222 protein-coding genes, 4 tRNA genes and 1 riboswitch are annotated in these 220,619 nt (G+C 48.3%); of the genes, 100 read left to right on the top strand and 126 right to left on the bottom strand.

The features are described from left to right. The 3 genes from K3G39_RS10390 to pnuC form a co-directional block, all read right to left on the bottom strand. A partial coding sequence (locus tag K3G39_RS10390) for a SprB repeat-containing protein (protein ID WP_220626098.1) occupies nt 1-1,159 on the bottom strand: 1,159 nt, incomplete at its 3' end. A 711-nt stretch (nt 1,160-1,870) separates the two neighbouring features. Beyond that, a complete protein-coding gene (locus tag K3G39_RS10385) occupies nt 1,871-2,047 on the bottom strand; it encodes a hypothetical protein (protein WP_220626097.1) in 177 nt (58 codons plus the stop codon). Nucleotides 2,048-2,194: 147 nt separating this feature from the next. Further along, on the bottom strand, nt 2,195-2,818 hold the full coding sequence (gene pnuC, locus K3G39_RS10380) for a nicotinamide riboside transporter PnuC (protein WP_220626096.1): 624 nt from the start codon (nt 2,816-2,818) through the stop codon (nt 2,195-2,197). Nucleotides 2,819-2,924: 106 nt separating this feature from the next. Here pnuC and K3G39_RS10375 point away from each other — a divergent pair, with 106 nt between their 5' ends. From K3G39_RS10375 to K3G39_RS10335, 9 genes are all read left to right on the top strand, one after another. After that, nucleotides 2,925-3,242, top strand: coding sequence for a rhodanese-like domain-containing protein (locus K3G39_RS10375; RefSeq protein WP_220626095.1), 318 nt, complete (start codon nt 2,925-2,927; stop codon nt 3,240-3,242). Nucleotides 3,243-3,446: 204 nt separating this feature from the next. After that, nucleotides 3,447-4,916, top strand: coding sequence for an IMP dehydrogenase (guaB, locus tag K3G39_RS10370; protein ID WP_220626094.1), 1,470 nt, complete (start codon nt 3,447-3,449; stop codon nt 4,914-4,916). A gap of 202 nt (nt 4,917-5,118) precedes the next feature. After that, nucleotides 5,119-7,194, top strand: a complete 2,076-nt coding sequence (locus tag K3G39_RS10365) for a GAF domain-containing SpoIIE family protein phosphatase (RefSeq protein ID WP_255594229.1) — start codon at nt 5,119-5,121, stop codon at nt 7,192-7,194. A 19-nt stretch (nt 7,195-7,213) separates the two neighbouring features. Then, nucleotides 7,214-7,552, top strand: coding sequence for an STAS domain-containing protein (locus K3G39_RS10360; protein WP_220626093.1), 339 nt, complete (start codon nt 7,214-7,216; stop codon nt 7,550-7,552). Continuing rightward, nucleotides 7,545-7,955, top strand: coding sequence for an ATP-binding protein (locus K3G39_RS10355; protein ID WP_220626092.1), 411 nt, complete (start codon nt 7,545-7,547; stop codon nt 7,953-7,955). The genes K3G39_RS10360 and K3G39_RS10355 overlap by 8 nt, the downstream gene beginning before the upstream one ends. Before the next feature lie 164 nt (nt 7,956-8,119). Continuing rightward, entirely contained in the window at nt 8,120-10,429 is a 2,310-nt protein-coding gene (locus tag K3G39_RS10350; RefSeq protein WP_255594228.1) for a peptidylprolyl isomerase, read from the top strand. Between the two features lie 36 nt (nt 10,430-10,465). Beyond that, nucleotides 10,466-11,839 carry a peptidylprolyl isomerase gene (locus K3G39_RS10345; protein WP_220626091.1) on the top strand — a complete coding sequence of 458 codons (1,374 nt, stop codon included), beginning with the start codon at nt 10,466-10,468 and terminating at the stop codon, nt 11,837-11,839. 8 nt (nt 11,840-11,847) lie between these two features. Then, complete coding sequence (locus tag K3G39_RS10340; RefSeq protein ID WP_220626090.1) at nt 11,848-12,813, top strand: MoxR family ATPase; 966 nt, start codon at nt 11,848-11,850, stop codon at nt 12,811-12,813. 257 nt (nt 12,814-13,070) lie between these two features. Next, complete coding sequence (locus K3G39_RS10335; RefSeq protein WP_220626089.1) at nt 13,071-13,502, top strand: hypothetical protein; 432 nt, start codon at nt 13,071-13,073, stop codon at nt 13,500-13,502. 80 nt (nt 13,503-13,582) lie between these two features. On the opposite strand, the gene K3G39_RS10330 is transcribed toward K3G39_RS10335, so the two are convergent. After that, nucleotides 13,583-14,449 (bottom strand): SDR family NAD(P)-dependent oxidoreductase, encoded by an 867-nt coding sequence (locus K3G39_RS10330; protein WP_220626088.1) that lies wholly within the window; start codon nt 14,447-14,449, stop codon nt 13,583-13,585. A gap of 182 nt (nt 14,450-14,631) precedes the next feature. On the opposite strand from K3G39_RS10330, the gene K3G39_RS10325 reads away from it, so the two are divergent. Next, the gene (locus K3G39_RS10325) at nt 14,632-15,261 is read left to right on the top strand and encodes a GNAT family N-acetyltransferase (RefSeq protein ID WP_220626087.1); all 630 of its coding nucleotides are present in this window, start codon (nt 14,632-14,634) and stop codon (nt 15,259-15,261) included. A 6-nt stretch (nt 15,262-15,267) separates the two neighbouring features. Here the strand turns inward: K3G39_RS10325 and K3G39_RS10320 are convergent, their stop codons facing one another. Next, a complete protein-coding gene (locus K3G39_RS10320) occupies nt 15,268-16,416 on the bottom strand; it encodes a hypothetical protein (protein WP_255594227.1) in 1,149 nt (382 codons plus the stop codon). 160 nt (nt 16,417-16,576) lie between these two features. Between K3G39_RS10320 and recA the strand changes: the two genes are divergently transcribed. The 5 genes from recA (at nt 16,577) to K3G39_RS10295 (ending at nt 21,499) form a co-directional block, all read left to right on the top strand. Next, nucleotides 16,577-17,620: a recombinase RecA gene (gene recA, locus K3G39_RS10315; protein WP_220626086.1), complete on the top strand. Its 1,044-nt coding sequence runs from the start codon at nt 16,577-16,579 to the stop codon at nt 17,618-17,620. A gap of 171 nt (nt 17,621-17,791) precedes the next feature. Beyond that, nucleotides 17,792-18,604: a DUF3108 domain-containing protein gene (locus tag K3G39_RS10310; protein WP_220626085.1), complete on the top strand. Its 813-nt coding sequence runs from the start codon at nt 17,792-17,794 to the stop codon at nt 18,602-18,604. A 196-nt stretch (nt 18,605-18,800) separates the two neighbouring features. Beyond that, on the top strand, nt 18,801-19,496 hold the full coding sequence (locus K3G39_RS10305) for a response regulator transcription factor (RefSeq protein WP_220626084.1): 696 nt from the start codon (nt 18,801-18,803) through the stop codon (nt 19,494-19,496). Nucleotides 19,497-19,499: 3 nt separating this feature from the next. Next, on the top strand, nt 19,500-20,540 hold the full coding sequence (locus K3G39_RS10300) for a cell wall metabolism sensor histidine kinase WalK (RefSeq protein ID WP_220626083.1): 1,041 nt from the start codon (nt 19,500-19,502) through the stop codon (nt 20,538-20,540). Nucleotides 20,541-20,785: 245 nt separating this feature from the next. Further along, nucleotides 20,786-21,499 carry an RluA family pseudouridine synthase gene (locus tag K3G39_RS10295; RefSeq protein ID WP_220626082.1) on the top strand — a complete coding sequence of 238 codons (714 nt, stop codon included), beginning with the start codon at nt 20,786-20,788 and terminating at the stop codon, nt 21,497-21,499. Nucleotides 21,500-21,687: 188 nt separating this feature from the next. Here the strand turns inward: K3G39_RS10295 and K3G39_RS10290 are convergent, their stop codons facing one another. Then, a complete protein-coding gene (locus tag K3G39_RS10290) occupies nt 21,688-22,668 on the bottom strand; it encodes an NAD(P)H-quinone oxidoreductase (RefSeq protein WP_220626081.1) in 981 nt (326 codons plus the stop codon). Between the two features lie 197 nt (nt 22,669-22,865). Here K3G39_RS10290 and K3G39_RS10285 point away from each other — a divergent pair, with 197 nt between their 5' ends. The 6 genes from K3G39_RS10285 (at nt 22,866) to tsf (ending at nt 28,531) form a co-directional block, all read left to right on the top strand. Further along, nucleotides 22,866-23,231 (top strand): BlaI/MecI/CopY family transcriptional regulator, encoded by a 366-nt coding sequence (locus K3G39_RS10285; RefSeq protein ID WP_220626080.1) that lies wholly within the window; start codon nt 22,866-22,868, stop codon nt 23,229-23,231. Nucleotide 23,232: 1 nt separating this feature from the next. Beyond that, nucleotides 23,233-25,677, top strand: a complete 2,445-nt coding sequence (locus tag K3G39_RS10280) for a M56 family metallopeptidase (protein WP_220626079.1) — start codon at nt 23,233-23,235, stop codon at nt 25,675-25,677. Nucleotides 25,678-25,881: 204 nt separating this feature from the next. Then, a complete protein-coding gene (gene rplM, locus K3G39_RS10275) occupies nt 25,882-26,331 on the top strand; it encodes a 50S ribosomal protein L13 (RefSeq protein WP_220626078.1) in 450 nt (149 codons plus the stop codon). 6 nt (nt 26,332-26,337) lie between these two features. After that, nucleotides 26,338-26,724, top strand: coding sequence for a 30S ribosomal protein S9 (gene rpsI, locus K3G39_RS10270; RefSeq protein WP_018476900.1), 387 nt, complete (start codon nt 26,338-26,340; stop codon nt 26,722-26,724). Between the two features lie 21 nt (nt 26,725-26,745). Then, a complete protein-coding gene (gene rpsB, locus K3G39_RS10265; RefSeq protein ID WP_220626077.1) occupies nt 26,746-27,513 on the top strand; it encodes a 30S ribosomal protein S2 in 768 nt (255 codons plus the stop codon). Between the two features lie 184 nt (nt 27,514-27,697). Beyond that, nucleotides 27,698-28,531 (top strand): translation elongation factor Ts, encoded by an 834-nt coding sequence (tsf, locus tag K3G39_RS10260; protein WP_220626076.1) that lies wholly within the window; start codon nt 27,698-27,700, stop codon nt 28,529-28,531. Nucleotides 28,532-28,611: 80 nt separating this feature from the next. Here tsf and K3G39_RS10255 read toward each other — a convergent pair whose 3' ends face one another. The 8 genes from K3G39_RS10255 to K3G39_RS10220 all read right to left on the bottom strand — a co-directional run bounded on the left by K3G39_RS10255 (nt 28,612) and on the right by K3G39_RS10220 (nt 36,078). Then, a complete protein-coding gene (locus tag K3G39_RS10255; RefSeq protein ID WP_220626075.1) occupies nt 28,612-28,935 on the bottom strand; it encodes a hypothetical protein in 324 nt (107 codons plus the stop codon). 105 nt (nt 28,936-29,040) lie between these two features. Next, entirely contained in the window at nt 29,041-29,283 is a 243-nt protein-coding gene (locus tag K3G39_RS10250; RefSeq protein WP_220626074.1) for a hypothetical protein, read from the bottom strand. 63 nt (nt 29,284-29,346) lie between these two features. Next, a complete protein-coding gene (locus K3G39_RS10245; protein ID WP_220626073.1) occupies nt 29,347-31,167 on the bottom strand; it encodes a DNA mismatch repair protein MutS in 1,821 nt (606 codons plus the stop codon). Between the two features lie 28 nt (nt 31,168-31,195). Next, nucleotides 31,196-31,621, bottom strand: coding sequence for a RidA family protein (locus tag K3G39_RS10240; protein ID WP_220626072.1), 426 nt, complete (start codon nt 31,619-31,621; stop codon nt 31,196-31,198). A gap of 157 nt (nt 31,622-31,778) precedes the next feature. After that, complete coding sequence (locus K3G39_RS10235; RefSeq protein WP_255594225.1) at nt 31,779-32,894, bottom strand: hypothetical protein; 1,116 nt, start codon at nt 32,892-32,894, stop codon at nt 31,779-31,781. Then, nucleotides 32,875-33,540: a hypothetical protein gene (locus tag K3G39_RS10230; RefSeq protein WP_220626071.1), complete on the bottom strand. Its 666-nt coding sequence runs from the start codon at nt 33,538-33,540 to the stop codon at nt 32,875-32,877. Before K3G39_RS10230 ends, K3G39_RS10235 begins: the two co-directional genes overlap by 20 nt. Nucleotides 33,541-33,567: 27 nt before the next feature. Continuing rightward, on the bottom strand, nt 33,568-34,125 hold the full coding sequence (locus tag K3G39_RS10225; RefSeq protein ID WP_220626070.1) for an RNA polymerase sigma factor: 558 nt from the start codon (nt 34,123-34,125) through the stop codon (nt 33,568-33,570). A gap of 378 nt (nt 34,126-34,503) precedes the next feature. Continuing rightward, the gene (locus tag K3G39_RS10220; protein WP_220626069.1) at nt 34,504-36,078 is read right to left on the bottom strand and encodes an aldehyde dehydrogenase family protein; all 1,575 of its coding nucleotides are present in this window, start codon (nt 36,076-36,078) and stop codon (nt 34,504-34,506) included. 238 nt (nt 36,079-36,316) lie between these two features. Here K3G39_RS10220 and K3G39_RS10215 point away from each other — a divergent pair, with 238 nt between their 5' ends. After that, a complete protein-coding gene (locus tag K3G39_RS10215) occupies nt 36,317-37,792 on the top strand; it encodes an IS1182 family transposase (protein ID WP_220626106.1) in 1,476 nt (491 codons plus the stop codon). A 241-nt stretch (nt 37,793-38,033) separates the two neighbouring features. Here the strand turns inward: K3G39_RS10215 and K3G39_RS10210 are convergent, their stop codons facing one another. From K3G39_RS10210 to dapF, 11 genes are all read right to left on the bottom strand, one after another. After that, nucleotides 38,034-39,527: a Do family serine endopeptidase gene (locus tag K3G39_RS10210; protein WP_220626068.1), complete on the bottom strand. Its 1,494-nt coding sequence runs from the start codon at nt 39,525-39,527 to the stop codon at nt 38,034-38,036. Between the two features lie 177 nt (nt 39,528-39,704). Continuing rightward, nucleotides 39,705-40,202 carry an Hsp20/alpha crystallin family protein gene (locus K3G39_RS10205; protein ID WP_220626067.1) on the bottom strand — a complete coding sequence of 166 codons (498 nt, stop codon included), beginning with the start codon at nt 40,200-40,202 and terminating at the stop codon, nt 39,705-39,707. Nucleotides 40,203-40,349: 147 nt separating this feature from the next. Next, complete coding sequence (locus K3G39_RS10200; RefSeq protein ID WP_220626066.1) at nt 40,350-41,126, bottom strand: DUF2490 domain-containing protein; 777 nt, start codon at nt 41,124-41,126, stop codon at nt 40,350-40,352. Nucleotides 41,127-41,132: 6 nt separating this feature from the next. Beyond that, nucleotides 41,133-42,335, bottom strand: coding sequence for a M20 family metallopeptidase (locus tag K3G39_RS10195; protein WP_220626065.1), 1,203 nt, complete (start codon nt 42,333-42,335; stop codon nt 41,133-41,135). Nucleotides 42,336-42,455: 120 nt separating this feature from the next. After that, nucleotides 42,456-42,962: a sporulation protein gene (locus K3G39_RS10190; RefSeq protein WP_220626064.1), complete on the bottom strand. Its 507-nt coding sequence runs from the start codon at nt 42,960-42,962 to the stop codon at nt 42,456-42,458. Further along, nucleotides 42,946-43,617 (bottom strand): deoxyribose-phosphate aldolase, encoded by a 672-nt coding sequence (deoC, locus tag K3G39_RS10185; RefSeq protein WP_220626063.1) that lies wholly within the window; start codon nt 43,615-43,617, stop codon nt 42,946-42,948. Before deoC ends, K3G39_RS10190 begins: the two co-directional genes overlap by 17 nt. A 140-nt stretch (nt 43,618-43,757) precedes the next feature. After that, on the bottom strand, nt 43,758-47,129 hold the full coding sequence (gene secA / locus K3G39_RS10180; protein WP_220626062.1) for a preprotein translocase subunit SecA: 3,372 nt from the start codon (nt 47,127-47,129) through the stop codon (nt 43,758-43,760). A gap of 397 nt (nt 47,130-47,526) precedes the next feature. Beyond that, a complete protein-coding gene (locus K3G39_RS10175) occupies nt 47,527-48,675 on the bottom strand; it encodes an IS4 family transposase (RefSeq protein ID WP_220626061.1) in 1,149 nt (382 codons plus the stop codon). 182 nt (nt 48,676-48,857) lie between these two features. Next, on the bottom strand, nt 48,858-50,069 hold the full coding sequence (locus tag K3G39_RS10170) for an IS110 family transposase (protein ID WP_220626060.1): 1,212 nt from the start codon (nt 50,067-50,069) through the stop codon (nt 48,858-48,860). Between the two features lie 468 nt (nt 50,070-50,537). Continuing rightward, a complete protein-coding gene (locus K3G39_RS10165; protein WP_220626059.1) occupies nt 50,538-51,062 on the bottom strand; it encodes a GNAT family N-acetyltransferase in 525 nt (174 codons plus the stop codon). Nucleotides 51,063-51,065: 3 nt separating this feature from the next. Continuing rightward, the gene (dapF, locus tag K3G39_RS10160) at nt 51,066-51,851 is read right to left on the bottom strand and encodes a diaminopimelate epimerase (protein WP_220626058.1); all 786 of its coding nucleotides are present in this window, start codon (nt 51,849-51,851) and stop codon (nt 51,066-51,068) included. 101 nt (nt 51,852-51,952) lie between these two features. On the opposite strand from dapF, the gene K3G39_RS10155 reads away from it, so the two are divergent. From K3G39_RS10155 to K3G39_RS10135, 5 genes are all read left to right on the top strand, one after another. Beyond that, nucleotides 51,953-52,846, top strand: coding sequence for a class I SAM-dependent methyltransferase (locus tag K3G39_RS10155; protein ID WP_220626057.1), 894 nt, complete (start codon nt 51,953-51,955; stop codon nt 52,844-52,846). A gap of 150 nt (nt 52,847-52,996) precedes the next feature. Next, the gene (locus K3G39_RS10150; RefSeq protein WP_220626056.1) at nt 52,997-54,073 is read left to right on the top strand and encodes a calcium:proton antiporter; all 1,077 of its coding nucleotides are present in this window, start codon (nt 52,997-52,999) and stop codon (nt 54,071-54,073) included. A 239-nt stretch (nt 54,074-54,312) separates the two neighbouring features. Next, nucleotides 54,313-55,158 carry a hypothetical protein gene (locus K3G39_RS10145; protein ID WP_220626055.1) on the top strand — a complete coding sequence of 282 codons (846 nt, stop codon included), beginning with the start codon at nt 54,313-54,315 and terminating at the stop codon, nt 55,156-55,158. 85 nt (nt 55,159-55,243) lie between these two features. Continuing rightward, nucleotides 55,244-56,197: a phosphatase gene (locus K3G39_RS10140; RefSeq protein WP_220626054.1), complete on the top strand. Its 954-nt coding sequence runs from the start codon at nt 55,244-55,246 to the stop codon at nt 56,195-56,197. Between the two features lie 64 nt (nt 56,198-56,261). Further along, nucleotides 56,262-57,023 carry a DUF5602 domain-containing protein gene (locus K3G39_RS10135; protein ID WP_220626053.1) on the top strand — a complete coding sequence of 254 codons (762 nt, stop codon included), beginning with the start codon at nt 56,262-56,264 and terminating at the stop codon, nt 57,021-57,023. A gap of 80 nt (nt 57,024-57,103) precedes the next feature. Here the strand turns inward: K3G39_RS10135 and K3G39_RS10130 are convergent, their stop codons facing one another. After that, nucleotides 57,104-59,491, bottom strand: coding sequence for a hypothetical protein (locus K3G39_RS10130; protein ID WP_220626052.1), 2,388 nt, complete (start codon nt 59,489-59,491; stop codon nt 57,104-57,106). Nucleotides 59,492-59,679: 188 nt separating this feature from the next. On the opposite strand from K3G39_RS10130, the gene K3G39_RS10125 reads away from it, so the two are divergent. Both K3G39_RS10125 and K3G39_RS10120 read left to right on the top strand, forming a co-directional pair. Continuing rightward, nucleotides 59,680-60,747: an Ldh family oxidoreductase gene (locus K3G39_RS10125; RefSeq protein ID WP_220626051.1), complete on the top strand. Its 1,068-nt coding sequence runs from the start codon at nt 59,680-59,682 to the stop codon at nt 60,745-60,747. Between the two features lie 3 nt (nt 60,748-60,750). Next, nucleotides 60,751-61,089 carry a hypothetical protein gene (locus tag K3G39_RS10120; protein ID WP_220626050.1) on the top strand — a complete coding sequence of 113 codons (339 nt, stop codon included), beginning with the start codon at nt 60,751-60,753 and terminating at the stop codon, nt 61,087-61,089. A 64-nt stretch (nt 61,090-61,153) separates the two neighbouring features. On the opposite strand, the gene hscA is transcribed toward K3G39_RS10120, so the two are convergent. The 53 genes from hscA to K3G39_RS09855 form a co-directional block, all read right to left on the bottom strand. Further along, nucleotides 61,154-63,016 carry a Fe-S protein assembly chaperone HscA gene (hscA, locus tag K3G39_RS10115; protein ID WP_220626049.1) on the bottom strand — a complete coding sequence of 621 codons (1,863 nt, stop codon included), beginning with the start codon at nt 63,014-63,016 and terminating at the stop codon, nt 61,154-61,156. A gap of 111 nt (nt 63,017-63,127) precedes the next feature. Then, the gene (locus tag K3G39_RS10110; RefSeq protein ID WP_220626048.1) at nt 63,128-63,694 is read right to left on the bottom strand and encodes a helix-turn-helix domain-containing protein; all 567 of its coding nucleotides are present in this window, start codon (nt 63,692-63,694) and stop codon (nt 63,128-63,130) included. A gap of 169 nt (nt 63,695-63,863) precedes the next feature. Continuing rightward, complete coding sequence (locus tag K3G39_RS10105) at nt 63,864-64,163, bottom strand: septum formation initiator family protein (RefSeq protein ID WP_220626047.1); 300 nt, start codon at nt 64,161-64,163, stop codon at nt 63,864-63,866. 101 nt (nt 64,164-64,264) lie between these two features. Then, on the bottom strand, nt 64,265-65,542 hold the full coding sequence (eno, locus tag K3G39_RS10100) for a phosphopyruvate hydratase (protein WP_220626046.1): 1,278 nt from the start codon (nt 65,540-65,542) through the stop codon (nt 64,265-64,267). Between the two features lie 20 nt (nt 65,543-65,562). Next, on the bottom strand, nt 65,563-66,669 hold the full coding sequence (gene carA, locus K3G39_RS10095) for a glutamine-hydrolyzing carbamoyl-phosphate synthase small subunit (protein WP_220626045.1): 1,107 nt from the start codon (nt 66,667-66,669) through the stop codon (nt 65,563-65,565). Nucleotides 66,670-66,745: 76 nt separating this feature from the next. Beyond that, nucleotides 66,746-67,258, bottom strand: coding sequence for a 50S ribosomal protein L17 (rplQ, locus tag K3G39_RS10090; RefSeq protein ID WP_220626044.1), 513 nt, complete (start codon nt 67,256-67,258; stop codon nt 66,746-66,748). 70 nt (nt 67,259-67,328) lie between these two features. Next, on the bottom strand, nt 67,329-68,318 hold the full coding sequence (locus K3G39_RS10085) for a DNA-directed RNA polymerase subunit alpha (protein ID WP_220626043.1): 990 nt from the start codon (nt 68,316-68,318) through the stop codon (nt 67,329-67,331). 39 nt (nt 68,319-68,357) lie between these two features. Continuing rightward, nucleotides 68,358-68,963 (bottom strand): 30S ribosomal protein S4, encoded by a 606-nt coding sequence (rpsD, locus tag K3G39_RS10080; RefSeq protein WP_076669294.1) that lies wholly within the window; start codon nt 68,961-68,963, stop codon nt 68,358-68,360. 22 nt (nt 68,964-68,985) lie between these two features. Beyond that, the gene (rpsK, locus tag K3G39_RS10075) at nt 68,986-69,378 is read right to left on the bottom strand and encodes a 30S ribosomal protein S11 (RefSeq protein WP_116541555.1); all 393 of its coding nucleotides are present in this window, start codon (nt 69,376-69,378) and stop codon (nt 68,986-68,988) included. A 9-nt stretch (nt 69,379-69,387) separates the two neighbouring features. Next, nucleotides 69,388-69,765: a 30S ribosomal protein S13 gene (rpsM, locus tag K3G39_RS10070; RefSeq protein WP_076669293.1), complete on the bottom strand. Its 378-nt coding sequence runs from the start codon at nt 69,763-69,765 to the stop codon at nt 69,388-69,390. A gap of 9 nt (nt 69,766-69,774) precedes the next feature. Next, entirely contained in the window at nt 69,775-69,891 is a 117-nt protein-coding gene (gene rpmJ / locus K3G39_RS10065; RefSeq protein ID WP_045688470.1) for a 50S ribosomal protein L36, read from the bottom strand. 5 nt (nt 69,892-69,896) lie between these two features. Then, entirely contained in the window at nt 69,897-70,115 is a 219-nt protein-coding gene (infA, locus tag K3G39_RS10060; RefSeq protein WP_018476861.1) for a translation initiation factor IF-1, read from the bottom strand. Further along, the gene (gene map / locus K3G39_RS10055) at nt 70,116-70,889 is read right to left on the bottom strand and encodes a type I methionyl aminopeptidase (protein ID WP_220626042.1); all 774 of its coding nucleotides are present in this window, start codon (nt 70,887-70,889) and stop codon (nt 70,116-70,118) included. Nucleotides 70,890-70,892: 3 nt separating this feature from the next. Then, nucleotides 70,893-72,209 carry a preprotein translocase subunit SecY gene (secY, locus tag K3G39_RS10050; protein ID WP_220626041.1) on the bottom strand — a complete coding sequence of 439 codons (1,317 nt, stop codon included), beginning with the start codon at nt 72,207-72,209 and terminating at the stop codon, nt 70,893-70,895. Nucleotides 72,210-72,214: 5 nt separating this feature from the next. Next, nucleotides 72,215-72,661 (bottom strand): 50S ribosomal protein L15, encoded by a 447-nt coding sequence (rplO, locus tag K3G39_RS10045; protein WP_220626040.1) that lies wholly within the window; start codon nt 72,659-72,661, stop codon nt 72,215-72,217. A 1-nt stretch (nt 72,662) separates the two neighbouring features. Next, nucleotides 72,663-72,842 (bottom strand): 50S ribosomal protein L30, encoded by a 180-nt coding sequence (gene rpmD / locus K3G39_RS10040; protein WP_191184373.1) that lies wholly within the window; start codon nt 72,840-72,842, stop codon nt 72,663-72,665. A gap of 5 nt (nt 72,843-72,847) precedes the next feature. Beyond that, nucleotides 72,848-73,366: a 30S ribosomal protein S5 gene (gene rpsE / locus K3G39_RS10035; protein WP_101444070.1), complete on the bottom strand. Its 519-nt coding sequence runs from the start codon at nt 73,364-73,366 to the stop codon at nt 72,848-72,850. A gap of 5 nt (nt 73,367-73,371) precedes the next feature. Continuing rightward, the gene (rplR, locus tag K3G39_RS10030) at nt 73,372-73,722 is read right to left on the bottom strand and encodes a 50S ribosomal protein L18 (protein ID WP_188501555.1); all 351 of its coding nucleotides are present in this window, start codon (nt 73,720-73,722) and stop codon (nt 73,372-73,374) included. 8 nt (nt 73,723-73,730) lie between these two features. Further along, on the bottom strand, nt 73,731-74,285 hold the full coding sequence (rplF, locus tag K3G39_RS10025) for a 50S ribosomal protein L6 (RefSeq protein WP_220626039.1): 555 nt from the start codon (nt 74,283-74,285) through the stop codon (nt 73,731-73,733). Between the two features lie 14 nt (nt 74,286-74,299). Then, nucleotides 74,300-74,698 carry a 30S ribosomal protein S8 gene (gene rpsH / locus K3G39_RS10020; protein ID WP_220626038.1) on the bottom strand — a complete coding sequence of 133 codons (399 nt, stop codon included), beginning with the start codon at nt 74,696-74,698 and terminating at the stop codon, nt 74,300-74,302. A 90-nt stretch (nt 74,699-74,788) separates the two neighbouring features. After that, entirely contained in the window at nt 74,789-75,058 is a 270-nt protein-coding gene (rpsN, locus tag K3G39_RS10015) for a 30S ribosomal protein S14 (protein ID WP_188501552.1), read from the bottom strand. A 5-nt stretch (nt 75,059-75,063) separates the two neighbouring features. Then, nucleotides 75,064-75,618: a 50S ribosomal protein L5 gene (gene rplE / locus K3G39_RS10010; protein WP_220626037.1), complete on the bottom strand. Its 555-nt coding sequence runs from the start codon at nt 75,616-75,618 to the stop codon at nt 75,064-75,066. Between the two features lies 1 nt (nt 75,619). Then, nucleotides 75,620-75,943, bottom strand: a complete 324-nt coding sequence (gene rplX, locus K3G39_RS10005) for a 50S ribosomal protein L24 (protein WP_220626036.1) — start codon at nt 75,941-75,943, stop codon at nt 75,620-75,622. 20 nt (nt 75,944-75,963) lie between these two features. Further along, entirely contained in the window at nt 75,964-76,332 is a 369-nt protein-coding gene (gene rplN / locus K3G39_RS10000; RefSeq protein WP_076420876.1) for a 50S ribosomal protein L14, read from the bottom strand. A gap of 1 nt (nt 76,333) precedes the next feature. Beyond that, nucleotides 76,334-76,591, bottom strand: a complete 258-nt coding sequence (rpsQ, locus tag K3G39_RS09995) for a 30S ribosomal protein S17 (RefSeq protein ID WP_220626035.1) — start codon at nt 76,589-76,591, stop codon at nt 76,334-76,336. A 15-nt stretch (nt 76,592-76,606) separates the two neighbouring features. Then, nucleotides 76,607-76,807, bottom strand: coding sequence for a 50S ribosomal protein L29 (rpmC, locus tag K3G39_RS09990; protein WP_188501550.1), 201 nt, complete (start codon nt 76,805-76,807; stop codon nt 76,607-76,609). Nucleotides 76,808-76,810: 3 nt separating this feature from the next. After that, nucleotides 76,811-77,233 (bottom strand): 50S ribosomal protein L16, encoded by a 423-nt coding sequence (rplP, locus tag K3G39_RS09985; RefSeq protein ID WP_116541563.1) that lies wholly within the window; start codon nt 77,231-77,233, stop codon nt 76,811-76,813. Between the two features lie 30 nt (nt 77,234-77,263). Further along, nucleotides 77,264-78,037 carry a 30S ribosomal protein S3 gene (gene rpsC, locus K3G39_RS09980; RefSeq protein WP_220626034.1) on the bottom strand — a complete coding sequence of 258 codons (774 nt, stop codon included), beginning with the start codon at nt 78,035-78,037 and terminating at the stop codon, nt 77,264-77,266. Nucleotides 78,038-78,041: 4 nt separating this feature from the next. Next, nucleotides 78,042-78,437, bottom strand: coding sequence for a 50S ribosomal protein L22 (rplV, locus tag K3G39_RS09975; protein ID WP_220626033.1), 396 nt, complete (start codon nt 78,435-78,437; stop codon nt 78,042-78,044). Further along, nucleotides 78,437-78,715, bottom strand: a complete 279-nt coding sequence (rpsS, locus tag K3G39_RS09970) for a 30S ribosomal protein S19 (RefSeq protein ID WP_188501548.1) — start codon at nt 78,713-78,715, stop codon at nt 78,437-78,439. Before rpsS ends, rplV begins: the two co-directional genes overlap by 1 nt. A 3-nt stretch (nt 78,716-78,718) precedes the next feature. After that, nucleotides 78,719-79,543 carry a 50S ribosomal protein L2 gene (gene rplB, locus K3G39_RS09965; protein WP_220626032.1) on the bottom strand — a complete coding sequence of 275 codons (825 nt, stop codon included), beginning with the start codon at nt 79,541-79,543 and terminating at the stop codon, nt 78,719-78,721. Between the two features lie 10 nt (nt 79,544-79,553). Further along, entirely contained in the window at nt 79,554-79,841 is a 288-nt protein-coding gene (rplW, locus tag K3G39_RS09960) for a 50S ribosomal protein L23 (RefSeq protein ID WP_040573765.1), read from the bottom strand. A gap of 1 nt (nt 79,842) precedes the next feature. Then, on the bottom strand, nt 79,843-80,469 hold the full coding sequence (gene rplD, locus K3G39_RS09955) for a 50S ribosomal protein L4 (RefSeq protein WP_220626031.1): 627 nt from the start codon (nt 80,467-80,469) through the stop codon (nt 79,843-79,845). Nucleotide 80,470: 1 nt separating this feature from the next. After that, entirely contained in the window at nt 80,471-81,088 is a 618-nt protein-coding gene (gene rplC / locus K3G39_RS09950) for a 50S ribosomal protein L3 (RefSeq protein WP_116541568.1), read from the bottom strand. A gap of 174 nt (nt 81,089-81,262) precedes the next feature. Next, on the bottom strand, nt 81,263-81,568 hold the full coding sequence (gene rpsJ, locus K3G39_RS09945) for a 30S ribosomal protein S10 (RefSeq protein ID WP_007654312.1): 306 nt from the start codon (nt 81,566-81,568) through the stop codon (nt 81,263-81,265). Between the two features lie 12 nt (nt 81,569-81,580). Further along, a complete protein-coding gene (gene fusA, locus K3G39_RS09940) occupies nt 81,581-83,683 on the bottom strand; it encodes an elongation factor G (RefSeq protein WP_220626030.1) in 2,103 nt (700 codons plus the stop codon). A gap of 3 nt (nt 83,684-83,686) precedes the next feature. After that, nucleotides 83,687-84,154 (bottom strand): 30S ribosomal protein S7, encoded by a 468-nt coding sequence (gene rpsG, locus K3G39_RS09935; protein ID WP_076669252.1) that lies wholly within the window; start codon nt 84,152-84,154, stop codon nt 83,687-83,689. Between the two features lie 19 nt (nt 84,155-84,173). Next, entirely contained in the window at nt 84,174-84,590 is a 417-nt protein-coding gene (gene rpsL, locus K3G39_RS09930) for a 30S ribosomal protein S12 (protein ID WP_076669251.1), read from the bottom strand. A gap of 106 nt (nt 84,591-84,696) precedes the next feature. Next, nucleotides 84,697-85,014 carry a DUF3467 domain-containing protein gene (locus K3G39_RS09925; protein WP_220626029.1) on the bottom strand — a complete coding sequence of 106 codons (318 nt, stop codon included), beginning with the start codon at nt 85,012-85,014 and terminating at the stop codon, nt 84,697-84,699. Between the two features lie 6 nt (nt 85,015-85,020). Beyond that, nucleotides 85,021-89,346, bottom strand: coding sequence for a DNA-directed RNA polymerase subunit beta' (rpoC, locus tag K3G39_RS09920; RefSeq protein WP_220626028.1), 4,326 nt, complete (start codon nt 89,344-89,346; stop codon nt 85,021-85,023). Between the two features lie 101 nt (nt 89,347-89,447). Beyond that, entirely contained in the window at nt 89,448-93,326 is a 3,879-nt protein-coding gene (gene rpoB, locus K3G39_RS09915) for a DNA-directed RNA polymerase subunit beta (RefSeq protein WP_220626027.1), read from the bottom strand. Nucleotides 93,327-93,478: 152 nt separating this feature from the next. Next, nucleotides 93,479-93,859, bottom strand: coding sequence for a 50S ribosomal protein L7/L12 (rplL, locus tag K3G39_RS09910; RefSeq protein ID WP_220626026.1), 381 nt, complete (start codon nt 93,857-93,859; stop codon nt 93,479-93,481). A gap of 41 nt (nt 93,860-93,900) precedes the next feature. Further along, entirely contained in the window at nt 93,901-94,425 is a 525-nt protein-coding gene (gene rplJ / locus K3G39_RS09905) for a 50S ribosomal protein L10 (protein WP_220626025.1), read from the bottom strand. A gap of 4 nt (nt 94,426-94,429) precedes the next feature. Beyond that, on the bottom strand, nt 94,430-95,122 hold the full coding sequence (gene rplA, locus K3G39_RS09900) for a 50S ribosomal protein L1 (RefSeq protein WP_007654321.1): 693 nt from the start codon (nt 95,120-95,122) through the stop codon (nt 94,430-94,432). Nucleotides 95,123-95,138: 16 nt separating this feature from the next. Next, a complete protein-coding gene (gene rplK / locus K3G39_RS09895; protein ID WP_007654322.1) occupies nt 95,139-95,582 on the bottom strand; it encodes a 50S ribosomal protein L11 in 444 nt (147 codons plus the stop codon). A gap of 12 nt (nt 95,583-95,594) precedes the next feature. Continuing rightward, entirely contained in the window at nt 95,595-96,152 is a 558-nt protein-coding gene (nusG, locus tag K3G39_RS09890) for a transcription termination/antitermination protein NusG (RefSeq protein WP_220626024.1), read from the bottom strand. A 9-nt stretch (nt 96,153-96,161) separates the two neighbouring features. Continuing rightward, the gene (gene secE / locus K3G39_RS09885; protein ID WP_101444090.1) at nt 96,162-96,353 is read right to left on the bottom strand and encodes a preprotein translocase subunit SecE; all 192 of its coding nucleotides are present in this window, start codon (nt 96,351-96,353) and stop codon (nt 96,162-96,164) included. Between the two features lie 27 nt (nt 96,354-96,380). Beyond that, a tRNA-Trp gene (locus K3G39_RS09880) sits at nt 96,381-96,453 on the bottom strand. A 107-nt stretch (nt 96,454-96,560) separates the two neighbouring features. Further along, on the bottom strand, nt 96,561-97,748 hold the full coding sequence (gene tuf, locus K3G39_RS09875; RefSeq protein ID WP_220626023.1) for an elongation factor Tu: 1,188 nt from the start codon (nt 97,746-97,748) through the stop codon (nt 96,561-96,563). Nucleotides 97,749-97,817: 69 nt separating this feature from the next. Continuing rightward, nucleotides 97,818-97,889: transfer RNA gene (locus K3G39_RS09870), tRNA-Thr, on the bottom strand. Nucleotides 97,890-98,001: 112 nt separating this feature from the next. Continuing rightward, a tRNA-Gly gene (locus tag K3G39_RS09865) sits at nt 98,002-98,074 on the bottom strand. Nucleotides 98,075-98,114: 40 nt separating this feature from the next. After that, a tRNA-Tyr gene (locus K3G39_RS09860) sits at nt 98,115-98,197 on the bottom strand. Nucleotides 98,198-98,350: 153 nt separating this feature from the next. Next, entirely contained in the window at nt 98,351-100,906 is a 2,556-nt protein-coding gene (locus tag K3G39_RS09855; RefSeq protein ID WP_220626022.1) for a M1 family metallopeptidase, read from the bottom strand. Nucleotides 100,907-100,993: 87 nt separating this feature from the next. Here K3G39_RS09855 and K3G39_RS09850 point away from each other — a divergent pair, with 87 nt between their 5' ends. The 3 genes from K3G39_RS09850 (at nt 100,994) to frr (ending at nt 102,986) form a co-directional block, all read left to right on the top strand. Beyond that, nucleotides 100,994-101,491, top strand: a complete 498-nt coding sequence (locus K3G39_RS09850; RefSeq protein WP_220626021.1) for a biotin/lipoyl-containing protein — start codon at nt 100,994-100,996, stop codon at nt 101,489-101,491. Nucleotides 101,492-101,575: 84 nt separating this feature from the next. After that, nucleotides 101,576-102,361 carry a UMP kinase gene (pyrH, locus tag K3G39_RS09845; RefSeq protein ID WP_220626020.1) on the top strand — a complete coding sequence of 262 codons (786 nt, stop codon included), beginning with the start codon at nt 101,576-101,578 and terminating at the stop codon, nt 102,359-102,361. Between the two features lie 61 nt (nt 102,362-102,422). After that, nucleotides 102,423-102,986, top strand: a complete 564-nt coding sequence (gene frr / locus K3G39_RS09840; protein WP_220626019.1) for a ribosome recycling factor — start codon at nt 102,423-102,425, stop codon at nt 102,984-102,986. 73 nt (nt 102,987-103,059) lie between these two features. On the opposite strand, the gene nadD is transcribed toward frr, so the two are convergent. Genes nadD through K3G39_RS09820 form a run of 4 tightly spaced genes read right to left on the bottom strand, consistent with a single transcriptional unit; the run spans nt 103,060 to nt 105,120 of the window. Next, complete coding sequence (gene nadD, locus K3G39_RS09835; RefSeq protein ID WP_220626018.1) at nt 103,060-103,632, bottom strand: nicotinate (nicotinamide) nucleotide adenylyltransferase; 573 nt, start codon at nt 103,630-103,632, stop codon at nt 103,060-103,062. Then, nucleotides 103,629-104,213 (bottom strand): guanylate kinase, encoded by a 585-nt coding sequence (gene gmk / locus K3G39_RS09830; protein WP_220626017.1) that lies wholly within the window; start codon nt 104,211-104,213, stop codon nt 103,629-103,631. Before gmk ends, nadD begins: the two co-directional genes overlap by 4 nt. A 6-nt stretch (nt 104,214-104,219) precedes the next feature. Further along, nucleotides 104,220-104,501, bottom strand: coding sequence for a zf-HC2 domain-containing protein (locus K3G39_RS09825; RefSeq protein ID WP_220626016.1), 282 nt, complete (start codon nt 104,499-104,501; stop codon nt 104,220-104,222). 25 nt (nt 104,502-104,526) lie between these two features. Continuing rightward, nucleotides 104,527-105,120 carry a sigma-70 family RNA polymerase sigma factor gene (locus K3G39_RS09820; protein ID WP_007653448.1) on the bottom strand — a complete coding sequence of 198 codons (594 nt, stop codon included), beginning with the start codon at nt 105,118-105,120 and terminating at the stop codon, nt 104,527-104,529. 266 nt (nt 105,121-105,386) lie between these two features. On the opposite strand from K3G39_RS09820, the gene K3G39_RS09815 reads away from it, so the two are divergent. The 3 genes from K3G39_RS09815 to K3G39_RS09805 all read left to right on the top strand — a co-directional run bounded on the left by K3G39_RS09815 (nt 105,387) and on the right by K3G39_RS09805 (nt 110,898). Then, nucleotides 105,387-106,925, top strand: a complete 1,539-nt coding sequence (locus K3G39_RS09815) for a glycosyltransferase (protein WP_220626015.1) — start codon at nt 105,387-105,389, stop codon at nt 106,923-106,925. 229 nt (nt 106,926-107,154) lie between these two features. Beyond that, nucleotides 107,155-110,127, top strand: coding sequence for a two-component regulator propeller domain-containing protein (locus K3G39_RS09810; protein WP_220626014.1), 2,973 nt, complete (start codon nt 107,155-107,157; stop codon nt 110,125-110,127). 30 nt (nt 110,128-110,157) lie between these two features. Beyond that, nucleotides 110,158-110,898 (top strand): LytTR family DNA-binding domain-containing protein, encoded by a 741-nt coding sequence (locus tag K3G39_RS09805; protein ID WP_220626013.1) that lies wholly within the window; start codon nt 110,158-110,160, stop codon nt 110,896-110,898. A 176-nt stretch (nt 110,899-111,074) separates the two neighbouring features. On the opposite strand, the gene ahcY is transcribed toward K3G39_RS09805, so the two are convergent. Further along, nucleotides 111,075-112,382, bottom strand: coding sequence for an adenosylhomocysteinase (gene ahcY, locus K3G39_RS09800; protein WP_220626012.1), 1,308 nt, complete (start codon nt 112,380-112,382; stop codon nt 111,075-111,077). A gap of 161 nt (nt 112,383-112,543) precedes the next feature. Beyond that, a complete protein-coding gene (locus K3G39_RS09795) occupies nt 112,544-113,233 on the bottom strand; it encodes a DUF4397 domain-containing protein (protein ID WP_220626011.1) in 690 nt (229 codons plus the stop codon). A gap of 136 nt (nt 113,234-113,369) precedes the next feature. Between K3G39_RS09795 and K3G39_RS09790 the strand changes: the two genes are divergently transcribed. The 5 genes from K3G39_RS09790 to K3G39_RS09770 all read left to right on the top strand — a co-directional run bounded on the left by K3G39_RS09790 (nt 113,370) and on the right by K3G39_RS09770 (nt 117,448). After that, on the top strand, nt 113,370-114,566 hold the full coding sequence (locus K3G39_RS09790) for a class I SAM-dependent methyltransferase (protein ID WP_220626010.1): 1,197 nt from the start codon (nt 113,370-113,372) through the stop codon (nt 114,564-114,566). Nucleotides 114,567-114,859: 293 nt separating this feature from the next. After that, nucleotides 114,860-115,318, top strand: coding sequence for a hypothetical protein (locus K3G39_RS09785; protein ID WP_220626009.1), 459 nt, complete (start codon nt 114,860-114,862; stop codon nt 115,316-115,318). Between the two features lie 136 nt (nt 115,319-115,454). After that, nucleotides 115,455-115,634 carry a hypothetical protein gene (locus K3G39_RS09780; protein ID WP_220626008.1) on the top strand — a complete coding sequence of 60 codons (180 nt, stop codon included), beginning with the start codon at nt 115,455-115,457 and terminating at the stop codon, nt 115,632-115,634. 99 nt (nt 115,635-115,733) lie between these two features. Further along, the gene (locus K3G39_RS09775; RefSeq protein ID WP_220626007.1) at nt 115,734-116,471 is read left to right on the top strand and encodes an EcsC family protein; all 738 of its coding nucleotides are present in this window, start codon (nt 115,734-115,736) and stop codon (nt 116,469-116,471) included. Between the two features lie 71 nt (nt 116,472-116,542). Continuing rightward, on the top strand, nt 116,543-117,448 hold the full coding sequence (locus K3G39_RS09770) for an arginase family protein (RefSeq protein ID WP_220626006.1): 906 nt from the start codon (nt 116,543-116,545) through the stop codon (nt 117,446-117,448). 2 nt (nt 117,449-117,450) lie between these two features. Here the strand turns inward: K3G39_RS09770 and K3G39_RS09765 are convergent, their stop codons facing one another. Then, nucleotides 117,451-118,050 (bottom strand): DNA-3-methyladenine glycosylase, encoded by a 600-nt coding sequence (locus K3G39_RS09765; RefSeq protein ID WP_220626005.1) that lies wholly within the window; start codon nt 118,048-118,050, stop codon nt 117,451-117,453. Between the two features lie 238 nt (nt 118,051-118,288). Continuing rightward, nucleotides 118,289-118,492, top strand: a riboswitch (cobalamin riboswitch). A 101-nt stretch (nt 118,493-118,593) separates the two neighbouring features. Between K3G39_RS09765 and K3G39_RS09760 the strand changes: the two genes are divergently transcribed. Both K3G39_RS09760 and K3G39_RS09755 read left to right on the top strand, forming a co-directional pair. Then, nucleotides 118,594-120,507 carry a TonB-dependent receptor domain-containing protein gene (locus tag K3G39_RS09760; RefSeq protein WP_220626004.1) on the top strand — a complete coding sequence of 638 codons (1,914 nt, stop codon included), beginning with the start codon at nt 118,594-118,596 and terminating at the stop codon, nt 120,505-120,507. Nucleotides 120,508-120,532: 25 nt separating this feature from the next. Beyond that, a complete protein-coding gene (locus K3G39_RS09755; protein ID WP_220626003.1) occupies nt 120,533-121,663 on the top strand; it encodes a DUF5074 domain-containing protein in 1,131 nt (376 codons plus the stop codon). An 80-nt stretch (nt 121,664-121,743) separates the two neighbouring features. On the opposite strand, the gene K3G39_RS09750 is transcribed toward K3G39_RS09755, so the two are convergent. Then, nucleotides 121,744-122,028, bottom strand: a complete 285-nt coding sequence (locus K3G39_RS09750) for a hypothetical protein (RefSeq protein ID WP_220626002.1) — start codon at nt 122,026-122,028, stop codon at nt 121,744-121,746. Nucleotides 122,029-122,171: 143 nt separating this feature from the next. On the opposite strand from K3G39_RS09750, the gene K3G39_RS09745 reads away from it, so the two are divergent. The 4 genes from K3G39_RS09745 to K3G39_RS09730 all read left to right on the top strand — a co-directional run bounded on the left by K3G39_RS09745 (nt 122,172) and on the right by K3G39_RS09730 (nt 125,685). Further along, nucleotides 122,172-122,348: a hypothetical protein gene (locus K3G39_RS09745; RefSeq protein ID WP_220626001.1), complete on the top strand. Its 177-nt coding sequence runs from the start codon at nt 122,172-122,174 to the stop codon at nt 122,346-122,348. Nucleotides 122,349-122,399: 51 nt separating this feature from the next. After that, nucleotides 122,400-122,633 carry a DUF2798 domain-containing protein gene (locus K3G39_RS09740; RefSeq protein ID WP_220626000.1) on the top strand — a complete coding sequence of 78 codons (234 nt, stop codon included), beginning with the start codon at nt 122,400-122,402 and terminating at the stop codon, nt 122,631-122,633. Between the two features lie 33 nt (nt 122,634-122,666). After that, nucleotides 122,667-123,065, top strand: a complete 399-nt coding sequence (locus tag K3G39_RS09735) for a hypothetical protein (protein ID WP_220625999.1) — start codon at nt 122,667-122,669, stop codon at nt 123,063-123,065. A 415-nt stretch (nt 123,066-123,480) separates the two neighbouring features. Continuing rightward, entirely contained in the window at nt 123,481-125,685 is a 2,205-nt protein-coding gene (locus K3G39_RS09730) for a radical SAM protein (protein ID WP_220625998.1), read from the top strand. Nucleotides 125,686-125,811: 126 nt separating this feature from the next. Here K3G39_RS09730 and K3G39_RS09725 read toward each other — a convergent pair whose 3' ends face one another. Together K3G39_RS09725 and K3G39_RS09720 are read right to left on the bottom strand one after the other, a co-directional pair. Next, complete coding sequence (locus tag K3G39_RS09725) at nt 125,812-127,029, bottom strand: TlpA disulfide reductase family protein (protein WP_220625997.1); 1,218 nt, start codon at nt 127,027-127,029, stop codon at nt 125,812-125,814. Nucleotides 127,030-127,219: 190 nt separating this feature from the next. Continuing rightward, a complete protein-coding gene (locus K3G39_RS09720) occupies nt 127,220-128,893 on the bottom strand; it encodes a M28 family metallopeptidase (RefSeq protein WP_220625996.1) in 1,674 nt (557 codons plus the stop codon). Nucleotides 128,894-128,940: 47 nt separating this feature from the next. Here K3G39_RS09720 and K3G39_RS09715 point away from each other — a divergent pair, with 47 nt between their 5' ends. Continuing rightward, complete coding sequence (locus K3G39_RS09715) at nt 128,941-129,240, top strand: hypothetical protein (RefSeq protein WP_220625995.1); 300 nt, start codon at nt 128,941-128,943, stop codon at nt 129,238-129,240. Between the two features lie 71 nt (nt 129,241-129,311). Here K3G39_RS09715 and uvrB read toward each other — a convergent pair whose 3' ends face one another. From uvrB to K3G39_RS09650, 13 genes are all read right to left on the bottom strand, one after another. Next, entirely contained in the window at nt 129,312-131,339 is a 2,028-nt protein-coding gene (gene uvrB / locus K3G39_RS09710) for an excinuclease ABC subunit UvrB (protein WP_220625994.1), read from the bottom strand. A 190-nt stretch (nt 131,340-131,529) separates the two neighbouring features. After that, on the bottom strand, nt 131,530-131,898 hold the full coding sequence (locus K3G39_RS09705) for a hypothetical protein (protein ID WP_220625993.1): 369 nt from the start codon (nt 131,896-131,898) through the stop codon (nt 131,530-131,532). A 124-nt stretch (nt 131,899-132,022) separates the two neighbouring features. Next, nucleotides 132,023-132,481, bottom strand: coding sequence for a hypothetical protein (locus tag K3G39_RS09700; protein ID WP_220625992.1), 459 nt, complete (start codon nt 132,479-132,481; stop codon nt 132,023-132,025). Between the two features lie 19 nt (nt 132,482-132,500). Next, entirely contained in the window at nt 132,501-132,668 is a 168-nt protein-coding gene (locus tag K3G39_RS09695) for a hypothetical protein (protein WP_220625991.1), read from the bottom strand. 92 nt (nt 132,669-132,760) lie between these two features. Further along, nucleotides 132,761-134,470, bottom strand: a complete 1,710-nt coding sequence (locus tag K3G39_RS09690; protein ID WP_220625990.1) for an outer membrane beta-barrel protein — start codon at nt 134,468-134,470, stop codon at nt 132,761-132,763. After that, a complete protein-coding gene (locus tag K3G39_RS09685; RefSeq protein WP_220625989.1) occupies nt 134,454-135,032 on the bottom strand; it encodes an RNA polymerase sigma factor in 579 nt (192 codons plus the stop codon). The genes K3G39_RS09690 and K3G39_RS09685 overlap by 17 nt, the downstream gene beginning before the upstream one ends. Nucleotides 135,033-135,264: 232 nt before the next feature. Continuing rightward, nucleotides 135,265-135,666, bottom strand: coding sequence for a YkvA family protein (locus K3G39_RS09680; protein WP_220625988.1), 402 nt, complete (start codon nt 135,664-135,666; stop codon nt 135,265-135,267). 87 nt (nt 135,667-135,753) lie between these two features. Then, the gene (locus tag K3G39_RS09675) at nt 135,754-136,500 is read right to left on the bottom strand and encodes a shikimate dehydrogenase (protein ID WP_220625987.1); all 747 of its coding nucleotides are present in this window, start codon (nt 136,498-136,500) and stop codon (nt 135,754-135,756) included. Between the two features lie 19 nt (nt 136,501-136,519). Next, the gene (locus tag K3G39_RS09670; RefSeq protein ID WP_255594222.1) at nt 136,520-137,464 is read right to left on the bottom strand and encodes a DUF368 domain-containing protein; all 945 of its coding nucleotides are present in this window, start codon (nt 137,462-137,464) and stop codon (nt 136,520-136,522) included. 84 nt (nt 137,465-137,548) lie between these two features. Continuing rightward, nucleotides 137,549-138,337: a phosphosulfolactate synthase gene (locus K3G39_RS09665; protein WP_220625986.1), complete on the bottom strand. Its 789-nt coding sequence runs from the start codon at nt 138,335-138,337 to the stop codon at nt 137,549-137,551. Next, the gene (locus K3G39_RS09660) at nt 138,337-139,734 is read right to left on the bottom strand and encodes a lipopolysaccharide assembly protein LapB (protein ID WP_220625985.1); all 1,398 of its coding nucleotides are present in this window, start codon (nt 139,732-139,734) and stop codon (nt 138,337-138,339) included. Before K3G39_RS09660 ends, K3G39_RS09665 begins: the two co-directional genes overlap by 1 nt. A gap of 68 nt (nt 139,735-139,802) precedes the next feature. After that, on the bottom strand, nt 139,803-140,813 hold the full coding sequence (locus K3G39_RS09655; RefSeq protein ID WP_220625984.1) for an NAD-dependent epimerase/dehydratase family protein: 1,011 nt from the start codon (nt 140,811-140,813) through the stop codon (nt 139,803-139,805). 20 nt (nt 140,814-140,833) lie between these two features. Beyond that, entirely contained in the window at nt 140,834-141,580 is a 747-nt protein-coding gene (locus K3G39_RS09650; RefSeq protein ID WP_220625983.1) for a tyrosine-protein phosphatase, read from the bottom strand. 316 nt (nt 141,581-141,896) lie between these two features. Between K3G39_RS09650 and K3G39_RS09645 the strand changes: the two genes are divergently transcribed. From K3G39_RS09645 to hpf, 4 genes are all read left to right on the top strand, one after another. After that, on the top strand, nt 141,897-143,036 hold the full coding sequence (locus K3G39_RS09645; RefSeq protein WP_220625982.1) for an acyl-CoA dehydrogenase family protein: 1,140 nt from the start codon (nt 141,897-141,899) through the stop codon (nt 143,034-143,036). A gap of 153 nt (nt 143,037-143,189) precedes the next feature. After that, nucleotides 143,190-143,384, top strand: coding sequence for a 30S ribosomal protein S21 (gene rpsU, locus K3G39_RS09640; protein ID WP_220625981.1), 195 nt, complete (start codon nt 143,190-143,192; stop codon nt 143,382-143,384). A 74-nt stretch (nt 143,385-143,458) separates the two neighbouring features. Continuing rightward, nucleotides 143,459-144,337, top strand: a complete 879-nt coding sequence (locus tag K3G39_RS09635) for a tyrosine-type recombinase/integrase (RefSeq protein ID WP_220625980.1) — start codon at nt 143,459-143,461, stop codon at nt 144,335-144,337. Between the two features lie 25 nt (nt 144,338-144,362). Continuing rightward, nucleotides 144,363-144,665, top strand: a complete 303-nt coding sequence (hpf, locus tag K3G39_RS09630; protein WP_220625979.1) for a ribosome hibernation-promoting factor, HPF/YfiA family — start codon at nt 144,363-144,365, stop codon at nt 144,663-144,665. Between the two features lie 94 nt (nt 144,666-144,759). On the opposite strand, the gene metK is transcribed toward hpf, so the two are convergent. Continuing rightward, a complete protein-coding gene (metK, locus tag K3G39_RS09625; RefSeq protein WP_220625978.1) occupies nt 144,760-146,064 on the bottom strand; it encodes a methionine adenosyltransferase in 1,305 nt (434 codons plus the stop codon). Between the two features lie 310 nt (nt 146,065-146,374). Between metK and K3G39_RS09620 the strand changes: the two genes are divergently transcribed. After that, nucleotides 146,375-147,193, top strand: coding sequence for a phosphatase PAP2 family protein (locus tag K3G39_RS09620; protein WP_220625977.1), 819 nt, complete (start codon nt 146,375-146,377; stop codon nt 147,191-147,193). 76 nt (nt 147,194-147,269) lie between these two features. Here the strand turns inward: K3G39_RS09620 and K3G39_RS09615 are convergent, their stop codons facing one another. The 8 genes from K3G39_RS09615 to K3G39_RS09580 all read right to left on the bottom strand — a co-directional run bounded on the left by K3G39_RS09615 (nt 147,270) and on the right by K3G39_RS09580 (nt 162,545). Beyond that, complete coding sequence (locus K3G39_RS09615) at nt 147,270-148,721, bottom strand: RagB/SusD family nutrient uptake outer membrane protein (protein ID WP_220625976.1); 1,452 nt, start codon at nt 148,719-148,721, stop codon at nt 147,270-147,272. A 70-nt stretch (nt 148,722-148,791) separates the two neighbouring features. Continuing rightward, on the bottom strand, nt 148,792-151,935 hold the full coding sequence (locus K3G39_RS09610; protein ID WP_220625975.1) for a TonB-dependent receptor: 3,144 nt from the start codon (nt 151,933-151,935) through the stop codon (nt 148,792-148,794). Nucleotides 151,936-152,517: 582 nt separating this feature from the next. Continuing rightward, nucleotides 152,518-154,920 carry a prolyl oligopeptidase family serine peptidase gene (locus tag K3G39_RS09605; protein WP_220625974.1) on the bottom strand — a complete coding sequence of 801 codons (2,403 nt, stop codon included), beginning with the start codon at nt 154,918-154,920 and terminating at the stop codon, nt 152,518-152,520. A 103-nt stretch (nt 154,921-155,023) separates the two neighbouring features. Continuing rightward, nucleotides 155,024-156,694: an amidase gene (locus tag K3G39_RS09600; RefSeq protein WP_220625973.1), complete on the bottom strand. Its 1,671-nt coding sequence runs from the start codon at nt 156,692-156,694 to the stop codon at nt 155,024-155,026. Between the two features lie 117 nt (nt 156,695-156,811). After that, nucleotides 156,812-158,320, bottom strand: coding sequence for a RagB/SusD family nutrient uptake outer membrane protein (locus K3G39_RS09595; RefSeq protein WP_220625972.1), 1,509 nt, complete (start codon nt 158,318-158,320; stop codon nt 156,812-156,814). Between the two features lie 18 nt (nt 158,321-158,338). Further along, nucleotides 158,339-161,563, bottom strand: coding sequence for a SusC/RagA family TonB-linked outer membrane protein (locus K3G39_RS09590; RefSeq protein WP_220625971.1), 3,225 nt, complete (start codon nt 161,561-161,563; stop codon nt 158,339-158,341). A gap of 331 nt (nt 161,564-161,894) precedes the next feature. Next, nucleotides 161,895-162,281: a TM2 domain-containing protein gene (locus K3G39_RS09585; RefSeq protein ID WP_220625970.1), complete on the bottom strand. Its 387-nt coding sequence runs from the start codon at nt 162,279-162,281 to the stop codon at nt 161,895-161,897. A gap of 3 nt (nt 162,282-162,284) precedes the next feature. After that, the gene (locus K3G39_RS09580; RefSeq protein WP_255594230.1) at nt 162,285-162,545 is read right to left on the bottom strand and encodes a DUF2752 domain-containing protein; all 261 of its coding nucleotides are present in this window, start codon (nt 162,543-162,545) and stop codon (nt 162,285-162,287) included. A gap of 183 nt (nt 162,546-162,728) precedes the next feature. Here K3G39_RS09580 and K3G39_RS09575 point away from each other — a divergent pair, with 183 nt between their 5' ends. Continuing rightward, nucleotides 162,729-162,944, top strand: coding sequence for a DUF2892 domain-containing protein (locus K3G39_RS09575; protein ID WP_220625969.1), 216 nt, complete (start codon nt 162,729-162,731; stop codon nt 162,942-162,944). 54 nt (nt 162,945-162,998) lie between these two features. Further along, nucleotides 162,999-163,532, top strand: coding sequence for a dihydrofolate reductase family protein (locus tag K3G39_RS09570; RefSeq protein ID WP_220625968.1), 534 nt, complete (start codon nt 162,999-163,001; stop codon nt 163,530-163,532). 118 nt (nt 163,533-163,650) lie between these two features. Here the strand turns inward: K3G39_RS09570 and K3G39_RS09565 are convergent, their stop codons facing one another. The 4 genes from K3G39_RS09565 to K3G39_RS20820 all read right to left on the bottom strand — a co-directional run bounded on the left by K3G39_RS09565 (nt 163,651) and on the right by K3G39_RS20820 (nt 167,182). Beyond that, the gene (locus tag K3G39_RS09565; protein ID WP_220625967.1) at nt 163,651-164,916 is read right to left on the bottom strand and encodes a DEAD/DEAH box helicase; all 1,266 of its coding nucleotides are present in this window, start codon (nt 164,914-164,916) and stop codon (nt 163,651-163,653) included. 734 nt (nt 164,917-165,650) lie between these two features. Further along, nucleotides 165,651-165,854 (bottom strand): hypothetical protein, encoded by a 204-nt coding sequence (locus K3G39_RS20830; protein ID WP_255594215.1) that lies wholly within the window; start codon nt 165,852-165,854, stop codon nt 165,651-165,653. A gap of 11 nt (nt 165,855-165,865) precedes the next feature. Beyond that, nucleotides 165,866-166,855, bottom strand: coding sequence for a lamin tail domain-containing protein (locus tag K3G39_RS20825; protein WP_255594214.1), 990 nt, complete (start codon nt 166,853-166,855; stop codon nt 165,866-165,868). Between the two features lie 6 nt (nt 166,856-166,861). Beyond that, nucleotides 166,862-167,182, bottom strand: a complete 321-nt coding sequence (locus K3G39_RS20820; protein ID WP_255594213.1) for a hypothetical protein — start codon at nt 167,180-167,182, stop codon at nt 166,862-166,864. 233 nt (nt 167,183-167,415) lie between these two features. Between K3G39_RS20820 and K3G39_RS20815 the strand changes: the two genes are divergently transcribed. Beyond that, nucleotides 167,416-167,544: a hypothetical protein gene (locus K3G39_RS20815; RefSeq protein ID WP_255594212.1), complete on the top strand. Its 129-nt coding sequence runs from the start codon at nt 167,416-167,418 to the stop codon at nt 167,542-167,544. Nucleotides 167,545-167,603: 59 nt separating this feature from the next. On the opposite strand, the gene K3G39_RS20810 is transcribed toward K3G39_RS20815, so the two are convergent. Both K3G39_RS20810 and K3G39_RS20805 read right to left on the bottom strand, forming a co-directional pair. Next, on the bottom strand, nt 167,604-167,789 hold the full coding sequence (locus tag K3G39_RS20810) for a hypothetical protein (protein WP_255594211.1): 186 nt from the start codon (nt 167,787-167,789) through the stop codon (nt 167,604-167,606). A gap of 23 nt (nt 167,790-167,812) precedes the next feature. Further along, nucleotides 167,813-168,319 carry a hypothetical protein gene (locus K3G39_RS20805; protein WP_255594209.1) on the bottom strand — a complete coding sequence of 169 codons (507 nt, stop codon included), beginning with the start codon at nt 168,317-168,319 and terminating at the stop codon, nt 167,813-167,815. Nucleotides 168,320-168,789: 470 nt separating this feature from the next. Here K3G39_RS20805 and K3G39_RS09555 point away from each other — a divergent pair, with 470 nt between their 5' ends. From K3G39_RS09555 to K3G39_RS09545, 3 genes are all read left to right on the top strand, one after another. Next, nucleotides 168,790-169,779, top strand: coding sequence for an aspartate-semialdehyde dehydrogenase (locus K3G39_RS09555; protein ID WP_220625966.1), 990 nt, complete (start codon nt 168,790-168,792; stop codon nt 169,777-169,779). A 173-nt stretch (nt 169,780-169,952) separates the two neighbouring features. Continuing rightward, nucleotides 169,953-170,810, top strand: coding sequence for a restriction endonuclease (locus K3G39_RS09550; RefSeq protein ID WP_220625965.1), 858 nt, complete (start codon nt 169,953-169,955; stop codon nt 170,808-170,810). 81 nt (nt 170,811-170,891) lie between these two features. Then, nucleotides 170,892-171,416 (top strand): GNAT family N-acetyltransferase, encoded by a 525-nt coding sequence (locus K3G39_RS09545; RefSeq protein ID WP_220625964.1) that lies wholly within the window; start codon nt 170,892-170,894, stop codon nt 171,414-171,416. A 13-nt stretch (nt 171,417-171,429) separates the two neighbouring features. Here K3G39_RS09545 and K3G39_RS09540 read toward each other — a convergent pair whose 3' ends face one another. From K3G39_RS09540 to K3G39_RS09530, 3 genes are all read right to left on the bottom strand, one after another. Further along, nucleotides 171,430-172,572, bottom strand: coding sequence for an FAD-dependent monooxygenase (locus tag K3G39_RS09540; RefSeq protein WP_220625963.1), 1,143 nt, complete (start codon nt 172,570-172,572; stop codon nt 171,430-171,432). Nucleotides 172,573-172,584: 12 nt separating this feature from the next. Further along, nucleotides 172,585-173,646: a lysylphosphatidylglycerol synthase transmembrane domain-containing protein gene (locus K3G39_RS09535; RefSeq protein ID WP_220625962.1), complete on the bottom strand. Its 1,062-nt coding sequence runs from the start codon at nt 173,644-173,646 to the stop codon at nt 172,585-172,587. A 120-nt stretch (nt 173,647-173,766) separates the two neighbouring features. Continuing rightward, the gene (locus K3G39_RS09530; RefSeq protein WP_370627248.1) at nt 173,767-174,537 is read right to left on the bottom strand and encodes a ScpA family protein; all 771 of its coding nucleotides are present in this window, start codon (nt 174,535-174,537) and stop codon (nt 173,767-173,769) included. Nucleotides 174,538-174,924: 387 nt separating this feature from the next. Here K3G39_RS09530 and dxs point away from each other — a divergent pair, with 387 nt between their 5' ends. The 4 genes from dxs to K3G39_RS09510 all read left to right on the top strand — a co-directional run bounded on the left by dxs (nt 174,925) and on the right by K3G39_RS09510 (nt 180,047). Beyond that, a complete protein-coding gene (gene dxs / locus K3G39_RS09525; protein ID WP_220625961.1) occupies nt 174,925-176,841 on the top strand; it encodes a 1-deoxy-D-xylulose-5-phosphate synthase in 1,917 nt (638 codons plus the stop codon). Nucleotides 176,842-177,166: 325 nt separating this feature from the next. Further along, nucleotides 177,167-177,517: a hypothetical protein gene (locus tag K3G39_RS09520; protein ID WP_220625960.1), complete on the top strand. Its 351-nt coding sequence runs from the start codon at nt 177,167-177,169 to the stop codon at nt 177,515-177,517. 62 nt (nt 177,518-177,579) lie between these two features. After that, a complete protein-coding gene (locus tag K3G39_RS09515; RefSeq protein ID WP_220625959.1) occupies nt 177,580-178,359 on the top strand; it encodes an alpha/beta fold hydrolase in 780 nt (259 codons plus the stop codon). A 512-nt stretch (nt 178,360-178,871) separates the two neighbouring features. Further along, nucleotides 178,872-180,047, top strand: a complete 1,176-nt coding sequence (locus tag K3G39_RS09510; protein WP_370627247.1) for a nitrate/nitrite transporter — start codon at nt 178,872-178,874, stop codon at nt 180,045-180,047. 127 nt (nt 180,048-180,174) lie between these two features. Here K3G39_RS09510 and K3G39_RS09505 read toward each other — a convergent pair whose 3' ends face one another. Next, nucleotides 180,175-180,606, bottom strand: a complete 432-nt coding sequence (locus K3G39_RS09505) for a lipocalin family protein (RefSeq protein ID WP_220625958.1) — start codon at nt 180,604-180,606, stop codon at nt 180,175-180,177. A gap of 211 nt (nt 180,607-180,817) precedes the next feature. Here K3G39_RS09505 and K3G39_RS09500 point away from each other — a divergent pair, with 211 nt between their 5' ends. Then, nucleotides 180,818-181,123: a LysM peptidoglycan-binding domain-containing protein gene (locus K3G39_RS09500; RefSeq protein WP_220625957.1), complete on the top strand. Its 306-nt coding sequence runs from the start codon at nt 180,818-180,820 to the stop codon at nt 181,121-181,123. A 67-nt stretch (nt 181,124-181,190) separates the two neighbouring features. On the opposite strand, the gene K3G39_RS09495 is transcribed toward K3G39_RS09500, so the two are convergent. Both K3G39_RS09495 and K3G39_RS09490 read right to left on the bottom strand, forming a co-directional pair. Then, complete coding sequence (locus K3G39_RS09495) at nt 181,191-182,459, bottom strand: energy transducer TonB (protein ID WP_220625956.1); 1,269 nt, start codon at nt 182,457-182,459, stop codon at nt 181,191-181,193. A gap of 100 nt (nt 182,460-182,559) precedes the next feature. Then, entirely contained in the window at nt 182,560-182,979 is a 420-nt protein-coding gene (locus tag K3G39_RS09490; protein WP_220625955.1) for a nucleoside-diphosphate kinase, read from the bottom strand. A gap of 261 nt (nt 182,980-183,240) precedes the next feature. Here K3G39_RS09490 and K3G39_RS09485 point away from each other — a divergent pair, with 261 nt between their 5' ends. The 3 genes from K3G39_RS09485 to K3G39_RS09475 are packed head-to-tail and all read left to right on the top strand — an operon-like array spanning nt 183,241 to nt 185,821. Continuing rightward, nucleotides 183,241-184,257, top strand: coding sequence for a bifunctional oligoribonuclease/PAP phosphatase NrnA (locus tag K3G39_RS09485; RefSeq protein ID WP_220625954.1), 1,017 nt, complete (start codon nt 183,241-183,243; stop codon nt 184,255-184,257). Nucleotides 184,258-184,287: 30 nt separating this feature from the next. Beyond that, nucleotides 184,288-185,250: an FKBP-type peptidyl-prolyl cis-trans isomerase gene (locus tag K3G39_RS09480; protein WP_220625953.1), complete on the top strand. Its 963-nt coding sequence runs from the start codon at nt 184,288-184,290 to the stop codon at nt 185,248-185,250. A 28-nt stretch (nt 185,251-185,278) separates the two neighbouring features. After that, on the top strand, nt 185,279-185,821 hold the full coding sequence (locus K3G39_RS09475; RefSeq protein ID WP_220625952.1) for an FKBP-type peptidyl-prolyl cis-trans isomerase: 543 nt from the start codon (nt 185,279-185,281) through the stop codon (nt 185,819-185,821). Nucleotides 185,822-185,877: 56 nt separating this feature from the next. Here K3G39_RS09475 and recO read toward each other — a convergent pair whose 3' ends face one another. The 3 genes from recO to K3G39_RS09460 all read right to left on the bottom strand — a co-directional run bounded on the left by recO (nt 185,878) and on the right by K3G39_RS09460 (nt 187,612). Next, entirely contained in the window at nt 185,878-186,588 is a 711-nt protein-coding gene (recO, locus tag K3G39_RS09470) for a DNA repair protein RecO (RefSeq protein ID WP_220625951.1), read from the bottom strand. Nucleotides 186,589-186,669: 81 nt separating this feature from the next. After that, nucleotides 186,670-187,263, bottom strand: a complete 594-nt coding sequence (locus K3G39_RS09465; RefSeq protein WP_220625950.1) for a thymidine kinase — start codon at nt 187,261-187,263, stop codon at nt 186,670-186,672. 25 nt (nt 187,264-187,288) lie between these two features. Then, nucleotides 187,289-187,612, bottom strand: coding sequence for a 2Fe-2S iron-sulfur cluster-binding protein (locus tag K3G39_RS09460; RefSeq protein ID WP_220625949.1), 324 nt, complete (start codon nt 187,610-187,612; stop codon nt 187,289-187,291). A gap of 35 nt (nt 187,613-187,647) precedes the next feature. Between K3G39_RS09460 and K3G39_RS09455 the strand changes: the two genes are divergently transcribed. The 34 genes from K3G39_RS09455 to purH all read left to right on the top strand — a co-directional run bounded on the left by K3G39_RS09455 (nt 187,648) and on the right by purH (nt 220,442). Continuing rightward, the gene (locus tag K3G39_RS09455; RefSeq protein WP_220625948.1) at nt 187,648-188,778 is read left to right on the top strand and encodes a hypothetical protein; all 1,131 of its coding nucleotides are present in this window, start codon (nt 187,648-187,650) and stop codon (nt 188,776-188,778) included. 146 nt (nt 188,779-188,924) lie between these two features. Further along, the gene (locus tag K3G39_RS09450; RefSeq protein ID WP_220626101.1) at nt 188,925-190,400 is read left to right on the top strand and encodes an IS1182 family transposase; all 1,476 of its coding nucleotides are present in this window, start codon (nt 188,925-188,927) and stop codon (nt 190,398-190,400) included. A gap of 475 nt (nt 190,401-190,875) precedes the next feature. Beyond that, entirely contained in the window at nt 190,876-191,262 is a 387-nt protein-coding gene (locus K3G39_RS09445; protein WP_220625947.1) for a hypothetical protein, read from the top strand. Between the two features lie 371 nt (nt 191,263-191,633). Beyond that, the gene (locus K3G39_RS09440; RefSeq protein WP_220625946.1) at nt 191,634-192,098 is read left to right on the top strand and encodes a hypothetical protein; all 465 of its coding nucleotides are present in this window, start codon (nt 191,634-191,636) and stop codon (nt 192,096-192,098) included. Between the two features lie 112 nt (nt 192,099-192,210). After that, nucleotides 192,211-193,203, top strand: coding sequence for a MoxR family ATPase (locus tag K3G39_RS09435; protein ID WP_220625945.1), 993 nt, complete (start codon nt 192,211-192,213; stop codon nt 193,201-193,203). 197 nt (nt 193,204-193,400) lie between these two features. Further along, nucleotides 193,401-193,589, top strand: coding sequence for a hypothetical protein (locus K3G39_RS09430; protein ID WP_220625944.1), 189 nt, complete (start codon nt 193,401-193,403; stop codon nt 193,587-193,589). 462 nt (nt 193,590-194,051) lie between these two features. After that, on the top strand, nt 194,052-196,781 hold the full coding sequence (locus K3G39_RS09425) for a TonB-dependent receptor (RefSeq protein ID WP_220625943.1): 2,730 nt from the start codon (nt 194,052-194,054) through the stop codon (nt 196,779-196,781). Nucleotides 196,782-196,851: 70 nt separating this feature from the next. Next, entirely contained in the window at nt 196,852-197,979 is a 1,128-nt protein-coding gene (locus K3G39_RS09420) for a hypothetical protein (RefSeq protein ID WP_220625942.1), read from the top strand. 395 nt (nt 197,980-198,374) lie between these two features. After that, the gene (locus K3G39_RS09415) at nt 198,375-199,562 is read left to right on the top strand and encodes a porin (protein ID WP_370627246.1); all 1,188 of its coding nucleotides are present in this window, start codon (nt 198,375-198,377) and stop codon (nt 199,560-199,562) included. Between the two features lie 100 nt (nt 199,563-199,662). Continuing rightward, on the top strand, nt 199,663-200,643 hold the full coding sequence (locus K3G39_RS09410) for a PstS family phosphate ABC transporter substrate-binding protein (RefSeq protein WP_220625941.1): 981 nt from the start codon (nt 199,663-199,665) through the stop codon (nt 200,641-200,643). 72 nt (nt 200,644-200,715) lie between these two features. Beyond that, nucleotides 200,716-201,591, top strand: coding sequence for a phosphate ABC transporter permease subunit PstC (pstC, locus tag K3G39_RS09405; RefSeq protein WP_220625940.1), 876 nt, complete (start codon nt 200,716-200,718; stop codon nt 201,589-201,591). Beyond that, the gene (gene pstA, locus K3G39_RS09400; RefSeq protein ID WP_220625939.1) at nt 201,584-202,441 is read left to right on the top strand and encodes a phosphate ABC transporter permease PstA; all 858 of its coding nucleotides are present in this window, start codon (nt 201,584-201,586) and stop codon (nt 202,439-202,441) included. Before pstC ends, pstA begins: the two co-directional genes overlap by 8 nt. Before the next feature lie 10 nt (nt 202,442-202,451). Then, a complete protein-coding gene (gene pstB, locus K3G39_RS09395; RefSeq protein WP_220625938.1) occupies nt 202,452-203,216 on the top strand; it encodes a phosphate ABC transporter ATP-binding protein PstB in 765 nt (254 codons plus the stop codon). A gap of 61 nt (nt 203,217-203,277) precedes the next feature. Continuing rightward, nucleotides 203,278-203,952 (top strand): phosphate signaling complex protein PhoU, encoded by a 675-nt coding sequence (gene phoU / locus K3G39_RS09390; protein WP_220625937.1) that lies wholly within the window; start codon nt 203,278-203,280, stop codon nt 203,950-203,952. Nucleotides 203,953-204,245: 293 nt separating this feature from the next. Further along, the gene (locus K3G39_RS09385; protein ID WP_220625936.1) at nt 204,246-204,887 is read left to right on the top strand and encodes a heme exporter protein CcmB; all 642 of its coding nucleotides are present in this window, start codon (nt 204,246-204,248) and stop codon (nt 204,885-204,887) included. Nucleotides 204,888-205,071: 184 nt separating this feature from the next. After that, nucleotides 205,072-205,737 carry a cytochrome c biogenesis protein gene (locus K3G39_RS09380; RefSeq protein WP_220625935.1) on the top strand — a complete coding sequence of 222 codons (666 nt, stop codon included), beginning with the start codon at nt 205,072-205,074 and terminating at the stop codon, nt 205,735-205,737. Then, nucleotides 205,730-206,005: a CcmD family protein gene (locus K3G39_RS09375; RefSeq protein WP_220625934.1), complete on the top strand. Its 276-nt coding sequence runs from the start codon at nt 205,730-205,732 to the stop codon at nt 206,003-206,005. The genes K3G39_RS09380 and K3G39_RS09375 overlap by 8 nt, the downstream gene beginning before the upstream one ends. 114 nt (nt 206,006-206,119) lie before the next feature. Then, entirely contained in the window at nt 206,120-206,545 is a 426-nt protein-coding gene (locus K3G39_RS09370) for a cytochrome c maturation protein CcmE (RefSeq protein ID WP_220625933.1), read from the top strand. A gap of 93 nt (nt 206,546-206,638) precedes the next feature. Then, nucleotides 206,639-209,236 (top strand): cytochrome c biogenesis protein CcsA, encoded by a 2,598-nt coding sequence (ccsA, locus tag K3G39_RS09365; protein ID WP_220625932.1) that lies wholly within the window; start codon nt 206,639-206,641, stop codon nt 209,234-209,236. 108 nt (nt 209,237-209,344) lie between these two features. Further along, complete coding sequence (locus K3G39_RS09360) at nt 209,345-210,562, top strand: glycosyltransferase family 4 protein (protein WP_220625931.1); 1,218 nt, start codon at nt 209,345-209,347, stop codon at nt 210,560-210,562. Beyond that, on the top strand, nt 210,559-211,338 hold the full coding sequence (locus K3G39_RS09355) for a Rossmann-like and DUF2520 domain-containing protein (protein WP_220625930.1): 780 nt from the start codon (nt 210,559-210,561) through the stop codon (nt 211,336-211,338). Before K3G39_RS09360 ends, K3G39_RS09355 begins: the two co-directional genes overlap by 4 nt. 117 nt (nt 211,339-211,455) lie before the next feature. Next, nucleotides 211,456-211,785, top strand: a complete 330-nt coding sequence (locus K3G39_RS09350; protein ID WP_220625929.1) for a 2Fe-2S iron-sulfur cluster-binding protein — start codon at nt 211,456-211,458, stop codon at nt 211,783-211,785. A gap of 97 nt (nt 211,786-211,882) precedes the next feature. Further along, the gene (iscX, locus tag K3G39_RS09345) at nt 211,883-212,125 is read left to right on the top strand and encodes a Fe-S cluster assembly protein IscX (protein WP_220625928.1); all 243 of its coding nucleotides are present in this window, start codon (nt 211,883-211,885) and stop codon (nt 212,123-212,125) included. Between the two features lie 92 nt (nt 212,126-212,217). Then, the gene (locus K3G39_RS09340; RefSeq protein ID WP_220625927.1) at nt 212,218-212,715 is read left to right on the top strand and encodes an HAD family hydrolase; all 498 of its coding nucleotides are present in this window, start codon (nt 212,218-212,220) and stop codon (nt 212,713-212,715) included. A gap of 118 nt (nt 212,716-212,833) precedes the next feature. Then, entirely contained in the window at nt 212,834-213,028 is a 195-nt protein-coding gene (locus tag K3G39_RS09335) for a cold-shock protein (protein ID WP_076669063.1), read from the top strand. A gap of 113 nt (nt 213,029-213,141) precedes the next feature. After that, complete coding sequence (locus K3G39_RS09330; RefSeq protein ID WP_220625926.1) at nt 213,142-213,987, top strand: geranylgeranylglycerol-phosphate geranylgeranyltransferase; 846 nt, start codon at nt 213,142-213,144, stop codon at nt 213,985-213,987. Between the two features lie 220 nt (nt 213,988-214,207). Continuing rightward, a complete protein-coding gene (locus tag K3G39_RS09325; RefSeq protein ID WP_220625925.1) occupies nt 214,208-214,645 on the top strand; it encodes a Fur family transcriptional regulator in 438 nt (145 codons plus the stop codon). A 66-nt stretch (nt 214,646-214,711) separates the two neighbouring features. After that, on the top strand, nt 214,712-215,221 hold the full coding sequence (locus tag K3G39_RS09320) for a PaaI family thioesterase (protein WP_255594204.1): 510 nt from the start codon (nt 214,712-214,714) through the stop codon (nt 215,219-215,221). Nucleotides 215,222-215,329: 108 nt separating this feature from the next. Then, nucleotides 215,330-216,346, top strand: coding sequence for a class I SAM-dependent methyltransferase (locus tag K3G39_RS09315; RefSeq protein ID WP_220625924.1), 1,017 nt, complete (start codon nt 215,330-215,332; stop codon nt 216,344-216,346). A gap of 184 nt (nt 216,347-216,530) precedes the next feature. Further along, nucleotides 216,531-216,947, top strand: coding sequence for a hypothetical protein (locus K3G39_RS09310; RefSeq protein ID WP_220625923.1), 417 nt, complete (start codon nt 216,531-216,533; stop codon nt 216,945-216,947). 124 nt (nt 216,948-217,071) lie between these two features. Continuing rightward, nucleotides 217,072-217,611, top strand: coding sequence for a DUF1697 domain-containing protein (locus tag K3G39_RS09305; protein WP_220625922.1), 540 nt, complete (start codon nt 217,072-217,074; stop codon nt 217,609-217,611). A gap of 131 nt (nt 217,612-217,742) precedes the next feature. Then, complete coding sequence (locus K3G39_RS09300) at nt 217,743-218,198, top strand: DUF1801 domain-containing protein (RefSeq protein ID WP_220625921.1); 456 nt, start codon at nt 217,743-217,745, stop codon at nt 218,196-218,198. An 82-nt stretch (nt 218,199-218,280) separates the two neighbouring features. Further along, nucleotides 218,281-218,868, top strand: coding sequence for a phosphoribosylglycinamide formyltransferase (purN, locus tag K3G39_RS09295; protein ID WP_220625920.1), 588 nt, complete (start codon nt 218,281-218,283; stop codon nt 218,866-218,868). 50 nt (nt 218,869-218,918) lie between these two features. After that, entirely contained in the window at nt 218,919-220,442 is a 1,524-nt protein-coding gene (purH, locus tag K3G39_RS09290; protein ID WP_220625919.1) for a bifunctional phosphoribosylaminoimidazolecarboxamide formyltransferase/IMP cyclohydrolase, read from the top strand. The last annotated feature ends 177 nt before the right edge of the window (nt 220,443-220,619 follow it).

Below are 220,619 nucleotides of genomic sequence, written 5' to 3'. Positions count from 1 at the left end.
TGGTCACCCCGTTGAAGGTGTAACTCAGCGGCGAGGTGCCGCCGCTGGCGGTGATGGTCACCGTGGCCGTGCCACCCGAGCAGGTAATCACAGTCGTCACCTCCGCGCTGGCCACGATGGCGCTCGGAGATTCGACGTCGATCGTGCCAGTGGCAGGGCAGTCGTTGGCGTCGGCAACCGACCAGGCCAGGCCATTGCCCGCCGATACGCCCGTGAAGACGCCCGTCGCGTTGGTCACCCCGTTGAAGGTGTAACTCAGCGGCGAGGTGCCGCCGCTGGCGGTGATGGTCACCGTGGCCGTGCCACCCGAGCAGGTAATCACAGTCGTCACCTCCGCGCTGGCCACGATGGCGCTCGGCTGTGCAATAGTTGTACTTTCTGTAATTGAGCAATTATTCCCATCTGTTACAGTTACTGTATAAGTACCAGCTTTCAAACCAGTTAAATCCTGATTATTTGTCTGTCCACTAGGAATCTCACCCCCATTACTTGCAGTCCATAAATATGTGTAGGAGCCTGAGCCACCTGAAGGGGTCATGTTAATAGCACCATTACTACCGTTAAAACAGCTAACATTAGTATTTGTAAAGCTAGCGTCAACCCCTGTATTTACAACAATTTCAGGTAGTGTACCGCATTTAGGGTTTATAGTTGATGGATCTAGAGGACAAATTGCATTAGGAGAAGCTTCAGTCCATGCTAAATAGAGGTTAGTAATTTTTATTGCATCACCACAGGTATATGTAATCTGTCCATAAGGAAGAGGTGTAATACTATTTGGTGCTATTGGGCCATTACATCCTGTTATAGATCTTGAACTTTTAAAATTCCCGTTTGAATCATATATCTCCAATGTACCCCAGAAGGCGAATGAAGTTCTTTTTGATCCTGTTTTATTATAAATAGATAAAGTTAAGGTTCTAGTAATTTCAGTACCAGGTTGACAAGTGTTACACACATCTCCTCCGGTTAATTCAGCTTCAACTAACTCTAAATCCTTCGATGTACAGGAGCTTACAGGGGGAAAGGTTTGAGCAAATGTCTCATTTGAATATATCATAAAAGCTACCAGCACCATAGCATACCGCCATAGCCCTAGTAGCTGGTTCTTCGAGCGAGCATCCTTTGCCCTACCCGTGTAATTATTGAGATTTTCCATTAGTGTAAAGATTTTTGGTTGTGAGAATGTGGTTGAGTTGTGTTTGTAAAGCTGAAAAATTGGCAAAGCAGTGCCTGTCCAATTTTTATGTGTTCATCGGGGAGAAGCATGATATTGACAGATGAGACTTAAGTAGTCGAGTGCTACTCAATAAAATTGAAGTATTAAAATGGGCCTGGCCGTAGAAGGCAATGCCAATAATAGTATGCGTTTTGCATGATCGGTTGAGAAAATAATGTGAGTATTCCTTAATTGGAAATCAGAATTGGTATGGCGGGTGCAATTACCAATGGCTTATAGGGTAAGCAAGGAAGAGTAGTAGCGATTTTTCACAAGTTAACAGCTTAGCACTTGTAAACCACCTGTTAAATAGTTGAACTTAAACCTAATATACTATGAAATCTCAAATTAAAGTATGGGTTTTTCCTATTTATAGTTTAGATAGTGTAACGGCGGGTGAATGATGATGATTGCAGTGTAAGCAACTTTAACCAGAAATATATATCACGATTTGTGTATAAACTTTAATTATTAATATAGCTTGATCTGATTATGTTAGGCCTGTCCAGCGATACCTGCCAGATAATTTGCATTCTATAAATCAATGAAGATACTGAGCGCAAATTCAGATATAAAAAAAGCGGGAACACATTCTTTAAAATGTATTCCCGCTGTAATTTCTCTCTGTCAGGTTAGGTAAGACAGGTGATTTTAATTCTCTGTGAAGCTGTAATCATAAAAATTATACACCTCCACCTCCCTGGGGTGCCTATCACCGTGTTGACAGAGCATCAGGCGTTTAGGGCTCTCGTCCGGAGACTCGTATCCCCACTTCATACGGTTCTCATACTTGAGTTCATCCGGCAATTCAATCTTGTGGTTCTTCATACATAGTGTCGTTGTAAGCGTGGAACATAGGTACTCGCATACTTTGGCGCACTAAAATTCAACGATTGCCTCAGCTACACTCATGTACGGCACATACCATGCCATGACTGCATAAGATAGAAACATAAAATAGGATATTTCTAATAATCACTTTGTAACAGGAGCTGCAGCTTCCTTTTCCATATCCCGCTTCCAATCTAGATAGCCCATGGTAGCCAAAATCAGAAAGATGAAATAAAGGAAAGCTGTCAGGTATAATTCCTTGTAGGTAAATACGCCGATGTACACCACGTCCACAGCCAACCATACCAGCCAGTTCTCAAGTCGCTTTTTGGCCATCATCCAATAAGCCATCAAACTCACTGCTGTAGTAGCCGAGTCGGTATACGACAGATCGGCATCGGTATAATTATCCAGAAAATAGCCCAAGCTACCCGTAAACACCACCACAAGCGCAATCATTATACCTAACTCCCGCTGCCCCACTCTGGTAACTTTCCGCTCGGTATGCCCTTTGCCCCCGTATAGCCACTCGTACCAGCCATAAAAACTCGTGATGATATAAAAGGCATTCAACCCCATATCCGCATAAAGGCGGGCTTCATAGAAAACGAAAACATAAGCCGTTACGCTCACCACACTGATGGGCCAGGTCCAGATGTGCTGCCGGGCCGCCAGCCACACCCCGGCTATACCTGTAATTACCCCTATTGCTTCTACCAGGCTCATCGCCTGCAATGCTTCAAGAATACTATTGTAAAATTCTGCCATCTATACCTGTATAAGCCCATGCTTTAGGCTAATTTGTTGCTAAGTTTGCAAATCGAAACCAAAACGCCAAAGCTTAAGGTATAGCCTAGGCAACAGCACGACGACAATGGAAGAGATCACAGCACAGGAATTAAAAGAGAGACTGGTCCGCAGCGCAGAATTACATATCGTGGATGTGCGTGAGCCCCTGGAGTTTGAGATATGCAACCTGGGTGGCGAGCTCATACCTTTGGGCGATTTGCCGAAGCAGGTAAACCGTATCCGCCGCGACATTCCCGTGGTGATGGTTTGCCACCATGGCTACCGCAGCGCACAGGCTATTCTATACCTGACCCAACGTTTCGGCTACGACAATCTACTCAATCTCAAAGGCGGCATTCACGCCTGGGCAACGCAGGTAGACCCGACAATGCGGGTCTACTAGGTATATGGCACCAGGTCTTTTCTGAATCAGCGGCTTTCATCTCCTTTTTATAATATTCCCTAACGTTAAGCACTCAGAGGTATTAAAACGCACGGAATACGTTGAATGGAGGACTTGAATAAATTTCTCGCGACTCTTGCTAAATTATCCGGATTAATTTATGTAATTTTACGCGGCAAATAAGGACCCCTAAATTATTTGCCAATGATCGCAGATCAATCCAAAATAGTATTTGAGGCACTCACCTACGACGACGTGCTTCTGCTCCCGGCCTACTCCGAGGTGCTCCCCCACAACACTGATACTTCCACACAGCTTACACGCAATATCCGCATCAACATTCCGCTGCTTTCAGCCGCGATGGACACTGTTACCGAAACCGAACTGGCCATTTCGATGGCGCAGGAAGGAGGCATCGGCATCATTCACAAAAACATGTCGATCAAGGAGCAGGCAGAACAGGTACGCAAAGTGAAGCGCTCCGAGAGCGGTATGATCCTTGACCCAATTACGCTGCAGGAAGACGCTACCCTGGGTGATGCCGTACAGCTGATGGTCGAGAATAAGATTGGCGGTATACCTGTCATCAACAGAGAGGGCAAGCTAACGGGTATCATTACCAACCGCGACCTGCGCTTCGAGAAAGACCTGACTCAAAAAGTTACGGCGATTATGACCAGCAAAAATCTGATCACAGCCGAAAGAGGAACTGACCTGGCCAAAGCCGAAGATATCCTGCAGCAGTATAAGATCGAGAAGCTGCCGGTGGTGGACGAACGCGGCAACCTGGTAGGACTGATTACTTACAAAGACATCCTGAAAAAGAAAGACCGCCCGAACGCCTGCAAAGACGAGTACGGCCGTCTGCGCGTAGGTGCCGCCGTTGGCGTAACTCCTGACGTGATGGACCGCATCAAGGCGCTGGTTGAAGCTGGTGTTGACGTAATCAGCGTGGACACGGCGCACGGTCACTCCAAAGGAGTGCTCGACGTTGTCCGCAAGATCAAAGAGAACTTCCCGAAGCTGGAGGTGATTGCCGGTAACGTAGCCACAGCCGACGGCGCGAAAGCGCTGGCAGATGCAGGTGCCGATGCCGTGAAAGTGGGCGTTGGGCCGGGCAGTATCTGTACTACCCGCGTGATTGCAGGTATAGGTATGCCGCAGCTGTCTGCCGTAATGGAAGCCGCCAAAGGCTTGCAGGGCACCGGTGTACCGGTTATTGCCGACGGTGGTATCAAGTTCTCAGGCGACATCGTGAAAGCACTGGCCGGAGGCGCGAGTACCGTGATGGTAGGCTCCCTGCTGGCTGGCACCGAAGAGGCTCCGGGCGAGATGATCATTTACGAAGGACGTAAGTTCAAAACTTACCGCGGCATGGGCTCGATCGAAGCAATGGAAGAGGGCTCGAAAGACCGCTACTTTCAGGGCAACGAAAAAGACAGCAAGAAACTGGTACCGGAAGGTATAGTGGGCCGTGTAGCTTACAAAGGCCTGGTGTCGGAGGTGATCTACCAGTTGGTGGGTGGCATCCGCGCTGGCATGGGCTATTGCGGTACACCGACTATACCTACGCTGCAAGAAGCTAAGATGGTGAAAATAACAGGGGCTGGCCTGCGTGAAAGTCACCCGCACGATGTGCACATCATGCGCGAGGCTCCAAACTACAGCCGCTAGTCAATTCATAAAATCAGTAAAGAAGAAGTAGGTTGGCCTTTTGCTAACCTACTTCTTCTATTTTACGTTATGCAAGTTGTTCTTTCAAAACTCACCTTGACAACTTGGCCAAAGAGCAAAAATTTTTCTTACCTTACAAACTGATAAAGTATCGGGCAAGCCATTTTCAGCCGCCAATAAACTAAGCACGGTTTTCCGTTTTATGCTTTATAGAACCAACGCAAAATCTCTATTTATTACCTCGGCCCTGATCAGCTGGTCACTCCTGCTGGCGAATGTGCTGTTGGCGGCGGAGAGTATGCACCGGGAAAGCTCTCATGCGCTGGAACTGCCTTTCGTCAACAACTTCCTCATCGTTGTTTTCATCATATCTGTTTTTGGCTTCCAGCGCATGAGCGCTGACAATCTAAAAGGAATTGACTTTATTGGTTACCTCTGGAACATCTTTGCCAAAGGAGGTATAGCCGCCTACCTGAGTGTTGCCTTATACATGGTATACCGCATGGTTACCAACTACTCCAGTGTGCAGTCGCCGCTGCTGCTGCACATGGTCTACCAGGTAAATTTTGGCTTACTGGTGCTGTTTCTGGCGAAGGCCTTTTATGTATGGCGGCAGCTGATCCTCTACCATAAAAACAAGTTTATCCAGATTGCCTGGGACTGGTACGAAATCCTGCTCTTTGCTACGCTGATGCTCACGCTGCTCAACTTCAATTACAGCAGCCTGATCTTCCTGCCTTTGCTGGGCCTTATCGGACTCTATACCTTGTTCCTTTGCACCAACCTGAAGTGGGTCGCCTACCTGACGTTCAACAAAAAAGGAAGATCACTTATTTTGCTCATGGCCATCCTGCTGGCCTGCTTCATCTTTGCTGACTTCTTCAACGACTTTGCGGACAGCCCGCTGCTGGTGATCGATTACTCTGACGTGGGTTTCCTGCTGCTGGCCATGTTCTTTGTGGCACTCTATACCCTGGCTGCCTTTCTGGTAGCGCTTTTCAGTCTGCCTACCTCGAGTGTGTTTGAGCAAAAGAGCGAAGACCTGCTCAACTTCCAGCGCCTGAGCCAGTCTATACAGCAGGGCCAGAGCGAGAAGCAGGTATACGACATGCTCTTCGAGAGTACCGTAAAGGCAGCCGATGCCAGCGCCGCCTGGCTCGAGATTTTCAGAGGCGAGAAAAAAGATGGAATAGAGTTGTGCCACCAGCTCACCATAGAAGAAGAGCAGATCAAGCGTATACGGCACCTGCTGCTGGCCTACAACATCCAGCATATCGACTACATCAACAACAACCTCGACCGCAACCCCGGCTTTCGTGACCTCACGCTGCCCTGGAAGTCGTTAATTATCCTGCCGATCAAATCCAAGAAACATCTTTTTGGGGTGCTATACCTGTTGAAGGATATTGAACAGGGCTTTGACAGGGAAACCGTGAATGTACTGCGCACTTTTACCAACCAGACTATCCTCACGATCGAAAACCTGCGCCTGGTACACGAGTCGCTGCAAAATGAGCGTTATAAAGAAGAGCTCAAGATTGCCTCACTCGTACAGGACAGCCTGATCCCGAAAAAATTCCCGAGTGACAGCTGGTTTGAGATCGCGACTCATGCTAAAGCAGCCAAGGAAGTAGGTGGTGACTTCTATGACTTCCTGCAACTGAGCGAGTCGCGCATCGCCATCATCATAGGCGACGTGTCGGGCAAAGGTATTTCGGCAGCTTTCCACATGGCCCAGATGAAAGGTATCTTTCACGGCCTGATGCAACAGGATATGCCACCAAGTGAGTTCATGAAACAGGCCAACAACGCCCTGAGCCGCTGCCTTGAGAAAACCTCTTTTATCACTTCTGCGCTATACATCATTGATTATCGCATGAAGGGCTTTATGTTTGCCCGCGCGGGGCACTGCCATACCTTGTATTACAACTCCATGATGGACGACACCTTCTATTTTCAGACGGATGGATTGGGGCTTGGCATCATTCGTGATAAGAGCTACAACAACCATGTGCGGGAGATGTATTACGACTACAACCCCACCGATGTGATGGTGATCTACACAGATGGCATTGTGGAAGCCCGCAGCCCGACCAACGACGAGTACGGAGAAGATAGACTACGCTACATGCTCACTCAAACCTACCATCTGGAGGCCGAAGATATAAAATGCGCTATTATTAACGACCTCGAGGACTTTACCGGTCCCACAGAAAATATATATGATGACCAGACGCTGCTTGTCATCAAATTTAAACCGACTCAACCTAGTGAATAGTTATACGTAAAGGATGCCGATGAAAATTACAAACCAAATCAAAGACACAACGATCATCATTACCCTGGATGGTGAACTGGACGCAAGCTCATCTGTAATGCTCGATGAAGCACTTTCCGACCCTGAGATCATGACCTACAGCAAGATCCTGGTAGACTGCAATGACCTGAACTACATCTCGTCTGCCGGCCTCGGGGTATTCATTTCGCACCTGCAGCGCTTTGAAGATGCACAGATCAAACTCATATTTTACAATATGCAGGACAAAGTGCGCAACGTATTCGAAATCCTGGGCCTCGACCTGCTCATGACCATCGTTTCGGATTACGAGGAAGCCATGACTATTGCAGATGAATAACAAAATTTCAGTTAGCTGTACTAAAAAAAATCTGAAGCAAATACGGGACTTCGTTACAGAGTATCTGGCAGGGTATAAACTGACAGACATTCAGATGAACCAGATCGTATTGGCCGTGGATGAGATATGCGCGAACCTCATCATCCATGCCAACAGCGAAGACCCGTCTAAAAACATTTCCCTCTCCATCACGGAGAAGGCCGGCATGCTCAAATTTGAGATTGTCGACAACGGTGTGGCTTTCCGCCGCTCCGAGTATAAAGAGCCAAACATCGAAGAGCACATCCGGGTCGGAAAAAAGGGTGGCGTCGGCATCGCCCTGGTCAACCGTATCATGGATCGTGTGGAGTTTGAGTCTAACGCCAGGCAAAACACCTGCTTCCTGTACAAAAAAATTAAATAGGGCTGAACTGCACACTTTTAGCGGCCCATGTCCGTTATCCGGAACGAAATCGCATGCAATAGGATTATAGTGGTACTTTTTGACTAATCTGTCAGAAAAATTAACTAAAATTGCATGATCTGACCTCGTCAGGGCAAAACCAAGCGTTCGTTTATCATCTATTTATGCGCAGCAATCAACTACTTGTTGCGGCAGCAGCCCTTGTCATGGCTGGCTGTACCGCAACTAAGAAGAATGACAAACAGGAACCTATCATTGCGACCATTGGCTCCCAACCTATCTACACATCAGAGTTCCAGTATGTGTATGAGAAAAATAACGGGGACAATGAAGACGCCTATACCCGCCAGAGTGTAAGCGAGTACCTCGACCTCTATACCCGGTTCAAACTGAAGGTAATGGAAGGCGAGAGCCGTGGCCTGGACACCACCACCGCTTTTAAGCGCGAACTGGAGGGATACAAAGAACAACTTGCACAACCCTACCTCACTGAAAAAAGTGTAACCGACCAACTGGTGCGGGAGGCTTACGAGCGCCTGAAACAGGAGGTAAACGCATCACACATTTTGTTGGGTCTGCCAAACGACCCAAGTCCGCAGGACACACTAGCAGCCTACAACCAAGCCCTGGAGCTGCGCAAGCGACTCGAAGCCGGAGAACCTTTCGACAAGCTGGCCCGTGAGTTTTCGCAGGATCCATCCGCCAGTGAAAACGGAGGTAATCTGGGTTATTTTACGGCCATGCAGATGGTATACCGCTTCGAAGATGCCGCCTACAAAACACCGGTTGGCCAGATCTCGCAGCCGGTTCGCAGCCGGTTCGGTTATCACCTGATCAAGGTAAACGATAAGCGTGCCGCGCAGGGCGAAGTGAAGGTAGCCCACATTATGGTGCGTGCTACGCCAGGTATGCCCAAAGCCGATTCCCTAGCAGCCAAGCAGCGCGTCGACGCCATCTACAAGCGTGTGCAGCGTAACGAGAACTGGGACCGCCTGGCCGCTGAATTTTCGGAGGATGCCAACTCTGCTGCCAACGGCGGCGAGCTGCCCTGGTTCGGTACCGGTCGCATGATCCCTTCTTTTGAGGAGGTAGCGTTTGGTCTGAAGAAAGAGGGCGAAGTAGCTCCTCCGGTCCTGACACCTTACGGCTGGCACATCATCAAGCTGATCGGCAAGCAGACGCTTCCTTCGTTTGAAGACATGGAGCAGAACCTGCGCAACAAGATCGCCAAGGACTCTCGTTCTGAACTCAACAAAGCAGCCTTCCTGAAGCGCATTAAATCCGAAAATAACTTTAGCGAAGATGCTACTGTAAAAGCCGCCGCTATGGGCAAGGCTACAGATGATCTGCTGGAAGGCAAGTGGGACTTTGATGCCACCGACAAAACACTGAAGAATACACTTTTTACGATACAGGGCAAGCCTTATACCGTAGCTGACTTCTATACCTACGTAAAGGCTGAGCAGCGCCCGCGCGTAGCCGGCACCCCGCAGCACCACATGAACTCACTCTATGATAACTTTGTGCAGAAGAGTCTGCTGGCGTATGAGCGTGCCAACCTGGAGAATAAATACCCCGACTACCGTATGCTGGTGCGTGAGTATCATGACGGCATCCTGCTGTTCCAGTTAATGGACGAGAAGGTATGGTCGAAGGCGGTGGAAGATACCGCTGGTCTCAAAGCCTTCTTTGAGCAGAACCGCGACAAGTACCAGTGGAAGGAACGTGCACATGCTACGGTGATCAGCGCTGCCAATGCTGAGCTGCTTACTAAGGCACAACAGCAGCTAAACGAGCGCCGCTACGAAGTACGCAACGGCAAGCCAGCCGATATTACCTTTGAAACAAACAGCGCCACACCGGACCAGGCAAGTGTAGCCCGACTAAATGAGCTGGCTGACCGCCTGAACAACAACCCGAATCTGACGCTGGAAGTGAATGGGCATGCCGATGCCCGTGAGGCAACAGGCAAGCGTGATCTTTCTGCAGAGCGCTCTAAAGCCATTGTCACCTTCCTGACAAGCCGTGGTGTAGCAGCTGACCAACTCAGCCCCAAAGCACTGGGTAAAACCAAACAAGTTACCGCTGATAACACTGAAACCGGCCGCCGTCGCAACAGACGCGTATCGTTCATGCTTTATTCTTCTGAACTGAGCACACTGGCCGAAAACCTGAATGCCGGAAACCCGCTGGGTGTTCAGATTACGGAGAAGCGATTCCAGAAAGGCGAGAATAAAGCTGTAGATGCCGTGAAGTGGGAAAAAGGCACTTACAATACAGAACTGAACGGACGCCAGTACCTGGTGATCGTGCATGACGTGCTGGCACCTGCGCAAAAGCAGCTTGCTGAGGTAAGAGGTCAGGTAACCGCTGACTACCAGAACTACCTGGACGAGCAGTGGGTGAAGCAGCTGCAGGAAAAAACTCCGGTTAGCGTTAACCAGACAGAGGTCGATAAAATTATCAGAAAATAAAGCGGGTCCGCAACAAGAGAACCGATAGAAGTCAACATGCATAACACAATCTATAAAACGAAAAACCTGGCCCTGCTACTGCTCTGCCTGATTACAGCCTTTACAGCCACGGCGCAGGCCCCTACACAGAAGAAACTGGATGGCATCATAGCCAAGGTAGACAACCACGTGATCCTGCGCTCAGAGCTTGAGTTCAGCTACCTGCAGTACCTGGCGCAGAGCAAACAGCAGCCAAGCGCGCAAACTGAGCCTTTAAAATGCGAGATACTTAAGTCGATGGTGCAGGAAAAACTGTTGCTGGCCCGCGCCGAGATTGACTCTGTTGTAGTAGAAGAAACTGCCGTAACAGGCGAACTGAACCGCAGAATTGATTACCTGGCCTCGCAGGTAGGTGGCACAGAGCGCCTTGAGCAATATTACAATAAATCTGTCAAGCAGCTGCGCGACGAACTGCGCCGTTCTGTTCGCAACCAAATGGTATCTGAAAAGATGCAACGCGAAATCACGGACAAAGTAACTGTGACCCCGAAAGAGGTGCGCCGCTATTTCAACCAGATTCCTGCAGACAGCTTGCCTTACTTCTCCAGCGAAGTGCAGCTGAGCCACATTGTGAAGTACGCAGAGGTGAGCCGCCAGCAGAAGCAGGCTGCCCGCCAGAAGCTGGAAGAAATTCGCGCGCGTATTGTGGCCGGTGAAGACTTTGCCACACTGGCTCGTGAATACTCTGAAGATCCGGGCTCTGCCGAAGATGGCGGTGAACTGGGTTTCATGAAAAAGAAAGAACTGGTACCAGAGTATGAAGCTGCTGCACTGCGTCTCGAGCCAGGCCAGATGTCAAATGTGATAGAATCGATGTTCGGGTTTCACCTCATTCAGATGATCGAGCGCAAAGGACAGGAGTTCAACACACGTCACATCCTTATTAAGCCTGCCACTGCGCGTGTGGATGTGCAGGATGCCATTGCTGCGCTGGACAGTGTGCGTACCCTCATCTTGAACGATAGCATCAGCTTTGCGAAAGCTGCCAAAGATTTTTCAGACGATAAGAACACAAAAGACAACGGAGGTACCATCATTAGCCGTATGACTGGTAATTCGTACATTCCGATGGATGAAGTGGAGCCAGGTATATTCTTCGTGATCGATACCATGAAAGTGGGTGATGTGTCGAAGCCGGTGACCTTTACCACGCCTGATGGCAGAGAAGCAGCCCGTATCATTCAGCTCCGTTACAAATCATCGCCTCACATGGCCAACATGAGCGACGACTATCAGAAAATAGCCGCCGCCGCCCTGGCACAGAAAAGAGACAAGGCAGTGGACGAATGGTTCCGAAAAAACAAGGACACCGTATTCATTGAGATCGACCCGGATTACGACCAATGCAAAGTGCTTGAGTTAACGCAATAGACACGTACATGAAGCAGTATACCTCTGACAAAGAAGCAGCCGACGCGCTGTACCGCTCCTACCAGGACCTCACTTCTGAAATATCAAAAGTGATTGTAGGTCAGGAAGACGTCGTGCGCCTGGTACTTACAGCCGTTTTTTGTCAGGGGCACTGCCTCCTGGTTGGGGTTCCGGGACTCGCCAAAACACTTCTTATCCAGACCATCGCCTCCTCGCTTGACATGTCTTTCAGCCGGGTGCAGTTCACGCCGGATCTGATGCCGAGTGATATTGTGGGCGCTGAGACGTTGGACAAGGATCGTAATTTCAACTTTGTGACAGGCCCCATCTTCGCCAACATCATTCTGGCAGATGAGATTAACCGTACGCCTCCTAAAACGCAGGCAGCCCTGCTGGAAGCGATGCAGGAGTATGCTGTAACGGTTGCCGGCAAGCGTTACGAACTGCCCCGCCCCTTCTTTGTGCTGGCCACCCAAAACCCGATTGAGCAGGAAGGGACCTATCCCCTGCCTGAAGCACAGCTCGACCGCTTCATGTTCAACATCACGCTGGGTTACCCGAGCTACGAGTCGGAGCTGCAGATCGTGAAGAACACAACCGGCGCAGCCCGCGTAGCGCTCGATAAAATTTTGCACGCTGATGACATCATGGCTTTTCAGCAGTTGGTGCGTCGCGTACCGGTAGTGGACAATGTGGTAGAGTATGCCGTGAAACTGGTGCACAAGACCCGCCCTAACACAGCAATGGGATCTGAACGGGCCAGCCAATACCTGGAGTGGGGTGCCGGACCGCGTGCCTCCCAGCATTTGATTATCGGGGCAAAGTGCAATGCATTGCTTAACGGCAAATACTCGCCTGATATAGAAGACGTGCAGGCTGTTGCCTTACCAATTCTTCGTCACCGCATTGTGCGCAACTTTAAGGCCGAGGCAGAAGGTATAACAGTCGAGCAGTTGATACAGGAGCTGCTGTAAACTAAATTGCTGAATTGTTGATAATTAAATTGCTTAGAGCCGAATAAGGTATAGCTCTAGCTTTCTTTGCATAGCAGAAGCTAGCACCTTCAGTTATACCTTGTCAATCATCGCAGAACTCTAGCCAGTCAACAATCTCACAATTCAGCCATTTAACAATTTAACACTTCAACAATTCACCAAACAATTTAGCAATCTAAGCTTATTGGTGTAATTTTGCGCCTGTACTGATTTTTGAACACATTACCCTGAAACTTATGGAGGCGGCAGCGCTATACGTTCGCTTTAAAGAAAACCTGGCCACTATCATCGGAGCCCTGAACAGCAAACTGGAGGTTCGCTCCATGCCTTATAATGTATCTATTCCACTGGAGGTAGACCTGCTAGCCGACATTTTGCGCCTGCATGGCCTTGAGTTTAATTCTGAAACAGCGGGAGCAGCTCGCCTGGAGGATTTCACGCGCTGGTTTAAGCAGAACGAGAATACAGTGATGGACACCATGCAGCGTGTCATGGAAGACAAAAAAGCTTACATGAAAACGTCGGGTGGTGTGATACTGCAGAAAGAAATGCTGATCCGCAGACTGGAGTTTTTCAACGAAACGGCCCATACCCTGCAGGTGATGATGCGCCAGCAGCAGCTCAACAGCCCGAAACACTTCAAATACCCTTTCCTTTTGAATCAATAGCCAATAGCTATACCTTATAAAAGCAAAGGGCCTGCAGCCTTATACCTGCAGGCCCTTTGCTTTTATACATTTCCAAAAGCTTATTTATTCCGGATGGTGGTATGCCCTTCTTTGGAATGTTCCAGGTCAAGCTCGCCATCTGGCTGTTTCTTCATACTGGAGGCTGCCTCATCTCCTACCGGGCCTTTTGCAATTGTAATGCCGCCATCAACCATATAGAGTGCACCCGTCACATACGAGGCCTCATCTGAAGCCAGGAAGCAGTAAACATTCGCGACTTCTTCCGGGCTCCCCCTGCGGCCCATGGGTGTGGCTGCTTTCATGGTCTTCACCATTTTGCCATCCATCGGGCCGGTGCTTTCGTGCGTCCAGGCAGTGTCGATTGGTCCTGGCCCTACAATGTTGACCCGTACGCCGAACTGCGCCTGCTCCACGGCCAGCCCTTTCATAAAGGCATGGATAAAACCTTTGGTACCACCATAAGGTGTGTTCTGCGCTATACCTATCACGCCAGCCTCAGATCCGGCGGACACAATATTCCCTTTTGTTTTGTGCAACTCTGGCAGTGCGGCCTTGCTCATAGCAAAAGCTGACTTAATGTTGTTCTTGATCATGTAGTCCAGCGCCTCCTCGGTGTAGTCCTGCAGCAGGTTCACCTCCGGGAAGACCCCGGCATTGTTGACGAGGACGTCGAGCTGTCCGTATTGTTTTACCGCGAGCTCGACGCATGCCTTTGCGTTGGCTGCAGTGGAAATGTCACCATTATAGGCGATCGCTTCTCCGCCCTCTTTCTGGATTTCCTTCACTACATTTTCAACGGGGTCTTCGGGGAAGCCCGCTACTACAACACGGGCCCCTTCCTGCGCAAATTTCTTACAGATCGCCTCTCCTATACCTGTTCCGCCGCCCGTCACGATGGCGACTTTGCCTTCCAGTCTGTTTTTCATAGATCAATGGTTAAAAATTTTCAGTATTTACATTCTATAAAACCTATAACGGCCTTCACTCCTGATCGGTTGGTGCAGGCAGGCTTCTGAAGATTATCCTTACATTTTCGGACGGATAGCGTATGACAAAAAAAGCAGCAGAAGCGACGATCTAGCTGTTCCATTAAAACGAAACTATACCTATGAGCTTTTTATACAATACCCTGACAGATGCTTTTGATGAACAACTCAAGACGGATCATCTGGTACTCAGGCCTTATGCGGAGGGTGATGAGCAGGAGTTTATGCGCGTTATTCAGGAGGACACGGCAGCGCTGAACCCGGCCTTTACCGGAAGGGTAGCCCGCGTGCGCGCCCTGGAAGATGCCCGCACACAGCTGGCCCAACTTCGCAGCGACTGGGACAACCGCAAGCAATTTGACTTTGGCGTATGGCTCAAGGAAAGCAACACGTATATTGGCGACATCACGCTTAAGAACATAGACCGGTCGGTGCCGAAAGCGGAGGCAGCTTTATACTTTACCAGTTGGTCGGAGATGCTGAACCTGGCGCAGGAGGCCTTTAGAGCGGTGCTGCATTTTGCATTTGAGGATGTAAAGCTCAACAAGGTATACATGCGCTGCACACAGTATAATAATGTGTGTTCGCAGTTGGCTGAGAGTTGTGGCTTTGTGAAGGAAGGGGTGCTGCGAAGTGACTTCAGGGGTGCCGACTCCGAAGAGCTCCTGGACCTGATCTACTATGGCATGACCCGCGATGACTACGAGCAGACAACCCATCTAAAGCAACGCGATTCCCAAGAAGCAGTCTAAGCTGGTTTATTTGCGAGGCTTCGCGACAAAAAAGTCAGTATCAAACGTCAGATAGATCGCATTCGAAAATTCCAGCTTCGGATTATCCAGATCAATAACAGGTTCCAGGCGCAGCGTCAGGTATAGGTCGTCCATTACCTCAATATCCTTCATCAGGCGAAGTATCAGCACGTGTCGGTCTTCCTGTATGTAGTCAGGGTCTTTGTAAGTCGTGGAAGCCGACTGAAATAGCTTGCCACCCATTTCGGTAATATACCCGTCACCACGCCAATAGCTTAGCATCACATCCTGGTACCTGGTATCTATACCTGCATTCAGGTATACAGCACCGCCCTTCGTGAAAGGCAGTTGAAACGTGTTGGAAAAGTCATTAAAACCGAGCAGATAGTTTTTGGTGTATACCCGGTGAAGTATGCGATGCGGCAGTTGCCGTTCTAACTCAAAGCCTACTGCGGCATTAAACACGGTGAGCAGGGGCAAGGGTGAACTGTCGATCTGACCGCCTTTGTGCTGCGCCGTGAACTGCACAGGTATAGCCAGGCGTAGGGTATCGCCCGCCACGCTGCCGGGCTTGCTAAGCAGGCGTATGGCGGAACTGATGCCGCCCGCCACTTCCTCCCGCACCGGGTCAGCCGGGTAGATCATCTTGCTCCAGTCAACCCAGGCATCCAACTTTACCCGGTGAGTGTTGAGCAAAAACTGCAGCCCGTTTTCCAGCCGGTCATTGATCACCCGTTCAAAATCGTAGAGCGGCTCTATATAATTATGGCTGAGATTCCCCTCCAGCGTACCGAACACAAAAGCCCAGTTTTCCTGCTGCCACTTTACAGTAAAGGTCGGCTGAAAGTCCTGATAACCTGAGCTGCCGAAGTCCTTCCACAAGAAGGCACCCGCATCAATTCGCACCGCAGCAGACGGATAATAGCTTACCCGCGGCATGAGGTGATAGCCAAACAAGGTATAGCCATCGGCTATCTTATTGAAATACTCATTATTTTTAGAGAAGCCAAAAGCGTGCAGCCCAATCCTAATCTGATTAGCATTTTCAGGTTTAACAGGTATAGCCAGTTTAAGTGCGTCGTTGTTGAGCTGGCCATAAGCTAAAGAGCTGTATAGCACAGTAAACACACAAAATAAAAGCCTAAAATATCTCATAAAAAAGGGTGTAAGATGGCACAAAAGCCCGTCAGTATGTGTTGTAACAAGACAGCCATAGTCAACTAAAATATTTAGCAAAATACCTGCTACTTTTTTTGCAAATTGATTTTGAACGTCGTAATTTCACATCAATATAAAGCTATTTAATTAAACACACATGAGCGTAAGCAACGAAAAACTAAAAGCCCTGCAGCTGACGATAGACAAGCTTGACAAGACTTACGGTAAAGGAACCGTAATGAAGTTGAGCGATAACAAAGTGGAAGACATTCCGGCTATCTCTACCGGCTCGCTAGGACTTGACATTGCTTTAGGAATTGGCGGTTTACCGCGCGGCCGTGTCATCGAAATCTACGGTCCTGAATCGTCTGGTAAAACCACGCTTACCATGCATGCTATCGCAGAGGCGCAGCGCGCCGGTGGCCTGGCTGCCTTTATTGACGCAGAGCACGCATTTGACAAGGCATACGCCGAAAAACTTGGAATAGACACGGAGAACCTCCTGATCTCGCAGCCTGATAACGGTGAGCAGGCCCTGGAGATCGCCGATCACCTGATTCGCTCCGGAGCAATCGATATTATTGTAATTGACTCTGTGGCTGCACTGGTACCGAAAGGCGAACTGGAAGGCGACATGGGTGACAGCAAAATGGGTCTACAGGCACGTTTGATGTCGCAGGCATTACGTAAACTGACTGGAACGATCAACAAGACCGGCTGCTGCTGTATCTTCATCAACCAGCTTCGTGAGAAGATCGGTGTGATGTTCGGTAACCCGGAAACTACTACAGGTGGTAACGCACTGAAGTTCTACGCCTCTGTGCGTCTGGACATCCGTCGTATTGGCCAGATCAAAGAGTCTGCTGACAATATTACTGGTAACCGTACTCGCGTGAAGGTGGTGAAAAACAAAGTAGCGCCTCCGTTCAAAGTGGTAGAGTTTGACATCATGTATGGTGAGGGCATTTCTAAAGTAGGCGAGATTCTGGACCTTGGCGTTGAGTTAGGTGTAGTACAGAAATCAGGTTCCTGGTTCTCTTACAACGGCGACAAGCTAGGTCAGGGCCGCGACGGCGTGAAGCAGATTCTGCTTGACAACCCGGAACTGCAGGAAGAAATCGAGCTTAAGATCAGAGCAATTGTAAAAGGCGAGCCTGAAAAAGTGGCCGCTGCGCTGGAAGATACCAGCGGCGCCGAATGAACATTATTCCCTGTTAACAAGTAATCAAAAAGGTGCTATGTATTATAGCACCTTTTTGCGTTTTAAGTTGTTGGTAGAGTGAATATAAGATATTACCTTAGTGATGAGGCTTGATTTGGTATAATAGTTGGATGTAAACTGTAAACTACACATGCCTTACCCGTTTAGCTTATGAAAAGGATATTACCAATATTAGTGCTCGTGCTTGTTGTTCTCTCTGGCTTTGCAGCCAAGGAGTCGCTGCGCACTATACCTAACGAAAGCTTTAGTGCTGGTGAACTACTGAAGTATAAAGTGCATTATGGCCCGATTACGGCAGCTGAAGCCGTGATTGACATAGCGCCCAACCTGCACCGCGTCAACGACAGGCCAACATACAAAGCCACTGTGTATGGCAAAACCAGCAGCTCGTTCGACCTGTTCATCAGAATTCGTGACACCTGGCAATCTTACATCGATACGGCGGCTATACTGCCGCATCGCTCTTTCCGCAACATTGAGGAGGGTAGCTACCGCAAGCGCGAAACTGTGGACTTTAACCACTTCACAAACACGGCACAGGTAGAATCAAAGAAAAAGAACAGAGACAAAAGAGAAAGTACGCATAAAATCCCTTCCGGCGCTCAGGATATTGTAAGTGGTTTTTACTACCTGCGCACTTTGGATTATGACCGCTTCAAGCCGGGCGACAAGTTTACGATCAAAGGATTCTTCGATGAAGAGACGTTCGATATGTTGGTAACCTACCAGGGACGCGAAACGATCAGTACCAAAGCCGGCTCCTTCAAAGCCATTAAATTGGTGCCGCGCATGCCAAAAAACAAGCTGTTTAAGGGAGAAGATGCCATTACTGTATACCTTTCTGATGACAAAAATAAGATACCGGTGTTGATTTCAGCCAATATGTTTGTTGGATCCGTGAAGGTAGATCTCTACGAACACAGAAACCTGAAGCATAAACCTGCCCTGGTGGCACAGAAATAAAAGAAAAAGCCAGCCTAATCAGCTGGCTTTTTCTTTTACTGAAAAGCGAATGTTAAGAAAATATTATGATTTGACCGCCTGCTCCTTCTATACCTTCCGAAGTGATATCTTTGTATTGAAATGGACGCCGCCAAATGGCTTCCAGCAATAGCTATACCTGCCCGCTCTGTTGGCAGGACACCCAAATTATAAAGATGTGCAGACACCAACCCAAGCTCATTACAAAATACTGGTAGTTGACGACGACCCGGATATCGTGGAGCTGCTGCAGTATAACCTGGCCCGCGAAGGCTATGACGTAGCCCAGGCCGAAAACGGCAAAAAGGCAATAGAAGTAGCTCATACCTTTAAGCCCGACGTGATCCTGATGGACGTGATGATGCCGGTGCTGGACGGGATAGCCGCCTGCCGCCAACTGCGCGAAGAACAGGACTTCCGCCATACGCACATCATCTTTCTGACAGCCCGATCAGAGGAGTTTTCTGAAGTAGCCGCTTTCGACGCCGGTGCTGACGATTTCATCACAAAACCGATTAAGCCACGTGCCCTGCTCAGCCGCCTGGCAGCCTACGCCCGCCGCGATGCGCAGCAGGAAGAACAGGAGCAGGTGATCGAGATCGGAGGCCTGCGCATAGACCGCACCAGCTTTGCCGTGTACAAAGGCGGGGAAAAGATAACGCTCCCGAAAAAAGAATTTGAACTACTGGCCTTTCTGGCAGCTACGCCTAATAAAGTGTTCACGCGCGAAGAACTGCTCAACAACGTGTGGGGAAGCGACGTGTATGTGATTGCCCGCACCGTGGATGTGCACATCCGGAAAGTGCGCGAGAAGATAGGCGACGATCAGATCAGGACCATCAAGGGTGTTGGCTACAAGTTTAACACCGACTAAAACATGAATTTAAACTCCCGTACGCTTGCCCTTTTGGTATCGCTGGCTGTGGCCCTTGTGCTCACTGCCTTTTTGGCTTTAGCCAGCTCTTTTTCCTCAAAGGGCCTGATGGCGGCGCTGGTTCTGGTTTTCATCTGTTGCTTTCTTCTGATCTATTTCTCTTATGAAGCACTGGTGTTCCGGGAGATCAAAAACGTGTATTCCAGTCTCGAGAAAATAAAAAAACAGGAGTACCGCAAAGCGGAGGGCCGCTCCCTGTTCACAGCCGACCCGCTCCGCAAAATAAAAGACGACATCTTCCAGATTGCCGAGCGCAAGCAGCAGGAAATTGACGAACTCAAGCACCTGCAGGTAATGCGTCGCGAGTTTCTGGCCGACGTTTCGCACGAGCTCAAAACCCCGATCTTCGCAGCACAGGGCTTCATCCATACCTTGCTCGACGGCGCCATAGACGATCCCAGTGTGCGCGACAAGTTTTTACAGAAAGCAGCCAACAGCCTCGACGGCCTCGACACGCTGGTGCAGGACCTGATCAGCATTTCACAGTTCGAGAAAGGCGTTGTGAGAATGGAAAAGCAGAACTTTGACGCAGTGCAACTGGTGCACGAGGTATTTGAGCAGCTGGAGCAAAAAGCCACGAACAGTCAGACAAAACTACATCTGCTGGATGTAGAGCCTGGAGAGAAAATCATGCTGCACGCCGACCCCAATCGTATCCGTCAGGTGTTCATCAACCTCGTGGATAATGCCATTAAATACGGCCACACAGGCGGCAACATCTGGGTTTCGTTTACAGAAGGCCGCAAGCGCTATACGATTACGGTGAAAGACGATGGCCCGGGTATAGCACAGGAGCACATTAATCGCATTTTCGAACGTTTCTACCGCATCGACAAGAGCCGCTCCCGTGACAAAGGCGGCTCCGGTCTCGGCCTTGCCATCTCCAAGCACATCGTCGAAGCCCACCGCTCCTTCATCGCTGTTAAAAGCGAACTCGACAAGGGCACCATGCTCCGGTTTAAGCTATTAAAGGCGAAGAGTTAGTTGATTGAATTGTTAAATTGTTAATGGTTGAATTGTTGAAATCTCAAAACGATTGGCAGGTATAACCTCAGATAAGGAAAGAAAGGCAGAGGTTATACCTTATTCACCTCTAGGTAATCAACAACAAGCTATTAACAATTCATCCACCCAACAATACAACCATCAACCATTCAACCATAATTATAAGTATCTTTGCGGGCTGTGCGGCTAAGGTATAGCTGCGCGCATTAACGATACAGTACAGCATGAAATACCCGGTTTTTAAAGACCTGATCATATTTGAGAACGAGGACTTTCTGGTAGTGAACAAGCCGCCGTTTCTGGCTACACTCGAGGACCGTACTCCGAACACCACCAACCTGCTTAAGCTGGCAAAGCAACACAACCCAAATCTGCAAGCCTGCCACCGCCTCGACAAAGACACATCGGGCTGCCTGGTGTTTGCCAAAAGCCCCGAGGCTTACCGCCACGTGTCGATGCAGTTTGAGCACCGCGAGGTATACAAGGTATACCATGCCGTAGCCTGGGGCGTGCACAAATTTGAAGACCAACTAGTGAACCGTTCGATACTGGCAGGTGCCAAAGGTGTAGCTAAACTCACGCCGCAGGGCAAACCTGCCGAAACGTACTTTACTACGCTGGAAAGCTACAGTCGCCACACCTTGCTGGAATGTATGCCGGTGACAGGTCGCCTGCACCAGATTCGTGTGCACCTGGCGTTTTTGGGAGCACCTATTGTGGGGGATGAGTTGTATGGTGGAGAGCCGCTATACCTGAGCACCCTGAAGCGCAAGTTCAACCTAAAGCAGCAAACTGAAGAGCAGCCGCTTATCAAACGCTTTGCGCTGCACTCGCATGCCATTGGCTTCAGGCTGATGAACGAGGAGCCGATCAAAATTGAAGCACCCTATCCGAAAGACATGGCCGTGCTGATCAAGCAACTTCGGCAGTATAGTTAGTTTTTGACAATAGACCATTTGTCAAAGGACAAAGGACGCTTGAAAAATCGGGCTTCTTTTGTCCTTTTTGTTTTTAGCCTTTTGGACCGCCTATACCTTTACCTATACCTATGATCCAGGATTAATCCGCTATCATCAATACTCGGTCGTTAAATAGTATTTCGCAGAAAACTTACTTTGTCAAAAAATTAGCTTACACGCAGCACAATCTTCCCGATATTCTTATTCGCCTCCATGTAGCGGTGCGCCTCGGCCGCGTCTGCCCAATCGAATACAGAATCTACTACCGGCTTGATCGTGCCGTTCCTAAACAAAGGTATAGCAAAGGCGGCCATATCTTTCGTGAGTTTGATCTGGTAGTCGCGGGTACGGGAGCGCAGTGTGGAGCCGATCACCTGCAGGCGTTTGGTCAGGATCTTGCGAAGGTCAAACTCTTCTACTTTGCCACCGCCCAAACTCGCCAGCAACACCATTCTTCCATCCAGGCGCAGACATTCGATGTTTTGCATGAAGTAGGGCCCCGCGATAAAGTCCACGATCACGTCAACTCCTTCTGCGTGGGTATAAGCGAGTACCTCCTCTTCAAAAGGCACCTCTTTGTAGTTAATGGCTTTGTGCGCTCCAAGGTCCAGACAAGCCTGCACTTTCTTTTCAGAGGCTGTCACGAGCACTTCGGCGTTTAGGGCGCGGGCAAGCTGTATACCTGCTGTACCTACCCCGCTTGCTCCCGCATGGATAAGCAACCGCTCGCCAGCCTGCAGTTTGCCCAGCCATGAGATCGCCTGCCAGGCCGTGAGGAAGACTTCAGGTATAGCAGCGGCTTCTTCCATGCTCAGGTTTTCAGGTATAGCCATGGCCATTTCTTCGTGTATCACGGCGTATTCAGCATAGCCTCCGCCCGGCAGCAACCCCATGATTTTGTCACCTTTCTTGAAACGGGTGCAGCTTATACCTGCCTGCACCACCTCTCCGGCTATTTCGAGGCCCAGCAGCGGACTTTCTCCCTTCGGAGGCGGGTATTTACCTTGTCGCTGTAAGGTGTCGGCACGGTTGAGCGCAGTGGCGTGTACGCGCACCAGCAATTCGTAAGGTTTAGGCAGTGGCTGTTCGTATTCGCCCAGCTCCAGTTGCTCGGGTCCGCCGGGCTGCTTTACAAGTATGGCTTTCATATCAGATGATGGTTTGGTGGTGGCTATACCTTAAGACGCCAGCTAAAATTAGATGTTTCTGCTCTTCTATCAAAACAGCTTCCATTGGCTCTAGACAAACTTTCTAGACCTGACTGAAATAAATTTTGAAAGAATTATACCTCATCGCTTGACCTTATTACGAAACTTTCGTAACTATACGAAAACATCGTAGAAATATGGAAAAGCTGACACAACAAGAAGAAGAAGCGATGCAGGCGATTTGGTCGCTGGACGGCGGTTTCATCAAAGAATTTCTGGAGAAGCTGGAGGAGCCGAAGCCGCCCTATACCACACTGGCCTCTACGGTGAAGAACTTAGAGAAGAAGGGTTTTCTGCTGAGCGAGAAGTATGGCAACACCTACCGCTATACCCCGGCCATTAAAGAAGCAGACTATAAGAAGCGTTTCATGAAGGGTTTTGTCGGTGATTATTTCAAGAGTTCTTATAAAGAGCTGGTAGCATTTTTTGCGAAGGAGAAACAGATCAGCGCAGAGGAGCTGAAGGAGATTATTGACATGATCGAGAACAAAAAAACGAAATGATATGCCAGCCCTGCTCCTATACCTGCTGAAAGCGAACATAGCCTTGGTACTGTTCTACCTGGCTTACCACCTGGTGCTGCGCAAACTCACGTTCTATCACCTCAACCGGCTTTTCCTGGTATTCGGCATCCTCTTCTCGGCCGTCTATCCGCTGGTAGACCTCTCGGAGCTATTCAGCAAACACGATGAACTTGCAGCAATTCAAACCTATGCCGTTGTGTTGCCTGCCTGGTCACCGGCCCCTATACCTGAACAGGCGGCGTTCGACTACTGGCTTATACCTGTCGCGCTGTTCTGGCTCGGCTGCGGACTGATGCTGCTGCGGCTGGCCGTGCAGTTTGCCTCGCTTTACCGGATACACCGCACCTCGGTGCCCGCCTTTTACCAAGGGGTGGAATTCCGGAAGGTGCCAGGTATAAGCGAAGCCTTTTCGTTCTGGAAAACCATCTACCTGAACCCGGCCCAGCACAAGTCACCTGAGCTGGAATCGATATTGCGGCACGAGCAGATACATGTGAACGGCTGGCATACCCTGGATGTGCTGCTGGCTGAGCTGAGCACCGTGTTTTACTGGTTCAACCCGGGTGTGTGGCTCATGAAGCAGGCTATGAAAGAAAATCTTGAATTTATAGCCGATCAGCATGTTGTAAATGCTGGCGTCGACAGAGTAGCATACCAATACCTCTTACTGAAAGTTGTAGGCGCCACACAACCTCAGATTGCCAATCAGTTTAATTTTCCCTCACTTAAACGACGAATTGCCATGATGAACAAAATGCCCACAAATAAAGCCAACCGGCTCAGATTGCTGGTTGTGCTACCCCTCGTAACGGTGCTATTGGTTGCCTTCCGGAGCGCTTCCCAGGACGATATTGCCACTATGACGGAAGCCATATTCCCCGATGAAGCAACACAGGCTCCTACTGACCCAACTGACGAATACGCTGCCTTCTATGCCCGCAACCCTGAGGTAAACCGAATATCCTGGAGATCGAACAGGAAAATAGTAGTTGCGCTCAAGTCTGGTGCTGAAGAGGTCTATACCTTTGGTGACAGGCAAAGCATGGCCTCGGCCGAGCTGAAGTATGGCGAAATGCCAAGCGCACCACCCGTTGCCAGAAGGGACAATCCGGACCAAAACGAAAGAGCTAAAAAAGTGGCTGCAGAGCACAAGGCTTTTTATGCCCGCAATCCGCAGGTAAGTAAAATCGAATGGGTATCCAGTAACGAGATCAGAGTACGCCTGGAGTCGACGGAGGAAATCTACAACATGGCTGATAAGAAGAGTCGTGCTGTGGCTGAAAAAAAGTATGGTCAGTTTCCGTCAGGCCTTGGTGCTGCTCAGGTTATGTCCAGAGCAGAGTTTGAATCTCAGAATGATGATGCTGTACAGCAACAGAACGGAGAGCGTATTTTCTCGCCAACAGATATTGGCTACTACCAGGACCGGAACAACCTGCCAGTGGAGTATACCAACTTCCTGAAAAGAAACCCGACCATTGATAAAGTTGGCTGGAAGATTCATCCAGAGAAAGGTCCGCAAGCAGTAGTGCTATTCCTGAAATCGGGCACCACTGAAATGTATAACCTGAATGACCAGACGAGCATGGCCAAGGCAAAAAGTAAGTATGGCGCGTTTCCGGGCTTACTGCCCCCCCCACCGCCTGTGATGATAAAGGAGGAATTGCCTGCGCCACCTCATATCAGAAAAGAAGAATCTATAGGGGCGGAAGGGGCGATGCCAACCAACATATCCTACTTCATTGATGGGAAAAAGTCCAATAAAGAAGCCGCACTAGCCCTAACACGTGACCAGAAGGCTATTCACAGCACAAGCATCTTTAAGGACGAGGCCGCTCAACAACTACTAGGTGACAAAACTGTTACAGGGGTTGTTTCTATCATCACAAAGCAAAAAAAAGACTCCCGCCAGGTACAGGAGTTCAACAAAAAACTGAAGCATCTTGTGCCACCACCACCAGCTGCACCAGATGCTCCAGGCACACCACCTCCACCTCCTGCACCTGGCAAAGAGGCAATTCCACCCGTACCTCCGGCACCTTCTGGTGAGCAGCTTCCGCCGCCACCTCCAACCAGGTATGACGGTCCGGCTATACCTAAAGCAGGCGGAGCTCGACTGGTTGAAACCGAAGAGTTTGTTACCTATTTCCTTTGGCCAGAGGAGATTACAAAAAGAGAACTGGAAGTAGTACAAAGGGCATTCAGAGAAAATAACTTTGACCTTACTTTCAACGAGAAGTATGATGGTGGCAAGATTAGCAGCCTGAACATAGTGCTTGCTTCTCTAAATAAGAAGTCACGTGCTAGTGCCACCTACAATGCAGGCGCATTGAAAAATCTATTGGACGCTGATAATATTGTGATCGTGCAGGGAAACAAAAAGACAGGAGAAGTTCGCATTGCGACAACCCTTGCTCCGAGATAACCTACAGGTATAGATACTAGATTAGCTTATAGGCGGTGGCGCAGCTTTGTGCCACTGCCTTCTTTTCAGTATTCCTCTGTGTTCCAGCATATTTCTATACCAAGTATTGCATATCAAATAAAGAGTTTCTATCTTTGTGACCATTTTTCAAGAACCCTCGAGAGAAAAATTAATTGTTAAATAAATCGCTTACAACCACCAAAAATGGATCATTTAAGTTATAAGACCCTTACTGTCAATAAGAAGACAGCCAACAAAGGCTGGGTGATTATTGATGCAGGGCAAGGAAGCTTGGGTCGCGTGGCGTCTGAAATCGCCAAGATCCTGAGAGGCAAGAACAAGCCTTCGTACACGCCAAACGCTGACTGCGGCGACAACGTAATCGTTATCAATGCTGATGACACACGTTTCACTGGTCGCAAGTGGGATCAGAAGTACTACCTGTCGCACACTGGTTACCCAGGTGGTCAGCGCAAGACTTCTCCACGTGAGCTGAAGGCTAAATCATCAACGCTGCTCGTTGAGCGCGCTGTTCGTGGCATGTTGCCTAAAGGCCCACTAGGCCGCGAGCTATTCCGTAATCTTCATGTTTTTGCAGGAAGCGAGCATCCATTTGCAGCTCAGCAGCCTAAAGAATTAACCCTCAACATCTAATAATTAATGGAAGTTATCAATACATCTGGTAGAAGAAAAACCTCGGTGGCTCGTATCTACATGACGGCCGGGCAAGGGAATATCACTATTAACGGTAAAGATATCAAGGCATACTTCCCTGACGAAGTACTGCAAACTATTGTGAATCAGCCGTTTCAAACCTTAGAAGCTATTGGCAAGTACGATGTTACTGCTAATCTAAAAGGTGGTGGTGTAAGCGGCCAGGCTGAAGCACTTAGACTTGCTATCGCGAAAGCACTGGTAGTAGAAAACGCCGAGACTAAATCTGCACTCCGCAAAGAAGGATTCGTAACCAGAGATCCTCGTATGGTGGAGCGTAAGAAGTTCGGTAAGCGCAAAGCGCGTCGTTCATTCCAGTTCAGTAAACGTTAATATTAAAGGTGTATCAACAACATGGCAAGTACTAATTATAAAGAATTACTTGAGGCAGGTGTTCACTTCGGTCACCTTACCCGCAAGTGGGATCCGAAAATGGCTCCGTACATCTTCATGGAGAAGAACGGGATCCACATCATTGACCTGAACAAAACTTTGGTTGCCCTTGAAGAAGCTACTTCAGCTATCAAGAACATCGCTAAGTCTGGTCGCAAAATCCTTTTCGTAGCTACCAAAAAGCAGGCACAAGATATCGTAGCTGAAGAAGCACGTCGTCTGAAAATGCCTTATGTAACTGACCGTTGGTTGGGTGGTATGCTGACGAACTTCGCTACTGTGCGTAAGTCACTTAAGAAAATGTCTACGATCGACAAGATGGTAAAAGACAACACGGCTTATGCAGCGATTGCAAAGCGTGAGCGTCTGATGCTTTCTCGTGAGCGTGAGAAACTGGAGCGTGTACTGGGCGGTATTGCCGACTTGTCTCGCCTGCCAGCTGCTCTGTTCATTGTGGACGTGAAGCGTGAACACATTGCCGTGAAGGAAGCACAGAAGTTGAACCTGCCTGTATTCGCAGTTTGCGATACAAACTCTAACCCAGAGACGGTTGACTTCCCAATTCCAGCAAACGACGATGCGTCTAAATCTATTGCACTTATCGTTTCTATTATCGGTAAGGCAATCGAAGAAGGTCTGTCTGAGCGTAAAGTAGACAAAGAAGAGACTGAGCGTAAGCGTTCTGAAGAAGAAGGCATCAAAGCCAAGCAGGAAGCTGACGAGCAATAATCTCGCATGCATATAGCATAGTCAATAAACTGAACATTGGGCCCTTAAGCTTCAATGTTCAGTTTGTTTTAGGGGAGTAGTTAGAGCAGGAGAGCCAACGATAATTTTCAGGCAGCATTTCGCGCTAACTCCTTTTCACAAAGGATTTCTAATTTATAATTTTTAATTTCTAATTATAAGAAAGATGGCTATTACAGCACAAGACGTTAACAGACTTCGCCAGGAAACTGGTGCAGGTATGATGGATTGCAAAAAAGCACTTACAGAAGCCAACGGTGACTTCGAAGCTGCTAAAGATATTCTGCGTAAGCAAGGTCAGAAAATTGCCAGCAAGCGTGCTGACAATGCTACTTCTGAAGGTATCGTGTTGACAAACGTGAGCGAAGACGGCGCTACTGGTGTTGTAGTTGCACTTGCTTGCGAAACTGAGCCGGTATCTAAAGTGGAAGACTTCAAGAATCTGGCACAGTCTGTACTGGATGCAGCTGTTTCTACTGGCGCTTCTTCTAAAGAAGAATTGCTGGCAGCACCTCAGGCTGACGGTCGTTCACTGCAAGACCACATCACAGATCTGATGGGTAAAATCGGTGAGAAGATCGACGTAGTTTCTTACGAAACTGTGAAGGCTGAAAAAGTTGTAGCTTACAACCACTCTAATGGTAAGTTAGGTGTATTGGTAGGTATGAACAACACCAGCGGTACAGACGTGACTGAAGTTGGTAAGGACATCGCGATGCAAATCGCTGCCATGAAGCCAATCGCGCTGGACAAAGACGGTGTTGATGCTGCTACAATCGAGCGTGAGATTGAGATCGGCAAAGAGCAGGCACGTGCTGAAGGCAAGCCAGAGCAAATGCTGGAGAAAATCGCGCAGGGTAAACTGAACAAGTTCTACAAAGAGAGCACACTGTTGAACCAGGAGTTCGTAAAAGATTCTTCTCTTACAATCTCTCAACTGCTTGAGAAGACAAGCAAAGGTTTGACTGTAACCGAGTTCAAGCGAGTAGCTATCGGCTAATCCACGTTAGTTTTCATATTAAAAAAGGCTCTGAGAAATCAGAGCCTTTTTTGTTTGTCTATACCTGCAGGTATAGTAGGTTATCCCTGAAACAGATTTTGCAGAAACGCTGGGGTTTTAATGATACCTGTCAGCATCATCATGGTGGCTATGGCTATACCTGCAACTACCCGAAACAGATAACCTTTCACGACAGACGATCCTGCCTGCTTCTCCTGGTACACGCGCAAGGCAACTCCTACGAGCATCACGACTATACCTGCATACAGAAAAGCGGGGCTAACATTGTTTTCAAAATTCAGAGTGCCCAGCATTCGCAGCGCAGTGGGCCACATAATGAGCGCCATCCCACCATATAGCAGTAGCTGGGGCGTGAGGGTGCTTTGCAGGATAAGTCTTTTCATGGGAAGATTCAGATTAGCTGATGTGTAAGGTATAGCTCAAAACTATGCTTAGTAACTATACCTTGTAACCCGTTCAATTCCAGGCAAAAAAGCGCTGCCTATACCTTAGTTATTCCGTCTCACCGTACTCACAAAGGCATCACGCATGTCCTGGAATCGGTTAACCACCGCTTCGATGAACTCCTCGTCCAGTAAGGCCTTGGCGCCCTCGTCTCCTGCTACTTCGGTTTCCTCTATTTTATAAGTCTGCTCCAGGTTCGCTTTCTCCAGCTTCAGGATATACTTGCCGTTATAGGAATGCAGCGTGATTTTCACATGCGGATTAGGGATGTCGGCTACTACTCTCATAGGTTTATATGCTCGTTAAATGTGTTGCTATGCTAACGTAAAATCAGGCTTCAGGTACACGACTTATCCTGCCGCATCTGTCCGTTCCATCTCAATGCCCATTAGCTGCATCAGCTTGCTGGCGTTAAAACTGCGGCAGATGCCTCGGTGCAAGGTATAATCAAACAGTATCTTGTCGCCCTCGATGGTGCTGTTAAAGCTGAAATTCTCGACACTGCCCGGTAACTCCTGCTCCATGGCGCCTAGCTCCAGATCGTGCGTCGAGATGAGTCCAGAGGCATTGCGGCGGTGCAGCTGCCGGATCAGGGCCATCGCGCCGGCGTGGCGGTCACGGGAATTGGTTCCTTTGAGTATCTCATCTAACAGGTAAAAGACCGGCTCATCTCCTTCTGTCATGTTCAGGAGGATGCGCAGGCGCTTGAGCTCGGCGTAGAAAGAAGAGGTATTCTCAGCCAGATTGTCGGCGGTGCGCATGGCGGTGTATACCTGTGCGGGGGCTACTTTCAGGCGGCGAGCGCACACGGCTGCTCCCATAAAGGCAAGCACCATGTTGATGCCCACAGTGCGCAGGAAGGTCGTTTTACCGGACATGTTGGAGCCCGTTACCACAATGGTCTTGCCTGCTCCCTGCATATCGAAATCGTTAGCGATGCGCTCCACTGAAAAGATAAGCGGGTGGACCAGTTGCTCGGCATCCAACTCGAAAGGTATAGTACTCAGTTCAGGTATAGCGAAATGGGGTTGGGCATACTGGTAGGCTGCCATACTAGCCAGCGCTTCAAACTCTGCCAGCAAATCAAGCCCGTTCTCTACCTGATCCAGATGCTCGGCTTTCCAGGACTCTATCCGGTAGATGCACACAAAATCCCACATCAGGATGGTGTTCAGGAAAAAGCTCATCAGCGTGCTGAGTCGCCAGGAAAAGTAATCGATGATGGTGGCGACTTTGCCGATGGCTGTGGAAGCAGGCGTGTTGTCTTTGTAAAGTTCTGTCCTGATCTCCTCCAGAAGCGGCGCTTTAAATGTATGGGCCTCCAGGTGCTGCAGTTGGTCGGTATAACTTTGCATGGCCTCGTACATGCCGATGCTCTTGTCGTAGTAATCGTCGCGTTGCTTCTGGAATTTAAGACCCAACAGGTACTGGATAGCCAGGAACGCAACTGCGATATAACCCGAATAACCATAGAACCAGGCCGCAATTGAGGCTAAAGTCAGGACAGGCAGCGCAAATACTAAAAGCTTCAACCAAGGATGCGCTTTATACAAGTCCTGTGCACGTAGCCAGTCAAAGAACTCCTGAGTATTTGCTTGGGTGTGTTTGTAGTGCCTTGGCTTTACGATGGCCTGTTGCAGCCATTCCTGTTGCTCAGGCTGGGCTAGTTCTGCCACAGCCTCCTGCCTGCGCAACACTTCCGGAGCAGGTGCCGCCTGCCGGAACCACTGAGCAAGTCGTAGCTTCCCAATACTGGTCACCGAACGATTCATGAGTTGGAAAAGCGAATCCGGACCGAAAATGTCTAGATCGGAGGTATAGGGATGATGATCGTCTTTAAAGGCGTCACCCCCGTCAAAGCCATGTAACTTGCCCTGCAGCCGGTCGATTTCCTGCAGGTTGAGTTTGCCGAGCAACTGCAGCTGCTTATACCTGTAGTCGAGGCGACTGTGCCAGCGCATAGTAATCACAAAAAGGATATAGAACCCGACAATGCTGATAATGCCTGCGCTGTGGTTGCCGTCTCTGAAAAAGAGCCAGGCCGTTATAGCGCCAGCTATAAATACCACAACCCTCAGCCACGACACCGACTTCGAATTGCCGGCCGCTTTGTGTTCCTGTTCCGCATAGGCCTCGGCCCGCTGCTTAAATTCTTCTTCTCTACTGTTCACGTATAGTTGTTCTGTTTGCAGGTATAGGCTAGTCAATCGTGGCGATGCACTTCAACTCAATGGCAATGGGCGTTGGTAGTTTATTGATCTCCACGGTGGTGCGACAAGGCTGGTTGTCCTTGAAATACTCGGCGTAGATGCGGTTGTAAGTGGCAAAGTCGTCTTTCATGTTTGTCAGGTATACGGTCACGTCCACCAGGTTTGCCCAGCTAGTACCGGAGTCTTCGAGTATGTAGCGCACATTCTGGAACACGGAGCGGCACTGCGTTTCGATGTCGTACGAAGTGATGTTGCCAGCCTCGTCCAACTCTACACCCGGAATCTTTTTGGTACCTCGCTCCCGTGGTCCAACGCCGGACAGGAACAAAAAATTGCCCACGCGGCGGGCATGCGGGTATAGCCCCACCGGCTCCGGGGCTTTCGATGAATTGAGAAGCTCTTTGTCGTTTGTCATACTCAAATATAAAACATTCTTGCCAGCATTGTGCTTTAGTCACCGCTTCTATACCTATCAATAGAAAAAGCCGACCTAACAATTGGCCGGCTTCTCTTACCTTAAACAAACTCTATTATTCAACCTGATCGGTGCTAATATGTTTCAGATCAGGGAGTTATTTTGTAAACTTCACATCGTTGTACTTGGAGGTGATGTTGATGGTGCCTTTTGATGAGGCGTTGCCATACTTGCCCTTGTACTCCGCTGAGGTATGGCCTTTCTCCAGTGTCGTGAACTTCACCAGGTTACGGTCCACTTTAAAATCGGCAAACTGTACGTTTACATCAAAGTCAAAGGCAGAATCGCTCTCGAAGTTTAGCTGAATTGGTGTGAAGCCACCATTTACGTTGATGGACTTGAAATTCTTCTGCACGTTGTCTACTCTGAATGTGCCGTACTTCACCTCCATCTCCAGTGCTTCGGAGAGATTTCCGATCTTGAAGTCACTGAATTTAGACGAACCTTGCACGCCGTTGGTTTTACCCAAACTTAAGGTAGAGTAAGCTAATTCCACATTACCCTTGTTCAGAAAGCCGATCGTGTTGGAGGAACTGTTGCAGAATGAGGCTTTGATGCTATTGGATGAGTTAGTCAGATTACCTGCCTTAAACGCACCGTAACGCACATGCAGGTCCACTTTGCCTTTCATGTCAGGCAGGTATACGTTGCCAAAGCTATTCTTCACCATCAGATTGTTATCGGCAGGCATGTTCACTGTATAATTGATCTCAAAACTCTGGTGGCCGCTCTTGGAGTTCATAGATCCCATTTCGGTTCTCACAACGATGTTATTGCCGCTGCGATTATCTGTTACGTTGATCTTGTTCAGCATTTCCTGTGCCACTTGGTCAGAATTGGCACGGCTGATAATGTCGACCTTCACTTGTATTTCGCTGCGGTTCCAGGTGTTCACGTGCACGCTGCCGAACTTGTTGTCGATGTTCAGCACATCAGACTTGCTTACCTTATAGGTCTTGTCGAAGGTTTTGCGCTTTTCTGATTTGTAGGTATAGACCTCGGCTTCCGGCTGATGTGGCAACAGCACAGGAGGCGCTGGCGGTATGGGAGGGGTGGGTGGTAGTGTCTGCTGCACGACAGGAGTTGGTGGTGCAGGTAGCGTTTGGCTTGGACAAGGCTCCGGCGCATAAGGCTGTGCCAGGGCCAGGGCGGGCAGTATAACCAAAAGCGTGGCTATGCGGTAGCGCAATGTTTTAAATAGTAGTAGTTTCATTGTTCTGTGGTTCAGTAGTATCCTGTTCTTTTATAGCTTCTATTTTCTTAAGTACTTCCAGCTGACGGTTCAGCACATCGATCCGGATCTGCAGGTTTCGGATCATGGCGGCCATCACCTGGTCGGTGTTCGGCGTGGTATGCAATTGATTTTTGAGTCGGGTATAGCTGCTGTCGAGGCGGGCCAGTTCGCGGTCTATCTGGCGGGTTTCGTCCAGACCGAGCACTTTCAGATCGTACTCACTCAGTTCTTCGCGTTTGCTGTTGATCTGGCTGGTATAGTATACCTCCACCTCAGCAAGCTCCGGCGCCACCTGATATACCGAGGTAGGTTGACTTGTTTCGGTATTAGCGGCCAGGGTGTTGGTCGTAGTCGGGTTATTTTGTTTCACCATCCAGAGCGTAGCGCCACAGGCCAGCAAAAGCACAATAGTGGCGGCCACCCGCATGAACATGAAGTCGGCGGTGAAGTTGAGGCGCTCCCCGAAGTTGATGCTGATCACCTTGGCTTCTTTGCTGAGCTTTTCTTCCTGTGCCTTTTGTGTTTTCAGCTCGGAACAGATTTCCTGCCACAGCTCCGGTCTGGGCTCGAACACGTCGAACTCTTCCCGGTTTTCGCTCACAAATTCCTTTAATCTGTCTTTCATCTTTCTCTTCTTTATCATTAGCCACGGCTAGGCCATGGAATGTGTATCTTTCATAATCTCCAGGAGCTTCTTGCGGGCCCGGCTGTACTGCGACTTGGAGGTAGACTCGCTTATACCCAGCACCTCTCCTATTTCGGCATGGTCAAGGCCCTCCAGCAGGTATAGGCTCAGCACCACTCTGTAGCCATCAGGCAAACGTTGTATGGCGCGTCGCACCTGCTCTACCTGCCATTCGGTATCGTCGTGGTAGTCCTCGTCAGGTATGTCGCCTGCCAGCCGGTCTTCTAGTGGCACCAGTTCCGGGCGGCGTTTGCGCACAGCATTAACCGATGCATTAATCACGATCCGTTTGAGCCAGCTCCCGAATGAAGCTTCTGCTTTGTAAGAATGAAGGTTTTTGAAGGCGCTGATGAAGGCTTCCTGCAGCACATCCTCGGACTCGGCATAGTCGTTGGTGATGCGCATGCTCACGTTAAACATAGCTTTGGAATACAGTTTGTACAGTTCGTACTGGGCACGGTTATCCCCTTCCCTGCAGCGCTGCACCACTTGTGCGTTTACATCCTGAAAAGTGCCTTTTTCCAAAATCGCCTTGTTTATCGTTCTATTTGCCTTATTGGTCGACCTATTACCTTATTTCATCTTAATTTTTGTCCTCCCTTCATTCTATCTGCACTAAAGACAAAGGTAAATGCGTTGGGTTGCATCAAGTTGCAAAATAATTATTAAGAATTTTTCGTTACTCACCGCTGCATAGCACCGTTTGACTTATTTGTCAGGTATAGCTACAAAAAAACCAGCCCCGATTGGAGCTGGTTTCTAGGTTTTTTGACCTCACAGCGTCTTCCAGACCTGTGAGCGTCTTGCTGTTTATATCCTTTTACTGGCAAGTCTCCTACAGGTTTTGCAAGCACTGTGAGTTCATCGCATCATAAAGACATTAGCAAATTAAAAATCGGCAGACTACCCAATATCAAACTTGATGCCCTGTGCCAGTGGCAGCTCGCGGCTGTAGTTGATGGTGTTGGTCTGGCGGCGCATGTATATCCTCCAAGCGTCGGAACCCGACTCGCGGCCACCACCTGTGTCTTTCTCACCTCCGAAGGCACCACCAATTTCGGCACCGGACGTACCAATATTTACGTTAGCTATACCGCAGTCTGAGCCCCAATGACTCAGGAAAGCCTCTGTTTCCAGCATATTGGCAGAGAAAATAGACGAAGAAAGGCCTTGTTTCACACCATTTTGGATGTCGATAGCATTCTCCACGTCCCCGCTATACCTGATCAGGTATAGGATCGGGGCAAAAGTTTCTTCCTGCACCATGTGGTAATGGTTTTCCGCTTCTACAACAGCAGGCGTCACGTAAGTGCCAGTCGCATATTGCTCACCTTCCAGCACCTCGCCACCAATCAGTAGCTTGCCACCTTCGCTCTGTACTTCTTCAAGCGCTTTCTGGAAAGCCTTCACGGCGTCTTTGTCGATCAGCGGACCAACCAGCGTGGTGTTGCTCAGCGGATGACCGATCGGCAGGTTAGGGTAGATCTTGAGCAGACGGTCTCGAACCTGATCGAATACATTCTCGTGAACAATCAGGCGGCGGGTAGACGTACAGCGCTGTCCGCAGGTACCCACGGCACCAAATACCACCGCACGAAGTGCCATTTCGATGTCAGCATGCTCAGTAATGATGATGGCATTATTACCGCCCAGCTCCAGCAAAGACTTGCCCAGACGGGCGCCAACTGCTTCGCCTACTTTCTTACCCATGCGGGTAGAGCCAGTAGCGGACACAAGTGGTACGCGGGTGTCATGCGCCATCAGGCTGCCGACTTCCGCATCACCAATGATCACATTGAAGATACCCTCCGGCAGTTCGTTATCAGCCAGCACGTCGCGGATGATGTACTGACAGGCAATGGCCGTAAGCGGAGTTTTTTCAGATGGTTTCCAGATGGTCACGTCACCGCAAACAGCTGCCAGCATGGCATTCCAGCTCCAAACTGCTACCGGGAAGTTGAAGGCTGATATAACGCCCACAATGCCCAGTGGATGGTATTGCTCGTACATACGGTGTTGCGGACGCTCGGAGTGCATGGTATAGCCGTGCAACTGACGCGACAAGCCTACTGCAAAGTCGCATATGTCGATCATCTCCTGTACCTCGCCAAGGCCTTCCTGCAGGATTTTACCCATTTCGTAGCTCACCAGTTTGCCTAGCGCCTCTTTGTGCTCACGCAGCTTGTTTCCGATCTGGCGCACGATCTCGCCACGCTTCGGGGCCGGCACTGTGCGCCATACTTTAAAAGCTTCCTGCGCGGTCTTCACTATTTGCTCATAGTCGTCGGCAGTAGCCATATTTACACTCGCAATCAGGTTGCCGTCGGCAGGTGAGTAAATGTCGCGGGTAGTTTTGTTATTTTCGCCGCCCCAGTTCAGGCCAGTGCTGTAAGACGGGTTTAACTCTTTTATACCTAGTTGCTGCAATACATCGGCAATAGCTTTTGTCATTGGCATTTCATCTATGGCTTGTTTCATAATTTCACTCAGTATTTTTGGTTATAAGTGTTTTAACATCTTCTGGGCGCTATACCTGTATGCAGGAAACTCCACAGCATGAAGTTAAACCTTTTTCTATTCTATTAAAACAAAAAAGCTCCCACCATGTATGGAGGGCACTGAAAAAGTCTCCGTGAAAACTGGAGAATTACAGGAGCAGGAATTAAGTTTTCTGCTCCTTTTTTCGTATCTCCTAGTGGAATCAGAGAGCATTCAGATGGTAGCGCAACAGCAACAAATTCAACCAAGCCCCTATTCAGGGCTCTATGATCTGATTGTCCCCCAGGACAATCTGCTTCGTAAAATCAACGAGCTGATCGACTTCACTTTCATCTACGAGGAGCTGGCCAGTAAATACTGCACCACCAATGGCCGCAGGGCCGAAAGCCCGGTGCGCATGTTCAAATACTTGCTGCTGAAGACCATCTACACGATCTCCGATGTGGACGTGGTGGAGCGCTCGCGCTACGATATGTCCTTCAAATACTTTCTCGACCTCTCACCCGAGGAGGCGGTCATCAACCCCAGCTCCCTGACCAAGTTCCGTAAGCTCCGCTTAAAGGACACCGACCTGCTGAACCTTCTGATCAGCAAGACGGTCGCCATTGCCCTTGAAAAGGGCATCATCAGGTCCCACTCCCTTATCGTGGATGCCACCCACTCGCTCTCCAGGTCAAATCCACAATCCGCCCTGGAGGTGCTCAGGGAACGCTCAAGGCTGCTGCGCAAAGCCCTTTGCAGCATCGATGAAGACATCAAAGGCCGTATGCCCGAACAGCATGACTCGGGCGGGTTGGAAGAGCAGCTGGCTTACTGCCGCAGGCTTGAAAAGCTCGTTGAAGCGGACCAGGCGCTGTGTGTGATTCCCGCCGTTAGAGAGAAGCTCAACCTGCTCAGGGAAACGGTGGAGGATACCCAGGAGAGCCATACGCTCTCCAAAGACACGGATGCCAGGACGGGCCATAAATCGGCTGACAGCAGCTTCTTTGGCTACAAGACGCACCTGGCCATGACAGCGCATCTGGCCATGACAGAGGAGCGCATCATTGCCGCCGCCCTTGTCACCTCGGGCGAAAAAGGCGATGGCCCCCAACTTCCAAAGCTTGTGGAAATAAGCCGCGCCAATGGCCTTCAGGTGGACACAGTAATCGGCGATGCGGCCTATTCGGGCAAGGAAAACCTCAAGCTCCAGGACAAGGAGGGCCGCAGTCTAAAGCTGGTGGCCAAACTCAACCCTGTCATCAGCCAGGGCAGCCGAAAGGAGGAAGCCAGGTTTGAGTATAACAAAGACGCAGCTATGTTTGTGTGTCCTGCCGGGCATATGGCCATGCGAAAGGCACGTCAGGGGAAAAAGAACCGTGGCAAGAACCAGGCAACCGTCTACTACTTTGACGTTCAAAAATGCAGGAGCTGCCCCTTAAAAGAGGGTTGCTACAAACCAGGAGCCAAGTCAAAAACCTACGGAGTGACCATCAAGTCGCCTATCCATGTGGAGCAGCAGGCCTTTCAACAGACAGCCTACTTCAAGGAGAAGGCCAGGGAGCGCTATAAAATAGAAGCTAAGAACAGCGAGCTCAAAAACGTCCATGGCTATGGCAGGGCCATCTCCTATGGCATCACCAGCATGCAGCTGCAGGGAGCGCTGGCCATCTTCACAGTAAACCTGAAGCGAATCCTCAAACTAAGCGCTTAAGCCTCGGGAATTCCCCACAAAAGCGCCCAGGCGCCCTTCCTTTCCGACCCTACACACAATTGAAAGTCCGATTGGCTATACAAGTGATCGTTCGGTTGGCCAGCACGACTTCTGATAATAAAAGAAGCGATCAGGTAAAAACATGGTTTTACCTGATCGCTTCTAAGGGTTGCTCCTAAATGAGGGACTTTTTCAGTGCCCTCCCATGTATGGCAGGAGCTTTTAATTACCTAATTAATTCTTAGCGTTTCCCGATCGGGTAGTAAGCTTTCAGACCGTCAGGGTATACACCTTCTATGTACACAATGCCGGTTTCGAAGTTCTTCAGGTGACGCTCCACATCGGCAGGCACGTTTACCGCATACTTGTCGATTCGGGTGATGATGAAGCCATCTTTCATACCCGTGTCTCGGAACTTGCTCTTGGCTACGTTGGAGATTTTAGCACCGCCGTCTATACCTAGCTTATTCATTTCCTGCTTGCTCACTGCCTCAAAGGAAGCGCCGTCGAATGTTACAGCACTAGCATTGCTGCGCTTCGATATCTCGGTGCTGTTGTTCAGGTTGCGGAGCGTTACGTTTGCTGTACGGGTCTTGCCGTCACGCAGGTATTCTACCTTCACCTTGTCGCCAGGGCGATAACGCGCTACCTGCTCGAGCAGTTGCGAAGTGCGAGCCACTTTTACATCGTTGATAGCTGTTACCACGTCACCATTCTGCAGACCTGCTTCTTTAGCGCCACCTTCACGCACTTCCTCCAGGTATACTCCGCTCAGTGTGTTAAGGCTTTTCTCTTTGGCAAGAGCTGCATCAATCTCACGAATAGTTGCCCCAAGCAGGGCACGCTGCACTTCTCCGTATTTCAGCAGGTCATCCACCACTTTGCTTACAATGGCAGAAGGCACCGCAAAAGAGTATCCTGCAAAAGAACCGGTCTGCGAAGCAATCGCTGTGTTTATACCTACCAGATCACCATTCAGGTTTACAAGAGCGCCGCCACTGTTACCAGGGTTTACCGCTGCATCAGTCTGAATAAAAGATTCGATGCTCAGGTCATCGGTGGCGCTGGTGCGCAGAATGTTAATGTTACGTCCCTTGGCGCTCACTATACCTGCTGTTACCGTAGAAGTCAGGTTCATGGGGTTACCTACGGCCAGCACCCACTCGCCTACCTGCAAATCATCGGAATTGCCGTAGCGAATAACCGGCAGTTTGTCGGCGTTAATCTTTAGTAAGGCAAGGTCTGTAGTAGGGTCAGTACCTACCAGGGTTGCCTCAAACTTACGCTTATCGTCCAGCGTCACTTCTATTTTATCGGCACGGTCAATTACGTGGTTGTTCGTGACGATGTAGCCATTCGAGGCGATGATCACGCCGGAGCCGGAACCCATCTGCGGACCGCGTGGCACCCGCTCACCAAAGCCATCACCGAAAAACTCCCGCAGGAAAGGATCCATTGGGGTATTCCTGCCCTGTGTGGTACGAGCACTGTACTCCGTCATCACGTGCACAACGGCTGGCGTAGTGACTTGCGCTGCATTAACAAAATTAAGACCTTCCGGCACGATCACGTTGCTGCTGCGCATGTCGCTCGTGTAGCGTACGGTCGGGTACTGCTGTTGATTCTCTACTCCCTGCGGACTATCACTCTCCAGCAACTTATAGCTGCCTACTGCCACTCCGCCGCCCATTAGCGCCGAAAGTGTAAGGCCAACAATAAACTGTTTCGTTTTCATGTATTGAACTCCTCCTGATTGGTGAATCTCTAATATTAAAAATTGTATATATAACAAACCTTTAACGCTAATATACTATACGGGAGTATACCGGGTCAAGGCAATTTGCATTCTTTAACATTTCTATAACAAAAAAGAGGCCAGTTTGGGTGGCCTCTTTTTTGTCAATTACTATACTTATTTCTCTTTGCCGTTCTCAGAAGCCACTACCCGTTTTTGCTTCACTGGTTGCTTGGCTTCCTCTCCACCAGCGATGGTGATCTGGCGCTTCATGGTTTTGTGCTCGTCTTTCGGCACGTTCACTAGCAGCAAACCATCCTGCAGTTGCGCCGAGATCTTGTCCGGGTCCACGTTGTCAGGCAAATAGAACGAGCGGGAGAAGGTACCGTACTGGGTTTCCAGCATCTGATAGCGGCGGCCTTCTTGCTTCTCGAAGCGGCGCTCTCCCGAAATTGTCAGCTTGCCTTCCTGAAAATCGATGGCAATGTCCTCTTTGTGAATACCAGGCAGGGCTACTTCAATTTCGTAACCATTCTCGGTTTCGCAGGCATCCACATGCGGCGTAAAACCGGCAAAGCCTCGTGAGTTTACAGACTCGTTGAAGAATCTGTCTAGCATTGAACTGAAAGTCTGCGGCATGTCATCCTGCATGCCATTGTATTTTCTAAGTACCATAGCTACCTCCTGTTTTTAAGTTGATGTTTTCACTTACACACAAGGTATAGCCAAAAGTTTGCCAGCCAGATTATTTTATAAAATCATGAAATAATGTCATTTAATATTAGGGGATAAACCTGACACTTCTGCCAATTTTTCAGCAATTTAATAGGTAGAGCTAGCGGTAGAAGTAGCTCTGTTGAAGGTATACTTCAGCTCAAGTCCAAAAACAGGCGAAATGCGGTTGCGCTTTGTGGTAAAGCCTTGTTCGGTCAACATCCCGTCTTCGTCATATTTCGGACTCATTTCCACAAAATAGTAATCGGTTTGCCGCATGAAGTAAGGCGTGATACGAATTTTGTCGTTGATCTCGTAGGTGGCGTCTAATCTAAAACGGGTACGGTCGATGGTGCGCTCCAGTAAATCATTTGTTTCATCTCCGAAATCCTTTACCACCAGCATCTCATAGGATAGGGACGGTGTGATAAAACGCTCACCTAATGGAAGGCGTTTGCCCAACTCCACCCCCAGCCTGAACCGTGCAAAAGGATCGCGACGGTCCTGATTCACATAATCGAGCGTCAACTGTTTGTTAAAGTATAAACCTTTAATGCTGCCGGCATGGCGCAAAAAAGCTGATGTGAAGTTGCTCGAAGGCATGTCCTCTTTCGCATAACGGAACATAGCGCCCGCCAGCCAGTGGTCGGTAAAGGTATGCTCATACCCTAGGGTAAACTCGATACGCTCAAAACTGCCTACGCCGTTGAAGCGGTCGTCGGTGTTAATGCGGTACTGGTTCTGCAGAAATACAAGGCCGCTCTCACCCAATCCGTAGCTCAACTGTAGTTCGGGCCAGATGGCAGTAGGTGCATTTATTTTGCTTTGAGCATGGCTCAGCAGCGGCAACATAGCCAGTGAGAGGATCAGGTATAATTTCTTCATATTTGTTTAGTCTACTGTTTGAACTACTAATTCCTGCACGGCAATCCAGGCCATTAAGCCGATGCTGGTTTCCAATGCTGTTTCGTCTATATCAAAGGTTGGGGTATGTACGCCTGAGGTGATGCCGCGTGCCTCGTTGCGTGTACCCAGGCGGTAGAAGCAGGCAGCCACTTCCTGCGAGTAATAGGCAAAGTCCTCTGCTCCCATCCACAGGTCAAGGTCCACCACGTTTTCCTCCCCAAGGTATACCACTGCGGCCTCGCGGGCACGGCCGGTCAGGTCAGGGTCGTTTTTCAGGAAAGGATAGCCAAACTTAATGTCGATGTCGCAGCTGCCGCCCATGCTTTCGCAAAGTCCTTCGGCCAGTTTGCGTATACGGCGGTGCGCTTCTTTGCGCCATACCTCATCCATGGTCCGGAAAGTGCCTTCTACCTTCACTTCATTCGGTATCACATTCGTAGCACCCAAGGCTTCCACCTTGCCAAAAGAGAGCACTGTGGGTACTTTGGGGCTGGCGTGGCGGCTCACGATCTGTTGCAGCGCCACAATCAGGTGCGACGTAATCAGCACCGGGTCCACATTAAGCTCCGGCAAGGCTGCATGACCACCTTTCCCTTTCACGGTAATATAGATTTCGTCCGCGCTGGCCATGTACATACCTGAACGGAAACCAACTTTACCGGTCGGCAGCATTGGGAACACGTGCTGGCCAATTATACCTAATGGCGCTGGCTGCTGCAGTACCCCCTCTTTGATCATGACAGAGGCTCCGCCCGGAAACTTCTCCTCACCCGGCTGGAACACTAACTTAACGGTGCCTTCAAACTCTCCGCGCAGGTCCTGCAAAATACGGGCAGCACCTAACAGAGAAGCTGTGTGCACATCGTGCCCGCAGGCATGCATCACGCCTTCGTTCTTCGATTTATAATCTACGGTATTCTGTTCCGTAATCGGCAAAGCATCCAAATCGGCACGCAGGGCAATCGTTTTGCTTTCCGGATTACGTCCTTTGATCAAAGCTACCACACCCGTATTGGCCATACGGACTGTTTCCAGGCCGTAGCTTTGCAACACCTTCTGCACGTAAGCGGCCGTATTGTGCTCTTCAAAGGAAAGCTCCGGATTAGCGTGAATGTGCCGGCGTATACCTACAGTATCCTGGGTATAGGTCGTGGCCAGCTCTTTTATTTTCTGTGCTAGTTGATTCATGTAAGTATTTCAGTGATAAGGCACTACTCACCTTATTACAAGCTCTCAAATATAAAAAGAAAAACGTTGCAGCCGCCTGAGCAACTGCAACGCTGTATACCTGTAGCAGGTCACTATACCTTAGTTCTTCGGTATGTTGATCTGATCCTGCACAATATGTGCGTTAGGAATCAGGTCGCCGATTTGGTTGAGCACTTGTTGCGCCTCCATGCGGCTAAAGTAGTCGCCAATCTTGAGCCGGAAGTTCGGTTGCTGGTAGGTCAGATAATCCTTCTGCTCCGGTACGCGGGCAATGATGGCCTTGCGCAGGTTCATCACGGTCTGGCGCTCCGAACCGTTATAAGCCAAAATGCGGTAGCCCTGTGCATAACGGATGTTCTTGTTTACGCTAGCCACCGAATCCATGAGTACAGCTACCTTGGCATTCGCATGGTTTGTTGGTTCTACTCTGGCGGTTGCCGGGGCATTGGCATCATCGGCCGGGTAGGTAGGACGGTATACGCTGATGTCGTCCACAACGCGGGCACTGGTTCTGTCTGGTGAACTTGTGCGGGCCGTTGCTGAGGGCTTGCAGGCCGACGACACTATCAGGGCAATGATAAAAAGGAAACTAAGCGCTCTGTTCATGCTTTACAATTTGGATACTGGCAGAGCAACCTAAACGGTCGGCTCCAGCCTCAATTAACGCTACGGCATCGGTGTATGTTTTAATGCCGCCCGATGCTTTTATTTTGATGTGGTTGGGCAGTACGCGGCGCATCAGTTGCACATCTTCCACCCGGGCTCCACCCGAAGCAAAGCCTGTTGATGTTTTAACAAAGTCTACTCCGGCCGCAGCGCAGATCTCACAGGCTTTGGTAATCTCGTCCTGCGAAAGCAACGCCGTCTCGATGATCACCTTCAGTTCTGCTTCTTTCAAATGACAAAAATTCGCCAGGTCACTCAACTCACTCTCTATCTCGCTATACCTGCCCGACTTGAAAAACGACACATTCATCACGACATCGATTTCGTTAGCGCCGTCGGCGATGGCCTGGTGGGTTTCCAGAAACTTTACTTTGGGATGGGTATAGCCCAACGGAAAACCTACCACAGTAGCTACCTTCACTAAAGATCCCGGCCCCAGCCGCTCGGCGGCGGCCTGCACATAGCTGGGCGGTACGCACACCGCTGCAAAGCCGTAGCTTCGTGCTTCGTCGCAAAGCTGCAGCACCTGATCCTGTGTAGCATCCGGACGCAGAATGGTGTGGTCTATATAAATAGCAAGTTCTTCTCCTGACATAGTTTTTGACAAAAGAGGTTTTTTAACAAAAGACAAAGGATATAAAGACTCGGTTCTGCACCCGCTTTTATATCCTTTGCTTTTAGATGATCATATAAAAAGTATAGCCGCCAGGCTTTTCAGAAGGCGGCTATCTTATCTTAGTCTTCAATCAGTACGCAGCGGTTCTGGAGCAAATCCTGCTCAACCGTTTTGAATTTCACGTCTTTCAGCACGCGGCCATCGTTGTACTGCACGCTTACACGGTCATTGCGACCGGCCAATTTCTGTGAGTGAGCCGGCATGATACGCTCCGGTTCCGGCGCTGGTATGGAAGACGCTCCGTCACTGCCCTCAAGCGATGAGTGCACTTCAGCTTTCTGTTCTTGCAAAACCGGTGGCTTTGGCATTTGCGGCACACGCGCCTCCTGCACCTGCTCTGGCGCCTGCACAGGTATAAAGGCATGGAACAGGAAGGAAACCGTCTCCTCATTCACTTTGCCGATCATGCGCTTGAACAGCTCAAACGACTCAAACTTGTAGATCAAAAGCGGGTCTTTCTGCTCGTACACCGCGTTCTGCACTACTTGCTTCAGGTCGTCCATCTGGCGCAGGTGGTCAGTCCAGGCCTGGTCGATGGTACCCAACGTAATAATCTTCTCCATTGCACGGATCAGCTCCATGCCATGCGATTCATACGTCTTGGTCAGGTTAGCCACAGCAGCGAGTTGGCGTTTACCGTCTGTGAACGGTACAGCCACATTCTCGATCATCGGTCCACGATTCAGGTGAATGTTCTCGATAATCGGGTATGCCTGCTCGGCGATCTGCTTGTTCTTGGCCAGATAATGGTTGAGTGCTTCGTTGTAAAGGCGCTCTACCAGGGCATTGGCCTGACCAGACTTAAAGTCATTTTCTGTGATGGTGGTATTGATACCGAATACCCGGATAATGTTCAGCTGGAAGTTGTCGTAGTCAGCTGTGTTTTTGTAGTTCACCACCATGTCCTCGCTGATATCATAGATCATGTTCCAGATATCGAGCTCCAGACGTTCGCCATACAGGGCGTTGCGGCGGCGCTTATACACAACCTCACGCTGTGCGTTCATCACGTCGTCGTACTCGAGTAGACGTTTACGCTGTCCGAAGTTGTTTTCCTCCACCTTCTTCTGCGCACGCTCAATCGAGTTCGTGATCATCGAGTGCTGAATCACCTCGCCTTCTTCCAGACCCATACGGTCCATCAGACGGGCAATACGATCCGAACCAAACAGACGCATCAGGTTATCTTCAAGCGACACGAAGAACTGCGAAGAACCCGGGTCACCCTGACGACCGGCACGACCACGCAACTGGCGGTCAACGCGACGGGACTCGTGGCGTTCTGTACCGATAATGGCCAGACCACCCGAAGCCTTGGACTCCGGCGTCAGCTTAATGTCGGTACCACGACCGGCCATGTTTGTCGCGATGGTTACGGTGCCTGGCTTACCAGCTTCAGCCACAATTTCGGCTTCTTTCTGGTGCATTTTGGCGTTCAGCACCTGGTGCCTGATCTTGCGCAGCGTCAGCATACGGCTCAGGAGCTCCGAGATCTCTACCGAAGTAGTACCTACCAGCACCGGACGGCCTTTTTCTGTCAGCTGCACGATCTCGTCGGCTACGGCATTGTATTTCTCACGCGTGGTCTTGTATACCTTGTCGTGCTCGTCTTGTCTGGAGATTGGGCGGTTAGTAGGTATAACCACTACATCCAGTTTGTAGATGTCCCAGAATTCGCCTGCTTCCGTTTCGGCTGTACCTGTCATACCTGACAGTTTGTGGTACATACGGAAGTAGTTCTGCAGCGTAACGGTGGCGTAAGTCTGTGTGGCATCTTCTACCTTCACATTCTCTTTCGCCTCAATAGCCTGGTGCAAACCGTCAGAATAGCGGCGACCTTCCATCACACGACCTGTTTGCTCGTCTACGATCTTCACCTTGTTGTCCGGTGTCACGATGTACTCCGTGTCTTTCTCGAACAAGGTATAGGCCTTGAGCAACTGGTTAATAGTATGCACACGCTTGGTCTTCTCCTGGAAGTCTGCGATCAGCTTTTCTTTAGCGTGCAGTGTTTCTTCTTCGCTAAGCGATTTGTCATTTTCGATGTTGGCGATCTCGGTGCCGATATCTGGCAGGATAAACAGCTGCGGATCTTCGCCCTGGCCTGTGATCAGGTCAATGCCGTTTTCGGTCAGTTCGATCTGGTTATGCTTCTCATCAATGGTGAAGTATAGCGGCTCATCGGCCTCCGGCATCATGCGGGAGTTATCCTGCAGGAAATGGTTCTCCACCTTCTGCATAATAGCACGGTTACCGGTTTCACTCAGGAATTTGATCAACGGCTTGCTCTTCGGCAGACCACGATAGGCGCGGAACAAGGCCAGACCACCTTCCTGCGTGTTTCCTTCTTTGATCAGGCGCTTGGCCTCGGTCAGGAAGTTCATCACCACTTTGCGCTGCGCATCCACCAGCATGGCAATACGTGGCTTAAGTTGGTAGAATTCGTGCTCGTCGCCACGTGGCACCGGGCCAGAAATGATAAGCGGCGTACGGGCATCGTCAATTAATACAGAGTCCACCTCATCGACCATGGCGTAGTGGTGCTTGCGCTGTACCAAGTCTTTTGTTTCGCGTGACATGTTGTCGCGCAAGTAATCAAAACCAAATTCGTTGTTGGTACCATACGTGATGTCGGCACGGTAGGCATTGCGACGGCCTTCGGAGTTTGGCTGGTGCTTGTCGATGCAGTCGATAGTGATGCCATGGAACTCGAACAACGGCGCCATCCACTCAGAGTCACGACGGGCGAGGTAGTCGTTTACAGTTACTACGTGCACACCGCGCTTTGAAAGGGCGTTCAGGAAGGCAGGCAGCGTCGCCACCAGGGTTTTACCCTCACCTGTAGCCATCTCCGCGATTTTGCCCTGGTGCAGCACGATACCACCGATCAGCTGGACATCGTAGTGCAGCATGTCCCAGGTAATTTCGTTGCCGGCAGCCATCCACTTGTTCGCCCAAACAGCTTTTTCGCCCTCAATCTGAACGTTTGGCTTGCGGGATGCAAACTGACGGTCCATGTCGTTAGCGGTTACCACCAGCTGACCGTTCTCTTTCCAGCGACGGGCTGTTTCTTTAACAATAGCAAAACCAACAGGCAGCACTTCCATCAGTACTACTTCCAGTTCTTTGTTGCGCTCTTTCTCCAGTTCGTCAATCTCCGAGAAGATAGCTTCCTTCTGCACAATGTTAAGTTCTGTCTCATCGACTACACGCTTATGCAGAGCGGCAATTTTCTCGTCGGTAGGCTTCAGGCGTTCATCAATGATGCCTTTAATCTCTATTGTTTTCAGACGAAGCTGGTCGTCGGTGAGGCTGGTGAGCTTGGCGTATTCCTCATTTATTTTGGATACGTAAGGCACTACCTCCTTTATATCTCTGTCGGACTTGGTTCCGAATATTTTCGCAACGGTTTTACCGAAAAAATCAAACATCTGTATTGGTTGTTCTTAAATGAAATTCTGCGTTCGCAATATCGTCAAAAATAAAGTGTTTTTCTGACATATCTAAGGCTATGCACCAAAACAATACCAGAATAACACGGGTATAGCCAATCTGCCATATTTACCGACAGGCTATACCTATCCCCTCAACAAAGCGCAGGCCGTGTAAATTCCTGTGGCAGAAAGGGAAAAAGGTTGTGGCATTGTGACAGGATGGGATGGTTAAGTTGCACTTGCTGGTTTGGTAATGACGGCTGTAGGTATAGCAACTTGCATTGCTTTGTAGCTTCGCCTGTGCGGCTGGCACCTACTTTTTCCCTTGATGGGGGTAGGGGCCCTCGATAAAGAAAAAATCGAGGGCCCCTACCCACTACTGTTCGAAACGTGTTCAGGTGACGAATTTCTCCATTTTAGCGGGGTCTCCCCCGCAGAGCAGCACGATTTGCCTCACCACCTCCACGTCCAGCTCCTGTGCAAAGCGCAGTTTGGCGCGACGGTCGCTGTCGAGCTTGTTGAGCTTGCGGTAGACGATGAGCAGCAGGGCCACGATCAGGGTCATGTAGAGCATGACCTGAATGCCGTTCTCGTTGCGGGTGACCAGGTGCTCGAGCTGCAGGTGCTGTTTTAAGAACTTGATGAGCACCTCGATCTGCCAGCGCTCCTTGTAGAGGGCAGCCACCTGGTAGGCATCCAGCCAGGCGATGTTGGTGACAAACCAGATCTGCTCCCCTGCGTCCAGGGTGGCCTTGACCAGGCGCAGGGGCTTTTCGAGGTAGCTTCCGGGCTTTTCCCGGAAGCTCACCCAGGCATCGCTCAGCACGGTGAGGGTCGTCCCCTCGGGCCGCTGCCCCACGGCCAGCCGCTCCTGCTCGATGCAGTGGGAGCCCACCTTGCAGCGCGTGACAAAGAGGCGGCCCCGCTCGTCGAGCGCCTTGAGCGCTTTGCGCGACTGCACGCCCCGCTCGAAGACCACGATGCCCGAGCGGGAGATCTCCTCCGAGAGGATCGTCTCAGGCAGGGCGCAGTCCTCGCTCAGAGCCTGCCGGTTGGTGAACACGCGCACCTGGCAGGGCAGGCTGCCTTTCATGGCCAACGTGCACTTGAGCTGGCCACTGTCCTTGCTGCCCGCACGCGTGCGCATGCTCCAGGCCACCAGCCGGGCCGAGACGGCGATCAGGGTAGAGTCGTAGCGCACCAGCGCCCCCTCTTGGCCCAGCAGGCGGTTGAAGCGCTTGAAGAGCAGCTCGAAGATGGCCCGAAAGAAGTCGGGCCGCATGGTCACGATCCGGTCGCGGATGGAATTGTGGCGTGTGGTCTGCCCCTGCCCCACATCGGCCAGGGTCCGGAACTGCATAGAGCAGTAGAGCTCCTCCATCACCCGAAGGCTTGCTTTGCCCCCCTCCAACAGCGAGAGCAGCAGCAGTTGGAACATCACCCGCCCGCTGAGCTTCTTGACCTGGTGGTCCACCCGCGTCCGGGCCGCCAGCTGAGAAAGGTCCTGGTCAGGGATAAATGCCAATAAGTCCTTTGCCTTCATATCAGCCTCCTTTCATGTATGCCCGTTACATAATACGAACTTGACAAGGTTTCGAACAGTAGTGGCCCCTACCCCCACTCGCTGAACGCTCTTGACAGGGGGACCCCTTCACCCCCAACAGTGGAGGTACTGTCTTAAAAGTCAAGGATTTTCTTTGTGTTTTTCTTATCTGTTTCCTATCTTCACTCTACCTGAAAGAGAGCTCCCGGGCCGACTGGCAGGGGAAGTTCATCTTGTGTAGCCCTGGCCTGAGCCGGGGCTATTTCTTTTTCTGCTGCCCGTGGCCTGGTTTCTTCCGTTCTTGGGTCTTTGTCAGCTGCGCTGACACCTGAAAGAGAGGCTCCGGCCTCCTGGATGAGGATGTTCTTTTCTGGTTCGGCTGGCTGCTGCCGGTAGTGTGGATCATAGGCTTCATTCTTGCGCCACAGCGTCCAGAGCAGCACCAGCAGCTTGCGCTGCACGGCCACGTAAGCCTGCATCTTGGCCTTGCCTTTTTTCACCAGCCGCTCATAGAGGGCCGTAAAGACTGGTTCCCCGAAGCGCACGGCCACCAGGGCCGGCATGTGCAGGGCCCGCCGGATGTGGGCGTTGCCCTTCTTGGATATTCTGGTCCTGCCCGCCCGCTGGCCCGACTGGTGCTCGACCACGTCGTAGCCGGCGTAGCTGACCAGCTGGCCCTGCCGCTCGAAGGTGGCAAAGCCGTTGGTCTCGGCCAGCAGCACGGCCACCGTCTTGAGGCCCACCCCTTTGATGGCCAGCATCCTGTCTACCCGCTCACTTAGCAGCGGATCCTGGTAGAGCAGCTCCCGGATGGCCTCCTCCAGCTCCTGGAGGCTCTTATCGAGCACGCGCACCAGCTTCTTGAGGTTTTTCTCCACCTGCCTTACTTGCAGCGCCCCGTGGTGCAGGGCGTGGAGCTGGTTGAGGCACACGGTGCGCTGGTTGGTAAAATCCTCCAGCTGGCGGGTCAACAGGCGCAGCCGGTAGATGTTTTTCGACAGGGGCTGCCAGAGCTCCAGGCGCTGCTCCAGGCCCATCTGGGCCAGGCCCCTGGCGTCGATGCTGTCATTTTTGCTCTTATTGCCCAGGGCCTGCAGATAGCGCTTGGCCTTGGTGGGCAGCAGCACCGAGACCTGGTAGCCTTCGCCGTGGAGGCACCAGGCCAGCTGCTCGTAGTACACGCCCGTGGCCTCCATCAGGAGACGCAATTCTACACCGGCTGCGCGTTTGCTCTCCAGCCAGCGCTGCAGCTGGCGGAAGCCTGTGGGGGTGTTGGAGAACTTGCGGGAGGCCTTCACCTTCACGCGCCGCTCCATATCTAGCGTGGAGAAGACCACCTCCAGGGCGTCTTTGCTCACGTCCACGCCCAGGTTCTGACAGAGTAAATTCTTCATAGCTCAAAGGGGCTTAAGTGGAAAAAAGGGTTCATCTTTTGGGCCTATACTCACAATTGATGCAAGGTCGTGCCTGCTAAAGAGGCAGCCTCTAGGTACTGTACTGGCTTTCAAGATGAGAAAAAGGTAAGGGATTCCTCCCACACAACATCCAGGTGTTTCGTGTCAAAAGATTATTCCTTACCTTTCCTGTGTATGGTAACTAAGATACGAAAATTGTACTCTTGGCTACTGCCTCAAAGATATGAGTGTCAAAAGGTGCACCTGGTTGAGCTATACCTTCGTAGCTAGCGTGCAGGTTAGTCTTGTTATACCTGCCAGTGAAATATGACACTTACGACAGGGCTTACCTATCAATAAGCAGTAGCGGAAACACCCTCTTTGAAGCGGGCAGGGGATGTCAATCATGTACAAGAATCCTGTTAATCCGTGGAGGGTAGGGCCTTCTTAAAGCCTTTAAATCCTGATTCAGACAGGAAATGGCCGCTGCAGTTCCACCACATTGTCCCAACTGCCGTCAGATTTCCGCAGCCATTCACGGCGTATACCTATTTCGGTGAATCCGGCATTCTTAAAAAGCTTGATACTAGTGTGATTGGTTGTGGTGATGCCGCAGTATACCTGATGTAGTTGTAAGGTATGCTGACAGTAGTTCAGCAAAAGTTGTAGCGCTTCGGCGGCATGCCCTTTGCCACGGTATGGCGCTGAAACGATTATACCTATACCTGCGCGGCGGTGCAGTGGGTCGAAGTCGAAGAGGTCAATGGCGCCGATGGCTTCGTGGGCGAGGTTGCAGATAACCAGTCGGAGTTGCTTGACGGTGTAGATGTCAAGGGCGGCATTTTCGAGGTACTGCTCCAGCACAAATCTGGAGTAAGGCACCAGCGTGTTGCCTACATGCCATGTAGCGGGATCGTTCTCTAAGGTATAGAGGAAATCCAGATCAGTAGGTTCGAGGGCCCGCAGGCAGGTATGGTCGCCTTTTAGGAACATGGGCTATACCTTCTCCGGAAGTGGTACTGTGCCTGAGAACACCAGTTTGGCAGGGCCCGTTAGGTATACGTACAGAAAATCATCGCCGTGCTGCTCGAAACTCACCTGCAGGTTACCTCCCGGGGTTCGCACGCGCACCGGGCTTTCCATGCCGCGCATACCTGCCACCAGGGCGCAGGCTGTCACACCGGTTCCGCACGAGAGGGTTTCGTCTTCCACGCCGCGTTCGTAGGTGCGGACGTAAATGGTGTCTTCGGAGAGGCGCTCTACAAAATTTACGTTGGTGCCTACTGCTTCAAAGCGTTCGTTATAGCGCACTTCGCGGCCCTCAGCGTATACATCCAGGTCGTGCACGCTGTCCACAAAGCGTACAAAGTGTGGCGAGCCGGTATTGAGGTAGAAGTCCTGGCCGATACGCTCCACTCCGGTCACATCACTCATTTTCAATTGAATTTCTTCGCGCTCGATAGTAGCCTGATGCTCTCCGTCAGCTGCCAGAAAGTAGGCCACGTCTTCTATCACGCCGAGCTGTTTGGCAAAGCGTACTGTGCAGCGGGCACCGTTTCCGCACATAGAACCCCGGCGACCGTCGGCGTTGAAATACACCATCTCGAAGTCGTAGTCGTCGTGGTCCTGCAACAGAATGAGGCCGTCGGCACCTATACCTTTGCGGCGGTTGCAAAGGTTTTTGATCAGTTGCTCGTCTTCTGCCGGGAAAGTCAGCTTCCGGTTGTCGACCATCACGAAATCGTTGCCAGTGCCCTGGTATTTATAAAAGCTAAGTGCCATACGGTAGAAACATTTAAACCAGCTCTTGCGTGCAATTTTCAGGCACGGCATATAATTCGTAATTTGCCAACCTTATACAGCCGGATATAAACAGCAAATATATGTATTCCTTTTTAACAACTGAAAACTGGTCTGACTACGAACTCGTTGACTCAGGTAATTTTGAAAAGCTGGAGCGCTTGGGCCAGTATTATGTGGCCCGCCCCGAGCCGCAGGCCATTTGGGATAAGCACCTGCCCGAGTCGGAGTGGCAGCGCATGGCCAATGCCGTGTTTACCCGCGACAAAGGTAGTCAGGATAAAGGCCAGTGGAAGCTCCAAAAGGGAATGCCCGAGCAATGGTACATTAACTACCAGTACAACGACCTGAAACTACGCTTCCGTTTGGGTTTGTCTTCGTTCAAGCATGTGGGCCTGTTTCCGGAGCAGGACAGCAACTGGAAATTCATCTACAACAAAACCCGCTCGCTCAAGACTAAAACGCCGAAAGTGCTCAATATGTTTGCCTACACCGGTGCCGCCACCCTGGCCGCCAAAGCCGCAGGTGCCGACGTAACGCACCTCGACTCGGTGAAGCAAGTCAACTTCTGGGCGCGTGACAACATGGAGGCCAGCGGCCTCGACAACGTACGCTGGATCGTGGAAGACGCTATGAAGTACGCCCGTCGCGAAGTGAAGCGCGGCAATACCTACAACGGCATCATTCTGGACCCTCCTGCCTACGGTCGTGGCCCGAACGGCGAGAAATGGCAACTGGAAAACGAGCTGAACGAACTCATCAAACTCTGTCATCAGATGCTCGACAAAACCGACTACTTTCTGGTGATCAACCTCTACTCTCTTGGCTTCTCCGCTCTTATCTTGGACAACCTGATGCGCCTGACATTCGGAGAACAGATCAGGAATGAAGAACTGGGCGAGATATACCTGCACGATCGCGGTGAACGAAAACTACCGTTGGGCACATTCTTTCGGTTTAGTTCAGCAGGAAGCTAGAATTGCCTCGGAGAAAGAATTGCCGGGCACTCCGGATTTCTGCAGCGCCTGCTAAAAAAGACAGCCCCTCTGCCTGACTATTGGCTGTGAAGCGGCTGTGCAAAACATTTTGAAAAATCATTAACCATACCTATACCTAATTTATACACGATGAGGTCAATACTTCAGTGGACCACTATCATCCCGGTGCTAGCCTGGATACTTTTCTTTTCCGGGCTTATTAACAATAGCAACTCATTTCAGATAATAGCAACCATACTCCTTATTTTCAGTGTGATGGCAGCAGTGCATCACTCTGAAGTGATCGCTGAAAAAGTTGGTGAGCCTTACGGTACCATTATCCTGGCTATATCTATTACAGTTATTGAAGTTTCGATCATCGTCTCGCTGATGATGACAGAAGGACAGGCAGCGGCTTCGCTGGCCAGAGACACGGTATATGCCGCCACCATGCTAATACTTAACGGTATAGTCGGGCTTTGCCTGCTGATCGGAAGCTTGAAGCATTATGAACAGGACTTTTCCAAACCCTCTGTTACCATCGCCCTGGTTTCGCTTATTTCCATTGTCGTATTCACGCTCGTGTTCCCTACTTTTACCGAGAGTGTTTCCGGTGCTTATTACTCTACCCCTCAGCTAGTTTTTGCCTCTCTTGCCTGTCTGGTTATTTACGGATGCTTCCTGTTTGCGCAGACCAGAAAATACCGCCAGTATTTCCTGACGGTTGGCAAGGACGAAGATGAAGAAAAAGCGGTGCCCATTATCATCAGTAAGCGGGTGTTTATGATCAGTCTGCTGTTTCTTATTGTTTGCTTAGGAATTGTTGTGCTACTGGCAAAAACGCTCTCCCCTACTATCGAAAGTATTATTACGAGCTACAATCTTCCAAAAACATTGGTGGGTATTGTCATTGCAGGCATCATTCTCTTGCCAGAAGGTATAGCCGCCATCAATGCTGCCAGAAAAAACAGATTGCAAACCAGTATAAACCTGTCGCTTGGCTCGGCCCTGGCAAGTATCGGTTTAACAATTCCGAGTGTAGCCGTGGTTTGCATTTACTACGATATTCCCGTTATCCTGGGGCTCGACATCAAATCCATTATCCTACTGGGGTTGTCCGTATTTACGGTAATGCTGTCGCTGAGCGGCGGTAAGACCAATATTGTGTACGGTGTTGTGCTCCTGGTTAACCTGTTCGCTTTCGTGTTTTTGATGATATACCCTTGATCTGAATTAGTCTGGCTTCGGCTGCGAAATGGTAGTTTAAGGCAGGCTATACCTGCAGGATAGAGGGGAACGGCAGTTGGAGGCGGGGACGTTTTTTGATTTTATTCGGAAGGGAATCCGATGCCTACTCTATGTTTCCAATCTTACGCTAATGCTGATTTTGCAACTGAAAATACATAGTACGAGTATCTCTATCTATGTAATTTTAAATAATAGAACAATATATTCAGTTGTAGAACATGAAAAAAATGATGGGTATGGCATTAATGATTATAGGAGTTGTTTGTTTTATTGCTGGCTATTTTACTTACTCTTCTTCAAAGGAACCTGTAGAAGAAAAAAAACAGGTCATGGCTACTACTGATACAATACCAGACACAGCCGCTACTACACAATCTAGCAGTCCACCTTCTTCGGATGCAGTCGTTAAGTCCGAGCCTAATACTAATTCAAAAAACGAACTTGAGAAAGTTATTGAAATGGCCATTGCTGATGGAGTTCTTACATCAAATGAGAGAAACATAATTAAAGATATTGCAAACACCCGAGGTCTTGACTACAATGTAATTATCAAGGATATCGAAAATAGAATAACGACATCAGGTACTGCAGAAACAGAGATTATTGATGTTAATAAAAGGAGCGGCGATGATTTTGAAAAATATGTTGTGCAGAAGTTCGACAAAAGATTTTTCAAAATTAAAGAGTGGGCTGGCGATAAGTATGTAACCGGGAGATATGCTCAAACAACTCAGCACCCCGACTTACTTTTAGAGCATTCTTATAAGGGGAAAAGTTCAGAATTTGCTGTCGAGTGCAAATGGAGGAGCAACTTTTATAAAGGAGGAATCGAATTTGGAACTCCAGAACAATTCAAAAGATATCAAAGCTTTGAGAGCAAAAGAGATATACCTGTATTTATTGTTATAGGTGTTAAGGGAACGGGTGGCGGCCCTGAAGAACTCTTCATAGTTCCCTTAAAGGAAATTAACTCAAATTTTATCCCACTTAGATCACTTAATAATTATAAAAAGAATACAGGTAAAAATTTTTATTTCGATGCTGCCACAAAAGAGCTTAAATAGATTAACAATTTAACATACTTATATTCAAGGTCCTATACCTAAGCAGCCTTCGGCTATTTCTTTTGTAGTACAATCTTCCTCCCCTATGACCAAACGCCTCGCACTCATCGACATGGGCACCAATACCTTTCATCTCCTCATCACCGAGGTAGATGAAAGTGGTAACCGTACAGACTTTGTTAAGACCAAATTGCCGGTTCGGCTTGGGCAGGGCGGCATCAGCAAGGGAGCTATTGCGCCGGAGGCTTACGAACGGGCATTGAAAACATTGCGGGAGTTCCGGAAGCAAATTGACGAGTACAGTGTGGAAACGGTGCGGGCCATGGCGACCAGCATGGTGCGCAACGCCAGCAACGGCGATGACTTTATCAAAGATATTTTCAAGGAAACCGACATACAGGTAGAGGTCATTGACGGCGACCGCGAGGCAGAACTAATATACCTTGGCGTGCGTTCGGCGGGTGTACTCGACGAGCAAACAGCCCTCATCATGGACATTGGTGGCGGCAGCGTAGAGTTTATCCTCTGCAACAATCAGGAGGTTTTCTGGAAACAAAGCTTCGAATTGGGGGCCCAGCGACTCATGGACAAGTTCTTTACCCAAGACCCTATACCTGTTGCGCAGGTGGAAGCCGAAAAAAGTTACCTTGCCCGTATGCTCCAACCCCTCACCGAGGCCGTGGCCAGGTATAAGCCCTCCCGGCTGGTAGGTGCATCCGGCACGTTCGACACCCTCTGCGACATTGATGCCCTGCGCCATGGCAACAACTCACGCCAGCTGAACCCTCCTGCTGCCTCCTCGCTTCAGATAGCCGACTACTACAAAATACACCAGGATCTGCTGCATAAAACCCACGACGAGCGCCTGGCTATACCTGGCATGTTGGAGATGCGGGTGGATATGATCGTGCTGGCAAGTATACTGGTCGATTTCGTGCTCGAAACCTATACCCTGCAGGAGATCCGTGTATCAGCTTACGCTTTAAAAGAAGGCGTACTGCAAAAAGTGCTACACGAAGAAAGTTCTAAAAGAGCGTAAATTGCGCGCTACTCAAATTATAATGACCAAAATGCTTCTTAAACAAATATCCCCAATCGGTTTCATGCTTTCGCTCGTCCTGCTGCTCTCGGGTTGTGATGACCACAAGGAGGAGTCATCGCCCCTGGCAAACCAGACGGTGTATGGCAAGCGCATCAGTGTAGGGGAAGGCACGGCCTATAGTTGGGCTACTTTTGATGCCGATGGCAATCCGGCTGCTGTTGGTGTAAACATTTCGGAAAGCGCCGTGAGCACACTCCCGCAGGAAGACGACTCGCATGGGCATGGGCACATGATCTATTATGAAATGGAATTGCCAGAAGAGATTACTCGCCAGACGCCTTTCAACCACATCGTGATGGATTGGAACCCGATGGGCCATCCGCCTGCCCTGTATGAACTGCCTCACTTTGATGCACACTTCTACATGATCTCCTCAGACGAGCGCAAGGCCATTGGCGACGAAGCCAGCGACCCTAAACTTGTCATGACTCCGGCTCCCCGTTTTCTGCCGGCTGACTATATTGATGTGCAGGTGAACGTGCCGCAAATGGGCAAGCACTGGGTTGACAGGTATAGCCCTGAACTGAAAGGTGAGGAATTTACCCAAACCATGATTTACGGTTCTTATGATGGCCGCGTCATCTTTTTCGAGCCGATGTATACAGTAGAATACCTGCAGTCGAAGCCAGATGATACTTTTGAACTGAAGCAGCCGGAAGAGTTTCAGCTGAAGAACCTCTACTACCCTACCCGCTACGGTTTCCGATACGATGCAGACAAGCAGGAGTATGTCATCTGGCTCGATAACATGCAGCTGAAGTAAACCGCTATACCTATACGGAAACAAAAAAGCCTGCTTAATTAGCAGGCTTTTTCATTGTTGATAATGCGCTCAGATATAGCTTACCCTTTCGCCAGTTTCTTACGCTCTTTTTCGTAGGCCTTGCCAAGCTGCTTCAGTTTCTTGTCTCCCTGGGTATAGCTGGCAGCCATTACCTTGGCTGCTTCGGTCTGGCCGCTGCTCACGTCAAGTATCGCCAACTGTATACCTAGCTGCTGCTGAACTTTCTTGGTTTTGCCTTTGGAATAGCCTTGGTCGAGCAGGTTGGTGAGCAGTTGTAGCGCAGCTTTTTCCTGATGGATGCTGGTGAAATGATCTACCACACTCGCGGTGAAGGCCAACTGGCTTTGCTCCTTGGCGAAGTTGTAAAGCGAAATATGGTCCAGACCAAAACGAGCAACTGTTTTACTCAGGTATAGCTGTTCGGCATCGTTGTATCGTTGTATCGCATCGGTATAGCGACCAGTTTTTACTATCCGGTTTGCCTCTTCAAGCATGCGCTGGTAGGCTGCGGCATCGGCAATGGTGACACGGCCATCTTCGGCGGTAAAAGTAGCGATGATACACGTCACTTTCGTCCCCGCAGCATTGATAGCAGCCTGATAGGCTTGGTCGGCAGCAATGAATTTCTTTTCCTGCACCAGCGCCTGTGCATTCTGGTAGTGACGGTCGTAATCGGCCTGCACATTCAGACACTCCTGCGTGAAGATGCGATCGCGCAACTCTACATACCTGGCCTGCACTTCGGTATCACGCTCCAGGGCGTAACGGCTGCGCATATTCTCAGCCGTGCTGGCTACAGTTCTGGCATCACTCAACCGATTGTTCATAGCCAGGGTATAGCCCTCTGCCAGCTGACTCAGCAGCACAGGCTTGGCCGCCTGCTGCAACAAGCCACTAAGCTCCCGCACAGGCTGAAAGGTATAGCCCTGCTCCAGCGCCAATGCCGATTCAAACTGCTCCAGCGCATAGCGGTAATCTTTTGACTTCATGGCCTGACGGCCTTTGTCGATGTGCTGCACATAATACTGGTATTTCACTTGCCCCAGTAGCTCTGCTGCTTCGGTCGCGTCGTGCAACAGGTAGTCGTACTGGCGCTGGAAGGTATAGGCTTCGTCGGCCAGCTGCTCAGCCTGCACCAGGTTGCCACTGCTCAGGGCACGCTTGCCCTCTTCCACTACACCACGGTAAAAACCATACACGGCACGGCCTTCGCCGTCGTTCAGGGCGGGCATGTTGCAGCGCAGTCCGCCCAGGGTGCTGCACAGTTCGCGGGCATCAGCATAAGCGGCTACGGCACTACGGTAATCGCCGCGGCCGTTGTGGGCATGACCTTCTGCCATGAACGAACTGTAGATATCGTGCGCCAGCCCTAGCGCCATCTGCTGGGTTTCAGGGTCTACACGCATTTGGGTGAGGATGTCGCGGGTACGGCCGGCTGCTTCGTGCAAATTACCGCTCATGAAATCCAGGCGGGCCAGTTGCAGGTGCGCAGGCGCAAAGCGTGGGTTCACTTCCAGCGATTTCACAAAATAAGTACTTGCAGCCGCCAGGTTGTTGCGGCTCATCAGGCTGATGCCTCTGTTATAAAATTGCTGGTCAAGGGTAGCCAGAGTATGGTTCATGGCTTTGCGACGCTCTTTCAGCAACTGGTTCAGTTGGTTTGACCTAGCCACAAAGCGCTGCGGGTCATACTGGTTCAGACTCAACTTGTCAGCAAAGCGCTTGTCCTGGAGTTTTTCCAACATTTCTTCCATATCGCGCAGGCGCTGGTCCTGCTGCTTGATGCGATCTACATCATCTGCCTTTACCAAAGTTGCATCCTGCAGCATTTTGTTCAGCGTGGCATCGGCGGCATAATAGTCTTTGATCAGGCGAATCCGCGCTTCCAGTTCCTGCACATCGGTGTGAGTATACACCAGCTCCAGACCATCCACTTTTAAGGTATAGCCCTCGCTGTTGGCAGTATCCGGCACAGAGGTTTCCAGCGCCACGATGCCGCCTGGCTTCAAGTTTAGGGCAGGCAGGCTGTAGCGCTTTACTTCCTTCTGCTGACTGTTGAGCAAACGTACCGTCATCTTGGCCTGTTCTGGCAGGAGCACATTCCCCAGGTCGAAACCACGGTAATGCACATCGCCGCTCACGCTAACCTGCTGTAGCTGTACCTTGAGCTGCAACTGGTCGCCGGCTTTGGCAATGCGAGCCTGCTGCTCCAATCGCACTACAAACTCAGGCTTGCGGCTAGGTCGCCCGCCGGTTTTGCTGGCCGTCGTGCCGCCTTCTGTTAGCAGCTGTATCATTTTATTGCTGTTTACCTGACTGCTATTGCCAGCCGCCTCCTGCCTGAAAAGGAAGGATACAGGTACAACTTCGTTAAACACAAGCCGGCTTTGTGCCTGTACAGCAACAGCTGCTGTGAATATCCAGATCAGAAGTAGCGCTCTTTTCATAATCGTATCGTTTTAGCCTACATTGGCCAAGTCAAAATCTATTCCAGTTTTTACCAAACTCCGAAAGTATAGAAAAAAGGGTATATAAATGGTGCTCAAAGGTATAATTTCCGTGAAGGATAATCGCTGGCCAAATTGCGAGGCATTGGCCCGATAATTTTTTAATTTGCGGCCCTAATCTGATTACTATGTACCCATATCGACACCTCTTTGACTTCACCCGCGAGATTTTCCTGAACATAGGCTGTTCTTTGGATGATGCACAGCTAGCGACCCAAGTTTTGCTAGAAGCTGACCTGCGCGGCGTAGACTCCCACGGCGTGGCCCGATTGAGCGGCTACATTCGCCTTTGGGAAGCCGGCCGCATCAATCCGAAACCCACCATTTCCATCGTGCACGAAACGCCCAGCACTGCTACAGTAGACGGTGACGCCGGACTTGGCCTGGTGGTAGCGCCACGCGCCATGGAAATTGCGATGAAGAAGGCAGAGAATGTAGGCTCAGGCTGGGTGTCGGTGCGAAACTCAAACCACTTCGGTATAGCAGGCTACCATGCCATGCAGGCCCTGCAGCGCGATATGATCGGAATGGCTATGACGAATGCCAGTCCGCTGGTGGCCCCTACCTACTCGACGCAGCGCATGCTGGGCACCAACCCGATTGCGGTAGCCGTGCCTGCCAACGAGCAGCCGCCTTTTGTAGCCGATCTGGCCACGACCACTGCCGCCAACGGCAAACTGGAAATCCTGCAGCGCAAGCAAAAGAAAACACCGAGCGGATGGGTACAAACGGCTACAGGGCTGGGCTCTACCAACGCCTTTGAAGTACAGTCAGGCGGGGCCTTGCTCCCACTGGGTAGCACTAAAAACCGTGGTAGCCACAAAGGTTATGCACTTGGTTCAATTGTTGATATTTTTTCGGGTGTGCTGTCAGGCGCCAACTATGGCCCTTGGGTACCGCCTTTTGTAAGCTTCCTGGCTCCTCCTGCCGACCCGGTTGGCCAAGGTATAGGGCATTTCTTCGGAGCGATGCGCATCGACGCTTTCCGCCCGGCCGACGAGTTTAAGCAGCACATGGACAACTGGATCACAGCCTTCCGTAACGCGCATGTAAAGCGTGGCCATAAAGCCGTGCTTATACCTGGCGACCCGGAGCGCATCATGACAGCCAGACGCCTGCAGAAAGGTATACCGCTGTTGCCGCCCGTGGAGAAAGACCTGTCAGAAGTCGGTAAAAAGTTTGGCGTAAAATTTTAAGCGATGCCGACCGATAAAGGTATAGCCTTGTTCCGGGTGCTTGGGCTGGGCTCTACGCGGCAAAGCATTCTGATGCTGATCGTGGCCTGGACGCTGAATGTGGCCTGGATCGGTTTCAATTATTTCTGGCGACTTGTATCAGAGTCGGTATTGATTGCTATACCTGTGCTGCTGCTTATTTATGGTGTACTCGCCTTGGTCGCTTATGTATACTGGGGCATCAAAGGCGTGCGCGAACAAGACGAGCCTTATGCCGGTGTGCTCGTCGGGGTGACTGTGGCTATTACGCTGCTATACCTGAATTATACCTTGCTCGACGCATTGCATTCGCTTAGTCAATAAAAAAGAGAAGAGCTGGCCACCAGGGTCAGCTCTTCTCTTTTCAGGTATAGGCAACAGATATAGCCTACTCTATTTTCTTACCTGCCATGGCTTGCTTAATGGAGATTTGCATCACGCGCTCCGCAAACGGGCTGGTCTGCTCTTCTAAAGTATCCACTGCTTTCAGAATCTGATCTTTGTCGCCGCTCGGCAGCACATCGCGCAGCTTTTGCAGATTCTCGCGTGTCAGGTTTATTTCGTCTTCAGTCAGGTGTTGGCCATTTTTCTCCACGAAACGCTCCACCTGGTAGAGCATCTGCTCGGCTGTAGTGCGTGCTTCAATCACCATACGTGCCGATACGTCTTCGCGTGCGTGCGTAATCGAGTCCATCAGCATCTGCTCTACCTGCGAATCCGTCAGGCCGTACTGTGGCTTCACCTCTACCTCCTGGCGTACACCCGAGCGTAGTTCAAGCGCTTCTACTTTCAGGATACCATCGGCGTTAAGTATAAAGTTCACATCCACTTTCGGGAAGCCTGCCGGCATGGCCGGTATACCTTTCAGGTCGAACTCGGCTAATTTTCGGTTTTCCTTCACGAGATCGCGCTCGCCCTGGTAAACGGATATCTTCATGTTCACCTGCCCGTCTACAGATGTAGTGTACTGGCGTCCGGCTTTGGTGGGAATTTTGGAGTTGCGTGGGATGATCGAGTCCATCAGTCCGCCCATGGTTTCTATACCTAGCGTGAGCGGCGTGACGTCCAGCAGAAGGATGTCTTTGCGGTTACCGGCTAGGATATCGGCCTGGATGGCGGCTCCCAGGGAAACAACTTCATCAGGATTGAGGGAAATGTTCGCAGGTTTTCCAAAAAATTCGGATACCGCTTCGTATACCAGTGGCACACGGGTAGAACCTCCCACCATGATCACGGCATCAATCTGCTCCGCCTTTAATTTGGCATCGCCCATTGCCTGTCGGCAACTGTCAATGGTCTTGGCTACGATCGGGGCAATCAACTCCTCAAACTTGTGCCGTGTGATGCCGCATTCTATTGTGCCGTTCACCTTACTGGTGTAGATCTGCTGCTGACTCAGCGCTTTCTTGGCTTCCTCAGCTTTCAGGCGCAGTTCCTGCTGTAGTTTTTTGTCCTGGTTCAGGGTATCTGCTACCAATTGGTTTTCCTGAATCCAGTAGTTGATTATGGCCCGGTCCATGTCGTCGCCGCCCAGGTAGGTATCGCCGTGCGTGGAAAGCACCTCAAATATACCCTGGTGCAGGCTCAGGATAGAGATGTCAAAAGTACCGCCACCGAGGTCGTACACGGCAATGGTCTTCTCTTCTGAAGGATCTATACCTATACCGTAGGCAAGCGAGGCAGCAGTCGGCTCGTTTACGATACGCAGTACTTCCAGACCAGCCAGTTTGCCGGCATCGCGGGTAGCCTGGCGCTGGGAGTCGTTGAAATAAGCCGGCACTGTGATCACCGCTCTGTTTACCGGAGTTTTCAGGGCATGTTCAGCACGCTCACGCAGCTCTTTCAGTATCTCTGCCGACAGCTCGATCGGTGAGTAAAACTTATCTCCTACCCTGATTTTCACCAGCCCCTCGCTATCATCATCAATAATCTTGTAGCCGAAATAATCTTTGTGCTCACCCAGGTCTTTGTAGGATTTGCCCAGCAGGCGCTTCACAGAGTAAATGGTGTTGGCAGGATCGGTGGTCAGGTAGTCTTTCGCTTCCGTGCCAATAATCGTCTCTCCGCTCTGGGTGAAATGCACAACGGAAGGCACAATGGTACCGCGACCTAGGTCGTTTATAGCAACTGGTTTTTTGGATTCGGGATGTATATAGGCTACCAGGCTGTTGGTAGTCCCGAGGTCTATACCTACAATTACCTCTTCCTGCTGGAGGGCTCCTGTAGAAAGGTTTATCGCAACTTTTGCCATGTTTGTATACGTTAGTGAGGCCGCCCTATACCTGGGCAGCGCTATACGCAAAGTTACGAAAAAATAAGGGGAGGTGTGGACATGGAACAGGTTTATACCTGATACCCGGACTTATGCCTTTAATATGTTAAACGAGAATGGGTAAGGATCGTGTGTCGTTTCCTTGCTGATCAGCCAGCATACTCTGACAACATTGAGCGCATTGAGGAAGTACAGCACGATGTAGGTAACAAACACATACCACCAGCCAGGATAATGCATAATTTTCATCCACCCCATAACTATTATCAGCGGATAAGTGAGTAAAGACCACGTGATCTGAAAATTCAACAGGCTGATACCCTGCTCCTGCACACGGAGCACTTTCTTTTTCTGTGTTATCCAGATGATCAACGGAAAAATGAGATTGCCGAGCGGCATTAACAAATACGACAGTACTGACAAGTGCATCAACAGCAACACACTTTTATCTGGCTCCTTGCTGTAGTCGTATACCTCCTCTACATCTATACCAAGTGCCCGGCAGATGGATTTCAAGGTATAGCCGCGTGGTTCGGTTTCTCCTTTCTCTAGACGCTGCAAAGTCCGCAGGCTTATACCTGCCATCTCGGATAGCTCCTCCTGGCTCAGACCTTTTCGCTTTCGTATTTCGAGAATCTTGTTTCCTGACTGCTTCATGGTGTCTTCGGGTTTGTTTCTCAATACTACAGTAAAAGTATAATGCAGGCTTGCGGTTTTTCTACGTCATTGCTATGACATTAATGACTTTTGTGCTCTAATGGGCTATAAATGCAGAAAGCTGTTCCTATAAAACAGCTTTCTGCACATCCATCTGTGGATCTATACCTTATTTCACTTTCTTGGGCACAACAATAAACACGTCCTCACTTGGACGCTTCATCAGGTATTTCTCTCTGGCAAATTTCTCGAGCAGTTCTGGGTTACCCATCAGTTCCTCACGGTCCTGCTGCACTTCGGCCATCTTTTCCAGGTAGTACTCCTTGTCTTTCTCTTTATTGCGCAACTCCCTGCTCATGCGGTACTGCGTAATAAAATCGTTTGAGTCGAAAAATAACATCCACACCAAAAACAGCATACCTGTTATGAAATAGAAACTGCGAACAAATTTAGGTATCCGATTTAGCATATATAGAAGACTATAGATATTACACTGAGGGCTTTACACAAAAATAAGGCTGTGAGTCATAAACCCACAGCCTTATGCCTAAAATATTTTCATGACGTTCGTTAGAACTTCTTTCCCGGGTAATATGCTACTTCACCGAGTTCCTCTTCAATGCGGAGCAATTGGTTGTACTTAGCCATACGGTCAGAGCGCGAAGCCGAACCAGTCTTGATCTGGCCTGTGTTAAGTGCCACTGCCAGGTCGGCAATCGTGTTATCTTCCGTTTCACCTGAGCGGTGCGACATCACACTCTTATACCCGTGGCGCAGGCCCAGGTTAATAGCATTGATAGTTTCAGTAAGTGTACCAATCTGGTTCACCTTGATCAGGATAGAGTTGGCTACGCCCTGGTCTATACCTTGCTGCAGACGGTTCACGTTCGTCACAAACAGGTCATCACCTACCAACTGTACTTTGCTACCGATTGACTCAGTCAACTCTTTCCAGCCTTTCCAGTCATCTTCGTCCATACCATCTTCAATCGAAGCGATCGGGTACTTCTCCGTCCACTCTTTCCAGTAACTCACCATTTCAGAAGACGTCAGCTTATCGCCAGTAGACTTCTTGAAAGTATAGAGTCCGGTAGACTTATCGTAAAATTCAGAGCTGGCAGCATCCATCGCGATCATCATGTCGTCGCCTGGCTTGTAACCTGCCGCCTCAATCGCCTGTAGTACCACTTCAATCGCCTCTACGTTAGAAGCAATGTTCGGAGCAAAACCACCCTCATCACCTACGTTCGTAGAAAGGCCTTTCTTCTTGAGTACATTCTTCAAGTGATGGAACACTTCCGAGCCCATACGTAGTGCCTCTGAGAAAGAGGGTGCACCAACCGGCATGATCATGAACTCCTGGAAGTCGATCGCGTTGTCGGCATGGCTACCACCGTTCAGGATGTTCATCATCGGTACAGGCAGTGTGTTAGCATTTACACCACCTACGTAGCGGTATAGCGGCATACCTAGTTCCTGTGCAGCGGCACGAGCAATTGCCAGCGAAACACCCAGAATAGCATTAGCTCCCAGGTTGCCTTTGTTCTCGGTGCCATCCAGTTCAATCATGATCTTGTCGAGCAGATTCTGCTCAAACACCGGAAATCCGACAAGCTCTTCAGCTATTTTATCATTTACATTCTGAACGGCCTGCAGAACACCTTTGCCCATGTATCTGCCTTTATCACCATCGCGAAGTTCAATAGCCTCGTGCACACCCGTAGAAGCGCCTGAAGGAACAGCAGCACGGCCTAACACGCCGCTCTCTGTAAACACATCAACTTCCACTGTCGGGTTGCCTCTTGAATCAAAGATCTGGCGGGCTTTAATATCTGTAATTATGCTCATCGGTTTGTTTTTATATAGTTTTACTTGTTTTGTTCTAGCAGGGCGATAAAATCATCGAACAGGTATACGGAATCGTGTGGGCCCGGAGAAGATTCTGGGTGATACTGTACCGAGAACGCTGGCTTCGTCTTCATGCGTATACCTTCCACGGTGTTATCGTTTAGGTTGATATGTGTCACTTCTACGTCCGGATGGTTTTTCAGCTGTTCTGAATCTACCACAAAGCCGTGGTTTTGGGAAGTGATCTCACTCAGACCCGTGATCAGGTTTTTCACAGGGTGGTTCAATCCTCTATGACCGTTGTGCATCTTGTAGGTCGCAATACCATTGGCCTGCGCCAGCATCTGATGCCCCATACAAATACCAAACATCGGTCTGCTCTTATCCAGTATTTGCTTCACACTGTTAATAGCAATGATTGTTGCAGCAGGATCGCCAGGTCCGTTTGAAATGAAGTACCCATCGGGGTTCCACTTCTCCATTTCTTCAAAAGGCGTGTCATATGGGAATACCTTTACTTCACACCCACGCGACACCAAGTTATGCAAACTATTACGCTTCACACCGAGATCTAGCACAGCCACTTTATACTTCACCTCCTCAGGCTTCATATGGTATACCTCTGATGTGCTTACATGCGACGAAAGTTCAAGTCCATCCATAGAGGGTACCTCGGCCAGTCTTTGCTTCAAAGCTGTCACATCAGTAGTTTCAGAAGAGACGATACCGTTCATGGCACCTTTATCACGTATGTGACGCACCAGGGCACGGGTGTCGATTTCACAGATCCCAACGATACCTGCTTTTTCAAAATAATCCTGCAGAGAACCTTCTGCTTGCTTACGAGAAAAGAAATGAGAGAATTCTTTACATACAAGCCCATTGATCTGCACTTTATCCGATTCTACCTCATCAGGCTGTACACCATAATTGCCTATATGCGAAAACGTGGTGACAACTAACTGACCGTAGTAAGAAGGATCTGTAAAGATTTCCTGATAACCAGTCATACCTGTGTTAAAGCATAACTCACCACCTGTCGTACCAATACGTCCCAGGCTCTTGCCTGTAAAGACGGTACCATCTTGCAATAAAAGAATAGCTTCGGAAGTTGTGTGTTTCTTCATTTTGATAATTTGATACAAAAATAAAAAAGGGACACGACTTCCGTCATGTCCCTTTGTAATATTTCACAAATGAAGCTTATTCAGCATCTTTTGTTTCTTCTTTAGTACCCACTGCATCTGGAGTTGCAGGAGTTGAAGCCTCAGTAGACTCAGCGCCTTTTTTCTTAGAAGAAGTACGACGACGAGTTTTCTTCGCACCACCGGCAGTACCTGTTGTAGTCAGCATATCTTCGTTGTAATCAACAAGTTCGATCACACACATTTCAGCATTGTCACCAAGTCTGTAACCAGTCTTCAAGATACGAGTGTAGCCACCAGGTCTGTTAGCAATTTTTACAGCTACTTCGTCGAACAACTCTTTCACAGAATCCTTGTCTTGCAGATAAGCAAAAACAGTTCTTCTTGAGTGAGTAGTGTCGTTTTTAGATTTTGTCAGTAGAGGCTCCACATACTTGCGTAGTGCTTTTGCTTTGGCTACTGTCGTAGAAAGACGCTTGTGCAGGATAAGCGAAGCAGCCATATTTGACAGCATTGCTTTACGGTGCGAAGCGGTTCTTCCTAAGTGATTAAATTTTTTACCGTGTCTCATTATTTTTGATTGTGCACGTGCATACCGTCGATCAACCCACCCGGGGATCGGGAATTATGCCGCAGGATTATTAATCTTCTTCTAATTTATACTTAGAGAGGTCCATACCAAATGTCAGGCCTTTCTCTTGCACCAGATTCTCAAGCTCTGTCAAAGACTTCTTACCAAAGTTACGGAACTTCATCATATCAGAGATATCAAGCTGTACCAGGTCGCCAAGCGTTTTGATGTCGGCAGCCTTAAGACAGTTGTACGCTCTAACTGAAAGATCCATATCCTGAAGAGAAGTCTTCAGTACTTTACGCATATGCAGCAGTTCTTCATCCACAGCTTCTTCTTCTTCAGGTTTAGCTGTTTCAAAAGTCATTGTGTTGTCAGAGAAGAGCATGAAGTGCTGTATCAAAATGTTGGCAGCACCTTTCAAAGCATCTTCCGGATGAATGGAACCATCAGTCTGTAGGTCAAGCACTAGCTTTTCATAGTCAGTCTTCTGCTCCACACGTGTATTCTCTACACTAAACTTCACATTCTTGATCGGCGTGAAGATAGCATCGATCGGAATAAGACCAAACACCTGGTCTGCTGGCTTGTTCTCCTCAGCAGGAACGTAGCCACGTCCTTTCTGAATAGTCAGCTCAACTTCCAGTGTCATGTTCTTATCCAGGTTGCAAATTACCAACTCTGGGTTTAGCACCTCGAAGCTTGTAGAAAACTTGCTAATATCGCCAGCTACAAACTTATCCTGACCTGAAATGGAAACAGTAATTTTATCATCGATAACTTCACTGATTTTTTTGAAACGAACCATTTTCAGGTTGAGGATAATATCAGATACATCCTCCACTACGCCTTCAACAGACGAGAACTCATGCAGTACACCAGGTATGCGAACGCTAGTAATTGCGAATCCTTCCAGAGAAGAAAGCAAAATTCTTCGCAGAGCATTACCGATGGTTACTCCGTAACCTTTTTCAAGCGGCTTGAATTCAAATAAACCATGAAAGTCGTCGGCTTTTTCCATCACAACTTTCTCTGGCATTTGAAATGCTAATATTGACATACTTGCAGTGTTAAAGGTTAAAAATTGATTAAGCGGGGCTTACTTAGAGTAGAACTCTACGATCAGCTGCTCCTGAATTTTCTCAGGGATCTGGTCACGCTGAGGCGCAGACACAAATTTACCAACCATCTCGGCTCCGTCCCACTCTAACCAGCTAAATGCACGTGCATTACGAACACTTAAGCTAGTAGTAATTGCTTCTAGAGATTTAGATTTCTCTCTAACAGCTACCGTATCACCAACTTTTAAGCTATATGAAGGTATGTTTACAATCTCACCGTTAACAGTGATATGCTTGTGCAATACAAGCTGACGAGCAGCTCTTCTTGTTGGAGCAATTCCCAATCTGTAAACTGTGTTGTCAAGTCTTGACTCCAACAGAGTCAAAAATTGCTCACCAGTTACACCACCTTTTCTGGCAGCTTTCTCAAACAGATTTGCAAATTGCTTCTCCAGCATACCATAAATGAATTTGGCTTTTTGCTTTTCTGTCAGCTGAAGCGCGTACTCAGACTGCTTCTTACGACGACCACGGCCGTGCTGCCCTGGAGGATAGCTTTTCTTTTTTAATGCTTTGCTTGGGCCGAAAATCTCCTCATTAAACTTTCTGGAGATTTTGCTTTTAGGACCAGTATATCTTGCCATTTTATTTAATCTGAATTACTAATTAAACTCTTCTGCGTTTAGGAGGACGACATCCGTTGTGAGGGAGTGGCGTAACATCTTTAATAGTTGTTACTTCGATGCCAGTATTCTGTACAGTACGGATGGCGGACTCTCTACCTGCACCAGGACCTTTAACGAAAACCTCAGCTTTACGCATACCCAGGTCATAAGCAACCTTTGCGCAATCTGAAGCTGCCATTTGTGCAGCGTAAGGAGTGTTCTTTTTAGAACCTTTAAAACCCATTTTACCAGCAGAAGCCCAAGAGATAACTTGTCCTGCGTTATTGGTTACTGAGATAATGATATTGTTGAAAGAAGCTTTGATGTGTACCTGGCCTGTTGATTCAACAATTACAACACGCTTCTTAGCTTTGTCTTTTCTTTTCTGAGCCATGATCAAAAGTTATTTAGAAGCTTTCTTCTTGTTTGCTACTGTCTTACGCTTACCTTTTCTGGTGCGTGAGTTATTTTTCGTGCGCTGACCTCGTACAGGTAGACCTTTACGGTGTCTCAAACCACGGTAGCAGCCAATATCAAGAAGACGCTTAATATGCAATTGCACTTCTGATCTCAGAACACCTTCTGTTTTGATCTCAGCTGCAATGATATTTCTGATCTCATTAGCTTCATCTTCGGTCCAGTCTTTCACCTTTTTGTCAAGATCCACCCCGGCTTTGTTTAGGATTTGCACAGAGAGATTACGACCTATACCAAAAATGTAAGTCAAAGAGATCTCTCCTCTTTTGTTGTCCGGAATATCAACTCCTGCTATTCTTGCCATAATTAATAATTATCCTTGTCTTTGTTTATATCTTGGATTTTTTTTGTTGATAACGTAAAGCTTACCCTTGCGACGGATAATCTTACAGTCAACACTTCTCTTTTTTACTGATGCTTTGACTTTCATTGTAGTTATTTATAACGATAAACAATTCTTCCTTTAGTTAAATCATAGGGTGACATCTCTAACTTAACGCGGTCACCTGGTAAAATTTTGATGTAATTCATTCTCATTTTACCTGAGATGTGAGCGACCACCTGATGACCATTTTCTAACTCTACCCGGAACATTGCATTTGATAATGCTTCGATGATGGTACCGTCTTGCTCGATAGAGGACTGCTTCGCCATTTATTGTTGTTTAGCTTTATCTATATAATCAAAAGTTGTTAACACTTCTGCTTTATCTTTTCTTATAACCACTGTGTGCTCAAAATGAGCAGAAGGCTTATTATCGCGGGTACGGATTGTCCATCCATCCTCTTCTTGTATAATATACCTGGTACCGAGATTAACCATAGGCTCAATCGCAAGTACTAAACCATTTTGCAGTTTTAAACCCTGTCCACGCTTTCCATAGTTTGCAACTTCTGGAGATTCATGCAAGTTACGACCAATACCGTGTCCAACCAACTCACGAACAACACCATATTTAGAGGCTTCAGCGTGAGTCTGAATAGCATGGCTAATGTCACCAAGTCTGTTCCCAATAATCGCTTTTTCAATACCCATGTAGAGGGACTCTTTGGTAACTTTTAGTAGATGAGCAACATCTTCTGAAACATTCCCAACTGCATGAGTATAAGCACAGTCGCTATGGAAACCGTTATAATAGACACCACCGTCAACAGAAATTATGTCGCCATCGTTCAAAACGTAATTGCTCGGCATCCCATGCACGACAGTAGAGTTTACCGAAATGCAAAGGCTAAATGGAAAGCCATTGTAGTTTTTAAAGGATGGGACAGCGCCGTTGTCTCTAATGAACTCTTCAGCTCGCTTATCCAATGCAAGGGTAGATACCCCTTCTTTTATAAGAAGAGCTATTTCGCCATGTGCTTTACTTAATATTAAAGCACTCTGGCGAATTAGCTCTATTTCTTCTTCAGTCTTGTAAAAAACCATTTATTAAGATACCATGGCTATATTCTCTGTTCTGCCTCTAAGCTTTCCAGATTTCATCATGCCATCATAATGACGCATCAGTAAATAACTTTCAATTTGCTGCAGCGTGTCAAGTACTACGCCAACCATAATGATAAGCGATGTACCACCGTAGAACTGAGCAAACTCTCTGGTTACACCAAATAGCATGGCGATTGCAGGAAAGATTGCAACAAGGGCCAGATAGATAGCACCAGGAAGCGTTATTTTAGTAAGAATATTGTCAATATATTCAGACGTAGCACGACCAGGTTTCACGCCAGGCACAAACCCACCGCTACGCTTTAAATCGTCTGCAATCTGGTTCGGATTAACAGTAATCGCTGTGTAGAAATAAGTAAATATCAGGATCATTAAACCAAACACTACATTATACTGCCATGAAGTGAAATCAGAGAATGTAGCACCAATATAACTCGCTGTTTCATTCGAATCTGCCCAGATTGAAGCAATCATAGAAGGCAAGAACATAAGTGATTGAGCGAAAATGATAGGCATTACGCCAGCAGCATTTACTTTCAGTGGAATGAACTGACGCTGACCACTATAGAGTGAACTACCTCCAACTTGCTTTGCATACTGCACAGGAATTCTTCTGACAGCTTGCGTAAGCATGACAACAGACATTACTACAAAGAAGAGGACAATCATTTCGAAAATAAATAGCAATGCGCCATTCAATTCTTTTGATAGTGCCTCAGCAACAATAGCCCCAGGGAAACGAGAGATAATGCCAATCATAATCAGCATTGATATACCGTTGCCTATACCTTTGTCTGTTATTCTTTCTCCAAGCCACATACAGAATATGGTACCTGAAGTCAATACAATCATTGAACTGATTGTAAATAGTGTAGTATTGATGACAATCGCCTCGCTGTTAATAGTAGCAACAAAGCCAACTGCTTGAGCAAGTGTAATAATAATAGTAAGAACTCGGGTGATTTGGTTGATTTTCTTTCTACCAGACTCACCCTCCTTCTGCATCTTTTGGAAATAAGGAACGGCTATAGTAAGCAGTTGTAATACGATAGAAGCTGATATATATGGCATGATACCCAACGCAAAGATGGAAGCATTACTAAATGCTCCACCTAAGAACGTATCCAACAGACCGAATATACCATCCGTGTTGGCCTTGAGCTGGTTAGGATCTATACCAGGAAGAACAACATAAGAACCTAATCTGAAAATAGCTATAAAACCTAAGGTATTGAGTATACGTACCCTTAGATCATCAATAGCAAAAATGTTCTTAATTGTTGTTATAAACTTCTTCATAAAAATTAAAGGGCTACTGTTTTACCGCCTGCTTTTTCGATGGATGAAATGGCAGTCTGAGAAAAAGCATGAGCATGTACTTCTACAGCTTTCGAAATCTCTCCTCTACCTAAGATTTTAACTTTGTCATTCTTGGACACCAAACCATGTGCCTTGAAGAAATCAAAGTTAAAAACTTTTTCATTAGTATCTGCAGCCAATGACTCCAGAACATCTAAATTTATTCCTTTATACTCTACTCTGTTGAAGTTTTTGAAACCAAACTTAGGAACACGCCTCTGGAGTGGCATCTGGCCACCTTCGAAACCAGACTTCTGCGAGTAACCTGAACGAGACTTGGCACCTTTGTGACCTCTGGTAGAAGTTCCACCTCTACCTGAGCCAGTTCCTCTGCCGATTCTCTTTCTGTTCTTAACAGACCCTTCTGCAGGTTTTAATGAATTCAAATACATATTAAATGTCCTTTACTTCTACTAAATTGTGAACCTTGTTAATCATACCAGCAATCTGAGGCGTTTTCTCAACAGTTACTGATTTATTGATTTTACCAAGACCTAAAGCTTGAATTGTAAGCTTTTGGCTCTTTGGTCTGTCAATAATGCTTTTAACTTGTGTGATTGTTACTTTAGCCATCTCAATTAACCGTTAAATACTTTCTGCAAATTAACACCACGCTGCTGAGCTACGGCCAAAGGATCACGCATTTTAGACAGAGCATCAAATGTCGCCTTTACCACGTTATGTGGATTAGAAGAACCTTTAGACTTACAAAGTACATCCTTTATACCAGCACTCTCAAGTACAGCACGCATTGCGCCACCGGCAATTACACCAGTACCTGGAGCTGCAGGTTTAACAAGTACGAAACCGCCTGAGTATTTACCTTCCATCGCATGTGGTACAGTGTGATGATAAAGCGGAACCTTTACCAGGTTCTTCTTAGCATCGTCGATACCTTTAGCAATAGCATCAGTTACTTCGTTTGCTTTGCCAAGTCCGTAACCAACTACACCGTTACCGTCTCCAACTACGACGATTGCAGCGAAGCTAAATCTTCTACCACCTTTTACAACTTTAGCCACACGATTGATCGCAACAACTCTTTCTTTGAGTTCGATCTCGCTAGCCTTTACACTACGAATATTATTTTTCAACATAATTCTTAGAATTTAAGGCCTGCCTCGCGAGCGCCTTCAGCCAATGATTTTACGTTACCATGGTAAAGGTATCCAGAACGGTCAAACACCACCTGAGAGATACCCATCTCGAGAGCTTTAGCTCCTATTTCTTTTCCAACCTGATTGGACACTGAAATATTAGCGTTGGTTACACCGTCAAGCTTCGCAGAAGAGGCAGCCGCCAAAGTTTTCCCTGTAGTGTCATCGATCAACTGTGCATAGATAGCTTTATTGCTTCTAAAAACAGATAATCTCGGTCTGGCAGAAGTACCAGAAATCTTGTTTCTGATACTTCTTTTAATTCTAAGTCTTCTTGATACTTTATTAACAGACATGATGATGATTATTTAGACGCTGTCTTACCAGCTTTTCTTCTTACAACTTCACCTACAAAACGGATACCTTTACCTTTGTAAGGCTCGATTTTGCGTAGTGATCTGATTTTAGCTGCTACCTGGCCAATTAATTGCTTGTCATTACTTTCAAGCGTAATAACTGGTGCCTTACCTTTTTCTGTTACTGCAGTAGCCGTAACTTCTGCAGGCATTGAAACAAAGATATTGTGTGAGTAACCTAGCGCAAGCTCAAGTACATTACCCTGTACAGTCGCTTTATAACCTACACCTACTAGCTCTAATTGTTCTTTGTAGCCTTCGCTCACACCAACAACCATATTATTGATCAGTGATCGGTATAGACCGTGCATAGCTTTATGACGCTTTTGCTCAGTAGGACGCTCCACCACAATTTGGTTTTCCTCCTGCTTTACAATAATGTCTTTATCTATCGGCGTTGTAAGTGAACCTTTAGGACCTTTTACAGTAACAACGTTGTCCTTTGCCACAGCAAATTCAACATTATTTGGCAGAGTGATTGGCAATTTTCCTATACGTGACATTGTCTATCCTCCTATTAGTAAACGTAACACAATACCTCACCACCTACATTCAGTGATTTGGCTTCTTTTTCAGTCATTACACCTTTGGAAGTTGACAGGATAGCAATACCCAACCCGTTCAAAACGCGTGGCAAGCTGTCATTTCCGGTATACTTGCGAAGCCCTGGCTTACTAATCCTCTCAAGTTTCACAATAGCAGATTGCTTAGTGGTAGGATTGTATTTCAGAGCGATCTTAATAGTACCTTGTACTGAAGAATCATCAAACTTATAGCTTTGAATGTATCCTTTGTCGTACAATACTTTTGTTATCTCTTTCTTGATATTGCTAGATGGTATTTCAACTACTCTGTGGTTTGCCTTGATGGCGTTACGCACTCTAGTTAAATAATCTGCTATTGGATCTGAGTTCATTATGAATCACTTAAATCTTGATTGCTTTTTTCTAAGCGAGCGGCAAAGATAGGAATATCTTTTCTTCTTTCTTAGTTTCTTAAGAAAAAATTACCAGCTGGACTTTGTTACTCCAGGGATTTTACCAGCAGAAGCAAGCTCTCTGAAAGTAACACGAGAAATACCGAACTTTCTCATGTAGCCACGTGGCCTTCCGGTTAACTTGCAACGATTGTGTAGTCTTACAGGAGAAGAGTTCTTAGGAAGCTTGTCGAGTCCTTCGTAATCTCCTTTAGCTTTGAGTTCTGCACGCTTCGCAGCGTACTTAGCAACTAATTTCTGTCTTTTAAGCTCTCTCGCTTTTACTGCTTCTTTAGCCATTTTTCTTATTTCTTAATATTAGTGAAAGGCATACCAAACGCTTTAAGCAACTCGTAGCTCTCCTCATCTGTCTGAGCAGTAGTTACGAAGGTAATATCCATACCACTAATGGCTTTGATTTTATCAATACTGATTTCAGGGAAAATGATCTGCTCCTTAACACCTAGTGTATAGTTACCACGACCATCAAAACCTTTATCGTTAACCCCTCTGAAGTCACGGACACGAGGGAGAGCGATTGTCAAAAGGCGATCCATGAATTCGTACATACGCTGACCTCTAAGGGTCACGCGGGCACCAATCGGCATTCCTTCACGAAGCTTGAAGTTTGAAACTGACTTCTTAGCAATTGTAGCAACAGCCTTCTGTCCAGAAATAGTTGTAAGCTCTTCTACCCCGATATCAACCAGTTTTTTGTCAGCTACAGCAGCGCCGATACCTTTGTTAATAGAGATCTTAGTGATCTTAGGCACCTGCATCACGTTCTTATACTGGAACTTCTCTTTCAGAGCAGGTATAACCTCCTTCTGATATTTTTCTTTAAATCTTGCAGTTGCCATATTAGATTACTTCTCCTGATTTTTTAGAATAACGCTCTGTTTTACCTTCGCTGTTTTTTCTTCTGCCTGCCTTAGTAGTTTCTCCTGATTTAGAGTCTACCAAAGCTACATTGCTGGCGTGAATAGGAGCTTCCATTTTAGAGATTCCGCCCTGAGGATTTTTGGCGCTAGGCTTAGCATGCTTTGTCACCATGTTGATACCCTCTACAGTTACTCTTTGCTTCTCTATATTAACAGCTGTAATGCGGCCTGTCTTTCCGCGGTCGTCACCGGCAATTACTTTTACTGTATCGCCAGTTTTTACATGAAGTTTTTTCTTATTCATCTTGATGTCTGAATTAATGATTAAAGAACTTCAGGTGCCAACGAAACAATTTTCATGAATTGCTTTTCACGAAGCTCACGCGCTACTGGTCCGAAGATACGTGTACCACGCGGCTCGTTGTTAGCGTTCAGAAGTACAGCGGCATTGTCGTCAAAACGGATATAAGAACCGTCTTTTCTTCTGATTTCTTTCTTAGTTCTTACAATAACTGCCTTCGAAACAGTTCCCTTTTTAACGTTACCAGAAGAAAGGGCTGACTTTACAGTTACAACGATTCTATCTCCGATAGAAGCGTATTTCTTACCTGTACCACCTAAAACACGGATGCAAAGAACTTCTTTAGCTCCACTGTTGTCGGCTACGTTCAATCTTGATTCCTGCTGTATCATTTTATTTCGCCCTTTCTATAATTTCTACTAAACGCCAGTTCTTGGTTTTGCTTAGAGGACGCGTCTCCTGAATGCGAACGGTATCACCGATGTTGCATTCGTTTTTCTCGTCATGAGCCATGAATTTGGTGGACTTGCTAACGAATTTACCGTAGATCGGGTGTTTCATTCTGCTTTCCACTAACACAGTGATAGACTTGTCCATCTTGTTGCTAACAACCTTACCACTTCTTTCTTTTCTAAGATTTCTCTCTTCCATGATTTCTATTAAGTATTAAGAGTTAGCTTCAATTTCACGGCGACGAATCTCAGTATTCAGACGAGCGATAGATTTCTTCGTCTCACGGATTTTCATCGGATTTTCTAACGGAGAGATAGCATGTGCGAAACGTAGGTTCTGCATGGTTGTGTGCTCCGTATTAAGCTTCTCTTTCAGCTCTTCTAAAGACAAAGCTTTAATCTCTGAATTTTTCATATACTATTTCTCAACGTAATCTCTACGTACTACAAACTTTGTTTTAACTGGCAGCTTCTGTGCAGCAAGTCTCAATGACTCCTGTGCTACTTCCAGAGGTACACCGTCGGATTCGAACATGATGGTACCTGGCTTAACAACGGCTACCCAATACTCAGGTGAACCTTTACCCTTACCCATACGAACCTCAGCCGGCTTCTTCGTTATAGGTTTGTCAGGGAAAATACGGATCCATACCTGACCCTCACGTTTCATTGCTCTTGTCATGGCAATACGAGCGGCTTCAATCTGACGGCTGGTAATCCACGATGCTTCAAGAGATTTGATGGCAAAAGAACCAAATGAAATAGTACTGCCTCTATGAGCCAGACCTTTCACGCGGCCTTTTTGCATTTTTCTATATTTAGTCCTTTTAGGCTGTAACATTTTCTAAAACTTAATAATGTTATCAATCAATTATTGACGACGCTTACGCGGCTTAGCTGCTCCGTCCGTTTTCTTACGGTCGCCACGCTCGCCACCACGGCTTCTTCTGTCTCCACTTCCACCCGGTGCACCTGGTCCACCTTTGGTATCTAAGCCAGCGTTTGGAGTAAGATCTTTCTTACCGTAAACTTCGCCTTTAAAGATCCATACTTTGATACCAAGCTTACCATATACTGTCTGAGCTTCAGACAATGCATAGTCGATATCAGCACGAAGTGTGTGCAGAGGAGTTCTTCCCTCCTTGTAGTGCTCAGTACGGGCCATTTCAGCACCGCCTAGACGACCTGAAACCTGCACCTTTATACCTTCAGCACCAACACGCAGCGCAGAAGCAATAGCCTGCTTCATAGCGCGACGGAAAGAGATACGAGCCTGCAACTGCTGAGCGATTGACTCGCCTACCAATTTCGCATCAAGCTCCGGACGCTTAATCTCAAAGATATTGATTTGAACATCTTTGTTAGTAAGCTTCTTAAGCTCTTCCTTGATCTTATCTACTTCCTGACCGCCTTTACCAATAACAACACCCGGACGGGCAGTGTTAACAGTGATGGTAATGCGCTTAAGCGTTCTCTCAATAATGATTTTAGAAATACCACCTTTAGGGATACGCGCTAAAATATATTTTCTGATTTTCTCGTCTTCAACTAGCTTCTCAGCGAAATCTTTGCCACCATACCAGTTAGAATCCCAACCTTTGATAACTCCTAGGCGAAAACCGATCGGATTTACTTTCTGTCCCATATTCTTACTTATTGGCTTTTTTAGATTTCTTAGTTTGCTGTTGCTCGAGTTGCTCTTCAGTCATGCTATCAATCACAAGTGTGACGTGATTTGATCTCTTTCTGATGCGGTAACCACGACCTTGTGGAGCCGGGCGAAGACGCTTCAGCATTTTGCCTTCATCTACAAAGATTTCTTTGATGAAAAGATTAGCATCTTCGATGCGTGAATCTTCATTCTTCTGTTGCCAGTTTGATAAGGCAGATAAAAGAAGTTTCTCAATTCTGGCAGCACCTGAGTTTGCTTCGAATTTCAATAAGCCTAGGGCTTTATTTACGCTTTTACCGCGTACCAAACCTGCTACTAATCGCATTTTGCGAGGAGAAGTAGGCACGTTCTTAAGTCTTGCTACTGCTTCCATTATCGCTTGCCTTTATCTTTTTTAGCTACGTGACCTCTAAAGTTTCTGGTTGGAGCAAACTCGCCGAGTTTATGTCCTACCATGTTCTCAGTCACATACACTGGTATGAATTTGTTACCGTTATGAACTGCAAATGTATGTCCAACGAAATCCGGAGAAATCATGGATCTGCGTGACCAAGTCTTGATAACAGTCTTCTTACCAGACTCGTTCATCACGTCTACTTTCTTCTCGAGCCTATAGTCAATATAAGGCCCTTTTTTTAATGATCTAGCCATTTATTATTTCTTTCCTCTATTAACTATAAGTTTCTCAGAATGCTTCTTCTTGCTGCGGGTCTTCAGACCTTTCGACAGTAAGCCCTTGCGTGAACGTGGGTGACCACCTGAAGACTTACCTTCACCACCACCCATTGGGTGATCGACTGGGTTCATCGCAACACCACGTACTCTTGGACGTCTGCCTAACCATCTGTTACGGCCAGCCTTACCAAGCTTTACGTTCATGTGGTCTGAGTTAGAAACTGTACCTACAGTAGCATAACACTTAACCAGTACCATGCGAAGCTCACCAGATGGAAGTTTGATAGTGGCATAACGGCCTTCTCTTGCTACCAACTGCGCGTAAGAGCCAGCGCTTCTTGCAAGGGTTGCGCCGTTGCCTGGCTGTAGTTCGATGTTGTGTACAATAGTACCTAGAGGAATATCAGATAATGGAAGGCAGTTACCTACCTCTGGTGCAACACCAGGGCCGGACACGATTACCGTGCCTACCTCTATACCTGCCGGTGCGGTGATGTAACTCTTCTCACCATCCGCGTAGTACAGCAGAGCAATTCGAGCAGTTCTGTTCGGATCATACTCAATAGTCTTCACAGTTGCCGGCACGCCGTGCTTGCTGCGCTTGAAGTCTATTATTCTGTACTTCTGCTTATGACCACCGCCCAAATAGCGCAAAGTCATTTTACCTGAGTTATTGCGTCCACCAGATTTTTTACTCGGTGCCAACAAAGATTTCTCTGGAGTAGCTGTCGTGATCTCATCGAACGCCGGCGCTACGCGGAATCTTTGACCTGGTGTTGTTGGTCTTAACTTCTTTAAAGCCATTGTTAATTAATTAAATGCTGCTGTAAAAGTCTATTACTTCGCCCTCTTTCAAGGTAACGATTGCTTTTTTCTTGGAAGACGTGCGGCCAGTTACAGCACCAGACTTGGTGTATTTGCTTTTAACTTTGCCTTGCGTTTTCATGGTAGCTACTTTCTCAACAGTAACTCCATAAAGTTTTTCAACTGCCTTCTTGATTTCTACTTTGTTGGCTTTGATGTTCACCTCGAAAGCATACTTTCCAACCTCATTCATGGCAGCGAATTTTTCCGTCAGAAGTGGTTTCTTCAGTATCATAATATTATGCGCTTAGGAGGTTTTCAATAATGTTAACTGAATCTTCAACCAGCAATACACGGTCTGTATTCAACAGATCATATGTATTCAAATCGCCAGCTGTAGAAATCTTCACCTTATTCAGGTTACGGCCAGAAAGAACAACATTCTTATCAACTGCAGGTAACACTAGCAATGTCTTGCCTTCCACCTTTAGGTTGCTTAGTATGCTTTTGAATTCTTTCGTTTTTGGAGCTTCAAATGTGAAAGATTCTAAAAGAGAAACTTTGTTGTCTTTAGCCAGCAATGAAAGGGCTGAAACACGTGCAACTTCTTTCAGTTTTTTGTTCAGTTTAAAGCTGTAGTTCCTTGGTTTAGGACCAAAAACTCTACCGCCACCTACAAAAAGAGGAGCTTTCAAGCTGCCTGCACGAGCACCACCAGTACCTTTTTGCTTTTTGATCTTCTTTGTAGATCCAGCAACTTCGTTTCTTTCTTTAGACTTGTGCGTTCCCTGTCTCTGATTAGCCAGGTACTGCTTTACGTCAAGATACATTGCATGCTCGTTTGGTGTAGCACCAAACACAGCATCAGAAAGTGTTACCTTTCTACCTGTATCCTCACCTTTAATATTCAATACAGAAAGCTCCATTTTATTTCTCAATTAACACGTAAGAATTTTTGGCACCTGGAACAGAGCCACTAACTACTAACAGATTTTTATCTGCGATAACACGCACAACCGTCAAGTTTTGAATCTTTACACGGTTACCGCCCATACGGCCGGCCATGCGCATGCCTTTAAATACTCTTGATGGCCAAGAGCATGCACCTATTGAACCAGGGTGTCTTGCTCTGTTGTGCTGACCGTGCGTCTGACCACCAACACCGGCAAAGTTATGGCGCTTAACAACACCTTGAAAACCTTTACCTTTTGATGTGCCAACCACGTCAATAAACTCTCCTTCTTCGAACAGATTCACATCTACTGTATCTCCAAGATTCAGTGACACTCCTTCTGTATCGAATTCAGCAACTTTTTTCTTAGCTGACGTATTAGCTTTTTTGTAATGACCAGCTTCTGCTTTCGTTACTCTCTTAAGCTTTTTATCGCCGTAGCCAAGCTGTACAGCTGCGTAGCCATCAGTCTCAACCGTCTTCACCTGAGTAACTACACATGGTCCTGCTTGAATAAGCGTAACTGGTGTGTATTTACCATCTGCTGTGAAGAGGCTTGTCATTCCGATTTTTTTACCGATAATTCCAGGCATTCAACTTGTTTTTTAAAAGATGGATATAATGATTTTACCCTTCAGCTTTTGCTAAGGGAGTGCAAAGTTAATGAATTTTAATATGTATTAACAACATTTGTCTAAAATATTATTAATCAGCGCATAAAAAAAAGAGAACCCTTAGGGTTCTCTTTTTTATCAAGTGTGATCTTATCAAACTTTGATCTCTACATCTACACCACTTGGAAGCTCAAGCTTCATTAGGGCGTCAACTGTTTTAGAACTAGTAGAGTAGATATCAACCAGTCGCTTATAGGTGCAAAGCTGGAACTGCTCTCTTGACTTCTTGTTAACGTGTGGTGAACGTAGTACAGTGAATTTATCCTTCTCTGTTGGAAGAGGAATAGGACCGCTTACGATTGCGCCAGTAGCCTTTACAGCTTTAACAATCTTCTCTGAAGATTTGTCTACCAGGTTGTGGTCGTAAGACTTAAGTTTAATTCTGATTTTCTGATTCATTATCTTTTACGACTATTTAGCTGCAGTTCCTTTTAATTTAGCAATGATGCCATCGGCCAGGTTTTGTGGTACTTGCTCATAGTGAGCGAAAGTAAGAGAAGCAGTAGCTCTACCTGAAGTAATGGTACGAAGGTCTGTTACGTAACCAAACAGTTCAGAAAGCGGAACATCTGCTTTAACTACTGTTGAGGTTCCCTTTGTATCCATACCTTTCATGATGCCTCTTCTTCTGTTCAAGTCACCCGTTACCGGACCAGTGTATTCGTCAGGAGTCACAACGTCTACAGCCATAATAGGCTCCAGTAGTTTCGGAGCACACTGCTTACCTGCCTCTTTAAAGCCCTGACGTGCTGCCAGTTCAAAAGAGAGTGAGTCAGAGTCAACGTCGTGGAATGAACCGTGGAATAGACGAACTTTCATAGAGTCGATCGGGAAGCCGGCCAGAATACCATTCTTCATGGCTTCTTCGAAACCTTTCTGAATTGCTGGGATGAATTCTCTTGGAATAACACCACCTACAATTGCGTTCTCGAATTCCAAGCCTTGCTTACCATCTTCACGTGGCCCCATGGTGAACACAATATCGGCAAACTTACCACGACCACCAGACTGCTTCTTGAACACCTCTCTGTGCTCTACAGATTTGGTGATCGTTTCTTTATAGGCTACCTGAGGAGCACCTTGGTTCAGCTCAACTTTGAACTCACGCTTCATACGGTCGATGATGATCTCCAAGTGGAGTTCACCCATACCTCTAAGGATGGTCTGACCAGTTTCCTCGTCAGTATTTACCTGAAGCGTAGGATCCTCTTCAACAAGTTTGGCAATGGCCATACCCATCTTATCAGAGTCAGCCTGTGTTTTAGGCTCAATTGCGTAACCGATTACTGGCTCTGGGAAGTCCATGGATTCCAGAACTATCTTAGAACCTTGCTCGCAAAGTGTATCGCCTGTCTTGATGTCTTTGAAACCAACTACTGCAGCAATATCACCAGCTTCCAATCTTTCGATCTGGTTCTGCTTGTTCGCATGCATCTGGAAGATACGAGAAATACGCTCTTTGTTATTTGAACGAGAGTTGTATACATAAGATCCTGCCTCAAGTACGCCAGAATAGGCACGCACAAAGCAAAGACGACCTACGTAAGGGTCGGTAGCGATTTTGAATGCCAGACCAGCGAATGGCTCAGTAGCAGATGGCTTTCTTGCAACTTCAGCTCCTGTATCAGGGTTTGTACCTACAATGCTTTCTTTGTCCATTGGAGATGGAAGCAATGCCATCACATAGTCCAGCATTGTTTGTACACCTTTGTTTTTAAAAGATGATCCACAAAGCATTGGCACGATTGCCATGTCAATAGTAGCGGCACGTAGTGCGTTAAGAATCTCAGCTTCTGTAATAGAGTTTGGATCTTCGAAGTATTTTTCCATCAAAGACTCATCGTATTCTGCTACAGCTTCTAAAAGCTTCTCTCTATACTCTTCGGCCTCTTCCATCATATCATCCGGAATCGGCACTTCAGTAAAGGTCATGCCTTTATCTTCTGTATTCCAAACCAAGGCTCTGAAGTTAACCAGATCTACTACACCTTTGAAATCATCTTCCGCACCAATTGGCAACTGAAGTGCTACGGCATTACTACCCAGCATTTCTTTCACCTGCTTACATACAGCAAGGAAATCCGCACCAGAACGGTCCATTTTATTTACGAACCCTAGACGCGCAACTTTATAGTTGTCAGCTAGTCTCCAGTTAGTCTCAGACTGTGGCTCTACGCCATCTACTGCACTAAAAAGGAATACCAGACCATCCAGTACACGAAGTGAACGGTTTACTTCTACAGTAAAGTCTACGTGACCTGGTGTATCAATAATGTTAATATGATAGTCATTCCCTCTGTATGGCCAGTTTACTGTTACAGCTGCTGAAGTAATTGTAATACCACGCTCCTGCTCCTGCTCCATCCAGTCAGTAGTAGCTGACCCTTCGTGCGTCTCTCCCAGTTTGTGAGATTTACCTGTGTAGTATAGTATACGCTCTGTTGTGGTTGTTTTACCAGCATCAATGTGAGCGGCAATACCAATATTACGCGTGTATTTTAAGTCTCTTGCCATTAATTAGAATCTAAAGTGTGAGAATGCTTTGTTTGCCTCGGCCATTCTGTGCGTGTCGTCCTTCTTCTTCACGGCAGCACCTTCACCTTTTGCAGCTGCGATAATTTCGCCAGCCAATTTGTCTTTCATTGTTTTCTCACCTCTTCTGCGAGCGTAAGAAATCATCCACTTGATACCAAGAGATACTCTGCGGTCCGGACGAACCTCAGTCGGCACTTGGAAAGTAGCACCACCCACGCGGCGGCTTTTAACCTCTACACTTGGCATCACATTGTTCAATGCTTTTTTCCAAGTTTCAAGGCCGTTCTCTTTCGTTCTTTGCTCTACTAATTCTACAGCATCATAGAAGATACCATAAGCAATACTTTTCTTACCATCTTCCATCAGATAGTTTACGAAACGTGTTACCAGGGTCTCTTTGAACTTTGGATCTGGAAGGAGAACTCTACTTTTCGGCTTTGCTTTTCTCATTATATTATAACTCTATCAATTATTTTTTCTTACCACCTTTACCTGCGGCAGCTGCTGGCTGTCCTGGCTTAGGTCTCTTAGCACCGTACTTAGAGCGCGACTGCAGACGGCCGTTTACACCGGCAGTATCCAATGCACCACGTACAATGTGATAACGAACACCTGGAAGGTCTTTCACTCTACCACCTCTGATCAGCACAATAGAGTGCTCCTGAAGGTTGTGACCTTCACCAGGGATATAAGCGTTCACTTCCTTACCGTTTGTAAGTCTTACCCTAGCTACTTTACGCATAGCTGAGTTTGGCTTCTTAGGAGTGGTTGTGTACACTCTCGTACATACACCACGACGTTGTGGGCATGAATCTAAGGCAGGAGACTTAGAATTATAAGTCAACTTCTCTCTACCTTTTCTTACTAATTGCTGTATAGTAGGCATTTATAATTTGTTAATTATAAGATATTTTTCACTCTAAAATTTGGTCTGCAAAGGTATGAAATTCGCCTTGCAATTTCAAAATTTTAATTCACTAATTATTAGCACCTTAGGCTTCTCCTACTGTTCCTCCGAAGTTCATCGGGAAGGATGGTGCCTCATTTACCGGCTTAATTTCCCCAAAGCTATCCTCAAATTTCTGGATGTTATCAGCCAGAGCTGCCAATAGTCTCTTGGCATGCTCCGGCGTAATAACAATTCTGGATTTCACTTTTGCTTTAGGCAACCCTGGCATCAGTCTTATAAAATCAATCACAAATTCACCACTTGAATGAGCGATCATCGCCAGATTGGCATATTCACCCTCAGCTATCTCTTCAGAAAGCTCAATGCTAATTTGGTTCTGATTTTTTTGTCCTTCTGCCATACCTGCTTATCTGTTGTTCTGTAGTTCCTGCTGCTTGGCGCGGCTTCCTACTCCAGATTTTTTTGATTCTACCAATGAGTCATATTCTTCCTGGCTACCAACAATCAGGCTTTGGTATTCACGCAAACCTGTACCAGCTGGAATCAAGTGACCCACGATCACGTTTTCTTTCAAACCTAACAGTTCATCAGCTTTACCTTTAATTGCTGCTTCGCTCAGTACCTTTGTAGTTTCCTGGAACGATGCTGCTGATATAAAGCTTTGTGTACCCAAAGAAGCCTGGGTTATACCTTGCAACGTTGGACGCGAAACTGCTGGAGACGCATCACGCACTGTAACCAATCTCAGATCTCTGCGCTTCAGGCTGGAGTTCTCGTCACGCAATCTTCTCGCTGTCACGATCTGACCTGGCTTCATATTTGTAGAATCACCTGCTTCCTCAACCACTTTCATGTCGATGATGCGGTCGTTCTCTTCCATGAAGTTAACCTTGTCTACCACCTGATGCTCCAGGAAGCTGGTATCACCTGCATCAATGATCACTACTTTCTGCATCATCTGGCGAACTACAACCTCAATGTGCTTATCGTTGATCTTCACACCTTGCAGACGGTATACTTCCTGAATCTCATTTACCAGGTACTCTTGTACCGCACCAGGGCCCTGAATATTCAGAATGTCTGTAGGTGTAATTGCTCCATCTGACAGCGGCATACCTGCACGTACAAAGTCATTGTCCTGCACCAGGATGTGCTTAGAAAGCGGCACCATATACTTCTTCTTTACGCCGTCTTTTGACTCAATGAAGATTTCACGGTTACCACGCTTCACACTACCATAAGTTACCACACCGTCGATTTCAGAAACAACTGCCGGGTTAGACGGGTTACGTGCTTCAAACAACTCTGTCACCCGTGGAAGACCACCTGTAATGTCTCTTGTTTTACCAATCGCTCGAGGGATTTTCACCAAAATCTGACCGGCTTTTATTTTTTCGCCGTTCTCTACTGTTAAGTGAGCTCCTACAGGAATGTTGTAGCCTTTTGACTCTCCACTCTTTGGATTCACGATAATAGCAGGGTTCTGTGTCTTATCTTTTGTATCGATGATTACCTTCTCACGGTAGCCAGTCTGCTCATCTGATTCCTCACGATAAGTTATACCTTCAATGATCGACTCGTAAGCAATCTCACCGTCAAACTCAGAAAGAATAACTGCGTTGTATGGATCCCACATACACAGTTGGTCGTTTTTCTCAACTTCCTGGCCATCATTCACTGTGATGAATGAACCGTAAGGTACGTGGTTGCTGATAAGTAGCTTTCCAGTAGCTGGGTCAACTATCTTAACTTCTCCTGAACGTCCCATTACTACTTTCACAGGCTCACCCTCGTTGTTGATGGTATCGATCGTACGAACATCTTCGAATTCGATCTTTCCTGCGAATTTCGCACGGATCATTGCATCTACCGCAATGTTAGATGCTGTACCACCCACGTGGAAGGTACGGAGCGTCAGCTGTGTACCTGGCTCACCAATGGATTGAGCTGCGATTACACCAACAGCCTCGCCTTTCTGCACCATAAAACCTGTTGCCAGGTTACGTCCGTAGCATTTAGCACAGATACCGCGCTTAGACTCACATGTAAGTACTGAGCGGATCTCAACTGTTTCAATCGATGTGTTCTCAATAGCACGTGCAACTTCTTCCGTTACTTCAGAACCTGATTCTACAATCAGCTCGTTTGTAATCGGATTGTATACATCGTGTACCGTCACACGACCCAGGATACGCTCAGACAGAGACTCCACGATATCTTCGTTGTCTTTCAGTGCACTCACTTCCAGACCTCTCAGTGTACCGCAATCTTCCTCATTCACGATTACGTCCTGGGATACGTCTACCAGACGACGTGTCAGGTAACCAGCATCTGCAGTTTTAAGGGCTGTATCGGCAAGACCTTTACGAGCACCGTGTGTAGAAATGAAGTACTCGATTACATCCAGACCTTCCTTAAAGTTAGAAAGGATCGGGTTCTCGATAATTTCACCTACAGAGCCTTGCAGTGATTTCTGAGGCTTAGCCATCAGACCACGCATACCACCTAACTGACGAATCTGCTCTCTCGAACCACGCGCACCAGAGTGCATCATCATGAAGATCGAGTTAAAGCCTTGGTCATCATTCTCCAGACGGCGCATCAACGTTTCAGTAATCTGGTTGTTGATACGGGTCCAAATATCAATCACCTGGTTGTAACGCTCGTTATCAGTGATCAGACCCATGGAGTAGTTCTGCCATACAGCATCTACGTCTTTCTTAGCCTGCGCTACCAGAATGTCCTTCTCTGCCGGAATCTGGATGTCGCCCAGACCCATTGACAGACCGCCTTTGTAGGCAGACTGGAATCCTAGTGTTTTGATATCGTCCAGGAAGTGAGCGGTACGTGCCATACCTGTCTCTTTGAATACTCTAGAGATGATCTGCTGAAGTTTCTTCTTAGTCAACAGTTCATCGATGTATCCAACCTCTTCTGGTACAAACTGGTTGAAGATTACGCGGCCGGCAACTGTCTCGATCAGTTTTGTCTCGAGTTCACCTTTTTCGTTCTTAACCTTCGCTCTTACTTTAATATAGGCCTGCTTAGACAGACGCCCTTCATTGATGGCGATAATTACTTCCTCCGCAGAGTAGAAGCTCATACCTTCACCAGGTATATTTTCCTTTTCTGTGCTACGTTTTCCTTTTGATACATAGTATAGACCAAGTACCATGTCCTGAGAAGGTACCGCGATAGGCGCACCGTTAGCAGGGTTCAAGATGTTATGCGAAGCAAGCATCAGCATAGAGGCTTCCAGTACAGCAGCAGGTCCGAGTGGAACGTGCACCGCCATCTGGTCACCGTCAAAGTCGGCGTTGAATGCCGTACACACTAATGGGTGTAGCTGAATTGCCTTACCTTCGATCAGTTTTGGCTGGAATGCCTGTATACCTAATCTGTGGAGTGTAGGAGCACGGTTTAGGAGCACCGGGTGGCCTTTCAGCACGTTCTCTAGGATATCCCAAACTACAGGATCCTTACGGTCAACTATTTTCTTTGCTGACTTTACAGTCTTAACAATGCCTCTTTCGATCAACTTGCGGATAATGAACGGCTTGAAGAGCTCAGCTGCCATGTTCTTAGGCAGACCGCACTCATGTAGCTTCAGTTCAGGACCAACCACAATTACTGAACGGCCTGAGTAGTCAACACGCTTACCAAGCAAGTTCTGACGGAAACGTCCTTGCTTACCTTTCAGCATGTCAGAAAGTGATTTCAGCGCACGGTTACCTTCTGCACGGACAGCGTTCACTTTACGTGAGTTGTCGAACAAAGAGTCAACCGCTTCCTGGAGCATACGCTTCTCGTTACGAAGGATTACTTCCGGAGCTTTGATCTCGATAAGACGCTTCAGTCGGTTGTTACGAATAATAACACGACGGTAAAGGTCGTTCAAGTCAGACGTTGCGAAACGGCCACCATCCAAAGGAACAAGCGGACGAAGTTCTGGCGGAATCACAGGCACCATGCGGATAATCATCCACTCTGGTCTGTTCTCGATTCTGGTTGTCGCATCACGGAATGCTTCTACTACACGAAGCCGCTTCAGAGCATCAGCTTTACGCTGCTGAGAAGTTTCGTGAGCAGCAGCGTGACGAAGCTCATAAGACAGGTCGTCCAGGTTCGTGCGCTCTAGCAGCATTTGCAATGCCTCAGCACCCATTTTCGCGATGAACTTGTTTGGATCGTTGTTGTCCAACATCTGGTTCTCGCGTGGTAGCTTGTCTATCATATCCAGGTACTCATCTTCGGTCAGGAAGTCCAGCGTGTTCACACCGTCCTCTGCCAAAATACCTGGTTGAATTACCACATATCTTTCATAGTAGATGATCTGGTCAAGCTTCTTGGTTGGTAAGCCCAGCAGATAACCAATTTTGTTCGGAAGAGATTTGAAATACCAGATATGTGCAACCGGAACTACAAGCTCAATATGGCCCATACGCTCACGACGTACTTTCTTCTCGGTAACTTCTACACCGCAACGGTCGCAGATAATACCTTTATACCTGATTCTCTTATACTTTCCGCAGTGGCATTCCCAGTCCTTTACGGGTCCGAATATTCTTTCGCAGAACAGACCACCCATCTCAGGCTTATAGGTTCTATAGTTGATTGTCTCAGGCTTTGTAACCTCGCCATTTGATCTCTCTAGAATCGACTCTGGAGAAGCCAGGCTTATCGTTACTTTGGAGAAGTCCTGAGTTAGCTTTTTGTTTTTTGCAAATGCCATATTATTACAATAATGTCGATACAATGAATTGCCTTACAGCTAATCTGTATAAAGTGAGCTGAGCACCCCGACTTTTGCCAGGGCGCTCAACTTATACTTTATTACTCTAAGGTGATCTCGAGTGCCAGACCTCTTAACTCGTGAATCAATACGTTGAATGATTCCGGGATATTTGGCTTTGGCAACACGTCGCCCTTCACAATTGCCTCGTAGGCTTTCGCACGGCCAATCACGTCGTCAGATTTCACTGTAAGTATTTCCTGCAGTACGTTCGAAGCACCGAATGCTTCCAATGCCCACACCTCCATCTCACCAAAACGCTGACCACCGAACTGGGCTTTACCACCCAATGGTTGCTGTGTGATGAGTGAGTATGGTCCGATAGAACGAGCGTGCATCTTATCGTCAACCAAGTGACCCAGTTTCAGCATATAGATGACACCAACCGTTACTGGCTGATCGAAACGATCGCCTGATAATCCATCGTACAGGTATGTACGGCCAAAGCTTGGCAGACCCGCCTCATTCAATTCAGCCTGTACCTGGTCTTCAGTCGCACCGTCAAAGATCGGAGTAGCATATGTTCTACCCAGCTTCTTGCCAGCCCAACCAAGAACAGTCTCATAAATCTGACCGATGTTCATCCTTGAAGGTACACCCAGTGGGTTCAGTACGATATCCATTGGTTCACCTGTTTCCAGGAATGGCATATCCTCCTCACGCACGATACGGGCAACTACACCCTTGTTACCGTGACGACCAGCCATCTTATCACCCACTTTCAGCTTACGCTTCTTCGCGATGTATACCTTAGCGAGTTGTACTATACCTGCTGGTAACTCATCTCCTACCTCCAGTGTGAAACGCTCACGCTTGAAGTGTGCAGAAGTGATGTTGCGACGCTTGTTGTAATTTTTCACAAGCTCCACCAGCATGCTGTTAGACTTCTCGTCAGCTGTCCAATTTTCCAGGATCAGATCCTTGAACATATTCACTTCTTCCGGAACCGCATAGTTACTTTCGTCCTTATATGGGTTCTTCTCAGGGAACAGGGCTTCAATGATGTTCTTTCTAGAAAACTTAACACCCTTTGTCAAGATTTCATCGCCGAACTTATGCTTGATACCCTGAGATGTCTTGCCTTCCAGCAAAGCCACCAGTTTATCAACCATCACATTCTTGATGGCGTTCAGATCCTTAGAGTATTTTACTTTCAGCTCTTCAACCTCTTTCTTAGACTTAGCACGTAGGTTTTTGTCTTTCTTAGGTCTGGAGAAAAGCTTGGTCTCAATGACTACACCGTTCAATGATGGTGGCGCCTTAAGCGAGGCATCTTTCACATCTCCGGCTTTGTCACCAAAGATCGCACGCAGAAGTTTCTCTTCCGGAGTTGGGTCAGTTTCACCTTTGGGTGTGATCTTACCGATCAGGATATCCCCTTCACGAACCTCAGCACCTATTCGGATGATACCATTCTCGTCTAGGTTCTTAACAGCTTCTTCGCTTACGTTCGGAATCTCAGAAGTAAGTTCCTCTTCACCACGCTTCGTTTCACGAACCTCTAGCTCGAATTCTTCGATGTGGATAGAAGTAAAGATATCATCTCTTACTACTTTTTCAGAGATAACAATAGCATCCTCAAAGTTGTATCCTTGCCATGGCATGAACGCCACTTGCATGTTACGGCCGATTGCAAGCTCACCATTGTTAGTGGCATAACCTTCGCAAAGCGGTTGACCTTTTACTACACGCTGACCTGTATAAACAATCGGCGTTAAGTTAATGCAGGTATCCTGGTTAGTTCTTCTGAACTTGATCAGGTTATAAGTAACATACTCCGCATCAAAAGCAACCAACTTCTCATCATCTGTCAGATCGTATTTTACAACAATCTTGTTTGCATCTACAAAGTCAATTACACCGTCACCTTCAGCGATAACAAGCGCTCTTGAGTCAATAGCGGCTCTTTTTTCCAGACCTGTACCAACAATTGGGGCTTCAGCTTTCAGTAACGGAACGGCCTGGCGTTGCATGTTTGAACCCATTAGGGCACGGTTAGCGTCATCGTGCTCCAGGAATGGAATCAACGAAGCCGCCACCGACACGATTTGGTTCGGTGCAACGTCCATATAGGTATAGGTATTAGGTTCCTCCACAGGGAAGTCACCTTCAAATCTACCTTTTACTCTATCATTAATAAAGTTACCCTTGTCATCAATAATGGCATTAGCCTGAGCGATGTGGTGGGTATCTTCTTCTTCTGCAGTCAGATACTCTACTGTACCATCCATCTCTACTATACCTTCATTTACTTTCCGGTATGGGGTTTCGATGAAGCCCATGTGGTTCACGCGAGCATGCACGCACAGAGAAGATATCAGACCGATGTTCGGACCTTCCGGTGTTTCAATGGTACATAGACGGCCATAGTGGGTATAGTGAACGTCACGAACCTCGAAACCAGCACGTTCTCTCGACAGACCGCCTGGCCCCAGTGCAGAAACACGACGCTTGTGCGTCACTTCTGCCAACGGGTTGGTCTGGTCCATGAATTGAGACAACTGGTTTGTTCCGAAGAACGAGTTGATCACAGAAGAAAGCGTACGCGCATTAATCAGGTCAACCGGCTTGAAGTCCTCATTGTCGCGCACGTTCATACGCTCCTTGATGGTTCTAGCCATACGAGCCAAACCAACACCAAACTGGGCGTAAAGTTGCTCACCTACCGTTCTTACACGGCGGTTACTCAAGTGGTCAATATCATCCACTACAGCTCTTGAGTTGATCAATCCGATCAGATATTTCACGATCAGAACGATGTCCTCATTTGTGAGAACTTTTGCATCCCAGTTAGTATCAAGACCTAACTTCTTGTTGATTCTGTAACGACCAACTTCACCCAGATCGTAACGCTTATCAGAGAAGAACAGCTTCTGAATGATATCTCGCGCAGTTTCTTCGTCTGGCGCTTCCGTATTACGGAGCTGACGATAAATTTGCTCTACTGCCTCTTTCTCAGAGTTCGAGTTATCTTTCTGAAGGGTGTTGTATATAATGGCATAGTCTGCAATGTTCACATTCTCACGGTGGAGAATAATAGACTTAGTACCAGAATCAACAATTACATCGATATCGTCCTGCGTGATTTCAGAATCACGTTCCAGAAGCACTTCGTTGCGGTCTATGGAAACTACTTCACCTGTATCTTCATCCACGAAATCTTCTGTCCAAGTGCGGAGCACGCGTGCAGCCAATTTTCTACCGATCGCATTCTTCAAATTAGTCTTGGTAGCAGGTAATTCTTCTGAGAGCCCAAACAGATCAAGAATATCTTTATCTGTTCCATAACCTATGGCACGCAGAAGTGTCGTTACCGGAAACTTCTTTTTTCGGTCAATGTAAGCATACATCACATTATTCACGTCTGTTGCAAACTCAACCCAAGATCCTTTAAAAGGAATTATTCTGGCAGAATAAAGTTTAGTACCGTTTGTATGTTTGCTCTGTGCAAAGAATACACCCGGAGATCTGTGCAACTGAGATACAATAACACGTTCAGCACCATTGATCACAAATGAGCCTTTCTCAGTCATGTATGGGATGTTACCCAAAAACACTTCCTGCTCAATTGTTTCAAAGTCCTCATTGTCCTCATCGTTACAAATCAGACGAAGCTTTGCCTTAAGTGGAACCGAGTAAGTTAGCCCCCTGTCAATACACTCATCAACAGAGTATTTCGGAGGGTCTATATGATAGTCGATAAATTCGAGAACAAAGTTTTCCCGAGAATCAGAAATAGGGAAGTTCTCGGCAAACACCTTGAACAATCCTTCCTGTGCCCTGTTTTCTGCCGGAGTTTCCAGCTGAAAGAAATCCTGAAAAGACTGCAACTGAACATCTAGGAAGTCAGGGTAGTCGATAACTGGATTAATTGAGGCAAAATTGATTCGCTCTGTCGTTTTATTCTTAGCCAAAGCCATGGAATTTTAACGTTTACAATATGATTCCAGCACATAACCATCCAATTTGGTTACGGGCAAAAAAAGGATTCAAATTTGAATCCGTATACAAACAGGAAAAGACCTGACGAATCTGCCAGGTCTACCTGTTGTCGGTATGTTGGTAAGTGAGATTATTTAACCTCTACTTCAGCACCAGCTTCTTCCAAAGATTTCTTCAGTGATTCAGCTTCGTTTTTGTCCACACCTTCTTTCAAAGGCTTAGGAGCGCCGTCTACCAATTCTTTAGCTTCTTTCAGGCCAAGACCAGTCAATTCTTTTACAAGCTTAACAACTGCAAGCTTAGATGCACCAGCTGACTTAAGAATTACGTCAAAAGAAGTTTTCTCTTCTGCAGCAGCTCCACCATCAGCAGCACCACCACCAGCCATCATAACTGGAGCAGCAGCAGCTGGCTCGATACCATACTCATCCTTAAGAATTGTAGCTAGTTCATTAACCTCTTTCACAGTTAAGTTTACTAACTGCTCAGCGAATGCTTTCAAATCTGCCATTTTATTGAAATTAAAAGTTACTTATTGATTACGTTTTTAAATTATTCTTTTTCAGATAGGGTTTTCAGGATTCCGGCTAGTTTGCCACCGCTGCTCTGAAGAGCGGAAACAACATTCTTAGCTGGAGACTGAAGCAAGCCAATGATATCGCCGATAAGCTCGTTCTTAGACTTGATGCTGGCCAATGTGTCCAGTTGGCTTTCACCAATATAGATACCGCCATCAATGTAAGCACCCTTCAACAATGGAAGTGGGTTGCCTTTTTTTCTAAAGTCTTTAAGAAGCTTACCAGGAGCATTTCCTGATTCAGTAGAAAACAAGATACCAGACGAACCTTTCAGAATCTCTTCCAGATTAGCAGTATCTGCCTCTAGTGTATCCAGTGCTTTCTTAATGAAAGTGTTTTTGTAAACTTTGTACTCCAGGCCTCTATCAAAGGCCATTCTCCTGAACTGGTTAATGCTTGCTACACTCATGGTAGACGCATCTGTGATATAGAAATAGTTAGTGTTCGCTAACTTCTCGCTCAGGTCTTTAACAATTATCTCTTTTTCTTCCCTGGTCATGTTCTTAGATAGTTGCGTTCTTGTCAACGATTACGGCCGGGCTCATTGTGCTAGACAATGTTATGCTCTTAATGTAAGTACCCTTTGCTGAAGATGGCTTCAGGCGGTTCAGTGTAGCAATTACTTCAGCAGCGTTAGCAGCTAGTTGCTCTGGAGAGAAAGAAACTTTGCCAACACTAGTATGGATAATACCATACTTGTCAACTTTAAAGTCTATTTTACCAGCTTTAACTTCTTTAACTGCTTTAGCAACGTCTTGTGTAACTGTACCAGACTTAGGGTTTGGCATCAGGTTACGAGGACCTAGAATTCTACCTAAACGACCAACTTTTGCCATTACAGCAGGCATTGTGATGATCACATCTACGTCTGTCCAGCCTTTTTCAATCTTTTGGATATAGTCATCCAGACCGACGAAGTCAGCGCCTGCATCTTTCGCCTCCTGCTCTTTGTCAGGGGTTACCAGCGCCAGTACTTTAACGTCTTTACCGGTGCCATGAGGAAGGGTAACAATACCACGAACCATTTGGTCGGCTTTGCGAGGGTCAACGCCTAAGCGTACGTCAATATCAACAGAGGCATCGAACTTGGTAAAAGTGATATCTTTTACTACTGAAGCCGCATCTGTTAAAGAATACTCTTTTGTCAGGTCAGCCTTTTCTAAAGCTGCTTTCCTGTTCTTTGAAATCTTCGCCATTATCCTTTAACTCTAATTATTCGTTCCACGGAGCGTTTCCAGATACTGTAATACCCATGCTTCTTGCTGTACCAGCTACCATTTTCATAGCGGCTTCCAGTTTGAAAGCATTTAAGTCAGGCATTTTCAGCTCTGCAATCTCTCTTACCTGATCCCATGTAACTGAACCCACTTTGTTACGGTTTGGCTCTTTAGAACCACCCTTAATTTTAGCAGCATCCATTAACAATACTGGAGCAGGAGGCGTTTTAATAACGAAGTCGAAGGACTTATCTGCGTATATTGTAATCAACACTGGTAACACTTGTCCTGGCTTATCCTGTGTTCTAGCATTAAACTGCTTACAGAACTCCATGATGTTAAGACCTTTAGAACCAAGTGCAGGTCCAATCGGTGGCGATGGGTTCGCGGCACCTCCCTTTACCTGAAGTTTCAGGTAACCTTTTATTTCCTTTGCCATTATTTGTATTTACTACGATTCTTTTTCTACCTGCATGTAATTCAACTCAACTGGTGTGTTACGGCCGAAAATTTTCACCATAACATTGAGTTTCTTACGTTCTTCGAATACCTCTTCCACAGTACCTGAGAATCCACTGAAAGGACCATCCATCACTTTCACCATTTCTCCAACTAAGAATGGAGTATCCAGCACTTCGGCTTGTTCTTCTGCCTCATCTACCGTACCCAGAATTCTATTTACTTCTGTTTGGCGCAGTGGAACCGGCTTTTTGTTCTGACCTCCTTCGTTTGAACCAAGGAAACCAATTACGCCTGGTGTGCTTATGATAATGTGCTCTGCTTCACCATGTGATAGATCAGCCTGTACCAGCACATATCCCGGGAAGAAGTTTCTCTCTCTGATCTTTTTCTTCCCACCTCGCATCTCATACACCTTTTCAGCAGGTATGAGCACCTGAGGAACGTACTCTCCCAGATTTTGCCTTATAACTTCGTTCTCCAGATACGCCTTTGCCTTTTTCTCCTGTCCGCTAACTGCGCGAACCACATACCATTTTAAATCAGCCATAGACTTAAGTTAAAACTGGTTGTAAAACCAAGACAACGAAGAGTCAAAAACAAAATCCATAGCTCCAACTACAAGAGCAAATATTAAAGACCCTATCAACACTAATACAGAGCTATTCTGTAGTTCAGAATATGCAGGCCATGAAACTTTATTTTTCATTTCCTCCACTGTCTCGTCTATGTAGCCTTTTACTTTGCTCATTGCCTTCGCTTTAATAGATTTAAATTGCACGGGTGGAGAGACTCGAACTCCCAGCCAATGGTTTTGGAGACCACTACTCTACCAATTGAGCTACACCCGTAAAAAAATGCACACCAATTTTAATTGGAGTGCAAATTTATTTAAAAGAATATTAAAAACAAACCCGTTCCCGAAAAAGATTCCAGAAACGGGCTTGTTTAATATTATTTAGGCAATGATTTCAGTTACCTGACCGGCACCTACTGTTCTACCACCCTCACGGATAGCGAAACGAAGGCCTTTTTCCATTGCCACAGCGTTGATCAAAGTTACGTCGATAGTGATGTTATCACCTGGCATAACCATTTCTACACCTTCTGGCAGCATGATCTCTCCTGTAACGTCTGTCGTTCTGAAGTAGAACTGTGGACGGTACTTGTTGAAGAATGGCGTGTGACGGCCACCTTCTTCTTTAGAAAGAACGTAAACTTCTGCTTTGAATTTTGTGTGAGGCTTCACAGAACCTGGCTTACAGATAACCATACCACGACGGATATCAGTTTTCTCAATACCACGAAGAAGAAGACCTACGTTATCACCAGCTTCACCTCTGTCAAGGATTTTGCGGAACATCTCAACACCAGTAACTACTGATTTCAAGTTTTCAGCGCCCATACCTAGGATCTCAACCTGCTCACCAGAGTTGATTACACCACGCTCGATACGGCCTGTAGCTACAGTACCACGACCAGTGATTGAGAACACGTCCTCAACTGGCATCAAGAAAGGAAGGTCAGTCAGACGAGCAGGGATTGGAATCCAGCTATCAACTGCAGCCATCAACTCTTCGATCGTTTTAACCCACTTGTCATCACCGTTCAAGCCACCAAGTGCTGAACCCTGAATAACTGGGATGTTGTCACCGTCGAAGTCATAGAAAGAAAGAAGCTCACGGATTTCCATTTCAACAAGCTCAAGAAGCTCTGGGTCATCCACCATGTCCACTTTGTTCATGAACACTACAAGCTGAGGTACACCTACCTGACGAGCAAGAAGGATGTGCTCACGAGTTTGTGGCATCGGACCATCAGTAGCAGCAACCACCAGAATAGCACCGTCCATCTGAGCAGCACCTGTAACCATGTTCTTCACGTAGTCAGCGTGACCTGGGCAGTCAACGTGAGCGTAGTGACGGTTCTCAGTAGCATACTCTACGTGAGAAGTATTGATAGTAATACCTCTTTCTTTTTCTTCAGGAGCGTTATCAATTGAAGAGAAGTCGCGTAGTTGAGCAAGACCTTTATTAGCCAATACAGTTGTAATGGCAGCAGTCAAAGTTGTTTTGCCGTGGTCAACGTGACCGATAGTACCGATGTTAACGTGCGGTTTGGAACGGTCAAATGTTTCTTTAGCCATTGTATGATAATTAAATTAAGGTTAAAACGTTTAAGTATGTTGCGTTAATTATACACGTAACGGACTTTGAGCCAACGATGGGAATTGAACCCACGACCCCTTCCTTACCAAGGAAGTACTCTACCCCTGAGCTACGTCGGCTTTTTCCATCACTTATCTTAAAAATGAGTTTATACTAAAAAGGAAATCCATCTGCATGAAATTCCTTACAAAGCAACCCATATTTGATAAGCAGCACGCCATTTGCTTATTGAGCGGGAGACGAGGGTCGAACTCGCGGCCTATAGCTTGGAAGGCTATCGCTCTACCAACTGAGCTACTCCCGCTTTTAATGAAGCAAACCATTAAATAGCGTGGTCTTAATTGTGGGGAGAGCAGGATTCGAACCTGCGAAGTATCACTACAACGGAGTTACAGTCCGTCCCATTTGGCCGCTCTGGAATCTCCCCAAATATTTAACCAGACTGACTTATTCAGCCTTTCCTTAGCTCTTAAAAACTGCCTTTCAGCACGCTGTTCGTTCTAAGGAGATGCAAAATTAAGCGCTTTTTCTTTCCAGTCAAATATTCTCTGAAAAATAATTCATTTTTTTTCCTGGTGCACTACAAGGAAACCTGATTATATAGCTCCAATAGTCTTTTATCCTGTTCATTTGCTCTTATTTCCTTGAGCAGTTCCACTATCTCGGGGCGCTCAGAGTTTACCATAAGTGTCTGGAAGGCAGCCATACGCACGTAATACAGTTGGTGTTCCTGCGCCAGGTCTGCCAGCATACTGATGGCTTCCGGTGTGTAGGCCTCCGGATTGACAGCCATAAAGGCGCCATAGCTTTGCAACAGATAGTATAAGCCGCCACCTTTTGCACTTTTCATCTGCTTCATGAACCAGTCAATCTTTCCCGCCCCTCCCTTCACGGCATAATAGGATGCCAGTGCCAACACGATCTCTTCGTTCGTCTCTTTCTCAAAGGCAGCCAGGCGCTGGTTGATATCCGGTGCCTCCGTCATGGCATAGCCCAGTATCCCTGCTGCTGCTACTTTATAAGACTTATCCTGCATTGCCGTCTTATACAGTGCACTATATTCATCATCACCCCATTCTGATAGTAGCATGATAGCTCCAGCTCTCACTTCTCCTTTATCATCGTTTTCAGCTATCTGCTTCACGACCGGCTCTAATGCTTCAGCGTGCTTGCCTGGTAGACGCCCTGCTACATCCAAAGCCAGGTTTCGAACTGCCCAGAAATCGGCTTTCAATGCGCCCTGCAATAAGGTCACCATCTCCTGCTGACTTAACTCCTGCTCCAGCTCTTCCAGTGCTTCTAATCGTGGCGCCAGGGCCTTTGCTTTTTCAAATTGAAACACCAGTTCTTCTGTCGTCTTTGTGTGCTCTACGGTGCCAAGCAACTGCTGCTCGCTATCAAACAGTACAAGCTGAGGCTCAGTGCTCACCGGCAAAGTGAATACATGATGGGCTTTCGTGATTTCGATGGCATGCTCCTTCTTTTGCCCATTCTCCCAGACTCCTACTTTCAAAGGCAGTCTGTATATTGGTTGGTATAGGGTGTCTTGCTGCTGCCATACCTGCAGCTTTAGTGCGCCATTCTGGTAGGTATGGCTTACCTTAAGTTCCGGATGACCGGCACGTAGAAACCACTGATCAAAGAACCACATCAGGTCTTCGCCGGTCGTATCTTCAAAGGCCATACGCAGTTCGGCTACTTCCACATCCGAAAACTTGTTTTGGGTCAGGTAACGGTTAAGTGAAGCAAAAAAAGCTTCATCTCCCACATACTTGCGAAGCATGTGCAGCACACGTCCGCCTTTGGCGTAAGAATGGCTGTCGAACATGTCTTCGCGGTCGGCGTAGCGGTAGCGGATCAGCGGTTCCCGTTTGGTTTCGGACTCATCCAGGTACTGGCCTAATTCTTCCAGGTGATGGTAGGCAGCCTCTTCGGCTCCATACTTATGCTCTGTCCAAAGGTATTCCGAATAGTTGGCAAAGGCCTCATTAAGCGGCAGGTTAGCCCAGGACTCCGTGGTAACGTAGTTGCCAAACCACTGATGAAACAGTTCGTGCGCAATGATGCCATCCCAGTGCTTGTCCAGCAACTCACGTTCATTCAGCTGCAGATCCTCCATAAAAGTAGAGGCAGATGTGTTTTCCATAGCTCCCGATACAAAGTCGCGTACCACTACCTGCGAGTACTTCGACCAGGGATAATCCACCCCTAGTTTCTTCGAGAAGAACTCCAGCATTTCGGGTGTGTTTCCGAATATCTTTTTGGCGGTCTTCTCATAAGCAGGCTCCACATAATAGTTGACTTCCAGGTCACGCCACTTGTCTTTCACAACAGCATACTCTCCTATCGCCATCATGGTCAGGTATGGCGCATGCGGCAGCTCCATTTTCCAGTAGTCGGTTTTGGTGCCGTTCGTGTTTTTGCGTGAATAGATAAAGGTACCATTTGAGAGCGTGGTATATTTCTGGTCTACGGTGATGTATAGCTCCTGCGTCATACGCTCGTTTGGCGAGTCAATCGTTGGAAACCAGGCGGAGTTGGCTTCAGTCTCGCCCTGTGTCCAGATCTGGCGTGGCTTGTTCGGTTCCTCTCCTTTCGGATTAATGAAGTATAGGCCTTTGTCCTGGGTGATGGCATCACTGCCGCCTACTGCCAGCTCATTTGGCTTGGCTGTATAATCTATCTCAATGGTGTACTTACTGTTCCGGGTATAGGACCTGCCCAGGTCAATTGTTAGTTTCATCCCATCGTAGGTATACTGGAGTTCCTTCGAGTCAGAGTTGTCGACTACCAGGTTTACGCTGTGGATATCAAAGCCTTTGGCATCGAGCACGAGCCGGTTCTGCGGATAGAAATAAGGCTTAAGAGTAAGCTCGGCAATCCCATGCAGGTGCTGCTTTTCCCAGTCGAAGCTGACGCGCAGCTTGGTATGCAACAGGTCGTGAACACGGGTTCTGGCAGGGTTAAAGGCATGGTTCTTCGGAGCCCACACGGGCAGCTCGGCCACCTCCAGAGCCGGCTTGCCTGCTACTGGCTCAACCACAGCAGTCGCCCCGGTTTGATTATTCACACTGCAACCTCCTGTAAAAGCCATAGCGGCGACAAGGCCAACTATGCTCAGAAACCTATGATTCATGATGGAATGTTTTAATTTTGAGCTCAATTTCTAAAAATACTCTGATAAATCAATTATCTTTAAGCTTCCAAAATCTGATTTATAAAGATGCTCCAGATAAAAACCGCTAACGACAAGACATGGCAGGTTGATATTCAAAAAGATGCCATTCTTCTCAACGGATCACCTTTCAACTGGGACATTTCGCCCCTTGGCCCTAACAAATATCACATCATAAAAGATGACAAGTCGTATACCGCAGAGCTGGTAGAAGCTGATTATCAGGCCAAAACATTCATTTTTAAGATAAACGGCGTCAAGCAAACCGTAAGCGCGAAGGACCGCTTCGACCTGCTGCTCGACAAGCTAGGTATGAGCAATACCAACGCCCAGAAAGTGAACGATGTGAAAGCGCCGATGCCAGGATTGATACTTGAAATAAAAGTGCAGCCCGGCCAGGAAGTAAAGAAGGGCGACCCGATCATGATCCTGGAGGCGATGAAAATGGAGAATATCCTCAAATCGCCTGGCGACGGCATCGTGAAGGAGATAAAGGTAGCTGTAAAACAGAACGTGGAGAAAAACCAGATCTTGATTCTATTTTAATTTTTTTGTGTTGCCAACTGGGCAGCACGTACTGCCTTTCCGCAACATGAGCACCATAAACGTTAACATTACTATAAAACGACCGTGAAGTATAAAAGAATATTGCTGAAGTTAAGCGGCGAAGCGCTGATGGGAGAACAGCAGTACGGCATTGACTCAGACAGACTGATGCAGTACTCGCAGGAGATTAAGGAAGTAGCCGCACTTGGCGTAGAGGTAGCAGTTGTGATCGGTGGAGGCAACATCTTTAGGGGTGTTCAGGCTGAGCAGGTGGGCCTTGACCGCGTTCAAGGTGACTACATGGGTATGCTTGCTACTGTCATCAACAGTATGGCTTTGCAGAGTGCGCTCGAAAAGCTGGGTGTTTATACCCGTTTGCTGTCTGGTCTGAACATTCAGCAGGTATGCGAACCTTATATCCGCCGTCGCGCCGTACGCCACCTCGAGAAAGGACGTGTCGTTATTTTCGGTGCAGGCACTGGCAATCCTTACTTCACAACAGACTCAGCTGCCAGCCTTCGCGCTATCGAGATTGAGGCGGATGTTGTGCTGAAGGGTACCCGTGTAGACGGTATTTACTCAGCTGACCCTGAAAAAGACCCGAACGCCATCTTCTATTCAAACATTTCCTTTAAAGATGTGTTTGAGAAAGGCCTGAACGTAATGGATATGACCGCCTTTACACTGTGCAAAGAAAATGGTCTGCCCATCATTGTGTTCGACATGAACACTGGAGGCAATCTGAAGCGATTGGTACAGGGTGAGAAAATTGGCACACTTGTATCCATGGAAGACCTGGCTGAGTCGATTGAGGATGCCGTAAATGAGATACAGGCTTCGGAAGGCGGAAGAATTTCAGACAAAAATTAATATTTTTGCAGCATTCTTTAATTATCACAAAACAGAAGAACTTTATTAAGCTAAAATTGATATGACGGAAGAAATTCAGTTTTACCTCAGCGAAGCCGAGGAGTCTATGCAGAAAGCGTTGCAGCACACAAACTCCGAGCTGCTAAAAATCAGGGCTGGCAAAGCATCCCCTGCCATGGTGGAAGACCTGCGTGTAGATTACTACGGGACTCCAACACCTATCTCCCAGGTAGCCAACGTTATGGTACCCGACGCCCGTACCCTGATGATCAAGCCATGGGAGAAGCAAATGGTAGCAGAAATCGGCAAGGCTATTAAGAACAGTGACCTGAACCTTAACCCGCTTGTAGAGGCCGACGGTGTTCGTTTGAACATACCGCCGCTTACAGAAGAGCGTCGCCGTGACCTGGTAAAGCAGGCAAAAAATGAGACTGAAGGTGGCAAGATTGCTGTCCGTAACATCCGCAAAGACGTGAACGACTCGCTGCGTAAGCTGCAGAAAGAAGGAACTTCTGAGGATGCCGTGCGCGATGCGGAGGCCAAAGTACAGAAGATGACTGATAGCTACATCGTAAAGATCGACGAGCTTCTGACGAAGAAAGAAGCTGAGATCATGACCGTATAAGCTGCAGAGCTATACCTTAAAAAGGAGAAGCCCGCTGATTGTTCAGCGGGCTTCTCCTTTTTAAATGCGATGCTTACAGGTATAGCTTGTGTACCTTGATGTATTCGGCCACTTCGTCAGGCACCATATATTTAATAGACTTTTCTTCTTTAATGCATTTTCGGATAAATGTAGCCGAGATATCCAACACAGGAGCCTTGACAAATGTTACACTTGACATTGGAGACAGCTCAGTAGTAGTAGATCCGGACCGCGGGTATACATATACGCGGTGATACTCCAGGATGCGCTCCGAATTTTTCCACTTCGGGAAGAGTGGCAGATTGTCCTCACCCATGATCAGCACAAACTCGTAGCTCGGGTACTTCTCCTGTAGGTATGTGAGGGTGTCGATAGTATAGCTCGGCTTGGGCATGTTAAACTCGATGTTCGATACGCCCAGGTTCGGGTTGTCGGCCACTGCCAGCGACACCATGTGCAAACGGTCGAACTCGTGTAGCAGTGTGTTGCTAGGTTTAAAAGGATTCTGGGGCGACACGACCAGCCATACCGTATCCAGGTCTGTATTGCTGGCCATATAATTGGCCAGTATCAGGTGCCCGATATGGATAGGGTTGAAGGAGCCGAACAGCAGCCCTACTTTCATACAATAGCCGGTTCAGCGTTCAGAAACTCGTTTACCAGTTTTTCTGCCTTAATGCAGGCTTCTTCCAGGTTGTCGTTTACGATTACCTTATCAAACTGGTCTTCAAACTTCATTTCAAACTCCGCTTTAAATACCCGGCTCGAAATGCTCGACGCCGAGTCGGTGTTGCGGGCCTGCAGGCGTTTGGCCAGTTCCGCTATGGAAGGCGGCTTAACGAATACCGCCAGTGCTCTCTCTTTGTAAAAATGTTTTATACTTAGTCCTCCTTTTACATCCACGTCTAGTATCACGTGTTTGCCGCTTTCCCAGATACGCTCTATTTCAGATTTCAAAGTGCCGTAGAAGGCGCCTTCGTATACCTCTTCCCACTCTACAAATTCGTCTTTCGCGATCTTCTGCTTGAATTCTTCCGGTGTTATGAAGTAGTAGTCTTTTCCGTTTTCTTCGGTACGGCCGCGCTTATCGCGTGTGCAGGCCGAAATAGAGAAGGCAAGTGATGGGGTTACCTGTAAGAGGTGCTTTACAATAGTAGTTTTGCCGGCACCGGAGGGAGCCGAAAAAATGATAATCTTTCCTTGCATCAGAGGTTATACAGTTTCTTGAATTCTGGCTTTAATGGACAAAGCTAAGCTTTCCGGCACAATTACGCGCTTAAGATGACCACTTACAAGCCCTTTGAGGAGTTTTTGCTTTTGATGGCTTTCGAAGCAGGGAACGCACTCTTCGATGTGGGTATTAAAATAAGATTGTTCTTCAGTGGAGGCTTCTCCATCAATCATCAGGTCCAATAGCTTGACAATCTTGTCACATTCCGACTCATGCCCGTCTTCGGAAAGTTTCTGGTGCGTTTCTGTAAATCTTGATTCCATCTTAACTCAAAGTCTTTAGGTTATTCTAACTGTTATATCCCATGCTCTTCGCATACTTTTCCAACTTCTCTTTCAAAGAGTTACGGGCTCGGTGCAGCCTAGAGCGCACGGTACCGATAGGTATATCCAGAATTTTAGCCATTTCCTCGTAGGTGAAGCCTTCAAGATCGCAAAGGATGATCACTGTCCTGAAGTCTACCGGTAATGCGTTTAGGGCGCTGGCCACCTCGTCGCCAATCAGGTCCTGTACACTTTCGGTGCGCATGTCGGTGGTGGAGGCTACGCCGCCCTCGCCTTCTACGTCGTCCGAATTGTAGTATCCCTCGACCTCACTATAGTCTACCTTGGCAGGTTGCTTGCTCTTTTTCCGGAACTCATTTATGAAAGAGTTCTTCAGGATTCGGAACAGCCAGGCTTTTGCATTAGTTCCTTGCTCAAAGTAATCGAAAAAGCGATAAGCCTTCAGATATGTCTCCTGCACCAGGTCATTGGCATCATCTTCATCGAGGGTGAGCCTGTAGGCAAAATTGTACAGAGGATCCAGCACAGGCAGCAACTCCGCCTCGAACCGGGCGTCTTTTTCCTCTTTACTCAACTGTTTACCTGTTTGCTCGCTCATTTGACTTGATTTTGTAATTTATAAAGTCGTAATCGCGTAATTATACGCAAATATAGAAATTTTAATTACATACCTCCCTTGCCGCATTTGGGTTGCATGGATCTGCATCGGCATGTATAGAACAGGGGCATTTACCCACTCTCGTTCTGTTCTTTATTAGAAACATACGGAATTTCCGTACTTTCAGTAGTTCCTGAGCTTTTTTTAATTGATTTAAGCGTTAAAACTTAATTTTGCAGTTCTAACCACTCAGGGTATTTCCAGACATGAGCCAAGCCATATCCGTTACCGTTCTCACTAAAAACAGCCAGCAGCATCTTGCCCAATGCTTGCACGCATTGCATCGCTTTGCCGAGGTACTGGTACTCGATAATGGCTCTACGGACGAAACACTGGCTATCGCCGCCCGCTTTGCGAATGTGCGTATCGTAGAGCATGCTTTTCTCGGATTTGGACCGATGAAGAACCTGGCCGCGCAGCATGCTACCCACCCGTGGGTCCTTTCTATTGACAGCGACGAGGTGCTTTCCTCTGAGCTAACGGAAGAAATACTGCAACTCGACCTCCGCGACACCCACAAGGTATATAGCTTCCTACGCCACAACTTTTACGGCAAAAAGCACATCAAGGCCTGTGGCTGGGACAACGATTATGTATTGCGCCTCTACCACAAAGGCACTACCCGCTTTGCCGACCTGCCCGTACACGAGTACATTCAGACAGATGGATTGCAGATACATACCTTACAAGGCACCATGGACCATTTCTCTTTCAACAGCATTTCGCAGCTGATCGCCAAGATGGACCATTACACGACTCTTTTTGCCCAAGAGAAACGTTTTCACAAAAGCTCCTCTCCTGCCAAAAGCTATTTCAAGTGGGCTTTCTCGCTTTTCAGGAACTATGTGCTGCAGCGCGGGTTTCTGTATGGGTATGAAGGTATGGCCATTTCCTTTTCGAACGCCAACGGCACTTTTTACAAATACATGAAACTGCACGAAGAAAACCAGCGCCTGGGCATTAGCCTGATCATCACCACCTACAACTGGAAAGAAGCGCTTGCTACTGTTTTGAAGAGTGCCTTCCGGCAGAGCGAACTGCCACGCGAAATTATTGTGGCCGATGATGGTTCCCGTGACGATACACGTGCCCTTATAGAGAGCATGGCGAAGGAATCGCCGGTGCCATTGCTGCATAGCTGGCAGGAAGACATAGGTTTTAGGGCTGCTGAGAGCCGAAACAGGGCCATCGCGATGGCAACTGGCGAGTATGTGGTGATCATTGATGGCGATATGGTGCTGCACCCCGATTTTTTAAAGGGTCACCGCCGGGCGGCCCGCAAAGGTTATTTCACGCAGGGCAAGCGCGTGCTTCTGAGTCCTGAGCTGAGCCAGGACCTGATTAACCGCGGTCCTGCTCCTTTCTCTCCCTTTTCTGCAGGTATAACGAACAGGTTTAACGCTACTAATTCGCCTTTTCTGTCAAGACTTTTCAGCAAAGACAAAACTGGCATCGCGTCTATCAAGAGCTGCAACATGAGCTTCTGGATGGAGGACATTATTCGGGTGAATGGCTTTAATGAGGACTTTGTGGGTTGGGGACGTGAAGACAGCGAGTTTGCTGTCCGGTTGCTCAATAGTGGCACCAAACGACAGAACCTTGCCTTCGGCGGCGTGGCATACCACCTGCATCACCAGGAAAACTCACGCCAGAGCCTGCCCGCTAACGATACCATATTAGAAAAAGCCATTACTGATAAAAGTACCTTCTGCCCTAACGGTATCGGCAAACACCTCCCAAACTAGTAAACAAGCTCCATATGATTGATGCCTATACCTGCTGACTGGTTATTGCTCAGTAGGTATAGGCATCTCTTTTACATAGCCCAGCCTATGTCCCAGACAACGTTATAACAATAGGTATAGCGGAGAGGCAACAAATATTAAACTTTACAGTAATATAAATATTAAGCTATTTTTTATTACAAAATATATTAGCTTTATGTATTGTTCTCTCTAATGTTCTTGCTTTCGGATGCGCCCCCTTGCTCTCTTAATTTTGCTGGTAGTTTCGCTCCACTCACAGGCGCAGCAGTTCAACTTCCGAAACTGGTCGCTGGAGCAGGGCTTGCCCCAATCGCAGGTAAACCACATTCTGCAGGATCACAAAGGACAGCTTTGGGTCGCCACCCTCGGAGGCCTCAGTCGCTTTGATGGGTCTACTTTTCATACCTATACCAAGCGGGATGGCATGAGCAGCAACAGTATAAGCTGCCTGTTGCTTGACAGCCGGAACCGTATCTGGATCGGGACAACTGACAAAGGATTGATGCTGTTTACAGGTAACAGTTTTTATGTGTATGACCTGGAAGCCGGATTGCCACCCGGAGGTATCTACAGTATAACAGAAGACAACCAGGGCACTATTTGGGCTGCTTCAGACAGCGGCGTTTACTCCCTGGCCAAAAACAGATTTGCGCAGCACACCGACTTACCAGCTATCCGTTACAATGACATACTCTTTACAGCTACAAATGAGCTTTGGGCAGGAAGCGACTCGCAGGGCCTATACAGACTAAATGCTAAAGGGATAAGCAACTACACTGTAGCTAACAGTGAGTTGCCCTACAACAGCATCAATGCACTTGACCAGTCACCTGACGGCACCATCTGGATTGGAACAGCTGACGGGGTGGCAACTTTCAGGTTAGACAAGCTGGAGGAATTTGAGCTACCGGCAGGTATAGTAAGCCCTAACATAGGAGACTTTACTACGGACAATTACGGTCATCAATGGTTGAGTCTGCGTTTAAATGGCGTGCTCAAATACGACGGCAAGGAGTTTCAGCACCTGACCCGCTATAGTGGCTTACGCACGGACCGAGTAAACTGCATTACAACAGACCGTGAAGGCAATATCTGGATCGGCACAACCGGTCATGGGCTTATGCAATACCGGAACCCCTGGTTCGTACATTTTTTTGACATGGGGCAGGTAAAGGAACCCGTGATATCTGCCCTGGCACAGGATACCCAAGGCAGGGTATGGCTGGGTACCGACGATGGTTATGCCGCATTTATGGAGGGTGGCATTCTGAACTGGCTAGAGACCAACATCTGGCCAAAAGGCACCACCCTGCATAGTATGTGGGTAGCCCATCAAAATGATGTTTGGGTATGTACCAGCAAAGGGCTATACCGCTTGGGGCCAGGCAAGGTAGCGCATTATGGCACAGCGCAGGGCTTACCCTCAGCTGAGGTATACCAGGCCATGCCCTTGCAAAATGGAGACATGCTGCTTGCCACAGCGGCCGGATTGGCTATACTTCAATCGAATCAACAGCGCATAAAGCTCTTGCACAAGCCGCAGCTTACAGGTAAAGTACATGCCCTGCACCGCGACAGAAGCGGAAGGATATGGATGGGAGCTGAAAAAGGGGTATTCCAATACGAGAACAACACGATAGCTGCTGCGAAAGGGTTGGGAGAGCCAGGTTTTCGGGCGATCTTAACCATCGCAGAAGATGAGTCAGGCACGCTATATTTTGGCGGCTTTAATTACGGCATCATGGCCTGGCATGACAAATGGAAGGCTCCCAAGGTATACAACTCCCGGAACGGGCTCCCCAACGAAGGTATAAAAAGTTTGTTCGTCGATAATACTAACCACCTGTGGGTTGGTACCAGCCGGGGCGTTTTAAAAGTACAACTCGACCAGCTCCATGACCGGGGTCGCCTGAGCATCCGATCCTATGCAAATCAGGAAGGATTCAGGGGCCTTGAAGTGAGTAACAGGGGGATTACGCAAACGCCTGACGGTACCGTATGGTTTGCCACAGCCAAAGGCCTAACCATGTACCTGCCCGACATGGACCGCCGCAACCAGGTATACCCGAATACAATTCTGGCTGATATCATGCTCTTTCTGAAGCCTACTGACTGGTCAAGCCTGGGCTATACCACCGACTCAGCTACCGGGCTCCCGGTTAACCTGCGGCTTCCGCACAACAGAAATCACCTTACATTCGACTTTCATGGTATCTCGCTAACGGCACCAGACCGGGTGCGTTACCGTTACCGGCTCAAAGGGCACGACGACAACTGGTCAGCTGTCACAGATCACTCATTTGCCACTTACGCCAGCCTCGATCCAGGCACCTATACCTTTCAGTTGCTGGCTGCTAACAGCGATGGCTACTGGACTCCAAGCCCGCTCACCTATACCTTCACGATCGTGCCTCCGGTGTGGCGGCGGGAATGGTTTATCGTCTTGCTGGTACTCATTGCCACCGGTGCTACCATCAGCGTGGTAAGGTTGCGCGAAAGAAGCCTGGTAAAACTCAATAGCCTGCTGGAGCAAAAGGTACAGCACCGCACACAGCTCCTGGAAGGAAAAAATAGGGAGAAGGAAATTCTGCTGAAAGAGATCCATCACCGCGTGAAGAACAATCTGCAGATCATCATGAGTATGCTCAACCTACAGGCCCGGCATGTGCAGGATCCCAAGGCCCTTGAGGTAATGCAGTCTGTACGGGGGCGGGTCAGGTCGATGGCCATTTTGCATGAGCGACTTTACCAACACGAGGATCTGGCTTCGATAGACCTGAATGCCTACATACAGGATATATGTGAGGGCTTATGCGCTACCTACGGCACAACAGAACGGCACATCAAAATTAAGCTCGACATCCCGACGACCATGGTGGAGGCTGATACAGCACTTTCACTGGGGCTGATTGTCAATGAACTTGTTTCCAACTCCATCAAATACGCTTTCCCAAACCAGTACGGGCAGGTTGCTGTATACCTGAGACCACAACAGCACAACACCTATACCCTGACAGTGCATGATGATGGAATCGGCTTACCAACTGACTTTGAAGAGCGCCGAAAGAAGTCGTTTGGTTTGCAGTTGGTCTCATCACTCGCCAAAAAACTTGGCGGTAATATAGAGTTCCAAAACAATAATGGTACAAAATCAATATTGTATTTTGTTTTGGCATCGTAAGTTGCTACTTTTACGTATGAGTTTAATGCTATGACGAAACCAAAGATCCTTATTTCGGAAGACGAAATTATTATCGCAGAAGACCTGGCGGCTTGTTTAGAGGAGCTGGGTTACCAGACGTGTGCCATCGACTCCGGTGAGAACACTCTTGACATAATCCGAACCATGCAACCAGACCTGGTTTTGCTCGATGTGAACCTGAAAGGGGATATAGATGGTATAGAAATCGGCTCTAAAATTCGGGAAGAATTCGACGTTCCATTTATCTACCTGACCGCCTACGCAGACAAGGACACGCTGGACAGAGCAAAAAAAACGGAACCTGATGGCTTTCTGGCTAAACCTTTCGACGAAAAAAACCTGCGCTCCGCCATTGAGCTGGCTCTTTACAAGCACGGTTCCGGCCAAAAAGTAGTTGATAATGGTGGTGGCAAAGCACCAAAGGAAGCGGAACCGCAAACCGATTACATTTTTGTAAAGGTAAAGCATCGTATCATCAAGGTACATTACAGCGACATCCTCTGGGTGGAGGCGTATGACAACTACTCTTTTATCGTTACAGTGGATCAGAAGTACCTTGTCAGTTCTACCCTCAAAGACATGGAGCATAAGCTGCCGTCGAGCAATTTTGTGCGGGTGCACCGTTCCTACATCGCTAACCTCGACAAAGTAGAAGCTCTGGAGGAAAACGCGGTCGTGTTCTCTAAAGGCGATATTCCAATTGGAAAATCCTACAAAAAGGCGCTGATGTCGCGCTTTAATATTATCTGATAGAAACTGCCAAAAAGCGATATTTGCCCTGACTTTAATTGAAAGGACAGCCTAAATATTTTACTTGTCTGGCAATCTTTGTGTAAACCCGGAGCAATTGGGCAAGTAAAAGTTGCCATAACAGAAAAGCCGGAGCAGATGCCCCGGCTTTCTTGTTTATACCTTGAATCCTAAGATTAGTATCTGTAGTATTCCGGCTTGTAAGGACCTTCTACTTCTACACCAATGTAAGCGGCCTGATCCGGACGAAGCTCATCCAGTTCTACGCCAATCTTGCTTAGGTGCAGACGGGCTACTTTCTCGTCGAGGTGCTTCGGCAAGGTATATACCTTGTTCTCGTAGGCATCCGCGTTAGTCCAAAGCTCGATCTGAGCCAGTGTCTGGTTCGAGAAAGAGTTCGACATTACAAACGAAGGGTGACCAGTCGCGCAACCCAGGTTCACCAGGCGGCCTTCAGCCAGCACGATAACGTCTTTGCCATCAATATTATAAAGATCTACCTGCGGCTTGATGGTGTCTTTAGTATGACCGTAAGCACCGTTCAACCAGGCCATGTCGATCTCGTTGTCGAAGTGACCAATGTTACAAACGATCGCTTTATCTTTCAGGCTGCGGAAATGCTGCTCAGAGATGATGTCTTTGTTACCAGTAGCGGTTACCACGATATCAGCTTCTTTTATAGCATCAACCATTTTCTTCACCGCAAAGCCATCCATAGCAGCCTGCAGGGCGCAGATTGGGTCAATTTCTGTAACGATAACACGGGCACCGGCACCACGAAGTGAAGCAGCAGAACCTTTACCAACGTCACCGTAGCCAGCTACAACAGCTACTTTTCCGGCCATCATCACGTCTGTAGCACGACGAATTGCATCTACCAACGACTCTTTACAGCCATACTTGTTATCAAACTTCGACTTAGTAACCGAGTCGTTTACGTTAATAGCAGGCATCGGCAATGTGCCGTTTTTCACACGCTCATACAGACGGTGAACACCAGTTGTTGTTTCTTCAGAAAGTCCTTTGATGGCATCAGCAAGTTCCGGATACTTGTCAAGCACCATGTTTGTCAGGTCACCACCATCGTCCAGGATCATGTTGAGTGGTTTGCGGTCTTCACCGAAAAACAAAGTCTGCTCAATGCACCAGTCAAACTCTTCGGCCGTCATACCTTTCCAGGCATACACAGAGATACCGGCAGCGGCAATGGCAGCGGCGGCATGGTCCTGCGTAGAGAAGATGTTGCAGGAAGACCAGGTTACTTCAGCGCCCAGCTCTACCAATGTTTCGATAAGCACAGCAGTCTGGATGGTCATGTGCAGACAGCCGGCGATACGGGCACCTGCCAGTGGCTTGCTTGGGCCATACTCTTCACGGATAGCCATCAGACCGGGCATTTCGGCCTCTGCCAATCTGATCTCTTTGCGGCCCCACTCGGCCAGCGAAATATCTTTTACTTTGTACTTGAGTGTTGTATCGATCATATTCTACTTTTTTCTTAAGGAAGCACAAAATTACAAAATTTATCCCTCATCTTCAATAGAAGAGCATTACTCAACTGAAAATCAAGCAGTTTAGTTTCCTGTTAAATACAGAAGCCCGTGCCAATGGCACAGGCTTCTTATAGGTATAGTCTTCTTCGCAGTTATCGGTTGATGATTATTTCGGCACCAAGTGAGTTTGTATTGCTTGCCGGTGGCGCCACAAAGCCTCTTGCAAAAACAGTGTAGATGCGGCCGCCGCTCACTTGTACATTTGGTAAGGCCAACACTACGGTTTCGGTTCCAGCCAGGCGTACTTCCAGGTTATATGAACCTGCTGGCACAGGAGTAAAGGCAGAAGCTTGTTTAAACGAACTGTTACTGAACAGCACTGGTCCATCAGTTACAGCAATATCCACTGCCGGAGCATCTGGCGAGAGGTGCACAAAACGCACGTGCGCATTTCCGGAGGCCGGGGCAGTCAGGTCGTCCATCAAGACCAACGGCTCGATATTACTCAAAGTGTTAATCGCGAATACAGAGTAGTTCATGTTGCGCTCCAGATCTAGATTAGCGTTTATCACTGTTGTGCTGGTACCTGCGGCATTCACTTTTACATTGCGACGGCCAGCTGGCACTTCGAGGTAGCCGGTGTTGTTAGGAAAAGTAAGGGCAGCTGTGTTTACCTTGTTATTATCCACCAACAGATCGACTCCCGGTGCGTCAGGTGAGGCGTGCACCACCATTACATTGGCACTTTCGATAACGGCCATATCATCATCGTCATCATCGCAGCTTGTAAGCACCAGAACCGGCAGCATGGCCAGCATCATGATTTTCATCCATTTCTTCATAGTATTCTGATAAATTATTTTAGTAAAAGTTTCTTTTAGCTGTGTATACAACCAGCAGGCATAAGGATTGTTTGCGGATGGCCAATTTTTATGAAAGAAAACAGGGCTGATTAAATTTGTACCTTTGCAGCGCACCATGAAGCACTATACTCCGGAAGAGAAAGATTTTATACAGCAGCACCAGCATCGTAACCCCGCCGAGCTGATGCTGCAGGCAAGCCGTTACCCGCAGCTGCCGGTTACTGACCTGGTCAAGCAGATCCAGGCGCGGCAAAAAGCTGCTGATAAATTGCCGACCTGGGCGGCAAATTCGGATGTGGTGTTTCCAACGGCGGTGTCAGTAGAGCAGACCTCTTCGGAGCCAGCAGCGGCTTTTAAAGCTTCACTAGTGAAGGGTAAACTACTCGTTGACCTGACAGGCGGTTTTGGAGTGGACAGTTTCTTTTTTGCAAAGCAATTTGAGCAGGTGGTGCACGTAGAGCAGAACAGCGCGCTTTCAGAAATAGCCGCTTATAATTTCAAATTACTGGGTGTCCCGAATATCGAAACGGTTAATACCACGACTGAGCATTTTTTGCAACACTTTACCGGCCACGCCGATGTGCTGTACCTGGATCCGGCGCGGCGGGGCGAAAGACACGAAAAGGTGCACCTGCTGAAAGATTGTGAACCAGATGTGTTGCAATTACTCCCGGTGCTGTTTGAAAAGGCGAACGCAGTGCTGCTCAAAACATCCCCCATGCTCGATATTGAGCTTGCGCTCGAACAATTGGGCGCTGTGGCGAAGGTATGGGTGATCGCGCTGCACAACGAGTGCAAGGAAGTGTTATACCTGCTACAGCCCCGGGCAACTGCTAACCCCGAGCGCCAGTCCGTCAACCTACTGCCTGACGGCAGTATACAGACGCTTACCTTTACTAAAGAACAGGAAGAGCAGGCGACCGTCATCTTTGCCGACCCAAAGACATACCTTTACGAACCCAACTCAGCTATACTTAAATCAGGGGCTTACCGCAGTGTGGCCAGTCAGTTTGGGCTTTACAAGCTCCATCCCAACAGTCACCTCTATACCTCCGATCAGCTTATACCTGATTTTCCGGGCCGCGCGTTTGTCTGCCAGGGTATAGGGCGCTATAATAAGAAAGAGATTTTAGCCAGGTTGCCGCAACGCAAGGCTAACATAACGGTTCGCAATTTTCTGGAGTCGGTAGCCGATATCCGCAAAAAGACAGGTATAAAAGAAGGTGGCGAAGACTATCTTTTCTTTACAACAGATATGCACCAAAAGCCTTTAGTGATTTATTGCCACAAAGCGGTACTCCCTTCCAACTAATTTTTTTTCATAATATTTAAGGTATTTTCGTTTTTCTTCCTCTTTGTATAGTCCAAGCCAACACTTGGTTCTCTCTGGCATTTCAGCTTCTCAAGCTGTTCAGGCACAACTACATACATCCGCTGTTATACTTCTGTAGTGCTATATACCCATACTAGTTAAAATCGGTTTTATTGCTATACCTATGCCTATATCGACTGGGCTAAATTGCTAACTGTTAAAAGTTTAACTCGTAAAACAGAGAGTCCCGTCTGGCACGGCGACAGTATGTTTAATTTAAATACACGAAAGCTATGAAACGCAATAATGAAGAGAATCAGGACATGAATCGTAAGAACGAAGACAACCTAAATCAAAATCAGAACCAGAATAGAAACAATAATCAGAATCAGCCTAGAAACGAGTCCGGTGAGTTTGAGAGCACTTCACGTTCTCAGAACAATCCTTCGGGACAGAGCAATCAGGGTTCGCAGGCAAGAAGCGGCAACCAGGGCCAGGGCTGGCACGGTGATTCGCAAGGTCATGCAGAAGCCGGTCGACAGAGCCATAAGAACGAAAGTTCATCCTCTTCGAGCAGCAACTCATCGCAGAGTGGACAAACCCAGGCCAGAAGTGGCAACCAGTCACAGGCCAGGAGCAGCAGTCAGAACCAAGGTAAAGGCTGGCATGGCGACTCTGAGGGACATGCAGAAGCAGGACGCCAGAGCAACAAGAATAACAGCAATTCAGGCTCCAGCAACGATAATTCCTAATATAGTTTAGCTGCATATAATACAGAAAAGCCCGTGGCAACTGCTGCGGGCTTTTCTGTTGGCATCAACCAGTGCTACAAGGCTTCGTAAACTGAGTATGAGACTCATTTTGTAATCAAACTGAAATTTTAAAACTATGAAAAACGAGAAAGAAAATAAGAATCTGCCGGAAAACCAGCAGTCCAACACAGGCAAGTCGGGTTCTAAAAAAGATATAGGTAACGACCTGCACAAGGACGCAGTGGGGAAAATGGGCTCTAATAACCCAACGCCACAGGCCCGCACCGACAACGAGCAGAAGAACCAAAGGCAGTAGAACAAAAAACAGAATGATAATCTGTATATTAGGCCAGCCACAGCAGTTGTATGTTGTGGCTGGCCATTTCGTATCTATACCTGTTACATCCTCCAATCCATGACTGCATACGAACAGCACGCTATACATGAACTCAGAAACTGGCAACATGAAATGCGCGGCAGACCTTCGTTGGTCAATAAGCTGGCGAAGCGTATGCAGGACAAGATTAACAGCTACATTCCCGAGAAGGTGCATCAGGCTATTACGGCCACTATAAAGCAGATGGTGCGTGCCGTGCTTTTTGGGTCTGAGCTTACCACCAGAAAGCCTTATCCTTTTACTTCTCTGCAGCTCACCGAATCCATCGTGCTGGAACGCATAAATTTCTATAGAAAAGCAGCTGCCGCAGAAGGAGGTATTACCGGAGCAGGCGGCTTTCTGTTAGGTATGGCGGACTTCCCGCTCCTGCTGGGCCTGAAACTGAAAATGCTTTTTGAGATAGCCGCGCTCTATGGCTATTCTGCCGATGATTACCGGGAGCGCGTATACCTGCTCCACATTTTTCAGCTTGCCTTTAGCAGCCAGGAGCGCCGCCGGGAGGTATACCTACAGATTGAGCACTGGCAGCAGCAGGCACAGCACCTTCCCGAAGACATCCACCAATTTGATTGGCGCACGTTTCAGCAGGAGTACCGCGACCACATCGACCTGGCTAAGATGGCGCAGCTCATACCTATTGTAGGAGCACCAATCGGAGCTGTGGTTAATTACCGGCTCATCAACAAACTAGGCACAACTGCCATGAACGCTTACCGCATGCGGTGGCTGGAAGAGAAAAAGCAGCTACATCATTAGGCACTCATCTTCGTACTTTGTATAAGTGGTTCAGATAAAGTCTGCTTGCCAAACCATATAAAACCAAAAAGATGAATAGCGTTACGATTCTGGAGTTTCCATCTAATCTTGGGCTGAAAGAGCCTTCGCAGGGGCACGAGCCAGGTGTCAGGAAACTACCGGAATGGCTACGCCAGCATCATTTTCATCAGCTAATAGAGCCAGAAGCTACTCGGGTACTTCCCCCGCCTCCCTACCGCATGCACCACGATCTGGAATCGGCGGTGCTGAATGCAGATGCGCTTGCACAATATGCCCGGGAAGAAGCGAAGCTCCTGAACGAGGTGCTTTCTGAACAGAAATTTCCATTGATCCTGGGCGGGGACTGCAGTATTCTGATCGGAAACGCACTCGCCTTAAAACAAAAAGGTGACTATGCGCTGTTTTACCTGGACGGGCATACAGACTTTATTGAACCACCACAATCTGGTACCGGAGGTGCCGGAGGTATGGCAGCAGCCCTTGCAGCCGGCCGAGGTCCCAAGAAGCTTACTGACATTCAGGGGCAGTCGCCATACATACGCGAAGAATATGTTTGGTGTGTAGGCAACCGTGAGTACGATGACGAATATGAGCAAATACTACGGGACTCACAGGCTACTTACTTTACCTTGGATTTACTTCGTGAGACAGGTATAGATAAGGGCGTGAACTCTTTCCTGAACATGGTAGAGATTAATAACCTGGATGGATTCTGGATTCACCTGGATGTAGACGTCCTGGATGACGAGATCATGCCAGCCGTTGACAGCCGGACTCCCGGTGGGCTGAGCTACGAGGAGTTTGACCGTATCCTATACCTTCTTTTGTCCAGTCCGAAAGCCACTGGGATAGAAATTACCATTTTGGACCCTGACCTGGATCCGAGCGGGAAGTATACGAAACTGTTTGTCCAACATTTTACAGATACCTTCCAGAAAGCCCGTATAGCAAAGTAAAGCTACTTTTTCCGGCTCACCCATTTGTTACCTTTCAGCCAGAAGCGCCAGGGCAGCAGCGCATCTTCGCCGGCATAATCTATACCTATACGGGGGCCAATAGCTATATCTTGGGCAGGTATGGCTATACCTTTGTCTTCTACCCAAATAGTGCCACCGGTGAGGGGAGCGCCGTAGTGGCTGCGGTTTATACCTAAGGCGATGCTGAGCACGCCTGGTCCGGCGGTCAGGTTAGGCTTTGGCGTGACCATGTTGCGGCGCAGCAGCATTTCTTCTATACCTTCTATTGGTTCGATGGCGCGCACCAGCACGGCGTCGGCGTTTCCTTCTATGTTAGTGATGATATTAAACAAGTTGTAGATGCCATACACCAGGTATACATAGGCCACGCCGCCTTCGTGGTACATAATTTCGGTGCGTTGCGTCCGGCGGTTCATGTGGGCATGGCAGGCTTTGTCGTTCGTGCCGGAATACGCCTCCGTTTCCACGATCATGCCGCCGGTGAGGATGCCATCGTGGTTCGTATACAGGTACTTCCCCAACAGGTCCTGCGCCACTTGCACGACATCCGGCCGGGTATAAAAGTCTTTGTTGAGTTTCACGGATTCAATGCGTAATGATGATTGAGTAATTAATTGAGTATACGCCTTACAAAAATGTCCGCTGCAGGCAAATGATGAACAGGTATACGTGAAGTAACCGCTGCAGCCAACCATTCCCGTTATCCCGCATTGTTGTTCATTACTTATTTTCTACTCACCGAAATCGGGTTACTCGGTACTCACCCTCATAAACCTGCGTTCGCTATTCATTATTTATTACTCATTCATAATTATTCTATACCTTTGCCTTCAGATTGGTGGCCTTGTTATATCCAACGCAAAGCCTTAAAAGGGAAATAGGTGAGATACCTATGCTGTTCCCGCAACTGTAATCTTCTTAAAAAAGGGTGAGCCAAACCACCGCCACTGTGCCGCACAACGCATGGGAAGGCTGGCTGACCTGAAGAGAGCCAGGAGACCTGCCAGTTCGACCAAAATTGTCGTATGCTTTCGGGTAAAAAGCTGCACGGCCTCGCTATACCTGCGCGCGCTGTTCCTGCCCTATACCTGCCTGCATGCTTCGGGATTTAAGCAAGCGTATACGTGGCAAAGTTTCACTACCGTCTTTTATCGTGCCTGGCGCTTTCGCTGGGTATAACTTCTTCTGCTTTTGCGCAGCAGGATACTACGTTGTACCACCTGCGCACCGTCGAGATTTTTGGCAAACCCGCTGAGGTTTTTGCCTCTGGCAGCCGCGTGAGCACCCTCGACAGCAGTTTCATCCGCACATACGCCTCCGGTTCAATAGCAGATGCTCTGCAGGCCCGCACGCCGGTATTTCTGAAAACGAACGGACCGAGTGGCATTTCCACTCCCTCCTTCCGGGGTACCAGTGCGACACATACCGCCGTGCTGTGGAACGGACTCAACATCAGTCAGCCTGCTTTGGGGCTGAGCGACATGTCCTTGTTGCCTTTGAGCAGCATCGGGAGTATAGCGGTGCAGCACGGAGCGGCAGGTGCTACGTATGGCAGTGGCGCGATTGGCGGAGCTGTTCTACTTAACTCTCCAACACAACAAGAGCCGGGCTTTGGTGCGGAAGTGTTGCAGGAGGTCGGTAGTTTTGGGCGTTACTTCTCCAGTGCCAGTGCCCGTTACAGTGGCCAAAAGGTATCTGTTGCTTTAGGTGGGTATTATTTGGCGGCAGAGAACAACTTTTTTTTCCGGGATTATGGTCGCATCGGGGCGCCTACTCGTCGGCAGGACCAGGCGCAGGTAGCACAGCATGGTTTTACGCAAGATGTAAACTGGCAACTCTCACCCAATACCCGTCTGGCTTTGCACGGCTGGTATACCTACGCCAACCGCGAAGTGCCGCCAGCCTTAGGCGCAGCCAACACCAACGCCAAACAAATCGACCGCAACCTGCGCCTGATGACAGCGCTTAACCACAGCAGCAACTGGGGCGAAACAACCGTGAGGGCAGCCGTCTTCAACGATTATCTCCGCTATACCGACAACAGCAACAACTCCCTCACCGACATCAACACCTACCAGGTGCAGGCCGAGCAGACCTATACCTATGCCCGCCGTTGGAGTTTGCGGGGTGGCCTTAATCTACAGCACTTCGAGGCCGATGTACAGGGATATGGCCGACAGGTAACCGAAGACCGCGCCTCTGCTTTCCTGCTTTTCCGCTACGACCCGAGCAAGCGACTCGACCTGAGCCTGAATTTGCGCCAGGCTTTTGTGAAAGGCTATAACCCCACTCCTGCCCCTACCTTGGGTGCCAACTGGCTGCTGCTGGAACAAAACGAGCACAAGCTATACCTGAAAGGCAATGTATCGGGCAGCTACCGGGTACCGACGCTGAATGAGCGCTTCTGGCAACCGGGGGGCAATCCGGATATCAAACCGGAGCAGGGCTGGAGCTATGAAACCGGGCTGCGCCACCGCTATACCTGGGGTCGTGTGCAACTTGAGTCTGAACTGTCTGTTTACCGCATGCTCGTAGACAACTGGATACAGTGGATGCCTGTCACGTCCAGCTTCTGGACTCCCCGCAACCTGCAGAAAGTACGTTCCCAAGGTATAGAACTTAGCAGCAGCGCCAGCACCTCGTTCGGCGATTGGCAACTCGCTGCCACAGGTGCTTATACCTATACCTCTTCTGAGCAGGTGAAAGCCTACGAAGGAACCCAGGAACTGAACCGGCAAATCGCGCAGGTGCCGCTGCATAAAGTACAGTTAGGTGCCGACCTCTCCTTCCGCACCTGGACAATGCTTGGTAACCTGACGCATACAGGGCTTCGCTATACCGACAACAGTAATGCCGGTAGCCTGCCAAGCTATACCTTGCTCAACCTCGCTGTTCATAAAAAATTCACCCTTGGTCAGTATCAGTTTATCGCTTCGGTGCGCAGTGATAATGTAACTAACCGCGCCTATACCGTGCTCGAAAATGTGCCGATGCCTCCGCGCAGCTTGACTGCCGGCTTACGCTTTGTTATACCTTAATTTCATATCCATACCTTTCAACAACATGAAAAAAATTACCTGTTTCCGCAGCTATTTTCTGTCCGCGGCTTTTGCCTTAGGCGCGCTTGCTTTTACTAGCTGTGACGATGATAACAATACTGGCCCCGCCGGAGAATATGCCCGCAATGGAGTGCTCATCTCTAACGAAGGCGCCATGACCAAATCAAATGCGTCGGTGAGTTTCTACAGCCACGGCAGCAAATCAGTGGAAAATGAATCGTTCAAGAAAGTGAATGCTCCGCTTGTAATGGGTGATGTATTGCAGCACATGACACAACACGGCGACCAGCTATACCTGGTGATGAATAACAGCGGCAAGGTGGTAGTGACCAATGCTCAGACCCTAAAGGCCGAAGGCGAGATTGCCGGACTGGAAGCTCCCCGCTATTTTGCTGCCCTGAACGATGACAAGGCTTATGTAACCGAGTGGTTGGGTTATGACCCCGCTACTTTTGTATATAGCAACGGTCGTGTGGCCGTAATTGACCTGAAAACCAATACCGTGACTAAAACTATTACGGTTGGCGTGCAGCCGGAGCAGATTGTAATAGCCGGTGGTAAACTTTATGTAGCGAACAACGGCGGAAATACCGTAACGGTCATCAACACCGCGACAGACGCCATCGAAACTACTATTGCCGTAAATGAAGGCCCCAACAGCTTGGCCCTGGACCGTAACAATATGCTTTGGGTGAGCAGCCGGGGTATAAAAGCTTATGACCCGGTTGACTGGTCGGTGAGTGAAGAGAGCAGCACACCTGGCTCGCTTGCTAAAATCAACCCGACCAGCAACTCTGTAGTGGCTACGCTTACCTTCAGCCAAAACGCACCGGCTCCGGGCAAACTCACACCAAACCTGAACGGCGATAAACTCTACTATGTGTTCAACAACAAGGTATGGGTACAGGATGTGAACGCGACTTCACTGGCTTCTCAGCCGCTAATCGACCGGGGCACTTATGTAGCTTATGGTTTCAATGGATTGGGTGTGGAACCTACTAGCGGCACCATTTACGCCGGCAAAGCAACCGACTATGCTTCCAATGGCTGGGTAGTGCGTTACAATCCGCAGAGCGGCGCTGCTGTAGATTCCTTCCGGGTAGGTATAGCTCCGAACGGGTTTCTATTCCGGTAATAATTACCTTTCCTGAAAAACACAACGCCCGGCGCTCACTAACAGAGCGCCGGGCGTTGTGTTTCCATACCTGAGCCAGCTTACTGGTTCGGATCCGGTTTCAGATTTTCGTCGTAGCGTTTATCGCGCTTGCCTTCCTGGTTGTAGGCGCTGTCGCCGATGGCGGTGCCTTCACGGCCTTCGTAAATGTCCTCGTAATTTCCGGTGGTGTCGTTGTCTATGCTGCTGCGGTCCATTTCTTCGGTGCGTTCATAATCGCTGCGTTCCGTATTTGTCTCACCGGGGTCGGTGCCCGTGTTACAGGATGCCATACCTATACCTAGCAATACGCCCAGCACAGCAGCCGTTGTCTTTATCGATTTCATAGTTCTTCTGTTTAAGATTTTCAAAGTGCAATACCTCCTCAGGGTATAGCTCTTTAATGTACGACCACCCTACAATTAGAGTTAAAAAAAGCTACATCAACCAGAGTTTTGCCGTATGACATAGCATACCACAACTTGAAGACATGATGAACGGGAAAAGTAAGTCGGATCAGGAGAAGAGCTCCAAAGAAATGTCGTCGGACACAAAAAAAGTAGCGGCCGAAAAGCAAACGCCGCCGCCGCAGGGCACAGGCGCAAACGATCCGCACCATACCAAGGATGACAGCTCGGACGCCGAAGCACAAAAAGGCCACGCCTGATGATGCAGTAACCCGGCTATACCTTAACTTTGCGGCTATACCTGGTCTGCTATGAAAAAGAAATTCTTGAACCCGGCGCTCAAACGCAAGCTGCTGGTCATCTCCCTGCTGTGCCTGCTCATAGCCTCCGCCCTACAACTCTATACCTTCGGTTTTGCCGATAACTTCTTTATAAACTGGCTTCGTATGTTTGTAGTGCTGTTTGTGCTGGTGGCAGGCACTGTGCTGGCCATTGTGCCCGGGGCAAATTACCTAGTCAATAAAACGTCGCAGCTGCTCAGTTAAGCAAAGCTATATCTTACATGGCAGTTAGAAGTAATGTATAGGCCCTATGAAGAAATATTTAAGAGAAAGCCTGATTTCAGGGTCACGTATACCATCTTTTCACAAGAAGAAGGAGGAAGGTATAATCTCCCAAATCAAGGGATAAGGTGGGACTTCTGGTATGAACATCCAGCACATCCTAAAGGAATGCTTTTCATAATTTACCCAGAATTCGAAGATTTTAGTGGAAATATAATCACCGACCCTACTTTGACAGTATCCAAGTATGGAACTGCAAGGATGTGGATTTTAGCAGATGAAAAGACTGAATATCACAGAAACAAAATAATAGTCGGCACCCGCGGGTTTTTCATGGAAGGCAGTAAAAAGGTTGGAGAATGTGAAGTAATAGAATTGATAAATCTGAAACAGAACTTTGTTTGCCTCACATAAGCTATATCTCTTACAAACGAAAAGCCCGCGATAACACCGCGGGCCTTTTGTTTTGGGGAACAATTGAAACACTTACACCATCACAAGCCATTGCTCCAGGTCTTTAAATTCATGAGATCTGTCTTCATCAATTAAACCCTGGCTTTTACGCCCAGAAGCATTCAACTATAGATGATAATAATGCAAATATAAGAATATAAAAATAGATTTATATAATTCAATATCGCATTAGTGCATAATTTTTTCAACCTGATTGGTGATCAGATCTAATCTCCTCATTCCCAATGCCTCTATACTGAACCCTGTTCGGAGCAGAACTGTTAACCTGACAACATCTGTTTAGAAAGCGCTACAGAATCAGTAGTTTTGTAGTCCGCGCCCTGTGGGGCGTTTGTTATTTTAAGATTCCCGAGACTTGAAGAAGCCCACCATACTGCTCATCACACCGCCGCTCACGCAGCTCAACACGCCATACCCTGCCACTGCCTACATCAAGGGCTTTCTCGCAGGTCAGGGTTATTCTGTTACCCAAGCTGATTTTGGCATTGAGCTGGTATTGCGCATGTTCACCCGAAATGGTTTGTCAAGGATTTTCCAGGCGGTGGAAGCAGGCGATTTTGAATTGTCAGACAACAGCCGACGCATCCTGCGGCTGAAGCGGGAGTACCTGAACACCATCGAGCCGGTCATCCGCTTTTTACAGAACAAGGACACAACCCTGGCCCAGCAGATCAGCTACAGCCGTTACCTGCCCGAGGCCTCCCGTTTCGATCAGGTAGAGGACATCGACTGGGCTTTTGGCAGCATGGGCATCACGGACCGTGCCCGTTACCTGGCCACGCTATACCTCGAGGATCTGGGTGATCTGATCAAAGAAACAATCTGCCCTTATTTTGCCTTCAGTCGATACGCCGAGAAACTGGCTCTGTCGGCTACTTCTTTTGATCCGCTGGAAGAGTCGTTGCAACAGGAGCCGAACCTGGTAGACCAGCTACTGCTGGAACTGCTGGAAGAGCGCCTGCAGGAGGTGCAGCCAGATGTAGTGGGTTTTTCTATACCTTTCCCGGGCAACCTGTATGGCGGTCTGCGGCTGGCACAGTACATCAAGCAAAAATACCCGCACATCCATACCCTGATGGGAGGTGGCTACCCCAATACCGAGCTGCGCACACTCCGGGAGCCCCGTCTGTTCAAGTACATCGATTTTGTGACCTTGGATGATGGCGAAGGCCCGTGGCTGAAACTACTGGAATACCTGCAAGGTGAGCGCCAATTGGATTTTCTGCAACGCACCTTCCTGCTACAGAACGGCGAAGTGGACTACATCAACGGCTGCCTCGACAAAGATATTCCGCATACCGAAGTCGGCACACCCGACTATAGCGACCTGCCGTTGCAAGAGTACCTCTCGGTGATTGATGTGATCAACCCGATGCACCGCCTCTGGAGCGATGGCCGTTGGAACAAGCTGACCGTGGCGCACGGCTGCTACTGGAAACGCTGCTCTTTCTGCGACATCACCCTCGATTATATTTCCCGTTACGAAACAGCTCCGGCTGCTTTGCTGGTCGACCGCATTGAACAGATTATTGCCCAAACCGGCCAAACCGGCTTTCACTTTGTAGACGAAGCCGCGCCACCTGCCGCCCTGCGCGACCTGGCCATCGAGCTGATTCGTCGCGGCGTGAAAATTACCTGGTGGGGAAACATCCGATTCGAAAAAACCTTTTCGCCTGACCTTTGCCATCTGTTGGCAGCTTCAGGCTGCATCGCCGTTTCGGGTGGTCTGGAAGTAGCCTCGGACCGCCTGCTTGACCTGATGAAGAAAGGTGTGAGCATTGCGCAGGTAGCCCGTGTGACCGATGGTTTTACGCAGGCCGGCATTATGGTGCATGCTTACCTGATGTATGGTTTTCCGACTCAAACGGCTCAGGAAACCATCGATTCGCTGGAAGTGGTGCGACAACTGTTCCTGACCGGCGTGATACAGTCCGGTTACTGGCACCGCTTTAGTATGACGGCACACAGCCCGGTAGGCAAGCACCCGGAGAAGTTTGGCGTAGTGAAAGTTGGTCCGCCGGAAGGTTCCTTTGCCAACAACGACCTCTGGCACGACGACCCGCAGGGCACCGATCACGAAATGTTCGGCCCGGGACTGGCCAAGGCGCTCTACAATTTCATGCACGGCGTGGGACTGGAAGAGCCGCTGTCTTTCTGGTTCGACTTCAAGGTACCGCGCGTGACCATTGACCGCGACCTGATTGCCAACGCCATACAGGAACCTGCCAAACCAGACAGTGAGCGCAAACTGGCACGTGTTTTCTGGCTGGGCAATGTACCTGAGATCGACTTTATGATGTACGCCAAGAAAGGCCAGACCATTGAACGCTGTGTGCTGACTTTCTATGAGAAGGCAGAGGATTTCCAGATCAAAACCACCGCCAACATCGGGCAGTGGCTCCTGGAACAACTCACGCTACTGGCTTCCGAAGATGCGCCGAGCATAACGCTGAAGCAACTGGAAGAAACCTACCCGCTGGACGCGCACCTGAACTTCACGGAGTTTCTGGCCTCGCCGGTTTGGTTTGAGCTTAGGGAGAAGGGATTGTTACTGCTGTAAAACAATAGTGGATTCACAAAAGGCATAAACAAAGCGGGCGCTGGTGAGGCGCCCGTTTTGTTTATGTTCCAGTATCAATCTAATCCCTATACCTTCACACTTGAAAAAGCGCTCAAAGTGACCATGTTAGTTGCCTGACTCCAGTATTATTTGCTCTGCTTTCATGGTCTTGGCTGAAACATTTAACCCATACGATTTCAAGCTATTCACTACTTCTTTGGCAGAATTCGTTTTAATGATGAAATCATACTTCGCTTCGTCATCGCCAGTATATTGAAAAGGCACAGACAGCACTTTGGAAAGCTCCTTTAAGGTGCTTTGGATGGTGTAGGCCGTGAATAGTGTTTTATCGTCGGCGTCCGATTTAGCAGCGAACCCCTCCTCTCCCATCGTTTTCTCCAACAGGGATTTGTTTTTAACCGAAACTTGGTAGCCTTTCACCTTAACTGGCTGTACTTTTTTAACCAGGTTTATTTCTTTCAACATCTCCTGCTCCAGGTCTAGCAGGTTCTGGGCATCGCCTTTATTGTTCTTATAAAGTACATCAAATTTCTTCTCCTTAAAAAGAGCAGGTATCTCCATATTGGAGCTGTTTATACCCAATACCTGCGCATAAATTTCTTCGAGGGTATGTGCTTTCATTTCCATAATCTGCGTCCCTATCGCCATTTTTGACTTCGGTGCCCCCTGGTTTTCCTGCATCGTAAAGTAAAAAGTTGTTTCCTTGTCCTTCATCAGCGACATCAGGCTAGCAAATCGTTTCTTTACTGTATCGTCACTTTTTGCCTCTATTGGTACAATAGCGTGAATATTGGTTGCAGTTGGGGCCTCGGCGACCAATTGGCCATTCAAAAAGGCTGTCATTACTTCTTTGGTCAACTGATTAGGCAACCCGATCCATTTCACGATTCCCTGCTTATCTATCAGTATCGTCAGGGGAATTGCCTGCAAGCCCTTTTGGGCATCGCCAAAGTTTTTGTGGGTCTGACCATTCTCGTCTGTTACAACTATGGAGTGAAAATCAACGCGATTTAATGTTCTCTTTATCTTTTCAACGGGCTCGTCTGAGATGGAAATGTAATACAGGTCTGCCGCGTTAAATTCTTTCTGAAGCTCGTTCATGTGGGGTACAGCTGCAATGCAGGGACCGCACCAGGTTGCCCAAAACTCCAGTACTATATTTTTGCCTGTCAGGTCTTTATCAGCAGGAGCATTCTTAATCCAGTTAGTAATCTGTATTTCTGGTGCTTTTTCACCTACCTGTACACTTACCTGAGCAAATGCCTGCCCGTTCAATAAAAGGAAAAGTACCAGGAATAAGTGTCTTAAGTTTGTCTTTGCCATCCGTGAATTTTATAAGTAAAAGAGCTTCAGGTATAATTTAAGTTAAATATAGTTTCTCTAAGGTTAATTCCCTATTAAATATCTCCGAAGTTCTATTATGGCGAATAAAAGAAACGCACCTACATCCTGGGGATGTAGGTGCATCTTTAATCATACAGGCTGTACGTCTATACCTACGCACAGCCTTTAGTTATTTTTTCATGTAACTATCACGTACCGCCTTGAACTCAGATCCTGACTTCCACTGCGGCCACTCTTCTGAACCAGCCAGATGCTTGCCTACCTGGTAGAGTAGCTTCAAATCTTCAACTACTCCATCCACTTTGTAATCGGGGTGCATTTGGTCGGCTGCTTTGTGATAGTAGTTGGCGTAGTACTCGTCCAGCTTCTTCTTGCCTGCTTCTTTGCCGCCTTCTACCAGGTCGACACCCGGGCCGATGAACAAAGCAGGTATACCTATTTTGGCAAAGTTGAAGTGGTCAGAGCGGTAGTATAAACCCGCCTCCGGATTCTCTTCCGGCGCAATGTAACGCCCTGCCGCTTCAGCCTCTACTGTAATATAATCCTCCAATTCGGATTGGCCCATACCGTACAGCACCACGTCTTTTGTCTTTCCGTAAGGGTTCATCATGTCCATGTTGATATTGGCAACCGTCTTCTCTTTCGGGAATACCGGGTTCTCGGCATAGTAGGCCGAGCCCCACAGTCCCTGCTCCTCCGCGGTTACAGCCAGAAAAACGACCGTTCGCTCTGGCTGCACCGGCTGGGACTTAAATGCTTTGGCGATCTCCAGCAAACCAGCTACCCCGCTGGCATTATCCACGGCTCCGTTATAGATACTGTCGCCAGCTGCGTCGGGCTTGCCTATACCCAGGTGGTCCCAGTGACCGGTATAGATGATGGTCTCGTCCGGACGGCTGCTGCCGGTGATCTTGGCAATGAAGTTGGAAGTTTTGTCGTAACGGGTCTTCACTTTCATAGAAGTGCTGGCCTGCAGGTTGAGCGGGAAAGGTTTGTTACTTGGCTGATGCGCTTTGCTTAGTACAGCCTTATAATCTATACCTGCAGCAGCAAACAGTTTCTCGGCAATAGGTGTGGTGATCCAGCCTTCCATGGCGCAACGATAGGTCTCTTTGCCACGGCTGTCGAGATACATCTTGGATGTGTTCCAGTTGTTCTGCACCACCTGGAAGCCATAGCCAGCCGGTTCAGTGTCGTGTATGATCAGCGCTCCTTTTGCACCCTGACGGGCGGCTTCTTCGAATTTGTAAGTCCAGCGACCATAATAAGTCATAGCTTTTCCATTGAACACAGCCGCATCCTGCGCGTAGAAGCCCGGATCGTTCACCAGCACCACTACAATCTTGTCCTTCACGTCCAGACCGGCGTAGTCGTTCCAGTTATATTCGGGGGCCACAATACCGAAGCCGGCGAACACCATCTCGGTCGGGTCGATATTAATGTTCTCGTCTGTGCGGCGGGTCCAGATCACGTAGTCGTTGCGGCCTTCGAGTTTCAGTTCCTGCTGCTTGCCTTTGATAATCATGTTCGGGCTGGCAGTAGTGTTCACTTCCACCATCGGCACCTCCTGGAAATAGCTGTCGCCATTGCCCGGTTCCACGCCCAGCGCTTTGAATTCCCGCTCCAGATAATCAAGTGTTTTCTGCTCGCCGGAAGTAAAAGGTTTGCGGCCCTCCATGTCATCAGCGGCCAGTGCGCTCAGGTAGTTGCCGTAGCTTTTGGTGGTTAACGTGGTCACATTTTCGGCGCCGGCTTCTCCTGTTTCAGGGCTGGAGGATTGGCAGGCAGAAAACAAACCCGCCATCAGGGCAGGCAATAAGATTGGTTTGATTCTTTTGATCATCGTGCTATCAGGTTGATGGAACTAGCCGAAGCTAAGGAATAGCGGCTATGAAAGTGGTAAAGTACAGAAAGCTGTGCAAGAAAAAAAGCAATTCGGCCGGGGCTATACCTTATACCTTATACCTTATACCTTATACCTTATACCTTATACCTTATACCTTATACCTTATACCTTATACCTTATACCTTATACCTTATACCTTATACCTTATACCTTATACCTTATTGCTGCGTAGCTGGCTGCTAGTTGCTTTTTCTGAAATTGGAATCAGGTATAGCCGTGGCCTGCGGTATAGAAATTTGCGGGTATGGCAGGCAGAGCGAGGTATGGCAAAGCAACATCTTTAACAAGAAAGAGCACCCACAGCTTTTCGCCTTGAGTGCTCTTAAACTTTCTAATTCCTAAACTTTCTAACTTATCAGTCCCGCTTCGATTTAAGCAACTGGCGCAGTTCAGCCAGTTCATCGCGATACTTGGCGGCTTGCAGGAAGTCGAGGTCTTTGGCGGCGGCTTCCATCTGCTTCTCGGTTTTCTTGATCAGCTTCTCAAGTTCGTCTCGCTTCATCATCTGGATCACCGGTTCTGCCGCAATCGATACATCTTCCGGACCAGCGTATATCTTCACATCCTTCTTCTTAGAATCCGCTACCGATGTCTGCTCAAATATCTCGTCCTTGGTCTTGAGGATCGTGCGTGGTGTAATGCCATGCTCTTCGTTATAGGCCATCTGCGTCGCGCGGCGGCGGGTGGTTTCGTCAATTGCCCGTTGCATAGAGCCCGTGATACGGTCAGCGTACATAATTACACGTCCCCGTTCGTTACGGGCGGCACGCCCCATGGTCTGTATCAGGGAACGCTGGTCACGCAGGAAACCTTCTTTATCGGCATCAAGGATGGCTACCAGACTCACTTCCGGCAAGTCAAGTCCCTCGCGGAGGAGGTTCACACCCACCAGTACGTCGATCTCACCCAAACGCAGTTCACGCAGAATTTCCACGCGGTCCAGCGTTTTCACCTCCGAGTGCAGGTATTTCACTTTGATGTTGAGGCGGTCCATATATTTGGTCAGTTCCTCGGACATACGCTTGGTCAGGGTTGTTACCAGTACACGCTCTTTGCGCTTGATACGCTCGTCTACCTCGTCCAGCAAATCATCTACCTGGTTAGCGCTTGGCCTGATCTCGATCTCCGGATCCAGCAGACCGGTCGGACGAATAATCTGCTCCACGATCACGCCTTCTGATTTCTGAATCTCATAATCGCCTGGCGTGGCACTTACGAAAACCACCTGGTGCATCAGGCTTTCAAACTCATTAAAAGTGAGCGGGCGGTTGTCCATGGCGGCCGGCAAACGGAAACCATACTCTACCAGCGCCACTTTGCGGGAGCGGTCGCCACCCCACATGGCGCGCACTTGCGGCACCGTCACGTGGCTCTCGTCGATCACCATCAGGAAATCATCCGGAAAATAATCGAGCAGACAGAACGGACGCGCACCCGGGGCACGGCGGTCGAAGTAGCGGGAGTAGTTTTCTATACCTGAGCAGTAGCCCAGTTCCCGGATCATCTCCAGGTCAAACTCAGTCCGCTCCTTAATGCGCTTAGCCTCCACCGGCCTATCCTCTTTCAGGAAGTAGTCGTGCTGGGCTACCATGTCGAACTGTATCTCATGGATGGCTTGCTGCAGCGTGTCCTTGCCCGTCACGAAGAGGTTGGCAGGGTATAGCGTCACGGCTTTTTCGTCGGCTATTTTTTTACCTGACTCCGGATCGATGCGGTGAATTTGCTCCAACTCATCACCAAAGAAGTACAGTCTGTAGGCGAAGTCAGCATAGGCCGGGAAGATATCCACCGTATCACCCTTCACGCGGAATGTTCCACGTGTGAACTCGGCCTCAGTGCGGCTATAGAGAATCTGTACAAAGGTATAGAGCAGGTTGTTGCGGCTATACCTTTGCCCCGGCGCCAGGTAGATTACGTTCTTGCCAAACTCCTCGGGGTTACCGATACCGTAAATACACGATACCGACGCCACCACGATCACATCGCGGCGCCCGGAGAGCAAAGCGGAAGTAGTATGCAGACGCAGTTTTTCGATTTCCTCATTGATTTGCAGATCCTTCTCGATGAACACATCCGAAGAAGCGATGTATGCTTCCGGCTGGTAGTAGTCGTAGTAGGAGATAAAATACTCGACCGCATTATCAGGGAAAAATTGCTTGAATTCGCCGTAGAGCTGCGCGGCCAGGGTCTTGTTGTGGCAAAGCACGAGCGTTGGTTTACCCGTATTTTTGATCACATTTGCCATAGTAAAGGTCTTACCTGTACCAGTGGCTCCTAGCAACACCTGCACAGGCTCTCCCTTGTTAACGCCCTCGGTGAGTTGGGCGATCGCTTTCGGCTGGTCGCCGGTCGGTTGAAATTCTGATGTTAGCTTAAAATCCATTCGTTGGTTTTACAACTTGTAAAGATATACTATAACATGAAAAATGGGCTGTAAGTTTAGCTTTTGTCATTATAATAGAACGCACAACACGAATATCCCGGAAACAAAAAGCCTGCTCTAGTGAGCAGGCTTTTGCATGTTTAACTATTCCTAACAATTAATAAAAATTAGGCACTTTGTAAAAACTGTTCTATTCATCTGAACATACCTGCTTTACCCGCACCGGCGGGAATATCATGTAGTTGGCAGTGCAACGTGGCCCATACTTGGTGTTGCGCTCAAGCGATAGGTAAGCTACTTTACCGGAATGCCTTAAGTCTTCAGGCAGATTGTCGGTGGTGACAAAGCCGCTCTGCAATTGTCCAATATACTGGTTACTGCGCTGTTCGCCTGTGCCGTCGGCATCCATTATCTGGAGCACATACCAGCCGGCTTCGCAGTCAGGTCCCACCACTTCCACCTGCAGGCAGGCCGGAACCGCCTCTTCCTGGTCGGCGCAGCTCACAAGCAACAGCGCCAACAGCAAGTATAGCACAATAATGGACAGGACACTCTTCATAGTTTTGTGTTGTACTAACGGCTTTGGTGAGCAGGGCTACCTAACACGGGCATCGGTTTCCGGACTTTTTAAGGTAGTAGTCTTCTTCATTTGCCAGAAACTTTGCCTTGTGTTAGGAGCCCCTTTATTTATACAAGTAATATGTGTCTGTAAAAATGGCACTTGGGTCTGATCCATAATAGGTCCCTTCCAGCACCAGCCTGCGTGCATCCCGATGCATTAGCCTGAACCGGGCTGACCATCCGAAATTGCTTAGCACAAACGCATTTGGCTGCGAGTAGTCGGCCTTAAAGCTGTCGCGGTACACGCTCCTGTCGTGCTGCTGGCTTGCCCGCTGCAGGTAAGCGCTATCAGCTTTAAACTCAAAGTAGTCGGTCTCGGTGCCCGTGTACATCACAGAGGTACAGCTACCACTGCGGCAAAGTTTGTTGTTGACGCGCTCAATACGCCACTTGCCCTGCACGGACTCACGCAGCCCGCTTTCAATTACAACCGGTTGCATGTTTTCATCTGATTTTGAGCAGCCTGTTGCCAGCCCCAACAGGACGATGGCCATGGCCGCAAGCCCCAACATTTTTTTCATAGCGTGGAAAGGGGCTGGTTTAGAAGCCGCCTAAAAAGGAATTGTCTTGCATTGCACAGCCCGAGAGCAGCACAGAAAGAAATAAGAGCGCCAGCAATACATACCACCCAGATATATTTTCGCGGCCGGCCGCCACCAAGGCCACCAGCGTCTGCAGAACGGATCTCATGAACAGCATCATTTGCATAGCGCTTTTATTTAAAATCAACCAATCACTTTACACTAATATGAGTCCGATAAGCACCAAAGGGTTGCAAGGCTTTTAAAAAAAATAAGAAATTATTTTCGGGAGCTGCTCAGCTGGTAATTTAGGCTCATGTTCATACCAATTGCATAGGGTTTGCCCTGCGGAGCGGCGGCCTGGTCCGGGTCTGCTATCAGCGTGCTGAAGTAGTGACGCACCTCCGGCCCAAGTGCCAGTGTCAGGTTTGGCGAAATGCGCTTACCAACGCCCACAGAGCCATTGCCGGAGAACTGCACGTTGCGGAAAGGCGAGTCGTTGTCATCGGCCGTGTAACTCACTGACTGTACCTGCTGGTTAGAAGCCGTCACGCTGGACTCCAGCAGGAAGTTGGCGGCTACACCCGCGGCAGCATATACAAACCAGTCTTTGTTGATGTCATGTTCGTACTGCAAGCCTACCGGCACGGTCAAGTGGCGGTACTTGTACTCGGTAGCAAACGCATCGCCTGTACGGGCCACACTCACAGAGTCAGATGAGAAGCCGTCGTTTAAAGAGGAAACGAAGAAGGTGGATGGGTTGAGTTCGTAACGCTCGTTGGAGCGTGGTTTCACCCAGAACTGGCGCACGACATAGTTTGATTTGGAGCGGGATCTGCTCTCGCTATACCCTATACCTGTCAATAGCTTCAATTTCTCTTTTAACCTGAAACCAGCCTTGGCCTCCACAGCAAAAGAAAGGGCCGGCTGCGTACTTTCCTTAAACTCCTCACGCGCAGCTGATATGTTCTGGTAAGACTCTTTTGACGCGTTGACACTTGGTCCTGATGCCGCAATACCGAACATGTTTCCTCCGGAGCGTGGCATCGCGAGCGGGTCTGGCAAACCAATGTTCTGATCGAATACAGACGGCACGTAAGCCAGGTTCAGGCTCCAGCGGCTGCTTGCATTGGTTGCTGCCTCCACGGCTTTCGGTTGCTGATCAGCAAGTTTTACCTGCGACGCCTCCGCTGCCTGCTGCGCCTGCTGGCGACCGGCCTGGTGCGCTTCGCTCATGTCAGCAAACGACTGCGGCCTGGCTGCCAACGATTGGCTACGCAAAGGGTATTGCTGGCCTGGAGCTTGTGTGTTGTTCCCGAAGGTGATGGTTACGCTTTCCCAGGTAATGATCTGGGTATAGCGGTTACCGGAAGCAAAAGGATTGCCTTGTACAGCGCCAGCGTTATTGCCTGGGAAACCACCCGACACGTAGCCTCGGCTACGAGACGGCATCGGTGTATAGCCCAGGTATGGACTGTAGCCCGGTGCCACGTTGAAATAATCACCTACCTGTGGGCCGTCATTAGTTTCGGAAGTCTCAGCAACAACCTGGTTTTTGGTCTGTTGCATACCTGTTGTGCTTACCACTTTCTGGGTGGCTTCTGATTCTACGGTTTCCGGGGTATACGCTATCGCAGTTTCTTCCTGCTGTGCGGCATAGGCTTTCATGGCCTCCTCTACAGTTATGGCAGCATTTGTTGAGTTGGTTGCCGGCGTGGCGGCTATACCTGGCTGAGTCCCGGATTGGTTCAGGCTGCTGTTGTAGTAATAGGCCAGCAGGGTGCCGGTCAGGGCGAACAGCACGAAGCAGGCTGCGGCCAGTTGTCGGTAAAACAGCACGCGTTTCTTGTAATCCTGGTTTTCCTGCACGGTCAGGTCGTGGTCGATGCGGGCCCATAGGTCCGGGGCAGGCCTGGCCTCAGCATCGAACAGGCGGCGCTGGAATTCGTCTTCCAGACTGTTTCGCTTTGGGTTATTGGCTGATGACATGCTCTTGATATGTTTTATCCTGGCGCTCGAGCATACCTTGGAGTATGGCCCGCGCACGTGAATACTGTGACTTTGATGTACCTTCGGAAATGCCGAGCATCTCCCCTATTTCTTTGTGATTGTAACCCTCGATGGCGTACAGGTTGAACACCATGCGGTAACGTGGAGCGAGGCTTTGGATCATGCTGAGCAACTCGTCCATAGAGTAGCCCGTCAGGTTAACATCTGCTGACGCGATGTTGCTGACCTCCTCCGTTTCATGTGAAACGGTCATGAGCGACTTCTGCCGCAGCTGTTTCAGGGCGGTGTTGATCATAATGCGGCGCACCCAAAACTCCAGCGGACAGTCCCGCTTGAATTTCTCCATGTTAGCAAACACTTTCACAAACCCTTCCTGCATCATATCCTCTGCCTCAAAGCTAGTGGGGGCATAGCGCATACAAACCGCCATCATCTTGCGCGAGTAAAGGTCATAGAGCAGTCGCTGCATATCCCGCTTGCCGGCTATGCACCCCTCTATGAGTTTCTCCTCGTCTGACTTAGGTTTTGTAAAAAGCTTCAAACACCTCTTCTTTTAGCTTCACTCCTATGATTCCCATAGCGAGGCAATGGTTGCAAGGATAAAAAAATATATTTTCACCTTAATCGGCTGGTATAAAAGCACACCGACAACATTTGCACAGTAAATATATTGAGATTAAATATGCTAACAATACAAAATCTGAGTATAAACAGCGAAGGCCTCTCCGAAATGGAAAGGCCTTCGCCGGGTTTGTTTTAAGGTGAGAGAAGTTTTAGAGTACTGTTAGGAACAAAAGTTTGTAGAGCATGATAGCGAAAAGTGCAGCGATCAAAACCCAGGTATAGCCGATGATCTGGTAAGCGGCAGTGGTTTCCTCGCCTTCCTGGCTCAGCACTTCGTAAGCCTGCAGACGGGCCTGCCCCAGTATGCTTTTCGATACCAGCTGATAGGCCGTGTGTATACCCAGCACCACCAATACCACATCATCCAGGAAACCGAAGACCGGCACCAGGTCAGGAATCAGATCGATGGGGGAAATAGCATAACCGATGACCACAGCCAGCAGGAACGGCACATACCATCTTACGTCCGGGTGACGGGCAGACAGGTATAGGGCGTAAATCTCCGCATTTATCTCATGCGCTTTCTGGCGTAGATAGGTCAACTGCATCATGGGTGTAAGGGTAAGGGGTGATTTAATTCTCCTTACGCAGCAGCCCTACCACAAAGTTTCAAAATAACATAAAATAAACGCAATATTTTATCCGGGATTTTCGTTCGACCAGATTTTCCAGGCGGCATCGGCCTGTGCGTAGAGCATCGGCAATCCGTTTATGGTCTGTGCACCAGCCAGGCGGCCTTTTTGCAGGAACAGAGTTTCTTGGGGATTGTAGACTAGGTCGTAGAGGTAATGACGTGGACTCAGGGCCTCGTAAGGTATAGCCGGAGCGGTATCTGTAGCAGGAGCCATCCCTAACGGTGTCGTATTGATAATCAAAGTATAAGCCTGCAGTACCTCTGGTGTTATGGCCTCGTAAGTCAGCTGATTTTGGGCAGGATTCCGGGAGACGCAGGTATGGGGTATAGCCAACTCGTCCAGGGCAGCCCACACGGCTTTTGCCGCGCCGCCTGTCCCGAGCACCAGGGCTTTGGCAGCTTCATCCGCTGGGTAAAATTGCTGCAACGTGTCCCTGAATCCTATAAAGTCGGTGTTGTAGCCTGTCGTTCTGCCGTCCTCAATTTTGATGGTATTCACGGCGCCGATACGGGCAGCACTTTTGTCGAGCCTGTGCAGGTATGGGATAATGGCTTCTTTGTAAGGAACCGTCACATTCAGGCCAACTAACTCAGGTTCACTGGCCAGCAGCGCAGGGAAATCAGCAATAGCAGCTAACTCATAGAGCTCGTAAGCAGCGTCGGCTATACCTTCCCGTGCAAACTTCTCTGAGAAGTAGCGCTTTGAGAAGGAGTGCCCCAGCTTTTTGCCAATGAGTCCGAATCTGTGCATCCGTTTATATTGTAGTAACCTATACCTTGCCAGCAGGTTGTTCTGCCATACGGTCGAGCAGGTATACCAGCAGGAAACCGAAAATGGCCAGCAATACTGTGTAGAGCAGGTATGAGCTCTCTCCTGTCATTTGAGAAAACTGCCCCGGCAATACGTTTTCCTGTAGCAGCGGCTTCACTTCGCCGTGGCGGTCTGTATATGTTTCGAGCGTGTTTTTCCAGGGCCATACCTTGTTCAGTGAGCCAAGCATAAAGCCAGTCAGGAGCGCCACTGTCACGTTGTGGTACTTCTTCAGCATCCAGTTAAGTACATGCGAAAAAGTTAGCAGACCAGTTACGCAACCTACACCGAACACTAGAATGATGTCAAGCTTAAATTCCTTGAGTGCATTCATGATGAACTCGTATTTGGCCATGAGCAGCAGCAGGAAACTCCCCGAAATCCCCGGCAGGATCATAGCACAAATCGCGATGGCACCCGCTATAAAAACGAACCAGTGTGCCTCAGGTGTTTGCATTGGCACGGCCACCGTAATATAATACGCCATGGCCGCCCCAATAAGCCCGAACAGGACAGTGGCAGGCCGCCAGTGCGTTATCTTTTTAGCTACCACCAAAACAGACGCGACGATCAAACCAAAAAAGAAACCCCAGACCATAATCGGGTAGGTCGCCAGCAGGTATACCACCAGATTAGACAACGTCAAGATGGAAGTGAAAATACCCGCCAGCAGCACCAGCAGAAAATTCCCGTTGATGTGCTTCCAGAAACCTTTGATATCGAAACGTGATAGCAGTTGCAGCGCCTCACCGTTAACAGAACGGATGGAATCCAGCAGTTCTTCGTAAATGCCCGATATAAAGGCAATAGTACCTCCGGAAACGCCAGGCACCACGTCAGCAGCACCCATACTCATACCTTTCAAATAGAGGAGCAGGTGTTCTTTTAAAGATCGTCGTTTCATGCTTTTAATAATCTGGATTTGGCTAAACACAAAAAAATTGCCCGTCGGGTTTACCAATGGGCAATTTTTTTGAATCTTTTTGTATTAAGCGTCTATGATCGGCTGTCCGTTGTTGATGAAATGCGTGAAGGTATCACCGCGCAATCCCAGTCGGATGGTCTCGAGCGGAATCACTTCGCTTGGCGCAATGTTACCCAGGTTCACGTTGGCACCCAACAGTTTGATAAACCATACCTGCTGTGCTTTCTGAGGCGCTTCCCAAAGGATTTTCTCAAACGGAATTTTGGTCAGGATCTCTTCTACCAGTCCGCTGCGCACCTCACCGGTGGAACGGAACAGACCTACGTTACCTCCTTCACGAGCCTCCCCGATCACTTTCCAGGCACCTGCATCCAGCTCAGCCTGCATCAGCCTGATCCACATGTAAGGCGGTATGATCTTCTCGGCGTCCTTAGAACCAACTTCTGAAAGCACCGTCACTTGCTCTGAAAGCGTCTGGATGTAGCCACACTTTTTCTCGTGGTTCATTTCGATAGAACCATCCGATACCTCCGCAAATGTCATCTTATACTTGTCCAGCACACGGCGGTAGTCTTCGAACTGGTTGCGGGCGATAAATGCCTCGAATAAAGTGCCTCCGAAGTAAACAGGTATACCAGCGGCGCGGTAGGCGTCCAGCTTCCTCTGCAGGTTAGGCACCACATACGAAGTAGCCCAGCCCAGTTTTACAATGTCTACATACTCGCCGGCTACGTCCAGAAAGTCTTCTACTTCACGAATGCTCAGGCCTTTGTCCATAGCCATGGTAAAACCACGCTCACGTGGCTTCGCCTCGCGCTCTGGCAGGCCGTTCAGAATATAATTACTGTTCATTATTTGCGATATTGGTCAATTAATCGGGATAATGCGCGCTGTGACTCAAGCTCAGGGAAGAACTCGAACAACAACTTATGTTTTTCGAAGTCCAAAATTAATGCATTTTCCAGATAATTGTATGCTTCGCGGTATTTTCCTGCCGAAAGCATGTAGGCACAAGCCCTGTAATACAGCTCTGCTTCGTCAGGTTGCAACTCTATCGCATTCAGAATTATTTCAGTTGCTTCCTCAAAATTGCCCTGCTCGTACAGTATAATTGACCAATTAAGGTATATGTCTTTGTCTTCCGGCTGGATTTCAGCGGCACGTGCATAGCTTTCCAGCGCCGACACCACATGCCCCACATGGTACTCAGCTGATGCCAAAGCCACCCAGTAGTCCACGCTGTCATCATAGAGGGTAACAGCTTTTTTAAAGAAGTGTACTGACTCATACCACTTGCCTTGCGCATCCAGCACCACGCCGATGCCAAACCAGGCCTCGTCCATCTCCGGATCCAGGTCAATAGCTTTTTGGTAATAGCGGCGCGAAAGGTCCCACTGCTGCATTTTCTCGTAGCACTCACCTATATTGCAAAACACTTCCGCCGAAGGCGAACCGTGCTCCAGCATCCCGTTAAAGGCTTCGATGGCTTTGGTATACTCCCCGATAAACACATAAGCATTGGCCATGTTGTTGTAAGCCGTGATAAAATCGGGCTTGATGATGGTGGAGTAGTCGTAAGCGGCGATGGCCTTGTCGTACGAACCCAGTTTATTGTACACGTTGCCCAGGTTAAACCAGGCTACATACGAGTAAGGATCTTTGTCGATGAAGGCCTGAAAGAATGGAAGCTCCTCGCGCATAGAACCAGTTATCTCCATGCAGTAAATAATCTCCTGCATAGCAGCCTCGTTCTCTACATTCAGTTCAATGCACTTCTTATAGTACTTAATGGCCGAGCTGAACTTACCCCAGCTCTGGTATGTCAGGCCGATGTTGAAATAAATATCGTCGCGGTCCTCAGCAAAGGCAAGCGCTTTTTTAAAATGGTCTACGGCGTCGCGGTACTCGCCACGTTGCGTAAAGATAATGCCCCGGGTCAGAAGCACATCGGGGTTCTGCGGCTCCACTTCGGCTACCTGGTCGATGAGCACCATGGCGTCCTCGAAGTTGCCGGACATGGCCAGCAGCTGCGCCTTGTCTATTTGAAGCCCGGTCGAGAAAGGATACTGTGCTATAGCGGATTCACAGGCCAATAGCGCCTTCTTATAATCAAAGTTAGCGGTATAGTGGTCTATGATATATTCAAAATCTGTCAGGTCAAAAAAAACGGTCTCGTTTGTTCCCAGCATCTGCTCGAACCGGATGATCAGTTCGGAATCCTCGCTGTGCTCGTCAAAATTCTCTTTCATCTCCTATATCCCACAAACTGCAAAAGGCAGCTCTTGTCTTTTAACTACATTTATAAACTGCAAATAGTTTAGTTTGCGCGGGTCAGTTCCGGACCTCTCTGATTCTGTGCTATTTGCAGCAAACCCTGGCAAGTCCAGGCAATAGATTCGGTCAGTGGCCTGAACTCCATACCTGTTGTTTTGCGAACTTTCTGATTGTCAAACATGTGGCTTATTGTGGTCACGCGGGCAGTGTCTTTTGTGATGAGCGGCCGCCCACCCGTAAGCCAGGCGCGGGCATGCTCCAGTCGCCATACCACCTCGGCCAGCGCCGGCGAAACTCTGAAAGAGGGCACCTTTTTGCCAAAGCACCGGGCGGCCTCCCCGAAGAACTCTTTATAAGTAAGCTGCCCGGCATTCAGGATAAATCTTTCGCCGGAAACATTTGAAAACGTCAAACGCAGCATGGCCTCCACCACGTCGCGTACATCCACAAAATTGGCACTGCCCGGCGTATAGAATGGTCGCTGCTGGTACACATACTTGAACAGACGGGTGCTGCTGCGGTTCCAGTCAGCCGGCCCCAGCACCACGGAGGGGTTCACGATCACGGCCTGCAGCCCTTCGGCTATACCTCGCCATACCTCCAGTTCACCGTAGTGCTTCGATTCGGCATAGGCTGATTGCTTCTCCCCAGCATCCCATTTGCTGGTTTCGTTCAGTGAAGCTGCTTCTTTGCTGCGGCCAATAGCTGCTATCGAGCTGACATGGCAAAGCTTGATTTCCTCGTCTGCTTCCAGACAGGCATCTACGATATTGGCAGTGCCTTCCACATTTACTTGCTGCAGCAACTCGGCATCCTGCGGCGCATAGGACACCAGACCGGCACTATGAAACACGTACGCTACGCCCTGCAAGGCTTTTCTCAGTAAGGCTATGTCCAAAATATCACCTTCTACCCAGTCAACCAGGTCAGCCTGTGCAACAGCGGGCACCTTGCCCCGGTATAGCGCACGCACACGGTGGCCCTGCGCGACGAGTGCCGGTATAAGATAGCTGCCAATCAGGCCGCTGCCGCCTGTCACAAAAACCGTGGCCATAGGTAGTGGGGAAATGGGGATTAGAGTTTACTGTTGAGTAGCGGAAGCTGCAGGGCCTTCACCAGGTACTTGGAACAAAGCACTTTCTGCAGATTCGCAATGTGCTTCAGGCTATGCGCATCAGAGCCTAGAAAATCAACCAAGCCGGCGTCAATAAGTTTTTCGATGACCATTTTGGCGCCTGGCGAATAATAGCCAGTGAGCGAGTTAAGGTTTGGTTGTAACAGCACGCCCTGCTCCCGCAACTTTACCAAGTCGTCGAACTTGCCATAGAAATAGGTATAGCGCTCCGGGTGCGCCAGCACCGGCTTGTAACCCAGCGACTGCATCCGAAAAATGGCCTCCCGCAGGTTCAATGGCTCGTTTAGGAAAGAGGTTTCGAAAAGCAGGTAATTATCGCCGAACGTGAGCAGTTCCTCGTTGTCTTCCAGTTTTTGCAGCAGGGCCTCGTCCAGGTAATGCTCGGCGGCACAGGCCAGTTCCATCTCTATACCTTCGGCGGTTACGACATCCTGCAGCACTTTTAGCTGCGTGCGTATAATCTCGGGTGTATTGCGGTAGAAATCGCTCATGATGTGCGGCGTCATGATCAGCTTACGGTAACCCATCTCCTGCATACCGCGCACCAGTTCCAGCGACTGCTCCAGGGTGGCAGCGCCGTCGTCTATACCTGGCAGAATGTGCGAGTGCATGTCTACGCCAAGTATACCCAGCGATTCAACCTGCACTTCTTCCTTGCCAAACAGATTCTGGAAAAATTTTATCATTGGCCTATCTCTACCGTATGTACACGGCACAAAACACAAACGTTGCCAAACACGGCAACGCAACATCAAAATAACGCAAATATTATACGCTATCAAAATAAACGGAGCCGGTTTGGGTTTAATATAAAGTGAGGCGGAAAAGCCTCTGATTACCGGTACCCGAAGTCGTCATAAAGTAAGTTCATAGTCAGCATTAAGGCATTAACTAAATCAAACTAAAACCCCGAATTTGCCAATCAGGCTAATTTGGTTAGTTTTGTAAACCCTTTATTCAGTTTTCAGTTTAATACACGCGACTTAAAAACAAAAAACTTAAATGGAATTTAACTATACAGAAAACCAGCGCATGATTGCCGACATGATCCGTGACTTCGGAGCCAAGCACATCAAACCAAAAATGATGGAGTGGGACGAAAGCCAGGAATTTCCGGTGGAGGTGTTCAGGAAGTTGGGCGAACTGGGCCTGATGGGTGTGCTGGTACCGACTGAGTATGGTGGCTCTGGCTTTGGCTACCTAGAATATGTAACGGCGATCGCTGAGCTTTCTAAGATCGACGGTTCAATTGGCCTGTCTATGGCGGCACACAACTCGCTTTGCACAGGGCATATCCTGCAGTTCGGCAACGAGGCGCAGAAAAAGCAATACCTTCCAAGACTAGCCACCGCTGAATGGATCGGTGCCTGGGGCCTGACAGAGCCTAATACAGGTTCTGATGCCGGCAACATGCGCACTGTGGCCGTACAGGACGGTGATTACTGGGTAATCAATGGCGCTAAAAACTTCATCACGCACGGTAAAACAGGCAATGTGGCTGTTGTGATCGTGCGCACCGGTGATGTGGGCGACTCCCATGGCATGACGGCTTTCATTATTGAGAAAGGTACTCCGGGCTTTAGCGCTGGCCGCAAAGAAGACAAACTAGGTATGCGCGCTTCTGAAACCACCGAGCTGATCTTCGAAGACTGCCGCGTGCACAAAGACCAGATTTTGGGCAATGTGGGCGAAGGCTTCATTCAGGCTATGAAAGTGCTGGACGGCGGACGTATTTCGATTGCAGCGCTTTCGCTAGGTATAGCACAAGGGGCTTTCGAGGCGGCACTGGCTTACTCTCAGGAGCGTCATCAGTTCAACAAGTCCATCTCCAGCTTCCAGGGCATCGCCTTTAAGCTGGCCGATATGGCTACAGAAATCGAAGCAGCATCGCTCCTCACCTACCAGGCAGCCGACATGAAAAACCGCGGCCTGAACGTGAACAAAGAATCAGCTATGGCAAAACTATATGCCTCTGAGGTATCGGTGCGAGTGGCGAACGAGGGCGTGCAGATTTTCGGCGGCTACGGTTTCACTAAAGACTACCCGGCCGAGAAATATTACCGCGACGCCAAGCTTTGCACCATCGGCGAAGGAACAAGCGAGATCCAAAAACTGGTTATATCCAGAGCGATTTTAAAATAAAGATCATCAAAAAGAGTTGCCTGTAGGTGCAAAACCCATCTATACGCAACTCTTTTCACTGACTTGCGGAATTATTTTCGCCAAACTATTGATTTTTAAGTAAAACATTAACTAAATTTGCATCCCTAAATATCAGAAGAAGCGAGGAAAAACATGATTATTGTAAACGTAAAAGATAACGAGTCTGTAGACCGTGCCCTGAAGAGATTCAAGAAGAAATTTGAAAGAACTGGTGTTCTGAAAGAGCTGAGATCAAGAACGTTCTTCGAGAAGCCATCTGTTTCTAAGAGAAAGCAAAAAGAAAGAGCGAGATATAAGCAACAGCTTTTCGCTAACGAAAACTACTAGTCTTTCTTTAAAGATATTTTATTTTTCCATACCTTGGTATAAATGGCAGACCCATCTGTCGTTTATACCAAGGTATGGAATTATTTTTTAAGTATCTCGAGTACGAGAAGCGGTACAGCCCGCACACCCTTACATCTTACCACACCGATCTGGGGCAGTTCACGCAGTACCTGCTAGACACTTACCAGATCACCGATCCCGCTGAGGCAGACCATACCATCATCCGGTCGTGGATCCTGACACTTGTGCACAAAAATCTGGAGGCCCGTTCTGTTAACCGCAAAATCGCCTGCCTCCGTTCCTACTATAAATTCCTGCTGAGCCAGCAGCGTATTACGGCCAACCCCATGCTGCGCATCAAGGCACCTAAAGTGTCGAAGAAGCTGCCTGCTTTTGTGCCGGAAGAGCCTTTCAACCATTTCCTGGACAGCTTTACCTTCGAGGATAACTTTGAAGGCCAGCGCGACCGCCTGATACTAGAGTTTCTGTATGGCACTGGCATGCGACTGGCCGAACTCATAGGTATTGCGCCTGAGGACGTGGACCTGCACGCCAAAACGGTGCGGGTTCTCGGCAAGGGAAATAAGGTCCGCATCATCCCGCTAAACGATACGCTTGTAGCTTCCATTAAGCAATATTCGGCGCACAAGAAAAGCGAATTTGGCAATAACAATTCGGAAAGGCTGCTCGTTACTAATAAAGAACGGCCTCTCTATCCGAAGTTCGTTTATCGTGTCGCTAAAAAGTACATCAGCTTGGTTACCACTTCTGAACATAACAGCCCGCATGTGCTGCGACACTCCTTCGCTACTCACCTTCTCAATAAAGGCGCTGATCTCAATGCCATCAAAGACTTGCTCGGGCATGCCAGCCTGGCTGCAACACAAGTATACACGCACAATTCAATAGAAAAGCTTAAATCGATTTTCGAGAAAGCACATCCAAAAGCATAAAGTTTAACCATAAAATGTTACGATTATGAAGCTACAGATGCATTCCATCCACTTCGAGGCTGACAGACAGCTGACCGATTTCATCCAGCAGAAAGTAGATAAACTGGAAACATTCTACGACCGTGTTGTAGAGGGCGAGGTGTTTCTTAAACATAATAACAACGACGGCACGGCCAACAAAACGGTAGAGATCAAACTTTACGTACCCGGCTCCACTCTTTTCTCCAAAGAAGACGCACCATCTTTTGAAGCCGCAGCGGACGCGGCAGTAGAGGCCATGCGCCGTCAGCTCAAAAAATTCAAACAAAAACAACTGGCTCATAACTAAGCCCGTTTGACACTCGCTATACCTGACACAGGTATAAAAAAATAGGCCTGCTGAGAAATCAGCAGGCCTATTTTGTGGCTCAAGGTTTAGCCGACTACAAGCCGAACTCTGCCTTAATCTTATCTACGTAGTCGAGCTTCTCCCAGGTAAAAGTCTCGAACTCTCTTACTTCCTTCTGACCGTTTACAGAGACTTCTACGGTCTTCTTGCCCGGGGTTCTACCCATGTGGCCATAAGCCGCTGTTTCAGAGAAGATCGGGTTCTGCAGTCCAAAGCGATGCACGATCGCGTACGGACGCATATCGAACAGCTTGTTTACCTTTTCGGCAATTTCACCATCACTCATCACGTTACCGCTAGCATCTTTCACTTTGGTAGAGCCATACGTCGTTACATATAGGCCAACCGGCTTGGCCACACCAATGGCATATGCTACCTGCACCAGCGCCTGATCGGCTACTCCGGCAGCTACCAGGTTTTTAGCGATGTGACGTGCTGCGTACGCGGCAGAGCGGTCTACTTTAGAAGAGTCTTTGCCTGAGAAGGCACCACCACCATGCGCACCTTTACCACCGTAAGTGTCTACGATGATCTTACGACCAGTCAGGCCGGTATCGCCGTGCGGGCCACCGATTACGAACTTGCCGGTTGGGTTGATGTGGTAGGTAATTTCATTATCGAAAAGTTTCTGGATGCGCTCCGAAAGTTTCTTCAGCACACGTGGCATCAGAATGCTGTCCACATCGGCTTTGATCTGGGCCACCATCTGCTTTTCGGCTGCCAGTTTAGCTTCGTTACTGTCAGTTTCGGGAAGCACAAACTCGTCATGCTGGGTTGAAATTACAATCGTGTCGATCTTCTCCGGCACGTGGTTGTCGCTGTAGCGGATGGTCACCTGCGATTTGGCATCCGGACGCAAGTAAGTCATCTCCTTACCTTCCTTGCGGATAGCAGAGAGCTCCTCCAGCAGCAAATGCGAAATGCTCAGCGCCAACGGCATGTAGTTGTCGGTTTCGTTTGTGGCATAGCCAAACATCATACCTTGGTCGCCAGCTCCCTGGTCTTCAGGATTAGTCCGCTCCACGCCTTGGTTAATGTCCGGAGACTGTTCGTGTATAGCCGATATCACACCACAGGCGTCGGCGTCGAACATATATTCTGATTTGGTATAGCCAATACGCTTAATTACATCGCGGGCGATCTTCTGCACGTCTACATATGCTTCTGTCTTCACTTCGCCGCTGAGCACAACAAGCCCTGTTGTAACCAGTGTTTCGCAAGCCACTTTAGACTGTGGGTCCTGCTTTAAAAATGCATCTAAGAGGGCATCAGAAATCTGATCCGCTACTTTATCCGGGTGTCCTTCTGAAACAGACTCGGAGGTGAACAAATATGGCATCTCAATGATGGGTTTAGGTACAAAGTATAAACCAGCTGCCGAAAAGGACAGCGATTGCAAAGCTACGGCAATTCCACCACAATAAAAACGATCATTTAAACAAGGTATACCTGCATTCAGATTCTATTTACTTAAGCGGGCCTTCAACATTGAAAATTGTATCTAACTAATAAAAACTAGTTGATCTCTTGCAAGGCCTTTCACAAGTTAAAACATACCTACAAGTGGAATCAACAAAACAAAAGCAATACAAAACCTTTTATATATAGGCCCGTTTCAATCATTAAAATTGCACATTTAAGATTAAACGATGAAGAAATATATTCTAATGATATGGTGCCTGGTCATGACAGCACAGGTCAGCCAGGCTCAAAATGACTCCCCTTACAGAACCAAATTTGTTGTAGATGCTCCTATAACAGCGGCAGGTATGGGCCTCAGTTATTACGGCCTTACCCGCATGCAGGACAAAGACGGACTGACGGAAGAGCAGATCGCCAACCTGAACAAAAACCAGGTAAACAGTTTTGATCGCTTCTCTGCTGGCTGGGACTCCGATCAGGCCAAAAAAGTCAGTGACTTCCCGTTCTATGGCTCCTTCGCGCTTCCTTTTTTACTGGCTTTTGACGACGATGTGCGCAGTAATGCAGGACAGGTGTTCGGCATGTACGTGCAAACCATGGCCATAACAGGCGCCCTGTTTACGATGTCGAACGCTTATAATCCGCGTATCAGACCAATGGTATACAGCCCGGATGTGGAGATGGAGGAAAAAACGCGTGCCAATGCACGCAACTCATTTTACGCTGGACACACTGCAGCGTCGGCGGCGGCTTCTTTCTTCTTTGCCAAAGTGTTTCATGATTTCAATCCAGATTCGCCTGCCCGTAAGTATGTCTGGCTTGGAGCGGCTGCTGTACCTGCTACGGTAGGTTACCTGCGTCTGCGAGCTGGCAAGCACTTCCTGAGTGACAACCTGCTGGGCTACGCAGTAGGTGCGGCTGTTGGTATTGTGGTGCCACAACTACATAAAAAGTCTGATAACAACGGTTTCTCGCTAAATCCAACCATCATCCCAACGTTTAATGGCACTGCTTCGCAAGGAGCTAATCTGAGCTATACCTTTTAAGCGAAGGTATAAGGTTCTAAATAAAAGAAAAGGCTGCCTCGTTGGAGGCAGCCTTTTCTTTTATTTAGAGCTAGAATTATGGATTCTGCTCAGCATTTGGATTTGCGTCCATCTCTCCTTGCGGAAGCTGGTGGATAAACAGATCTGAGTTGGCAGGAGTTACACCTAGCACAGCGGTGTGGTTACCTTCACGTAGCAGAGGCTTCTGCAGACGCTTGATATCGAACAAGCCAAAGCCTTCGCCGTACAGCTCTTTTCTTCTCTCTACATAGATTTCTTCCAGCAAAGCATCGCCGATAGCCAGCGTTGGCAGCACAACAGTACCAGCCTCGTAACGCTGCTGACGCAACTCAAGCAAAAGCAACTGCGCTTCTACCGGATTGTTCAGCCTAGCCTGAGCCTCTGCTTCAATCAAAAGCATCTCTGCAGAACGCATCAGCGGAATGTGGCCGCCCAAGTTAGCCAAATCCTTAAACTTGGTGATTGTAAAGCGGTCGTAGCTCCAGATCTTCTCGCCTTTACTGTTGAGCGTAAAGGCTTCTTCATCTTCCTGGAATTCACGCCGAACATCATTCTCATCAAACAGTTCTACGAATTTATCATTCGCACGGAAATTGTTATAGCCTCTGCGGACATATTCGCGACTTCCATCATCCAGTACCGTATAACGGCCATCAATGAAAGAGTAGAACGATGCATAAGCGCTGTTCTGGTCAGCAGACTGAGGAAGCCCCCAAATCCATTCAGCGTTACCATAGTTGTTGAAACCAGCTTGGTACTCAGTAGAAGTCATTAGCGGATAGCCAGTACGAGCTTTACGTGCAAACTCAGCTGCTTTTTCCCACTGCCCCATTTCTAGGTATACCCTGGCTAGAAGACCTTGCGCCACATTCTTGTTAATACGGCTTTTGCTTGGTCTTCCACTAGTCAGGGCTTGCTCAGCATCAATCAGGTCAGCCAGAATCTGGCTGTATACCTGCTCAAGCGTTGCTCTTTCTTTACCTTGCGTTGTTGGCGTAGTAGGTTCAAGCATCAGCGGTACGGCCGGTGCATTCTTATCTTTGAGGTAAGTGTGCTGATACACACGTGCCAGGTTGAAATAAGAGAATGCTCTGATCACCTTAGCTTCGGCCTCAAACGTCGCTTTCTCCTGATCGTTAGCGTCTGTCAGGTTTTTAGCGTTGGCAATGATACTGTTCGCGTTAGTGATCAGGTTATAAGAATGTCCCCAAAGAATGCGGGTGCCGCGGTAAGTATCCAGCTTGTTATCAAGCTCATACTGGTATACATACCAGTTGGTGTTGGCCATTACGTCCTGTCCCATCACATCAAAGGTCAGCATCATAGCTGGCACACCGTAGCTGTCGTGGCTTACGGCTCCTTGGTTTACCGGGGCCTGGCGCATCAAACGAATGATACCTGTTAGGGCAGCCTCCATACCTTCTTTGGTCGTGTTTACCTCTTCAGCAGGCACGCTATTAGAAGGCACGGCTTCGAGGAAATCCTTCTCGCATGCAGTTAAACTCAATGTGACTCCGAGAATAGCTGCAACAAACTTTATATTTTTAATCTTCATTTTTCTCTACTGAAATAAGTTTTTACAGAGTTGCACGCACACCTACCGATACAGTTTTCTGTGTTGGGAAGCGGCTGTTTGTGATACCATCAATGCTTTGCTCTGGGTCCAGACCTGGTGTTTTGAACAGTGTCCACAGGTTGTCACCCTGTACAAAGATTCTGGCATTCTTCAGACCAACTTTATCCTGCAGATTCTGAGGCAGTGTATAGCCCAACGTCACGTTACGCAGACGCAGGTACGAAGCATCTACAAGGAATCTGGATGAAGTAGCGTTCGTGTTTAGTGTCTGTGCTGTTCCTAATCTTGGTACATCAGTGCTGGTATTCTCAGGCGTCCATCTGTTCAGGATGTCTGTGTGCCAGTTATTTCCACGTCTATCCCCACCGTGCAGCAAGTTACTGTAGTCAGTATTCAGTATCTCGCCACCAACGCTGTATGTGAAAAACACGCTTAGATCGAAGTTCTTATAGGCAAAGTTGTTGGTAACACCACCTGTCAGATCTGGCAGTGCTGTGCCCACATAGTAACGGCCAGCTTCGTTGTAGTTTGAAGTCGTAACCTTATCAACTACATTACCTTCAGCGTCTTTTACGTCTTTGTACCACATGCTCAGACCAGTATTAGGATCAACACCTGCGAAATCCTGGATAAAGAAGTCATAGATAGAACGGCCTACTTTCAGCTGCTTTGTACCCATCAAGATAGTTTCTTGTGGCAGCTCTGTCAGTTCGTTTCTGTTGTGCGCAGCGTTCACGTTGGCAGACCACTTAAAGCTCTCACCATCAATGATTCTCGCATCCACGTTCAATTCAACACCTCTGTTTCTCATGGCTCCCAAGTTGTCAAACACAGATGTGAAACCACTTGAGGGAGACAGCGGCTTGTTGAACAACAAGTCCTTGGAAGTTCTGTTGTAGTAGTCGAAGGAAACATCCAGCCTGTCGAAGATTGTCGCGTCGATACCTACGTTAAAGGCAGCCTGCTTTTCCCATGAAAGTACACGGTTTTCCAGTTTGTCCAGGATGATACCAGGAGCACCCAGGTCGCTGTAGCCTGAGGTATACAGGCCTCTGTAAGCGTAGTAGTCTACACCGCCACCAGAAGTTAACAGGCCTTCGTTACCGGAAGTACCGTAGCTGGCACGCAGTTTCGCATCGTTTACCCAAGGCAGTGCGCTCATGAAATCTTCCTGCGTAATTCTGTAAGAACCACCAATAGAGAAGAAGTTACCCCAACGGTGGTCTGTATGGAAGCGAGAAGAACCGTCACGACGGAATGAGCCAGACAGGTAGTACTTGTCCATGAAGTTGTAGTTAACCTGACCCAGGTAGCTCATCAGTGAGCGTCTGTCTGACTGGCTGCTCAAATCAGTGATAGTCGAAGCATTATCTAGCTCAGTATAGCCAGGCAGTGCCAGGAAGTTGGTCTTCTGACCATAAATGTAGTCATACTGGTAGTTGAATGCCTCAAAACCACCCAAGGCGTCGATCTGGTGCTGACCAAATGCTTTGCTGTAGCTCAGGATGTGGTTGATGGTGTACTCTACGAAAGAGCTTCTCCACTGCGTACCACGACCGCCTACACCGGCGCCGTCACCAAAGTTCGGGTTGTAGAACGTGAAGTCCTTAGTGTTGTCACCTGTCAGCGCAAAAGTAGTCTTGTATTTCAGGTCTAGAGGAAGTGTAACTTCACCAAAAGTGTTCAGGCTCCAGGTAAGTACATTGCGCTTCAGCATGTCCAGTTCTGTTGTACCTACCGGGTTGCTGTTACCGCCGTAAGGACGGGTTGCGTTAAAGTCGAACTCAGATGGGTTAGAAATAAACGTACCATCAGCACTTCTTCTTCTGTAGATTGGATAAACAGACCCGATGTTTCTACCCCATGATACCACGTTTCTGAAAGAGGTACCGCTGGAAGTAGGGGCATTCTGGTCTGTATTAGCGATCAGGGCATTTACACCAAACTTGATTCTGTCTGTAACTTGTGAGCTTACGCGCAGACGGGAAGTATAGCGCTTGAAGCCGGAAGTAATAAAGGCACCTTCCTGATTCAGGTAGTTACCGGAGAAGTAGTAGTTGGTTTTGTCGTTACCACCCTGGATGCCGAAATCGTACTCCTGACGGGTAGCCTTTCTGTAAAGCGCGTCTCTCCAGTCGTCTTCCCAGGCTGGCGTAAGCCCTCCTTTCAGTCTACCGTCAAGGCCAATTGGCTCTGCATCGCTGTAAGGGTTGTACTGCTGGCCGTTTGCTGATCCGCCTGCAATCTGGCTTACAACATTCTTTGAGGCATACTCCTCAGGAGAAGCAAACTTACCTTCCCATAGGGTTTTGTTTGACTTTGCATCGTTACGCAGCGCTTCCCAGGTTAACTCATAGAACTGCTGCGGATTAACTGTTTTGTAATCTTTTACAGCGAAGTCAGAGATACCATAGGTGGCACCAAAAGTGATGGTTGGCTTCTTAGGAGCATTGCCGCCTTTTGTCGTGATCACCACTACACCGTTGGCTGCACGTGAACCGTAAAGAGCAGCAGCACTTGCATCTTTCAGCACTGTCATCGATTCGATGTCGTTCGGGTTGATGGCATTCAGGTCACCAGAGTAAGGCGCACCATCCACTACGTAAAGCGGAGTAGAAGAAGAGGCAACTGAACCGATACCACGTATACGGATCTGACCAGTAGAGCCTGGCTGACCGCTGTTCTGCACAACCTGTACACCTGGTGTTAAACCACCCAGCGCTTTGGTCACATCGTTTACCTGTAGTTTCTCAATCGACTCAGACTTGATTGCGGAAGCGGAACCCGTAAATGATTTCTGATCCGCAGTACCGTAGGCAACCACCATTACTTCCGACAGCGTTTTGCTGTCTTCCTGTAGCTGCACATTGATGGTAGTTCGACCAGTCGTGCTGATTTCCTGCTTAACATAACCCAAGTAGGAAACTATAAGGGTAGCATCGTCTCCGTTCACGTTCACGGTGAAGTCACCTTCAACTCCAGTGTACGTTCCAACGGTAGTACCTTTCACTGCCACACCTACACCTGGTAGTGGTTGTCCTGTCCCAGCATCGGTTACCCGACCTGAGATGGTTCGGCTTTGCGCCCACGCCTGGTTAACCAGGGCGAACAACATCACCAAGCCCATTAATAGAACTTTTTTCATAAAGTAAGATTAGGTAAATTGGTAAAATTGTGTTTGAATAGATACCTAAAGTTACAACATCAAATACTTAATGTAAACTGACATCGAAAAAAACATGCCCCTATCTCTACTGAACACATTTTTCCCGTTATTGCAGCCCCTAACAAGAATGTAATTATCTAATATTAAGTAATATACAAAAACCCTATACAGACTTCATTCAAATATAAATTTTCCAACTCAAAATCTTGTCATTATATTTAAATAAGAACTACCTGCACTTTTACTTTCATCTTTAAATTGGAAAAACGGCCGAAAACCGTTTGTATACCTACAATAAGCCCCAAACTCAATTGGATATTTTTTACCTACACAACTTTGTACTACCTATATAGGATGCCTGCAACATAGAAAATAGTTGTTGGAACCAGCTGCCTTTTTCATCTATCCTAATTAAACCTACACTACTTGATTTGCTTACAGCAAGCAAAAAGCCTGTGCAAAATCACAGTAGCTGCGCAGTTAGAAAAGCAGACCAGATGCCATAAAAAAAGCGTGAAGCACTTTCGCACTTCACGCTTTTAATTAGTTGAAACGATTAGTTTACTTCTTCAAGTTTTCCTCGAAGAGTTTGTAGATGCGCTTGTATTCGTCGGTCCAGCTGGCTGGCTCCGTAAAGCCATGGTCCTCTACCGGGTAGACAGCTAGTTCCCAATTGTCTTTGCCTAGCTCGATCAGGCGCTGCGTCAGGCGTACCACATCCTGGAAGTGCACATTCGTATCCACCATACCGTGGCAGATCAGGAGCGCTCCTTTCAGGCCTTCCGCATAATAGATCGGTGAGCTTTTAGCATAAGCCAGGCTATCTAGCTGTGGTACGTTCAAGATGTTGGAGGTATAACCGTGGTTATAGTGAGCCCAGTCTGTAACGGATCGCAAGGCTGCACCGGCTGCAAACACATCCGGCTCTGTGAACATAGCCATCAGTGTGATGAAGCCGCCGTATGAACCACCGTAAATGCCGATGCGTTTTGGATCAACGTTATACTTGTCCACAAGCAGTTTGGCACCATCCACGTGGTCGCTCAGGTCTTTGCCACCCATGAACTGGTAGATACCGGTACGCACATCGCGGCCATAGCCAGCGCTGCCGCGGTAATCGATATCCAGCACCGTATAGCCATTGTCGGCCAGGAAGTTGTGGAACATATACTCTCTAAAGTAAGAGCTCCACCATTTGTGGGCGTTCTGCAGGTAGCCGGCTCCATGCACAAAGACCACAGCTGGCCCGTTCGCCACCGCCTTCTCCGGACGATACAGTCGGGCATACACATCTTCTCCGTCACTCGCCTTGAAACTGATTACCTCCGGCTCACGCCAGTTGTAAGATTTAAATTCCTCGGTAAGTGATTGCGTTACCTGCCGTGGCTTGGCTCCTTTTTTATTGTCCTGTACAAATAATTCCCAAGGCTTGTTGCTATACGAGTAGCGTATGGCCATGTTCTTCTCGTCCGGCGACAGTGTTACTTCGTGCGCACCAACACCAAAAGTCAGCTGGGTCATCTCTCCTCCATTGATCGGCATTTTGTAGAAATGCTTCTCCCCTGGGTGTACCTTATTTGCTGTGAAGTACCAGCTCTTTTTGTCTTTGGAAATCTGAGGACCGGAAACTTCGAACTTGCCACTCGTAAGGGCTTTCTTGCTGCCATTGTTCAGGTTTACGGTATATAGGTGCGAGTAACCACTTTCCTCTGACTGAAACCAAACATGCTCATTATCCGGCATGAAACCTACATCGCCGGTGCCGTAGCCTATACCTGGTCCGCTGATCCAAGCTTCGTCACGCTGTCGGTCCAGGGTACTCAGCTTGCCAGAAGCCGGGTCGAGTTTCAGAATCCAGCGGTCCTTGTTATCGGCTGCCCGGGCCACCATCACGGCATGCTTGCCATTGTCTGACCAAACGGGACCAAACATGGTTACGGTGCGAACTTCTGATTTAGCAGTTTTGGAGGCCGGCTCTTTGGCTATGCTTGCTTTTGTATCACGGTCGCGCAGGTAGGCCGGTTGATCGTTTATACCTTCTATACCTGCTACCTGTAGCGCATAAGTGGTGTCGCTGCCAATGTCATACACAAATGACTCAAAAGTAGCTTGGGCATCTCCTACCTTTGTGCGGGTGTTGATATCCTCGGTATACCCTGATTCAGTCACAAAATCAGGCACAATTGCCACTTTAGCATTTTTAGGGCGCGTCACCATGCGGTAGCTGATGTAGCGCTCATCAGGACTCAGCACAATGTTGTCAACAGATTTGTCACCTATGTAAATTTTTTTTGGTCTGGCCGGAGAATCAGCTTTTTGTTGCTTTTTAGCTGCTTCTCTGTCTGCTTCACGGTCGCGTGCAATCTGTAGAAGAGCCAGTTGTTGCTCCTTCAGCCAGTCACGCTGTGGGTTTTTGCCTTCCGCTGCTGGTTTGTTTCCCTTTTTGAAGTCTGTTAGCTGAACTAACTGGCCATTTGCAATCGTCCACAGGTATAGATTGCCATCCTTTACGAAGGCCACCTTTTTCTCGTCATGGCTAAACGAAGGGCTGTTCTCACGCTCTACTGTATTGGTGATCTGCTGCGTCTTACCGCTCTTAACATCTAACAGGTATAGGTCGCCGTTCTTTTCGTATACCTTTTGTGTTTTGGCTCTGTTATAGCGGGCATTCCAGGTTCCAGGCAGAGCACGTCGTTCCTGTGCACTCACCTTTTGCAGGTTACCACCGTTTGCTGACACGCTGTAGAGCGAATCTCTGCGGTTAGCCTCCGGGTTCCAGTTAAAGTAAATCTTCTTGCCGTCCTCTGACCAGAAAACGTTGCTCGGTGAGGTGCCAATCCAGGTTGGGTCGCGCATGATCTTTTCCACACTCAGTTTGCTGCTGTTTTCCTGCGCCTGTATAGTGGCGCCGCCAGCCAGCATGAGCCAGGACACCAGGAGAAGGGCTTTCTTCTTAAGAAGCATATTAGATGATTTGATTAGATTGTTGTTTGAGATAAAAATAAGCTATAAAATCCAAAATTACCAAAAAGTGGTTCTTATCGACTTTTGTTTAGGGCCATACTATTTACTGTTTGTCAGTAAGCGCCATAGGCGGGCGCTGTTCGTCGAAGTTTGTCAGGTCCTGGTATAGCTTGGCCAGCGCCAGTACTTTTGCCTCACCATAGAGTTGCCCCATGAAGGTGATCGTAGTCGGCATGCCATTTTTCTGGAAACCGTTCGGCAGCACCACACACGGATGGCCACTCAGGTTTGTCATCACCAGGTTACTGCCCGCAAAAGATGGACTCAGGTATACGTCTATACCTTTCAGTTTCTCATGCATCTGCTGAATGATCAGAGAGCGTACCCGTTGCGCCTGCAAATACTCTACAGCGGTAACAAAACGACCTGCCCGGAAAATATTTGGCCAGGCATTCTTATGCTGCTGCACCATCAGGCTATCGCGGCCGCTGCGGGTCAGTTCGTCGAAAGCTGCCGCTCCTTCCACCGAAATGGTCATCGTCAGATCGCGTGCAGGCAGATTCGGCAGTTCGATTGGCACCAGTTCTATACCTGCTTTCCGAAGTACTTCCAGCGTAGCTTTGTCGTTTTCTTTAAAAGGGTAGTCCCGCTCAAAGTCTTTTTGCAGATAACCTACACGCAGCTTTTTTACATCAATGTTCTTGTTGTAATTAAAAGGAGCATCTACTACGGTCAGGTCTTTTCCATCTGGCCCATAAATGACACTGAACACAATAGCACAGTCTTCCGCAGAGCGGGCAATAGGTCCGATTTTATCCATTGACCAACTCAAAGCCATAGCCCCATGCCGGCTCACCCGACCGAAGGTTGGACGCAGTCCTGTTGTACCACAGGCTGTTGAAGGTGACACAATAGAGCCTAACGTTTCGGTACCGATAGCAAAGGGCAGCAAGCCTGCTGCTACAGCTGCAGCTGATCCGGCTGATGAGCCGCTAGAGCCTTTTGAGATGTCCCAAGGTGAGCGGGTTTTGCCGCCATACCACACGTCCCCCATCGCCAGTTCACCTAGTGTGAGCTTGGCAACCAGTACTGCGCCTGCCTGTTCCAGTCGTTCTACAACCGTGGCATCCTGGTCAATTTGTTGATCTTTATAAGGTACAGAGCCCCAGGTTGTTTTGTAACGTTTAGTGGCCAGCAGGTCTTTCACGCCATAAGGTATACCGTGTAGCATCCCTTTGTATTTCCCGGCTTTTATTTCCTGATCTGCACGTCGGGCTTGTTCTAGGGCTAGTTCTTCCGTCAGGCTCGTTACGCATTGCAACGTAGGCCCGTGCTGTTTCAGACGATTTATAAAGAATTTGGTAAGTTCCTCAGAGCTGATCTGCTTCGTACGTACTAATTCAGCTAGTTGAGCCACTGAATAAAAAGCGAGCTCTTCTCTGTTGGCAGGTAGTTTTATACCTTTCCTGCGCACCACTTCAAACTTTTCCCGCTTCTGCTCAAATTCAAACCCGACAGGTATAGGGTTAAACTGCAGAGCAGGTGCCACATCGTTCGATAATGGTTGTTTTCTTACACGCTGATAGCTTTCCCGGAACTCTGCGACACTGGCAGTTGCTGAATCCAGTTGCGCATCCGTGAAACTCAGCCCTATCATTTGTTGGGCGCTACGCAGCATGTTGACTGTTAACTTGTCATCAGCCAGCTTCATCACAAAGGCACCTGACAAGAAGCAGGCCGCACCGAGCGCGGTATAGATATAGGATTTCCTCATTTAGAATATGTCATGTTACAGTTAAGGCCTAAACACAATGCTTCTTCCATAAATTTACATAAAAAAATAAGCCGTCCTCTTTCGAAGACGGCTTATCTATTTTTATACAACTAAAGATTAGTCGTTTAGCACTGGGTTATTAATAACCTCTGCTTGTGGTATATTGAATGTTAATTCATCGGCATCCCATGTGAATGTCTGGTTCGGGAAGAACAAATGGTTTTCACCTCTTGTCACTGAAGTTTTGTTACGCTTCAAAGACAGGTATGACTTACCCTCACCCCACAGCTCGATACGAGTCTGTAGATGTATTTCATCAACAAGCGCCTGACCAGCTAAATTATCAACATAGCTGTAATCTTCTATGCGTTTAGCTAGAAGTTCTTTCAGACGATCTCTAGCTGGACCATCCTGCCCCATCTTCGCTTTGGCTTCAGCATTTAGCAGGTACATTTCTTCTATACGCATGTATACGTAGTCGGTCGTGATGTAACGCTGTCCGCCAATAACTCTTGCAGGATCGAAGAATTTGTTGCGTGGCTGAAGATTAGTAGCACCAAACTGTTTCTTACGGATATCATCTGCACGGATAGCGTCATACAGGTTCTGGTCAATTTCCTTAGGATCACCTGCCCATGCATAGCTATATGAGAACATATCCACCTGACCCCACCAGGAGATTAGGTTCAGACCATAGTCAAGTACTAAGTCCATACCCCACATCCAGCTCGGGCTTGCTATATTGTTGAAACCAGCTTTCGAACCATTAGTAAGTTGACCAGCTTCGTTAAACATAGCTACTACTTCGTCTTTCTCAAGCAGCTTGAATCCACCAGTTGCAATCACTTCGTCAGTTACCTGAGCTGTACGAGCGAGATCCTGAGCTGTACCTCTTGCCATCAGGGCATAAGAAAGCAGTCCTTTGGCAACACTCTGGTTTATCTCAAACTTAGCTCCTGCAGTTCTGCTGTAACCCTCTAGCCTTACAACGGCATCCTCAAGGTCGCTTATGATAAGGTCAAAAACTTCAGCTGAGGTACTTTTAGGCTGAGACGGCGTTTTAGTATCCGTGTATACTGGCAGGATTTTTTCTGATCCAGTACCATAGCCTTTTGAGTAAAGCTGCGTCAAGTAGAAGTAAGCATAGGCTCGCAGTGCTTTGGCTTGTCCAAAGGCTTGGCTCTGCTGAGGTGTCAGGGTTTCTGCTGACTCCAGCAGTTCAATCAAACCGTTTGCAGCAAAGATAATACGGTAGTAGTATCTCCAAGGTATGTAAGCAGCATTCTGTGTGAAGTCTTGGGTAACCTGGTAACGGGCAACACCCGAATACCAGCCGTAAGTTACACCACCTAACACCAAGTCCGAAGCAAGCATATCCATGTAGATGTCGTAGCCTTTCTGACCAAAGTCATCATGCCCTGTTGTGCCGCCCGTACCAGTCAGGTACATAGTAGAGTAGATGCCCGACAGATAGGCGTTCAGGAGCTTAGGGTCTTTAGCTGACGCCTCAGAAATTAGCTCAGGCGTGATGTCTGCAGTAGGCTGCTCGTCTAGGAACTCCTTCTCACAGCCAGTTGAAACCAGTGTGAGAGCAGCTATACCAAGTATATATAAACTTTTTCTCATTTTGAAACTCAAATTAAATTAGATTTTTATTCTCAGGCCTGCAGTTACTGTAGAAAGAGGCGAATAACGGTATGTGTTAGAGCTACCAGCTTCTGCAGTAGATGGGTTAAATCCATCGCGAACAGTGCTCAGCCACAAGTTGTCGCCAGATACCCATACTGAAAGTCCACCTACGCCATATTTGCTTATCAATGAAGTAGGCAATGTGTAAGTTAAGCGTACGTTGTTAAGTACCAAGTAGTCAGCTCTTGTTAGGAAGCGAGTTGACTGAGAAATCACGTTAGCATCCTGGTTGTTAGCAAGACGAGGAACATCAGTAATGTCACCCGGCTGCTGCCATCTGCCCGTAATATCCTGGTGCCAGTTGTTGCTGCCTATTGCACCACTGTGCATTAAGCTCGCATAAGCACCATCATATGCATAACCTCCAAGGCTATACAGCATCTGCACACCCAGGTCAAATCCTTTGTAACCTGCTGACAGGTTGAATGCACCTCTCACTTTAGGTATAGCTGACTTGCCTACAAATTTCTGAGTTGCTTGAGAATATGTCTTAGTAGTACTTTCCAGAATATTGTTAGCCTGCTCTGGATTTTTCACCAAATAATCGGTTAAGCTGCCAATCTGCTCACCATTGTCAAATGCACCATTACCGTTAGCATCAACATAGTGAACGTTCCACATGCTTCTACCATCTTGCGGATCAACTCCAGCAAACTCACGCATATAAAAATCGAAGATAGAGTGATCCACAGCCCATCCATAAGGAGCCTGAACGTCGATAGCTTTCTCCTTGCCAGTCTCTGGGTCAATCGGCATTGCTGTCAGTTTGTTTGTGAACATTTCACCATTCACTGACAGGTCTAGACGCCAGTCGCTAGTTTTTAAGATATGACCAGTAAGGTCAAACTCAAGTCCTTGGTTTTTTAAAGATCCTTCGTTAGAAGTGATGATTGCATAACCCAGGGAAGTTGCAGTACGCTTGCTAAAAATCAGGTCATCTGTATTCTTGATGTAGTAGTCGATGCTACCAGACAGATAATTGCCTAATCCAAATTCTACGCCAGTCTGGAACATCTTAGACGTTTCCCAAGTCAGGTCCGGATTTCCTTTCGTGTCGAAATTAAAGCCAGGCTGGTTGTTTACGTTATTAATGTTGTAGATATCATAACCAGGGTAGTAGCCTACACCTGCCTGGTCTCCGATCAGACCGTAGCTAGCCTTCAATTTCAATGAGCTTAGAATGGTTTGGCTTTCCATGAAGTCTTCGTTAGACACCATCCAGGCAGCACCTAATGAACCGAAAGTACCCCATTTATCTTTTGTAAATCGAGATGAACCATCACGACGGATTGTAGCAGACAGGAAGTATTTCTTATCTAGGTCATAGTTGGCCTGAGCGAAATAACTTTCAAGTGCATATGCGTTTGTGTAAGAGTCTTGTGTTGGGTTTTTCACAACAGTGTTGCTCAATTCCAACAAATCGTCACGAACTAGGTTGTAGCCCGATGCAGAGAATACATTTTGACTCCATCTGGTTGCTTCGTGGGCAGCCATTACTTCAATTGAATGCTGACCAAAAGATCTGTTATAACGCAGCAAGTTCAACAGGTTATAGTTGAAAAGCTCTGTTCTAGTCAGACCAAGGCTACCGTTTTGAGAAGCCGATGAACCATAGAACTTGTTGTTCAACCAGCCATATTTGTTGTTATAGTACTGCGCACCGATTCTGTTTTCAAAAGTCAGGCCTTCAGTAATATTGAAATCAAGAGAAGCACTACCATTTAACTCATCACGGTTTGTCTTTCTGGTATTATAAGTAGCGTCGGCAATTGCGTTTGTCAGACCACCGAAACCGCGTGCAAAATTGCCCTCAGCACCGTAGTCGAACTGGTTGCCACCAAAGATTGGGTCTGCAATAAAGTTGCCTTCACCGTCTCTTCTGAAAAGAGGGTAAATAGAAGGAATATTATCAACGAACCAGAAAATGCTTCCTGAGTCACTAGTCTGACCGCCTGCATTAGTTTCAGATCTGGCATAGTTGAAGCTTAAGCTACCATTTAACCATTTATTGATCTCTTGTCTCAAATTCAAACGCGCTGAGAGACGCTCATAGTCAGAATTGATCGAGTAACCTTTATCGTCAAGGTAGCCGAACGATGTAAAGTAGCTTGTCTTACCTGCAGAGCCACCAAACTTCACATTGTATTCTCTACGGGCAGAGTTTTGGAAAGCGTAATCTTCCCATCTCTCCGGATCGTATTTTCTTGTTACGCCTGATCTTACCGTTCTGGTAGCAGGATCGATCAGATCAGCTGCTGTACCATTCCACATGTTGTAGCCAGTACGTATACCTGAAGTAGAGAACAGACGGTCGTTAGCATACGTTACAGGGTCCGCATTGTTAATGATCGAACCGTGGTTGTAAAGAGATTCCCAGCTCAGCCCAATATACTGCTCTGGTGAGCTGATAGTGTTATAACGCGGCAATAAAGCCATGTTAGTACCAAAATTTGCATCAGCCTCTATGTAAGACTTCTGGTTACGGCCGCTTTTAGTTGTAATTACAACTACACCGTTGGCACCTCTTGATCCGTAAATAGCAGTTGCAGCTGCATCTTTCAACACAGTCGTTGACTCAATGTCTGCTGGGTTAATAGAGTTCAGACCTCCTGAGAAAGGAACGCCATCCACTACATACAAAGGATCTCTGTTACCATTTACAGATCCCAGACCGCGAATACGAATGGTTGCAACCGAACCTGGCTGACCACTTGTATTGATTACACGAACACCTGCAACCTCACCGGCAAGCGCCTGAGAGATGTTTGGCACATTTTTACGCTCCAGTTTTTCAGCAGTCACCACTTTCGCAGTACCCGTGAAAGACTCTTTTGTAGAGCTGCCATAGCCTGTCGTAATCACAACTTCAGATAGTTGCTGATTATCGAGATCTAGAACTACGTTTAAAGTAGCGTTCGAACCAACTGCTACTTCTTTCGTCATGAAGCCGATATAACGGAACACCAAAGTGTTCGCATTATCTGGCACGTTTACGCTGAATGAACCGTCTGCATTAGTTGCTGTACCAGTAGCGGTACCCTTCACAACTACAGACACCCCAGGAAGAGGTGCTCCGTCCCCTGCCCCTGTAACTTTACCTGTTATCGTTCGACTCTGAGCCGTTACTTGGCCCAAAAGCGCAAACAAAAACAAGAAGTTAAGTAGTAATACTTTCTTCATAAACTACACTTGTTTTGTTAGGTTGTTGATAAATAGATTAGATAATAGAATAGTTTTATCTCCAAATATAGGCATTAAAAACATTTAACAAAACCTTAACAAAGATTCTTCGTAATATTTTCCTACCCTTTTAAAATATGCTCTGAGAGTGTTTAAAGCCACAAAATGAGGTTTGCAATAAACTGAAGGCCAAATCATTCCATAATTCTGATATTTTTCCAACAAAAGATTTAGAATTTAATCCTATCCCCTCACCAAATCTGTTTTACAGAAAAATGCGCGTTCTGTACACAAGGTGTTATAACAGCGAACTCAGTATTTGTAACAAAAGCTAAACACCGTAATCACCGGAGCTACCGTAAGCACCTGACTGAGCCATCACAATTGCGTGGGCCTGCTGCGCTTCCTTAATATTGTATTCAAATGCTAATCGCTTGTAGTTAATCACGTCCACAATAGTGCCTATGAAACACAGGCCACCAGTAAAGAGGTATAGCAAGCCCATCCCTATATGACCCAATACAAAACGGTGCACACCGGCCACCCCAAAAAAACCTATAACTGCTGTTATGAGCACCAGCAACGGCTCCCGGCGCCGGGCTCTGTAAACGGACACAAACTGCTGCGCCTCGTAATCCGCCATAGAATTCAGCAGGCCTTGAACATAAGCCATCTCATCGGGCTCTAGTTCGGGCATTAAATTAAATACATTAGCCATAGTTTATAATTTAGAGTGATGCAGGTATAGTTTACAGGAATGAGCCAACAATCCCGTCACACGCCAGCTTAGAAGCAACAATGCAGGTACTCCCAGCGGATGGGCCTGCCAGGAAGACATAATTTCTCCTCTAAACAGATAAGCGATACTACGCCCCAGGCCACAACCCGGACAACCACTCTGCCATACCCAACTTACAGGACACAAACTGAATAGGTGCTCACCCCCAGGCTCCAAACCGGCCAGCAACAGCAGGCCCAGCATCCAGGCGCCAGTCTCTGGTAATACACTCCGGGCTGCATAAAAGGCACTATTTCTGTTTATTGCTTGCATTGCCACTATAAGGTATACTTTATATCCCGATTGTCCAAATTATAATAGAACCAATTTAGAACATCTCCCCGCAGGTCTCTCGTATGACAGTAGAAAGTATAGAAAGATAAGAGTATGGAATGTAACGTAGGATTGACTGAACAAAAGATTCGTGTATTGGCAGGCCTTGCCATTATTGGTGTGGGCGCATTTTATAATATCAAAGCCTTGTCCGCTATCGGGGTTATACCTATTGTGACAGGTATGCTGCGCTACTGCCCCGTAAACAAGGCAATCGGCTACAATGGCTGTACAGGGGAACAGCACCGAGTAAAAAGTGCTGTGCTTTAATTATAATACCTCACCTGCTATACCTGAGCGCCGGCATTACGTACCTATAGCGCTATGAGAAAGATCATCCTTTACATTGCAGTCAGCACCGACGGGTATATAGCCCGATCTGACGGAAATATCGACTGGCTGCACGACAAGAAATACAACATTCCGGACGAAGACTTCGGCTATACCGCTTTTCTGCAAACCATCGACACCACCCTAATGGGGCACAATACCTACCGCGAAATCCTGGGTTTCGAAATGCCGTTCCCTTACCCGGAGCTGACCAATTACGTATTTAGCCGCTCGGAGCAGATAAATACGGAGCATGTCTCTTTTGTGAAAGAACAGGTGGTAGACTTCATCGAGAAACTGAAAGAGCAACCGGGGAAGGACATTTGGCTGATAGGCGGCGGACAACTGAACGCTACTGTGCTGAATGCAGGTTTGTTAGATGAGATCATCCTGACCTATATTCCGATTGTGTTGGGCAAAGGCATTCCACTATTCTCAGCAGAAACCGAGGAACATAAGTTGAAGCTGATTCCAACCGAAAACAAATTATACCGCAACGGCTTCCTGCAAGTCAGGTATAGCTGTTAAAGGTATCGTGTCGGAAGGCAATTGCTCCTATGTATTTATACCTAGCCCTGTTTATAAAAGAAGCCTGCCAAACAAGATCGTCTGGCAGGCTTCTTTTATATAGTATAGATAGCTAAAATTACTTCTTCTTTTTAGCCTTGGCTTTTGCTTTTTTGGCTTTAGCAGCTTTCACTTTCGACTCTGTTTCTTCTGCTTCTTTCATTAGGGCTTTCCAGTCAAATTTGGCCTCAGCACTGAAGTCGATGGTGGCTTCGCGGTCTTCGGGGTCAAGCTGCAGCACTTTGATGTCTTTGGTCAGGTAGGTCTGAATTTCGTCGAGTATCGGTTTTTCCTCGGCGCTGCAAAACGACACGGCTATACCTTTGGCCATACCCCGGCCCGTACGACCGACGCGGTGTACGTAGTTTTCGGGTTGCTCCGGCAGGTCATAGTTCACTACGTAGTCTACGCTCGGGATGTCGATACCGCGCGCACTCACGTCTGTAGCGATCAAAAGCTTTACCTCGCCTTTCTTAAATTTTTTCAGCGCTTCAAGCCGGTCTTTTTGCTCTTTGCCGCCGTGAATGCTCATGGCCGCGATCTCTACGCGCTCCATCGCCGCCACTACGCGCTCAGCCCGCACCTGCGTGCGCACAAAGGCCAGTATCTTCTTATCCGGATTCTCCTTCACGACACGCTCCAAAAAGAAGCGCTTCTCGTCCATCTCCACATACATCACCGAGTGGTCTACATTTTTAGCAACCGGATCCTTCGGGGAAATCTGGATGCGGACCGGTTTGTTCACGAGCGAATAAGCCAGGTCCTTGATCTTTTCGTTGATGGTTGCCGAGAAGAAGAGTGTTTGGCGCTTGCGTGGCAGTTTGGTAATCAGTTGCCGGATGTCGTGAATAAAACCGAGGTCAAGCATGTGGTCTGCTTCATCGAGCACCAGTGTCTCTACCCGTTCGAGACGGATATAGCCTTGGCTAACGAGGTCGAACAGGCGCCCCGGAGTAGCGACCAATACGTCTATACCTGCCTCCAGTTTGGCAATTTGCGGGCCTTGCTCTACCCCTCCGAACACGCAAAAAGTCTTAACACGGGTATGGCGACCAATCTCCTCAAACACCTCGGTAATCTGTAAAGCCAGTTCGCGGGTAGGCACCATCACTACGCACTTAATGCCATCGGAGCGACGGCGGTTAATGGCGTACTGCAGTTTGTCCAGCACAGGTATAGCAAAGGCGGCGGTTTTGCCCGTACCCGTTTGGGCAATGGCCAGCACATCCTCTCCTTTCATGATCGGGGGAATCGCTTTGAACTGTATATCGGTTGGCTTCCGGAAACCAAGCTTGTCCAGGCTCTTCTTGATCTCGTCGGATATGCGGTAGTCTTCAAACTTCATGGCAATGCGTTGCTGATTGGCTACTGGTCTTTACGTAAGGCTGCAGCGAATTGCAAAGGTACAGCTTCTTTTTCTGATTCGCGTTAGGTATAGCCCTGGCCTGTCTTGCCAATTATCGGCTCAACCGGCCACACTTCAGGTAAAGTAATAACAGAGTCCGGCTCATGGAACTATTTTAAGTTAAATTTATCTGCAGGTATAAGTACTATACCTGCTACTCAACCCACACTTCTTAGCAGATTAAAGTGATGTTGCTGATCAATATATTGGAGTCATAAGCAAGGCGGCATCACCTGCGCAGCCAATACGCTAAAATTAAAGCCCAGCTTTATGGGGCGGCTGGTAATATACAGCAGAAGTAAACGTATATTCTAAAAAAAATAGCAAGCCTATGTGGATAAGTGCGAGTTATCAACATAGTTGCTAACATACTTAGCCATCTTCTAAAAAGGTTAGTTTAAGAGGTTTAAATATAAGTTTGAGGGGATGGCTATACCTTTCGTGGCTTAACATTTTTAAACTACTGACTGTCAGGATCAGGCGAACATGGCTTCATGCCGCTAACTTAAGCACCAACACCTTAAGCTGTAAATTTGAATGCGTGGAAAAAGCTCGAATACCCCGGAGTAAAGTCATTGTTCCAGATTTTCCCGGGCGCCGAAATGACAGAAAGACCTTTCAGTTAGCTACGTTAGACCGCTACCAGTCCTTAAAAACTATACCTTCCTAAATCCTTACAGCCTTCCTCCTATAACTACCCGTTCTTTGTGCACGCTCTTTTGTCCGTCTAAGCCAAACAACTCGATGTAAAACAGGTAGTAACCGATTGCGGCTTTGGTGCCATCCTGCCGGATGCCGTCCCAGTGGAAAAAGCCTTCGGAGGCCAGCAGTTCATTGGGAACCAGCTTGCGCACCTCCCGCCCCTGCGCATCAAACACAATGATATTGGCTACGAAGCCGGTTTGGTCTGTGCTGTAATTGATAGTAGTGAAATTTTGTAGCCATCGCCATCCGGAGAGAAGCCCCTGGGCTCTATCGTGAACATGCGTTGCGCCGCTATACCTGGCTGCGATTGTGAATTGGGGTAACCCGGTGTAGCAAAGACTGGGGTCGCGGCCGAATGAAAGTTATCTGGCGTAGTAGGGCCATCCAGCCGGATGCGCTCCAGCGAGATGCCATTGCGATCGTCGATCAGGCTGAAGTGCATGCGTTCGCTGTAATCGAAGCGATCGGTAATTCGACGGTCGGGTTGCAACACGATAACCGAGCCCGCCGCATCGGGGTAGGACGGCAGTGAAGCCATCTGTAGAAATGTCTCTTCGCGCGCTGCCGGGTAATTGGCTTTGATGTTCTCGGGATTGGTCGTGAGCACCACATATTGACCGGGCTCCAGTACATAAGGGGCCGATGTGATCACACGCCGGTTGGCGATGCTGTCGTTGCTGGTATTGGCTAGCTGCCAGTTTTGCAGGTTAATGTATTTGTCGCTGCGGTTAACGAGCTCCACAAAATCTATGCCGCCGGGCCTAGGGTTGAATAACACTTCGTTGATTACCACATCGCCGGTCTCTGGGGCAGAAGGCAGGGCAAAAGTAGCCGTCAGAGGTTGAAAACTCAGATTGCCGGCGCAGTCGCGTATACCTGTGGCGGTTAAGGGATAGCGCTGCCGCTCCTGCAGTGGCGCACCGAGTTGCAACACCACCTCCTCAAACAAAGGCGAGACAACCTGTACGGCTGCCATACCTATACCTGCCGGACTGAAGGTATAGCGACCGGCATCTGCAACCTGTGCGCTGTCGAGCCGCTCGTTGAAACGCAGCAGCCGGTCAGGTGCCAGCGCGGTGACATTCAATAGTGTTGGAGGCGTGTTGTCAGGTATACACGTGGCTACGGACTTAGGTTGAGCGGGCGTACCGCCTCGCGGGTCGTTAGAAGCCATCCAATTCTAAGAGCCGGCACAGGGGTTGGTCACGTCGATCATCTCCAGGCTCCAGCCGCCGTTACGCTTGGCATTGTCGTGGTACCAGGTGTCTTTGTAGTTTACGGCGTAGATCAATCGACCATTGGGCTGGCGCAACTGCAGAAGTTCGCCGGTGTTATTAAGGCTCGGGAAATTGCTGATACCGATTACGTGACCGTATTCTGTAAAATTGGCCACCTGCGTGTTGGGCGCCACCACGGCATACTCGCCGGGCTGCAGCAGCACGTTGGGCAGGACCGTTGTAGAGGTGACATCAGCATAGCGTATACCTTGTAGTGTAAGCACCGTAGTGTAAGCACCTTTTCGGTTGGATTGTACAGCTCGATATATTCAACGGCTGGCAGCCCGATGGACGGTGTCTCGCGGGACATGATCTCAGTAATGAGCAGTTCGTTATACCCGGGCAACACAGGCGGCAGCACATACTGGAAAATCCTTTCGACAAGGCTCGGCAAGGCATTGCCATAAAGATCAGCTATACCTGAAACTGCAATTGTATTTGGCCCATTTCGCAGCGATTGCGCAAACGTAAGCAGTACCGTACTGCTCTCAATGAGTTCGACGGAAGTTGGTTTGATACTGCCATTCAAGGTATAGTGATCCGGATTTTGGGCCTGCTCCTGGCCCAGCGGCTCATTAAAGCGTAGTTCCAGCGTTTCCGTACTCAGTGGCTGGGCGCTTTCCAGCACGGGCGGGTTTGTATCGGTTATCCGGAAATCATCAAAATAAAAACGCTCACGGTTGCCGAGCTATACCTGACCAGCACCTCGAAATAAGCCGATTGCCTGTGTGTAGCATCTGTTACCGTGCCTTGGCTTCGGTAGCTTTGCCCCGTGCCGGTCACATCGAGCTCGAGTTGCCAGGTATAGTCGAGATTGCGCGTTACCCGCACCCGCACGGTGTTGTTAGAAGTTGCTACCGTTTTGTCCTCGCCGTTGATGATAAGAACCGGTGCTTGCCGACGTCTTTCCGGTATAAACTTACCTCATCGGCCATGGAGCCGATCCGCACAAAATAGCCATTCACATCAGCGGCTTTGAGCGCTTCTTTGTCCGAGATCAGAAAAACATCCGCATAATTGCTCGCCGAGGTAGCCAGGCGCAGGTTAGCCCAGAACTCCCAAACCGCATCCACTGCGGCCTGCGCGGGTGTGGCCAGGTATAGCACCGTGCCAGTGACGGCAGGCCCGCTACTCTGCAACTGGTTTTGCGGATTCACAACAAAGCCACTCACATTGCCTGTCCAGGTAGGATTTTGGGTGAAGTTGCCGTCAGAGAAATCATCCTGGAGCTGGGCGCTGGCCAGGTATGGAAGAAAAAGCAGAAGCCCTGCAACCAGCGTTCTTTGAGCAATTGCTGACTTGATGGCAAGAGAAATGAAGTGGCTTATACCTGTAATCAGGACCAGCACATAATTTATCATTCTGAAAGAATATTGGTTAATAGCTTGAGGAGCGCTCCTAATTCCGGTTACTTGATCCTTCGTTATCCTTTCACTTAAGAGCGGAAACTTACGTGCTGTATTTACAAATGCCTGGTGTAAAGTTTGTTTCATCCGCAAATATTGTGGTGAAAACTTACGAACTTCGCAGCCGCAAAAGGCACAGCAAGGGCAAACGCAGAGACACTCACAGGTCTGTAAGACAATGTGAGGGCAGAAAACAGACTGCTTTTGTAAGATGCAGAACTTTTATGCGACCTTAAAGAGTTAGTTTGAGAGTTGATGAGTTTGAGAATTTAATAAGTCAGGAATCACGTAGGCACAGGCCGCGACCTTTCCGAATCGTGCACAGGTATAATTGGCCGTACTTCGGAATAGCCATCGCGCCGGGATAGACTCTAATTAACAATTTAGCTTTCAACCATTATACAATTAATAATATACCCTAAACAATGAAAGTAGCAGTAGTAGGCGCCACTGGACTAGTGGGCGGCGAGATTTTGAAAGTACTGGCGGAGCGTGACTTCCCGGTAACGGAACTGTTGTTGGTTGCTTCTGAGAGATCTGTTGGTAAACAGATGGAGTTTAAGGGTAAACAGATAAAGGTGATCGGGATGCAGGTCGCGATTGCGGCTGCCCCGCAAATTGCCATTTTCTCAGCAGGAGGCAGCACCTCCACCGAGTGGGCGCCAAAGTTTGCCGAAGCAGGCATCGTAGTAGTCGACAACTCCTCAGCCTGGCGCATGGACCCGACAAAAAAGCTGGTGGTCCCCGAGATCAACGCCAAAGAACTGACCAAAGAAGATAAGATTATTGCAAACCCGAACTGCTCGACCATCCAAATGGTAGTAGCCCTGAACAAGCTGCACGAAGAGCTGCAGGCAAAGCGCATTGTGGTGAGCACCTACCAGTCCGTAACAGGCACCGGCGTGAAGGCAGTGGAGCAGCTCATGAACGAGCGCGCAGGCAAAGAAGGCGAGAAAGCCTACCCTTACCCGATCGACCTGAACGTGCTGCCGCACATCGACGTGTTTCAGGACAACGGCTATACCAAAGAGGAAATGAAAATGATCCTCGAAACCAGGAAGATCATGGGCGACGACTCTATCCGGGTAACGGCCACTGCGGTGCGTATCCCTGTGATGGGCGGCCACTCGGAGTCGGTAAACGTGGAGTTCGAAAAGGACTTTACGCTGGACGAGGTATACCGTATCCTGCATGAAACCGAGGGCGTGAAAGTAGTGGACGACGTAAAAAACCTGCAATACCCGATGCCGAAAGACGCACACGGCAAAGATGAAGTACTCGTAGGCCGCATCCGCTTAGATGAAACCCAGCCAAGAACTTTAAATATGTGGATTGTGGCAGACAACCTTCGTAAGGGCGCTGCAACGAATGCGGTGCAGATTGCGGAGTATTTAGTGAAGCAGGGGTTAGTGTAGATTTATTCTGAGTTAACAATCTTTTTTATAAAAAATGGAAGCTCGTGTGGGCTTCCATTTTTTATTCTCTCCTGTTACATCCGATATTGTATAAACCAGAGGTTGACTATAGTTTCTATATAAATTATCATATATTTAAAGCAATAGTAAGTAGCCTCTTTATCAGGACTCCGATGAGCGAAATTTTTAAATACAAGTATGATGACCTGTTTACACCAACCCTCCAGGCATTACAAAGGCTTGGAGGGTCCGGTTCTGTTAGAGAAATAGAGGAGCAAGTAAGTGAGTTATTGAAGCTTACTGAAGAAGAGATAAACGACATACATCGAGAAAGTACAACCAAACTTACCTATCGCTTAGCTTGGTCAAGAAATTACTTGAAGCGGTATGGGCTGCTTGAAAACTCAAGCAGAGGTGTTTGGGCTTTAACGGAAAAAGGGAAAGAAACGAAATCCATAGATAAAGGCGCTGTTAAGAAAGCTGTACTAGAACTTGATAAAAAAGATCGCAATGCTGATAAAAAATCTTTATTAACAGATATTGAAAATAGCAGCGAGGAGTTAATTGAGTTTTCCTGGCAGGAAGAACTCTTAGAATCTATCAAGAAAATAACGCCTGAAAACTTCGAGAGGTTATGTCAGAGAGTTCTTCGTGAATTAGGCTTCCTGAACGTAGAAGTGACGCAACGCTCCAATGACGGAGGTATAGACGGACAAGGACTTATCAGACTAGGAGGCGTTCTTTCCTTTCATGTTGTCTTTCAGGCCAAACGTTATCAAGGAAGCGTAGGCTCCAGCATTGTAAGAGACTTTAGGGGCGCGATGATTGGCAGAGCAGACAAAGGCCTTATCATTACGACAGGTAGCTTTACAAGAGAGGCAAGAAGAGAAGCTAACAAAGATGGCGCCCCTCCTATCGATCTGATAGATGGAAATGAATTTGCTGAAAAGCTGAAAGAACTGAAGCTTGGTGTAGAGATAGAGTTCATTGAAAAAGTCAAGGTTAAAAAAAAGTGGTTCGCTAATTTCTAGCAGTCAAGCGTAGCAATTTCAGCGTAATTTTACTTATCATCCGTCAATACTGTTGATTCATCATCACAGAAATCCTAAATAATGCCCATCCAACCCATCTATACCCAGCGACTAGCTCTAGTCCCTTTCACGCTTCCGGTAGCACAGGCACTATATGCCTTCAACACAGGTATACTGACCGAAATCGGTCTGCAACCCACCCGCTTCTGGCCTGACCAGGAGAGCATGGATACGCTGCCCCGCATCATTAAAAGGCTGGAGCAGCTACCGGAGCCGACAGGCTTTGAATCGTGGATGATCGTGCTGAAACACAACGCCACTGTGATAGGCGATGCCGGTTTTAAAGGCGGGCCGAATAAGGAAGGGGTTGTAGACATCGGCTACTCTATTATTGAACAGGAACAACAGCAAGGTTACGGACTGGAAACGGCTAGAGCCTTGGTAGAGTGGGCCTTCTGGCATCCGGAAGTGAAAGCTGTCACGGCAAACTGCTTGGTGGAAAATATTCCTTCTGCCCGCATACTTCAGAAAGTAGGTATGGAAGAAGTGGTTCGGGATGATGAATTGGTTTACTGGAGGCTACTCCGCCCGCAAACTACCAGCTAAAAAGCAGGTATACTTAAAAATCCACCTTATACAAGTCCTCCATCTGCCGTTGGGTCACGAACTTGGGCATGGCACGAAAAAGCGTGTTCCGGAGCTTGCCCAGCAACGGATTCTGCCAGTGAGCAACTGCCCCTAACGTTCTGGACAACTGAATTACCTTGGCGGTGCGGGCCTTGCGGCGTTTTTCGTAGCGTTTCAAAGCATTATACACAACAGGTTCCTGCTTCAAACATTGGGCTAACACTACGGCATCTTCTATTGCCTGGCAGGCGCCCTGCCCCATATTGGGCGTTGTAGCGTGGGCGGCATCACCGAGCAGCACCACACGACCATATACAAAATGCCTGAGTGGTTTCAGGTCAGCAATATCGTTCCAGATGAGTTGGTCTTGCGAAGTGGAGGCCAGCACGGCTTCTACAGGCGAGTGCACTGACTCAAAGTGGCGGGCTAGCTTCTCGGGCGTCATCAGGCGCATTTTCTCGTCGCGCTGCGGGGCGTTGATGCAGGCATACCAGTAAATTTTGTCGCCCTGCAGCGGCGCTATACCTACACGGCCCTGCGGCGCCCAGGTTTCTGCCGAAATCATTTTGTTGATGTCTACTCCCGGATTGTCGACCACGGCCCTCCAACAGGTATAGCCGGCGTAGCGGGGTATGCTGTCGTGTACCAATTGTTGGCGCACCACCGAGCTGATCCCATCGGCGGCGATGAGCAAATCGGCTGTGGCATGGCTTCCGTCGGCAAATGTTACCTGCACCTGATCGCTGCTTTGTGCCATTTCTTCGCAGCGCTTGCCCAGCACAACAGAACCAGGCTGAAGGTGGCTCAAAAGTACTTCGTGCAGGTCGGCGCGGTGAATCACAAAATTGTTAATGCCATACCTGCTGCTCAAGGGGCGGGTATCCATGTTGCTGATTTCGCGGCCGTGCTCATCAAAGATAACCAACGCATCGAGTTGCTTCCCTCTTGCCACCACGTCATCCATCACGCCTAACCGCTGAAGCCCCTGCATGGCATTGGCAGCCAGTCCTACGCCCGCTCCCAGCCCTTTGAACTTAGAAGCCGCTTCGTATACCGTGGTATCTATACCTGCCTGCTGCAAGGCAAGCGCCGTACACAGCCCTCCGATTCCGCCTCCTACAATAATGGCTTTCATACTTATACCTGCTTATACCTTCACTTCATCTTCTACCGAAGACCTGCCAAACACTTTCGCTATCCATTTCGGCAGGAAGAATGAGCCCAGCACCAGGTATGGGTAGTAGGTAATGAGACGGTAGAGCACCACCACAATATTGCTGAAACGGCCCAGGAACAAGCCAAAGAAACTCGGAAAAGCCATTTCCACGATTCCGGCACCGCCCGGTGTTATCGCCACGAGCATCACGATCCAGAAAATGAGGTTGCGCGAAATGATGAGCATATGCTCGGCAAGGGTGACATCGGTAAAAGCCGCGATCAGGCAGTTGAGTAGGAAGTAGCGGGCGCTCCACACAAAAACAGTAGAGATAATGGCCCGGGCCCAGTAGTTTAAGTCCTTGCCACGCAACTGCTGCGAAGCCCACACAATTTCGTTGCCATGATGAAAAGCATTGATACGCCACTTGCGCAGCAGTTTCCAACCCGTCAGTCTCAGTAAAATCCACTTGAAAGCACGTGGGCGTACAAACAGCGCGTAGATCATCACGAAGGTATACACGGCAATCAGCGAGTAGCTGATGTAAAAGGCGGTTTTAAGGGCGTTGACATCCGCAGTCGACAAGCCAAAATCAGGGAAAACCTCGCCCTGTATAGCCAGCAGCGCAATTGGTGCCGCTATGATAAAGAACATGTTGTCGAGTACGGCTGTGAGCATAACATAAGCCAGCGACTTGCCCAGCGGTATACCTTCTTTGTTGAGCACGATGGTGGCAATGGTGGTACCGCCTACTACCGAGGGCGTAATGGCCGAAGCGAACTCCCATAGCATGATCACGTCGAGGCTGTTGCGCCAGGTCAGGAACTTGTCGGTCAGGCTGCGGATGCGGTACATATAGCCCAGGTCACGGATCACAAGCACCAGCAGCGCCGCTGCCAGCCACCACCAGTTGGCCTCGGCTATACCTTTCAGATCGCTGAGCTTGTCGTCTTTGATGAACAGCCAAGCCGTAGCGCCCAAACCCAGTAGCACCGGAATCAGGATCTTGATCGGACTGAAACTCCTTAGTATGGTTTTTTTATTCTCATCCATGTAGGCGGCTATTGTAACCCAGTTCTTCGGTGCGTGCTCTTAAATAGCTGACGTGCAAAACTACTTAACTATTCGGCAACTCGGGAAAACAGGTTGGCTTTTTAAGGATTTTCGGGATTCCTACTCGAGGATGAGCTGCGTCACCTGGGCTGCCTGTCCTTCGGCCCTAGTAATAATAAAGTCATTGAAACCATCGCCCACCTCAATCCCGATCAGGTTGAGCTGCAACATATCCAATATCGCCAGAAAGTTGAAAATCATTCCAATTTTATCTGGAAAGGCGGAGATCAGCTCTGAAAAACGAACATGGTCTTTTTCTGCAATCAGCCCTGAAATATAATCGCGCTGCTCCTCGATGGTATAGGGATACGTAAGCACGGTATGTTTCGGCCGGCTCTGTTCCTCTTCAAAACGCAGCATCACCTTATCGAACACGCGCATGAGTTTGTAGAGGCTCAGGTCCTGCAGTTCGTACTCAAAGTGGTTGGCATTCGCGATCTGCTGCAATTCATCGTGTACGTTACCACGGTTTTCCTGCGCCAGACGGAAATCTTCCATCTGCCCGAGGTCGCCGAGCACGGCTTTGTATTTCTTATACTCCAGCAGGTGCTGCACCAGTTCATGACGCGGATCTATCTCATTACCTTCCTCGTCTTTTTCGGTGCGGGGCAGCAGCATTTTAGCCTTAATGCGCATGAGCGTGGCGGCAGTCAGGATAAAGTCGCTGGCCACCTCAATATTGAGCTGCTCCATTTGCCGAATATAGCCCATAAACTCGTTGGTGATCTGGAAGATCGGAATATCATGAATATCCAGCTCGTCACGCTCGATAAAGAAGAGCAATAGGTCGAACGGCCCCTCAAACAACGGTAATTTTATTTCGAAACTCACTTCTCTGGCCTTTGGTTAATGCGCTGATCGCAACTGATGGACAAAAATACTAATTTATTCGGATGAAATACCAGCCCGAATGCTATGTTACAGATGCTTAGACAGCCCGATTTCTGAACAAAATAAACTCACAACTGTATAAGTGTAGCATTATCAAGAAGCATGATTGCCATTAAGTTCCCTTAAATATCCCACTTATTGACAATCATTCACTTAGCACACTTACACCACACACCACCGACGGTTGCCGTGACAGGATAGAGAGGAGAATTAGCAGCTTGTGTTCTGATTTTTACTAACTTTACGTTTTGTCCGGCATACTGTATTTTGCACAATGCAAACTTTTGCCTAAAAAATTTGTTGGAAGTCTATAATAAAGACATTTCTATGATCATCAAACCAGGAGAGCTCCTTGCCTCTATCAATTCGCCTGCCGACCTCCGCGCCCTTAAGCCAGAGCAGTTATTGCAGGTTAGCCAGGAGCTAAGGCAATACATCATCGATGTGGTATCGATCCACGGCGGTCATTTTGGGGCCAGCCTTGGGGTGGTAGAACTGACCACAGCACTGCACTATGTGTTTCAGACGCCTTACGACCAATTGGTATGGGATGTTGGCCACCAGGCTTACGGTCACAAGATCCTGACCGGTCGTCGCGATAATTTCCACACCAACCGCAAGTATGGCGGACTCTCTGGTTTTCCGAAGCGTAAAGAAAGCGAATACGATACTTTTGGCGTAGGCCACTCAAGCACGTCTATTTCGGCGGCGCTGGGTATGGCTGTTGCGTCACAATATAAAAAAGAAGACGATCGTCACCACATCGCCGTGATCGGCGATGGCGCTATGACGGGCGGTATGGCCTTCGAAGCCCTCAACCACGGCGGCGCCACCAACGCCAACCTGCTGGTAGTCCTCAATGACAATTGCATGAGTATCGACCCGAATGTGGGCGCTCTGAAAGAATATTTAACTGACATCACCACTTCCCGCACTTACAACAAGCTGCGCGATGAACTGTGGAATGTACTTGGCAAGATCAGCAAATTCGGTCCGAACGCACAGCATATTGCCTCCAAGGTAGAAAGTGGTATCAAAGCCACGCTCTCTAAGCAGAGCAATTTGTTTGAAGGCCTGAACTTCCGCTATTTCGGCCCGATCGACGGTCACGACATCAACCACCTTGTGTCGGTGATGGAAGACCTGAAGCGTATACCTGGTCCGAAAATCCTGCACGTGCTTACCACCAAAGGCAAAGGCTTTGCACTGGCTGAAAAAGACCAGACCAAATGGCACGCGCCGGGACTATTCGACAAGATAACAGGCGAAATTTACAAAACGCATCACGACACGCCACAACCGCCTAAGTACCAGGATGTGTTTGGCCACACGATTGTGGAGCTTGCTGAGCAGAACGACAAGATCATGGGCGTCACGCCTGCGATGCCGTCCGGATGCTCACTCAACATCATGATGAAGGCCATGCCCGATCGTGCTTTTGACGTAGGTATAGCTGAGCAGCATGCGGTGACTTTCTCCGCTGGCCTGGCCACGCAGGGTTTAGTACCTTTCTGTAACATCTACAGCACGTTCATGCAGCGTGGCTACGACCAGGTGGTGCACGATGTGTGTCTCCAGAACCTGCATGTGGTGTTCTGCCTCGACCGTGCCGGTTTCGCCGGAGCTGATGGACCGACGCACCACGGTGCTTACGACATTGCCTACATGCGCTGCATCCCGAACATGGTGGTAGCCGCCCCGATGAACGAGCAAGAACTGCGTAACATGATGTATACTGCTTCGCAGGAAGGTGCTGGTCCGTTCACGATCCGTTACCCACGTGGCGAAGGTGTGATGCCAAACTGGCGTACCCCGCTGGAACTGCAGCAAATCGGTAAAGGCCGCACCGTGCAGGAAGGCGAAGAAGTAGCGATCCTGACATTTGGCCATATCGGCAACTACGCCGTGGATGTTTGCCAGAAACTGACCTATGACGGCATCAACCCGGGCCACTACGACATGCGCTACTGCAAGCCGCTGGATGGGGAGCTGTTGCACCACATATTCAGCAAGTACAGCAAAGTGATCACTGTAGAAGATGGCTGTCTGCAAGGTGGTTTCGGAAGCGCTGTGCTGGAGTTTATGGTCGACAACAACTATACCTCGCAAGTAAAGCGCCTCGGTATGCCGGACCAGGTCTTCGAGCACGGTTCGCAGTTGGAGCTACACCGCGACGCTGGCTTCGACCCGGCTGCCATCGAGAACACCGTGAGAGAAATGATCGGTGTGGCAGTGAAGGTATAGTTTTCTGACCAAGGACCTTTTGAAAAAAGACAAACCCCGCAGTTCTTCAGGAAACGCGGGGTTTTTGTTTATACTTTGTAGTGACAGGACGCGATCTTTCCGCGGCTGTATAGCCACTGCAATGAAACAAGAAATTATCCTTTGCGATACACATTCCAACACATACTTTTATAACGACACAATTATTCAGGCATGATTCGGATAGGTTGCGACCCAATGCCGTCAACTTAAGGGTTTTCGTATACTATCCAATGGAAGCAGATAAGAGGATGACAGTAAAAAAAGGGTGCTCGGCTTTTGGAAGGCCTTCGGGAGTTGATGAACAGTGAGCGTTTCAAAGCCGCTTACCGGCGGCGTCCTCCAGGACTTCCACGCAGCCGTGCTGTGCGCCAATATAAGTGCTTTACTGGTGGAGGAGGCCCAGCAGGAGCTCGACCGGGAGCAGGAGGGCAAGGGCAACAGGCACCGCTACCAGATCAACCGCGCGGTGGCCTTGGGGCTGGTCAAGGACAACCTGGCCGGCCTGCTGTTGGGGACCCAGCCTATGGAAACCGCCTACCAGAGGCTGAAGCTTAAAATAAAGCGCCGAAGGGAGGCCGTCAAGCCTGGCAGGAAATTTAAAAGAAAACGGCACCGAGGGCATAAAGTCAAAAGCAATAAGCGAAAAGTTATTTAACATCTCCTTAAGTTGACGGCATTGGGTTGAGACCTGTCCCTACAAAGTAAACACCATAAACTATGACAAAACACACTACTTATACCTCTGCCGGCTCCGGCGACACACTCGTTTTCCTGCATGGCTTCTGCGAAAGCAAAGAAGTATGGGATGAGTTCACAAAACCGCTGCAAAAGCAGTTCCGGACAGTGGCGCTGGACCTGCCCGGCTTCGGCGACAATACCTCAGGTATAGCCGATTACAGTATGGAGGGTATGGCCGATTATGTGAAAGCAAACTTGGAGGAACTCGGTATTAAAAAATGCATTCTGATAGGTCACTCCATGGGCGGCTATGTGAGTATGGCTTTAGCTGAGAAGTATAGCAGCATGCTCAACGGCGTTTGCCTTTTCCACTCCTCTGCCCTCCCCGACACTGATGAGAAGAAAGATAACCGCAACAAGACCATCGAGTTTGTAGAGAAACACAGCGTAGAGAAGTTCATGCAGTCCTTCATTGAGCCACTCTTCTATAGCGGGAACCGTGACCGACTGAAGAAAGAAATCGCGTTAATGAAAAAGATCGGCACCAACACACCGAAAGAGAGCGTAACCGGAGGCCTTGCCGCCATGCGCGACCGAAAAGACCGAACTGACGTGCTGGCTGCTGCAAAGTTTCCGTTTTTGTTCATCTTCGGAAAAGACGACGGTGCCGTGCCGCTCGACAAAGCCCTGGAGCAATGTCACCTCCCCGACAACAGCATGGTTTATTTCCTGGGCCAAACCGGCCACATGGGCATGTTCGAGCGCACCTACGAAACACGCAAAGCATTGGAGAAATTTGCTGAGACGATTTATGGGTGAGGGTTAAAGTTGAATGGCTAAATTCATAAATTATTGGGTGTATAATTAACCTGCTTCTCCTTTGTATATAGCTCCTGTCTCTGTGAGGATTTTATCATGGCTCAGACAGGTATAACGATACAAGATTCAGGCAGGGGTGACTGGCCTTTACAGGCATTTATAATTTTATAAAAGGCTCCTCGGGACATCCATGTCCCGAAGCAAACTGTCGGGAATGTCCACATCTCCGTGTATAGGTTTACAGGTATAGGGGGATTAGGAAATACCCTACCGTTTGCCTTCAGATTGATAAATCCGAAAGAGCCTGCTGCCCTCGTGCAGGTATACAAATGGGGACAAAGACGTCCCCCTCTTAACACTCTTCCGGACAAAGATGTCCGGAAGAGTGTTAAGAGGGGTCCATGCACGAACGTTGTTTTAGTAAAACATCGCTACAAATCAACTTCCTAATCTTTTAATTTTCTAACTTCCCCAACTCTCAAAATCTTAAACTCCTAAACTCTCCGACTTCCTTGCTGTATCAGACTTTAGCTCCGCCCGCCCGACTATTGCCCACGCTGGTGTTTTCGCAGTTTGCGGGTACTTCGCTTTGGTTTGCCGGCAATGCGGTGCTGCCGGAGCTGCAGGAATCGCTGCAGTTGCAGGACGGGGCGCTGGCTTTGCTAACCTCAGCGGTGCAACTGGGCTTTATAGCAGGTACACTGGTATTTGCTTTTCTTTCGCTGGCCGATCGGGTGTCGCCACGTCTGCTGTTTCTGTTCTGTGCTCTGCTTGGTGCTGTGGCCAATGCTTTAGTGATATTCGCGGCCAAAGATCTTTATGCTGTGCTGTTACTCCGGGCGCTGACGGGCTTTTTACTGGCGGGCATTTATCCGGTAGGAATGAAGATAGCAGCCAGCTGGTATAGCACAGGACTAGGGAAAGCCATTGGCTACCTGGTAGGTGCACTGGTGCTAGGCACTGCTTTTCCGCATTTGATTCGGGCATTGGGTGCTTCGTTGCCCTGGCAACAGGTGCTAGGAACGGTAAGCGCATTGGCAGGCATAGGAGGCTTGCTCCTATACCTGCTTGTGCCCGACGGACCATACCTGAAGAAAGGCGCCACATTCAGGATAGGAAACATGTTGCAGTCTTTTCGTGATCGCGGATTCAGGTCGGCCGCTTTCGGGTACTTTGGCCATATGTGGGAGCTCTATACCTTATGGGCTTTTACACCCCTGATTCTGACCTTGTCACTCCCTCAACTTTCCAGCAGCGAGGTATCGGCTTATAGCTTTGCTGTGATCGCGGCCGGTGCGGTAGGCTGTATAGGCGGCGGTTATCTGTCGCAGGTATGGGGAAGCGCGCGAGTGGCCTTTGTGCAATTATTGCTTTCGGGCTTGTGTTGTCTGCTTTCGCTGCTCGTGCTGCAACTCGGATCGTCGCAACTCATTATACCATTTCTGCTTTTCTGGGGCATCGTGGTGGCTGGAGATTCGCCTCAGTTTTCGGCCCTGACAGCCCAGACAGCTCCGCCGCAACTGGTTGGCACCGCACTCACTATTGTGGTAGCCATTGGTTTCGCCATTACAGTGGCCAGCATCCAGCTAACAGGCTTTTTACTAACGCAATTACCCTTGTCCTACACCCTGGCACTGTTGGCTTTCGGCCCGATGCTAGGCTTGTTGGGGCTGCGCCGGCTGGTATAAATTACTATCAGGCTGCTCCAGCTATACCTGATCCGGTAACTTATACCTGTCGATTTCCTACCCAGCAAAAAAGCCGACCCAAAATTGGACCGGCTTTCCTGTTCAAAATATACCTGAGATTTATACCTTATTCGGCTTTCATCTCCATCTTAGAACCATCGGCTGCCACCAGGTCCATTTCTTTATCCGTCAGTTTCTCTACAGTAAAATTCTGCGATTCGTTAGCTCCCTCAAACGTGAGCGATAAGCGTCTGCCCGCTTGATCGTAGGTCCAGGTGCCGGTTTGAAGTGAGCCACCGCCACCCATGGCAAAGCGACCGTCCGAGTAGAACTGCATGGTCTCGTCCTTTTCTTCTGCCGTCAGTTTGTCTTTGTCGCCGGAGGCTGTCATTTCCTTGGCAGCTTTCCAGGTTTTGCTGCTGCCACCTGAGATCATATTGGCATTGCCGGCATTGTCTTTGTCACCGCCGCAGCTTGTCATAAAAGCCATCAGCACAAAGGCCATTACAAACGTAAAGTAGGCTTTTACCTGTTTCAGATTCATGTTCATTTTATTCATAGTTTAATGGTTTACATACCTGTGCCTGCTTACCTCAAGAGGCGTGCATAGAGTACGGTTAAAAGTTTTTTAAAGTTGATGAAAGCTATTTAATCTATCAGGAATACAATGCGGCACAACAATGCGCATCATTCGGCGTATCTATCTAAGCAGCTGAACTTTTTACAGCTACGCACCAAAATTATTTACTGACATCATAAGAATTTGAAATATGGGATTGCGTGATTTTTTTAAAAAGGGTGAAAAGGAACCCGTTAAGGCTCCTAACCCAACCAACCGCCAGCCAGGTGATGGCTCATTTTTTAACCAGCAAGCGCCTCAGCAACCAGGGGCACAGCCTGCAACTGGCCAGGATACCTATACAGTAAAGAGCGGTGATTCGCTTTCTAAAATTGCCAAGCACTACTACGGTGATGCCAACGCCTGGAAAAAGATTTACGAGGCAAACAAGGCAACTATCGGCAGCAACCCTGACCTGATCAAACCAGGCCAGCAGTTTGTAATTCCGAAGCAGTAGGTTTGCTCAAGTTAAAACAGAGAGGGCCGGCTTTATAAAGCCGGCCCTCTCTGTTTTAACTAAAAACTCACCACCTGTGCATGTTAGTGAACGGGTCCGGCATGTGGGGAGATGGAGGTTGTAGATGTTGTGTATGCACACTAAATCTAATTGGAAAAATCATTTCAGACGCTACTGACTTTCCTAGCTTCGTAGCCGGATTCCAGGCTGGCATGCTGTTTACAAACCGCAGCCCCTCTTCATCTACCTTAGGATGTACGCTTTTCTTAACTGTGGCATCCTTTATCTGCCCATCTTCCATCACAGTAAAACTTATCATTAGTAAGCCTTCTATATTATTCCTCCCCATATAAGTGTTTGATGGCCCCTTGAAGTTTTTCTTTGTGTACTCAAATAAGTCACCTCTGAAACTAGCTTCTATAACTGGTACCCCATATTGCAACGTGTCGACTTCACCGTTACTTTTACGCTGCACAACCTGGAAATAATAATCGGCAGGCGCAACATCCGACTCCGGCAGATCCACTTTCGTAATTTGACATCCCAACAAATCAGCTGCAACCGGATATTTGGCCGCATAATACTTCGGATCAGTTCTCCATTGCTCTATATAAAAAAGATAGTCTGGCAAACTCACTAAATGCATTAAATCATCTTTATTAATAGTTGGCACCCCATTTACATAAATTGTACCACTCAGAATTTTGCCTTTGCTGTCATATATCTGCTCAAGCTCCATTTTTCCGCTAGCATCAGTAAGTCGCCACCAACCTGTCTTATGGCCGTCAACGAACATACCTTCCAGTATGGAGGTGCCCTTTCCATCTGCCGTCGCAAAAGGTGCTTTATACTCTCCCTGCCCGTCTTTTACGAGTTGATTTCCGGTCTCGCTCCAAAGGTTATTCACCCGTATTTCTTCTCCATTCAGTGTTACATCTGCCAAAGGTGTTCCTGAAGCACTCCAAAACTTCCAATTCCCGGTTGGAACATCTTCAGAAAAACTACCTTCACAATCCACCTGACCATTAGGATGATAGAAAACCCATTTACCCCACTTTTTGCCCTGCGCATTATAATAGCCTTTGGCCATAACTGTGTTATCTGCATAGTAATCGGTAACAACATGCTGAAACAAGGGAGCGCCCAGGTGTTGCATTTCCTTCACTTCAGCAGGGAAGTAGGTCAGCCGCTTCGCCACAGCTTCCTCTGGTGAGGTAATCTGCCAATCGGCATTGTAATGTAGTATCACGGCTTTGTACTCTGGTTCTTCGTCCTGTTGAGCGAAAGCCTGTGCCGTTAAAAAAAGAAGCAGAACAACGAGTAAAGTTTGTTTCATAAAAAAAGGTGGGGTTACTGATTCAAACATAATCAAAAAAGCCCGCGAGGGCATATAGTCCTGCGGGCTTTTGAGAAATCAATAAGTACTCTTTAATAGCTTAGAAACGCTCGTCGGCCGAGAAGTAGAAGTCGCCTTCGATCTGTGCGTTTTCGTCAGAGTCAGAGCCGTGCACAGCGTTTGCCTCGATAGACTTTGCGTATACCTTACGGATGGTACCTTCTTCAGCCTGAGCCGGGTTGGTAGCGCCGATCAGCTTACGGAAATCCTCCACTGCGTTGTCTTTCTCCAGGATCATGGCTACGATCGGGCCGGAAGACATGTACTTCACCAGGTCACCGTAGAAAGGACGTTCCTTGTGTACTTCGTAAAACTTGCCGGCACGCTCCTCAGTCAGTCTTGTCTTCTTCATCGCCACGATGCGGAAGCCACCTTCCTCGATCATTTTAGTAATGCCACCGATGTTGTTATCTGCAACCGCGTCCGGCTTAATCATAGTAAATGTGATGTTTCCAGCCATGTCTATTGTGTTAATGTGTGTATGTTTCGTTTAGAAGGTGCAAAATTAGCGCATTTAGCTTAATTATAGCAGTACTTGGCCCATACTTTCTGCAAATATTTATGCAGGTATAGCCTACAGCTATACCTGCAGGCTATACCTTGGTTAAACTTTCAGAACAGCCTGAAGCGTCTTAAAACGCTATTTTATTGCATTAGAAGTTATTTCTTCAGAAATTCGCGCCTTATATCCCTATTACTCAGCGGATTTATAACAAGCTTTATGCATGACATTAATGCTCTCAAAGAGCTCCTGAGAGAACCTAAAGAGGTGATGATCACCACACACCACAAACCAGACGCCGATGCATTGGGCTCGTCACTGGGTTTGGCCGGCTACCTCAAAAAACTGGGTCACCGGGTTACGGTTATCACACCTTCTGACTACCCGATCTTTCTTACCTGGATGGAGGGCAATGACGAGGTACTCGTTTACTCTGATAAAAACGACGCCCTCGTGCGCCGCATCATCGACGAGTCGCAGGTGATATTTTGCCTCGACTTCTCGAACCTGACGCGCATCCACGAAATGGGGGAGTATATCCGCAACGCCAAAGGCACCAAAGTGCTGATAGACCACCACCTGCAGCCGGAAGACTTCGCTGACCTCGACTACTCTAACCCACAGGCCGCTGCTACAGCCGAACTGGTATATGACTTGATCAAGGCCCTGGGCGATGGCGACCTGATCGACACAGGTATAGGCGAGTGCCTTTATGCGGGCATTATGACGGACACGGGCTCTTTCCGACACCCGAGCACCTCTAAAAACGTGCATCTGATCATTGCCGACCTGCTGCACATCGGGGTGAACACATCCAATATCCACCGTCTTATCTACGACAGCTCCACAGAAACACGTTTGCGTTTTCTGGGTTATGCCCTCAAAGATAAGTTAGTGGTGCACCACGAGTACAGAACAGCTTATATTACCATTACGGCCGAAGAGCTGAAAGCTTACGACTCCAAAACCGGCGATACCGAAGGCCTGGTAAACTTTGCGCTCTCCATTGAGGGCATTGTTTTTGCTGCCGTGATTATCGACCGTGTGCAGGCCGTGAAGATGTCTTTCCGCTCCGTTGGCGATTTCTCAGTAAATGAGTTTGCACGCGCCAACTTCAACGGTGGCGGACACAAAAACGCAGCCGGCGGTATGTCGCTCGACACCCTCGAGAACACCGTGGCCAAGTTTGAAAGCCTGTTGCCACAATACAAAGAGCAACTGCAGGCGTCCTGTTAAGAAACAAACACTATATCCAACCTATAACCGATGCTATTTAAAACTAAGTTCTTACTGCCGGTGCTAGCCGGTGCCCTGTTGCTACAGTCTTGTGGCGACAAAAACAAAAGCGACGAATTTCGCACTACGGCTGACGGCCTGGCTTATAAGGTATATGAGCAAAAAGACGGTGAGTATGTAAACCGTGGCGAGATTGCTGCCGACGACACTACAGGTGCCCGTCTGGGTCAGGTAATCACGATGCACATGTCGTACCGCACCGCCGACGACTCTGTGCTGTTCGATTCACGCCAGCAGGGCCAGCCGGTCATGCTTCCGGTAATGGAGCCAACCTTTAAAGGCAGCTTAGAGAACGCCCTGACCATGATGCGCGCCGGCGACAGCGGTGTGTTCAAGATCAGCGTTGACTCGCTTTTTGCCAACACATTCAACCAGCCGATGCCTCCGTTCGTGAAGCCGGGCACGCACTTTACTTTCTTCCTGAAAGCCGACAAAATACAGTCTGAGGAGGAAGCGGTAGCAGACCAGCAGAAAATGTTCGAAGAGCAGATGCAGGCCCAGCAGGAGCACGCCAAAGAACAGCTCAAAATCGACGACGCTAAAATTCAGGAGTACATCAAAGAAAAAGGCCTTAAGAACGTTCAGAAAACGGACGCGGGTGTTTACTACGTAATAACAGAAGCGGGCAAAGGTCCGAATGCCAAAGCTGGCGACAATGTTTCAGTGCATTACAAACTGTCTTTCCTGGATGGCAAAGAACTGGAGTCTTCTTACGACAACCCAATGAATGGCGGTCAGCCGTTTACTTTCCCGCTTGGCCAGGGCCAGGTGATCCAGGGCTGGGACGACGGTATCGCGCAGCTGAACAAAGGCAGCAAAGCTATTCTGCTTATACCTTCTCCGCTGGCTTACGGTGGGCAGGCACGCGGCGAGCAAATGCCAGCTAACTCGATCCTGCGTTTCGACGTGGAGCTTGTGGACATCAAAAACTAATTTCTGAATACCTTTTAACCTGAATACCATGAACCTGACACACAAAAAGCAGAAACTGAGCACTTGGTTTGCAAAGGCTCTCTTCTTTTTCGTTGTACTGGTCTCTTTTGCATCTTGCAAAGAGGAGAACAAAAACCCTTACTATATAACGCCTGAGCAGATCGAAGCCCAGAAAAAGTTAGATGAGGAAACGATCAGAAAGTACTTCAGGGCTAATGCTGTTGACACAACCAAAGTAGTTCGCCTGAACAGTGGCATTTATATCCTGACCAAAAAAGAAGGTGAAGGTGACCTGATTAAGCCTGGCAAGTATGCTGAGGTGCACTATATCGGCCGACACATTAATAACGTAGCGTTTGACAACTCTTATACAAGAGGTAACTCATTGTCAGTACTTGTAGGCGCAGGTCAGGTAATCAAGGGTTGGGACGAAGGACTACAGCATATGCGCAAAGGCGAGGAAGCGAACCTCTATATTCCTTCTCATCTGGGCTATGGCATGTATGGCAGCAACAGCATTCCGCCAAACGCCGTGCTGATCTTCGAAATAGATGTGCTGAATGTACGCTAACAACTAGTTTGACATAAACAAAAAAGGCGATGCAAATGTATCGCCTTTTTTGTTTATCAGCTCAGGACTTCCGAAAGGATGGCCAGCGACTTGATTTCGCCTAGCCGCTCCACGTGGAGCTGGTAATAGCGGATCAGGATGGAGAGCATTTCGCGGCGCACCTTGCCGTTAGGTATAGCCGCCTGTTCCGGCGTGCGCAACAACTGGTCGAAAAGCTGTTCATAAGCCTGTAAGGCCAGAACCGGCGGGGCATCGGTCAGCGACTGCGCATTCGGCGAAAAAGCCACCTGCTCCACAATCTCCATTCCGCTGCTTGGCCCGAAGCCCAGGTGGTGGCTCAGGTGCAGCAAAAAGATCAGGTGAAAATTCTCAAAATGGTCCTGCAGTTCGTCAAACTCGATGATGGCATTGAACAGAAAGTGAAAGAGCGTCGGGTTTTCCTCCTCCTCTTTAATAGTGCGCGACACCATCTCGGACAAAAACAACAGAATGCTGCTCTTGCGGATATCAAAAGGGATAGTAGCGTATGGGTAAGCGCTTTTATACTCTGAGATGCGCGTCAGGCCGCCTTTGTGCGAGGTATAGACCACCATATCGAGCAGCGTGAAAGGCTGGAACAGGGCAATGCGGGAACCTGTGCCCTTTTTACGCACGCTGTTCACGATGTACGACTGCACACCCAGTTGCTCTGTGTATACCTTGGCGATGATCGAGGACTCGCGAAACTTGATGTAGTTGAGTACGATGCCCCTTGTCTTGACTAACATTTACTCCAATACGGCTATTTTAGTGATACAGGTTTGGCGCACTTCGCGGTTGGCAGCAAAGAGTAGGTATAGCTCCCGCTTTTATTTTTTTTGCCTGATGCCTTCCTGAAAACAGTGGCGGCAGCGGGCTTCATAAGATTCCGTTTCGCCCAATAGTACCTGCTGCTCAGAGGGGGAGTTCCTGAAGGAGTAGGTCGCAATATCGCCGCACTGCACACAGATAGCGTGCACCTTGGTCACATACTCGGCCACAGCCATTAATGCCGGCATCGGCCCAAAGGGCTTGCCCAGGTAGTCCATGTCCAGGCCGGCGGCGATTACGCGCACGCCACTGTTGGCCAGTTTCACGCAAACCTCGGCCAGACCGTCGTCAAAGAACTGCGCTTCGTCTATACCTACCACATCGCAGCTGCCGCCCAGCAACAGCATGTCCTGCGCAAAGTCTATTGGCGTGGAGCGTATGGCATTGGCGTTGTGCGACACCACATCCTCTTCGTGATAGCGCTTGTCGACGGTCGGCTTAAAGATCTCCACTTTCTGCTTGGCAATCTTGGCTCTGTTCAGTCGCCGGATTAGCTCTTCTGTCTTCCCCGAAAACATCGATCCGCAGATCACCTCTATCCATCCTCTTCTGATTGCGTGGTTCTCGTTCCCAACGCGCGGTTCTATAAACATCTACTATTTTGTATTGGCTGATTGGCTAGTTGCTATACTCCATGTGCGGGAGCATGGTCTGCCGGGGCACACGGCCTTGGGCATCTCCGCTCACTAATGTACACTGGCAGGTTAGTCTTTCGTTATCCTGTAGGCGGCCTCTGCTACGGTAGCGTTCTTCGCTGTCGGTGAGCGGCCCGAAGTGTTCAAGCCCCGCCTGCACGATAATGCGGCAGGTGGTGCAGCGCCCTTTGGCTCCGCAGGCGTGCATCCAGTCGATGCCGTCGGCCTGTATAGCCTGCAGCAGCGTTTGACCGGGTGCCACTTCTACCTGCCGATTGAACAGGTTTTGCACCGTTAAATTTGGCATATTATTTATTAACTTTACGAAAGAAAGGTATACCAATGGAAGACAAATATAATCAATTAAGGCTTGAACGTTACAGCAAAGAACTGGCAAATGTACTTTGCGACCGTCACTTTGCTGCACACGACACTATTAATGGACCCCAACTTATTGGCTTTACGCCCATTAAACAGGTTAATCTGTTTGTAATAAAAGAGCTCCTGCTTAAGTGGCACCACGAAATGGCCAACCTGCGCAGCCCTTATTTCGACTATGAACATGAGGAGGTAAAGGAGGCGCTGCTCAACTTTATGAATGTGCTCTCTCGCAAGATTCTGATCAAACGCGATGCTTTTGAGCCGCTGCTTCAGAAAGCGATCCTCGACACGTTTCTGCTCAAACTGGCACCGGTGGCCACTTTCGAAGAGAAGTTCCTGCGCATACAAGAAGATATTACCCTGCCTAAACTGCAGGAAAACCTCAAGTACATCGATCTGGACAAGGCTCTGTTTGCTGGCTTTGTGGGTACGCTCTCCCCTTCTAACCGCGACCGCGATTACATTTTGAGCCGCTTTAAGCTATACCTGAACGCCAACCGAGATAACATCGCGCCGCTGGCCGAAGTGTTGGAGCCCTTTAACAGCCTGCTGCCGATTACGGAAGAAGAGATCAGGCAACAGCAGATATCGCCTTTAGCAGCCTACGCCGCTTCAATCGGTAAGCCTACGCCAGCCGCTCCAGTCGAAGAGAAAGATGTGGTAGCGCCTATCCATATGGCGCAGCGTGAGGCTTCTATACCTGTGGCTACGCCGGCTCCCACACCAGTAGTGCCCAGACCTGCCGCAATGGCAGACAACAACCTGAATGAACGCTTTAAGGCCGAGCGCCCTACCATGAATGAGAAGTTCAGCAAGCCAGCCTCTTCTTCTGTTGCCGACTCGTTGAGCAATGGTAAGATAGATTCGCTCAAAAACTCTATTTCGATCAACCAGCGCTTCAGCTTCATAAACGAGCTGTTTGATGGCGATAACATGACATATTATAACACGATTCAGCAACTTGACCAATTCAGGAGTCCGGATGAGGCAACGCAATTTGTCACCAACGACCTGGCGCGCAAGTATGACTGGAGCAAAAAGCAGGACAGCGTAAACAAACTGCTCCGCCTGATCGAGCGCAAGTTCGCCTAAGCACAACAACATGTATCACAAAAAAGACCTCTCCTTCGGGAGAGGGCACTGAAAAAGTCTCCGTGAAAACTGGAGAATTAAAGGAGCAGGAATTAAGTTTTCTGCTCCTTTTTTCGTATCTCCTAGTGGAATCAGAGAGCATTCAGATGGTAGCGCAACAGCAACAAATTCAACCAAGCCCCTATTCAGGGCTCTATGATCTGATTGTCCCCCAGGACAATCTGCTTCGTAAAATCAACGACCTGATCGACTTCACTTTCATCTACGAGGAGCTGGTTGCCAAATACTGCACCACCAATGGCCGCAGGGCCGAAAGCCCGGTGCGCATGTTCAAATACTTGCTGCTGAAGACCATCTACACCCTCTCCGATGTGGACGTGGTGGAGCGCTCGCGCTACGATATGTCCTTCAAATACTTTCTCGACCTCTCGCCCGAGGAGGCGGTCATCAACCCCAGCTCCCTGACCAAGTTCCGCAAGCTCCGCTTAAAGGACACCGACCTGCTGAACCTTCTGATCAGCAAGACGGTCGCCATTGCCCTTGAAAAGGGCATCATCAAGTCCCACTCCCTTATCGTGGACGCCACCCACTCGCTCTCCAGGTCAAATCCACAATCCGCCCTGGAGGTGCTCAGGGAACGTTCAAGGCTGCTGCGCAAAGCCCTTTGCAGCATCGATGAAGACATCAAAGGCCGTATGCCCGAACAGCATGACTCGGGCGGGTTGGAAGAGCAGCTGGCTTACTGCCGCAGGCTTGAAAAGCTCGTTGAAGCGGACCAGGCGCTGTGTGTGATTCCCGCCGTCAGAGAGAAGCTCAACCTGCTCAGGGAAACGGTGGAGGATACCCAGGAGAGCCATACGCTCTCCAAAGACACGGATGCCAGGACGGGCCATAAATCGGCTGACAGCAGCTTCTTTGGCTACAAGACGCACCTGGCCATGACAGCGCATCTGGCCATGACAGAGGAGCGCATCATTGCCGCCGCCCTTGTCACCTCGGGCGAAAAAGGCGATGGCCCCCAACTTCCAAAGCTTGTGGAAATAAGCCGCGACAACGGCATTGAGGTGGACACCATCATCGGCGATGCGGCCTATTCAGGCAAGGAAAACCTCAAGCTCCAGGACAAGGAGGGCCGCAGTCTAAAGCTGGTGGCCAAACTCAACCCTGTCATCAGCCAGGGCAGCCGAAAGGAGGAAGCCAGGTTTGAGTATAACAAAGACGCTGGTCTGTTTGTGTGTCCTGCCGGGCATATGGCCATGCGAAAGGCACGTCAGGGGAAAAAGAACCGTGGCAAGAACCAGGCAACCGTCTACTACTTTGACGTTCAAAAATGCAGGAGCTGCCCCTTAAAAGAGGGTTGCTACAAACCAGGAGCCAAGTCAAAAACCTACGGAGTGACCATCAAGTCGCCTATCCATGTGGAGCAGCAGGCCTTTCAACAGACAGCCTACTTCAAGGAGAAGACCAGGGAGCGCTATAAAATAGAAGCTAAGAACAGCGAGCTCAAAAACGTCCATGGCTATGGCAGGGCCATCTCCTATGGCATCACCAGCATGCAGCTGCAGGGAGCGCTGGCCATCTTCACAGTAAACCTGAAGCGAATCCTCAAACTAAGCGCTTAAGCCTCGGGAATTCCCCACAAAACCGCCCAGGCGCCCTCCCTTTCCGACCCTACACACAATTGAAAGTCCGATTGGCTATACAAGTGATCGTTCGGTTGGCCAGCACGACTTCTGATAATAAGAGAAGCGATCAGGTAAAAACATGGTTTTACCTGATCGCTTCTAAGGGTTGCTCCTAAATGAGGGACTTTTTCAGTGCCCTCCCTTCGGGAGCAGGTCTTTTTTTATACCTATCAGCTTTAGCCTCAATTCACTATCGCGCCACATATTTTACCAAAGCAAAATAATTCAATACAGGTATAGCCGGGGCGTTGCAAATACGGTTTCGAAACATTATTTATGCATTTTCTTTGAGTGACAGAGCTGGCAAAACCCGGCTTTTGGCACCGTTGCAGATAAAGAAAACTTGAACTTTATGCAACACCCTAAGAACAACCGTGCGTACTAACAATTCAAAATAACCTTATTATCAGCCATGAGAGACGATTTCGATTACGATGACGACTTAGATTACAGCTTCGATGATGAAGAGGAGGAGGAGGACTTCGGGATGACCTTCGAAGAGGATTTATACCTGATGATACGGGAGAAACTCCGCGACACCATACAAGAGTTTAAGAGCGAGCACCCTGGCCTGAAAAAACTGGAGACACACGTGGGTAGTTTTAAAGTGAACGCTAAGAACACAGACGACTCCAAGTTCTATCCGTTGGCAGCAAAATTGTTGCTTGAACACATAAAACCATTAACACAGGACTCAGAGGAGATTTTGGAAATTTACGAGAATATGCAGACCGACATCGCCCGCTTCAAAAACCAGCGTGCTCATGGCCATGAAGGAGAATTTTACCTGACTGCTTAGCACATAAAGCAAAAGCACTTATAGAAAAAGCCGCCCTAAACAAACAGGACGGCTTTTTCTATATATAGATATAACTAATTCATAATATATATACTCACTGCATAAATAGGGCAAAGTTTTTGCTAGCTAATTTACAATCCTATAAATCTATTTGCCGTAGGTATAGTACCAATGGCCCATAATTATAATAAAACCGATACATGGCGAATTGACTTCGTATAAGAATTATTATTTATTTAACTTTGTACCGGACTTACATGCAACCTTTTGGTGCTTCCGGGAATCCTGGATATAACTAACACCAATTATTAGCTGTGATACACTCGCTACGACTCAATACGAAGATAAACAAACTTAATACTCCATCAGGAATGGCAGTAACACGACTTCTTGGTGGTGAAAGGCACCTTATCCAGACGGTGGATAAAAAGCTGATCCTGACCACTCACCGCGTGATCATGCGGCAAAATAACTGGCTCTTCAGAAGCTACCAGTCCGTGATGCTCGAAGATATCTCTTCCTGGCAGATCAAAGCCACGGGCAAACCCCTATACCTGGCGTTTAGCGTTGTCTCGGCCCTTTTCGTTTACTTCAACGATGTTTTTGCACTGCTCAGCGGCTTCTTCCTGATGTTATACCTGATGACACGGCAACATCGCATCCACATTGAATCGCCCCAAACCACCATGGTTTTGCCGATCGAGGATGTAGAAGAAAACAGGCTCAGCAGCATGATAGAGCTGGTACGGCAAGCCAAGCGTGAACGTATGGAAACGCTGAAGCGACAGCCAGAAAATCCCATCGCATTTGAGACAGAACATAAAAAGAGCGCCTAGGGCGCTCTTTTCTTTTGGTTCTTTTCTATACCTCAGCCTCGCAGGTATAGGCATTTAATTGCGCCCGTGCCTTAGAATTACTATATTTAGGCCCTCTAAATGCCATTGAGCTATGCCAGCAGAAGAATTAGTATATCCAGACCAGGTGAAAGACCATCAACAGAAAATAAAGCAGGTTTTTCAGGAAGTGGGGAAAGTGGTGGTCGGACAGTCCTATATGGTCAATCGTCTGCTCATTGGTTTGTTTACCGGCGGCCATATTTTGCTGGAGGGTGTACCCGGACTGGCCAAAACACTTACCATCAACTCACTGGCCCGCGCCCTGCGCCTCGATTTTCAGCGCATTCAGTTTACACCTGATCTGCTGCCCGCCGACCTCATCGGTACCATGATCTATAACCAGAACGCATCGCAGTTTGAGGTAAAGAAAGGCCCCATTTTCGCTAACCTGATTCTGGCCGACGAAGTGAACCGCTCCCCTGCCAAGGTGCAGTCGGCTTTGCTGGAAGCCATGCAGGAGAAGCAGGTAACTATCGGTGAGACGACCTATAAACTGGATCTGCCCTTTTTGGTACTGGCCACGCAAAACCCGGTGGAGCACGAAGGTACGTACCCGCTGCCCGAAGCGCAGGTAGACCGCTTTATGATGAAGGTATACATCGACTACCCGAAGAAAGCAGACGAACTGGAGATCATGCGCCGCATGGCCAACATGGCTTTTAACGATACCGTGAATAAGGTGCTTTCCAAGGAAGACATCTTTGCCATTCGCAGTGAGATCAACCAGGTGCAGATATCGGAGACGCTGGAGAAGTACATCATTGAACTGGTGTTCGCGACACGTCGCCCAGCCGAGTACGACCTCAACGAGTTTGCCGATTACATACAGTTTGGTGTGTCGCCGCGTGCCAGCATTGCCCTGAACCGTGCTGCCAAAGCCATCGCCTACTTCGACGACCGCGACTATGTGCTGCCGGAAGACATCAAAGAAGTAGCACACGATGTGATGAACCACCGCATCATTCTCAACTACGAAGCAGAAGCCGACGGCATCCGCACCAAAGACTTTATCGAAGCCATATTGCGCAAAGTGCCGATTAGTTAAGGTATAGCTATACCTTAGCCGCTATACCTAAAATCGTAGGTAAATCAGATCGTAATACTTGCCAACGCCACCTAAGTGTCAGGTATACCTGGCATTGGCTATACCTGTTCCCTAACTCATGAGCCCGTCTTCGCGTACCCTTAACTCCTGACAGCCAAGCATCTGCTGGGTTCTATGTTCTATTTAAGGTATAAACTATGTTAAGAGGCTTATTCAAATTCTGGATGCTAAGTAAATTGTTTGGTGGCCGAGGCGACGCTGGCGGCGGAAGAGGACGAGGCGGTTGCGGCGGGATTGGTTGCCTAGGCATCATTGTGCTGGCAGTGCTGGCTTATTTCCTGTTTCAGTACCTGGGCGGCGGCGAAAGCATCAACACCGACTTCTAAGGCAAACTCCCTGACAAAAGAGCTTTTACAGAACTTTATGCCTATCTCACCACAGGTATAGGCACAAAAAAAGACCCGCTCTTTCGAGGCAGGTCTTTTGCGTAGTGTGGGAGACTAAGCCACACCACTATTGATTGCCGCAATTGATCTCACCCATAATGCGCAATCAGTTTCTTATAAAGGAAGGATTGATGCAGCAAAACTATACCTGCAATATTAGCTGTAGATTATTGTAAGGTTACTATATTGTTAAAACCCACTGAAGCTGCCAATCTGCTTTCTCAGTATCAGCCCCTTTTACCTCCTGCTCATGCCAAAACCAGCACAACCAACCCTATATTATCTGTTTGTCAACAGGTTACAAATAAATATTAAGCTTTATTAATACAAACTTAACCCCTCAATAATATTGAGGTAATATAGCCCCTCTACTTTTGTCGCATCAATCAGACTATAAATACAATGCGGCAAATTCTCACCACAGTTCTATTTTTCCTGTTATCCGCTTTCATTTCGGTGCACGCACAAACGGGCAGCATACAGGGAGCCATCAAAGACGCTAAAAACGGCGAAGAGCTGATTGGCGCTATCATAAAAGTGCAGGGAACCGGACTGGGCGCTCCTTCGGACGCCTTCGGTAAGTTCCGCATCGATAACGTGAAGGAAGGTACCTATACCTTAGAAGTAAACAGCCTTTCGTATACGCCGAAATCTGTTAGCAGTGTGACCGTAACGGCAGGCAAAACGACCACCATAGACGTGGCGATGGAGCAGAGCACATCGCAACTGTCGGAGGTGACCATAACGGCAAAAGGGAACAGGGAAACAGAGCAAATCTTACTTTTAGATCAGAAGAAAGCCGTTATAGCTACACAGGCTATTGGCGCACAGGAACTCTCCAGAAAAGGCGTCAGCAATGCCGAAGGCGCTGTTACCAAGATATCAGGTGTTTCGAAACGAGATGGCGTGAAGAATGTATTCGTCCGCGGACTGGGTGACCGCTATAACACCACCACTCTGAATGGCTTCGCTATACCTTCTGAAGACCCTCAATTCAAGAATATCTCACTCGATTTCTTCACGAGCGACATTATTCAGTCGGTTGAAGTGAACAAAGTATTCTCCGCGTCAATGAATGGCGATGTTGGCGGAGCCTTGATCAACATTAATTCAAAAGAACTTGTTGACAACAATGCGCTTCAGATCGGGATTTCAACCAGTATAAACAGCCAGGTGATCGGCAGTGACTATTCTCTTCCGGAAGGTATGAGCAAGTTTGGTTTTGCCACTACATCAAAAAGCCCTACAAGCCAGAACGGCGAGCAGTTTTTGAATGGCTATACCTTTAACAATTCACTTGACCCTCTCTCTAAAAATCCCCTTTTTAACGGTGGACTCTCTGTTTCCGGTGGCAGCACTTTTCTGAACAAGCATCGCTTTTTTGTAGTTGGTGCCATGGATAACAAGTACCATTATCAGGAAGGCGTTACCCGCTTGATTACGGCCACCAATCCTAAAAATCCTTTCCGCGATTTTGACTACCAGCAATCCAGCCACAGCGCTTCGCACATGCTGGCGGCCAATCTGGAGTTTAACCTCAGAAACAGTCAGCTGCATTTCAACTCTATGTACCTGCACACTGCCACAGCTGCCGCCTCCAACTTCTATGGCAAGGAAACAGAACTGTTTCAGGTAGCGGAGGACTATAACTCTGAAGGATACACTCGACGCCTGCAGGTAAACGACAACTCGGCTATTATTAACCAGCTTATTTGGAGCGGCAACCTATCGGACAGGATAAAATATAACGTAGGTGCTGCCGTAAACCATGTGATTGGCCAAGAGCCTGACCGCAGAATCGTGATGTTCCCTTCTATCGGGGATGGGATGGTCCAACTGGGTGTGGGAGAAGGAAGAAACCAACGCTTCAACAGTAAAATAACAGAAACTGCCGTTCTCCCGAAAGCCAGTCTGCAGTATTCGCTTTCTGCTGATCTGGGAAACCCATCTTACATAGAAATTGGCTACGACAGCAGGATCAGTTCCAACGAGTTCTCAGCTCCCATTTATAACCTCATATGGGCTGGCGGACAGAGCAACCTTCCTACCTTCAAATTAGATGATATCCGCCTCGACCCCTACTTTAATCAGCAAAGTTTATCGAACGGCGATTTCCGGGTTGAGCACTTTAACGACACCTACGAAGTAGAAAGAAACAACCATGCCGCTTATGTTGATTTGGTGCACAAGTTCGGAAACAAACTTACACTGAATGCAGGCTTAAGGGCAGACGATATATACACGAAGATCAACTACAAAGTAAACCGTAGCGCCGACGTTGGCTCTAACACGATAGATGAATTCTTTTTATCGCCCAGCCTGAACACCAAGTATGAGCTGAACGAGAAAAATCACTTCAGAACAGGTATAAGCCGCACCTATACCTTGCCGCAGGACAAAGAGATATCGCCGTTCATTTACCTGGGAATCGACGGGAATGAAAACGGTAACCCGAACCTGGAAGTCTCCACCAACTACAATTTTGACCTAAAGTGGGATTCCTACCTGTCCTCAGGAGATTATTTCTCGGTGAACGCTTTTTACAAGCATATTCTGAATCCGATTGCGCGGGTAGATCAGGGAAACTCAGCAGGCCTGAGAACTTACGACAACGTTTCGGATCATGCGGTTGCCACCGGTGTAGAGGTAGAAGTGAGAAAATCGCTGATGAACCTTGCCGAAAAGCACCGTCTGAATGCCGGCCTGAATGCGTCCTATATCTATACCCGCGTCAACCTAGACCCGACCTTTTTTGTGCAGAACACCTCCTCCACGCTGGAGGGTGCCGCTCCTTATATCTTCAATGCGGACCTGACTTACAATCTGTTAACCAACAATAACACCAGCATAACCTCTGCGCTTGTACTCAACTACCTGAGCGACAGAGTGCACACAATTGGCACACGCGGGTTTAACAACCTGATCGAAGAACGCATCACTACGCTGGACTTTGTTACCTCACTGGGAATCAACGATCATCTTAAATTCACTTTGAAGGCCAAAAATCTTTTGAATCCGGAATATAAGCTCACCAGAGAGGGTGCCGGCTCAGACACCGATGCTGAAAATGTTATCATCCGCAGCTACAAAAGGGGCGCTGCATTTGACTTTGGCGTGACCTACCAGTTTTAACAATTAGTTAATAATCCGGTCACATTCAGTTGATTTCTCATTCATAATATTGTATAAACAATCAAACAAAATGAAAAAGACAATCCTTTACCTATTAATGATCCCGATGGGGTTATTCTCATGCAAAGATGACGAAACTACAACGCCATCCCCTACTGTAAGCAGTGAGCTAAGCGGCGATATTTCCACTGAAGTTACACTTGACCCGAATATCGAATACAAATTAACAGGGTCGCTACTTGTGGTTGACGGAGGAAAACTCAGAATACCAGCTGGTACGGTTATCAAAGCTGAAAAGGGATTCAACAAGTACATCCTGGTTGAGCAGGGCGGCCAGATTTTTGTTAACGGCACAGCCGACAAACCAGTTAAAATAACATCTGCAGCGGCTGCTCCTAATCAGGGGGACTGGGGTGGTTTGATCATCAACGGCAAGGCAAGACTTTCAGGTCCTGCTGGCAAAGTTACTACCAGCACCACAGAAGTTAATCCGGCTGTTATTTATGGCGGCGAAAATAACAACGACAACTCAGGTGTAATAGAGTACCTCATCTTAGAGTATACCGGAGCAAAATCTTCAGCTGACATCGAACACAATGGTCTGACCCTGAATGGCGTAGGAAGCGGCACTAAGATCGAAAACGTTTACATCCCAAACGGTGCTGATGATGCTGTCGAGTTCTTTGGTGGTACAGTAAATGTAAAGAACCTGCTGGTGGTGGACTCTGACGACGATATGTTTGACGTAACACAGGGCTGGTCCGGCACATTGGACAATGCTTACGGTGTTTGGAAGGCTGGCTATACCAGTACAGAATCTGACCCACGTGGCGCTGAGCTGGACGGCAACCTGGATGGCAACACCCCTGGCGATGCGAACCAATCTGATTTCTTCTTCAAGAACATCACGATTGTAAACGAGTCTACTTTTGAGATGCAGGATGCCGTGAAAGTACGCAGAGGTGCCAAAGCCAACATTACTAACCTGCTGATCAAAGGCGGTTCTGCCACAGACCTGATCGATTTGACTGACGGTAAGGGCAATGGTAATTCAGGAACTGTGATTGAATACAAAAATGATGGCATGGTAGTGAAAGGCCAGGAAGTTAAAAACCCTGACAACGCGGACATCAAAGCTAACAGTGCTATTACAGGTGCCAATACAACCGTGTTCGGCTGGACAGGCTACAAATTCTAATTGAATTTAACCTTCACAAATGAGGCTGCCACAAAGCGGCCACAATTGAAAGACTTACAAGTGGCTTACATCACCTGAACCAGAAAGAGCCCGGACAACAAATCCGGGCTCTTTTTTTATGGCGCTATACCTGGGGTTATACCTGAGAACCAGGTATACAGGCTTATACCTGCGTCACACCACAAATCTTAACATATCCGTAATATGGCCATAACCTTCGGGTAATACTAGAGTGGTTATTTTGTACCGGAGTTCAGAAACAGCACCAATGGCCTGACTAACCATCTGCTACGCCTGAAACACGTAAAGCAAGTCGCAGCTTAGACTACTGCGACTTAAGTTAAAGCATAACAGCATGGCATTAGCTTAATTCTCACCCTAAACTAATACAGCGCGTGAACCACAACCTTAAAGGAGTCCTTTTGGTGCTCTTATTCAGCCTTCTCTATACCTCCGGCACACAAGCCCAGACCGTCAACAACAGCAAGTTCGGCAAAGGCCTGCAATTCGTGGCCGCTGACTCTTCTTTCAGCCTCAGGTTCGGCACCCGATTCCAGTTACTTTACCAAGGAGGACAAAACCCCGCTACCAACGAGTGGGACGACCGCTTCCTGATTCGCAGGGCACGCCTGAAATTTGATGGCTTTGCCTTCTCTCCAAGATTAGAATACAAGATAGAGCTCGGCCTGAGCAACAGCGACATCGGAAGCGATGTGCCCGACGTGACCAATAATGCCGACAACATTATACTCGATGCAGTGGTCAAATGGCACCTTACCCCGAACCTGCAACTGTGGGTGGGCCAGACCAAACTGCCGGGTAACCGCGAGCGTGTGGTCTCTTCGCAGAAACTCCAGTTCGTTGACCGCAGCCTGCTCAACTCCCGCTTCAACCTCGACCGCGACGCGGGTTTGCAACTCCATCACGAGCACCAGTTGGGACAGGTAGTGTTCAGAGAAATCGGTTCTATTTCGATGGGCGAAGGACGCGATATTACGGTGAACAACACAGGCGGCTACGACTATACAGGGAGGTTTGAAATACTGCCGTTCGGGGCGTTTGAAGGTGGCGGCGACTATGTGGGAAGCGACATTGAGCGGGAGCAAACACCAAAACTCGCTTTGGCCGCCTCTTTCGATTATAACAACAATGCCGCGCGAGAACAGGCGCAGCTCGGCGATTTCCTGAGCGAGACGCGCAGCCTGCGCACCTGGTTCGTGGATGCTATATTTAAGTATCGCGGCTTTTCGGCCATGGCCGAGTATGCTGACCGTAAAGCAACCGATGGTCCTGTGGTGCTGCGCGACGAACTGGGCGACGTGGCCGAAACCTTTGTGACGGGCAATGCCCTGAACCTGCAGGCTGGCTACCTCTTGCCGAGCAATTGGGAAGTGGCTGGCCGCTATACCGACTTCGTCCCGACTACCGAAACAGGTATACGCCAACAGGACCAATACACTTTGGGGGTGTCAAAATATATTGTGGGACACTCGCTCAAAGTGCAGAGCGACGTAACGCTGACACAGGAAGCGAGCCGCGAAGACTACACTCAGTTCAGACTGCAGATGGAGTTAGCCTTATAACAAAACCAACTGATAACCAAACCAGTACACCCGACCAAAAGCAAAGTTCACTAAAGACAGACTAGACATACACAACTTACATATCCTAAAATCGAATTGTATGCTACACCTTAGCTTTTCCCGATTTAAACTCAGTGCAGCCATCCTGCTGGGCACCTCGCTTGCTTTCACATCGTGCGGCGGCAACAGCCAGGAAGGAGCCAGCGACCTGTCAGGCTCCATCCAGATTGACGGTTCCTCTACAGTATATCCTGTGACCGAAGCTGTGGCCGAAGAGTACCGCGCCGAGGCTCCGGACGTGAGAGTGACCGTGGGCGTTTCAGGCACGGGCGGCGGCATGAAGAAATTCACCCGCGGCGAGATTGACATTGTAAACGCCTCACGCTCCATGAACGCTTCGGAAGCAGAAACAGCAAGCGAAAACGGCCTTTCGTATGTGCAGCTTTCGGTGGCCTACGATGGCCTGACCGTGGTGGTGCACCCTTCCAACGACTGGGCCAAAGACATTACCGTGGCCGAACTGAAGAAAATCTGGGAGCCCGAAGCGCAGGGTAAAATCATGCGTTGGAACCAGATCCGCCCCGAGTGGCCTGACAAGGAGATTCACCTGTATGGCGCAGGCGTAGAGTCTGGCACATACGACTATTTCACCGAAGCCATTGTGGGCAAGAGCCACTCAAGCCGAGGCGACTATACTGCCAGCGAAGACGACAATGTGCTGGTGCAGGGCGTGTCTACTGATCCACTGGCGCTGGGCTTTTTTGGGTACGCCTACTACGACGAGAACAAAGGCAAGCTCAAAGCTATACCTGTAGATAACGGCGCAGGTGCTATCCTGCCATCATTGGAAACGGTAAAAGACGGTTCTTATGCACCGCTTTCGCGTGCGCTGTTTCTGTACATCAGCTCAAAGGCAGTTAACAAGCCCGAAGTAGTGGACTTCATCAACTTCTACCTCGAAAACGCAGGTGATTTAAGTGAGGAAGTTGGTTACATCCGCTTGCCAGATAACCTTTACAAAGAGCAACAACAGAAGTTCGAGCAATTTACGATAGGTGGCGCTACGGCCAATCAACAGTAACACCCTGAAACAACCAGCGCAGGTATAGCCCACGAAGACAAAAGCTATACCTGCGCTCCAATCAAAAGCACCTTGAGAGTACAGGAGAAAATTATCGAAGGCTTGCTGTGGCTGTCGGCCGCCATTACGATTCTGATCACGCTCAGCATCATTTGGGTACTGCTGTCGGAGTCGGTTAAATTCTTCAGCGAAGTGTCTATTCTGCGCTTTCTGACGGAAAAGGAATGGACGCCGCTATTTGCAGAGAAGAAATTCGGCATCATGCCGCTCGTGGCGGGCACTTTTCTCACCACGGCCATTGCCATTGCAGTCGCGCTGCCCATCGGGCTTACCATCGCCATCTATCTCAACGAGTATGCCCATGCTCGCTTCAAAACCTTTGTCAAACCACTGCTGGAAGTGCTGGCTACTATACCTACGGTAGTTTATGGTTTCTTCGCTCTGACGGTAGTAACGCCTTTCCTGCAATCGTTTATACCTGGCTTAGCCGGTTTTAACGCTTTGTCGGCAGGTATAGTTATGGGCATTATGATCATCCCGATGATTTCCTCACTGAGCGAAGATGCCATTAGTGCCGTACCCCGTTCCTTACGCGAAGCTGCCTACGGTATGGGCTCCACCCGACTGCAAACCGCCTTCGGGGTGATGGTGCCTGCCGCTTCGTCAGGTATACTGGTGTCGGTGATTCTGGCTATTTCGAGGGCCGTGGGAGAGACCATGCTTGTGGCCATTGCGGCAGGTCAGCAGCCGCGCCTCACGCTCAATCCGCTGGTACCCATCGAGACGATCACGACCTACATTGTGCAGGTGAGCCTGGGTGATGTGCCGCACGGTTCGCTGGAGTACCGCACCATTTTCGCAGCAGGTATGACACTGTTTGTGTTCACGTTTTTGCTGAACAACCTCAGTTTCTGGATCAAAAAGAAATATCAGGAAAAGTATGACTAACTCTGAAAAAAACCGCCTCAAAGACAAGGCCTTTCAGGTGTTCGGTATTTTCTGTACCTTCATCGGACTGGTGGTGCTGGCTATCTTCCTGATTGACATTGTGATGGAAGGTATAGGCCGCATCGATTGGGACTTCCTGACCAGCCTTCCATCGCGCCGTGCTGCCCGCGCAGGCATACTTACAGCTTGGGCCGGGACACTCTGGATTCTGGTGCTGTCTGCTCTGATTGCTTTTCCGCTAGGTATAGCCGCAGGTATATACCTGGAGGAGTACGCGAAAAAGACGAAGCTCTCGAATTTCCTGGAGATTAACATCGCCAACCTCGCTGGTGTACCGTCCATTATCTACGGTTTGCTGGGGCTGGAGCTTTTTGTGCGCATGATGAATCTGGGAGGCATTTTGCTGGCGGGTGCGCTCGCGCTCTCGCTCCTTATCTTGCCCATCATCATCGTAACGACCCGCGAAGCTATCAAAGCTGTGCCCCGCACCATCCGCGACGGTTCTTTTGCGCTGGGCGCCTCTAAATGGCAAACAGTATGGAACCAGGTGCTGCCCGCCTCTTTTGGCGGCATTCTGACGGGCGTGATTCTGGCGCTCTCGCGGGCGGTGGGCGAAGCGGCTCCGCTCATCGTGATCGGGGCGCTGGCGTACGTGCCGTTTGTGCCGAAGACGCCGATGGACGAGTTCACAGTGTTACCAATTCAGATTTTTAACTGGACTTCGCGTCCGCAGGAAGCCTTTTTGACCAATGCGGCAGCAGCCATCATTATCCTCTTATTGATTACCTTCTTGCTCAACGGCATTGCGGTATACCTGCGCCACCGTCAGCAAAAGAAAATAAAATGGTAAGTTTTCACCCATGACCAAAAGACAAAGTAAGTTAGAAGCCATTAACCTCGATGCCTACTACGGCGATTTCCAGGCGCTTAAGAACATTAACATCGCTATGGAAGAGAAGGCCGTAACAGCCTTTATCGGTCCGTCGGGCTGTGGCAAGTCTACATTCCTGCGCACTTTCAACCGCATGAACGACTACATCGATGGTTTCCGCACCGAGGGGCAGATTCTGTTGGACGGTCGCGATATCTACGCCACTGATGTAAGGGTGGATGAACTCCGAAAGGAAGTAGGTATGGTGTTCCAGAAGCCCAACCCCTTCCCGAAAACCATTTTCGAAAACGTGGTGTATGGCCTCAAAATACAAGGTATAAAGGACAAGAAAACCCTGCAGGAAACCTGTGAGAAGTCACTGCAGCAAGCCGCCCTCTGGAACGAGGTGAAAGACAAGCTCGACAAGTCGGCACTAGCACTGTCGGGTGGTCAGCAGCAGCGTTTGTGCATTGCCCGCGCTTTGGCTATACAGCCTTCGGTTATCCTGATGGATGAACCCGCTTCGGCACTCGACCCGATTTCTACGGCTAAAATAGAAGAGCTAATCTACGAACTGAAGAAGGACTATACCATCGTGATCGTAACACACAACATGCAGCAGGCTGGCCGTGTGAGCGACCATACCGCTTTCTTTTACATGGGCGAATTAGTAGAATATGCCAAAACCAAAACCATGTTTACGAGCCCCAAAGATACCCGCACCCAAAACTACATCACGGGCCGATTCGGTTGACAGCCCCTCCGCCGATTCACGTATAGAAATTTAGTCTCACTCAAAATAAAACGACATACGAATGCCACAAATAGATGAAGAACTAAACCGCCTGCGGGAAAAATTGCTGGAGATGTGGGACTTGGTGGACTACCAGCTCACCAGCGGGCGCGACGCCATGGCAAACGCCGATCATGAACTGGCGCAACGCATTATTAAACTTGAGCGCAAGGTCAACAGCTACGATATCAAAATAGACCGTTTGTGCGAAAACTTTTTAGCCCTGTACACCCCTGTGGCGGTGGATCTGCGCGCTGTACTGGCCGTGCTCAAAATAAATACCAACCTCGAGCGCATCGGCGACACAGCAGAAGGTATGGCGCGCTTCGTTTGCAAGCTCGACCGCCCCTTCGACCCTGAGCTTGTGGAGCTTACAAAAGTGCTGGTGATGTATGACGAAGCACTGGTCATGTTCCGGGAATGCCGCACGGCTTTCGTAAAAGACGACCCCAAGCACGCCAAGCAAATTATCAAGCTCGACAAGGCGCTCAACAAAATTTACCGCAAATCCGACGTGGTTATTACCAACTACCTTCAGGCCAACTCCGACCGTATACCTGAAGGATTGGCACTACTCTCTATTATTAAGAAACTGGAACGTGTTGGCGACCAGGTGACCAACATGGCCGAGGAAATCATTTTCTACCGTGAAGCGAAAGTGGTAAAGCACAAGGGGAAGAAGAAAAAGAAGGATTAGTTGTTAAATTGCTGATACTTTAACTGTTGGCTCGAAGGGAGTGATTCTCTTTTACAAGTACATCTTCAACTCAAAGACACCCTGTCCTTTCGAACGCAGGGAGAAATCTAAAATATTGCGGGCATTCCAACAATCCATATTTCTCCCTGCGTTCGAAAGGACAATAAGATAAGCTCAAACCGTCTATACCCTATACCTCACACCGCCCCCACACCCACCTTAGTAATTATACAATTTGTGTCGTACCTTTGCGCAAAATCAAGAAGGTGCTGTTCAAAGAAGTCATATACTTAATGCAGAAGGATTTCCTGCTGGAGTGGCGGCAGAAGTATGCTTTCAACGGCATGCTGCTCTACGTCAGCAGTACGGTGTTTGTCTGCTACCTCAGCTTCGGGCTCCGCTCGAATGCCCTGCAAGTGCCTGTCTGGAACGCCCTGTTCTGGATCATCCTGCTGTTCACGTCCGTTAACGCGATTGCCAAGAGCTTTATGCAGGAGAACCGCGGCCGGTTGCTCTACTTCTACTCCATCGTAAGTCCGCAGGGCATCATCCTGGCCAAGATTCTCTACAACGCCTGCCTCATGCTGGTGCTGGCGCTCATCTGCTTTGTATTCTACGCTTTCGTGCTGGGCAATCCGGTGCACGACATCCCGATGTTTTTGCTTAGCATTCTGCTCGGGGCCATTGGTTTTGCGACCTCACTCACCATGATTTCAGGGATAGCATCCAAAGCAGCCAACAGTAGCACGCTCATGGCAGTGCTCAGCTTTCCGGTGATCGTGCCCATGCTGCTGATGCTGATCAAGATGTCTAAAAACGCGATGGATGGACTGGAGCGGGCTGCCAGCCTCGACGAACTACTTACTTTGCTTGCCATAAACATGATCGTTGTCACTGTTTCTTATATTTTGTTCCCGTACCTTTGGCGTTCGTAAGGTATAGCGCAATTACGACAGGTATAGCCGGCAGAAAACAAGGTATAAACTGCTGAACCAGCTAAAATTAAAGACACAGTTTCGACGCAGGTTTGCGACAATTCAGGCGACAGAACTGTTAGAGATAAAAGAAGAATGGAAACTGGCGCAGGCTGGCTTCCGTCAAAATAAGAGAAGAAGGAACATGAAGAAGAACTGGTGGAAAATACTGACCGTGCTGCTGCTGGTGTTTACCGTGGCCGTGGGTATGCTGTCGGATGTTCCCCGACTGGCTATCCTGAACGAGACGATCCGCAACCTATACTTTCACGTGCCGATGTGGTTTGGGATGATTCTGATCCTGCTGATTTCGGTAGTGTATTCTATTAAATACCTGCGCAAGCCGAGTATCAAAAACGACATCATCGCGCATGAAGCTGCTAAAGTAGGTATACTCTTCGGTGTGCTGGGCATCGTAACAGGTATGGAATGGGCCAAGTTTACGTGGGGTGAGTACTGGAGCAACGACCCGAAACAGAACGGCGCGGCCATTGGCCTGCTGATTTATTTTGCCTACCTCGTGCTGCGCAGCTCTTTTGCCGAGCAACAGCAACGTGCCCGTATCAGTGCAGTATACAACATCTTCGCGTTTGCGGCCCTTATCCCTTTGCTGTTCATTTTGCCCCGCCTGACGGATTCGCTCCATCCGGGCAACGGTGGCAATCCTGGCTTTAACGCTTACGACCTCGACAGTAGCCTGCGACTTGTTTTTTACCCGGCTGTGCTGGGCTGGACGCTGCTGGGTGTCTGGATTATAAACGTGAAATCGAGACTTGAATTACTGAGACAACGCATATATGAAAATGTTTAGAATACTGGCTATCTGCTGCTTTTTACTAGGCGCGCTGTTCGTTTTTGAGCCCGCTACGGCAATGGCTCAGGAACAGATGGTGGAATTCTCGTCTGCGCCGCAGCAAAACATCGAAATGGCCGACACCCTGCGCCAGGATGGAAAAATCTACGTGGTGGTGGCTGTATTGCTGACCGTGCTGGCTGGTGTGCTGTTTTACCTGATTGCCCTTGACCGCAAGGTAGGCCGACTGGAAAAACAGCTGAAAGATGAGTACGTGAACCGCTAAAACATTTTGCTCTGCTGGGGCAAAAAATGATAAATATCCCTATCTGCGATGGATTTAAAACTTTCTATCGTGTGTTAGGCTATCAGAAAAGGAGAATCTATACCTCGGATAAAGATGAAAAAATCACACATCATCGGCATTATGATTATCGCAATGGCTATCGGCATCATCATGACCACAGCCGGCGACGCGAGCACCTATGTTTCGTTTGGCGATGCCATTGAGCTGGCCAAAGATGGTAACTCCACTAAAGTGCACGTAGTAGGACGCCTTAAAAAGGATGACCAGGGACACATTTTGGGCATGCACTACGAGCCAATGAAGGACCCGAACTACTTCGCCTTCACACTGGTGGACACCAACCGCTTCGAACAGCGCGTCGTCTACTTCAATCCTAAACCACAGGACTTTGAGCGCTCCGAGCAGGTCGTGATTACGGGCAACATGCAAAACGATGTGTTCGTGGCCGACAAGATACTCCTCAAGTGTCCGTCTAAGTATACGGAGAACGAAATCCAAACCAACACCGCAGGTATATAGATAAGTTAAGGGTTGAGAGTTAAGATTCTAAAGTTAACACTCTTGGCGCCGCACAACTCATAACTTTAAACTTTTAACTTTTAATTATCACAAATGATTAATACGCTAATCGGAGACTTTGGCCACGCCAGTGTGATTGTAGCTTTTGTAGCGGCCATTGTAGCCTCCTATGCTTATTTTATGGCCGCGCGCCAGAAAACGGAAGAGAGCGGCGATACCAGCTGGCGTAAACTGGCACGCGCTGCCTTTTATGTGCACAGCATAGCGGTAGTGGCTATTATCTTCAGCCTTTTCAACATCATTTACGAGCACCGCTACGAGTACTACTATGCCTGGAGCCACTCGTCGAATCACCTGCCGGTGCACTACATGATCTCCTGCTTCTGGGAAGGTCAGGAAGGTTCGTTCCTGCTTTGGATGTTCTGGCACGTGGCCCTTGGTGTGGTGCTGATGAACGCTGGCAAGAAGAACAAGCAGTGGGAAGCGCCAGTAATGGCTATTTTCTCTTTTGTACAGATCTTCATCTCGTCTATGATTCTGGGTGTGGTAATCGGCGATTTCAAGCTGGGCTCCTCTCCTTTTATCCTCATGCGCGATTTTATGGCCGATGCTCCGGTGTTTGCCATGGACCCGAACTTTAGGCCAGCTGACGGTACGGGCTTGAACCCGCTACTGCAGAACTACTGGATGGTAATTCACCCGCCGACACTGTTCCTGGGCTATGCCGCTTCGCTTGTTCCTTTTGCTTTCGCTATTGCCGGGCTTTGGAAAGGTAAGTTCAGCGAGTGGATTCGCCCTGCGTTGCCATGGTCACATTTCGCGGCTGTGTCGCTGGGTATCGGTATTATGATGGGTGCTTACTGGGCCTATGAAACACTGAACTTCGGTGGCTACTGGAACTGGGACCCGGTGGAGAACGCAGTATACATTCCGTGGCTCGTGCTGGTAGGCGGTATCCATACCATGATTGCCTATCGCCGCAGCAAGCAAGGGCTGCGCGCTACGTTCATCCTTGTGATCACTTCATTTGTCCTGATTCTATACGCGACTTTCCTGACTCGAAGCGGTATTCTGGGCAACGCCTCTGTGCACTCCTTTACCGACTTAGGTCTGTCAGGGCAGTTGTTTACCTACATGATGGTATTCACGGTACTCGCTATCGGGCTGCTGGTGTATAACTGGAAGAAAATCCCGACGACAGAGAAAGAGCTGTCGACATATAGTGCTGAGTTCTGGGTCTTTATTGGTGCTGCCGTGCTTTGCCTCGCCGCCTTCCAGGTACTCGTGACTACCTCTATACCTGTATACAACTCATTCCTTGGTTTTATCGGAATAGAGTCTAATGCTGCTTTGCCAGCCGACCAAATTGAGCACTACACGAAGTTCCAGCTTTGGGCGGGTGTAGCCATCGCCATTCTGACAGGTATAGGTCAGCTGCTGTGGTGGAAAAAAGCGAACAAGAAGAGCTTCAAGGACGCCATCACCATGCCACTGATGCTTACGCTGCTGTTTGCCAGCCTGGTGATAATCCTGTCTAACAAGTTCGATATCTTCACTTTTAAACTCGACAACCCGGTATACATCCTGCTGTTTGTGGTATCACTCTTCGCAGTATTTGCCAACTTCAGTATTATACTTGGTTTACTGCAAAAGAAGATCACACTGTCAGGTGGTGCTGTAGCCCATATAGGTATAGCACTGATGCTGATTGGTATCTTGTTCTCTTCAGGTTACTCTAACATTATTTCTCAGAACAATTCAGGCCTGCTCTACTCACGTGAATTCCCGGATGAAATTAACCGTGACAACGTGCTCTTGTGGCGCAACACGCCTGTGCAGATGGATCGCTTCAAGGTAAGCTACCACGGTCAGTTCCAGGAAGTGAAAGGCGTACCAGGCTACGTAAACAAAGAGTTGCTTTACCAGACTGATGATATGTATGTTGCTATTGCCCGTGGCAATATTCAGGTGAAGGACAAGGTATACTACCAGACTGGTGACACACTGGATCTTATTTCGCCAGAGAACACTTACTACGAAGTGAGCTACGAAAGCGAAAAGGAAAACTTTGTGCTATACCCAAGAGCGCAGGTAAACCCGAACATGGGTCTGTTGGCATCTCCTGACATCAAGCACTTCGCTGGCAAGGATTTGTACACCCACGTTTCCACCGTACCAGATCCGAACGAAGAAAAGGACTGGGGTGAGCTACAGGAGTATGAAGTTTCTGCTGGTGATACGATTGTGATCAACGACTATATTGCCATCTTCAATGGTATTGAGCAGATAGAGCAGGTACCGGGCGTAAAACTGGCGGAAGGCGACGTAGCCGTGCAGGCTGCCATGAAGATTATGGGTGAGCGCAAAAACTACCACGCCCACCCTGTGCTGATGATCAAAGACCAGATGATGGGTCGTGTACCGGAGATAATCGAAGACTTAGGTATACGTATCACCTTCCTGAACATCGACACCGAGAATCACCGCTTCAAAATCGGCGTAAACGTAACGCAGAAAGACTACATCATCCTGAAAGCGATGGAAAAGCCGTTCGTGAACATCCTTTGGATCGGCACCATCATCATGTCTATCGGCTTTGTAATGGCAATTATGCGCCGGAATAAAGAAGGTGGCTCTGGTGAGAATAAAGCACCGAAAGTGAAGCAAGAAAGAAAAGCACAGGTAGCGTAAATGCTTATTTGTATTAAACAAGTAAGGCAGGCTTGTAAAGGCCTGCCTTACTTGTTTAAAGTCTCAGTCCGCATTTGTTTGAATTAAGCCTAAGCAAACAATATTCCAATGAATGTATTTATCATTCCTTCGTGGTACCCCAGTAAAGACTACCCTTTCACAGGTATAATGATAGCAGAACAGTACGAAGCTATTGCTAAAATAAATTCTCACGTTAACATTGGTATAAGCATCTGGGGACAAATGGATAAAAGCTTGCTCTTGCATTCTAGGGATCATATCAAAAACATACCTAAGCTAATCAAGCGACATACAGCATTTACTATAACTAAGTCCCCTAATCTAAAAGAATATCATACTCCTGCCTTTACTTGGAGTAGAAAGTTCCTTAAAGGCAATTTTAAGAAAATAGTAAGTGCCAACCTTGAAAATTTAAAATCCTTTGAAAATGACTTCGGCCCTATTGACCTTATTCATGCACAAGTTGGTCACCCTGCAGGAAATATTGCCCTTGACATTTCTATTCGAACTAATTTACCATTCTGTATCACAGAACGTATGGGGCCTTTTCCAAGCCCTTATACTACAAACAAAGAAGGAACTTTAACTTATTTCCATCAATTACCCTATTTAGCTTCAGACATAAATATTGCTGTAAGCCCCTTCCAAAAAAAAATGATGGAAAAACAGAAGATTCCCCAAATCTCAATCATACCAGATTTTATTAATGAGGATTTTTTCGAACCTGCAGAACAGCTTCATCACAATAATAAAATTTTTACATTTTTCTCCTTTGCTCGTCTAGTTAATGGAAAGGGGATAGGGGACTTAATTGTTTCAATTAAATCTATAGTTTCGACAGGTATTAAACTCAAACTCCGTTTAGCTGGAACAGGTCCCCAAAAAGAGGAATTGATAAAGTTAGCTAATGAGTTAGATATATCTCATGTTATAGATTGGTTGGGAGATCTTACTAGAGTAGAAGCTCTCCAAGAATATCAGAAATGTGATTCGTTTGTATTACCAAGTTATTATGAATCTTTCGGGATGGTGTATATCGAAGCGCTTGCATGCGGCAAACCCATCATTGCTACACGCTGTGGCGGGCCTGATACTATAGTAAACGATACAAACGGATTACTAGTAGAAAAGAGCAACCCACAAGAACTTGCAAATGCTATGATTAAGATGATAAAGTGCCATAATCGCTATGATAGCCATGCAATAAGACAAGATTTTATGAATAGATTCTCTAAAAGGGCGGTTATACCACAAATCATGGACCTATACAAACAGGTTATAGCTCAACACAAACCCACCTCATGAAGACCACCCTCATCGGCTCTGGCAATGTAGCATGGCATTTAGGCAAGGCGCTGCAGCAAGCAGGGCATGAAATCGTGGCGGTGTATAGTCCGACTGCGGCGCACCGGGAAGCACTGGCGGAGGTGCTTGCTCCAGCAAAAGCGGTTGATTCCCTGGATTTACGGACTACTGATGCCGAGCTATTTGTAATTGCTGTGCCGGATGCGGCCATTGCTTCGGTAGCGTCGGCATTACAAGTACCGGAGGGTGCTATTATCGTGCATACCTCAGGTTCGCAGCCTCTGGCAGCGCTGCAAGGTATAGCAGGTGCCCGTCCCGGTGTATTTTACCCCCTGCAAACTTTCTCAAAATCAAAAGCTGTAGACTTCAGCACAATACCTATACTACTAGAGGCTGAAGATAAACAGACCTTACAAGTATTGCAGGGAGTAGCCAGCACGATTTCAAAAGAGGTGCATCAGGTCGACCCGAATAAAAGGAAACAATTACACCTGGCTGCTGTATTTGCCTGCAATTTTACGAATCATCTGCTAGGTATAAGCCGTCAACTCCTGCAACAGGCAGCGTTGCCCGACACACTTTTGCAGCCACTTATTCAGGAAACGATTACCAAGGCGATGCAACAGCACCCCTTTCAGGTGCAGACGGGACCAGCCGTACGCCACGACCAAAACGTAATTGAGGAGCATTTGCAACTGCTGCAGAACCAACCGCTTTACCAGCAGGTATACCAGTTGCTCTCTCGCAGTATACAGGTGCAGCATCCTAAAAAATAGGCAACTCTCCTATAACCAATTCGTTAGCCATGCTGTTGTATTCGGTAAAGGTATAAAGCGCCCGGCTTTGAATCGGGGGGCATGTTTCATAACTTTGCACCATAAATAGCAAGACTCATGAAAATTGTAAATATAACTTTCAAATTCGCTGACGGCTCGCCAGATCAGGTTCTTCCGGCTGTGGAGGGCGAATCGGTGCTGGATGTGGCGCTTAACAACGACATCAAGCTGCAGCACAACTGCGGCGGCGTGTGTGGCTGCAGTACCTGCCATGTATACATCGAGTCCGGAATGGATGACCTGCCTGAGATTTCCGACAAAGAAGAAGACTACATTGACCGTGCCATTGACCCGCGCATCAATTCCCGCCTGGGCTGTCAGTGCGTGATGCAGGGCAACGAAGACATTGTGGTTACAATACCATCACAGGATTTCCTGGGCCACTAAACCAAAGACTGAAATCAGCGGCACTATTAAGGCTTTCGGGTACAAACATAAGTGTAAACTGTTTAATGATAACTGATCATTGATTACTGAATAAGATATGGATAAGAATTATGAACCGCCTATTCACTGGAATGACTATGAAGACATAGCCATGGCACTGTACGAGAAATTTGGCGATGACTTCAACGAGTCGAAAATCTACCGCGTGCGCTTTACCGAGTTGCTGGAGTGGATCCTGACGCTGCCCAACTTTACCGGAAAGCGCGAGGAGTCCAACGAGGGACACCTGGAACAGATTCAGGCGGCCTGGGTTTACGAATGGCGCGACAACCAGGACTAAGCTGATATTCAGCCCTGAAAAATTCGTAATATTAAATTAAATATATATTTTTAAAGGTCCTTTCCGGTGAAAGGACCTTTTTCTTTTATCCTATGTCAATCACACAACCTGATCTTACTCGCATCAACACTTTCATTTTTGATGTGGATGGCGTACTGACCGACGGCTCGCTTTATGTTTTTGCTGACGGAGAAAAAGTGCGTGCCTTTAACATCAAAGACGGCTTTGCCATTAAACATGCTATCCGCCAGGGATACAACGTAGCCATTATCTCCGCTAAAAACGAGCCCGGGGTACGCGTGCGTCTTGAAGAACTTGAGATTGAGGACATGTTTCTGGGTGCTGATGACAAAGTTGAGACCCTTGAAAATTACATGTATATGCAGGGAGTTCACCCTGCTACGGTGGCGTATATGGGCGACGACATGCCAGATCTGGAAGCCATGCAACGTTGCGGCCTCCGGGCATGCCCAGCTGATGCTGCTGATGATATACGCGAAGTATGCACCTTTATTTCAACCAAAGAAGGCGGTAAGGGCGCTGTGCGTGAACTAATTGAAAAAATTATGAAGGTACAGGATACTTGGTAAGCGCATTATACTTTTCTAAAGTCAAATAGCAAATTTCTTTTACATAAATATTTGCATATATATAATTATTTTTTAATCTTACAGACAGTTTATTCAAAAATTATTTATTTTCATTTTTATGAAGACAGGAAAAGTAAAGTTCTTTATTGAGTCAAAAGGCTTCGGATTCATCACCGAAGACGAAACAAATGAGGATTTCTTCGTGCACGTAACAGGCCTGAACGGCTTGCAAATACAGCAGCATGACAGAGTGGCTTTCGACACACAGGAAGGCAAAAAAGGAATCAATGCGGTGAACGTACAGCGCCTGTAATAGCTCTACACCGTTAAGAAAAACCCCTTCCAGAAAGGGGTTTTTTTATGTCCTTTGTTTGCGGTGCCACCTACTGGCCTTAACTTTACAAGGGCTATACCTGTTATCGTATTTTGAAAGAGTTTCTATCGCTAATCCGTTTTCCTAATCTCCTACTCATACTCCTGAGTCAGGCGCTGGTGCAGGCTAGTTTGCTAAGCACAGGTCTAAACTTTTCAGGTATAGCGTCGCCTGGGTTTTTGGTGCTCACCCTCTCCACTGTGTGCATTGCCGCAGCTGGCTACATTATCAACGATTATTACGATGTCAAAATAGACGCCATCAACAAACCTGACCGGGTGGTGGTTGGCAAGAGTATCCGCCGCAGGCCGGCCATGTTTACGCACATGGTACTTTCGTTTATAGGTGTAGCATTAGGGTCATGGCTTTCGCTACTGGTCGGTCTTATTAATGTGGGAGCGGTTTTGCTACTCTGGGGCTACTCTGCCACGCTCAAAAAAATGCCCTTGGCTGGCAACCTCGTTATCGCGCTTTTGTCAGCTTCTATGCTCCTGGTTGTAGCTGTGTATGCGGGCAAGCTTAACAAGATCACCATTAGTTACGCGGTGTTCGCCTTTCTGATTTCGCTCATCCGGGAGATCATAAAAGACATGGAGGATGTGCGGGGCGATGCTTCTTTTGACTGCCGCACGCTACCGATTGTGCTAGGTATACGACGTGCCAAATATGTGCTATACCCTATTATCGCGCTCTTTCAGGCCTTTGTATTACTAGTTATTTTTCACCCCGTCACAGGTATAGGTTTTGATATTTACATGCTGCTGCTTGTCCTGATCCCGAGCATCTGGATGATCGTAAAATTGGTGCGGGCCGACCGCAAGCGCGACTTCACCTACCTGAGTAACCTGGGCAAGTTCACCATGCTGACCGGTATCTTGTCGATGTTGCTGATCAATTAGTATACTTAAACCTACCAGCCCCTTCACGCCTACTTTCGATTTCAAATACTGCACGCCAAAGCGACTGCCTGCAACTCTATCTTCTTTTAACAACGGCAACATCAGTTTAAAACAACAGACCTCCAACAGTTTAGGACTTGCGTTTTACATTCGCTTTTTGTTATTTACATGGTCCGTGTGCTTGCACAATGGATGACCGACCCCAAACCTACCTTACCTTATGAACAAACTTCACCAGTTACTCGAGGCCTACGGGCTTCGGAAGACGAAGTGCCGCATAGAGGTGCTTCGTTTATTTCTTGAACATCGCCACGCATTGGCACATGCCGCCATTGAGCAGCAGCTTGGTCCGCAGTTTGACCGGGTAACGCTATACCGCACCCTGCATGCCTTTGAGGAGCACGGTCTGCTGCATAGCATTCCCAGTACTGATGGCATCACGCGCTATGCTCTTTGCCAGCAGGCCTGCAACAAACACCGGCATCAGCATGATCATATTCACTTCAGCTGTACTACCTGCGGACACACCTACTGCCTCAATGAGGTATACGTACCCACGCTGCGCATGCCAGAAGGCTATCAGGTAAAGGAGTTTCGGTTTTGCGTGCAGGGCGTGTGCGACAAGTGTGTACTGCAGCCGGTAGGGCAGCTGGCATAGGTATAGGCAGTTGCTATACCGGCTAGTTCCTGAACTATAAGCCAAACCTGTAAACGACCCAATGTTATGCCCGCACCTACCTTAACCACTGCCGACCAGTTTCGTCAGCTTGCCGCATCGCCCCATAAACTGAGGCTCTTTATGCTGTCCAGGTTGCCAATGGCTTATCTGGCCAATCTGCGGGTGCAATCTATTTCAGAGGAGCGCGCCGAGGTGACAATCCCCTACAAGTACCTCAACAAGAATCCGTTCAAATCCATTTATTTTGCCAGTTTGAGCATGGCTGCCGAGCTATCGACGGGTTTGCTGTGCATGGCCCAGACTTACAAGTCAGACCCGGCTGTGTCGATGCTGGTGGTGCACCTGGAAGCGGATTTTATGAAAAAGGCAGTAGGAAAAATTACCTTTACCTGCGAAGACGGTCCAGGCATAAAGGCCGCCGCCGACCAGACCAAAGCCACAGGCGAAGGCGTGACAGTAGTAGCCACCAGCACAGGTATAGACGAGGCCGGCGATAAAGTAGCGGAGTTTCGATTTACCTGGTCGTTGAAGGCAAAGTGTGATAGAAAAGTTTAAGCAAATAATGCTTATAATCTAACTTAAATTATATATTCCCGGATATTAAACAGTTATTGCCATATTGAATATTTACTAAAGTCGTATTTATATCACCCTAATCTCCTTATGCTCAAACTCATATTTAAAGCACTTGAGATTTTATTTGTACCCATCACGATCTTACTGGCCCCGATTACAATCATAAGTGCTGCTTGGATGAAATTCCTGACGACATTCGGCATACATAAGGCAGCTTTGGCAGAGAAGATATTCACTGTTTTCGGAGTATTACCTATAAGAGATCACTACTATCAGCCACTTGTTAATCCAAAGAAGCATTTAAAAAAATCATTACATGAAGATCGTTACTTGCCCGGCATCAACTTCAACGACAATATACAGTTGAAGATACTCCAATCATTTAACTATAATCAGGAGCTTCTTCAAATTCCAATTGAAAAGCCAGAAAATAATAATATAAGATTTTATTTCAGCAATGGATCCTACGAGTCGGGTGATGCTGAGTACCTATATAATATGATTCGACAATTCAGGCCGAACAGGATGATTGAAATAGGCTCTGGATTTTCCACACTTATGGCTATTGAAGCATTTAGAAAAAACAAGGAGCTAGATAAGACTTATGAGTACGAGCATATTTGTATAGAACCATACGAAATGCCTTGGTTAGAAAGCACTACTGCCAAAATTATAAGGCAAAAGGTCGAGAGCTTAGACATTAACATATTTAAAAAGCTAAATAAAAATGATATTCTCTTTATTGACTCCTCCCATATTATAAGACCTCAAGGAGATGTACTGTTTGAGATACTAGAAATATTACCTAATCTAAATCCTGGAGTTCTGGTGCACATTCATGATATATTTACACCAAAGGATTACTTAGAGGAATGGGTGTATAAAGAGCATCTACTTTGGAACGAGCAGTATTTACTTGAGGCATTTTTGAGTAACAATGATAGTTATGAAATTGTCGGGGCTGTAAATTACTTATTGCACAATCACAAAGAGGATCTATACATGAAGGCTCCTATACTAGCAAAGCAGAGTCATCAGAAACCAGGATCATTTTGGATAAGGAAGAAACTAACACACAGACACACCCAGACCACAAATACCTGATTAAGCACCACTTTTTTATCATATTAATACTCACGACTGCTGGCTCCTATACCTAAACCCGCTATTTTACCTGGTCGAAGGCAAAACTCAGAAAATAAGTCAGACACTTGACAGCACCTAACTAGTTTATAAAGAATTTTCTATATTTAAACGATACAGCTGCTACATTAGAATATATGCTTCGATGGAAAAATCACTACCCTTGGAAATAGGCACCGTGCAATTGCTTGAAGACAAAATCTTTATCCAGGACAATGCCAAACGAGAGCACATCATTCGTATGGTTTCATCAGCCCTCTGGACGTTCTATGGGACCATGTCTGTACTCCGCTACCTAAAAACAGGCGATGAGTTTTTCCTCTGGACAGGTTTACTGATTGGTATTGGTCACTTAGTGGTTTTTATATTGTCGTTGTTTAGAACAACCAAAGCACAGATAGATTTAGCTGAGGTGCAGCAGGTAGCTTTCAAAACGAGAAACAGCAACAGGTTCCTGGATCTGACACTAAGCAGCGGCAAGAAAAGGCGCATCAGCAGGATAGCCCCGGCTGCCGAAGAACTGCGCACTTTCTTTGAGGAAAAGCAAATCCAGGTAAAATAGCGGCTATAGTCAAGCCAAAGCGCACAGTTCTGCCCCGGTTCTATACCTTAGACCCACGTATAATGAACTGCGCTAAGTTCGATCCCATATAACAAATCCTAATTCTATACCTTACCCTGCCATCATGAAGACATATATTTTGCTGCTACGAGGTGTGATGCCTACCGGGAAAAACAGGGTGCCGATGGCGCTGCTGCGGCAGGTGCTAAGTGATGCTGGCTTTCAGCAGGTACGCACCTGGATTCAAAGCGGAAATGTTGTACTCCGAAGCGATTTAACAGCCAGGGAGTTGGAGTTGCGGGTGCACCAACTGATAAAAGAGCAGATCGGTCCGGAGTTGGCCATTGTGGTAAGGACGGGTAACGAACTCAGGCAAATGATTGACAATAACCCGTTTCAGGGAGAAGAGCATCCCATAGGGCGGGTATTTTTTGTATCTTTCCAGGAGAGGCCGCCCGATGAAAAGGTACAGGCATTGCTCGCTCAGGACTTTTCTTCGGAGAAACTTCTTATCGACGGCATGTCGGCCTATATGTTTATACCCCAGGCCTACAGCGACAGCAAGCTCAGCAATAATTTCCTGGAGCGGAAACTAGGCGTAGCAGCTACCACGCGAAACTTTAACACCATTACCAAAATGATTGCCTGGGCCGAGGAAGAATAAGCTGTAGGTAGCCTCTTGAAAAGTGCTTAAATCTGCTATTTGTTTAGCGCCAGCACTTATCTAAGCAATACACTGGTAGTACAAGTACAAGCAAAAGAAAGTAACAAGTATAAAAAGCCACAACAATCAATATGCAATCAACCGCCCCAAACCCCGAGCTATACCTGGCCGAACTGCCCGAAGCGCGCCAGCAAGTCATGAACGACCTGAGAGAGGTGATTCTCAAGCACATACCCGATGGCTTTGAGGAAGCAATGGGGTATGGTATGCTTGGCTACGTAGTGCCCCATACCCTATACCCGGCCGGCTACCACTGCGACCCGAAATTGCCGCTGCCTTTTATGGGAATTGCTTCACAGAAGAACCACATCGCCGTCTACCACATGGGCATCTACGCCGATGAAAACTTGCTCACCTGGTTTAAAGAGGAGTATCCCAAACACAGCAAAACCAAGCTCGACCTGGGCAAAAGCTGTATCCGCTTCCGAAAACCGGAGTATGTGCCGCTGGCGCTGATTGGCGAACTGGCCTCGAAAATGACGCCACAGGAGTGGATCGAGCTCTATACCCGCACCTTCAAAAGATAAAAGCCATACCTTTTCTGCCTGTTTTTGCTGGCTCCTATACCTAAACCAGCTATATTTGCGGTTTCAATCCTTAGCTAAACCTTTGGCACCAGCAGATAAAAAGAATATAGTCATTTTCGCTTCGGGGTCGGGCAGCAACGCACAGCGCCTGATGGAGTACTTCGAGCACCATCCTGAAATACGTGTGGCCGCCCTGTTTGCCAATAACCCAAAAGCGTATGCCCTAAAACGAGCCGAGACCTTCCACGTCCCGGCTTTTTTATTTTCCCGCGATGCGTTTTATAATTCCGAAAGTGTATTAGAACAGGTGCAGTCTTTCAAACCTGACCTGATTGTACTGGCCGGTTTCCTTTGGCTTGTACCGCAGAACTTCCTGCAGGCTTTCCCGGACCGCATCATCAACATCCACCCTGCTCTGCTGCCCGAATACGGCGGCAAAGGCATGCATGGCCTCAACGTGCACACGGCCGTAGTATCGGCAGGCGACAAGGAGTCAGGTATAACAATACACCGCGTAAATGAGGAGTACGACAAAGGCGAATTTGTGCTGCAGGAGCGCTGCCCCGTGCACCCCGACGACACACCTGAGGATTTAGCTGCCCGCGTCCTTGCACTCGAGCATAAGTATTTGCCGGAAGTAGTTGAGAAACTACTCCTGGACAAACTGTAAATCAAGCACTAGCACATTTAAAAAATCAGCACATTATATAGCCCATACCTATGCAATCTGTCAAAATCAAATCCGCACTAATTTCGGTTTACTACAAAGACCGTCTCGAACCACTGGTTGAGCTCCTGAAACAGCACAACGTGACCATCTACTCTACCGGCGGCACACAGGCTTTCCTGGAAGAGCAAGGCGCTGACGTAGTAGCCGTGGAAGACCTGACGGCCTATCCATCCATATTTGGTGGTCGTGTGAAGACCCTGCACCCAAAAGTGTTTGGTGGCATTCTGCACCGCCGCGCCAACGAAAGCGATCTGGCCGAGCGTGCGCAGTACGAGATTCCTCCGATTGACCTGGTGGTGGTGGACCTCTACCCTTTTGAAGAAACGGTAGCATCAGGTGCATCAGAAGCGGATGTGATCGAGAAGATTGACATTGGCGGTATTTCCCTGATCAGAGCGGCGGCTAAAAACTTCCAGGATGTGCTGATTGTGTCGTCGCGCGAGCAGTACGACGAAGTGGTGGACTTGCTGAAAGAGAAAGATGGCTCGACTGAACTGTCAGATCGCAAGCGCTTCGCAGCCAAGGCTTTTGATATCTCTTCTAACTACGACACACACATTTTCAATTACCTGAGCAAAGAGCAGGACATCAATGTGTTCAAGCAGAGCGTGCGCGAAGCGACCCCGCTGCGCTACGGCGAAAACCCGCACCAGCAGGGCACTTTCTACGGCAAGCTCGAAGACCTGTTTGAGCAGCTAAACGGTAAGCAGCTTTCTTACAATAACCTCGTGGACGTGGATGCGGCCGTGGCACTGGGCGCTGAATTCGAAGAACCGGCTGTGGCTATCCTGAAACACACCAACGCCTGCGGTTGCGCTACCGGCGAAAATATCAAAGACGCTTACTTGTCTGCCTTATCAACCGATCCGGTTTCAGCGTTTGGTGGCGTGATCATCGCAAACCGTACCATCGATATGGGTGCTGCCGAAGAGTTGAACACGTTGTTCTTCGAAGTACTGATCGCTCCTGATTTCGACACAGACGCGCTTGACTTGCTGCGCACCAAGAAAAATCGTATTCTCTTGAAGCAGAAGCCAGTGGAGCTACCAGCAAAGCAATTTAAGACATTGCTGAACGGCGTGATTGAGCAGGACAAAGACCTGAAAACCGAGACAGAAGCTGATTTTAAAACTGCTACCAAGCGCGAGCCTTCAGCTGAGGAGAAAAAAGCACTTGTGTTTGCCGCCAAGGTATGCAAGCACACCAAGTCCAACACCATTGTGCTGGCCACCGACAAAATGATGATCTCCAGCGGTGTGGGCCAGACCTCGCGTGTGGATGCCCTTCGCCAGGCCATCGAAAAAGCCAAAAGCTTCGGCTTCGACATCAGCAACACGGTAATGGCTTCCGACGCTTTCTTCCCTTTCCCGGACTGCGTAGAAATCGCCGACCAGGCAGGTATAAAAGCAGTCGTGCAGCCGGGTGGCTCTATCAAAGACCAGGACTCGATTAACTATTGCGACGCGCACAACATGGCCATGGTCATGACGGGCGTGCGGCATTTCAAACACTAAGGTATAGCACCTGTTGCAGGTATAGCTTTTCAAAAAGCCCCATTCTTTACCGGGAGGGCACTGAAAAAGTCCCTCATTTAGGAGCAACCCTTAGAAGCGATCAGGTAAAACCATGTTTTTACCTGATCGCTTCTCTTATTATCAGAAGTCGTGCTGGCCAACCGAACGATCACTTGT

Source organism: Pontibacter sp. HSC-14F20, assembly GCF_019599265.1.
GTDB lineage: Bacteria > Bacteroidota > Bacteroidia > Cytophagales > Hymenobacteraceae > Pontibacter.
The sequence above is the reverse complement of the archived record's forward strand: the minus strand, read 5'-3'. Positions and strand labels throughout refer to the sequence as shown.

Bases quoted from the DNA above. Each gene is read 5' to 3' on its own strand.
- K3G39_RS10385 (WP_220626097.1), bottom strand. From the start codon at position 2,047: ATGAAGAACCACAAGATTGAATTGCCGGATGAACTCAAGTATGAGAAC.
- pnuC (WP_220626096.1), bottom strand. From the start codon at position 2,818: ATGGCAGAATTTTACAATAGTATTCTTGAAGCATTGCAGGCGATGAGC.
- K3G39_RS10375 (WP_220626095.1), top strand. From the start codon at position 2,925: ATGGAAGAGATCACAGCACAGGAATTAAAAGAGAGACTGGTCCGCAGC.
- guaB (WP_220626094.1), top strand. From the start codon at position 3,447: ATGATCGCAGATCAATCCAAAATAGTATTTGAGGCACTCACCTACGAC.
- K3G39_RS10365 (WP_255594229.1), top strand. From the start codon at position 5,119: ATGCTTTATAGAACCAACGCAAAATCTCTATTTATTACCTCGGCCCTG.
- K3G39_RS10360 (WP_220626093.1), top strand. From the start codon at position 7,214: ATGAAAATTACAAACCAAATCAAAGACACAACGATCATCATTACCCTG.
- K3G39_RS10355 (WP_220626092.1), top strand. From the start codon at position 7,545: ATGAATAACAAAATTTCAGTTAGCTGTACTAAAAAAAATCTGAAGCAA.
- K3G39_RS10350 (WP_255594228.1), top strand. From the start codon at position 8,120: ATGCGCAGCAATCAACTACTTGTTGCGGCAGCAGCCCTTGTCATGGCT.
- K3G39_RS10345 (WP_220626091.1), top strand. From the start codon at position 10,466: ATGCATAACACAATCTATAAAACGAAAAACCTGGCCCTGCTACTGCTC.
- K3G39_RS10340 (WP_220626090.1), top strand. From the start codon at position 11,848: ATGAAGCAGTATACCTCTGACAAAGAAGCAGCCGACGCGCTGTACCGC.
- K3G39_RS10335 (WP_220626089.1), top strand. From the start codon at position 13,071: ATGGAGGCGGCAGCGCTATACGTTCGCTTTAAAGAAAACCTGGCCACT.
- K3G39_RS10330 (WP_220626088.1), bottom strand. From the start codon at position 14,449: ATGAAAAACAGACTGGAAGGCAAAGTCGCCATCGTGACGGGCGGCGGA.
- K3G39_RS10325 (WP_220626087.1), top strand. From the start codon at position 14,632: ATGAGCTTTTTATACAATACCCTGACAGATGCTTTTGATGAACAACTC.
- K3G39_RS10320 (WP_255594227.1), bottom strand. From the start codon at position 16,416: ATGAGATATTTTAGGCTTTTATTTTGTGTGTTTACTGTGCTATACAGC.
- recA (WP_220626086.1), top strand. From the start codon at position 16,577: ATGAGCGTAAGCAACGAAAAACTAAAAGCCCTGCAGCTGACGATAGAC.
- K3G39_RS10310 (WP_220626085.1), top strand. From the start codon at position 17,792: ATGAAAAGGATATTACCAATATTAGTGCTCGTGCTTGTTGTTCTCTCT.
- K3G39_RS10300 (WP_220626083.1), top strand. From the start codon at position 19,500: ATGAATTTAAACTCCCGTACGCTTGCCCTTTTGGTATCGCTGGCTGTG.
- K3G39_RS10295 (WP_220626082.1), top strand. From the start codon at position 20,786: ATGAAATACCCGGTTTTTAAAGACCTGATCATATTTGAGAACGAGGAC.
- K3G39_RS10290 (WP_220626081.1), bottom strand. From the start codon at position 22,668: ATGAAAGCCATACTTGTAAAGCAGCCCGGCGGACCCGAGCAACTGGAG.
- K3G39_RS10285 (WP_220626080.1), top strand. From the start codon at position 22,866: ATGGAAAAGCTGACACAACAAGAAGAAGAAGCGATGCAGGCGATTTGG.
- K3G39_RS10280 (WP_220626079.1), top strand. From the start codon at position 23,233: ATGCCAGCCCTGCTCCTATACCTGCTGAAAGCGAACATAGCCTTGGTA.
- rplM (WP_220626078.1), top strand. From the start codon at position 25,882: ATGGATCATTTAAGTTATAAGACCCTTACTGTCAATAAGAAGACAGCC.
- rpsI (WP_018476900.1), top strand. From the start codon at position 26,338: ATGGAAGTTATCAATACATCTGGTAGAAGAAAAACCTCGGTGGCTCGT.
- rpsB (WP_220626077.1), top strand. From the start codon at position 26,746: ATGGCAAGTACTAATTATAAAGAATTACTTGAGGCAGGTGTTCACTTC.
- tsf (WP_220626076.1), top strand. From the start codon at position 27,698: ATGGCTATTACAGCACAAGACGTTAACAGACTTCGCCAGGAAACTGGT.
- K3G39_RS10255 (WP_220626075.1), bottom strand. From the start codon at position 28,935: ATGAAAAGACTTATCCTGCAAAGCACCCTCACGCCCCAGCTACTGCTA.
- K3G39_RS10250 (WP_220626074.1), bottom strand. From the start codon at position 29,283: ATGAGAGTAGTAGCCGACATCCCTAATCCGCATGTGAAAATCACGCTG.
- K3G39_RS10240 (WP_220626072.1), bottom strand. From the start codon at position 31,621: ATGACAAACGACAAAGAGCTTCTCAATTCATCGAAAGCCCCGGAGCCG.
- K3G39_RS10235 (WP_255594225.1), bottom strand. From the start codon at position 32,894: ATGAAACTACTACTATTTAAAACATTGCGCTACCGCATAGCCACGCTT.
- K3G39_RS10230 (WP_220626071.1), bottom strand. From the start codon at position 33,540: ATGAAAGACAGATTAAAGGAATTTGTGAGCGAAAACCGGGAAGAGTTC.
- K3G39_RS10220 (WP_220626069.1), bottom strand. From the start codon at position 36,078: ATGAAACAAGCCATAGATGAAATGCCAATGACAAAAGCTATTGCCGAT.
- K3G39_RS10215 (WP_220626106.1), top strand. From the start codon at position 36,317: ATGGTAGCGCAACAGCAACAAATTCAACCAAGCCCCTATTCAGGGCTC.
- K3G39_RS10210 (WP_220626068.1), bottom strand. From the start codon at position 39,527: ATGAAAACGAAACAGTTTATTGTTGGCCTTACACTTTCGGCGCTAATG.
- K3G39_RS10205 (WP_220626067.1), bottom strand. From the start codon at position 40,202: ATGGTACTTAGAAAATACAATGGCATGCAGGATGACATGCCGCAGACT.
- K3G39_RS10200 (WP_220626066.1), bottom strand. From the start codon at position 41,126: ATGAAGAAATTATACCTGATCCTCTCACTGGCTATGTTGCCGCTGCTG.
- K3G39_RS10195 (WP_220626065.1), bottom strand. From the start codon at position 42,335: ATGAATCAACTAGCACAGAAAATAAAAGAGCTGGCCACGACCTATACC.
- K3G39_RS10190 (WP_220626064.1), bottom strand. From the start codon at position 42,962: ATGAACAGAGCGCTTAGTTTCCTTTTTATCATTGCCCTGATAGTGTCG.
- deoC (WP_220626063.1), bottom strand. From the start codon at position 43,617: ATGTCAGGAGAAGAACTTGCTATTTATATAGACCACACCATTCTGCGT.
- secA (WP_220626062.1), bottom strand. From the start codon at position 47,129: ATGTTTGATTTTTTCGGTAAAACCGTTGCGAAAATATTCGGAACCAAG.
- K3G39_RS10175 (WP_220626061.1), bottom strand. From the start codon at position 48,675: ATGAAGGCAAAGGACTTATTGGCATTTATCCCTGACCAGGACCTTTCT.
- K3G39_RS10170 (WP_220626060.1), bottom strand. From the start codon at position 50,069: ATGAAGAATTTACTCTGTCAGAACCTGGGCGTGGACGTGAGCAAAGAC.
- K3G39_RS10165 (WP_220626059.1), bottom strand. From the start codon at position 51,062: ATGTTCCTAAAAGGCGACCATACCTGCCTGCGGGCCCTCGAACCTACT.
- dapF (WP_220626058.1), bottom strand. From the start codon at position 51,851: ATGGCACTTAGCTTTTATAAATACCAGGGCACTGGCAACGATTTCGTG.
- K3G39_RS10155 (WP_220626057.1), top strand. From the start codon at position 51,953: ATGTATTCCTTTTTAACAACTGAAAACTGGTCTGACTACGAACTCGTT.
- K3G39_RS10150 (WP_220626056.1), top strand. From the start codon at position 52,997: ATGAGGTCAATACTTCAGTGGACCACTATCATCCCGGTGCTAGCCTGG.
- K3G39_RS10145 (WP_220626055.1), top strand. From the start codon at position 54,313: ATGAAAAAAATGATGGGTATGGCATTAATGATTATAGGAGTTGTTTGT.
- K3G39_RS10140 (WP_220626054.1), top strand. From the start codon at position 55,244: ATGACCAAACGCCTCGCACTCATCGACATGGGCACCAATACCTTTCAT.
- K3G39_RS10135 (WP_220626053.1), top strand. From the start codon at position 56,262: ATGCTTTCGCTCGTCCTGCTGCTCTCGGGTTGTGATGACCACAAGGAG.
- K3G39_RS10130 (WP_220626052.1), bottom strand. From the start codon at position 59,491: ATGAAAAGAGCGCTACTTCTGATCTGGATATTCACAGCAGCTGTTGCT.
- K3G39_RS10125 (WP_220626051.1), top strand. From the start codon at position 59,680: ATGTACCCATATCGACACCTCTTTGACTTCACCCGCGAGATTTTCCTG.
- K3G39_RS10120 (WP_220626050.1), top strand. From the start codon at position 60,751: ATGCCGACCGATAAAGGTATAGCCTTGTTCCGGGTGCTTGGGCTGGGC.
- hscA (WP_220626049.1), bottom strand. From the start codon at position 63,016: ATGGCAAAAGTTGCGATAAACCTTTCTACAGGAGCCCTCCAGCAGGAA.
- K3G39_RS10110 (WP_220626048.1), bottom strand. From the start codon at position 63,694: ATGAAGCAGTCAGGAAACAAGATTCTCGAAATACGAAAGCGAAAAGGT.
- K3G39_RS10105 (WP_220626047.1), bottom strand. From the start codon at position 64,163: ATGCTAAATCGGATACCTAAATTTGTTCGCAGTTTCTATTTCATAACA.
- eno (WP_220626046.1), bottom strand. From the start codon at position 65,542: ATGAGCATAATTACAGATATTAAAGCCCGCCAGATCTTTGATTCAAGA.
- carA (WP_220626045.1), bottom strand. From the start codon at position 66,669: ATGAAGAAACACACAACTTCCGAAGCTATTCTTTTATTGCAAGATGGT.
- rplQ (WP_220626044.1), bottom strand. From the start codon at position 67,258: ATGAGACACGGTAAAAAATTTAATCACTTAGGAAGAACCGCTTCGCAC.
- K3G39_RS10085 (WP_220626043.1), bottom strand. From the start codon at position 68,318: ATGTCAATATTAGCATTTCAAATGCCAGAGAAAGTTGTGATGGAAAAA.
- rpsD (WP_076669294.1), bottom strand. From the start codon at position 68,963: ATGGCAAGATATACTGGTCCTAAAAGCAAAATCTCCAGAAAGTTTAAT.
- rpsK (WP_116541555.1), bottom strand. From the start codon at position 69,378: ATGGCTCAGAAAAGAAAAGACAAAGCTAAGAAGCGTGTTGTAATTGTT.
- rpsM (WP_076669293.1), bottom strand. From the start codon at position 69,765: ATGGCAAGAATAGCAGGAGTTGATATTCCGGACAACAAAAGAGGAGAG.
- rpmJ (WP_045688470.1), bottom strand. From the start codon at position 69,891: ATGAAAGTCAAAGCATCAGTAAAAAAGAGAAGTGTTGACTGTAAGATT.
- infA (WP_018476861.1), bottom strand. From the start codon at position 70,115: ATGGCGAAGCAGTCCTCTATCGAGCAAGACGGTACCATCATCGAAGCA.
- map (WP_220626042.1), bottom strand. From the start codon at position 70,889: ATGGTTTTTTACAAGACTGAAGAAGAAATAGAGCTAATTCGCCAGAGT.
- secY (WP_220626041.1), bottom strand. From the start codon at position 72,209: ATGAAGAAGTTTATAACAACAATTAAGAACATTTTTGCTATTGATGAT.
- rplO (WP_220626040.1), bottom strand. From the start codon at position 72,661: ATGTATTTGAATTCATTAAAACCTGCAGAAGGGTCTGTTAAGAACAGA.
- rpmD (WP_191184373.1), bottom strand. From the start codon at position 72,842: ATGGCTAAAGTAACAATCACACAAGTTAAAAGCATTATTGACAGACCA.
- rpsE (WP_101444070.1), bottom strand. From the start codon at position 73,366: ATGTTGAAAAATAATATTCGTAGTGTAAAGGCTAGCGAGATCGAACTC.
- rplR (WP_188501555.1), bottom strand. From the start codon at position 73,722: ATGTCTGTTAATAAAGTATCAAGAAGACTTAGAATTAAAAGAAGTATC.
- rplF (WP_220626039.1), bottom strand. From the start codon at position 74,285: ATGTCACGTATAGGAAAATTGCCAATCACTCTGCCAAATAATGTTGAA.
- rpsH (WP_220626038.1), bottom strand. From the start codon at position 74,698: ATGAACTCAGATCCAATAGCAGATTATTTAACTAGAGTGCGTAACGCC.
- rpsN (WP_188501552.1), bottom strand. From the start codon at position 75,058: ATGGCTAAAGAAGCAGTAAAAGCGAGAGAGCTTAAAAGACAGAAATTA.
- rplE (WP_220626037.1), bottom strand. From the start codon at position 75,618: ATGGCAACTGCAAGATTTAAAGAAAAATATCAGAAGGAGGTTATACCT.
- rplX (WP_220626036.1), bottom strand. From the start codon at position 75,943: ATGAATAAGAAAAAACTTCATGTAAAAACTGGCGATACAGTAAAAGTA.
- rplN (WP_076420876.1), bottom strand. From the start codon at position 76,332: ATGATACAGCAGGAATCAAGATTGAACGTAGCCGACAACAGTGGAGCT.
- rpsQ (WP_220626035.1), bottom strand. From the start codon at position 76,591: ATGGAAGAGAGAAATCTTAGAAAAGAAAGAAGTGGTAAGGTTGTTAGC.
- rpmC (WP_188501550.1), bottom strand. From the start codon at position 76,807: ATGAAAAATTCAGAGATTAAAGCTTTGTCTTTAGAAGAGCTGAAAGAG.
- rplP (WP_116541563.1), bottom strand. From the start codon at position 77,233: ATGTTACAGCCTAAAAGGACTAAATATAGAAAAATGCAAAAAGGCCGC.
- rpsC (WP_220626034.1), bottom strand. From the start codon at position 78,037: ATGGGACAGAAAGTAAATCCGATCGGTTTTCGCCTAGGAGTTATCAAA.
- rplV (WP_220626033.1), bottom strand. From the start codon at position 78,437: ATGGAAGCAGTAGCAAGACTTAAGAACGTGCCTACTTCTCCTCGCAAA.
- rpsS (WP_188501548.1), bottom strand. From the start codon at position 78,715: ATGGCTAGATCATTAAAAAAAGGGCCTTATATTGACTATAGGCTCGAG.
- rplB (WP_220626032.1), bottom strand. From the start codon at position 79,543: ATGGCTTTAAAGAAGTTAAGACCAACAACACCAGGTCAAAGATTCCGC.
- rplD (WP_220626031.1), bottom strand. From the start codon at position 80,469: ATGGAGCTTTCTGTATTGAATATTAAAGGTGAGGATACAGGTAGAAAG.
- rplC (WP_116541568.1), bottom strand. From the start codon at position 81,088: ATGCCTGGAATTATCGGTAAAAAAATCGGAATGACAAGCCTCTTCACA.
- rpsJ (WP_007654312.1), bottom strand. From the start codon at position 81,568: ATGAATCAGAAAATCAGAATTAAACTTAAGTCTTACGACCACAACCTG.
- fusA (WP_220626030.1), bottom strand. From the start codon at position 83,683: ATGGCAAGAGACTTAAAATACACGCGTAATATTGGTATTGCCGCTCAC.
- rpsG (WP_076669252.1), bottom strand. From the start codon at position 84,154: ATGAGAAAAGCAAAGCCGAAAAGTAGAGTTCTCCTTCCAGATCCAAAG.
- rpsL (WP_076669251.1), bottom strand. From the start codon at position 84,590: ATGCCTACTATACAGCAATTAGTAAGAAAAGGTAGAGAGAAGTTGACT.
- K3G39_RS09925 (WP_220626029.1), bottom strand. From the start codon at position 85,014: ATGGCAGAAGGACAAAAAAATCAGAACCAAATTAGCATTGAGCTTTCT.
- rpoC (WP_220626028.1), bottom strand. From the start codon at position 89,346: ATGGCATTTGCAAAAAACAAAAAGCTAACTCAGGACTTCTCCAAAGTA.
- rpoB (WP_220626027.1), bottom strand. From the start codon at position 93,326: ATGGCTTTGGCTAAGAATAAAACGACAGAGCGAATCAATTTTGCCTCA.
- rplL (WP_220626026.1), bottom strand. From the start codon at position 93,859: ATGGCAGATTTGAAAGCATTCGCTGAGCAGTTAGTAAACTTAACTGTG.
- rplJ (WP_220626025.1), bottom strand. From the start codon at position 94,425: ATGACCAGGGAAGAAAAAGAGATAATTGTTAAAGACCTGAGCGAGAAG.
- rplA (WP_007654321.1), bottom strand. From the start codon at position 95,122: ATGGCGAAGATTTCAAAGAACAGGAAAGCAGCTTTAGAAAAGGCTGAC.
- rplK (WP_007654322.1), bottom strand. From the start codon at position 95,582: ATGGCAAAGGAAATAAAAGGTTACCTGAAACTTCAGGTAAAGGGAGGT.
- nusG (WP_220626024.1), bottom strand. From the start codon at position 96,152: ATGGCTGATTTAAAATGGTATGTGGTTCGCGCAGTTAGCGGACAGGAG.
- secE (WP_101444090.1), bottom strand. From the start codon at position 96,353: ATGAGCAAAGTAAAAGGCTACATAGACGAGACAGTGGAGGAAATGAAA.
- tuf (WP_220626023.1), bottom strand. From the start codon at position 97,748: ATGGCTAAAGAAACATTTGACCGTTCCAAACCGCACGTTAACATCGGT.
- K3G39_RS09855 (WP_220626022.1), bottom strand. From the start codon at position 100,906: ATGAATCATAGGTTTCTGAGCATAGTTGGCCTTGTCGCCGCTATGGCT.
- K3G39_RS09850 (WP_220626021.1), top strand. From the start codon at position 100,994: ATGCTCCAGATAAAAACCGCTAACGACAAGACATGGCAGGTTGATATT.
- frr (WP_220626019.1), top strand. From the start codon at position 102,423: ATGACGGAAGAAATTCAGTTTTACCTCAGCGAAGCCGAGGAGTCTATG.
- nadD (WP_220626018.1), bottom strand. From the start codon at position 103,632: ATGAAAGTAGGGCTGCTGTTCGGCTCCTTCAACCCTATCCATATCGGG.
- gmk (WP_220626017.1), bottom strand. From the start codon at position 104,213: ATGCAAGGAAAGATTATCATTTTTTCGGCTCCCTCCGGTGCCGGCAAA.
- K3G39_RS09825 (WP_220626016.1), bottom strand. From the start codon at position 104,501: ATGGAATCAAGATTTACAGAAACGCACCAGAAACTTTCCGAAGACGGG.
- K3G39_RS09820 (WP_007653448.1), bottom strand. From the start codon at position 105,120: ATGAGCGAGCAAACAGGTAAACAGTTGAGTAAAGAGGAAAAAGACGCC.
- K3G39_RS09815 (WP_220626015.1), top strand. From the start codon at position 105,387: ATGAGCCAAGCCATATCCGTTACCGTTCTCACTAAAAACAGCCAGCAG.
- K3G39_RS09810 (WP_220626014.1), top strand. From the start codon at position 107,155: ATGCGCCCCCTTGCTCTCTTAATTTTGCTGGTAGTTTCGCTCCACTCA.
- K3G39_RS09805 (WP_220626013.1), top strand. From the start codon at position 110,158: ATGACGAAACCAAAGATCCTTATTTCGGAAGACGAAATTATTATCGCA.
- ahcY (WP_220626012.1), bottom strand. From the start codon at position 112,382: ATGATCGATACAACACTCAAGTACAAAGTAAAAGATATTTCGCTGGCC.
- K3G39_RS09795 (WP_220626011.1), bottom strand. From the start codon at position 113,233: ATGAAGAAATGGATGAAAATCATGATGCTGGCCATGCTGCCGGTTCTG.
- K3G39_RS09790 (WP_220626010.1), top strand. From the start codon at position 113,370: ATGAAGCACTATACTCCGGAAGAGAAAGATTTTATACAGCAGCACCAG.
- K3G39_RS09785 (WP_220626009.1), top strand. From the start codon at position 114,860: ATGAAACGCAATAATGAAGAGAATCAGGACATGAATCGTAAGAACGAA.
- K3G39_RS09780 (WP_220626008.1), top strand. From the start codon at position 115,455: ATGAAAAACGAGAAAGAAAATAAGAATCTGCCGGAAAACCAGCAGTCC.
- K3G39_RS09775 (WP_220626007.1), top strand. From the start codon at position 115,734: ATGACTGCATACGAACAGCACGCTATACATGAACTCAGAAACTGGCAA.
- K3G39_RS09770 (WP_220626006.1), top strand. From the start codon at position 116,543: ATGAATAGCGTTACGATTCTGGAGTTTCCATCTAATCTTGGGCTGAAA.
- K3G39_RS09755 (WP_220626003.1), top strand. From the start codon at position 120,533: ATGAAAAAAATTACCTGTTTCCGCAGCTATTTTCTGTCCGCGGCTTTT.
- K3G39_RS09750 (WP_220626002.1), bottom strand. From the start codon at position 122,028: ATGAAATCGATAAAGACAACGGCTGCTGTGCTGGGCGTATTGCTAGGT.
- K3G39_RS09745 (WP_220626001.1), top strand. From the start codon at position 122,172: ATGATGAACGGGAAAAGTAAGTCGGATCAGGAGAAGAGCTCCAAAGAA.
- K3G39_RS09740 (WP_220626000.1), top strand. From the start codon at position 122,400: ATGAAAAAGAAATTCTTGAACCCGGCGCTCAAACGCAAGCTGCTGGTC.
- K3G39_RS09735 (WP_220625999.1), top strand. From the start codon at position 122,667: ATGTATAGGCCCTATGAAGAAATATTTAAGAGAAAGCCTGATTTCAGG.
- K3G39_RS09725 (WP_220625997.1), bottom strand. From the start codon at position 127,029: ATGGCAAAGACAAACTTAAGACACTTATTCCTGGTACTTTTCCTTTTA.
- K3G39_RS09720 (WP_220625996.1), bottom strand. From the start codon at position 128,893: ATGATCAAAAGAATCAAACCAATCTTATTGCCTGCCCTGATGGCGGGT.
- K3G39_RS09715 (WP_220625995.1), top strand. From the start codon at position 128,941: ATGAAAGTGGTAAAGTACAGAAAGCTGTGCAAGAAAAAAAGCAATTCG.
- uvrB (WP_220625994.1), bottom strand. From the start codon at position 131,339: ATGGATTTTAAGCTAACATCAGAATTTCAACCGACCGGCGACCAGCCG.
- K3G39_RS09705 (WP_220625993.1), bottom strand. From the start codon at position 131,898: ATGAAGAGTGTCCTGTCCATTATTGTGCTATACTTGCTGTTGGCGCTG.
- K3G39_RS09700 (WP_220625992.1), bottom strand. From the start codon at position 132,481: ATGAAAAAAATGTTGGGGCTTGCGGCCATGGCCATCGTCCTGTTGGGG.
- K3G39_RS09695 (WP_220625991.1), bottom strand. From the start codon at position 132,668: ATGCAAATGATGCTGTTCATGAGATCCGTTCTGCAGACGCTGGTGGCC.
- K3G39_RS09690 (WP_220625990.1), bottom strand. From the start codon at position 134,470: ATGTCATCAGCCAATAACCCAAAGCGAAACAGTCTGGAAGACGAATTC.
- K3G39_RS09680 (WP_220625988.1), bottom strand. From the start codon at position 135,666: ATGATGCAGTTGACCTATCTACGCCAGAAAGCGCATGAGATAAATGCG.
- K3G39_RS09675 (WP_220625987.1), bottom strand. From the start codon at position 136,500: ATGCACAGATTCGGACTCATTGGCAAAAAGCTGGGGCACTCCTTCTCA.
- K3G39_RS09670 (WP_255594222.1), bottom strand. From the start codon at position 137,464: ATGAAACGACGATCTTTAAAAGAACACCTGCTCCTCTATTTGAAAGGT.
- K3G39_RS09665 (WP_220625986.1), bottom strand. From the start codon at position 138,337: ATGAACAGTAATTATATTCTGAACGGCCTGCCAGAGCGCGAGGCGAAG.
- K3G39_RS09660 (WP_220625985.1), bottom strand. From the start codon at position 139,734: ATGAAAGAGAATTTTGACGAGCACAGCGAGGATTCCGAACTGATCATC.
- K3G39_RS09655 (WP_220625984.1), bottom strand. From the start codon at position 140,813: ATGGCCACGGTTTTTGTGACAGGCGGCAGCGGCCTGATTGGCAGCTAT.
- K3G39_RS09650 (WP_220625983.1), bottom strand. From the start codon at position 141,580: ATGATAAAATTTTTCCAGAATCTGTTTGGCAAGGAAGAAGTGCAGGTT.
- K3G39_RS09645 (WP_220625982.1), top strand. From the start codon at position 141,897: ATGGAATTTAACTATACAGAAAACCAGCGCATGATTGCCGACATGATC.
- rpsU (WP_220625981.1), top strand. From the start codon at position 143,190: ATGATTATTGTAAACGTAAAAGATAACGAGTCTGTAGACCGTGCCCTG.
- K3G39_RS09635 (WP_220625980.1), top strand. From the start codon at position 143,459: ATGGAATTATTTTTTAAGTATCTCGAGTACGAGAAGCGGTACAGCCCG.
- hpf (WP_220625979.1), top strand. From the start codon at position 144,363: ATGAAGCTACAGATGCATTCCATCCACTTCGAGGCTGACAGACAGCTG.
- metK (WP_220625978.1), bottom strand. From the start codon at position 146,064: ATGCCATATTTGTTCACCTCCGAGTCTGTTTCAGAAGGACACCCGGAT.
- K3G39_RS09620 (WP_220625977.1), top strand. From the start codon at position 146,375: ATGAAGAAATATATTCTAATGATATGGTGCCTGGTCATGACAGCACAG.
- K3G39_RS09610 (WP_220625975.1), bottom strand. From the start codon at position 151,935: ATGAAAAAAGTTCTATTAATGGGCTTGGTGATGTTGTTCGCCCTGGTT.
- K3G39_RS09605 (WP_220625974.1), bottom strand. From the start codon at position 154,920: ATGCTTCTTAAGAAGAAAGCCCTTCTCCTGGTGTCCTGGCTCATGCTG.
- K3G39_RS09600 (WP_220625973.1), bottom strand. From the start codon at position 156,694: ATGAGGAAATCCTATATCTATACCGCGCTCGGTGCGGCCTGCTTCTTG.
- K3G39_RS09595 (WP_220625972.1), bottom strand. From the start codon at position 158,320: ATGAGAAAAAGTTTATATATACTTGGTATAGCTGCTCTCACACTGGTT.
- K3G39_RS09590 (WP_220625971.1), bottom strand. From the start codon at position 161,563: ATGAAGAAAGTATTACTACTTAACTTCTTGTTTTTGTTTGCGCTTTTG.
- K3G39_RS09585 (WP_220625970.1), bottom strand. From the start codon at position 162,281: ATGGCTAATGTATTTAATTTAATGCCCGAACTAGAGCCCGATGAGATG.
- K3G39_RS09580 (WP_255594230.1), bottom strand. From the start codon at position 162,545: ATGCTGGGCCTGCTGTTGCTGGCCGGTTTGGAGCCTGGGGGTGAGCAC.
- K3G39_RS09575 (WP_220625969.1), top strand. From the start codon at position 162,729: ATGGAATGTAACGTAGGATTGACTGAACAAAAGATTCGTGTATTGGCA.
- K3G39_RS09570 (WP_220625968.1), top strand. From the start codon at position 162,999: ATGAGAAAGATCATCCTTTACATTGCAGTCAGCACCGACGGGTATATA.
- K3G39_RS09565 (WP_220625967.1), bottom strand. From the start codon at position 164,916: ATGAAGTTTGAAGACTACCGCATATCCGACGAGATCAAGAAGAGCCTG.
- K3G39_RS20825 (WP_255594214.1), bottom strand. From the start codon at position 166,855: ATGGCTTCTAACGACCCGCGAGGCGGTACGCCCGCTCAACCTAAGTCC.
- K3G39_RS20805 (WP_255594209.1), bottom strand. From the start codon at position 168,319: ATGATAAATTATGTGCTGGTCCTGATTACAGGTATAAGCCACTTCATT.
- K3G39_RS09555 (WP_220625966.1), top strand. From the start codon at position 168,790: ATGAAAGTAGCAGTAGTAGGCGCCACTGGACTAGTGGGCGGCGAGATT.
- K3G39_RS09550 (WP_220625965.1), top strand. From the start codon at position 169,953: ATGAGCGAAATTTTTAAATACAAGTATGATGACCTGTTTACACCAACC.
- K3G39_RS09545 (WP_220625964.1), top strand. From the start codon at position 170,892: ATGCCCATCCAACCCATCTATACCCAGCGACTAGCTCTAGTCCCTTTC.
- K3G39_RS09540 (WP_220625963.1), bottom strand. From the start codon at position 172,572: ATGAAAGCCATTATTGTAGGAGGCGGAATCGGAGGGCTGTGTACGGCG.
- K3G39_RS09535 (WP_220625962.1), bottom strand. From the start codon at position 173,646: ATGGATGAGAATAAAAAAACCATACTAAGGAGTTTCAGTCCGATCAAG.
- dxs (WP_220625961.1), top strand. From the start codon at position 174,925: ATGATCATCAAACCAGGAGAGCTCCTTGCCTCTATCAATTCGCCTGCC.
- K3G39_RS09515 (WP_220625959.1), top strand. From the start codon at position 177,580: ATGACAAAACACACTACTTATACCTCTGCCGGCTCCGGCGACACACTC.
- K3G39_RS09505 (WP_220625958.1), bottom strand. From the start codon at position 180,606: ATGAATAAAATGAACATGAATCTGAAACAGGTAAAAGCCTACTTTACG.
- K3G39_RS09500 (WP_220625957.1), top strand. From the start codon at position 180,818: ATGGGATTGCGTGATTTTTTTAAAAAGGGTGAAAAGGAACCCGTTAAG.
- K3G39_RS09495 (WP_220625956.1), bottom strand. From the start codon at position 182,459: ATGAAACAAACTTTACTCGTTGTTCTGCTTCTTTTTTTAACGGCACAG.
- K3G39_RS09490 (WP_220625955.1), bottom strand. From the start codon at position 182,979: ATGGCTGGAAACATCACATTTACTATGATTAAGCCGGACGCGGTTGCA.
- K3G39_RS09485 (WP_220625954.1), top strand. From the start codon at position 183,241: ATGCATGACATTAATGCTCTCAAAGAGCTCCTGAGAGAACCTAAAGAG.
- K3G39_RS09480 (WP_220625953.1), top strand. From the start codon at position 184,288: ATGCTATTTAAAACTAAGTTCTTACTGCCGGTGCTAGCCGGTGCCCTG.
- K3G39_RS09475 (WP_220625952.1), top strand. From the start codon at position 185,279: ATGAACCTGACACACAAAAAGCAGAAACTGAGCACTTGGTTTGCAAAG.
- recO (WP_220625951.1), bottom strand. From the start codon at position 186,588: ATGTTAGTCAAGACAAGGGGCATCGTACTCAACTACATCAAGTTTCGC.
- K3G39_RS09465 (WP_220625950.1), bottom strand. From the start codon at position 187,263: ATGTTTATAGAACCGCGCGTTGGGAACGAGAACCACGCAATCAGAAGA.
- K3G39_RS09460 (WP_220625949.1), bottom strand. From the start codon at position 187,612: ATGCCAAATTTAACGGTGCAAAACCTGTTCAATCGGCAGGTAGAAGTG.
- K3G39_RS09455 (WP_220625948.1), top strand. From the start codon at position 187,648: ATGGAAGACAAATATAATCAATTAAGGCTTGAACGTTACAGCAAAGAA.
- K3G39_RS09450 (WP_220626101.1), top strand. From the start codon at position 188,925: ATGGTAGCGCAACAGCAACAAATTCAACCAAGCCCCTATTCAGGGCTC.
- K3G39_RS09445 (WP_220625947.1), top strand. From the start codon at position 190,876: ATGAGAGACGATTTCGATTACGATGACGACTTAGATTACAGCTTCGAT.
- K3G39_RS09440 (WP_220625946.1), top strand. From the start codon at position 191,634: ATGGCAGTAACACGACTTCTTGGTGGTGAAAGGCACCTTATCCAGACG.
- K3G39_RS09435 (WP_220625945.1), top strand. From the start codon at position 192,211: ATGCCAGCAGAAGAATTAGTATATCCAGACCAGGTGAAAGACCATCAA.
- K3G39_RS09430 (WP_220625944.1), top strand. From the start codon at position 193,401: ATGTTAAGAGGCTTATTCAAATTCTGGATGCTAAGTAAATTGTTTGGT.
- K3G39_RS09425 (WP_220625943.1), top strand. From the start codon at position 194,052: ATGCGGCAAATTCTCACCACAGTTCTATTTTTCCTGTTATCCGCTTTC.
- K3G39_RS09420 (WP_220625942.1), top strand. From the start codon at position 196,852: ATGAAAAAGACAATCCTTTACCTATTAATGATCCCGATGGGGTTATTC.
- K3G39_RS09410 (WP_220625941.1), top strand. From the start codon at position 199,663: ATGCTACACCTTAGCTTTTCCCGATTTAAACTCAGTGCAGCCATCCTG.
- pstA (WP_220625939.1), top strand. From the start codon at position 201,584: ATGACTAACTCTGAAAAAAACCGCCTCAAAGACAAGGCCTTTCAGGTG.
- pstB (WP_220625938.1), top strand. From the start codon at position 202,452: ATGACCAAAAGACAAAGTAAGTTAGAAGCCATTAACCTCGATGCCTAC.
- phoU (WP_220625937.1), top strand. From the start codon at position 203,278: ATGCCACAAATAGATGAAGAACTAAACCGCCTGCGGGAAAAATTGCTG.
- K3G39_RS09385 (WP_220625936.1), top strand. From the start codon at position 204,246: ATGCAGAAGGATTTCCTGCTGGAGTGGCGGCAGAAGTATGCTTTCAAC.
- K3G39_RS09380 (WP_220625935.1), top strand. From the start codon at position 205,072: ATGAAGAAGAACTGGTGGAAAATACTGACCGTGCTGCTGCTGGTGTTT.
- K3G39_RS09375 (WP_220625934.1), top strand. From the start codon at position 205,730: ATGTTTAGAATACTGGCTATCTGCTGCTTTTTACTAGGCGCGCTGTTC.
- K3G39_RS09370 (WP_220625933.1), top strand. From the start codon at position 206,120: ATGAAAAAATCACACATCATCGGCATTATGATTATCGCAATGGCTATC.
- ccsA (WP_220625932.1), top strand. From the start codon at position 206,639: ATGATTAATACGCTAATCGGAGACTTTGGCCACGCCAGTGTGATTGTA.
- K3G39_RS09360 (WP_220625931.1), top strand. From the start codon at position 209,345: ATGAATGTATTTATCATTCCTTCGTGGTACCCCAGTAAAGACTACCCT.
- K3G39_RS09355 (WP_220625930.1), top strand. From the start codon at position 210,559: ATGAAGACCACCCTCATCGGCTCTGGCAATGTAGCATGGCATTTAGGC.
- K3G39_RS09350 (WP_220625929.1), top strand. From the start codon at position 211,456: ATGAAAATTGTAAATATAACTTTCAAATTCGCTGACGGCTCGCCAGAT.
- iscX (WP_220625928.1), top strand. From the start codon at position 211,883: ATGGATAAGAATTATGAACCGCCTATTCACTGGAATGACTATGAAGAC.
- K3G39_RS09340 (WP_220625927.1), top strand. From the start codon at position 212,218: ATGTCAATCACACAACCTGATCTTACTCGCATCAACACTTTCATTTTT.
- K3G39_RS09335 (WP_076669063.1), top strand. From the start codon at position 212,834: ATGAAGACAGGAAAAGTAAAGTTCTTTATTGAGTCAAAAGGCTTCGGA.
- K3G39_RS09325 (WP_220625925.1), top strand. From the start codon at position 214,208: ATGAACAAACTTCACCAGTTACTCGAGGCCTACGGGCTTCGGAAGACG.
- K3G39_RS09320 (WP_255594204.1), top strand. From the start codon at position 214,712: ATGCCCGCACCTACCTTAACCACTGCCGACCAGTTTCGTCAGCTTGCC.
- K3G39_RS09315 (WP_220625924.1), top strand. From the start codon at position 215,330: ATGCTCAAACTCATATTTAAAGCACTTGAGATTTTATTTGTACCCATC.
- K3G39_RS09310 (WP_220625923.1), top strand. From the start codon at position 216,531: ATGGAAAAATCACTACCCTTGGAAATAGGCACCGTGCAATTGCTTGAA.
- K3G39_RS09305 (WP_220625922.1), top strand. From the start codon at position 217,072: ATGAAGACATATATTTTGCTGCTACGAGGTGTGATGCCTACCGGGAAA.
- K3G39_RS09300 (WP_220625921.1), top strand. From the start codon at position 217,743: ATGCAATCAACCGCCCCAAACCCCGAGCTATACCTGGCCGAACTGCCC.
- purH (WP_220625919.1), top strand. From the start codon at position 218,919: ATGCAATCTGTCAAAATCAAATCCGCACTAATTTCGGTTTACTACAAA.